Source organism: Sphaerisporangium sp. NBC_01403 (genome assembly GCF_045040145.1).
GTDB classification, from domain to species: Bacteria; Actinomycetota; Actinomycetes; order Streptosporangiales; family Streptosporangiaceae; genus Sphaerisporangium; species Sphaerisporangium viridialbum.
This window is the reverse complement of the sequence record NZ_CP109534.1, coordinates 7778984-8004093: the sequence shown is the minus strand read 5'-3', so window position 1 is coordinate 8004093 and position 225110 is coordinate 7778984. Positions and strand designations below refer to the sequence as shown.

The following is a 225110-nucleotide window of genomic DNA, read 5'->3' as shown; positions in this document are numbered from 1 at the left end:
CCTGGCGGTCAAGGCCGGCGTGCGCAGGGTCACGGTCCTCGGTGGCTGGGACGAGGGGACGCTGGAGCCGGCCGTGAAGGCGAGCAGCCTGAGCTGGACGTTCCTCCAGCCGACGGAGTTCATGGCCAACGCCCTGCAGTGGGCCGAGAGCATCCGCACGGAAGGCGTGGTGCGGGAGCCCTTCGCCGGCGCCACCACCGCCATGGTCCACGAGGCCGACATCGCGGCCGTCGCCGCCAGGGCTCTGGTGGAAGACGGCCACGCGGGCCGCGCGTACGGCCTCACCGGTCCCGAGAGGCTGAACATTCCCGACAAGGTCCGCGTCATCGGCGAGGCGATCGGCCGGCAGATCCGGTTCGTGGAGCTCACGGAGCAGGAGGCACGCGAGAAGATGGCCGCCGAGGGGCAGCCGGAGGAGCTCATCGAGTTCCTCGTCAACGTCTTCGGCAACGTGCCCGAGGAGCCCAACATCGTGAACTCCAACGTCGAGAAGGTCACCGGACGCCCGGCACGTACGTTCGCCCAGTGGGCCGCCGAACACGCCGACGCGTTCCGCGCCTGACCGGGCGTCGGACGTTCGTCCCCCGGGCTGAGCCCTGACAGATTCGTTTACTCACCGAGTAACCGCTCTCTCGGAAAAGGCCGGCCAGGAAAGAGTCTCCGGGCCGGCCTTGGCGAAACAGGGATCAGGTCACGGGTAGCCGACGACCGGGCCCGTCCCGTACGAGCCGGCGTGGCGGAACGCATTCGAGTTCTATCGAGTGGTTGACCTGGGAGAACCCGAGATTGTCGGTTCGGCCTGGGATGATGACGGTCATGTCCCTTCCGCTCGACATCCTTCCGTGCCTCGGTGGCGATGTCATTCTCATCCCGCGCGGCATTCTCTCGGCCCGCCTCAGCCCCGAGCAGCGCCGCGAGCTCGCTGCGGCGCTTCTCGCTCTCGACACCCTCGACACGCCCGAGGCGGCGTTGGCCCGCTGACCCGGTCCGTGGTGACGGGTGCCGACCGGATCAGGAAGCTTCTTGGGGGTCTCTCGAAGGCTCGGCCGGCTTGACGCTCGGGTGGACGGCGACGATGACGCGGTGGTCGCGCCCGCCTACGGCCGTCTCGTCGTGGTATTTGCCGACGAGTGCGGTCACCGCGCCGGCCAGCTCCTCGGCGAAGGCGGCGCGGTCGGCGGCGGTGGCGAACCGGATCTCGCCGTCGATCGCGAAGGTCGCCACCTTCTTGCGGGCCTTGGCCGCCCCGGTGATCAGCGTGCCGACGTCGCGTACGAGCCGGGCCGCGACCGCGAGCAGCCAGCGCGCCGACAGCTGGTCGGGCGACCGGGACGGGTCGGGCTGCACGTCGGCCAGCGCGACGGGCGAGATGACGTACGACGCGGCGGTGGCGCGCATGATCCGCTCGGTGACGTTGCCCTTGCGGCGCTCCTCTATCAGCTCGACCAGGCCGTGACGCTCCAGGGCCTTTAGGTGGTAGTTCACCTTCTGGCGCGGCAGGCCGACCTTGGCGGCCAGCGTGGTGGCCGACGCGGGCTCGGACAGGTGAGCCAGCAGCCGGGCCCGTATCGGATCCAGCGAGACCTCGGCCGCGGCCGGATCCTCGATCACCGCTACATCCAGCATGTCACCACCATCGCCACGACAGGATAATTTGTCAAGACTTCGCAATTTGTCGGGATGGCAAAGCTTGTGGGGGCATTCACGGGGGGCGGACGGTTCACCGCCGTGGCGATCTTCCCCCGTGCCGGCGTGCGGACATCCGGCCGGCGGTGGCCCGCCGGTAGGGGGTGAGCCGGCGGCCGCTGTGGGAGGCCAATCCCAGAAAGAGCACATTCACCCTCTTATGTCTAAATGTGCCACTACCGACCTGGACGTGGTCCACGCGTGTGGCCGTGCAAAGACCGGGGAATGACCCGCGCGGGCCGATGAAAAGGCCTGCCCGCGCGGCCGTACCGAAGACTCTTACAAGGCATAGTGAAGCCCTCGCGCGCCGGGCGCAAGGCCTGGATAACAGCGAGATCCGGCCGTCGCGTCGAATGGCGGGCCGTCACCTTCCCGGGGTCGTACGCACCCGAAGAATGAAATACGGGTTGCCGGGGCCCGGTTCCCCGCATGACCGTGGCCTCGGCGAGAAGGGGCGCGGTCCGCGGGGAACACGGGCACTCCAGTCGTCAGTTCTTCGGTGACATCGTTGTCTTCGGTTCCAACGTCATCGACGGCATCGACGTCGACGTCGCTGTCACCGGCGCGCCAAGCTGGTTCGGGAAGACCAGCCTGATGTTGATGGATTGGGCCTGGCGGTTGGAGCTGTGGCTTCGGCTGTGACTGCGGTTCCAGTGACGGGCAAGTTGGCGGGCCCAGCTTCGGGCCGGGTTCCGGTTCCAGTTGCGGGCCCAGCTGCGGCTGTTGTTCCGGTTCCAGCTGCGGTTACGGCGGGGGTAGTCGTATTCTCGATAGTCGCCGGTCTTCGACATGCTCAGGGTGCTCGCCGCGCTGGCGCTGGTAGTCGTAGCCGCGACGCCTAGGCCGACCACACCCCCGCTGAGCGCGGCGCCGATCGTGAGCGTGCCCACCAATTTTTTGACCTTGGGCATTGCGTATCCCCCTTGGACGACTTCGGGTTGCTAATGGGTGCTTCACCGCGATTGTCGGTGATTGCTGTAGTGACTCAGTGAGTCTGCCTGATTGTCTTTTTTCCTAGGGGGACGCCGGACAAACGAATAACTTCTACTTTTGCTATGTGCTTAATCTCTTCTTGTAGTCTTCGGTTCGATATTTCCCGACTTCGCCCGACATGCTCGTCTTGATCTTGCTATAAACGCCGCTCCAGCCGGGCGCTCCCGCAGGTCAGACGCCCCGACAACGAGTGCTTTGAAGGGAAAGGAGCAAGTCGGGACCGATTTCGCGAACCTGGGCTTTAATCCTATTAAGCCCGTTTCCAGGCCTGTGCCCCTTGCGTACGGTTGCAGGTGCTTTAAGGGGAGAAAATGAGCGGCCGGTCGTCCCGCGGCCGCGTCCGGCATCGCCGGTGTCCCCCGGACCCGGTGCTGCGCCACGCGCTCGCACCCCATATGGTCCGGTGCATGACTGCTCATTATGACGTCGTGGTGGTCGGGGCCGGCCCCGGTGGGTATGTCGCGGCCGTCCGGGCCGCCCAACTCGGGCTCACCACGGCGATCGTCGAGGAACGCTACTGGGGCGGTGTCTGCCTCAACGTGGGATGCATCCCCTCCAAGGCACTGCTGCGCAACGCCGAGCTCGCCTACCTGTTCACCCAGGAGGCCAAGACGTTCGGCATCCAGGTGGAGGGCAAGGTCACCTTCGACTACGCCGAGGCCTACAAGCGCAGCCGCAAGGTCGCCGACGGCCGGGTCAAGGGCGTCCACTACCTCATGAAGAAGAACGGCATCACCGAGTACAACGGCCGTGGCACCTTCACCGACGCGAACACCCTGCAGGTGGCCGTCGTCAACGGTGGCAGGGAGACGGTGACGTTCGACCACTGCGTCATCGCGACGGGCGCGACGACGAAGCTTCTGCCGGGCACGTCGGTGAGCGACCGCGTCGTGACGTACGAGGAGCAGATCCTCACCGACCGGCTCCCCGAGAGCATCATCATCGCCGGCGCGGGCGCCATCGGCGTCGAGTTCGCGTACGTGCTGCGCAACTACGGGGTCCAGGTGACCATCGTGGAGTTCCTCGACCGCGTCGTCCCCCTGGAGGACGAGGAGGTCTCCGCCGAGCTGGCGCGACGCTACAAGAAGCTCGGCATCGAGGTGCTGACCTCCACCAGGGTCGAGTCCATCGACGAGTCGGGCGACAAGGTGCGCGTGACGGTGTCCAAGGGCGGAGAGCAGCGGACGCTCGAAGCCGACAAGGTGCTGCAGGCCATCGGCTTCCAGCCGCGCGTCGAGGGCTACGGCCTGGGGAACACCGGCGTGCGCCTGACCGACCGGGGCGCCATCGACATCGACGGACGGTGCCGCACCAGCGTGCCGCACATCTTCGCCATCGGGGACGTCACCGCCAAGCTCATGCTCGCCCACGCGGCCGAGGCGATGGGGATCATCGCCTCGGAGACGATCGCGGACGAGGAGACGATGGAGCTCGACTACGTGATGATCCCGCGGGCGACCTACTGCCAGCCGCAGATCGCCAGCTTCGGCTACACCGAGGCCCAGGCGCGTGACCAGGGCTTCGACGTGAAGGTGGCGAAGTTCCCCTTCACCGCGAACGGCAAGGCGCACGGCCTGGGAGACACCGTCGGCTTCGTCAAGATCCTCAGCGACGCCGAGCACGGCGAACTGCTCGGTGCCCACCTCATCGGCCCGGAGGTCACCGAGCTGCTGCCCGAGCTGACCCTCGCCCAGCAGTGGGACCTGACGGTCAACGAGGTGGCCCGCAACGTGCACGCGCATCCGACGCTCGGCGAGGCGGTCAAGGAGGCGATCCACGGCCTCGCGGGTCACATGATCAACATGTGACGTCTCCGCCGCCCCCCGCCCCGCCGCGTCAGCCCGTCAGGTCGTGTAGTACATCTGACCTGGCGGTTCACCGTCGGGGCATCGGGAAGGGCACCGATATGGACCAAAGGGAGTTCGCCCGGAAGGTGGCGGAGCGTGCGGGTCTGTCGCGGGAGGAAGCCGCCGACCTCACCCGCGCGACGCTCTCGACCCTGGCCCACCGGCTCAGCAGCGGTGAAGCCCGCCACCTGGCGTTGTTCCTCCCGGAGTCCCTCAAGGAGTCGGTGCCCCGGCGGGACAAGCAGGAGCGGTTCGGGGTGAAGGACTTCGTCGACCGGGTGAGCTCGCGTACGGGCCTCAACGACCGGGAGACCACGCAGGGGATCCGTGCGGCGATGACCACCTTGCGCGAGGTGGTCGGCGACGAGGTGTTCTCCCACGTCGTCTCCCAGCTCCCAGCGGAGTTTCAGGGCCTTACCGAAGGCACGGCTTGAGCGTCTCGCCGTCGTGTCACCCTGCCTCGTCTCATGACTTCGCGTATAAGTTCAGCTACACAGAGTAGCTGGCGGTCGTGCCCTCGGGATGGGCGCGAGCGAAGGCAGGGACGAGGTGTGCATTCTCCGCCTTGATCGGTACGTTCTCCCCCGTTCTCCCTTCGCCGCCGCATGACTCGCGTACGAAACAGGAGACGCAGGCGCGATGCGACGGAACTTCAGCAGGACGGCCCAGGCGCTCACGGTCGCGGTCGGCGGCGTGGCGATCGTCGCCGGCTCCACGGGCGTGTCCGCGGCGGTCGGCGGCCCGGGCGGGCCCGGGCCGATCAAAAGCCACTCCAACTGGCGCTGCCTGGACGCCGACCTGAACACGATCCAGGGCAACGGCACCAAGGTCCAGCTGTGGAGCTGCAACGGCTGGAACAACCAGAAGTGGACGTACGACGTGAAGACGCACACGATCCACAGCCAGTACAACAACCGGTGCCTGGACGCCGACCTCAACACGATCGGTGGCAACGGCACGAAGGTGCAGCTCTGGGACTGCAACGGCTGGAGCAACCAGAAGTGGATCTACGACGCGATCAGCCACACCGTCTACAGCATGTACAACGGGCGGTGCCTGGACGCCGACCTCGGCGGCATCGGCACCAACGGCACGAAGGTGCAGCTGTGGGAGTGCAACGGCTGGGCCAACCAGAAGTGGAGCGTCTGACACGGCGTCGCCGGGCGGCCTGAGCGCCGTGGCGGCCCTCGGCGACCGGTCGGATGCCTGCGGTTCCCTCGTCGTGTCGAGCCGGGGGGCTCCGCTGCCGCACGTGTAAGTTCGACTACGCAGAGTAGTTGGCGGGCGTGCGCAGAGAGGATCAGGCACGATGCGGCGGAACTTCACCATGGCGGTCCGGGTGCTGGCGATCACGGCCGGCTGCGCGGCCACCGTCACCGGCGGGACGGGCGCGCAGGCCGCCGTCACGGGGACGGGGCCCATCCACAGCCGGGCCGACGGCCGCTGCCTGGACGCCGACCTCGGCCGCATCGGCACCAACGGCACCCGCATCCAGCTGTGGGACTGCAACGGCTGGGCCAACCAGTCGTGGACCTACGATCCGGCCACCCACACGATCCGCAGCCTGTCCAACGGCCGCTGCCTCGACGCCGACCGCGACAACCTGCACAGGAACGGCACCCGCGTCCAGTTGTGGGAGTGCGACGGACGGCCGAACCAGCAGTGGGTGTACGACAGGAAGAGCCGCACGATCTACAACCTGGCCAGCGGGCGCTGCCTGGACGCCGACCTGAAGGGCGTCGGCAGCAACGGCACCCGCGTGCACCTGTGGGACTGCAACCGCTGGAGCAACCAGCGGTGGAGGCTCTGACCGGAGGTGCGGCCACCTCGGCATGTTCGCCGGTCGCGAGGGTAGAGGGGCGCGGAACCTGAACGAGGAGGAGGCATGAAGAGAATCCTGCAACTCGTGGCGACCCGCTGGCTGGCCCGTACGCCTTTCGGGCTCGTCGTCCTCGGCATCGGATGGTTGGTGATGCGCAAGCGGCGCGGCCACCAGGCCGGCGACCGGAACGACGTGTCGCGCGAGCACGGCCGCAAGTCCGGCAATCCCTATATGTGGCAGGGGCCCTCGGCTCGCACCCGCAAGTAGGCCGCCTGTACGCCCGCGCCCCCGGATGCCCTTGAACCATCGCCGTCCGGGGGTTTCTTCGCTGTCCGGAGGGCTCTGTCATGGCCCTCCGACCGGGCTCAGATCCGTTCCTGGCGGGGGAAGACGACCTCCCTGACCAGGAGCAGGACCGCCGCCGCCAGCGGGATGCCGAGCAGGGCGCCCACGATGCCGAGCAGGGCCCCGCCGAGGAGCGCGCCGACGATCGTGGCGATGGGCGGGACGGCGACCGATGACCTGAACACCGGGGGCGAGATCACGTAGTTCTCGATCTGCTGGTACACGATGAAGAAGATCACGCAAGCGATGCCGACCTGCACCGAGGTCAGGAAGCCCACGCCGGACACCACCACGGCGCCGACCACGGCGCCGACCATGGGGATGAGGTCGGTGATGGCCACGAAGATGGCGAGCGCCAGCGCGTACGGCACCTTCATGATGACCAGGAAGACGAAGGTCACGACGCCCGCGATAAGAGAGATGATCAGGTTGCCCGCGACATAGCCGCCGATCTGCTTGATGATCTCGTCACCGAGGAGCTGGACGCGGGTGCGCCGCGAGCGCGGCACGAGCCGGTAGGCGGTGTCCATGATGGAGTTCAGCGAGCCGAGGAAGTACAGCGTCAGCACCAAGATGGTGAGGCCGCTGAACACCGCGCTGATCACAACGCTCGCCACGCCGAGCAGGCCGCCGAACATCTGGCTCGCGAGGTTGCCGCTGCTGACGTACTGCTGGAGCTTCTCCAGGACCTGGTACCGCTGGTCGACCGACTTGATGAGCGGGTGGTTCTGGAGTTGCTGCACGTACTCGGGAACGTGCTGGATGAACCCCGTGGTCTGCTCGGTGAGCGGCGGCACGATCGCCAGCCCGAATCCCACGAAGAACGCGATGACCGCCCCGAACACGATCGTGATGGCCAGGCGGCGGGAGAGGTTCCGGCGTTGCAGCGCCTCGACGGCGGGGTTGAGGCCGATCGCCAGGAACAGCGAGACCACGATCAGGACGAGCGCGGAGCCGGCGCTGGCGATCGACTGCACCAGCAGCCAGGCGGTGAGCACGCCGAGCGCGGCGGTCAGGCCGAACAGGAACGGGTTGCTCCGCAGCGGGCGTCCCGGGCGGCCGAACGGCTGCTCGTACTCCTTCTGGTCGACCTTGCGCGTCCCGGGCGGCAGTTCGTCGTCCGGTGCCGCGTCGACCTGGTCGGCGGGCGCCTCGCGCTCGGCCAGCCGGGTCCCGGCGGCGCGGTCGCCGGTGGACGGCGCTGGTCCCGCCGCCGTCGTACCGGTCTCGCGACCCGTGTCGCCGGACGGGTCGGCGGCACCGTCTTCGCCGCCTGGGAACGAGGGGAACACGCTGGAGATCTCCGCGCGTTCGGAACCGCCTGTCTCTGACACGGGTCCCCGCTGCCCACCAGGAGGCTTCCTAGTCGTAGTTACCAGTCCTGATAAGTCGTGAAAAATCCGGTGAACGACCTGTCACGCGGGGAAGGACGGATGCGGGCCGAGCGCCCAGTACTCGAACAGGCCGTACCCGACGTTGCCCTCGTACTCGAACCGGCCCACGGCGTCGACCATTCCCCACATCTTCGCCGCGTCCTGCGGGAGGGTGTAGGTGACGCCCTGCACGACCGGCTCGGGCCCCTGGTACATGCCGTGCTTCCAGCCGGGCTCCAGGCCGTACCCGGTGCCCACCATGAGGTGTACGGGCAGCAGGGGCGTGCACAGCAGGTCGAACGGCTTGCCGCCCGGGGGAGAGAAGGTGATCGTGGCCGAGGTGACCTCCCGGGTGCCGGGAACGTACACGGGACGGTAGTCGGGCCTGCCCAGATACTCCTCCTCGCCCGAGGGCCAGACGCGCACGGCCTCCTCCAGGACCCGGCGGCCTTTCTCGTCCTCCTGGACGATGCACAGGATGGCGTGGTCGTCGAACCGCATCGGCGCGTAGAGCCAGTAGAAGGTCCCTGAGTTCCGCGCCTGGATGCCGGGAGGTTCCGGCTCGCCGACGGGGCGGATGCCCCAGGATCGATCCCTGGTGCCCTGCCAGCGGTCGGGGGTCACCTCGACGCGCTCGTCCCCGACCGTGATGTGCCCGGTCCACCGGCCCGTCTGGGCCATCCGCACCGAGTCGAAGATGACGCGCTCCTGCCAGCGGATGAAGTGCCGGGGTTCGAGCGTCGCGGGGATCGTGCCCTCCCAGGCGAGGTCGAACGACAGGCCGTGCTCGTTGTCGTCGAGTACCACCCGCAGGCGTTTGAGCCCCTCGACGACCTCGACCCGGAAGGGGCCGACGCGGGTGTCCATGCGGTCGGCTCCCAGCTCACGGGACGCGCGGACGACGCGGTGGAGATCGCGGTGCCGGACGCAGGCGAACGCGTCGGTCACGCCCAGGTTCGGGTACTGGCCCAGGCCGATGATCAGCATGAGCTCGTCGGATCCGGCGTGGCAGTTGAAGTAGTACCGGTCGTAGAAGTTGCGGTCTGAGGTGGTGACGTGACGCATCACCTCGGGGGCCTGGTGGACCGGATAGTCATCGAGCGGCGACAGCGTCATCGGTGCTCCACGGTTCGGTGATGTGGAACACGTTCTAACAAGCGCTTGGGCAACCGTCAACAACGGGACGCGCCCCCCGGAAGGATCCGGGGGGCGCGTGCCGATCTTCAGATCAGTACATCCGGCGCGAGGTCTCGTCCGTTCTGCCGGCCTCGCTTGCTTCCTCCACCCTGTCGCCGGACCACCTGCTGGCGTCGGCCGCGGTGTCCTTCATCGAGTCGGCCCATTGGCGGGCGTTGTTGCGATACAGCACGATGCCCACCGCGCACGCGGCGAACCCGGCCAGCAACGCGACGGTCGACCAGCGACCGCGTCGCTTGACCGACGGTGCGGGATCGATCTTCTCCGCCGCCTGGACGAGGAACGCGCTGACCTTCGGCGCGATCTGCTCCTCGACCGAGTGAGCCGCGCGGTCGAGCTTGGGCGCGGCCCAGACGCGAGCGTCCTCGATCCGGTGTGCGGCGACCTCACGGGCGGTGCTCGCCATCGGCCGGACTTGTTCTGCCTTCCGGATGGCCTGGGTCTTCATTTGACCCATCCGCGTGCTGGGTATGACCAGCTTCACACGGCGTCTTCTCAGTGTCAGGGACACGATTACCTCCCCTGTCCTCGGGGCCCTGCACGCTCACCTTCCCGCTCGAAAGCGGCTCAATCCTGACGCGGCGTGGGAGGATGCCAGGTAGGCCAATGCGCCATAGCTATCAAAACATCACAAATCCGACCCAAAAATATCGAAGGGGGCAGTCCTCTCATGGCTGAGAATCTCATCGCGAAACTGCGGACCACTCTCGGAGACATCAAGCTCCGTCTTTTCCCCGACCACGCGCCGAAGACCGTGCGCAACTTCGTCGAGCTCGCCGAAGGCACCAGGGAATGGACCCACCCGGAGACCGGGGAGAAGACCAACGCCAAGCTGTACGACGGCACGATCTTCCACCGGGTCATCCAGGACTTCATGATCCAGGGCGGCGACCCGCTCGGCCAGGGCATCGGCGGTCCGGGGTACGACTTCGACGACGAGATCCACCCGGACCTGCAGTTCAACCGGCCCTACCTGCTCGGCATGGCCAACGCCGGCAAGCGCTTCGGCCGCGGGACGAACGGCTCGCAGTTCTTCATCACGGTCGTCCCGACGCCGCACCTCAACGGCAAGCACACCATCTTCGGTGAGGTGATCGAGGGGGCGGACGTCGTCGACGCGATCTCCAAGGCCCAGACCCGGCAGGAGCGCCCGGTCCCCGAGATCGTCCTGCAGGAGGTCACCATCGAGCGCGTGCAGTCCTGAGCCGCACGCGGGCCCGCGCGACGCCGGTCCCGCACACCAAGGCTCGCCGAAGGCGGCCCCGGTGCCCCGGGGCCGCCTGAAGCGACGATTTCCTCATGGCGCGGATGGCGCCGGGCACCCGGAGCGGTGAATAGGGTGGCAGTCTGTGGATAAGCGCACAGGCGAAGGGGCCTCGAACAGGCGATGACCACTCAGCCAGATCACCCGAACCAGTCGGACCGGCCCCAGGGGCAGGCGCAGCCTGATCCTTTCGCGGGCGCCGTTCCCACGTGCTACCGGCATCCCGGCCGCGAGACCTACGTGCGCTGCCAGCGCTGCGACCGGTCGATCTGCCCCGACTGCATGCGGGCGGCCTCGGTCGGCCACCAGTGCGTCGAGTGCGTGCGCGAGGGCAGCAGGACCATCCGCCAGGCCGAGGCGCCGTTCGGGGGCAGGCCCGTGACCACGCCCGTGGTGACGTGGACCCTCATGGCGATCAACGTGCTCGCCTACCTCGGCGAGGTGGCCAACGCGTCACTGGTCGGCCGCTACGAGATGTCGGCGTACGGGGTGGCCGCAGGCGAGTGGTGGCGCCTGCTCACCGGGGCGTTCCTGCACGCGCCGCCGCCGTCGTACTGGCACATCCTGTTCAACATGTGGGCGCTGTACGTCATCGGCCCGCAGCTCGAAAGGATGCTCGGCTCGCTGAGGTTCGGGGCCGTGTACCTTCTGGCGGCGCTCGGCGGCTCGGTGGCCGTCTATCTCACCGGCTCCGCCTCCGTGGGGGCCTCGGGCGCGATCTACGGCCTGTTCGGCGCGATGTTCGTGGTCGCCCGGCGCCTGGGTTTCGACGTGCGCGGCGTGCTCTGGCTGATCGGGATCAACGTGGTGCTGACCTTCGTGATCCCGGGGATCAGCTGGCAGGGCCACCTCGGCGGCCTGGTCACGGGCGCGCTGGTGACGGCCCTGTTCGCCTACGCGCCCGGCAAGAACCGCAAGGCCTTCCAGCTCGGTACGGCTCTCGCGGTGCTGGCCGTCTACGTGCTGATCGTGATGTTCCTTATGCCGTTGAGCGGCTAGACGGCCCTGTGGCGGAGCTGCTTCCCCAGGTTGTGGATAAAACCTGTGGAAAAATGTCCGCCACCTGCCGGGCGTGGCGTCGGGCGGGGTGTTATCGCCAGCGTGTGGACAGCACCACGCCGAAGATGATGAAGACGAAGCCGACCAGAAGGTTCCAGTTGCTCAGGGTGGCGATGCCCGGAGCGTTCGGCGCGATGTAGAAGACGGCGATCCACAGGATGCCGATGATCCACGAAGCGACCATGACCGGTGCCAGCCAGCGGGGGCTCACCTTGACCTGCTGCGACTTCTGCGGCGGGGTGTAGACCGCCTTCTTGCGAGTGTGAGACTTGGGCACGGCAGCTCTCCTGGTGGGGACCCGCGCGGTGTCGCGGGCTCTGGCAGCCAGCGTAGTCGCTGGTGTAGGAAGACCCGAGTAAGCCTAGTCGGCGCGGGCGTCGAACGGCGATTCCAGGCCGAACAAGCTCTCGTTCACGGCACGAAATCGCAGGACGCGGTGGCGCAAAGTCCGGGTCAAGGCGCGAGCGTCGTCCGGGCGGAGCAGGTCCGCCCCGAATACGCTCGCTGTCGCGAGGCGTGGATCGCGCGCCGCCGACCCTGATCCGGATATTTCATGACTATGTCGCCTGCTGTGGACGCATGTACTCGGTGAACAGGCTCGACGAGCCCAGGATGCCCGCCAGCCGCCGGGAAGGGGCCAGGGCGCGTCACGGGGTGGCTGAGCCCCCGTGAGGGCCCTGCTGCGCATCTGCGGCGAGCTGAGCATCACCGGCGGGCTCGTCATGCTGCTGTTCTGCGGCTACCTGCTGTGGGGCACCAGCTCGTACACCGAGTGGTACCAGCGCATCCTCAAGCAGCAGCTGCTGGACGGCCCGAAGCACGCGAAGCTCGCCAAGATCGACGTGGGCGATGCCGTCGCGCTCATCAGGATCCCCCGCCTCGGACGCGACTACGAGTACGCCATCCTCGAAGGCGTCACCTCCGAGGACCTGCGCAGGGGGCCGGGGCACTACCCGGGCACGGCGATGCCGGGCAAGGTGGGGAACTTCGTCCTGTCCGGGCACCGCACCACCTACGCGGCCCCCTTCAACCGCATCAACGAGCTGCGCCGCGGCGACGCCATCGTGATCGACGCCCCCGAGGCGCGCTACACCTACCGGGTGTCGAGCAAGAAGGTCGTCTACCCGGCGGACGTGGACGTCATCGCGCCCGTGCCCGACCATCCCGACAGCCGGCCGACCCAAGCCGTGATCACCCTGACGACCTGCCACCCGGAGTACTCCGCGCGGCAGCGGCTCATCGTCTTCGGCGTCCTTTCGAGCAAGCAGGATCGCCGATCGGCCTGACACACCGAAGCAGTCCGTTCACGAGCCAGGGCGGAAGAGAGGGGAGCCGATGTACGGATGGATCTGGCGGGTCATCCCCGGCGGCACCGGCGTGAAGGTCATCACCGTGCTGTTGCTGGCAGGCCTGGCCGGAGTCGTACTCTGGTACGTGGTGTTCCCCAAGCTAGAGCCGCACGTGCCCCTCGACCGGGTGACCGTAGGCCAATGACCCGCCTGCTCGTCGTGGACAACCATGACAGCTTCGTCCACACGATCGTGCAGTACCTCCGGCAGCTGGGCGCCGAGTGCGACGTCCGGCCGCGCGACCACGTGCGCGTGCGGGACGCCGAGGGGTTCGACGGGGTGGTCATCAGCCCCGGCCCCGGCACCCCTGAGGCGGCCGGGGTGAGCGTCCCCCTGGTGACCTTCTGCGCCGAGCGCGACCTTCCCCTGCTCGGCGTCTGCCTCGGCCACCAGGCCATCGCCGTGGCGTACGGAGGCGTCGTCGCCCGCGCGCCCGAGCTGATGCACGGCCGTACCAGCGAGATCGCCCACGACGGCAGGGGCGTGTTCGAGGGGCTGCCCTCGCCGGTCACCATGACGCGCTACCACTCGCTGGCCGTCGTCCCCGAGACGATGCCCGATGTGCTGGAGGTCAGCGCCGTCACCGACTCCGGGGTGATCATGGGGCTCAGGCACCGTGCCGCCCGGGTCGAGGGCGTGCAGTTCCACCCCGAGTCGGTGCTCTCGGACCACGGGCACGAGCTTCTCGCGAATTGGCTGGCGCAGATCGTGTAACACCGAGGGCTTCTGTGACGACTATCGGATGAGGGTCTCCGCCGTCGCCCCCGAGCGGCGGAGATCCTCTTCGTGTCGGCGGGTCAGTTGCCGAAGTTGTCCGGCGGCGGCTCGCTGAACGGGTCGTCGGTGGTCGGCTCGTCCGAGGGCTGGTCGGTCGGCTGGTCGGTCGGCTGGGTCGGCTGGTCCGTCGGGAAGGTCTGCTCCGGCGGTCCTGAGGACACCACCAGGGTGATCGTCATACCGGGCGTCAGCTTGGCGCCGCCTCGGGGGCTCTGGCTGATGACGCTGCCCTTGGGAACATCCTGGCTGGTCTGCTGGATGGTCTTGACCTTGAAGCCGGCCCCGGTCAGCGTGGCCTTGGCGTCGGCGACCGTCTGGCCAGTGACGTCAGCTACCTCGGTCTGCGCCTTGGGCACGTAGATCTTGACGATGCTGTTCTCGTCGACCTTCTCACCGGCGGCGGGCTTGGTCTGGAAGACCTTGTCCTGCTCCTTGCCGGAGACGACGCTGACGATCTGGGCCTTGAGCTTGTTCGACTCGAGGGTACTTGTGGCGTCGTCGATGCTGCTCCCGACCACGTCGGGCACGGCCACCTGCTTGACGCCCTTGGACACCTTGAGATCGACGTTGCTGCCCTTCGCCACCTGCTGGCCGGCCGGGGGGTCGGTCTCGATCACGGTGCCCTTGTCGACGTCGGAGTTGAACTCCTCGACGAGGTTGACCTTCAGGCCCTGGCTCTCCAGCTTGGCCTTCGCGGCCTCCGCGGTCTGGCCCTTGAAGGAGGGGATCTCGACCTGGCTGGCGACGTCCTGGCCGCCCGGCGAGCTGAGGAAGGCGTAGCCGATGCCGATGAAGGCGCCGATGACGAGCAACGGGACCAGGATCCACGCCGCCGTCTTCAGCGCGGTGTTGCCGGAGTTGGCGCGGCGGCGCTCGTAGCGGCCACCGGTCTGCGTCGGGGCGTAGTCGTACGCGGGGACCGCGTTGGCACGCTGGGTGGCGGGGCCGCCGGGCGCGTTCAGCGTGCGGGTCTGCTGGCCCGTGTAGTTGTTCTGGCTCAGGGCCATCGTCTGGGCGTCGACCGGCATGCCGGACATCGCCCGCTGGATGTCGGCCCGCATCTCGGCGGCGCTCTGGTAGCGGTGCGCGGGATCCTTGGCCATGGCCTTGAGCACGATGGCGTCGGCCCACTGCGGGATGTCGGGGTCGATCTGCGACGGCGGGATCGGGTCCTCGCGCACGTGCTGGTAGGCGATCGCCACGGGCGAGTCGCCGGTGAACGGCGGCTGCCCGGTCAGCAGCTCGTACAGCACGCAGCCCGTGGAGTAGATGTCGCTGCGGGCGTCGACGCGCTCGCCCCTCGCCTGCTCGGGCGAGAGGTACTGTGCGGTGCCGATGACCTGCGCGGTCTGGGTCATCGTGGCGGCGGAGTCCGCCATCGCCCGCGCGATGCCGAAGTCCATCACCTTGACGTCGCCGGCAAGCGTGATCATCACATTGGCGGGCTTGATGTCGCGGTGGACGATGCCGCCGCGGTGGCTGTAGTCCAGAGCCCTCAAGATGCCGTCGACCAGCTCGGTCGCCCGCTCGGGCAGCAGGCGCCGGTCGGCCCTCAGCAGGTCGCGGAGCGTGCGCCCGTCGACGAACTCCATGACGATGTACGGCACGGGGGTGCCCTCGGTCATGTCCTCGCCGGTGTCGTACACCGCCACGATCGAGGGGTGGTTCAAGGACGCCGCGGACTGGGCCTCACGGCGGAAACGGGCCTGGAAGATATGGTCTCTCGCCAGATCGGAACGCAGTGTCTTGATCGCGACAACACGGTCCAGCCGGAGGTCCCGGGCGCGATACACCTCGGCCATGCCGCCGCGCCCGACGACCCCGTCGAGCTCATAGCGACCGCCGAGTAGCCGAGGCTGAGTCATTTCCTGCACTGTCCCTTGCCGTTCATCTTGGGTACCGGCCCGCGGTGCGGCTGCCGGTGTCCATCATCGACCCCGCGCCGCATTACGTCTCCCCGTTCGGGGGGATTGTGGTGCTTGCGGATGAGCTGGGGCTTGGCGTCTCACTCGGCGTGGGGGTCGGTGTGGGCGTCGGAGTAGGGGTTGGACTAGGAGACGGAGTGGGCGTCGGCGTACGCTCCTGAGTCGGTGTAGCCGATGTGCTTACCGTAGCCGACCGTGACACCGTGGGCTTGACAGACTTCACGGGTTTCGGTCGAAGCGGTGTCGTCGCGGGCTTCGACGGGGACGACGATCGCGTGGGATCGCCGGTCGTCGGGTTGACCGGCTGCGAGGGGCCGCTGTTGAGCCCCAGCTCAGGGAGCCCGCCCGCTGCCAGGGCCCCGAATCCGACCGCGGCCGCACAGCCCGCCGCGGCGAAGAACCCGATCGCCACGCGCTTGCGCCTGCGCCTCGGCGCCGCCGCCGGACGCGTGCTCCGGGGGCCCGCGGGGGGATGCCCGATGCGCGTGGAGGTGCGCGGCGGGACGGCCGTGCCGGTGGTCTCGTACAGGCCGGCGAACGGGTCGCCCGGCTGGTCGAGCGCTCCCGACTGCTCCAGCGCTTCGCGGACGGCGAAACCAGACGGGTCGGTGAGCATGCTCAGCTGGGAGGCGCTCGGGGTGGAGAGCGAGTCGCGCAGCACCATCGCCCGGTCGGCCAGCTCGCGCGTGGTGGCGGGCCGGTGGTCGGGGCTCTTCGCGAGCATGGCCATGACCAGGTCGCGGACGGGCTTCGGCACGCTGTCGGGAAGCGGGGGCACCTGCTCGTTCATGTGGAGCAGGGCGATGGCCACCTGGTTGGGCGCCGTGAAGGGCGGCCGCCCCGCGAGGCACTCGTACGCCACGACGCCGAGGGAGTAGATGTCGGTCGACGGGGTCAGGGCGCTGCCCGAGGCCTGCTCAGGGCTGACGTACTGCGCGGTGCCGAGCACGGTGCCCGTCATGGTCATGCGGGAGCCTTCGAGGGCCCGCGCGATGCCGAAGTCGGTGACCTTGATGATCCCGGTCTCGGTGACGAGGATGTTACCCGGCTTGATGTCGCGGTGGATGATGCCCGACCGGTGTGCGGTGTGCAGCGCCCGTGCCGTCTGGCCGATCACGTCGAGGGTGACCTCGGGGCTCAGCGTGCCGTTGCGGGCCAGTATCGCCGCCAGCGGCTCGCCGGGAACCAGCTCCATCACCAGGTAGGCGATGTCGTCCTGCTCGCCGTAGTCGAAGACCTGGGCGATGCCGGAGTCGGCCAGGCCGGCGGTGATGCGCGCCTCGTTGCGGAAGCGCTCGCGGAACTCGGGGTCCGCGGCCACGTGCTGGCGCAGGAGCTTGACCGCGACCTCCCGGCCCAGAAGCCGGTCGGACGCGCGCCAGACCTCCCCCATGCCGCCGGTCGCGATGCGAGCGGTCAGCCGGTAGCGGTTGCTCAGCTCCCGGTCGGCGAAGGTCACTGCCCGAGCACCGCCTGCATGACGTCGTGCGCGATGGGCGCGGCGACCGCGCCGCCGGTCGCGTCGTTGCCGGCGCTGCCGGACTCGACGAACACCGCGACGGCGACCTTGGGGTCCTCGGCGGGCGCGAAGGCGATGAACCAGGCGTGCGACGCCTGCCCCTTGGCGGTCTCGGCGGTTCCGGTCTTGCCGGCCACGGTGATGCCGGGGAGCTGGGCGGCCTTGCCGGTGCCGTTCTGCACCACGCTGATCATCATCTTGCGGAGCTCGTCGGCGACCTGCGGAGTGACGGCCTCGTCGAGCTCCTGGGGCCGCGCGCTGTCGATCTCGTCGCCGTCGGGGCTGACGATCTTGTTCACGAGGTAGGGCTTCATGACCTTGCCCTCGTTGGCGACGCCGGCGGCCACCATGGCCATCTGCAGGGGCGTGATCTGGTTGCTGCGCTGGCCGATCGAGGTCTGCGCCAGCGCGGCCTTGCCCTCGTCGGGGCCGATGTCGCTCGCGACCACGTTCAGCGGGATCGACATGGGCTCGCCCATCCCGAACTTCGCTGCCTGCTCTTTCAGCTTGTCGTAGCCCAATTCGAGGCCCATGGTGCCGAACGCCGTGTTGCACGAGATCGTCAGGGCGTCGAGGAGCGTGGCGCGGCCGCCGCACGACTCGCCATGGTAGTTGGGCAGGCCGATGTTGGTGCCGGGCAGCGGCAGGACGTTGGGCGCGTCCACCTCGGTCTGGGCGTTGCGCGAGCTGTCCTCGCTGAGGTACGCCGCCGAGGTGACCACCTTGAACGTCGAGCCGGGGGCGTAGGTGGTCAAGATGGCGCGGTTCAGCAGCGGCTTGTTGTCGTCCTTGTTGAGCTTGTTGTAGACCCTCGCGGCCTTGGACTTGTCGGGGGCCGCCATCGTGTTCGGGTCGAAGGTCGGCAGCGAGACCATGGTGAGGATCGCCCCGGTCCTCGGGTCGAGCGCCACCACGGCGCCACGCTTGCCACTCCTCTGCATGTCCTCGTAAGCGATCTTCTGGGCCTTGGGCACCAGGGTCAGGTCGACGGCGGCGCCGCGGGTCGGCTTGCTAGTGATCAGGTCGACCGTACGGCGGACGAACAGGTCGGGGTGGGTGCCGTCGAGGTACTTGTTCTCGGCGCCCTCGATGCCCTGCGCGCTCTCAGGAGCGAAGAAGCCGATGACGGGAGCGTAGATCGGGCCGTCGGTGTACTTGCGCTGGAACCTGAACGTGCCGCCGACATCGACCGACTTGGCCAGCGTCTCGCCGCCGGCGGTGATCATGCCGCGCTCGGTCTGGTAGCGGGCGAAGAAGCTCCGCGTGTTCCGGTTGTCGGTGCGCAGCTCGTCCGCCTTGACCGCCTGCAGGTAGTTGATGTTGATCATCAGCAGGCCGAACATGAGCAGGCAGGCCACGGAGGCGCGCTTGAGCGTGCCGTTCATCGCTGAAACACCTGCGTCAGTCCCTCGTCCTGGATGGCTTGCGGCGGCGGGCGCCGTGCGGCGTCTGACATGCGTACCAGCAAGGCGATAAGGATCCAGTTAGCCAGGAGGGCGGAGCCGCCCTGAGACATGAACGGCGTGACCAGGCCAGTAAGGGGAATCAGGTTGGTCACGCCACCGACGATGATGAAGACCTGCCACGCCAGGATGAACGAGATGCCGCCCGCCAGGAGCTTGCTGAAGGGGTCGCGGGCCGCGATGGCCGTACGCAGGCCGCGCTCCACGATCAGGGCGTACACCATGAGCAGTGCCATCAGGCCGGTGAGGCCGAGCTCCTCGCCGGTGGCGGGGAAGATGAAGTCGGAGAACGACAGCGGGATCAGGTCGGGGTGGCCCTGGCCGAGGCCGGTGCCGAGGATGCCGCCCGAGCCCATGCCGAACAGGCCCTGCATGAGCTGGTAGCTGCTGCCGAAATCACGCTCATAGAGAGCCTGGCTGCTCGGGTTCAGCCAGACGTCGAACCGGGCGCCGACGTGGCTGAAGAGCTGGCCGGCGACGAAGGCGCCGCCGATGAAGAGCAGGACACCGATCAGCACCCAGGAGGTGCGCTGCGTGGCGATGTAGAGCATCGCGATGAACGCGCCGAACAGCAGGAGCGAGGTGCCGAGGTCCTTCTCCATGACCAGCACGCCGACGCTGACCACCCAGGTGATGAGCACTGGGCCGAGGTCGCGGGCGCGCGGCAGGTCGATCAGGAGCAGGCGGCGCCCGGCGAGCGCGAGCACGTCGCGCTTGGCGACGAGGTAGCCGGCGAAGAAGATGACCAGGGCCAGCTTGGCGAACTCGCCCGGCTGGATGGAGAACCCGCCGACGCCGATCCAGATGCGGGCGCCGTTGATCTCCTTGCCCAGGAGGGGCAACAGAGGGAGGATCAGCAGCCCGAGGCCCACGAAGCCCGCGGTGTAGGTCATCCGCTGGAGGGCGCGGTGGTCACGCAGCACGATGAGCGTGACGGAGAACATGACGACGCCGAGCGCGGTCCAGAAGAGCTGGTTGCTCGCGGAGGCCAGTTTCGGCGCCGACTGCTCGATGCGGTAGATCATCACCAGGCCGAGGCCGTTGACGAGCGTCACCAGCGGAAGCACCAGAGGGTCGGCCCAGGGGGCGAACTTGGCCAGCACGAAGTACGCGGCGAGCATCAGGCCGCCCAGACCGAGGCCGTAGGTCAGCATGCCCGCGGGGACCTGGCCGTTCCTGCCCAGCCCGACGCTTGCGTAGGCGACCATGACGATCGCGACGGCGAAGGCGAGCATGACAAGCTGCGCCCCTCGCCGTTTGGCGGTCATGGGGACGGCCGCGACGTCGACGGCACTCACTTAGGAGGACTCCGTGGGGCTGGGGGAAGCCGTCGGCTCGGTGGTCTTCTGGTTGCCGCCGGATTTGGCCTTCAAATCGTTGATCTTGGTCTTTCCTGCCTGGAGGTCGGCTACTGGAATGCCCCGTCGCACCTGCTCGCGCTCGGGCTCGGGGATCGAGGACACCGACAAGCCGGTGCTCTCGGCCACGGAGTTCAGTTGGATCGGTCCGATGGTGCTGTCGACCCCGCGAAACAACACTAGCTCGTCACCTTGGGCCCCGACGTAGTACTGATCTTGGGTCCACTTGTAGCCGTAGTAGCCGCCGCCCCCGAGGACCAGCACCAGCAGGACCAGCACGACCAGCGTGACCGGCCACAGGCGGCGGCGTCTGACACGCCGCGGGGCGGCCGCGGCGTTCGCCGCCGGGCCGCCCGCAGGCTGGTCGTCGAGGTCGTCGTCCACGATCACGGGCTGGGGAGCGGTGATCGTGGACGCGCGCCCCGCAGGCGTGTCAGGGGGTTGGGATCGGAGGCGGTTCGACCCCGCGGCGCCTACCACCGCGGCGTCGCCGGCCACCACCTGGCCTTCCTCGATCTCGACCACGTCGGCGACGATGCAGGTGATGTTGTCGGGGCCTCCGCCCCGGTTGGCGAGGTCGATGAGCTGGCGGACCACGGAGTCCGGCTCCTCGACCGTGGTCAGGGTGTGGTGCAGGGTCTCGGCGCTGACCACGCTGGAGAGACCGTCCGAGCAGAGAAGGTAGCGGTCGTTGATCTGGGCCTCGCGAAGCGAGAGGTCGGGATCGACCTCGCCGCTGCCGTCGAGGGCCCGGAGCAGGATCGAACGCTGTGGATGGCTGGCGGCTTCCTCCTGCGTGATCCTTCCGTCGTCCACGAGCGACTGCACCAGGGTGTGGTCATGAGTGATCTGGTACAGCTCGCCGTTGCGGAGGAGGTAGGCGCGGGAGTCGCCGACGTGGACGAGGGCGACGCGGGTGCCTGACCACAGCATCGCCGTGAGTGTGGTGCCCATGCCCTTGAGGCTGGGATCACGGCCGACCATCTCGTGCAGCTTGCGATTGGCGTCGCGCACCGCGGCCTCGATGGCGCTGAGCAGGTCACCCCCGGATGTGTCCCGGTCAAGGGACGACATGGCGGTGATGGCGACCGAACTGGCCACCTCACCGTGAGCGTGCCCGCCCATACCGTCTGCGACGGCGAGCAGGCGCGGGCTCGCGTACGCCGAGTCCTCGTTTCCTTCACGGAGGAGGCCGACGTCCGAGCGGGCGGCGTAGCGGAGTGCGATTGTCATTTGCGCAATTCGATGACGGTTTTGCCGATGCGAATCGGAACGCCGAGGTGCACCGGCATCGGACGGGTCACTTTGGAGCGGTCGAGATACGTGCCGTTGGTCGAGCCGAGGTCTTCCACGACCCACTGACCGTCCTGGGGGAACAGCCGGGCGTGCCGGCTGGAAGCGTAATCGTCGCTGAGTACCAGCGTGGCGTCATTCGCCCGACCGATAGTGATTGGCGTCTCCGTGAGGTTGATGATGGTCCCTTGTAGGGGACCACCGGTAACGACCAGTTGTCGCGGCTCCCCCTTCTTCGGCTTGGCAGGCTGACGTGCGGGTTTGGCTGGCTTGCGCACAGCTGCCGGAGCCGCCGTACGTGATCCGAACAAGTCTGTCCGGATCACACCCACCGCGGCAATCACAAAGAACCACAGCACCGCGAGGAACGCGAGCCGGATCAGCAGCAGAGTGAGCTCGGACATGGACCGTTTGTCTACCCTTAATCGCGCCGGAACACCAGGGTTGTGCGACCCAAGGTGACTCGGGTGCCGTCCTGGAGCTCGATCCGGCGAACCGGCTGGCCGTTGACGAAAGTGCCGTTGGTTGAACCGAGATCGACGAGGGCCACAAGCGGGCCCTCGACCCTGAGCTCGGCATGGTGCCTGGAGACGCCAGGGTCCACCAACCGCAGGTCGCAGTCGGTGCCCCTTCCAAGAAGCGTCACGGGGGTCGTCAGCTCATAGGACCGCTGGCCCTGCGGGTCGTCCTGAGTGGACACCAGCAGGCGTGGGCGGCCGCCGAACGCGCTCGGCTTGCTCGCCGGGAGATCGCTGGCAGGCTGCCGGATCTCGTCCTGCTCGACCGTGGCCCCCCGGATGACTCCCGAGCGGATGCGGAACAGGCCCACCGCCAGATCGTCGGCGGTCTCGAAGCGAACCCGGACGGGTCCCACGAACGAGTACCCCTGTTCCTTGGCGTACTCCCTGGCGAGGTTGGCGAGCTCATGACTGATGCTGTCGGCGTACACCTCCAGACGCTCGCTGTCGGTCGTGGACAGCTCCACCACGAAGTCGTTGGGCACAAGAGTGCGACCCTGTGCCACGATCGCGGCTCGTTCGTCCATCTCCCGCTGCACCGCGCTGGCGACCTCGACCGGCTGAAGGTCAGATTTGAACGCCCGCGCAAAGGCCCCCTCAACCAAGCCTTCGAGCCTTCGCTCGAAGCGCTGAAGGACTCCCACCGGGTACCTCCCTTCCTCCATCGTCTAGGAGGATCGTATCCGGGTTCGGTGGCATGCACGGATCCGTGCTAGCCTTTCCACGCACTCAAAGAGGGCGAGTGGCGGAACGGCAGACGCGCACGGTTCAGGTCCGTGTGTCCGAAAGGACGTGAGGGTTCAAATCCCTCCTCGCCCACAAGGCCCCCGGCTGGTCGAAGCGGAAGCTTCTTCCGCCGGGGTTTTTGTGTCTTCCCAGGGGGGCGACCCCCTGGAACCCCCGAGGGACCCCCGGCTGGTCGAAGCGGAAGCTTCTTCCGCCGGGGTTTTTGTGTCTTCCCAGGGGGGCGACCCCCTGGAACCCCCGAGGGACCCCCGGCCGGTGGAAGCGGAAGCTTCTTCCTTGCGGTTCGGTGTGCTGTCACGTTCATTCTCCTCCGGGGTGTGGTGCTTCCAAGGAGCCGGCCCATGAAACCCCGAAGGCTCGAAGTCCTGTGGCTCCCGCCGGCACCCGGCCCTTGTGGCGCACAGGACACCCCTCTGGCGAAGGGGCTCCGATCAAGGTAGTGGGTGGCACCCGGGGAGAGAAGCCCGGCCGGAGGTCTGAGTCCTTTCCTTTACTCTCTGGGTCCGGATCGCCCACGTCGGATTGTCTAACGGGCGCGGCTTTCAGATCACTTTCGGGGCACTTGCACCGAGGGCCCGTCGTCCACTCGCGTGCGGACTCCCACCTGAGAAAATGACCTCGGGTCTCGACATTCAAGACAGATTGTCTTGTGAGGCGAGATAAGTCCTATGGTGCCCGCATGAGGGCACCGAATCGCTGGGCGATGCTCAGCCTGGGCATGGCCGCGCAGGGCGCGGGCTGCGTGTTCATGTACGGCCTGCCGTTCCTCGTCCCGGTCCTGCGCGAGGAGCTGGGCCTCGGCCTGGCGCAGGCGGGCCTCGTCGTGGGGGCGCCGAGCGCGGGGATGCTGTTCACGCTCATCGCCTGGGGCTGGTTCGCCGACCGTTACGGCGAGCGCCTGGCGATGACCCTCGGCCTGGGGCTGGCGACGACGTTCCTGGCCTGCGCGGCCTTCACCACCACCGCGGGGCCTCTGGCCGTCCTGCTCGCGCTCGCCGGCGCGTCGGGGGCCTCGGCGAACGCAGCCAGTGGCCGGGTGGTGCTGGGGTGGTTCCCCGCCGAGCGGCGCGGCGTGGCGATGGGATGGCGGCAGACCGCCCAGCCCATCGGGGTGGCTGTGGCCGGCGCCGTCCTGCCGTCCATGGGGAGCCTGCGGGACGCCCTCCTCACGATGGCGGGCATCTGCCTGGTCACGGCCGTCGCGGTCGTGTCCATGGTCGTCGACCCCCCGCGCAAGCAGGCGCGGCCGGGAGAGCGGGCCGAGTCTCCGTACCGCTCTCCCCGGCTGTGGCGCGTCCACGCGGCCAGCATGCTGCTCGTCGTCCCGCAGTTCGCGACGGCGGCGTTCGCGCTCACCTATCTGGTGGCGGAGCGCCACTGGGAGCCCGCCGCCGCCGGACAGCTCGTGGCGGCCGCGCAGTTCGCGGGGGCGGGCGGGCGGCTCCTGTGCGGGCGGTGGTCCGACTGGGCGCGCAGCCGCGTACGTCCCATGCGGCAGCTCGCGCTCGTCAACGCGAGCGTGATGGTCCTGCTGGCGCTCGCGGTCCAGACGGGCTCCACGGCCGGGACCCCGCTGCTGATCGCCGCGCTGGTGATCTCGATGAGCGGCAACGGCCTGGCGTTCACCGCCGTGTCCGAGATGGCCGGATCCTCCTGGGCGGGCCGGGCGCTGGGCGGCCAGAACACGGTGCAGAACGTGGCCGCGGCGGCCACCCCGGCCGCGCTGGGCGTGCTCATCACCCAGACCGGGTTCGGCGCCGCCTTCGGCCTGGCGGGCGCCCTCGCCCTGGCCGCCGCGTTCGCGACGCCCTCAGAAGGCGCCTGAGCGGGGCTCCTGGGCAGGAGCCCCGCTCAGGCGCGGGGAAGTCACCTCGCGTGGACGGCGGGGCGCTGGCGGTCGCGGCCGGGGGCGGTGGCCGTACGGGTGTTGAAGAGCTCGCCGACGAGGTCGGTGAGGCTGACGAGGCCGGTGACGCGCCCCTCCTTGTCCGTGACGAGCCCCAGATGGGCGTGAGCGTCCTGGAGGAGCGCAACGGCCTCAGGGATCGTCGTGGACGATTCGAGGCGCGGAGCGGGGCTCATGAGCGTCTCAGGCGCGTTGCCGGGACGGATCAGCGTGTCGCGCACGTGCAGCACGCCGAGCACGTCCTCGGGAGAGCCTCCGTTGACCAGCAGGCGCAGGTGGCCGCTCAGCGCGGCCACGTCGCGGACGAGGTCGTCCGCCGCCCCCGCGGGCACGGCCGTGGCCCTCTCGATCGGCACCATCAGCCGCTCGACCGGCTGCGACTGCACCTTGAGCGCGCGGGTCAGCAGGTCGTGCTCGTCCCTGTCCAGCAGGCCCATACGGCCCGACTCGCCCACCAGCATCGCGAGCTGCGGCGGGGTGCGCGTGGTCGCCAGCTCGTCCCTCGGACGGATGCCGAAGGCGCGCAGCAGACCGTTGGACAGGCCGTTGAGGGTCGCCAGCACCGGCCGGGCGATCCACGTGAAACCACGGAAGGGCAGCGCCAGCGCCATCGCGGCCCGCTCGGGGTGGGTCAGCGCCCAGGACTTGGGCGCCATCTCCCCGACCACCATGTGCAGGAACGTGATGATCGCGAGGGCGATGACGTACGCGATGCCCACTTGCACCGACTCGGGAAGGCCGACGAGTCCGAAGACCGGTTCGAGCAGGTGCTCGATCGCCGGCTCCGTGACCATGGCGAGGCCCAGCGAGCACAGCGTGATGCCGAGCTGGGCTCCGGCCAGCATGAGAGACAGCTCGCGCCCGTTGCGGAGCGCGGCCCGTCCAGCCGTCCTGGCCAGGCGGCCGCCGCCGGCGGCCTCCTCCAGGCGGTGCCGCTTGGAGGACACCACGGCGAACTCCGCCGCGACGAACAGGCCGTTGCCGATGAGCAGGACGACGCCCAGCAACAGTGCGGTCAGGGTGTTCACCGTGCCTCACCGCCCACGATCGCCGCGTCGGCGACCCGGGGCGCGAGCCGCACCCTGCCGGGGACCCTGCGCTGGACTTCGAGCACGGTCAGCAGGACGTACTCCTCGGCGGGCTCGTCCTCGTCGAGGAGGTCCCGCTCGGTGGTCAGGGGCACGGTGACCTCGTCGCCCGGCTCGGCCAGCCGGCCGAGGCGGGCCATGATCAGGCCGGCCACGGTCTCGTAGTCCTCGCTCTCGGGAAGCGCCAGGCCCGTCGCGCGCTCGACCTCGTCCAGCCGGAGGGTGCCCGGCACGTCCCAGGTGCCGTCGTCCTGGGCCACGGCCTCGTCGGGCTCGGGGTCGTTCTCGTCCATCAGCTCGCCGACGAGCTCCTCGGCGAGGTCCTCCATCGTCACGACGCCGGCGAGCCCGCCGTACTCGTCGATGACGCACGCCAGCTCACTGCCCGCCGTGCGCATGCGCTCAAGCAGCGCGGGCAGCGGCAGCGTGGTCGGCACAAGCAGGGGAGCGCCGCTGATGCGCTCGATGGGCTCGTCGTAGGACTCGCCGCGGAGCAGCTCGGTCAGGCCGGTCACGCCGACGACGTCGTCGCCGTCCGCGCCCAGCACGGGGTACCGGGAGTGGCCCGAGGACTTCACGGCCTCCAGCAGGTCGGACGCGGGCCGTCCGGCGCGCAGGGAGACCACCCGGGGCCGGGGGACCATGACGTCCTCGGCGGTGCGGTCACCGAATTCCAGCGCGCGCTCCAGCAGGTCCGACAGGCGCTCGGGAAGCTCCCCGGCGGCCTCGGACTCGGCGATGATGCGCGACAGCTCCTCCGGTGTGGCACCGTGCTCGACCTCCTCCACCGGCTCCACGCCGAAAAGGCGGAGCAGGCGGGTGGCCGAGGCGTCGAAGAGCCGGATGATGGGGCCGGCGACGGCCATGTAGATCAGCGTCGACCTGGAGAGCCATTTGGCGACCGGCTCCGGCCGGGCGATGCCGAAGTTCTTGGGGACCAGCTCGCCCAGCACCATCTGGACGATCGTGGCGATCACCAGGCCGAGGGCCACAGCGATGCCGGGGGTCGCCGCCTCGGGGACGCCGAGGGCGGTGAGGCCCGGCGCGATCAGCGGGGTCAGGGCCGGCTCGGTGATGAAGCCCACGAGCAGCGTGGTCACGGTGATGCCGAGCTGCGCGCCCGACAGCATGAACGAGAGCCTGCCGGTGACCTTGAGGGCCCGCTCGGCGGCGGCGTCACCCGACGCGGCCTGCTCCCGCAGGGTCGAGCGGTCGGCGGCGATGAACGCGAACTCCTGCGCGACGAAGTAACCGGTCGCGAGGGTGAGAAGTAGTACGGCCGGCAGACCGAGAACCATGGTCACAGGTCTGCCATCCCCGATTGAGTTGGGCCCGTGCCGTGGCACGGGCATGTACTCCACGGGTCGGGAGCGGACACGACTGTCCTTTCGCTAGAGGTCGTCGATAACCGTAACGGTCCAGGCTCGGCCAATGTTTCCCGTGGCACGACATTGGTGACTTACTGTGACTCTGCGTACTTTTACATGAGAAAAGCTTGGTGGCGTAGCGTCCGGTGCGGACGCTACGGCAGTAGCTTCGAAGCAAAGCGGCTCTAGCCACAGGACGGGGACGACAACGTGGGCGATTGGCCTGGTGACCGGTCGGGGGGGTCCGACGAGAGTGGGTCCCGCGAGGGGCCGACCCGGGCTATACGACGTCCGGCCGGGGCCGGCGGCGAGGCGGCGGGAAGCGGCGGCGGGGATCCCTACTCCGCGGGCCAGCCCGCGCACCGCTTCCCGCAGGGCAAGGGCGGCCGAGCCGAGGACGAGGAGCGCACCCGTCAGGAGGCCTTCCCAGGGGGCGGCGAGGCGGCTGAGCCCTCCAAGGGAAGATCACGCGTGTACGGCAAGCCGAGGTCCGGCCAGGCGCCGGTCCGGCCCCTGCCGGGCGCGGAGGCCCCCGAGACGCATCCGGCGGGCGGGCCGCGGCGCAAGGACGGCGCCGACGAGCCGAAGGTCCGGGGGCCGCGGCGCACGGGCCGCCTGGTGGTCAGGATCCTCGTGATCGTGTTGGTGCTGCTGCTCGTGCTCGGCCTGGTCGGGTTCTTCTGGATCAACTCCCGCATCAACAGTGTCGAGTCGCTCACCGACTACGACGGCCGTCCAGCGGCCACGCCGGGCGAGGACTGGCTCCTGGTCGGCTCCGACAGCCGGGCCGGGCTGTCGGCCGCCCAGCGCAAGAAGCTCGCCACCGGCCGGGCGGTCGGCAAGCGCACCGACACGATGATGCTCCTGCACATCCCGAGCGGCGGCGACAAGCCGACCCTCGTCAGCCTGCCCCGCGACTCCTACGTCCCCATCGACGGGCACGGCAGCGACAAGCTGAACGCCGCGTACGCCTTCGGCGGCCCGAAGCTGCTGACCAAGACGGTGGAGAAGGTCACCGACATCCGCATCGACCACTACATGGAGATCGGCTTCGGCGGCTTCGTCGGCATCGTGGACGCGATCGGCGGCGTCAACATCTGCGTCAAGCAGAACATCAAGGACCACAAGGCCGGCATCAACCTCAAGAAGGGCTGCCAGGACATGGACGGCGGCACCGCGCTGGGCTATGTCCGCACCCGCGCGACCGGCGCGCTGCCCGACTTCGACCGCACCCAGCGCCAGCGCCAGTTCTTCGGCGCCGTGGTGAAGAAGGCCGCGAGCCCCGGCGTCCTGGCCAACCCGTTCCGGTCGATCCCACTGGCGATGAGCGCGACCGACTCGGTGGCGGTCGACCCGGGTACGGGAGCCTTCGACCTGCTGTCGCTCGGCCTCGCGATGAGCGGCGACCCGGTCGCCACCGCCGTGCCCGTGGGCTCGCTGCCCACGATCAACGGCGCCTCCGTCGTGAAGTGGGACACCCAGCGCGCTCTGCGGCTGTTCAAGGCCTTGGCCGAGGACAAGCCGGTGCCGAAGGACGTCCTCACCAAGTAGGCGCGGCGCGCGCCCCTGGCACTCCTCGGGCGCGCGTGGCGGGGGTTAGTGTGATGGCATGCCCGAGCTACCCGAGGTGGAGTCGCTCGCCGAGTTCCTGCGCGAGCGGGCCGTCGGCCGCCCGGTCGCCGCTGTCGACGTGGTGGCCTTCCAGGCGCTGAAGACGGTGGACCCGCCGGTGACCTCGCTGGCCGGGCTGACGGTGACGGGGGTCGCCCGGCACGGCAAGTTCCTCGACCTCGACTGCGACGGGCTCCACTTCGTCACCCACCTCGCCCGTGGCGGCTGGCTCCGCTGGCGGGACGACCTCTCGGGCGCGAAGCCCGTACGTCCCGGCAAGGGCCCCCTCGCGGCACGCGTGCGGTTCGCGCCCGGCGACGACGACAGGCAGCCCGGGTTCGAGCTGACCGAGGCGGGCACCCAGAAACGGCTCGCGGTCTACGTCGTCCGCGATCCCGGCGAGGTGCCGGGCATCGCGAGCCTCGGCCCCGATCCGCTCGCGCCCGAGTTCACCGTGGACGTGCTGAAGGGCATCCTGGGCGGCAGCCGCACGCGCATCAAGGGGCTCCTGCGCGACCAGAAGGTCATCGCCGGCATCGGCAACGCCTACTCCGACGAGGTGCTGCACGTCGCCAGGATGTCCCCGTTCAAGATCGCGGGGTCGCTCACCGACGACGCGGTGGCCGGCCTGCACGAGTCGATCGTCAGCACGCTGCGCGCGGCCGTCGAGCGCTCGCGCGGCATCGCCGCCAAGGACCTCAAGACCGAGAAGAAGTCGGGCCTGCGGGTGCACGGGCGTGCCGGGGAGCAGTGCGAGGTGTGCGGAGACACGATCAAGGAGGTCTCCTTCGCCGACTCCTCCCTGCAGTACTGCCCGACGTGCCAGACCGGCGGGAAGCCCCTCGCCGACCGCAGGATGTCCCGCCTGCTCAAGTAGTTCGCGCCCGCCGCTCGCCGAAAAACAACGCTCGGTCAGCGACGGCAACCGTCCGTTAGCGGGCGGAAAGCTCGCAGAGCGGGGACAATGAACGGCATGACCGTCCCTGAGATCGAGGCCAAGGCCGTACCCGACGACGTCTTCCTGCTCGATGTCCGCGAGCCCGACGAGTGGCAGGCGGGGCACGCCCCGACGGCCGTCCACATCCCGCTCGGCGCGCTGCAGCAGAGGGTCGACGAGGTCCCGGCGGGCGTTCCGGTCTATGTCGTCTGCCGGGTCGGCGGCAGGTCCGCGAGGGCCGCCGCGTGGCTCAACCACGTGGGCCGCGAGGCGATCAACGTCGAGGGCGGCATGCAGTCGTGGGCCGCCGCCGGCCGCCCGATGGTGGCGGAAAACGGGGGGCAGCCCTTCGTCGCCTAGCGGCGGGGTGTAATAATTCGGTCAAAATTGATACCGCGGGAGCTCGGGCGCAACCGGGCTGAGAGGGCGGTTCCCAGTCACGCTGGGCGCGCCGCCGACCGCATGAACCTGTCCGGATGGTGCCGTCATAGCCTGCCGTGCCGTTGCTGCGCAGGTCAAAGGCCACCTACGGGTGGCGTAGTAGGTGGCCCCTTTGGCCCCCGTACAGCTACGAAGTACAGCAGTAGCCGCGCTTAAAGCCCTCCGCAGCCTTTCCCCAAGATTGGATGTGCGAGCCGTTCATGCTCGCCCGCACCGGCCTGACCGTACGGGAGCACCAAGAGCGCACCATCGCCAACTTCCTAGAGCTGAGGCGGATCGCCCCCGGTTTGCCGTTCATCCCGGTACTTCAGGGGTGGGCGCTGGCTGTTCCCTGTCAAGTCGAGCGTGTTGAGATCTAGCGGTCATTCCGAGGGGCCTCGGTCGGTGTGACTGAGCGCTTCAGTTGGCGGATGAGCACGCTAGTTGGCGGAGCTGAGCGCGCTAGGGTCGTGAACGTGTTGAGCTCATCGGTGAGTGGGGACTTGGTCGTCGTCGGCGCCGGCATTGTCGGCGCATCGGTGGCCTATCACGCCGCCCGGGCGGGCGCCGCGGTGACGTTGGTCGACGCCGGGCGGCCAGGCGCCGGCGTGACGGCGGACTCGTTCGCCTGGGTCGGAGCGTCTGGCGTGCGTAAAGGTCCGGCCGCCGGGCTGCGGGCCACCGCAACGGCGGAGTACCACCGACTCGGGGCCGAGTTGCCGGGACTCCCGGTTACCTGGTCCGGCTCGCTGAGCTGGACCAGGGAGGGCAGTGCGCCGGACGCCGGGCCCGGGCAGACGATCGTGGACGCGGCCACCGTGGCGACGCTCGAGCCCACCCTTCGGCAGCCTCCGGAGTGGGCTGTCTGGGCGCCGGGTGACGGCGCTGTTGACTCGGTGGGCGTGACCGAGCGGCTGGTCGCGGCCGCTCGCACCCATGGAGCTCGGGTACATCTGGACACGCCGGTTACCGCGGTCCGCCGGGATACAGCGGGCCAGATTACCGGGGTTGAGACGGCAGCAGGACCCCTCTCCGGTGCGACGGTGGTGCTGGCGGCCGGAGTTGCCACGGCCGCGCTGGGCGCGCCGCTCGGCGTGCGCGTCCCGGTCGAACCGTCGCCGTCGCCGCTGTTCCGGCTCCGCGCCCCGGCCGGTCTGGTCCGCACCGTGGTCAACACTGAGGACTTCGATCTTCGGCAGGTCGCCGCGGACCAGCTGATCGCCGCCGCGGACTCGCCCGAACGGACCCTTGCCGCCGTCCGGTCCACTTTCCATGGCGCCGGGAGCGTCGAGCTGCTCAGCACCCGACTCGGAGCGCGCCCAATGCCGGCCGACGGTGAGCCGATCGTCGGCCCGGTCGCCGAGGTCCCCGGCCTCTATTTGGCAGTGATGCACTCGGCGGTCACGCTCGCCGCGGCCGTGGGCCGCCTGGTCGCGCGGGAGTTGGTCGACGGAACCGTTGAGTCGGCTCTGTCAGGTTGCCGCCCGGATCGCTTCTAATGGCACGGCCCCGTTGCAGCCTGCCCCGCTGCTGCTCTCGGAGCAGGACCGCTTGAGTGCGCTGAAACAGCCGGGAAGTACAGCTACCGCTACGCACTTAGCTGTACTTCGGCGGACGGAGCCGTGAGACGGTCGTGATCCCATGCCCCTGTGGTCAGATGCCGTCTGATGAGGCAAGATAGGGCGCTAACTGCATAAGCCGTAGCGGGAGCTCGGGAGCGCCGGGCTGAGAGGGCAACCGACCTGTTGCCGACCGCATGAACCTGTCCGGGTAATGCCGGCGTAGGGAGCGTGCGATGACGTCCGCCGTCGGCGAGGTCCCCCTGACACTCGACGAGGCCCCTCCGAAGACCTTGGGCCTGCTCGACCAGGGTGCCTTCTGGGCCAACCTCGGGGTGAGCCTCCTCGGCTTCTCCGGGGCCCTGTACCTGCTCAACCCGCTGGGCGACACCCCGCTGAGCCTCGCCGCCGCCGTCCTCGCGGCGGTGGTCGGCAGCCTGATCGGCACCGTGATGGTCGGCCTCGCGGCTGTGCCCGGCGCGCGCACCGGCGCGCCGGCGATGGTGCTGCTGCGCGGCCTGTTCGGGGCCAGGCTGTCGTACGTCCCGACGGTTCTGAACATCGTCCAGATGCTCGGCTGGGGGGCCTTCGAGCTGTGGGTGATCGCCACCGGGGCGCGTGCGATCTTCGGTGACTCGGTGCCGTACTGGGTCTGGGTGGTGGCGGCCGGGCTGCTCACCATCGCCCTGACGATCCGGCCGCTCGGCGCCATCCGCCTGCTCCGCCGCTTCGTGACGGCCGGGGTGGTCGTCGCGATGGTGTGGCTCGCGGTGGCGCTGCTGCGCGAGGCGCCCGCGCTCGGGGGCGGCGACTGGAAGGCCTTCGCCCCTGCCGTCGACTACGTGATCGCGCTCTCGGTCTCCTGGGTGCCGGTGGCGGCCGACTACGCGCGGCACTCGCGGTCGGGCCGGGAGGCCTTCGCGGGGGTGGTCGGCGGCTACACGATCGCCCAGGTCGCGTGCCTGGTCATCGGCATACTCGCGCTGGCCCTGGTCGGCAACGACCCCGACCGCGTGTGGGACGCGTTCGTCGCGGTGCCCCTCGGCGGCCTGTTCTTCGGCATCCTGGTGCTGAGGGAGGCCGACCAGTCGTTCGCCAACGTCTACTCCACGGCGATGTCCCTGCAGAACCTCCTGCCGAGGGTGGACCGGCGCGTCCTCTCGATCGGCGTCGGCGTGCTGACCACCGTCATCGCGCTCTTCGCCGACGTGAACTCCTACGGGGCGTTCCTCGGCGTCATCGGCGCGGTGTTCGTCCCGATGTTCGCCGTACTCGTGATCGACTACTTCCTGCTCGGCGGGGCGGCCAGGTGGGACACCTCGGCGAGCGCGCCCTCGCGATGGGGGATGATCGTGCCGTGGGTGCTCGGTTTCGTGGCGTACTGGCTGGTCACGGCCACGCCCACGGTGGCGTGGTGGGACTCGGTGTGGACGGTGCTCCGCGACGCGATCGGCTTCGAGCGGCAGGTCTGGATGAACGCCGCGCTGGCCGCCTTCGTCGTGTCCGCGCTGGCGACGCTGCTCGTGCGGGCGCTCAGCGGGCGGGGTCTTGGAGGCGGAGGTCCTCGAGGCTGAGGTTCTCGAGGCGGAGAAGGAACTGCTTGGCGGCGAGACCGCCGGCGTACCCTCCGGGATTCCCCTGGGACTCGATCGCCCGGTGGCAGGGGACGATGACGCAGACCGGGTTGGCGGTCAGCGCGTTGCCTATGGCGCGCAGCGCCTGGGGCCGCCCGATGCGCTCGGCGATCTCCGGAAATGTCGTGACGCTTCCGTAGGGCACGGCCATCGTCATCTGGAGCACCGTGCGGGCGAACGGCGTGGCCAGCCGCAGGTCGACGGGCAGGGTGAAGGCCCTGAGCCTGCCGGAGAAGTACGCGTCCAGCTCGCGGCGTATCGGGTCGAGGCGCCGGGGGTCGGGGCCGATGAACGAGCCGATCTCGCGGGTGATGCGCGCGAAGACCACGTGCTCGTTCTCGTAGCTGCAGGCGACCACGCCGCGCGCGGTGACGGCGAGCGCCAGCCGTCCGACAGGGGTGTCGGTCATCCCGAACGCGATGTCGGGCGGGGTCTCGCCCACATAGCCGGGAGCGGTCACCCGCACGAGGGCTTCGAGATCCCCTGTCGACATGGCCGCACCCCTCCCGGTCCCGCTACCAGGCAGCGTATCGGAGCGGAGGGTCCCACCGGTCGTGACGGCGAGCGCGCCGCGCGCCGTGGAAGGCCCCGCGAGGGTACGGTCCCGGCGAATGCGACGATTCGCACATCGAAATTGCCAAGACGCGATTGCAAAAACGGGCACGATGGGGTCCATGAGTGACGACAGGGTAGAGAACGCCGATGACGGCTTTGCCCGTGCTGTCCTCGCGAGCTCCCCGAATGCCGTCGTAGCCCTCGATCGCGACCTTTCCGTCCTGGTGTGGAATCCCGCCGCCGAGCGACTGTTCGGCTGGACCTCAGGCGACATGACCGGGCGCAGGGCGCCGCTCGTCCCCGACGAGCTCATGGCCGAGCACAACGCGGTGCTCGAACGGGTCCGCACCGGAGGTCCCGTCTCCCTGCGCACCAAGCGCCTGCGCAGCGACGGCTCGCTCGTCGACGTGGGCGTGGACATGAGCGCGCTGCGCTCGGAGGCAGGCGCGCTGCTCGGGTACGTCAGCGTCTATCACTCGCTGGAGAACGACTCGGCCGCCCGCGACCGGGGGGCCCGCAGGGCGAGGCTCGTCCGGCGGCTCACCGACGTGGTCGGCGACATCAACGCCGAGCTTGAGCTGTCACCCGTGCTCGACCGCATCGCGGGGAGCCTCACCGAGCTGACCGGGGCCGACGCGGGCGGCTTCGTGCTGATCGAGGACGACCGCCTGCGGCTGGTCAGCACGCACGGGCTGCCCGACAGGCTGCGTGGCGCCACCGCCGACCTGCATACGAGCCTCGTCGGCAAGCTGCTGCGGACCGGCAAGACCGTCCTGCTGGAGACCGGCGACCAGACCGTGCTCGACGACCTGATCTGGTCGGAGCTGCCAGGACTGCACACCATCGCGCTCGGCGTCGCGGCGGTCGGCGGGCGGCCGTACGGGGCGCTGTACGCGCTGTTCGCCGAGCGCAAGGCCGGCCACATCGAGCTTGAGCTGCTGGAACTGCTGGCCGGGCACGCGGGGATCGCGCTCGCTAACGCCATGGCGTACCAGGACGCCGTGCGGCAGCGGGCCCACGAGCGGGCGGTCGTCGACGCGAGCGCGGACGGCATAGCCGTGCTCGACGGCACGGGGCTCGTCCGCCAGTGGAACCCCGCGGCCGAGGAGCTGACCGGGGTGCGGGCGCCCGAGGTGATCGGTCACCGGCCGCCGTTCCCACTGCCCGCGCCGGGCGAGAAGCTCACCACCCAGCTCCCGTGCGGGCGCTGGCTGGACGTCGTCAGCGCGAAGATCGACGAGACCGCCGAGATCGTCGTCGACTTTCGCGACGTCACGCGGGCCAAGGAGCTGGAGGAGGCCAAGGACCTGTTCCTCGCCACCACCAGCCACGAACTGCGCACGCCCATCACGGTGGTGCAGGGGTTCGCCAGCACGCTGGACGCGCGCTGGGACAAGCTGTCGGACGTGGAGCGCCGTTCCGCCGTGCGGACCATCGCGGAGCGGGCCAGGGCGCTCGGCCAGCTCATGGACCACCTCCTGCTCGGCGCGCGGGCCGGGGCCGAGGAGCTGAAGGTCCAGGTGGAGAGCTTCGACCTGGGCGAACGGGTGCGCGCGGCCACGCTGGGAATGCCCGTCCTGTCCGACCGGCATAGCGTGGAGGTGGACATCCCGAGCGACCTGCCACTGGTCGACGGTGATGCGCTTGCCACCGACATCCTGCTCGGCCAGCTCCTGGAGAACGCCTTCAAGTACTCGCCGGACGGCGGGTTGATCCGCGTGCTCGCGTGGGCCGAGGGCGACCACGTGGTCCTCGTGGTGGACGACGAGGGGGTGGGCATCGCGCCGGACGACCGCGAGCGCGTCTTCGAGCGGTTCGTCCAGGCGGACAGTGGCGACCGCCGCAGGTTCGGCGGTGTGGGGCTCGGGCTTTACATCGCCCGCAGCCTCGCCCGGGCCCAAGGCGGCGAGGTCACCGCGCATTCCCGGCCCGGCGGAGGCACCCGAATGAGATTCATCCTGGGCACAGCACCGGCCTATATCGGATCCGACACACCGAACCGGTAACGAGCAGGTCACGGATGGACTCACCTATTGTCGAATCTGCACAAGCAATGATCGCCGCACGGTTTCCAGAACCATCGAACGGGGCATTTCGGTCGTACTGGGATGTGTTTTCCTCAGGGGGAAATGCAGGAGAACGGGGAAGTGAGGGCGTCGTGCTGTTGCCGTATGCGCCGACCAGCGTCGCCGTCGCACGCCAGCGTCTCAGCGCCGATCTCGAGGCATGGGGGGTGTTCGCCGCCGCGGTAGAGGACGCCGTCCTTGTGGTGAGCGAACTGCTGAGCAATGCGTTGCGTCACGCCCACCCGCTCCCATCAGGCCAGATCATGGCCACTTGGGACTGGGCGGACGAACATCTCGAGGTCACGGTGAGTGATGGAGGAGCGGCCACGGAGCCCCGTGCGGGACGGCCGACCCTCTCCTCGCTCGGCGGGCGGGGGCTCGGCATCGTCGAGTTCCTCGCCGTGCGCTGGGGGGTGCGCCACGACGGTGACGTGACCACGGTGTGGGCGGTTCTCCACGCCCCGGTCGCTGTCCTTAATTCACAAGTTAGAACGGCCGAAATAGGCGCCCTACGCGAGTGCGGATAGACGTTCTCTGCTGATAGGGCAGGACATACAGCGTGGGCCACCCCGGCCGCTTCCTAGTTCGCTGCCCGCAATACGGATGACCTTCACCCCTGAGGCCTCCAGGCGCGCGTTCGTCTCCACATTGCGCTCATAGGCGACCGCGACGCGCGGGGCGAGGGCGAGCGTGTTGTTCCCGTCGTCCCACTGCTCGCGTTCGGCGGTGACGGGGTCGAGCCCGGTGTCGATGACCTTGACCCGCTCGATGCCCATGGCCTGTGCCGCCGCCTCCAGGAACGGGCGGGGCTCGAAGACGCGAAGCTCGCCGTGCTCCATCGAGGTCACGGTGTAGGCCTGGAGCGAGTAGGCCACCGGGGGATACATGACCACGGTGTCCACGTCGACCATCGTGCAGATCGTGTCGAGGTGCATGGTGGCCCGCTGCTGGGCGATCGGCACCGCCAGCACGGTGTGCGCCAGCCCGGCCTCGAAGACGCGCCGGCAGAGGCGCTCCACCCCCGCCGGCGTCGTACGCTCCCCGGTGCCCACAGCGATGACGCCGGGGCCCATCAGCAGCACGTCACCGCCTTCCACATGCTCCAGCCAGGGCTCGTACAGGTGGTCCACTCCGGCGAACCTCGGGTGGTAGGTGTAGATCAGGCGGGTCAGGAGGCTCTCTCGCGTACGGGCCGGCATGGCGAGGCTGGTCACGGCCACGCGGTCGCCGATCCACACGCTGGAGTCCCTGGTGAACAGCAGGTTCGGCAGGGGGTCGATGACGAAGTCGTGCCGGTCCATCAGGCCGTACACCAGGCCCCGGCCGGTCTTCAGCTCCTCGCGGGCGAGCCCGGCGATCAGCGTCTGGGTGAGATCCTCCGGGTCGAGCTCCTCCAGGTGGTCCCGCGTCAGCTGCGCGAGCCTGTCGCCGAGCTGCCGCTCCTCCAGCACGGCGGGGATGATCTCCTGCCGCGCGGAGTCGTACTCCAGCGTGTCCTGGAGCAGCTCGGTGAGGTAGAGCACCTCGACCCCGTGGTCGCGCAGCGCCTGGGCGAAGGCGTCGTGCTCCTCCTGGGCCCTGCCGACCCACGGGATGCCGTCGAAGAGCAGCTTGTCGCTGTTACGGGGGGTCAGCCGCTTGAGCTCGGCGCCCGGGCGGTGGAGCATGACCGTCTCCAGCCGCCCGACCTCGCTGTCGGCACCGTTCATCGTTCGGCCCTCCCGATTGAAGCAGGTCTTTCCGACATTCAACGTTAGTGGTGTACAAGTCCCCCAATCGGCATGAGGGCGTCGTGTCAGGCGGGCTTCGGATACAGGATCGCCCGCTCGGCCGCCGTCCACGCCGTGCTCACCAGCAGGTAGATGCCTGCCGCGAGGGGGAGGAAGGCCGCGACCAGGATGGTCCCGAACGGCATCAGCCGCAGCGCCTTCGGCTGGACGTCGCCCATCCGCCGCCAGGTCACCCACGCCAGCACCGCGAGCAGGGCGAACAGCCCCACGAAGACCAGGGCGGGCAGGCTGAACAGGCCGCTCGCCCCGACCACGGCGGCGAAGTGCTCGCCGAGCGGGACGCCGAGGGCGCTCTGGGCCAGCAGCAGGTTGGGGTGCCCGGCGATGGTCGCCGAGACGAACACCCGGTAGGTGACCATGAGGAACGGCGCCTGGGCGAGACCGGGCATGATGCCCGCGAACATCGAGGTCCCCCCGGCGGCGTACAGCTTGGAGGTCTCCCGCATGAGGCGCTCGGGATCACGGGCGAAGCGCTTTCTCAGCGCCTCGACCTGCGGCGCGAGGCGCAGGCGGGCCTTCTGCGCGTTCGCCTGCCGGACGCTGAGCGGCGACAGGAGCAGGCGTACGGCCAGAGTGAACAGGACGATCGCGAAGGCCGGGCCCGTAAGGGCCCCGAGGCCGCTGATGAGCCGGTAGGCGGAGTCGATGACGGTGTCGAACATGGCGAGAAGAGCCCCTTCGTCTATGGATGAACATGACGAAAGCGCCCGTGAGCGGCACGATTACCGGGACGCTAGACGGGCGCGGGGCCTGCGGATGGCGCTCTGGGCCGAGGGCGGCCGGCGGCGGCCGGGTGGAGCATCCGCACGAAGACGGTGTGCGCGGCGCGCGGACGGTGACCCGAGGCCACCGCGACCGAGGGCGCCGACGCCAGCCGCCCGAGAGCCCAGGCGAGAAGCAGAAGGGTGACCCCCACCAGCCCGGCCGTCGTCAGCGTCGCCGGGCTGGTGTGCCCGGCGACGAGCTGCGCGATCAGCGCGACGGTGGTGGGGAAGCCGGTCATCCTACTTGTTCGACAGCTTTCCGACCACGGTGACGGCGGCGACGGCCACGACGGCGACGACGGCGATGACAAGCAGGATCTTGAAGATCCCCAGGACGAGGGGGAGCACGAGCCCGAACACTACGTAGAGTGCGAGCACGACGCCGAGGATTGAAAGAACGATGCGGGCCATATCCAGAAGGTACGTCGCACAGGGCCCGGCCGCGAGCGAGAGGCGATCTCTGGTCGAGATCGTGACCTCTGAGCACGGCATCCGTCTTACGAAGTTATGACGTGAGTCGTGTGAGCGGCCGGATCAGCCCTAACGTGGGGTGATGAGCGCGACCTCCCGACCTCGGATCCTCGTGGTGGACGACGACCCGACCGTGGCAGAGGTGGTCGTCAAGTACCTCGAACGCGACGGGCACCTCGTCGAGAGCGTCGGCGACGGCGCCGAGGCGCTGCGCAGGGCCCTCGCCAACCCGCCCGACCTGCTCGTCCTCGACCTGATGCTCCCCGGCATGGACGGCCTGCAGGTCTGCAAGAAGCTCAGGGAGCGCTGGCCGGTGCCGGTGATCATGCTGACCGCCCTCGGCGAGGAGATCGACCGGGTCGTGGGCCTCGAAACCGGCGCCGACGACTACGTCACCAAGCCGTTCAGCCCCCGCGAGCTGGCCCTGCGCGTGCAGTCGGTGCTGCGGCGGGCGCGCGGGGCGCTGGTGACGTCGGGCACGGGGGTGCTGCGCGACGGCGACCTGCTGGTCGACGTGGGGGCCCACGAGGTGCGGCTGGGCGAGCACGAGATCACCCTCACGGCCCGCGAGTTCGACCTGCTGGCGTACCTCATGCGCAACCCCCGCCAGGCGTTCAGCCGGGCCGCGCTGCTCAACCAGGTGTGGGGATGGTCGTTCGGCGACACCTCCACGGTGACCGTCCATGTCCGCAGGCTCCGGGAGAAGATCGAGCCCGACCCGACCGCGCCCCGGCGCATCGTCACGGTCTGGGGCGTCGGTTACCGGTACGAGCCGGTGGAGGACGACACGGGCGGCGAGCGACCGTGATCCTCCAGATCGTCGCCGTCACCGCAGGCCTGGGACTGCTGATCGGCGGGCTCGGCCTGACGGGACTGTGGCTCCTGCGCGGACGTTCGATCGCCATCACGCTCGCCGTGGTCGCGGTGGTCACCGTCGCCGCCACGCTCGCGGGGGTGGTGGCGATCACCATCGAGATGATCATCGACGGGCACCCCAAGAACGTCGTGCTCACCGTCGTCGCCGTCGCCGGGCTGGTCGGGCTCGGGGTCGCCATGGTGGTGGCCAGGCAGGTCGTCGGGGCCAGCAGGAGGCTGGTCGCCGCCGTGGAGGCCGTCTCGCCTTCCCGTGACTTCACCCCGCCGCCCGGCAGGCTCCCCGCCGAGCTGGAGACCATCTCAAGGGCCCTCGACCAGGCGTACGAGCGGCTGCGCGAGGGGCGTGAGCGTGAAAGGGCCCTGGAGGGCGCGCGGCGCGAACTGGTCGCCTGGGTCAGCCACGACCTCCGCACCCCCCTGGCGGGCATGCGCGCCATGGTGGAGGCGCTGGAGGACGGGGTCGTGGACGACACGGCGACCGTGCGGCGCTACCACAACCAGATCAGGGTGGAGGTCGACAGGCTGACCCACATGGTGGACGACCTGTTCGAGCTCTCGCGGATCCACGCGGGCGCGCTTCGGCTCTCCCCGCGGCGCATCGGGCTCGGCGACCTCGTGGCCGACGCCCTCGCAGGGGTGGAAGCCCTGGCCAAGGCCAAGGGAGTGCGCCTGACGGGCGAGGCCGAGCCCGTGCTGCCGGTCTACGCCGACGCCGCCGAGCTGGGACGCGCCCTGCGCAACCTCGTGGTCAACGCCATCCGGCACACCCCGGAGGACGGCACCGTGGTGGTGCGGGCCGTCGCGGACGAGGGCACCGTGCGCCTCTCGGTGGCGGACTGCTGTGGCGGCATCCCCGAGGACGACCTACCACGGGTCTTCGAGGTGGCCTTTCGGGGCGAGGCCGCGCGGACCCCTGGCCCCGATCGGGGCGCGGGGCTCGGCCTGGCCATCGCGCGCGGAATCGTCGAAGCGCATGAAGGCGCGATCGCCGTTGTCAACGAAGGCGCGGGCTGTCGTTTCGAGATCATGCTTCCGATCTCCGGGCCTGCGGCCTGACGTGCCGTTCTGGAGGCTCGTCAGGGGGCCCTCGGTGGTGAACCTGTAGCCGGAGATGTCGACGGACCCCTTCGCGCCGAGTGCGCCGTTCAAGCGGAACGAGGGACTCGTATCACCCGGGTTGCCCGGTGCGGTGTGATCGCCCGGCCCGTACGCGCTCGCGCCTGAATGGTCGCCGGCCTCGTGGTAGGTCTCGGAGTACTCCCCGCCCGGCGCGGGGGCGTACTCGGAGGCCAGGCTCGCGCGCTCGTACGCCGGGAGGGCGTCGAGCGCCTCCGACATCGCCCTGAACGTCGGGCAGGGCCAGCGCCACATGCAGCTCCTGCAGCGCAGGATCGGGTGGGCGGCGTCACTCGTGATGCCGCCCGCGTCGCGGGGCTGGTGCAGGTCGAGCAGGCGCAGGCCGAGCTCGGAGAAGCACAGCAACTCCGCGCGCGCACCCACGAGCATGTCCAGATCATCGACGTGAAGGCGTGTCTTGATCGGAACGTAACCATCTCTGTTGATCAGAGACTGGAATGGCAGGGCCGCGTCCCCCCAGGCGCGGGCCCTGTCGGTGCGGGCGAGGATGCCTTCAAGCCGCTCGCGCATGCATTGTCGCTGGGGATCCTCAGGTATCTCACTGTTCATTCGCGCTGTCGGGCCCGTCGCGTTCCACGCCCGCCCCTCCTTGTCGGAGTGATGACCGGACGCGGAGGTTTCGGGCCTCCCCCCCTTCCGGCGGAGCCGGTGTCGCATAGCGTTAAGCTTTGCGTACTCAGCGTTTTCGCGAGGCCGAAACGGGGAACAAAGGGCGGACGACTCTTCGGTTATCGCGGTAGAACGTGACCCGGGGGCAGTACGGCGCTAGTGTGCCCGCTGTGGAGCTCAAGGTCTCGACTCGATCACATGCCGATCACGCCATCTTGACGGTCGTCGGCGAAATCGACCTTTATACCGCGCCTCGTCTTCAGGCGGAGTTCACCCGCCTGCTGGAGACCGGGCCCGACAGGGTCGTCATAGACATGTCCGGCGTGGAGTTCTGCGACTCCACGGGCATGAACGTCCTGCTGTCCGCACTCAAGCGCATGCGAGAACGCGGCGGCAGGCTGGAGGTGGCCTCGCCACGCCCGGCCGTCCGCAAGATCCTCCAGGTGACCGGTCTCGACTCGGTGTTCACCGTGCACGACACCATTCCCGCGGAGTTGCTCACGGCGGAGCATCCGGGCTAGCGTCGGGCGGTCGCCAACGGCAGCGAACCGGACGAGGAGCGATGAGCGACCCATCCGCAAAGCCCGACACAGCGGTGATCATCTCGGCCAAGGACGAGGCCGACCGCATCGGCGCCACCGTGACCGCGGCCCTGGCCATTCCCGGGGTCGATCTGGTCGTGGTGGTCGACGACGGCTCGTTCGACGACACCGGGCGGGTGGCCAAGGCCGCGGGCGCGCGTGTCGTGCGCCACAGCCGCAACCGCGGCAAGGCCGCGGCGATGGAGAGCGGCGCGGAGGCCGTGCGCCTGTTCGACGAGGAGGAGACCCGTCATCTGCTCTTTCTCGACGCCGATCTGGGCGACACCGCGGGCGAGGCCGCGCGGCTGATCGAGCCGGTACGCGACGGTTCCGCCGACATGACCATCGCCACGTTCAGCACCCGCGTCAAGCTGGGCGGGCACGGCTTCGTCGTACGACTGGCGCGCGAGGGCATCAAGCGTGCCTCCGGCTGGGTGGCCACCCAGCCTCTCAACGGTCAGCGCTGCCTGACCAGGGCGGCGTTCGAGGCGGCTCGTCCGCTGGCGCATGGTTTCGGCGTCGAGACCGGACTGACGATCGACCTGGTCCGCAAGGGCTTCCGGGTCGTCGAGGTCGAGGTGAACATGGCGCATCGCGCCACCGGCACCGACTGGCACGCGCAACTCCACCGCGCCCGCCAGTTCCGCGACGTGGCCCTGGCCCTCGCCACCCGCGAACAAGCCCTGGCCAACCTGAAACGCCCCACCCGTCCTCCCCGCTGAACCCCACACCCCCACCCAGAGCCTCCGGAGCGGGTAGGCCGCCGCGTGCCGCTTGATCATTCTCGCGCCCCTGACCCGGTGCGGGCGCGGCCTGCACGAAGGTGCCGGGGCGGTCCTGCCTTGTTGACGTGGCGCGAGTGGGTTGCTCGATGTGCTGGAATCGTGCGGTGGATCGGGACGTGTTGCGGGGGCGCGGTGGGCCGGCGGTGGTCGCCGTCGCGGGCATCGCGCTCAGCATCGTCGTCACGATCGCGATCGGGGCGCTCGGCCCCTCGGCCGTGGTGCCCCCTCTGCCCGGGCCCGCGTGGCAGCCGCCGTACTCCCTGGACGCGCATCCCGGCGGCCACCTGGTCATTGCCCTGGAAGCGGTGGCGATCGTGCTGGGCGCCCTGGGCCTCGGTGCCGGGCTGCTCGCCGTGCGGCGCGGCTGGGCGCCCGACCCCCGCAGGCTCCTGCTCGCCGGGTGCCTCGCCGTCGTGGTGCTGGCCTTCCTGCCGCCCTCCGGTTCCGCCGACCATCTGAACTACGCCGCGTACGGCCGCATGGTGGTGCTCGGTCACGATCCCTACGCCACGGGCGCGGTCGCCCTGCACGGAGACCCGGTCGCGGATTCGGTCGAGAGGCCCTGGCAGGAGGAGCCGAGCGTGTACGGGCCGGTCGCGACGGCCGTGCAGGCTCTGGCCGGTCTGGTCGGCGGCGATTCGGTACGCCTGATCGTCTTCGTGCTCGCCCTTGTGAACGCGGCCGCCTTCGTCGCCACGGCGTTGCTGCTCCACAGGTTCACGCGGGACGACCGGGCGCGGCAGGCACGCGCGGCGCTGCTGTGGACGGTCAACCCCCTGGTGGTCTACCAGTTGGTCGCGGGGATGCATGTCGACACGCTGGCCATCGCCTTCGTGGTCGCCGCGCTGGTCACAGCGGGGGGCCGGCGTTGGTGGACCACCGGGCCGCTGCTCGGTCTCGCCATCGCGGTCAAGGTCAACGCTGGGCTGGTCGCGCTCGGCCCGGCATGGGACCTGCGGCGGCAGCCGAGGAAGCTCGCGGTGGTGGCGGGCACGGCGACGCTCACCGTGCTGGTCGTCTACCTGCTGGCGGGTCCGCATTCGCTGGACCAGGTGCTGCACGCCAGCAAGTCGATCTCCTGGGCCACCCCCTGGCACCTCGTCCAGCGCGGGCTCCAGGCCATGTTCGGCGAAGGCGCCTATCGCGTCTGGATCCAGATCGGATCACTCCTCCTCCTCGCCTTGCTCGCCACCTCCCTCCTCCGCCACCGACGGCCCCACCTCCCCCCCGCCTCCCCCTCCGGCACCGCCATGCCGTTCCGGATCGCGGGGGGGTGGGTGGCCGTGGGGATGGTCGTCGCCTGGTTGTTCGCCACGCCGTACGCCCTGCCGTGGTACGACGGGCTGGCCTTCGCGCTGCTGGCCATCGTGCCCGCGACGGCGCTCGACGGCTTCGTGGTCGCGCGCCTCGCCGTGCTGTCCCTGGCGTACCTTCCGGCGCGCCAGGACGGTCAGCCTCCCGACCTCGGATGGCTGGTCACCGTGGTGCGGGCCCAGGTGGTGCCGTGGATCCTGCTGGCGCTGACGGTCGCCCTGGTGTGGTGGGCCCTGAGCGCTGGAGCGCGCGGATCGACGCGGCGAGGGTGAGCGGCACCGCCACCGTAAGCGCCATGGCCGGGATCGCGATGCCGGAGTCGTTGATCAGGAACCCGACCAGCGCGGTGGTGAGCACGCCGAACAGCCCGGCACGCAGCGCCGGGGCGCGCGTGTAGGCGAGGCTGAGCGCCGAGGCGCCCCACTGTGACGGACGGGCGAGCACGAGGTAGAGGAACGCCAGCGCGGCCAGCGAGAGCGCGGTGAGCTGCCAGTTCCCGAGGGTGCCGAGCATCGAGCTCAGCTTGCGCCCGATGACCGGCAACGCCTCGCCCCCGATCACCTGCTGGACGAACGCGCCCAGGTGCGTGCGCTGGTCGCTCGGCCGCAGCCAGTCGGCCAGCGCGATCACGCTGATGAGCGCGGCCCCGGCGACGGCGACGATCGCGAGCCTGCCTACCGTGATCCGCCGGCCGGAGAGCATCATCACGAACACCGCGAACCCGAGTACGAACGCGGGCACCCCGCCGAAGTCCGCGCCCCAGGCGGGCCACCCGTCCGCGAAGATCGCGAGCAGCCCGTACGCGAGACAGATGGCCAGGGCGATCGCGCGCCGCCCACGCTCCATGAGCACCTGCGCCACCCCGGCGAGGGCCAGTATCGTGCCGGTCGCGTACACGGCGAAGGCGATGTTGCTGAAGCCGTAGAACCGGCCGCCGGTGACCGGCTCGTAACCGGTGACGGCGTTCACCTGGAGGCGCGACCCCGTCATCACGTCGATCAGCAACGCGAGGGACGTGACGCCCGCCACCACGCTGAGCGGGCCGAGCACGTGCGAGCGCCAGGGCCCCGCGAAGGCGAGCGCCGCCAGCAGCCCGGCGAACCCCATGATCGTGAGGATCAGGGCGGCCATCGGATGGGAGAGATTCCACCAGGGAACGAGCTGCGCCAGGAACGTCGACACCGCGACGGCCCCACTCGCCACCGCAAGCACCTGCGTGACGGCCAGGACCCGGTGACCACCCCAGCGGCGGCGGACGGCGAAGGCGGCCAGGCCGTAGAAGAGCAACTGGACGGCCACGAAGACCGCGTAGAACGGCGCGCGCACCTCGACGAGGACCCGGCTGGCCAGGTCGGCGTCGGACAGCTCCCTGACGGTGTCCGAGACGGAGGCGGGTGCCGCCCCACCGGACATCCAGGGCCGTCCGACGGCTCCCTCGGGGACGGGCGTGCCGAGCAGGTGCAGGACCGTGGTGGTCAGGTCGGTGATGGTCACCAGGGCGTCCTGGCGGGTGGAGGAGGCGGTGAGGTGGCCACGGCGGTACGGCTCCCCGGCGGGGGACGGCCCTTCGGCCATGGCCACCTGGAGGTGTGAGGTGGCTGACGCGTCGGACAGGCCGGCCACGAGGGTGGTGGCTCCCGCGGGCAGCAGCCGCAGGATCTCGCCGACCCGGCGATCGGCGGCCGCCACCGCCTGGGCACGGGCTTGCCGGGTCAGGTCGGGGGGTGTCGCGGCCGGGGTCGCCCCCGGCTGGGTGATCCAGGCGCGGGCCAGGTCGTCGACGTCGGCGACCACCAGCGCGTAACGGCTCAGGTCGCCGAGGGCTCCGGCGCTATCCGCATATTTCTGGACGTTCCCGGATTTATCGGCTGCGCCGAGTGCGGCTCCGGGGCCCACGGCCGCCACCGTGCCCCCGGCGTCGCGTACGGCCTGGCCGAGCAGGCCGATGGTGGCACGGTAGGACGTGGCGGCGTTGAAGGACGCCAGCTCGGCCCAGCCGGGGACGGTCGCCGAGCCGTCGGCGGACGCCTGTGGTGCCGGGGGGAGGGCGCACTCGCTCGCCGCGGAGCCCGCCCGCTGGCCGGCCGAAACCGTCAGCCACCCTGCGACGGGACAGGTGCTCGGGTGGTTCGGCCTGGGGTAGGCGCGGATCGACATCGACGCCGACGCGCTCTTGCCGACCAGCGCCCATAGGTTCGGCGTGCCGGTCTCGCTGAGATCGGCCCACCGCAGCCCGGGGACACCGACCAGCACAACGTGCCCCGACGGCGCCGTGTGGGCCCTCTCAGGAAGACCACCGCGCGAAGCCGCCTGAGCCGTGCCGCCGCAGAGAGCGACCACCCCCAAGACGCACGCCAGCACCACCCAGCCCCGCAGAGAAACCCCGGACCATGCCCGGAGTTGAGGGTTTTCCCGACGCTCGCCCCGTGGCTGGAAGGCCTTTTCGGGGGCTTGGGTGGGATGGTGGCCGGGAAGTGCGGTTGTGGACGTGAGGGGGTGGGGGGTGGCTTCTCGTGTGCTCAACAGGAACCTCGCTTCCACCCTTGAAGAGCCCTCTGACGACGACTTCGCCCTGGAAACCATAGCCAGAACGCCGACCCTCTTCGCACTTCAAAGATCATCTTGTGGATAACCCGGAGGGAAGGGCGGCGACTGTGGACCCGGATTCGCGAGAGTGGGTCACGGGTCGGGTTTCGCGAGGCCCGGGCGCGGGTCGGGATTGGGAGGGTGGATGGCGGACCCGGGTTGGGGAGGGTGGATCGAGGGTCGGGTTTCGGGAGGGTAGGCGGTAGCCTGCCACGTCGTGGGGACTGGTGAGAGGTCGGTGGCCGGGCGGCGGTGGTGGACATGGCCGCTCATCTTGCTGATCGTCGGCGTGGCCGCCATCCCGCTGGTGAGTTACTGGCTGACCAATCCCGCCGATCAGCGCCTCGTCGACCTGGACGTCTACCGCACCGGCGGCGAGAGCGTCCTGCGGGGGCTCCCGGTCTATGACGTGATCACTCCCGCGCCCCAGCTGCTGCCGTTCACCTACCCGCCGATCGCCGCGCTGCTGGCCACCCCGCTGGCCGCGATGTCCTGGCCCGCGGCCCAGTGGGTGTGGACTGCCGGAGTCCTGGCCTGCCTCATCGTGACGGTCTGGTACAGCTTCCGGGAGCTTCTCGCGCGCGCGGAGCATCTCGTACGTCCCGGCCTGCGGGGGTGGGCGGTCGCCGTGCCGGCCGGGGTGCTCGCGGTGGCGTGCATGTATCTCATGCCGATCAGAGACCAGGTGCGGTTCGGCCAGGTCGACATCCTGCTGGTGATGCTCTGCCTGGTCGACTGCGTCGCCCGCAGGCCCTGGTGGCCGCGCGGCATGCTGATCGGGCTCGCCACGGCGGTCAAGCTCACTCCCGGCGTCTTCCTGATATATCTGCTGATCACCGGCTTTGGAAAAGACGGCCTGCCCGAGCAGCGGAAGACCTTCTTCATGGCCGCGTTCACCACGGCGCTGCTGACGGTGCTGCCCTTTCTCGTGATCCCGCAGGACTCCACCGCCTTCTGGTTCTCCGCCCTGCTGGACTCCGATCGCGTGGGGTCCAACACCTCCACGACCAACCAGTCGATCCGTGGGATGCTGCTCCGCCTCTACCTGCCCGGATGGCTAACCTCGGTGCTCTGGCTCGCGCTGGTGGCCGTCGTTGCCTGGTACGGCTTCCGCCACGCCCGCAGGGCCATGCGCGAAGGCGACCGGATGACCGCCGTGGCGCTGACGGGCCTGATGGCCGTGCTGCTCTCACCGGTCGCCTGGATCCACCACCTCGCCTGGGTGGTCGTGGCCCTCGCCGCGCTCGCCGGATCCCGGCTCGGTGCCGCTCCACTCCCTGAAGGCGTGAAGGGCACCCCTGAAGGCGACGAGACCGTGAACCGAGAACAGGCCGTTCCGGTCGCTGGAGCCCCCCCTGCGGGCCTGTGGAAGCGTCTCGCCTGGCTCTGGGTGCCCGCCGCCGTCTGGATCTACTACGTGCTGCCGATCCCCTGGTGGGGCGTCTCACTGCGCGCCGCGGGGATCCCCGTGCTCAGCCCCGTCGCCGGGCGCATCGTCCAGGACGCCTTCGGGCTCGGGGCGATCGGCGTCGTGTGGCTCCTCGCCCGCCGTACGAGCGGGTCGCAAGCCACCGCCGCCCGTACCACCGGCGACCGAGGCACGGGCGGTGCGGACGCGACCAGCCCCCATGTCGTCCCACGTAAAATCGGGTAAAGGCGTAAATATGCCGGGTAGGGGTGGGCCGGTGGCCGGTAACCTCTCTGGTATGCCGAAACTCGCCTACCTCGGACCCGAGGGCACCTTCTGTGAAGCGGCCCTGCGGATCCTCGCACCGGATTCCGAGCGTCTGCCCTGTGCCAATGTCACGGCGGCGCTGGAAGCCGCGCGAAGTGGCGAGGCCGACGGCGCCGTCGTCCCCCTGGAGAACTCCGTCGAGGGCGCGATCACCGTCACGCTCGACGAGCTGGCCTGGGGCGAACCGCTCCTGATCACCGCCGAGCTGCTGCTGCCCGTGGAGTTCTCGCTGCTCGTGCGGCCCGGCACCGCGATGCCGCACATCAAGCGGGTCTACACCCACCCGGCCGCGATCACCCAGTGCCGCAACTTCCTGGCCCGCGAGCTGCCCGACGCCGTGGTCGTCGCCGCGCCGTCGACGGCCGCCGCCGCGCTGGAGGTCTCGATGTCCGGATCGCCGTATGACGCGGCGATCGGCCCGGCCATCGCGGGCGAGCACTACGGGCTGGTCGAGCTGGCGTCGCGCATGGGCGACCGCGACGACACCGTCACGAGGTTCGTCCGCGTCTCCCGTCCGGGGCCGCTGCCCGAGCCGACCGGAGCCGACCGCACGTCCCTGGTCGCCTTCCTCCGCGACGACCACCCGGGCGCGCTGCTGGAGATGCTGAGCGAGTTCGCGGTGCGCGGGGTCAACCTGACCCGCATCGAGTCGCGGCCGACCGGCGACGGCATCGGGCGCTATTTCTTCCACTTCGACGCCGAGGGCCACGTCGTGGAGGCCCGCGTCGGCGAGGCGCTTTCCGGCCTGCGCAGGCTGTCGGACGATGTGCGCTTCCTCGGCAGCTACCCCCGGGCCGACCGGCTCTCGCCGCAGCTCAAGAGGGGCACGACCGACCCGGACTTCGCCGAGGCGGCCGGCTGGCTCGCCGCTGTCCGCACGGGACAGGTGTAACAGATCACATCCGGCGGCAATAGGCGCGCGAGCGCCGCTCGGACATCGGTAGCCTTTGTTACGTGATTGACCTGCGTACCCTTCGTGAGGACCCGGACCGGCTACGGGCGTCGCAGCGTGCCCGCGGTGAGGACGACTCCGTCGTCGACACGCTGCTCGACCTGGATGAACGCCGCAGAAGCGCGCTGAGCGGCTATGAGTCGCTGCGCGCGGAGCAGAAGAGCGTCGGCAAGTCGGTGTCCACGTCCTCCGGCGACGAGCGGGTCGCGCTTCTCGCGCGGGCCAAGGCGCTCGCCGTCAACGTGAAGGGCGCCGAGGCCGAGGCCGAGAAGCTCGGCAAGGAGCTCGACGGGCTGCTGATGGCCGTGCCCAACATCATCGAGGAGGGCGCCCCCGCCGGCGGCGAGGACGACTACGTCGTGCTTGAGGAGGTCGGGGAGAAGCCGAGCTTCGACTTCACCCCCCGCGACCACCTGGAGCTCGGCGAGATGCTCGGTGCGATCGACACCGAGCGCGGCGCCAAGGTGTCGGGGGCCAGGTTCTTCTTCCTGACCGGCGCCGGGGCCAGGCTGCAGCTCGGCCTGCTCAACATGGCCATGCAGCAGGCGATCGAGGCGGGCTTCACGCCGATGATCACCCCTGTGCTGCTCAAGCCCGAGGCGATGGCGGGCACGGGCTTCCTCGGCTCGCACGCTTCGGAGGTCTACCGGCTGGAGGCCGACGACCTCTACCTCGTCGGCACCTCGGAGGCCCCCATGGCCGCCTACCACTCCGACGAGATCCTCGACGGGAAGTCCCTCCCGATGCGCTATGCCGGGTGGTCGTCGTGCTTCCGGCGCGAGGCGGGGTCGTACGGCAAGGACACGCGGGGCATCATCCGGGTCCATCAGTTCGACAAGGTCGAGATGTTCTCCTACTGCCGCCCTGAGGACGCGCGTGAGGAGCACGCCCGCCTTCTCGAGTGGGAGAAGGAGATGCTGGCCAAGGTCGAGCTCCCGTACCGCGTGATCGACACCGCCGCGGGCGACCTCGGTTCGAGCGCCGCCAGGAAGTTCGACTGCGAGGCGTGGCTCCCGACGCAGAACCGCTACCTGGAGCTGACCTCGACGTCCAACTGCACCGAGTTCCAGGCCAGGCGGCTCGCTGTGCGCTACCGGGACGCCGAGGAGAAGCCCAGGCACGTCGCCACCCTCAACGGCACCCTGGCGACCACACGGTGGATCGTGGCCATTCTGGAGAACCACCAGCAGGCCGACGGCTCCGTCGTGGTTCCCAAGGCGCTGCGCCCATATGTCGGACTGGATGTCCTGGAGCCGGTCAAGTAGGTCTGTTTCAGGGGGGTAAGTCGCTTATCCGACTTGCGGGTAAGCGGCTTACCCTTGCGTCGTCTGTTACGTATGTCCGCTTTGTCAGAACCGGCGGCTCGTTATACGACACGAAGGCGGGGCTCGCCTGACGCGAACCCCGCCTTCTGTGTGTCAGTGGTCAGACGGCGCGGACCTGCGACGCCTGCGGGCCCTTCTGCCCCTGCGTGACCTCGAACTCGACGCGCTGGCCGTCTTCGAGGCTGCGGTAGCCGTTGCCGACGATCTCGGAGAAGTGCACGAAGACATCCGGAGCTTCACCGTCCGGAGCGATGAATCCGTAGCCCTTCTCGGCGTTGAACCACTTGACGGTTCCCTGAGCCATTAAAGCTCTCCCTGCAATTGATCTTGGGGTTCACACCTCGCGAACCCCGGGTTGTGTCGCACAGCTTCCCGGGGCCGCTCAGACAGTCAAGCTGGTTCTGCACATCGGGTTCAGCTAATACAACGCCACCACATCTAACACCATCGGAGCGCCTTTGTTCCCCCTCCTGGCGAGATTCTTTTACTCTCTGGGCTGACGCCGGACCTGTGCCCAGCACAGGGCAAACTAGACGTTGTTATGGTCAGCCCCAGACTCGTCGCCACCGACCTGGACGGCACCGCCCTGCGGTCGGACGGCACCGTCTCACCGCGCACGGCGGCCGCGTTCGCGCTCGTCGAACAGGCGGGCGCGGTTCTCGTGTTCGTCACCGGCAGGCCGCCCCGCTGGATGGGCATCGTCGCCGGCGCCGTGCGCCACCGCGGGCTCGCCATCTGCGCCAACGGGGCGCTCGTCTACGACCTGCACACCGAACGCATCGTGGAGTCCCACCTCATCGATCCTGAAGTGCTCTCAGAGGCCGTGGGGCGCCTGCGCGGCAGGCTTCCCGAGCTCAGCTTCTCCGTCGAGTACGAAGGCGGGTTCGCCCACGAGAGAGGGTTCGGGCTCGGCGGCTGGGACAGTCGTGATTCCTTGGGGCGCCACGTGGCCGCCGCGAAGCTGATCTCGCGGCCCTGCGCCAAGCTCCTGGCCTTCCACCACGACATGGACCCCGACCTGCTCCACCTCATCGTCACGGAGGTCGTGGGCGACCTGCTTACGGCGACCCACTCCAGCGGCAGGGCGCTGATCGAGATGAGTGCCCGGGGCGTGACGAAGGCCACCGCGCTCGCCACCCTCGCCAGACGTCACCTCGTCGGCGCGGACGAGGTGGTGGCGTTCGGGGACATGCCGAACGATCTTCCGATGCTCGGCTGGGCCGGCACCTCGTACGCCGTGGCGAACGCCCACCCCGACGTGCTGGCCGCCGTCACGAACGTGACGGCGGCCAACGACGACGACGGGGTCGCCCTGGTGCTCGAAAAGCTGTACGGGTGACCTGGGGCCCCTACAGGTACGGCCCGGAGGCGCGATGGGGCGGCTGCTCCTCCTGCGACATGCCGCCGGGCAACGCGCGCCGCATCTGCTCCAGCTGGGCCCGAGCGGCCATCTGCTGGGCGAACAGCGTGGTCTGGATGCCGTGGAAGAGGCCCTCCAGCCAGCCGACGAGCTGGGCGTGGGCCACGCGGAGCTCGGCGTCGCTCGGGGGAGGACTGTCGTCGCCACCGGTGAACGGCAGGGACAGGCGCTCGAGCTCGTCGACGAGCTCGGGGGCGAGGCCGTCTTCCAGCTCCTTGATAGAGCTTTGGTGGATGTCCTTGAGGCGCTTGCGGCTCGCGTCGTCGAGAGGCGCCGCGCGGACCTCCTCAAGGAGCTGACGGATCATGCTGCCGATGCGCATGACCTTCGCGGGCTGCTCCACCAGCTCGGCGACCGAGCGCTCCGAGCGCTCCTCGTGCTCGCCGTTGTCCCCCTCGACCGTCAGGCCATCGGGGCCGACGACCACGATATGCGGGGTGCTCTCCTCAGCATTCATGCCATTCAACCTAGCTCACCTGGCCAACAGGACTTTCCCGATGTGGTCACCGGATTCGAGGATGCGGTGGGCCTCCGCGGCCTCGGCCATCGGCACCACCGCGTGGACGACCGGCCGTACCGCTCCCGCCTCCACGAGGGGCCACACGTTCTCGCCGACCCCCCGGACGATGGCGCCCTTCTCCGGCACCGGCCGGTTGCGCAGGCCGGTGGCGTGGATCGAGGCCCGCTTCGCGAGCATCGCGCCGAGGTCGAGCTCACCCTTGGCGCCGCCCTGGAGGCCGATGACCGCGAGCCGCCCGCCGGTCTTCAGCACGGAGATGTTCTTGCGCAGGTACTTCGCGCCCATGATGTCGAGGACCACGTCGGCGCGTACCTTCTCGGCGAAGTCCTCCTCGCGGTAGTTGATCGCCTCGTCCGCTCCCAGTTCGAGGCAGCGCGCGACCTTCTCGGCCGTACCGGCCGTGACGACGACGTGGGAGCCGAGCGCCTTGGCGAGCTGCACGGCGCAGGTGCCGATGCCGCTCGCGCCGCCGTGGACCAGCAGCGTCTCCCCGCGCCGCAGCCGCGCCGTCATGAAGACGTTCGACCAGACGGTGCAGGCGACCTCGGGCAGCGCGGCGGCCTCCACCAGCGTGATCCCGGAGGGGGCGGGGAGCACCTGCTCCCAGGGGACTGCCACCTTCTCGGCGTAGCCGCCGCCGGCCAGCAGCGCGCACACCTCGTCCCCCGGGGCGAACCCCTCGACGTCCTCGCCGACCTCGGCGACCACTCCTGAGCATTCGAGACCCGGGAAGTCGGGGGCGCCGGGGGGAGGCGGATAGAACCCCTGCCGCTGCATCAGGTCGGCACGGTTGACCCCGGCGGCGGCCACCTCGATCAGCACTTCTCCTCGTGCGGGACGGGGATCTGGAACCTCCCGCCACTCCAGTACCTCGGGTCCACCGGGCTGGGAAATAACGATCGCGTGCATGTGCCCAAACTATCCGGGTAGCCAAGTCGGCGGTTGACCACGTTGGTCGTGATTGCGGGCGGTAATCTTCAATCTATTTGCTGCCCCTTTAGCCCAGTCCCGAGGGGGAACACGGTGGCAAGACACGATCGTGAGGATCCTCATTCCCTTGAAGAGCAACTCGCCTGGCTCGACGCCATCAAGGAGAACGAGGAGGCGCCCGTCCCGGTGACCGTCACCGCGGACGACACCGTCGTCTCGCCATATCCCAAAGACCCCTGGGCCATGGTTCCCGCGGAGCCCCCGGCGGCCTCGTCGCCGCTGTTCCGCGCCGCAGGCGACCCGACGCACGGCACCACGCAGCCCGACGACACCGCGGCCGAGCGCGGCAAGGGGGATACGACCGAACTACGTACACCGGCGGCCGAGGGTCTCGGCGGCTGGGGCAAGAAGGACGAAGCGCCGTCCTCGCCGGGCGGCGGGCGCGACACCGGCGCCTTCTCGGCGCCCATCACCGGGCCGTCCGAGCCGCTTTCCCGCTCTGACACCTCGTCGCCTTCGGGCGGCGCCTTCGGCGAGCGGAGCCCGTCCTCAGGCGCGGCCGCGTTCGGTGAGCGTTCTCCCTCCTCCGGGAGTGGCGCGTTCGGTGAGCGTTCTCCGTCTTCCGGGAGTGGCGCTTTCGGTGAGCGTGCTCCTTCGTCGGGCGGTGGCGCTTTCGGTGCCTTCGGCGACCGGCCGGCTTCGTCAGGCGGCGGCGCGTTCGGTGAGCGCGGTGCCGGCGCGTTCGGGGAGAGGCCCGCGCAGTCCGGCGGCGGCTTCGGTGAATCCACCTCCCCGCCGCCGGCTTCGTCCGCTTCGTCTACCGCTTCGTCGGCCGCATCGCGGACCGAGGAGCAGTCCGTGAGCGACGACACCGACAGCTTCACGTTCGGCTCGCTGACCGAGGAGCCTCCGGGCGGCACCGGCTCCGGCTGGGTTCCCGTGGGGCCCCTCGCCTCCGGCAAGGGCGACACGCCCAAGCCGTACCAGCCAGAGCCCAAGCTGTACGAGCCGGAGCCCAAGCCGTACGAGCCGGAGCCCGAGGCGACCGGCGAGCAGTCCATGCGCGGCTGGCTCGAGGCCGCGCTCCCGGCGGCGGAGACCGGCGAGGCCGACCCCGAGCAGGAGCGGTTCAACGCCTTCGTATCAGCGGGCGGCGCCAACACCGATGATGTCGTCGTGCCGCGCGTGGAGCACGCGCTGTACGAGCCCGAGAAGGCCCCGCCCGCCAAGCGGCCACCGGCGCCCGCCACCGGCGGCGAGCCGAAGGCACAGGCCGCGAACGTCCCGGCGGCCGAGCCGGCGACGCAGGAGCAGCCGCCCGAGGAGCAGCGCGAGCCGTACCGGGCGCGCCGCAGGCAGTCTCCGCCGCCCGCGCACCCCCTCCAGCCCGCCTGGGGCACCTCCACGCGCCAGCAGGGGGCCGCGAAGGCGGCGAGCGGCGTCAGGCAGACCGCCGACAGCCTCGACCCTGTGTCGTTGCTCCGCGGGCGCAGGAACGCTCCTGCGGGCGGTTGGCGCAAGCTCGTCTTCAAGGCCTCCGCCGGGCTGATCAAGCCGGGTGAGTCCCCCGAGGTGCGCCGCCGCCGCGAGCTGGTCGCGCGCGCCCGTACCCCCGTCGCGACCGGGCATCACCGCGTGGCCGTCCTCAGCCTCAAGGGTGGCGTGGGCAAGACGACCACGACCGTGGGCCTCGGCGCCACGCTCGCGTCCGTACGGGGAGACCGGGTGATCGCGGTCGACGCCAACCCCGACCGGGGGACCTTGTCGGACAAGGTGGAGCTGGAGACCTCGGCGACCGTACGTGACCTGCTCAACGAGCGGCAGCAGATCAAGCGATATGTCGATATAAGAGCGTTCACCTCGCAGGCGCCCTCGCGGCTGGAGATCCTGGCCTCCGACCGCGACCCCTCGGTGTCCGAGGCGTTCAGCGCCGCCGACTACCAGTCGGTCGCCCAGGTGCTGGAGAACTTCTACTCGATCTGCCTGACCGACTGCGGCACCGGCCTGCTCCACTCGGCGATGTCGGGTGTCCTCGGCCTGGCCGACCAGCTCGTGCTGGTCAGCTCACCTTCGGTGGACGGCGCCAGGGCCGCCTCCGCGACCCTCGACTGGCTGGAGGCGCACCACTACGCCGACCTGGTCAAGGCCGCGACGGTGGTGCTGTGCAGCGTGCGGCCGCGCTCGAAGTCGACCGTGGACCTCGACCGGCTGGAGGCGCACTTCGCGGCCCGCTGCCGCGCGGTGATCCGCGTGCCCTACGACCCCCATCTGGAGGAGGGCGCCGAGATCGACCTCGACCGGCTGCAGCCGGCCACGCGGGAGGCGTACCTGCTGCTGGCGGCCTCGGTGGGCGACAACTTCGGAGGCGCCCGCGGCTGACCCCGGCGGCGATGGCGGAGGGTGTGGGATTCGAACCCACGAGGCCGTCGCCGACCTGGCCGCTTTCAAGGCGGCTGCACTCGTCCACTATGCGAACCCTCCAGTGCGACACCAACGATAGCGGTGCCGGGCGGGCGCTCGCGCGCGAGTAGCAGTCGTACAGCCCTATTCGTACGGCTCGTCCGGCTGCCTGACCTTGGCGACGGCGGTGGCCCTCATCTCGGGGGCCACCGTCCCCTTGGGCAGCCGGTCGTACGGGGTGGGCACCCACGCGCCCGTAACCTCGACCCACGTGTCGTCGCGAGGCGCGGGGACCCCGAGCACGGTCACCTTCAGGGGGAACGCGTCGGCCGCGCAGCACCTCAGCTGCATGCGAGTGAGGTACCACTGCCCCTTCTTCTTCGAGTGCGTCGCGAAGCCGGTCAGCCTGACCTGCCTGTCCACGAGCGAGCGGTTCGCGTCGCCCCAGGCCCGGCCGATGAACTCGCCAAGTGGCATGGCCGTCGGCTTGTCCCGGGCGAGGACGTCGTACGCGTCGAGCGCCGACGGGCGCGGCTGGGGCGTCTCGTCCCGCTCGGCGGCGAACGATCCGAGTGGCGGCGGGGCGATAAGGAAAATGGCGATCACCGGCAGGCAGAGCAGCCACGCCACCCGGGGCCCGTGCCGGTGCTCACCCACCGATCCTTGCTCTGTGCCGGCGTCCGCCTTGGGGGTGTACGGCTTGCGCCACTCCTGGACCAGCCCCAGCACGCCCAGCGCGAAGATGACCAGGCCCGCGGCGATGAGCAGCGGCCGGAAGCCGGGTTTGACGTAGTTCAGGTAAACCGTGGACAGCGCGGAGACGCGCAGGATCGCTCCGCCGAGCAGGGTCATCACCAGGCTCTGCGCCATACGGTTCACAGCAGCACCCATCCCACCAGGACGCTCACCAGAACGGCCAGCGTGAACGTCAGCGGGACGAAGCGGAGCGCGAAGGCCCGGCCGAACGTCCCCGCCTGCAAAGCGATCAACTTCAGGTCCACCATCGGCCCGACCACCAGGAAGGCCAGCTTGGCGGTCGGGGAGAAGGCCGTGAGCGACGCGGCCACGAAGGCGTCCGCCTCGGAACAGATCGACAGGATGACCGCCAGCACCGCGAGCACCAGCACCGACAGCCAGGGGATGTCGCCCACGGACGAGAGCCAGGACCGGGGGACCACCACGTTCAGCGTCGCCGCCGTCAGCCCGCCGACCACCAGGAACCCGCCGGCGTGCAGGAAGTCGTGCCGCATCGCCGACAGGAACGCCGCCCACCGCGACTCGCCCTCATGCGCCGTACGGGAAGGGATGCGCAGCCAGCCGGGACGGCCGAGCAACTGCCAGATCCAGCCGACCAGCACGGCGACGAGCAGGGAGGCCGCGAACCGGCCGGCGACCATGAGCGGCTGGCCAGGGAACGCCACGGCGGTCGCCACCAGCACCACAGGGTTGATCGCCGGGGACGCCAGCAGGAAGGCGAGCGCCGCCGCCGGGGTCACACCGCGCGCCATCAGCCCCGACGCGACCGGCACCGACGCGCACTCGCATCCGGGCAGCACGAGCCCTGCCACGCCCGCGACGGGCACGGCGGCGTACGGCCGGCGCGGCAGCACGCGGTTCCAGAAGGAGGGCGGCACGAACGCGGTGATCGCCGCGGACAGCGCCACGCCGAACACCAGGAAGGGGATGGCCTGCACGCAGATCGCCACGAAGATCGTGGACCACGTGCGCAGGGCCGGTGCGGTCAGATGAGGTGCGAGGAGGAGGTCGCCGAGCAACAGGAAGCCCACCAGGGCCGCGAACACCCAGGGGAGAACCTGTGCTTCAGGAGCTCGCCGTCCCCACGTCGGCGGGGGGACCGGACTGTCGGGCTCAGCGGTCCAGTCGAGTGTGGTTCGGTCGCTCATGAATGACTTAAGGGGTATTTCCGGATATTGGGGGATATGAGCATGAGGGGTATGTGTTGGACGTCGTTCGACGCCTTGACGCTACACCCGTCCCCTTGGTCGCAGTTGCCCAAGTAGCCAACCGGGACCGGTGACCTCAGCGCCCAGCTCTCGCACCCGCCGGCGGAGCTCGCGATCAGCCGTCACGACCAGCACCCGCTCCCACGGCCTGGTCTGCCGGATCTCCCGTACCGTCTCCACGATCGCGTCGTCGCCGCTGCCGGGCGCGTCGACCACGGTCACGACGCCATCGGAGCGGACCCCCTTGGCCGCCCCCTCGACGATCATGATGAGCCGGGGGAACCACTTGGCCGGCGCGGGAAACCCCTCCGGAGGGCGCAGGCCGTGCCTTGCCACATCCTCGGCGTCCTCCAGCAGGCGTCTCGTCGCACCGGCGCGGTCGCGCCACCAGCCGTGCTCGGCGCGCGCGCCCACGATGTTGGCCGCGTCCAGGACGACCACGGACGGCGGGAGGGCGGACCTGATCTCCGGCCAGGTCTCGGCGAAGCCGGGATGCAGGGTCTCGCCCACGATCTCGTCGGCGGGCAGCCACCGCATCTCGGTGCTCTCGCCGTTCGCCGGAGCGGACGGGAAGCGGGCCTCCGCTTCCGCGATCACCGTCTGGAAGGACCAGCCGCCGTGGTCGTCGGTGTAGACGCCGAGGATGCGCAGGCCGTCGCCCTTCAGGGCCGCCTCCTCCAGGGCCTCCCGCATCGCGCCGGTGACGGCGTCCTCGTGGCTGTCGAGCGCCCCGCCGGGAAGGCCCCAGGTGCCCCCGTGATGGCTCCACAATGCCCGCTTCTGCATAAGGATGTGCGGGATGCCGCCGGTATCGAAGTGGACGGCCAGCAGACCCGAGGCCCCGTGCACTCCCCAGTGCCTGTGGCCCCGCTCGCACAGCGCCCACCCGTCGCCGTCCTTCGCCACCATCCCTCTATCCTGCCCCAACCCCCTCGTCCTGGATCCGCCCAGGCGGGCTTCTCCGGCGTCCTCGGTTCAACACTTTCGTGAGATGGGCCTCGCTTCGCTCGGACTGTGCTTATTTGGAGCTCGCTCCCACGTCGGCGAACCTGCCGATCGGGATGCCTAGACCACGATCAGAGCCCACAAAGCCGTGTCCCCGGAAATGTCACGGCGTAGGAAGTGGGCCGCACAGTTCTTGGTAGGCGTCGCGTAGTTCGACTGCTTCGGGTATCCGGCGCGTTTCAACGGCGGCGATCACTTCGGCCGCGCGCCAGTAGTTCGACGGCACCAACAGGCCGCTCGTTATGGCGGTGAGCGTCGCGTGCCCGGCCTCGTCGGGTTGGTCAGATGCCAGGAGCGCCAGGGCTAGGTCGAGGCGGGCTGACACGGCTCGCCGAGGGCGTGGCGGGCCGTCCTCCGTCGACTCCAGCCGGGCGAGCACCTGGCGGGCGTACGGCTCCGCAGCGGGATCTCCGAGCCATGACAGCGTCGTCGCGGTGTATGCGTCACTCTTGGCGGGGTCGTACCGGTAATGATGTTCGGGCCGGTCAGGCGATGGCAGCGGCGCGACAAGCCGGGCGACCCGGCCCAACGCGTGTCGTGTCTCGCTACCCGCACCCAGCCGCGCCCATGCCCGGCCCTCCTGCGCGGTTGCTTGGATATATGCCGAACTACCCCTTGGCGCGACCCGCTGCGCAGCCTGTGAGAGGCTCAGCGCCCGCTGGTAAGCACCGGTTGTGAGAACCTGCCACGCTTCCGTTTCCAGGCACCATGCCGCGATCTCGCGATGCTCGGCATGCCTGGACAGTTGGGCGGCCGTCCGGAGCCGCGCGGCGCCGGCCGGGAACTGGTGGAGATCGATGTGGCAGGTCGCGGCGAGCAGGGACAACCAGCCTCCGGCTACGAGCAGGCGCCGATGCTCGGCGAGCGTCTTCTTCGCGTCGACCAGCCGGGAGACGTAAGCCAAGTGCTGACGGACCCGTCCGAGCAGCTCGGCCGGTGGTGTACCGGGGTAGGCCACCGCGAGATCGTCAACGGCCTGCTCCAGCAGCTCCAGAGTCTCCGAGCCCACGTCGCTGGCCGCCGCCCGTTGAGCCAGTTCCAGCGCGTCGGTCTCATCGTCACACCAGGCAGCGCTCCCGGACCTCTCGTTGGTCGTGAGCGCCAGTTCTGACACCCCGACGCCGAACGCTCGGGCGTACAGCGTGGCGTAAAGCTCGTTCGGACGATGTGCGCCTGCTTCCCATGAGCGGATCATCCGCCGCAGGCTGTCGGTCTGCGGGAGGCGGTCACGGGTACGGGCGTCGGCCGCATCGCGCAGCCGTATTGCCATGTCCTTCTGGCTCCACAGGCGGGTCCGCCGTTCAGTGCGTAGCCGAGCAGCCCAAGCCGGAACGTCGTTCATCGCGCGCACCTCATTCAGGGGACACGGGGTTCTCCGCCTGCTTCCTCCAGTGTCCTCTTCCCGTCGCGATCACGCAGCGTTGTGATGGAGCAACGTTCAGAGATGGCGGAACCCGCAGGCGCGTCCACGCCGTACGGGTCCCTTGATCGCATCGGAGTGCGACCCATGACCAAGGCTAGAGCCATCCGGATCCGCTGGCAGGCCGACCGCCCACCCTTGCCGCTCGGCTGCCGGTGGTGCGGGCACGCCCCATACGCCCATGACGCTTCGAGCCTGCCGCATCGCCGTGATCACCAGTGGGAGCAGCCCACGTCGGCGCAGGTTCACGCGAGGTTGGCCGCGCGGCGGCGTCTCGGATTGTGCGAAATGTTCCCCGCCGCAGCGCCTGCGCGTCCCCTGAGGGTCCATCCGCCTGCCACCGTGCCGGGTCCGGGGCGTCACGTACGGCCCGTCGCGGCGGCCCCGTCCCTCCAAGGGCGAGGACGCTCGCCGGATACGCTGCCTTTGATCGGCGGGCGGGGTCCGTACAGGAGCGGAGTGGCGGCGTGAGCCGGGAACCGGGGCGGCACCGGATCGGCGTACGGCCCGACCAGGTCCAGCCCCGACGCTGGGACCTGGCAAAGCGGGCGGCAGCCGCCCAACTCGACCAGATGGAACCCGCCTGGCACATCTCCTACGGCGTGGGAAGCCGCAAGTTCACCGCCATCGCCATCTGGCATGCCCCGCATCCGCTCAGAGTCGAAGCGCCCACCGTCGAGGAACTACGCGAACTGATACGCGAAGCCGAGCTGGATGCGATGGGCATGCTGGTCGACCTCGCGGTGAGGGCATCGTGACCGGGCATGCCGACCAGTCCGATCAATCAGATCGGGTCGAGGGCGAACGGGTCGAATACGGACATGCTGAGGGGGATCAAGTCCATCCTCTGCTCGACCTGTACGGCTTCCCGTCCACTGCAGGACGTGGCGTGGGTGGGTACATTCCCGCGCGTCGGCCGACTGAGACGCCCCCGGTTCCCAACGAGCACCACAACCGATACGCCGAGGCGTTACACAACGTCCCGAGCCGAAGGGCTCGGGACGCTCGGACGTACCCCATAGACGCGCGGCGGGCCTGAGCCAGGGGTGGCGGGGTCCGCCGCGTCGACCATTCCACTCATCTGCGAGGAGAACGCCGATGCAGCCGCAAGCCGGCTACGAGAGCGGCGATGTCGCGGCGCTGGTCATAGCCGGGCTGTTCACCGTCACCTGCTTGGGGCTGGCGTGGATGGAGCATCGCGACAGCCGGCAGGACAAGCGCAGCGAAGACCGCGACCTCCCCGAGTCGTAGTAGCGGTTCTTTCTGGGGCGGTGTACTCAGCCATTGTGCGTGAGTGAACGACTCGCCACCGCTGCCATATGCGCCTTGAAGACGTTCGCCGCGTCGGTGTTGCGGGTTCTCAGGGCGACCATGGCGGTGAGGATGACGTCGCACAGTTCACTGTCGACGTCGTCCCAGGTGTGGGTGAAGCCCTTGCGGGGGTTCTGGCCGAGGGCGCCGATGACGGCTTCGGCCACCTCGCCCGCCTCTTCCGACAGCTTCATCAACCGCAAGAGCAGCTCGACATCGGGTGCCAGCGTGCTTTCGGCGTCGAGCCAGGCTACGAGCCGGCCGACGGTGTCCCACGTCTCGGCGTCCATGGCCGCTCAGGTTACCTGCTGGTGTCCGACTCGGGGGCCTACAAGGGGTCGGTACCCCTGCCGGCCGGCACCCGCTACGTGAGCATCAAGGCAGACGGGCCGTGGTCCATCGTCCGCAAGTAGCTCGACCGCGTCGGGCCGGCTGGGAAGGCCTCGCATAGGTACCCCCCGCCCTTGGCGAAGTGTCGGCGGTTACCCTTCCACAACCTCATGACACAGATTGGGAGAGATCTATGTCCGGCACCGCGCCCGTGATCCGTCGCTACCGAGCCGGCGACGCCCAAGCCACCCTGGACGTCTTCTACCGGGCGATCCGCGTAACGGCGTCCCGCGACTACGATCCCGACCAACTCGCCGCCTGGGCATCGCCGGACATCGACTCGACCGAGTGGGCGACCTACAGGAAGGAAGCGGAAACCTGGGTGGCAGAAGTCGACGGCACGGTGGTCGGCTTCACCGACATCGACTCGACCGGGTATATCGACATGATGTTCGTCGATCCCCACGCCGGGCGAACTGGAGTCGCCACCGCACTCCTGGACCGTGTGACGGGAATCGCCCGGTCCCAGGGAATCGGCGAACTCACCGTCAACGCGAGCCTCACGGCCCGACCGTTCTTCGAACGCCGGGGCTTCACCGTCATCGCCGAGCAACGCGTAGAACGGCGCGGTAGCGTCCTGACCAACTTCCGGATGCACTCACCGCTACGGTGAACGCCGACACCCGACTGGCTCAGTGAGTGAGTGGTTTCGCAGCTGCTAACCGCCGCCCTTGGCGAAGTGCTGGTAGTCCTTGGCGCCGTTGAAGTAGCCGCCCCACTCCCAGCCGTACTTCTCGAACAGCTTGACCACGCGGTCGTCCGCGTTGATGACGCCGGGCTTGTGCAGCGGGCGCTTGGCGAACTTCCTGGCATTGTCGTGGGCGACCGAGCCGTCGGGCTCCACCCAGGGGTTCTCCCGGGGGTTGATGTCGATGGCCCTGCCGTACGAGTGCTTCGACCAGCTGCTGGCGCCCGTGGTCCTGCGGCAGTTGAACGCCGAGGTGTTGTCGGCCTCGATGGAGTCGAAGTCGCTGCCCTTGTAGGCGTCGATCGGCACCATGCGGGCGATGGGGTACCGCCACTCGTACAGCTGCTTGAACTGCGCGACCACGTCGGCGGTGACCCCCCGGTTGACGATCAGCTCGCCGGTGTGGGCCTTGTCGTCGAAGCCCCAGTACGTCAGCGTGACCTTCCGCAGGCTTTCCGGGGAGACCGGGCAGCCGGGGCGCCACGAGGACTTGAGCTGGCCGGCCGTGACCTCGGAGACCTTCGAGGTGAAGGCCGGCGGCTCCGGCGTGGAGGAGGCTTCGGGGGACGGTGTGGCGGAGACCTCGCCGGTCGGTGTGGGGGCCGCGCCGGACGGCGAGCCGGATGGTGAGGTCACCGGAGACGACGGCGCGGGCTCCGCGGTGACACCGGAGCTGGTGCCGCAGGCGGTGACGGTGGCCGACACGCAAGCCAGGGCGAGAACACCCAGGTGGCGAAGCTTTCGTATCTCGGACATACGCCAGGGTAAGGGCTTCCTGACTGCGCTCGTGACGAAATCGTGATGTCCGCCGTCCGTGGCGGCGTAACCAGACCGTTCGGGATCTGTGTCGCAGGTTTTACTCGGAAATCCTCGCGCACATGTTCGAGGGCGCGCTACAGTCTTGGCCATCGGATCGAACAGAGGTTCGGGCCGAGAGGTCCAGGTGAGGGGTGGTGTGGCCATGGCGTTGCTCTCGCCGCCCAAGCAGCAGGCGTCCGGCCGGCCGTGCGCCCCGCCCAGATCGGCGACACGCCGTAGCCCTTTCTACGGAAATCTAGGACGGCCGCTATATCCGGTCATAAAGTCCGAGAGCGTGGACCCCGTGCGCAATCCCTACGCCCCCGGTGCGGGGCAGCGCCCTCCGGAGCTTGCCGGGCGTGATCGTGAGCTGCAGCAGTTCGAGGTCGTGCTCGAGCGGGTGGCCCGTGGCCGTCCCGAGCGCAGCATGGTCCTCACCGGGCTGCGCGGCGTCGGCAAGACCGTGCTGCTCAACACCTTCAAGTCGATGGCCATGCAACGGCTGTGGGGCACCGGCAAGATCGAGGCCCGTCCCGAGCAGTCGATCCGCCGCCCGGTCGCCGCCGCGCTCCACATGGCGATCCGCGAGCTGGCCCCCCGTCACCGCGCGCCCGAGCGCATCGAGGAGTTCCTCGGCGTGCTCAAGGCCTTCGCCATGCGCGACCCGTCCGCGGCCAAGGGCACGTCCCACTGGTCGCCGGCCATCGACGTCCCCGCGGGCCGTGGCCGGGCCGACTCGGGCGACCTCGAGATCGACCTCACCGAGCTCTTCGTCGACGCGGCCTCGGTGGCCACCGACCTGGGCGTCGGCGTGGCCCTCTTCATCGACGAGATGCAAGACGTGCAGGCGCCCGACATCTCCGCCCTGTGCGCCGCCTGCCACGAGCTGTCCCAGAGCGGTGGCCCGCTGATCGTGGTGGGCGCGGGTCTGCCCCACCTCCCCGGCGTGCTGAGCGCCAGCAAGAGCTATTCCGAGCGCCTGTTCCGCTACGCGCGCATCGACCGGCTCGACCGGGAGGCCGCCGATCTCGCCCTGATCGCCCCCGCCGAGCGCGAGCAGGTCGAGTTCACCCAGGAGGCCCTCGACGCGCTGTACGAGGCGGCCGACGGCTACCCCTACTTCGTCCAGGCCTACGGCAAGGTCGCCTGGGATCTCGCGCCCGGCAGCCCCATCACGGCCGAGGACATCAGGGTCGCCTCTCCCGAAGCCGAGGAGGAGCTTGCGGTCGGGTTCTTCGGAAGCCGGTACGAGCGCGCCACCCCCGCCGAGCGCGACTACATGCACGCCATGGCCTCCGTCGGCGACGAGCCCGTGCCGACGTCCGACGTGGCCGAGTTGCTCGGGCGCAAGCCGTCCAGCCTGTCTCCGGCCCGCGACAGCCTCATCAAGAAGGGACTCATCTTCAGCGCCGAGCGTGGCCTGATCGCCTTCACCGTGCCGCACTTCGGCAAGTTCCTCCGAGCGCAGCCACTGTAGGCCGCGCCGGGTCCCCAGAAGCCGAGCGCAGGTGTTCTGCGCTCCCATTGATCTCTCTACGGCTTTCTAGAGGGGAAGCTAGAGAGCCGTAGAGAGTTGAATTCGCGGTGCCGGTGATCCAAGCCGCGAGATGTGCGGGCGCGAACGGCCAGGCTGGGGCCTTCGCGCCCGCATCGATTGCACTGTCTAGGGCTTTCTAGCGTGCGGCCGATACGCCCATAGATTTGTGCAGAGTCCCGTCATTCCCCTCGGCCCCCACCACGGCGACCCGTACGGCCGGCCGCCGCCCGCTGAGGTACACGGCGAAGACCACCTCGGCCTCGGCCCCCGTGGCGGTGCGGCCGGGGTAGACGAAGAACCGCCAGCACAGCTCCCGCCACGTGTCCTCCGGCTCCACGGAGACCAGCAGCGCCGTGTGGGACCGCCACTCGCTGCTCGACCGGAGGCGTGAGAGTGATCTGGCAGTCGGTATGGGCCGCTGCTCGCAGGGCGCGCGATACCTGACACGCGCGATCGCCTCCTCCAACTCGGGAGACAGGAGCGACAGCAGTACGACGCCGGCGGCGAGCGCGATCGCCAGGTTCCAGGAGAGCCCGGACAGCAGGTCGGCTCCCGACACGGGAACGAGCGCGACGGACACCGCCATCCCGGTCAGCACGACGGCCCTGCCGATGGAGCGCAGACCCACCGGCGAGCCGCTCGCCTCGCCGAAGCAGCCGCAACCCACATCAGGCCGGCGCCGGCGCAGCTCCCACAGCACGTAGGTGGAGACGGAGAAGAACACGATCGTTCCCCACCGGGGCAGCGGGCTGCGAGTGAAGATCAGGCCGGCGGCCAGCACGATCTCCACGGCGGCACAGAAGATCAGCACAGGCTTGCGCCAGCGTTCGGGGACGAGCACCGCGGGGCCGAGCCGGGTGAGCCCGCCGGGCTCGGCGTCGGCCCCGACGCTCGCGATCTTGGCCACGCCCCCGAGGACGAGAAGCAGTACGAGGAGTACGAGTGCGGCGGTGGCGAGTGTTGCGACCTCCACGGTCACCCCAATCCGACGCGGGCGTTGAAGCAGCCCTTGGCGAGGTCTCCACCCAGCTCGACATAGGAGACCGGCGAAAGTTCGACGATGCGCCCCCGTGGCGAGGTGCCGCACTCCACGCACCGGTCGCAGAAGCGCCCCGCGACGCACCCGCAGGCGACGATCGGCAGCACCGAGGCGCGGCTCTCGCAGACGTTGCCCACGTAGAGCATCGAGCCGAGTGCGAGATAGGGAAGGCCGGTGCACGACACCCCCGCGTCCTCGCAGCCGGAATCGGCACGTTCCAACATCGGGTACGCGGCTCCGGCCTCCCCGTCGTCGAAGGCGTCCGACCAGGCGGCGGCTCCGGAGATCCTCGACTGGACCCCGCCGTACGCGGGCGGGGGAGGCGGGACGGCCGTCGCGCGGTAGGCGGGCTGGGAGGTCGCGGGGAGCTGCGCGAAGGTCACGCCCTCCACCCGGGTTCCGATGGCGTCGAACAGGAAGCCCGGTTCGAGCTGCGGATGCCGTACGCGCAGGCGTCCGGAGGCGGCGTAGGGGATCACGACCACGCGCCTGCCCCGGTGCGGCCCGCAGTCCAGCTCGACCGTCAGGTCCTTGCGTTCCTTGCCCAGGGAGAGGATCACTCCCGTGACGCGCGTGATGTCACCCCAGAGCCGCTCGGCCACGCGGCCGGACTGCCGGGCCCGGACGATGACGCGGGCGCCGATGGGGAGCTCGGCCGGCGCGACCGGCCGGCCGTGCCAGGCCGTGGCCCACGGCGCGATGACCAGGCGTTCCTCCACGCCCTCGGAGTTCGCAAGGATGACCAGGTGCGGGCTGATGTCGAGGATCTCGCCCGTCACCCCGCTCAGCGCCGGTCGCTCTTCGGCCTCGGCCTGTGGCGGGACGCCGCTCCGGCCGAGTGCGGCGGACGCCAGCGCGTAGCGGCGCTCAACTCCCATCGGCCCCTCCCCGGTTGCCGTCGCGAGTTTCCTCGTTCGTCCGCTAGCGTCACACGGCTCGCCACCGGCACCGTGCCGGGCGGGGCGATTATTTCCCCCTGTGCCAGTGCACGTAGCAAATTACCCACTCCAGGATGAACTACTCGCCGCCCCGCGTGGTCACCCGACTGTAACGATCTTTGCCGTTGACGGGGCGAAACCTGGATTGAGGATCAGCCGCATTATGGCTTCCGGCTGCGATTCTGACCACGAGATTCGAATGAATCATGGCCCTTCGTCACGGCACCGGTGATCGCATGAGCGACAAAGACGAGGAGTTCCGCGAGTACGTGGTTGCCCGCGGTCCTGCACTGTTGCGCGCGGCCTACCAGCTGACCGGCCAGCCCGCCGACGCGGAGGACCTGCTGCAGGCCGCCCTGGCCAAGACCTACCTCGCCTGGGACCGCATCAACGACAGGGCCTCGCTCGACGGGTACGTGCGCCGGGCCATGGTCAACATCAACATCTCCTGGTGGCGGCGCAGGAAGCTGGAGGAGTACCCGTCGGAGGAACTTCCGGAGAACCCGGTCGGGGACGGGCCGAGCCCGGGGGAGATCCACGAGCTGCTGGAGGAGGCGATCGACCGGCTGCCCGCACGGCAGCGCACGGCGATCGTGCTGCGCTACTACGAGGACATGAGTGAACCGGAGATCGCCAAAGCTCTCGGCATCAGCATCGGCACTGTGAAGAGCACGGTCTCGCGGGCGATGGCGAAGCTGCGTGGCGATCTGGTCGTCGTGGACGCGAGGCAGCCCGAGGTGCAGGCCCGGATATGACCGATCAGGCATTACGGGCCCGTTCCCGGATTCGAGCGAGCGCTTGTCTCAGGACCGGCCCGGGGCCAGACTCGTAAAGCGGAGGTGGCACTGATGCGCAGCACCATGCCCGATTTCCCGCTCACCATCACCTCGATCATGCGGCACGGCACCGGTCTGTTCGGCGACCACGAGGTGGTCACGTACACCGGCGACGGGTACCACCGCCTGCCGTACCGCGAGCTGGCGCGGGAGGCCGCACGCCTGGCGGGCGCCCTGCGCGGCCTCGGTGTGGACGCCGACCAGCGGGTGGCCACCTTCAGCTGGAACAACACCGCCCACCTGACCGCCTACCTCGCCGTGCCGAGCATGGGCGCGGTGCTGCACCCGCTGAACATCCGGCTCTTCCCCGAGCAGGTCGTCTACATCGCCAACCACGCCGAGGACGACGTCGTCATCGTGGACGCCTCGCTGGTGCCGCTGCTCGCGCCGATCCTTCCCGAGATGAAGACGGTGCGACACGTGATCGTCGTCGGCGAGGCGGACACCGGGGCGCTCGTCTCGGCGGGCAAGGACCTCCACGACTACCGCACCCTCCTCGACGGGGCGTCCGACGCCTTCGACTGGCCCGAGCTGGACGAGCGCGCCGCGGCCTCCATGTGCTACACGAGCGGCACGACCGGCCACCCCAAGGGCGTCGTCTACAGCCACCGGTCGGCCTACCTCCACTCCATGAGCGTCTGCACGGCGAACGCCGTCGGCCTCTCGTCCGGCGACCGGGTGCTGCCGATCGTGCCGATGTTCCACGCCAACGCATGGGGTTTGCCGTACGCCGCGCTGATGGCCGGGGCCTCGCTGGTCATGCCCGACAGGTTCCTGCAGGCGGAGCACCTGACGAGGGTCGTCGCCGAGGAGCGGCCGACGGTCTCGGGCGCGGTTCCGACGATCTGGGGGGACGTGCTGCGCCATGCCAGGCAGCACTCTTCCGACCTGTCCTCGCTGCGGCTGGTGACGTGCGGCGGCTCCGCGGTGCCCGAGGCGCTGATGCGGGCCCTGGCGGCGGAGTTCGGCGTCCGCGTCGTGCAGGCGTGGGGGATGACCGAGACGTCCCCGCTCGCGACCGTCGCCCATGGCGACACGTGGGCCCTGCGCGTCACCCAGGGCCGGCTCCTGGCGGGCGTCGAGGGCAGGCTCGTCGGCGGGGGCGACACCGTGCTGGACGCCGACGGGGTCGCAGTGGGCGAGCTGGAGGTACGCGGGCCGTGGGTAACCGGGGCGTACCACCTGGACGAGGACACCTCGCGGTTCCACGACGGCTGGCTGCGCACGGGGGACGTGGGGAGGCTCGACGCCGGCGGCTACGTGACGCTGACCGACAGGGCCAAGGACGTCATCAAGTCCGGCGGGGAGTGGATCTCTTCGGTGGAGCTGGAGAACGCCCTGATGGGGCACCCCGCCGTGGTGGAGGCGGCGGTCATCGGGGTGCCTGACGAACGCTGGGGGGAGCGTCCGCTGGCGTGCGTGGTGCTCGACGGTACGGCCGGAGTGGCGGAGCTCAGGGAGTTCCTGTCGGCCAAGGTCGCGCGCTGGCAGCTACCCGAGCGCTGGGCGTTCGTCGAGGCAGTGCCCAAGACGAGCGTCGGCAAGTTCGCGAAACGGGCCCTGCGCGAGATGCACGCCCGGGGCGAGCTGACGGTCGTCGAGAGCTAGACCTGGCTGTCGGTCACAGTCGCGGGGAGCTGATCTGGCTGTCGGTCACAGTCTGATCTGGCTGTCGGTCACGATCGCGGGGAGCTTGACCTCGCCGGGTTCGATCGCGCCCGCGGTGGCGCAGGGCCGTACGACGTCGCGGATCACCCGCAGGGCGCCCAGGAACGTCTCCAGCTGGTCGGGGGCCAGCAGGCCGGTGAACCAGGTCTCGATGTCCTTGAGGTGCTTGGGGATGACCTCTTCCAGCCGGGTGACGCCCGCGTCGGTCAGCGTGGCGTAGGACGCCCGCCGGTCGCTGGCACAGGCGACGCGCTCGACCAGGCCCTCGCGCTCCAGCCTGTCGACCACCCTGGTGACCCCGCTGGTCGACAGCGACGTCTGCGCCGCCAGGTCGCTCATGCGCAGCTTGCGCCCAGGGGATCGCGCCAGGCGGATGAGGGTCTCGCAGTCGATCTCGGAGAGCCCGGCCTCCGCGAAGACGGGGTTCATCTTGGCCGCCAGCCCTGAGTGGACCTCGGAGAGCAGGCCCATCGCGGTGAGCCTCGGATCGTCAGATGGAATCACGTTCACAGTCTAGACGACGTTAGTTGACGAGAGGAATATTCCTCGTGTAGACATCTGTTGGAGAAGACATCCGCACGGCAACTACTCGTTCACGGAGAGATGGCACATGAGCACTCGCGCCTGGGAAGGCATCACGATCCCCGAGCCCGGCACCTTCGACCTGGATGTCGCGCACACGCGCATCGGCTTCAGCGCCAAGCACATGATGGTGAGCAAGGTCCGCGGCCGTTTCGGGGACTTCTCCGGAAGCGTCACGATCGCCGAGAACCCGCTCGAGTCGTCGGCCGAGCTGACCATCAAGGCCGCCAGCATCGACACCGGCAGCGCCGACCGCGACACCCACCTGCGCAGCGAGGACTTCCTGTCGGTGGAGAAGTTCCCCGAGCTCTCCTTCCGTAGCACCCGGGTCGTCAGCCACTCCGGCGACGAGCTCGTGGTCGCCGGTGACCTCACCATCCGTGACGTCACCAAGGAGGTCACGCTCAAGGTGGAGTACGGCGGCGCCGGCACCAACCCCTGGGGCCAGGAGCTCTTCGGCTTCGACATCGAGACCGAGATCGAGCGCGAGGAGTTCGGCCTCACCTGGAACGTCGCCCTGGAGACCGGTGGTGTCCTGGTCGGCAAGAAGATCAAGATCGAGATCGAGGGCGAGGCCACCCGCCGCGCCTGATCCCTCAGGATCAAGGAGCTCAAACTGAGGGCGCGCCTTGTCCTGTACGGGACCGTGCGGTGTAGCTGATCCCGCGGTTCCCACACTCTGTATCCACAGCCTGTGGATACAGAGTGTGGGAAACCTCTCTTCCTGTATGTGGAGACACGCCGATCCACAGTGGCACCCCTGGCTGACCTGGCGAATTGCGGGGGAATGCCCGGGGACGATCAGTGACGGACCGGGTCACGGCTGAGGCGGTGACCTACCCACGGCCAGGGACGAAGCGTCCCTTACGCGACATGTTCGACCGCCACGGCGAATCCACTTTGCCGCCCAGCATCAAGGCCGGTACTCTGTGCTGAGCCGGTCGGGCTCCAAGCGAGCCGACGGGCTATCAGGAGGCTTCGCCTAGTCAGGTCTATGGCGCCGCACTGCTAATGCGGTTTGGGTCTACAGCCCATCCGGGGTTCAAATCCCCGAGCCTCCGCACCTCAGAGGCCCTCTCCGAGTTCTCGGACGAGGGCCTCTCTGCTGCCCGAACAGGCTCAGGGTTGCAGTTTCCAAGGCGTGCACACGGCGGCCGGAGTCCCGTCGGAAACAACGGGCAGGGACGCGGGTAAAACGGAGAAAGGCCGCGGCCAGCACCGCCCTCCGGATCAGCTCTCGCAGGTGCCCACGGTCTCGCCTGAGGTGACGTCCGATCGTCACCCTTCGTGGTCACCGGAGGTGTAGTGGTCCAGGGTTGCCTCCTGCCTCTCGAGTGAGGGTGCCGTCCACGCCCATAGCTCTCGCTGGTTGGTCGGGGGCGGGCCGGGTGGGGCGCGGTTGTCGCCCTCCATGGCCGGGTCAACTTCATGACATTGGGCTAATGGGAGCACTCTCCCGGACGGAATGTGCCCCCTGCTCTTGATCCGGACAAGTGGCTAGCCTGGCCGTCATGAGAGCTATTGGCTTCATCGAGTTCGGCGGCCCGGACAAGATACAAGTCGTCGACGTCCCTGAGCCCCACGCCGGTCCAGGCGAAGTGCGCATCCGCGTCTACGCGGCGGCGGTGAACCCCAGCGACATCGCGCTGCGGGCAGGCCATTTCGGGCCCCCCAGGGATCGACCGCCCTACATGCCAGGGATGGACGCCGCCGGGGAGATCAGCGAAGTCGGCGAGGGCGCCCCCTGGCAGGTCGGGGACAAGGTGATGGCCCTCGTGCTGCCAATGGGACCGAACGGCGGCACCTACGCCGACCAGATCGTCGTACCGGCCGAGTCGGTGGTCCGGATACCGGAGGGGGCGGGCTTCTTCGCCGCCTCGACGCTGCCGATGAACGGGCTCACCGCCAAACTGACGCTCGACCATCTCGACCTCTCGCCAGGCCAGACGATCGCGGTGACCGGCGCGGCCGGCATTTACGGCGGCTACGTCGTCCAGCTCGCGAAAGCCGCCGGGCTGCGCGTCCTCGCCGACGCCTCCGCGGCCGACGAGCAACTGGTCGCGACCTGGGCGCCGACGTAGTCGTGCGCCGCGGTGACGACGTTGCCGACCGCATTCGTGAGCTGCACCCCGAAGGCGTCGACGGTGTCGCCGATGGAGCACTCCTCAACGAGCGCATTGCCCCCGCGGTCCGTGACGGGGGCGGGATGGTCGTGCTCCGAGGCTGGGACGGCGACCCCGGACGCGGCATCAAGGTGCACAAGGTGCTGGTGATCCTTTCGGCCAAGGACACCGCCGCGCTGGATTGGCTGCGGCAGCAGGCCGAGGCGAAGGCCGTGACGCCGCGGGTCGCCCGGGTGCTACCGGCTGAGCAGGCCGCCGAGGCGCACCGGCTGCTCGAAGCCGGCGGTATCCGTGGGCGCCTGGTGCTCGACTTCAGCTCCTGACCGCAGAATGCCTTCCACCCAATGATTGCTGCCCTCTCCAGTCATCAGGAGAGGGCAGCAAGGTGATTTCTCGATGGCTGTCTTTTGAGATCGTCACATTCGCAGGAAAGGGCCCGTGTAGAACGTTGTGCTAAGCGCGGCGGCGCTCGCCGCCGCACGGCCCGCCGCCCGCTCCGCCCCCGGGCGTGCGGCGTGGGCGCCGGTCCCGGCCGGTGGCGCGACTCCGAGCCGCCCGCAGAGATCAGGGCAAGGTGTCCTTGATTACGATCTGGCCATCTTCGATGACGAACTTCTGGTTGGTGTTGTTGGGGTCGCACTGCCACAGGTACACCTGGGTGCCGTTGCCGCGGCCGTTGGTGGCGTCCAGGCATAGGCGGTTGCCTGAGTTGAGGGTGGACTTGAGGATGATCTGGCCTCTCTGGATGATCCAGAGCTGGTTAGTGTTACCCACGCATTGCCACTGGTAGACCCGGGTGCCGTTGGTTCGGCCGTTGGAGGAGTCCAGACACATCACCTGGCTCTTGCCGATGGTGTCTTGCACCTTGATGAGGCCGTCCTCGATGACGAACTTCTGATTGGTGTTGTTGCTGTCGCACTGCCACTGGTACATCAGGGTGCCGTTGCCACGGTTGTTGCTGACGTCGACGCATATTGGGGGCCCGACCAAGGCGGTGCGGCTGGCGGGCTGGTGAGCAGAGGCCACCGCAGGCAGAGGGGTGACCGCGCCCATGGCGGCGGAGATGACGGCGGCGGCCAGCAGACGGCGAGCAAGCATGGATGCCTCCCAGAAGAGTTGATCAAGACTCAAGCCACCATGCCATAACGGATAGTTGTTGATCAATTACTGTGTGCATGCATCTTCGTGCGCCGCAATGTGATGCCAGCCAGAGACGAAGCTGTGGCGGTCATCGGGCGTCCGGGGTTGCAGTTTGGGTTGCAGTTCACCGCCGTACCGTGCCGTTCCAGTCGGACCGGTTGGGCACGTTGGTCCAGGTTGAACCGCATTGAACGGCCAAGATCCGAGCTGCTGATGCGGTTTGGGTCTACAGCCCATCCGGGGTTCAAATCCCGAGCCTCCGCACTCCAGAGGCCCTCACTCGATCTTCGAGTGGGGGCCTTTCTGATCCCCGTAAAGGGTTGCGGTTGCCTGCCGCGGATCACGGACGTGGGGGATCTCGCTGGAGATCTCCAGGCTGACAGCGCGGGTTGATCCGATCACGCCCCGCTCAGAAACAGGGCATGGATCCAGACGGGAGCCTCGCTGCTACGCCCGGAGCCACTGGTTGACCAAGGACACCACCGCTGTCTGCTGGGACTGGACGGCTTCCAGGTCTGGGAACGAGACCACACCCCGGTCAGGTGCGAGCCACGTCATCAGACCAGTCGGGTCCTGAAAGGCGAACTCAGCGCTGTCGGCTCGGACCTTCGCCCCACGATGGAAGATGAGTTGCAGCCGATCACCTGGCCGAAGGCGGAAGGTCACCCGGTCGTGTCCGTCATAGCGGAAGCTCGGGGCATTCCATTTCACATGCTCGGAGATATCCGCGTTCGACGCCAAAATCGCCGACCTCAGCTGTTCGACACCCGTCTTCAAGGGGTGATCGAGGGCCGTCATGAAGCGGTCGACCTCGCCAGACTTGTTTTGCACCTGCCGGCTCCTCTCATACAGCGCCAAAGAGCATGATGCCGCATGAGGTGGTCGCAAGTCTGGCCTGTGCTGTCGTGAACGGCCGTCGTACACGGGCAACGCCTCGACCATCGTCACGGCTACCTCCGGGTGTGCCGGGCCGGCACGAAGCCGGCCCGGCGGAGGCCAGGGAGTGGAAACGGAGCGGGATGAGCTACATCTCGGAGTTTTGGGCGGCTTGTTCAGCGTTCTGGCGGATTCGGTCGATCTGCGCCTGGGTGACGTTGAGGGTGCCGAATTCCCTGACCGCCTGGTAGTAGGTCCAGGCGATGCCGTTACAGGTGTTCCTGGGGATGGTGGAATATCCCGCGCAAACCTGCTTCATATCGAAGTAGAACGCGTCGTCGATGTGCGTCTTGTTCGCCGGGAACTGGTTAACCGCCTTGTAGTTGCGGTAACCGAAGTCGTGACGTCGGCATGGCATTCTGAAGTCGAAGCCGAGCGGCTGGTCGGGACTGGCCGAACAGAGGTCGGTCGACCAGTCGAAGGCATAGTCCGCCCAGCTCGCCTGGTTCTGCCAGGCAGAGCGCCAGCTGGCGGCGCTGGCCGCCGTGGGCTGGGAGAACTGGGAAAGTGCGGCGACCTTTTGCTCCAGTGTCACCGCGTAGGCGGGCAGCGTTAATCCGGCTAATGTGGCGAAGGAGAGGGCGACGGTCGCGAGGGCTCGCTTGAACATGGGGTCTGCCTTTGTTTGGGGGGTGCCTCTCAGGGCAGGTTCTACCACCGCCTACGATGAAGCGAAATGTCGTGAAACGCTGGAACGGATCTTCGTGAAGATCGGCGCGGGCATTCGTAAACAATCGCCCTTTACAAGAATTACAACATCCTGTAATGGCGTGTCTCGAAAGGTCGAGTCATGCGCGGTGGGCACCCTGCGCACGGTGACCCCAGGCAGCCGATGACCCGCGTCGCTGCCGTGCCCGTCAGGGGGTGATCAAGGGGGCCCGCAGTTCGGCTCCGGTGAGGTGACGGGCGCGCCAGGGGCACCCGTGGCCCCCTCTTGATCAGGTCTGCCACCGGCGAACGCCACGGAGCCAAGTGCGGATCGTGCCCGGTAGGACGCGGGCATCCGTTCCGCTGGTCAGGTCAGAGCGGCGGTGATTCGCCGGCGGAGGGGTGCTTCGTGGGAGGGGTCGGTGAGGAGCGTCAGGGTGAGGCCGGTTTCGGCGGCTTCGGCCAGGATCTCGAGCAGGGTGGCGAGCTGTTCGGGGGGCTCGGCACTGAGCAGGTCCTCGGCGTGCTCGACGATCACGGTGACGTTCCCTGTGCGGGTCGCGTCGCGCAGGGAGTCGGCGAGTGCGTCCCAGTTGCGGCCGAAGTACTCAGGAAAGCGCAGAGCCCGCGCCGCCTCCTCGAAGAAGGCGGCGCGGGTCTGGCATGAGCGCCCGTCGACGACCGCCGGCGCCGGGCCGGTGGACACCGTCAGCCATCGCGGCAGCGGACGTGCGGCGGATGTCATGGGAGTTCCTAGAGCTTGTAGAAGTCGGTGTAGTGGTTCGGCGAGAACCAGACCACGCCGGAGCTGCGGTTGACCACGATGCGGTACGCGTCACGCGCCGCGCCCTGCGCCCGCGAGTACACGTCGTACTCGTAGTAGGTGGCGCCGCTGGGGAGTTGGCCCTCTCGGTTCTGGAAGCGTCCGCCAGTGTAGTTGTACCTACCGTCGGGCCAGGTGTACCAGCCGGCGGTGGTGGGGTAGCCCTTGGCGGCCCAGTTCGCCTTGGCCGACCGCGCGTCGGAGCACCGGGAGATGGTGCAGGAGTTGATGACCGACGCGTCGGCGGGGGTGATGCCGACACCGCCGATCAGGGACGTGATGGCGGCCAGCATGATGATGAGCCGTGCGGGCCAGGAAGGTCGGGGGCGTTGCAGGGTGTGCACGAAGCCTCCTTGTGGGGGATGCGAGACGACCAACCCCGTAAGGATCACCGTCAAATCGGGTCAAATAAAGTCAAAGATCTCCAAAGGTATGGTGAACTCTTTGTGGCACCAGGCCGGAGCCGAGGTCGCGCTACGGGTGATGGTCTTCCTTGCCGCGCGAGTCAAGGCAGGCGAGATGATCAGCCGAGGAACTCTTGCGGGGGCGGGCGAAGGCCGAGCAGATCGCAGGTGTACCGGAAGATGGGCAGGCTCGGCTTGGCGGCTCCGGCTTCGCTGGAGGCGGTCACGTCTGGCAGATCGGTTGTCAGCCCGCCACACTCCGACAAATGGTGAAAAATCGTTCTCTTAGGCATGGGGAACATCAATCCACCGCGTGCGATTATGTCTCTGTCCCGGTCCAGGTGCCCCCCCTCCCTGGAGAACAGGCAGCAAGCCCATGGAAACGCCCCTTTCCGAATCGCCACCGCTCCCACGGCGGGACGAAGCCATACGCTGCGCCGAGGCCGAGTCCGGCAGTCGCTGCGTGCTGCCCCCCGGTCACCCGGGTGAGCACGTCTATCCTCGCCAGCCCGACACCTGACCGCCGTACCGGCGGTGATCACAGCCGGAGCGTACGCCGCGTGCTTGGATACGCGAGTGGCGACCCGTGGAGACGACCAGGCCCGCGCGAGGATGAGAGACGCGCGGGTGGCCAGGCTGGGCACGGTCGGGGAGGACGGGGCGCCGCACCTGGTGCCGGTGACGTTCGCTCTGGACGGCGATCGCCTCGTGACGGCCATTGATCACAAGCCCAAGCGGACCACCGACCTGCGGCGGCTGCGGAACATCCGGGCGAACCCGAAGGTGTGCGTACTGGTCGACCACTACGACGACGACTGGACGCGCCTGTGGTGGGTCCGCGCCGACGGCGAGGCCACCATCGTGGAGCGAGACGAGGAGCGAGACGAGGCGCGACTCCCCGCCCTCGCCTCGTTGGTCGCGAAATATCCCCAATATGCGGATCACGTGCCCCAGGGGCCGGTCATCCTGATCCAGATCACCCGGTACGCGAGCTGGTCGTACTCCGGAGCGCTCTAGCGCTGGGTGCCCGACCTCGCCGGGGTCCCGTCGGCAGAATAAGATTCCATGCATGCGGATCTTCGCGAACGTAAGCGAGCTCAAGGCGGCCACCGGCGAGCACCTGGGGTACACCGAGTGGCGTGAGGTCACCCAGGAGCAGGTCAACCTGTTCGCCGACGCCACTGACGACCACCAGTGGATTCACGTTGACATCGAGCGGGCCAAGGAAGGCCCGTTCGGCGGCCCCATCGCCCACGGCTTCCTCAGCCTCTCCCTGCTGCCCTCCTTCATGACGGAGCTGTTCAGAGTGGACGGCCTGAAGATGGGGATCAACTACGGGCTCAACAAGGTGCGTTTCCCGTCGCCGGTGCCCGTGGGAGCGAAGATCCGCGCGGGCGCCGAACTCCTGGACGTCAAGGGCACCCCCGCCGGCACGCATTCCAGCCTCCGCGTCACCATCGAGGTCCAGGGCACGACCAAGCCCGCCTGCGTGGCCGAGACCCTCTCGCTGTACGTCACCGACTAGACCGAGTACCCCGAGGATCCCGCGTACAGGATCGCCGCTTGCACCCGGCTGCGCAGGCCGAGCTTGCCCAGCATCCGGCTGACGTGGGTCTTCGCCGTGGCCTCGGTCATGGCGAGCTCGCGGGCGATCTCCGCGTTCGACAGCCCGCGCGCCACGCAGCCCAGCACCTCGCGCTCGCGCGGCGTCAGGACCTCCAGGTCGTACGGCCTGCGCTCGCTCGTCCCGGCGAACTCCGCGATCAGCCGCCGGGTCACCGAAGGCGAGATCAGTCCCTCGCCGCGCGCCACCAGCCGTACGGCCTGCACGAGGGCGTCCGCGTCGGTGTTCTTCAGCAGGAATCCGGCGGCCCCGGCGCGGAGCGCCCCGAAGACGTACTCGTCCAGGTCGAACGTCGTGAGGATGAGGACGTCGGCGATGCCGCTCAGCTCGCGGGTGGCCGAGATGCCGTCCATGCGCGGCATGCGGATGTCCATCAGGACGACGTCGGGCCTGAGCTCGCGCGCCATCCGAACGGCCTCCTCACCGTCCGCGGCCTCACCGGCCACCTCGATGTCGGACTGGCCTTCCAGGATCAGCACGACGCCGGCACGTACCGCCGCGTGATCATCGGCGACCAGGACCCTGATCATCCGCTGCCCTCCGTCGTGCGGGACGGCGTCTCACCCGCGACGGTCCCGGTCTCACGCGCCGTTCCGGCCCCGATGGTCTCGTACGGCTTCGCCTTGACGGGAAGCGCGGCGGCAACGCGCCATTCGCCGCCCATGCCCATCCTTGTCAGGGACGCTTGTCCTGCCGTGAACGAGCCCCCGACGAGCGCCGCCCGCTCCGCCATGCCGACGAGCCCCGCGCCGGAGCCCGGGATGCCGGCGGGCCTGTCGGCCGGCGGATTCTCGATGATCAGAGTCACCTCGTCCGGTCCGTAGTCGATCGTCACGCTCACCCGGCCGGTGCCGTGTTTGAGGGCGTTGGTCAGGGATTCCTGAAGGATGCGATAGCCCGCCAGCTCGATGGAGGCGGGGAGGTCACGCGGCGTTCCCGTGACGGCCAGTTCGATCGCCATGCCTGTGCGCCGGGACCGTTCGACCAGGTCGGTGGCATCCTTGAGGCGCTGCCCCGTCGGCCCCGCGTCGTCGCCCTCCGCGCGCAGCAGCCCGATCATGGTGCGCATCTCGGCCATGCCGCGCACGCTGTTCTCCCGGATGGACTCCAGCACCGTGCGGACGGCCCGGGCGTCGAGGTCCTCCCTGGCGATGACCGCGGCCGACTGGATGGCCACGGCGCTGAAGTGGTTGGCGATCATGTCGTGCAACTCGCGTGCCATGCGGGTGCGCTCGGACGTCACGGCCGCCTGGCGGTCCAGCTCGGCGAGCCGGGCAAGTTGGTCGGCTCGTGCCCGTTCGGCGATCGCCTGGTCACGATGCTGCCTGAGGGTCATGGCGGTCATGGTCGGGGTGACGAGGACCAGGCCGGCCTGGATCCCGCCGACCGCGAGCGCCGCCCAGTTCCTGGCGACGAATCCGGCTATCGCCCCGATCACGACGGCCAGCACCGAGGTCACGGCGAGGAGCCAGGTGGCGAGCCGGCGCGGGCCGTACAGGGCAGCCGCGTAGATGTTGTCCGTAAATATCAGGACAGTGCCGAGGGAGGGGCCGAGGCAGATGTCACCGGCGATCGCGATCACCCCGAGCACGAGGGCCGCCACGGGCGCGCGCCGCCGCACGAGCACGCCCAGACAGGTCACCGCCAGCGGGATCACCAGCAGCGGCGCGGGCTGGCCGCGGTGGATGTACGCTCCGCCGGCGAGCAGGACCAGACCGGCGGCGAGTGCCCCGACGGCCATCAACGCGTCCTGCCGCCCCGGATCCATGCCCTTCATACCACCATGTCCGAACGGCGTCCGGCACCATCTGCGGCACGGCCTGCGCGTACACAGAAAGATGTAGCCGGGCTCGTCCCCGCTGACGACGACGGCCGGGCGGGGCATGGCCAAGGCTTGAAGAGTGATTCTGGCTGTGATCGTCGCATGTGAGATCGGCTTCTGGGTGCTGCTCGGCCTGGGCCTGCTGGCGCGGTACCTCTTCCGCCTCCGGCGCCTGGGCGGCGTGCTTCTGCTGTGCGTGCCCCTGATCGACGTGGTCCTGCTCGTCGCCACCGTGGCCGACCTCCGCACCGGGGGCACCGCCACCTGGAGCCACGGGCTCGCGGCGGCCTACATCGCGTACTCGGTCGTGTTCGGCCACCGTACGCTGCGATGGGCGGACCAGGTGGCGGCGCACCGGCTCTCGGACGGCCCGCCGCCGTGGAAGCCTCCTGCGGGCGGCATGGCCAGGGCCAGGTACGAATGGGGCATCTGGCTGCGCATCGTCCTCGCGTACGGCATCGCGTGCGGGCTGCTGGGAGTGGCGATCTGGATGATCGGCGATCCGTCCCGCACGGCGGAACTCTCGGCGTTCATGGTCGGCCTGGCGAAGGTGCCCGCGATCGCGGTCCTGTGGCCGCTCAGCTACACCCTGTTCCCCAAGAAGGCGAAGGTCAGGTGACCTGCGAGCGGAACGGCAGCTCGGCGTGAACGCGCCATCCGCCCTGGTACGGCCCGGCCGCCACCGACCCGCCGATCTTGCTCGCGCGGCGTCGCATGGTGGCGAGCCCTTCGTGTGGACCCTTGGAGGCGGGCGTCTTGGCCTTCATGGCGTTGTCCACGGTGAGCGTGACCCGGTCGGGCTGGTAACACAGGACCACCGTGGCGTTCGGCGTACCGTGTTTCAGCGTGTTGGTCAGAGCTTCTTGGATGATCCGCATACCGGCGAGGTCCACGGGGTCGGGCAGCTCCTGGGGCGATCCGGCCAGATGGAGACGTATCGTCAGGCCGCCCTGGCGTGACGACTGCACCAGATCGGCCAGGGTCGGGCGCGGGTAGTCGTACTGCGCGCGGAGCAGCAGCCGGGTGAGGTTCGCGACGTGCTGGGAGTGCGCGTGCGCCGCCACCGCCCGGTTACGGCGCCTGAGAAGGAGCGCCGCGAGGATCACCGCGGCTCCGAGGCAGGTCAGCGCGATCGCCACGACGACCTGCGTCGAGGAGCCGACCATCGCATTCAACGCTGGCTGCTGATTCATGCCTTCAATCCGCAGGTCCGAGGGCCACGTCGCGTGACCCGAGGTGGTTCATTGCCGCCGAGCGCCGCCGCCACGCGCGGAACCGGGAAAGTTTGCAGAGCATTTGTCCGTTTACAACGGCTTTCCACCATCAATCCCATTCACGCCGCCGCTCTGGGCGCCGTGGGGCTGCCTATGCTGTGGGCGTGGACGAGAACTTCCTGGAGGACACCTTCCAGCTGCGCACTGACTACATACCGCTGTGCGACCTGCTGAAGTACTGCTCCGTCACAGAGAGCGGCGGCGAGGCCAAGCACTTCATCGCCGAGGGCAACGTCATGGTCGACGGCGACGTCGAGCTGCGCAAGACCTGCAAGATCAGAGCCGGCCAGGTCGTCAGCGGCATCGACTTCGAAATCCGCGTGATAGCCGCCCCCTGACCTGGTTGGGGCGGGGTTGTTCCTCCCGGCACCCGTGTGACCAGGGCACCCGGTTGCTTCCCACCCGACCCCCCGACTGCTTCCCACCCGACACCCCGACCCTCAGCGTCGGCACCCAGCCTTGCCTTCCCGAACGCCAGGCACTCCCGAACCAGATCGAAACGTCGGACAGTCCCGAACCGGACCGAACGGCGGGCAGGCGCGGTGATCTGGGGGCTTGCCGCAATGTGACCATCGAGCACACCCCTGTCGTGAGCACGGCTCGGCCGCGCGCGGTCCCGCTCGGCCTCGGCGATGGGAGGCTCCCACGGAGGCGCCCGCCGTGGATGGGGGCCTGACAGCGGGACGGGTCCCGACTTGGGCAACCGCGTCTGGATCTCGATCACCCACCCGCGGCCCGCCCGTCCCCTCCGGCGCCGAGCCGCTTCCATAACCGGTTCGGCACACCCGCGAAGACCCGCTATGCTTATCCAGGCAAGCAGGCGGCCGTAGCTCAATGGATAGAGCATCTGACTACGGATCAGAAGGTTACGGGTTCGACTCCTGTCGGCCGCGCCACAGGTCAAAGGCCACTTCCGATCTTCGGAAGTGGCCTTCTTGATCTCCATACAGCAGCGATGTACAGCAACGCGACCTCACACGGACGACCGTCTGCGGACATCACGTGTCGACTGCGCTTGCAGGAGCTGGGGAGGCCGCCCGCGCCAGCAGCTCGCTCAGGCGCCGTCGAGGTCATCCCGGAGGCGTTGGACCCAGTCCTCGGGGAAGACCTGCGCCAGACGCTCTTTGCTGATCTCCAACATCCCTTCCTTCGCCAGCGGAAGAAGCGCGCCGTCCTGCACCGCCGTGTGATTTTCCGGAGCCGGACAGATCAGGACGGCGAGGATCCGGCACGTCCGCTGTAACTCCTCGACCCCACTGGTGTAGATGATGCCCTTGATGGGCTCCCACGCTGTTCTTACAGCAAGAGTTACGAGGCCTCCAACAAGGGAGCTACGATGATCGGTTCTCCGAGATTTGATGATGGCGTCCGCCACATATTCAGGTACTTGGTCTAAAGCCTCAGCGAACTTTTCGATTCCCTCGGCCAGGGTGACGAGCAGGTCGCACCAAAAGTGATCGGTAAGTCTCCTTCTGCTTTCCCGTGGCTTATTGCCGCCGAACCTCTTGTCCAGTTCTCCGATGACGGTGCATGTGAGGAGGTCTCCGAGTTCCTGGATGAGGTCGATGGCGCTAGGATTTTCGGACAGCCAGTCGATAAGATCGACCGTTGCGCTATCGGTGGCCGCTTCCTGTCTGTGCCTGGAAGGTCCCCGCCGCCCCTTGGGAGGCGGGATGGTCGCCCATTTGGAGTCAGTGCGTTCTCTTGCCTTCTGGCGACTTGCGGGGGATGGGTCGCGAGCCAAGGTGATGCCGTGCGGCCAACCGTGCTGTGCTCCACCGCAGTCGGAGCATCGACACTGATGCTGCTTGGCGCGCTCGCAACTCTTAGGGTGCGTCATTCGCCCTCCATCGCATCCGGCATGAAGATGGGTTTTGCGGCTCGCCGGATCTCATTCTTTTAAATCACATATAACGGAAGGTTGAGTTATCCCGATGGCTAGTTCGGTATATCCACTTGGTTATAACTAGCCCATCTTTTGCATGAATAAGGCCCTTTGGGACGTCCCCAAAGGGCCTTTGAAGCTGAACTATCTCTAGTCTGGACCTTCGAGACTCTGATTGAGTCGGTCGAGTGCCTTACGGGTTTCTGGGGTGGGGATCTGTGTGTAGACGTCCATGGTCATCGAGATCTGCGAGTGACGAAGCACACGCATCGCGACCCGGGGATGTACATCGAGGGCCGCCAGGAACGAGGCACAGGTGTGCCGGGTGTCGTGGACCCGGATACGCGGAACGCCGGCATTCCGGCAGTGCGTATCGAAGGCCCGGTTGAAGTTGCGCGGTTCGATCGGAGTGCCGTTGCGGGTCGTGAACACGAGGTCCGAGACGTGCCACTTGTCGGCCGCCTTCTCTCGCGCGTTCTCTTGCATGTCGTCGGTGACGCAGTGCCGAGACGCAAAGTCCCAGCAGCGGCAGGGAAGCCGTCGAATCCTCAGTCTTGGTCGTGTTCCTATGGAGAAGCTGCCCACGGACCCGGGTGAGCTGGCGAGAGATCCACAGTTGCTCGCCGGCCAGGTCGACACAGTCCCAGGCCAGTCCCAGCACTTCGCCCCGTCGAAGACCAAGAACGAGGATCAGCACGTAGGCCGCATACAGGGGATCATCCTCCGCTCGAAGATGCTCAAGCAGCCGGCGAGCCTCGTCGACACTCCACACACCGTGTTGCCGCTTCTTCTTGGTCTTGCCAACGCCGGGCAGCGTGGTCAACGCGGCGACGTTCTTCGAGATCAACTCTTCGCGAATGGCGTTGCCGAGTGCAGAACGAAGGACCCGCCGAATGCTCGCGATCGTGCTGCGCGACGGATAGCCCTTGCAGCATTGGCCTTTGGAACAGCACCGCTGCTTGGGTACCGGCCGCTTGTGATCCTTTCTCTGATCGCAGCAGGTACACAGCGTGGCCAACTCGTTAAGCCAGGTCTGTACGTCGCGCACCGTGAGTTTGTCGAGCCGCTTCTTACCGAGGCCGGGCACGATGTAGAGCCGTACGAGCGGTTCGTAGGCGACGTAGGTCGTCGGCTCCCGGTTCGGCTCGATCACTTCCGACAGCCAGCGTGAGAGGTAGGCAGCCAGCGTCGGGTACTTCGTGGCCACCGGCCCCTTGGCCGCCTCCCCGTGAAGCTTGAGCCACTTCTCGTGGGTCTCCTCGCGGGTCTTGCCGTAACACCACTTGCGGGTCCTCTTGCCGTCCGGTGTGGTGACCCAGACGTAGCCCGCGTACCCGGTCTTGTAGGCGAAGATCGAGCCTTCGCTGTTCGCGCGCTTGGCCATCAGGCCGCCTCCTCACAGCATCGGGTCACGTAGGCGTCCAAGGCGGATTCCGGGATGCGGCGGCAGCGAACACCGACCACGATCGAGTCGAGTTCGCCGGCGTTCATGAGCTGGTAGAGCGTCCAACGGCTGACCTGAAGGACGGCCATGGCCTGGAGGACGGTGAGCAACCTAGGAGTCATGACCACCCCGGGAATCGACGAGACGAGTGCTGGTCAGAGCAGCGGCGAGGAGCCGTTCGCCGGCCGACAGTCCCCGCCCGGCGTAGTCCCAGTGCGAGGTGACGAACACGGTGTCCTCCTCGAACAGCGGGAGGCGTCCGGTGCTGATCTGTTCCGCGCGCATGTGGTCGGCGCGAGCGGCGCGCAGGTCGCCGAGGGTGGTGGAGTAGCGCCGTGACTTCGTGGAGAAGTGCCCGCGGAAGCCCAGCATGTGAGCCCATTGGATGAGCCTGAAATCGGCCAGCTCGTCGCGGACACCCAGGCGCAGGCATTCGGCGATCAGGCGCCGGGGATGGTCGCGGATCGGCAGGGCGGTCAGGTCATCAAGGAGGTTGACGCGCCGGTCGAGTGTGCCGACGCATTCGGCCGCCTTGGTGGCGTACTTGGCGATGTAGGCGGCAACGGCCTGTTCGGAAAGGTCACCACTCATGGTGATCTGCCGGACGTCGAGCTGAGCGCCCCACTGAAAGATTCGTATGCGTTCTCCGAAAACGTGCGGGACCGTCACGGCGACCGCGGAGGCGGCATGCCGTACGGCGTCCGTCATGAGGTCGGCCGTCGCCCAGGCCGGGGGAGCCGTGGCCGGTCCCTCCGGGCCGTCGAGCCGGATCACGGCGTGGAAGTGAACGACCCCACGTCGCTGATACTCGGCCACCTTGGCGAACGAGATGACGGCCTGTTGCTTGAGGTCTCGCTGGGTCAGGCCGGCGTTCTTGGCGATACGTCTGCGCAGGGCTTGGGTGAAGCGCCGCCACAGCTCCGGCGACATGGCGTTGAACAGCACCGCGCCCGTGTAGTCGTAGCACTCTGCGCACAGTGGTTCGCCGAGGCACGGTTCGTCGGCTCCGTGCCTTGTAGTGCAGGACATGGTCCGGCCGTGCGGGCACGTCCCGGCGTCGCGGCGAGCGTGGCAAGGCAGCGTCTTGCCGTTCTTCTCGCGCCGGACATGCACCGAGCCGAAGGACGGCGCGGTGAGGGTGACGAACAGGCACGGGTGAGCGCTCACCGAGTCCGGGACGCCCTTGCCGCCGACCAGGCCGGCGCGGACGAGTTGGTAGGTGTCGGCCCGGTAGGTCTCGGCGCAGGAAGGGCAGCGGGTCGCGCGCCTGGTCTTGCAGGCCACCCGCAGTATGCCGTCCGGCTCCAGGTGGGTGCTGTATCGGTGCAGGAGCGTGCCGGTCGCGGGGCCCCAGTGTTCGACCTTGCCGCGCAGGTGGATGGGCTGTTGGCAGCCACCGGTCCGGCGGATCTGGGCGGCCCAGCGTTCGTAGTGGGGATCGCGGAGCCGGGCGATCATCCCGGCTATCGCGTGTGGATCGGTCGGGTTGGGCAAGATGGGTTCCGTCCTGTGCAGAGTGATCTGTGAGGGATGGCCCCCGGCGTGGCGCGGAACTTGGCGGTTGTGTGGCCACGCGGGGGGCGCTTACGGCTAGGCGCCGTGGTTGTCGATTCCGAAGCCGTCGCAGTCGCGGCAGGTGTCGGCCATGCTGTCGACGCCGGTTCCGCCGCAGGTCGCGCAGCGGTAGTGGACGACCGGAAGCGGTTCGGTCATCGCTTGTTGGGGGGTCTGCTGGGCTGGCGTGTGCTGTGGGTGGTGGTCGAGGTGGGCGCCCATGGTGGTGGTCCCTTGGTCAGGTGGTGGGGACGGTCGTGTGGTCTGGGGTGACGCAGCCGTGGTAGCTGCTGAAGGCGTCGTGCCTGGCGCGGGCGTCGGCGAGGATGGCGAACGCCTCGTAGCGGACCGGGCCGAAGTGCAGGGCGGTCGAGTAGTGGTCGTGGGCCAGGGCGCCGGGGTCGATCGTCGTGCCGCACAATGCGGCGATCCGGTCGATCTCGGTGCACATCTGCGCGTCGGCGGTGCGCTCGGGGAAGTAGGCGATGGTGGTGGAGTGCCGGGGTACGGGGATGTTGGGGTTGGCCTCCAGGAAGGTGGCCAGGTGGCGTAGTCCGGTGATGAAGGCCGTGCGGTGGTCGGGGTCGAGGGACATGGGTGGTGCTCCCTTCATGAGGTTTCTGGTGCGGTGCGCAGGTGGTGGAGGAGGTCGGTGGCGAGTTGGGTGGACACGCCGAGCCGGGCGCGCAGCAGGTCGAGGGTGATGGGCTTGCCGTGTTTGGCGTTGTGCTCGTCGATCAGGCGCCGGGCGTAGTCCAGGAGCGCGGGAGAGGGTTGGGTGACGTCGCCCTGGCCGCCATCGGCGACCGGCGGGAGCACCGGTACCGCGGTGGTCTGCGCGGCGACGGTTGGAGCCGGGGAGGGTTCGGGGCGGGGGCCGGTCGCGCGTCGTTCCAGCATGGAGACGGCGACGAGGAATGCCGCTGCGGGGGTTGCGGCGGTGAGCCAGCCCCACACCGAGGGTTCGGCCTGGTGGAGGTTGGCGGCCAGGGACAGGACGATCCCGGCGACCAGGACGCAGGTGGGCCAGGACAGCGGGCCGGTCCGGTGGCGTCCGGTCTTCTTGTCGCGTTGGCGTTCGCGGGCGGCCATGACGCAGGTCAGGTCGACGCACACGGCCACCGCCCAGGCCATCGGGCCTGTCTGCCCGTGCTCTACAGCGGTCTGTCGTACGTGGGAGAAGGAGCCAGCACCGGCGATCAGCGCCAAGACGATGACGGGACCGGAGTCCAGCAGCCAGGAGGCCAGGCGTCGCATGCCGGTCAGCCCTCCAGGACGGCGGTTTCGGGATTGAGGAACTCGGCGAGGTCGGCATCGCTCAACTCGGCGCAATAGGCACCGGCCATGACTTCGGCCCAGGACGGTGAGACCGGCGTAGGTGCGGGTGGCGACTTCGGCGGCTTGCTCGGAGACGTAGAAGGAGCGCGCCCGGTACCACTGGCCGTCCTGGCCGGCCACGATCGCGACGCCGGGGGTTTCGGAGGCGATGGCCCGCGCGGAGACCAGGGCCGCGGGGTCGAGGTCGCCGAGGGTCATGGTCGCGGTCTCGGGATCGTTGACCCGGTGGCAGATCCGTCCCGAGCACTGGGCGCGTAGCGCGGTCACGCCGGGGCCGAGGTCGGAGCCGATCCTTTGGCCGCAGCAGAACAGGTAGATCCCGAACGCCCGTCCGAGCTGCGCGACCCGCAACAGCGCTGTAGAGGTCTTGGCGATCTCGTCTTTCTCGGACTTGTCGGCCATCAGGTACAGCTCTGCCAGCTCGTCGACCAGCACCACCACCGGGACCGGCCGCCGGGCGCCGGATAACTGCCAGATGTTGCGTGCTCCGGCCGCGCGGCAGGCGGCCATCCGGTCCACCATCAGCGAGACCAGGTCGTCGAGGAGGCTCACGCATTCGACGCGGGAGGTGGCCAGGGCCGACAGGCGAGGCTCGTACGGCGTGAACTCCACGCCGCCCTTGAGGTCGAAGCCGACCATTGCCACCGGTTGCGGGGACAGGCCGATGATCAGGGCATTGGCGAGGTTGGATTTCCCCGATTGGGTGGCGCCGGCGTTGAGCCAGTGCGGGACGGTACGGAAGTCGATGACCCAGGGAGAGCCGGTCTCCAGCCGGCCGACGGTGACCTTGAGCAGTTCGGTCGAGATGGGGAGTTGGTCGATTCGGATCAGCGGGTCGCGGATGGTCGCGGCCAGGGTGACACGCCCGCGTTTGGTGGAGGAGACGCGTACGGCGTGGACGCGCCAGGAGTGCGCGAGCCGTTCGGCGACCTTGGTGTAGTCCTCGGGGATCTGGCCTTCTAGGAGGCGGATGGTGACGCGCCAGCCGTGGCGGGTCGGCATGGGCAGCCACATCCACGGTTTGGTGTCGACCGCGACCCGCTGGAGACGCCGTTTGACGCGGACCAGGCCGGTTGAGGAGATCAGTCCGGGGACGGTGGTGAACCAGAAGCGTTGCCGCTTCTTGGTCAGGCCGCAGCCGAGGGCGACCTTGCGCCAGGTGAGGCGGACCGTGATGGCGGTCAGCGGGTAGCCCAGGCACAGCCAGAAGGAGCGGTAGTGCCAGCGGCGCCAGGCCCAGAGCCCGGCCGCCGAGGCGGCCAGGACTCCGAGGGTGAGCAGGAGATGGTCAGACACCGCGAGCCTCCGCGGTGACGGCGGCCAGGAGCGTGGTGGCGCGGTAGGCGATGCCCCAGCGTCCCGACAGTTCCCACACGTAGCCGACCAGGCCGACAGGCTTGACCTCGTTGCCGGGGAACACCGAGGGCTCTCCGACGACGCCGATCTTGACCAGTTCGATCTTTCCGAAGGCGTCCTCCACGGAGAACAGCACCTCGTAGACGGTCTGGCCGGTGGCCTTATCGGTCTTGAGCTCGCCGGTCTCCTTGTTCATGATGCGCGGGCACGGGGCCTTCACGCAGATGAACTGGAGCCGGGAGACGTCGACCGGGATGGGGATGTTGCGCATGCTGAATACACCTCTCGTCGGCCTGCTGAGCAGGCGTGGGGGACGAGGGAGATCACGCGCCGTCAGAATCCGGAGGCGATAGCATCGAAGCGCCAACTAGGGTGCTGACCGCATCCGGCCTGGGCGGGTCTCCCGCTCAGGCCACTTTCATGTGTGGCCCGTTCCGCTCCGGGGTGAGCGGTCTTTCTGTTTCGGCCCTGAAACGCAGAAGAGCGTTTGCGTTGGGCTGTTACCTCCTGTCCAGGAGAGCTTCAGCGACAACACAAACGCTACCTCGCACCGCGAGTATCTGCTAGTACTTTTAGTATTAGTACACGTACTTTTTCTACACTCCGATCCGGTCGGCGAGTTCCCGCAGCTCAGGGGAGGGTGGGTCTTGCATGGTCAGCAAATCGGACACCAACTGGTAGGTGATTCGGTGGTTCCGAATCTGCTCCGGAGTGATCGTCTCCGCCTCCAGCAGTGCGGACACGGCCTCTTCGACCTGACGACGCTGCGCGTGAGCGCGAGCCAGGTCGACATGAAGCCGGGCGCGTCGCTCGGGAGACAACACCGAGGTGTCCACCGCCGTCCCGACGCGAAGCGCGTGACCGGCATCGCCCAGCTCGACCCCCACGGCCACCTCATGAAGCGTGACGTTGGCCGGCCCGAACTCGGTGTTGTAGTCGTTGCGCCCTTCCCCGAGCCGCTCCGCGACCTCACGAGCCCGCGCCAGATGCTGGTAAGCGGTATCGGCCTCGTTCAACCGGGACGCGGCCACGGCCCGTTGCAGGGTAAGACCACCCCACAGCGACATGGCCTCGGGCTTCCCCTCATCGACCATGAACCACAGCGCCTCGGAAGCCGTCCGCGCCGTCTCCTCCACCTGGTCGAAGTGGCGCGCCCCTAGGAAGACGAAGCCGAGCCGGAAAGCGCCGGCCGCCATCATCAGCGGGTCGCCCGCTCGTTCCGCCGCGACGATCGCCCGGTCGGCGGCGATCCACGCGGCCTCGGGCTCACCGAGCTTGGCCAGCGCCGCCGAGCACGCTTGATAGGTCGCCGCCAGCAGTTGGAACAGCTCCGCCCGCCGCTCCTCGGGAGCCGAGCGGGCAGCGGTCTCCAGCGCGGGCACCAACCCGCGCAAAAGGTCGGCCAGCTCGACATACCGGCTCTCGTGCGTCAGCTCCCACGCCCGATCGACCCGCGGCTTGATCTCGGAGGTGTCCGGGACGGGCGCGGAGTGCAGCATGGCCCGCAGCGAATGCGCCCCCGACAGCACCAGGCGCAGACTCGCCGTTCCTGGGATCTCCTCAGCGGAGGCCGCGACCACCGGCGCCTCCGCCGCCAGCTCCGACAACGGGATGTCCAGAGCCTCGGCGACCTTCTCCAGGACCGACATCCGGTCGACCTTGCGCACACCGCGCTCTACCTGGGAGATCCACGCCACCGACCGGTCGACCAACCGCGCCAGCTCCGGTTGCGACAGTCCCCGCCGCTTACGCTCCTGGGCGATGCGCCGGCCCAGCGCTCGTTGATATTCGGTGCTCACCCGGCCGTTCCCTTACCGGTCTGGAGCGACAGCCAGTCGACCTCGACCGAGGCCAGCAGCTCATCCCGCGCTGCGAGGAACCGCCGGGTGTGCTCCTGCTCCTCGTGGGTGTCGAACGCCGCCCGGTCCCGGTACAGCTCGTAGAAGATCCTCAGGAGCGGCTGGCCCTCGACCAGGTGCGATGCGTACACCAGCGTCCCCGGCTCACCCTCGCGGATCTTCTCGATGGTCTCGCCGACCAGTTGATCGAACGCCGCGGCGCTCGCCTCGTCCTTACAGGTGAACCGGACCACCAGACCGAACATGAACTCCTCCTTCGTCGCAGCCTCTACCAGAGCAGTACTTATTGTGCGTGGCAAGTACCGCAAGTGGCTTGCACTCTAAGTACTGTACTCGTACTTTAAGTACCAGGCATAGATGCAGTGCCCTGACCTGCTAGATCGCGAGGTGAGCCCACGTGACCGCACCAATCGACAGCCATAAAGGCACCGAAGAATGGCACCAGACCTTCCTCGGAAGAGTGGAACAGGTACGCGCGGTCCGCCGCTTCGTCAAGACCCACCTCCCCGACCACCCAGACGCCGACCTCATCGCCAGCGAACTCGCCACCAACGCCGTCGAACACACCCGCACCGGACAACCCGGCGGAATCTTCACCGCCACCGTCAAGCACCACCCCGACGGCACCGCCCACATCGAGATCGCCGACCAAGGCGGCCCCATCGCCTTCGGCATCCGCACCCCCACCCGCGAAGGCGGACGAGGACTCCACCTCGTCACCGCCCTCACCACCGCATGGGGAGTCAACGGCGACGCCGCCGGCCGAATCGTCTGGGTCCGCCTACCCCCACCCACCCCATGAGCACCCCGGGACCAGCCTTACAAGGCCTCCGCCAACGCTTCCCCCGCTGGGCCATCCTCTACAACCCCTTCACCTACCGCTGGCACGCCCTCCACGGCCGCTCCACCACCCTCACCGCCGACACCCCCCAACAACTCGCCGAACGCATCGTCCGCCACCAAGTACACCAACGCCTGCGCAGACCCCAACCACGGCAATGAGCGACGCCAGCACCAACCGGCTAAGCGCCGGACCAGAGGCACCCGACGGCCCTGACATCTTCAAGATCATCAGAGCCCACGTGCTTTGTCCTACCTCGGTTGATGCTTGACGCTTCGGCCCCGCCTGATGCTTTACATAATCACGGCGATGCTGGCGACACTTCCTCTTCTGCCGAAGAGAGTATGCGGGATTGGACCGAGGATTGCAGCTAAGAGCACATGGGTGGCGGGCACGCCGGACAGAATTCGTTACTATTAGGGTTAACTACTGAGCGTTTAAATTCGGGGGTGCGCGTCGGTGCACGTCACTCGTGGATCACAATCTGATCGACGTCTTCAGCGTCTTCTTCCGCCTCGCGTACGTGAATCCTCTTGAACACCTCCTGCAGCTCCTCGACGACAACTTCTTTGTCCCCGATTCTGGCAATGTGGTAGTTGAAAAAATCTGCAGACGAGTGACAGAAAATTGGAGCGACAACCTCGCTTAGTATTGGCAGCTCCTGACGCGTGTAATACGTAGCGATATCAAGCATCATCGAAGCCCATCGAATTTTCCGGAATAGGCTCAGCACCACGCCTACTGAAGGCTCGTATGTCGGAAGCGCCAAGTCCTTCATCACCCTCTCCCCGGTCCATTCGAGCCCGCGGTCGACCAGTTCCGATCCGATTGCTTCCGCCATCGCTTTCTTGATCGAGATCAGCTCGCGCACTTCATCGGAGACCGAAGACCTCGCAGCAAGGGCGGACCACTCGTTGTAGGTGTTGACCTCTGCGTCGCCGTTCCACAGCGAGTCCAGATGCTCGTACCGCCCGGCCCCGTTGGCGAACCGCTCGACCATGTTCGTCAGATCGGGATCGAGGCCATCCAATGGTCGGACGAGGTACTTCGCCTTATGCATCGAAACACCGGGGCCTGTCGGGGTCAAATCCCCCACGGCGTCTAGCAGGTTCCCAATCTTGTGTGAGTAGCTACGAAGATTGGGGAACTTTCCGGTGGCTGCATACACATTGCAGGCGATAGCCAGCTTACACAGGCGCTCCAGGCCGGACGAATACGAATGCATCCCGACGTGAAGTGCGTAGTTCAAGTCCGTGCTGCCCCACAGGAACAGGTCGGGCTCGGTCGGGACGGAGCACAGCCGGCGAAGCCCAGTCACGGTCAGTTCAGTCGCGAACTGGGTCTCAGCAACGAGACTGTTCCAGATGGTCTGCGTCATCTAGCCCTTCAATCCGAGCTGAGCCGAGTCAAGCACGTTCCGCAGCGTGCGAGCGGCCACCTCCTATCCGAGCGTACGACGGAGCGCTCGTCGCGGGCGACCGTATTACAACTACACCGGTAGGCGTGACGACGAAGAGGTGGCTCGGCACCGTCGGCCGATGGCCACCAAACGCACTAACCTGCCGCGAGTCGCACCCGCGGCCCACTCAGGATTGATCATGTCAACCATCAACCGAGGCCGCAGTGTCAAGCACCAGCCGAGGTAGGACGAGAGCCCACGTGCTTCCGGATGAGAACTTTCTCTACGTCTTTAAAGGCGGCCCGCTGCGCGGCCCGCCGGGCGCGCCGGACGGCCGCGTGCCCGGCTGCGGCTCTCCGGCCGGTCCGGGCACGCACCGCCCCGCGCGCCCGAGAGGCCGGCAGAAGTCACCACTGAAGACCGTGACGATCGCCCACTACGGTTCTCGCCACACTGGTCGGGGCGATCGGCTGCCGCGCGGCTTCCGGTGCTCGGGCCTAGCGGCCCTGCGCTCCGGGTCCGCTTGCCATCGAAATACCGAAGTACCGTCCCGGGACACTTACTGATCTGGCAAGCTCGTCACATATACATCAGCATCGACATGACGAGAGCTTAGTCTATGAGCACAGGACGACGGCCTGAGAGCCGGGTTTTCCTAGTCATGATCGGACTAACGGCTGTCGCGGCGACGCCAACTGTCCTGACAGTCATCAAGGTTACAAACCTCTGGATTCTAGGTGGAGCGGCGACGGGAGCAGCAGTGTTACTGGTGCTCGCAAGCTTTTGGCAAGATCGCTACAAACGCATCATCTCCTCTCAGGATGAGGTGGCGAAAAAGCTTAAAGACGGCTGTCTCACTCTTGCTAGTGGCAAACTTCCCAAAGTGCGTCAGATCACAAATCCAATCACGCTGGGAGTCCACCCTTCCATCCCCCTCACCAATGCCCGTGAAAGCAAATCACGAGTCCCGCCTTACATCTCTCGTGACATAGACCGGGAATTATGCTCGAGGATACTTGAGGGTGGCTTCGTACTAATAGTGGGGGACTCTACTGCGGGGAAATCGCGAGCCGCGTTCGAAGTAATGCGCGGCGCAATACCGAATCATACGTTGATCGCACCTCACAGCATAGAAGCACTTCAGGCTGCAGTGCAACATGCATTACGATGTAGAAACGCAGTCCTTTGGCTTAATGACTTAGAGCGCTACCTGCGTCAAGGCGGTCTATCCAAAGAAAATATTGCTGCTTTGATCAGTGCGAAAAGTCTCTCGCATGTTGTTCTTGCCACCGTGCGTTCGGTTGAGCAAGCACGTCTCTTGGACGAGCACATTGATTCAGATGCACCCGGCGGGCGAGATGGGCGTGAAGTGCGAGAAGTGCTTGCGCTGGCACACCAGGTTCGGCTCTTCAAACGGTTCAGCAGCGAAGAAATCGCGCGAGCTAAAGGTCTAATAGCGGACCAGCGCATCGCCATGGCCTTAGAGTATAGGAGCGAATTCGGGATAGCAGAGTACTTAGCGGCTGCACCCGAGCTTGCACGCGCCTATGAAAACGCGTGGGATATCGGGGCTAATCCGAGAGGTGCGGCGCTTGTAAGTTCCGCTATTGACTGTCGAAGGGCGGGATTTCTTAGCCCGATACCTAGAGCTTTGTTGGAGCAACTTCACGAGGGATGTCTTTCTAAGGCAGGGGGGCAACGACTCAACCCCGAGTCTCTCGAAGAGGCCTGGCAATGGGCAACGCGACCAAGACAGGCGACGGCAGCCTTGCTGTCGATAGTATCCACCAGGCAGGACGTTGCAGTATTTGACTACTTGGTAGACATGAAGCAATCTGCACAAGAGGGTCAATGGTATGCGACGGAGACATTTATCAACACATCGTTAACATATGCATCCGCTTCCGACTCATTAGCACTTGGAGAGCATGCCTACTGGGGGGATCATCACCTCGCCAGCCAAAAGGCGTTCCGTAGAGCCCTAGCGTTGTACGAGAAGGTCGGAGACCTAAAGGGACAGGCACACGCCTTGAAAGGGCTAGGCAATATTTCTCACAGTGCCAAGAAATATGATCATGCTGTGAGAATGTTTCAACGGGCATGGCAGCTATACGAAGCCGCGGGGGATTCTAACGGTCGGGCTGAAGCGGCGCGAGGGCTGTGTGCCGTAACTGCCTGCGGCGACGAGTGGCAACGCACGACTGAAACTTATATAAATATCAAGGACTTATTGTTATCCATAGAAGACCGGTTTGGTTGCCTATACATATGGAATGGCGTCACAGATTTGCTCGCTCACGGAGACGAAGACGGTCCATATGCTGAGCTTTATGCGGTCGGCGCCATCGTGCAAGAGGAGATTCAAACATGGTTTACGAAGCAGGAGGAGGAGGTCTGCGCTAACCACCGCCGATCTGACCTCAAGGCGCGAGTGTATGCACAAGTCTACGATCTTTACGAGGTTATAGAGGATTGGACCGGGCAAGCGTATGTGAATAATGCGTTAGGCGACATAGCTTTAGAGGAGGCAGGTTGGAGCACTGCCGCACAGCACTATGAGGACTCCTGGACTTTCTATAAAAAGTCCGCCACCGAGCTATTGGCAACAGATAAAGAGATCGTTGGAAGATCCCGATTAGCTCGCTCATGCAAAGAATACAATCGGATTGCATCCGACTATCACAAGACTGAAGATCCGCTAGATATTGAAGACTGGCGTAGAACTGAAGAGCAGATCCAAGTCTTACGAAAGCTTTCCCAGGCGGCGGCGAATCTCCGGTACGCTATCGACAACGTTCGGGTAGCGTCAAAAGGCATCGAAGCAACGTTAGTAGATGAGAGTATTAGGCGCTTGGGTTCATCGATTTCAAAGATGCAAGCGCGACTTCTTGCTGAAAGCAATGGAACCGATCTATTAGAGCGCTTGAGGCGTATCGAACTGGACATAGAGGCCTCATCTCTCTCTTCCGTCTTGTCTCAGTCATTTGATGGCGAGTGCGATGGTGATGGTTTATGAAATCCAGATGTCGTCCAGGGCCAGACACACACCCTATGTACGTCTACTTTTCTACCCATAAAACCCGTAGAGCAGCGAGCATGCTGGAGGGCCCCACCGGGAAGGCGGCAGTATAGGACGGGCAGCCTCATAGGAGCAGTTCATGCAACGGCTCGCCCTCTTCGACTTGGATAACACCCTTGTAGACCTTGACGAGGCGTTCCTGGTATAGGTCGAGAGGTTCGCCGACGAGCATGCCTTAGGAGCCGACGCGGTGGACTGGTTGGTCGCTCTTGACCGAGACGGCGTTCCGCACCGTGAGGCGTTCTTCGCCAAGCTCCGCGAGCGCTTCATGCTGCCTGAACCGGTCGAGGAGCTGTGGCGCCCCTACCGGACGCGCATGCCGTACCTCGTGCGCTGTCGGCCTGAAGTCCTGGACGGCCTAGCCCGGCTACGGGCAACCGGGTGGCGCGTTGCGACCGGGTGGCGCGTTGCGATCGTGACCAATGGGACGGCAGACAACCAACTCGGGAAGATCCAGCAGACGGGGTTGGCCGAGGCGGTAGACGTCTATGCGTTGTCGGGAGTCGAAGGCATTCGGAAACCCGACGTTGCTCTGTTCGAGATTGCGGCCAAGCGGTGCGGCTTAACCCTCGCCGGGGGCGGTTGAATGATCGGAGACAATCGCATCGCCGACATCGCCGGCGGACGTGCCGCGGGTCTCCAAACAATCTTGATCGGCCGGAGTACCTGCCCCGGTGTCGACCACCAGGCCGACCACGTGGTCACCGGATGTACTGCAAGCCATTGAGATCTTGCAGTCGATGGAGGTTGACGACGGCAAGATCTGATAGCGGTGACAGGAACGTCGGCCGCCAGGGCATGCGGAGTAGTCGTAGGCGAGACGCCCAATATGCGGGCAATGATCAAGGGCCCGAACTACAGCGACAGAGGCGTTTCGGCAGGTCAAAGGCAGATGCGACAGTGAGAGACACTGCTCTCCTAAAGCGGGTGCCACAGTGAGCGCCCTAACCGACCGCTCGATTCAGGCGTGAGTCTGTTCCATGCGCCATGGTGCTTTGGGGTCAGTAAGGGTGTCCAAAAGAATCTCGCACCAGGTTGCCGCAGCGTTAACTGCGAGTCTGGCATGCCGTGGTCCCAGGCCGGAAGGTGCACTGAAGCGGCCGTGCCCGGTTCCGTAACGGTTACGCATTTCGGCGACACCAATGGCCAGTGATGAGAGGCTTCCTAGCACACGCTTAACCGACTCGGCATTATCGGGATCTCCGGACCTGTTTTGCTGTTGGCTAGGGTGCAGCAGCAGGGCTATCTGAGCCTGCTTGATTAGCTCTGGGAGATCACTTCGCTCGTTTACCGGCTGCGCCCGCTCTTGTAGCACTACCTTCGCAGTAGCCTCAATGAGTTGCTTAGCCGCTCCAATAGCATCGTCGGGATAGTCTGCGACAACGCGCCGAATGCGCTCCAACTCGGAACGGATCCCTGAGGATTCCGACAGCTCATCCAAGTGCAGCCGTAGTCCATGCGGGTGCAGGGCTAGAATCCGCAATTGTTCGTCGACCTGATAGCCGTCGCGGGCGAGACCTTCTCGTATATCGGTGAAATCGGGTTCGCTGTCACCGCTCTCACGTTTGGTCCTTCGCAGCATACTCTCAAGTACGCGTAGCGCACGTTCGACGGCAGACACGTCGGTCCAGTCGACGCCGCTCGCGTAGGAGTCGAACGTTCGGCGGCGGACGCTAGTCTCGTCTGAGGTGAAATCAGGGACCGGCGCGAAGTGCTCGTTCTCCCAGTACTCGGTGATTGCAGGCTTGAACAGGTCCGTAGCCAGCCGGCGGAAGGCGTTCCGGGTGGTCCTGCTGATCAGATCAGGTCCTCGACTCATGACTCCGACCTTACGACCGACCGGAATCGGCCACATCTATTTATTCGATGCGGCATCCGACTGCAGGCGATGCCAAGGGTAGTTGCAGCTCACAGCCTCCAGGCTAGCCATGAGATCACCGCTCTCCTACGAGATTGCGCAGCTTCGTAGGATCGCTTCGTGCAACGACTCGCGCTCTTCGACCTGGATAACACCCTTGTGAACCTTGACGAGGCGTTCGGGGTGTGGGTCGAGGAGTTCGCCGGCGAGCATGGCTTGGGGTCCGAAGCTGTTGGCTGGCTGATCGCTCTTGACCGGGAGGGCTTCCCTCACCGAGAGGTTTTCTTCGTCAAGATCCGTGAGCGCTTCACGCTGCCGGATTCGGTCGAGGAGCTGTGGAGCCGCTACCGGAGGCGTATGCCGTACCTCGTGCGCTGTCGGCCCGAAGTTATGGACGGCCTGACCCAACTACGGGGGTCCGGGTGGCACGTGGCCATCGTGACTAACGGGACGGCGGACAACCAGCTCGGGAAGATCCAGCAGGCCGGGTTGGCCGAGGCCGTAGACGCCTACGCGCTGTCGGGAGTCGAAGGTATCCGCAAGCCCGATGTCGCCCTGTTCGAGATCGCGGCCAAGCGCTGCGGGATGACTCTCGCCGGAGGCGGTTGGGCAATCGGTGACAACCTCACCACCGACATCGCCGGCGGACGCGCCGCGGGTCTCCGGACGATCTGGATCGACCAGAGCACCTGCCCCGGTGTCGACCACCAGGCCGACCACGTGGTCACGGACGTACTCCAAGCCATTGAGATCTTGCAGAAGAGGGGAGACGGCGGCTCGCCGTGACAGCAGCGGTGACAGCAACGTCGGCCACCAAGGGCATCCGGCGGCAGCCGTACACCACCCTCTGACCTGGGTCTCCGGCACGGCAGCAGGGCGGTTGTTCCGCCTGAAAAGCGGACGGTCACTGTCACTGCTGGTGAGGTCGAGCCGAGGCGCGGTATCGATCCGACCCGTTTCCTCGGCTCGCCTCCCGAACCGGACGTGCGACTTTCACCGCATCCGGCTCTCCACAGATCCCGTTGCGGGGATGGTTCGTCATGCCGTGTGTGGCCAGGGTGAGGGGATCGCGGTTCCCCGGTAGCGGTATCGGGTGGTGCTTACCGCTTGCGGGTTGAACAGTGTCGCCTCGTTGGTGCTCGGCCACCAGCCTTGTCGGCAGTACTGGCGTCGTAGCTGTCTCCAGGGGAGGCGGCGGTGTTTGCGCCGGATCCACCCGAAGACCTGCCGCCAGAGCACGTGGCTGAGATAGCCGAACGTGGCGCTGGAGACGCCAGGCCGAAAGTAGGCCGTCCAGCCCCGGAGCATCTGATTGAGCCGACGCACCAGGACCGGGAACGGCATGTTGACGTCCTTCCAGCACCAGTCTTTGACCTTCGCCGTGATGGCGTGGAGCGCCTTCTTGGACGGGTAGGTGTAGACGTACCGAACTTAAATGGGCCTTGTCGGATAGCTGACGACCGCTGATTCGTCGGTTACGACGAGTGTGTGCGATACGCGCAAGGTGGTGGGTTCACCCCCCAGGAACAGCAGCGTCGTGAGCGGGTACGGCTGGAAGCGGCCGGGATGTTCGCGCAGGGAGACAAGAACGCGGTGATCGCGCGCAAGCTGCGAGTCACCGAACGGTCGGTGGAACGGTGGCGGCGCGCCTGGCGCGAGGGTGGCGCACAGGCGTTGCACTCTCAAGGCCCGCCGTCGCTGCCCAAGATCAGCCCGTCGCAGTTCGCCCGTCTGGAGGCCGAGCTGGAGCGCGGCCCGCTGGCGCACGGCTACGCTGACCAGCGCTGGACGCTGATGCGGATCAAAACGCTGATCGGCCGGATGTTCCACATCGGCTACACCGTGCCGGGCGTGTGGCTGCTGCTGCGGCGCAACGGCTGGTCCTGCCAGCGGCCGGCACGGCGTGCGATCGAGCGAGATGAAGCAGCGATCGAGGTATGGAAGAAGGAGATCTGGCCGCAGGTGGAAGATCGGCGGCGGCCAAAGGCGCCTGGATCTGCTTCGAAGACGAAGCGGGCCAAGGCCTGAGGCCGCCTCGCGCTCGTACCTGGGGCCGACGCGGGCAGACCCCCGTGGTGCACATCCGCGCCGGCGGCACCGGATACGTCTCCATCGCCGGGATGCTCTGCTACAAGCCCGGGCAGCGGTCCCGGCTGATCTACCGGCTGCATCTCTACCGCCGCCGCAAGGGCGAATCCAAAAGCTTCGCCTGGACCGACTACCGCGACCTGCTCCTCCAGGCACACCAGCAGCTCGGCGCCCCGATCATTGTGGTCTGGGACAACCTCAACCGGCACCTGGTCCCACAGATGAGGGCGTTCATCGACGAGCACGAGCAGTGGCTGACCGTCTACCAACTGCCTTCCTACGCCCCCGATCTCAACCCCACCGAAGGCATCTGGTCACTGCTCAAACGCGGCCCCCTGGCCAACCTCGCCGTCGCCGGCCTGCCCCAACTCGTCCGGATCGTCAAACGCAGCCTGAAGAAGATCCAGTACCGACCCCACCTGATCGACGGATGCCTCATCCAGACCGGCCTGACCTTGGCGCACAACCCAGCCGAAGCGCTCGACATCCCGAATTAAAGATCAGTAGAGGGTGTCTGAAAAGTCATGATCGCGTTTCCGCGAGACGGTGCAGGAGCAGCATGCAGGTTGCGGCGTAGATGACGCTTTCTGAGGTTGCAATCAGGTATTCGTAGTCCTTGGATAATCGCCGGTAGCGGCCCAGCCAGGCGAAGGTTCTCTCCACGACCCACCGTCGCGGGACCACCGCAATGGCTGGTAGCTCGCGCGGGGGTGTGCCGGCCTTGGCCCAGGTGCGTCGGTTGCCTCCGTCGCGGCGCACCACGATCTGCACGGTCATCCCCAGGACATCGCGAGCCCAGTCGATGAAGCGGCTGCCGCGGTAGCCCTGGTCGGCCCATAGGTGCTCCAGCCGGGGGAACCGTTGGGCGGCGTGGCTCAGCAGCACCATCGCCCCATCGCGGTCGCCGGCGTTGGCCGGGCTGACACACGCAACCAGCACCAGGCCGAGGGTGTCGACCAGCAGGTGGCGCTTGACCCCCAGCACCTTCTTGCCGCCGTCGTAGCCGTGCAGGCCACCCCGCTCGGTGCCGCGTACGCTTTGGCTGTCGATCACACCTGCGCTGGGAGTGGGATCGCGGCCGTGGCGCAGGCGTTCCCGCTCCCGCAGCACCGTCAGGATCTGCTCCCAGCGGCCTTCGTCGCGCCATTGGCGCCAGTAGTGGTACACCGTCTGCCAGGGCGGGAAGTCGTGGGGCAGCAAGCGCCAGGCACAGCCGGCGCGCAGCCAATAGGCGATCGCGTTCACTATCTCCCGGCGGGCATGCAAGGCAGGGCGGCCACCGCTTTTGGGGCGGGGATCAGCGGCTCCAGCAGCGCCCATTCCTGGTCAGTGAGATCTGTGGGGTAGGGCCGTCGGTGTCGAGGCATGGGGGAACCTCCCCCACCAGCACCTCACAACGATCACCAGCTTGGCAGTCACCAAAACGCCAGCTTTTCAGACACCCTCTAGTGCTGGTCTTTGGTTCCTCGCTTGCGGTGACGTTGGATGCGCCACCCCAGGAAGTCCAGTCCCTGGGTGATGTGCACGACGTGGGTCTTGTCGGCTGCAAGCCGTAGCCCCAGCGGTGAAAGAACCTCCGCTATCTCCTCCAGCAGAGCCTCGGCGTGCTCCTTTGTTCCGGAGACCACGACCACGAAGTCGTCCGCATACCGAATGAGCCGGTAGTTGGCCAGTCCTTGGTGGCGACGCCGTCGCCTGCTGAAGTAGTCCCCGATCTGGGCGGCGAAATGGTCGTCCAGGGTCGAGAGGGCGACGTTGGCCAGCAACGGTGACAGAATCCCGCCTTGAGGGGTTCCGGTGTCGGTGTTCCTTCGCACGGTGTCCTCCCCGAGGATTCCCGCTTTTAGGAACGCCTTGATCAGCCCGAGCACCCGCTTGTCGGTGATCCGCCCGCGTATCCGGTCCATCAGGGCCGGATGGGAGATCTCGTCGAAGCAGGCCGCGATGTCCGCTTCGACCACCCACTCATAGGAGCGAGTGGTCAAATACTGCACCTCGGACACCGCGTCGTGCGCGCGCCGGTTCGGGCGAAAACCGTAGGAACACGGCTGGAAATCCGCCTCGAAAATCGGCTCCAACACCAGCTTCAAGGAAGCTTGGACCACCCGGTCGGTCACGGTCGGGATTCCTAACCGGCGGCGCTTGGCCGTTCCCGGTTTGGGGATCATCCGCTCACGCACCGGCAGCGGCCGAAACTCTCCGCCCTTCAGGTCAGTCCGAACTCTGGCCAGAAACTCCTCCACGCCGATACGGGCTTGGATGGAGACGACGGTCTTGCCGTCTACTCCGGCCGTGCGTGCCCCCTTGTTGCCCCGCACTCGATCCCAGCCCACCATGAGGAAGGCCGGGTCACACACCAGGTTGAAAAGGTCGTCGAACCGGCGACCGGGATTATCGGCCGCCCAACGGTGCAGTTTGGTCTGGATCTCCAGTACCCGGCGTTCAGCCCGAAACAGGGCTGTGTCCAGTTCATCGATGTTCACCGACGCACTCCCGGCATTCCAGCATCCTTCCTGCGGATCTGCTGGTCTCCTTCGCCATGCAGGCGGCTTTCCCGCCCTCGGACTACTACGAGACCTCCGTCCCGCCCCACGGCCGTTAGTCGGCGACGGACCTGCCCCCGGCTTCGGCCTGGCCGACCGAAGCGAGAAGCGACCGCGGGCGGTTCCCACGTTCACCACGTGACCGATCGACGAGGGAGGCGCCCAGCTCATGCCCCGGCAGCATCGCCACGCCTACGCCGCAGACCTTCAGCGTGGCCTCCCCACCGGCGCTGTCGACCGGCTTCGGAGTTGACCACCCAATGCGGTGGCCACGCGCTGCACACCGGCCCATATCCACCAGGTTGGAGCCGGCACGGGCCTTACGGAGCTTTAGCACTGGTTTCTCGCGTGCACCTTCTCGTCTTGCTAGAGGAGCCCAAGCCATCTGGTAGTTCTGGCCCGTCTCCCCGTTGTCAGGGCTGCTTTCCACCCTCCCCGGCATCCCCCGGTTCAGGCTGCCCTCAGCTTCACCCGGCTGCTGCGACAGCCAGGCGGTGGAGTCCTTCCACCTCCACTCGGTCACACAGCGCCTCGTGGCGCACTACAGCAGCCCGTACAGCAACACCGCCTCACAGGATCACACGCCATCACACGGCATCTACCGCTTGAGCAGGCGGAAAAGCGGCTGAAGAGGGGGCCGCCCTTCCCTACGGATCAGAAGGTTACGGGTTCGACTCCTGTCGGCCGCGCTCACGCTAGAAGGCCCGTCACCAGGGAAACCTGGGACGGGCCTTTGTGTTTGTCCTAACAATGTTGGGATCTTGCTAACACCTTTTCTTGGGCTTGATCTCGATCGCGTGGGCCTCGGTCCACTCGTCGAGACACACGCGGTCACGCTCCTCAAATGCGACTCGTCCGTAAGCTGAGGGTGTGTCCCCCGCACTGGTCCTGCTCGATGGCGTGCGCTGGCAGGGTGCGCGCGTGGTCGGCGATCGCGCGCAAACCCTGCTGGCCGTACTCGCCATGCACGGGCGTGCAGGGCTCAGTGACGAGCGCCTGGTCGAGGAGTTGTGGCCCGACGAGGCGCCGGCCAACCCGACGAAGGCGCTGCAGGTGGTCGTCTCGCGGACCAGGGCGGCGACCTGCGCCGACGTCGTGGTGCGGCTCCCGCGTGGTTACCGGCTCGGGCTGCCCGCCGGTCAGGTGGACGCGCTGCTGCTCGGCGCGCTGGTGGAGCAGGCACGGGCCGCACTGGGCGAAGACGACATGGCGCTCGCGCGTCGCCGCGCCGAAGAGGCCATGGGTCTCGTGGCCGGCGGCTTGGATGGCGCCACGGGCCCACTCGCTGAGCTGAGGGGCGTCGCCGCAGGGTGGGTGGCCGAGGCGCGACGGGTGGCGGCGATCGCGCGGGGCCGGAGCGGCGCTCACGAGGGCGCGCTGCCGCTGCTGGAGGAGGCCGCGGCCGATCGGCCGCACGACGAGGAGCTGCTCGCCTGCCTGCTGCGTAGTGAGGCCGCCGTACGAGGTGCCGCCGCCGCTCTGGAGCGCTACGGGCGGTATCGCGCGGGTCTGGTCGCGCGGCTCGGCACCGAACCAGGGCCTGAGCTTGCCCGCGTGTACGCCGAACTCCTCGTCGCCGATCGGCCGGTGCGTGAGGGCATCCTGTTCGACGGTTCCTCGCTGCTCGGCCGCGACGGCGACATCCGTGCGGTACACGCCCTGTTGCAGACCAACCGGGCGGTCTCCATCATCGGCCCTGGCGGGCTGGGCAAGACGCGGCTGGCTCATGTCATCGGCAGGAACGCCGCGCAGCCCGTCGCTCACTTCGTCGAACTCGTCGGCGTCTCCTCGCCGGAGGGCGTGGTGGGCGAGGTGGGCTCGACGCTCGGGGTTCGGGACTCGGTCAGCGGGCGTCGTGCCCTGACCGCCGAGCAGCGCTCCGACGTTCGCGCCCGGATCGCCCAGCATCTCGACCAGACTCCGGCGCTGCTGATCCTGGACAACTGCGAGCACGTGATCGAGGCTGTCGCCGATCTGGTGGCGTTCCTGACCGTGACGACCCGCGACCTGCGGGTGATGATCACCTCGCGCGCCCCCTTGTCGATCCCCGCCGAACGCGTCTACCTGCTCGGCGAGCTGCCCACGGGCGACGCGGTGGAGTTGTTCCGCCGGCGCGCCACGGCCGCCCGCCCAGGTGTGCGGATCGACGAGGGAGTGGTCGAGCAGGTCGTCGCCCGCCTCGACGGCCTGCCGCTCGCGATCGAGCTGGCCGCGGCCAAGGTGCGGGTGATGTCGGTGGAGGAGATCGCGCGGCGCCTGGCGGACCGGTTCGCCCTGCTGCGCGGCGGGAACCGTACGGCCCCCGACCGGCACCAGACGCTGCTAGCGGTCATCGACTGGTCGTGGAATCTGCTGGACGAGCCAGAACGGCAGGCGTTGCGGTGGTTGTCGCTGTTCGGCGACGGTTTCACGCTGGCCGCGGCCGAGCACGTACTCGGCCCGGACGCCCTGCACGTCGTGGACGTGCTGACCGAGCAGTCGATGGTGAGCGTCCGCGAGACGACTTACGGCCTCCGCTACCGGATGCTGGAGACCGTCAGGGAGTTCGGGCGGATGCGGTTGGAGGAGGCCGGCGAGGAGGCGCCCGCTCGGGCGGCACAGCGGGCCTGGGCGACGGCGTACGCTCACGAACACGCCTTCGAGCTGTTCAGCCCGGCGCAGTTCGCGGCGGTCGACGCGTTGCACGTCGAGGAGAGCAACCTCGCCGATCTGCTCCGGCAGGCTCTCGGCGAGTCCGATCCCATTACGACGGTCCAGTTGCTGGCCGGCGTCGGCGCGCTGTGGTCGATCCGTGGCGATTATTCCCGGATCCTCGTTCACTGGGACGCGATCACCCAGGTGATCACCGGCTGGGTGCCGCCGCCGTACCTCGTCGAGGTGACCAGGGCCGCCATACTGATCACGCTCATGAACACCGTGATCATCACCGATCGCCGTGGCGATCCGTTGCGCGATCTCCTCCGTACGCTGCCCACCGGTGACACGACGGATCCCCGCTTGGCGGCGATGGCCACGGTGCTGCTCGCGTGCGACGCGGCCGACGGCGCCGAGGTACGCCGCCGGCTGGCGGAGTTGTGCCGGAGCACCGACCGTGACGTCGCCTTGGCGGCGACGCAGATGAGTGTCCACGTCTTGGAGAACGCGGGTGACGTGACCGGGGCGATCGAGGCCGCCGAGCGGACGCTGACGATGCTCCGCGAGGACGAGGGGCCGTGGTTCGCCGCGATCATGCACGCCGTGCTGGCCCACCTGGTCATGCAGCTCGGCGACCGCCGGCGGGCGGTCGGACACGCGCGGACCGCCATCCCGGTGCTGAGCCGGCTCGGCGCCACCGACGACGAGACCCAGCTACGCGCGGTGCTGCTGACCTCCGCGCTCGCCGACGGCGACCTCGACACCGCGGAGACCGAGCTAGCCGAGATCACCCGGATCAACGACAACGAGGCAGTGCTCGGCGGGATGGCGATCGCCTCGTTGTGCGCGGCCGAGCTCGCCCTCGCCCGCGGCGAGACGGCCGCCGCGCTCGCGGAATACCGCCTGGCCGTCCAGCGGGCACGCGATCTGCGCCTGCCCGGAGTGCCGCGCGCGGAGTTCACGCCGTGGACGATGGTCGCGGTGTCGGTCACTCTGACGGCGTACGCGTACCACGCCCCGCCGGAAGACGTCCGGTACGGCGAGGAGTTGTTCTCCGCCGTCCGGGGCTACGACCTGCTGGGCGCGGAAAACCCCGTCCTCGACTACCCGCTGTGCGGCTCGATGCTCTTCGCGCTCGGCGCCTGGGGGTTGCTGCGGGGAGCCATGGCCCCCGGCGACTCGATCGGGTTGCTGGTGCTGGCCGAGCGGTTCGCGTACAACAGCAGCATGCCCAGCATGACCTTCGAGCGGATCGAACCGTACGCGGAGCGGGCGGCGCCCGGGATGATCGCGGCCGGGCGGGCCAAGTACGGCGATCGACGCGGCTCCGACCTGCTCGACGAGGCGCGGAGTCTCGTCGAGCAGGTTTCCGGCCGTGACGGACGGAGGTCACATGTGCCGTTTGTAGCTGCGTACCGACAGCGGCGCGAAGATCGCGATGACGATCAGGCACGCCAGGAGCGTCCAGGCCACCTCTCCGCTGACGAGGGCGTTGTTGGCGAGGTCGCGGGCGGCCGTGACCAGGTGTGAGACCGGGTTGATCCGGACGAACGCTGCCAGCCAGCCGGGCAGGGTCTCGACGGGGACGAACGCGTTCGACAGGAACGTCAAGGGGAACAAGATCATCATGGAGATGCCCTGCACGGCCTGGGCGCTCCGGGCGATCGTGCCGACCCAGGTGAAGACCCACGCCAGCGACCAGCCCGTGATGATCGCCAGCAGGATCGCGGCGAGCACGCCGCCCGCTCCGCCGCCCGGGCGGTAGCCCATCACCAGACCCATGCCGAAGGTCAAAGTGGCCGCGATCGTGTAGCGCAGCAGGTCGGCCACCATCGGGCCGGCGAGCGGCGCGATCCGGGCGATCGGCAACGACTTGAAGCGGTCGAAGACACCCTTCTCCATGTCCTCGCGGAGTTGCGTGCCCGTGGCCATGCACGTCGTCAGCACGGTCTGGGCGAGGATGCCGGGGATCATCAGGGGGAGGTAGCTCTGCACGTCGCCGGCGATGGCGCCGCCGAAGATGAAGGCGAACATCGCGGTGAACAGGATCGGCTGCAGCGCCACGTCGAAGAACTGCTCCGGGTTGCGGCGCATCTTCATGAGCGCCCGCCACGCCATCATCAGGGTCTGGCCGAGCGTCTCCCCCATGGAGACGCGCCGCCGGGCGGCGGCCACGCGGTCGGCGGCCCGGACCGCCTCGCGGGCGGGTGCGATCATAGTGCTCATCGGTTCTCCTCCACGCCGGTCTTGTCGTCCCCGTCCGTTTCATGGCCGGTGAGGGCGAGGAACACCTCGTCCAGGCTGGGCTTGGCCACGCTCACCGAGGAGATGGACACTCCGGCGGCGCGAAGCGCGATCAGCACGTCCGCGGCCAGGTCGGCCTGGTCGAGGGCGACGTTGAGGCGGCCCTGCTCCGGGCCGAGGATCGGGTCGGAGCCGAGGACGCGCCGCACGACCTCCACGGCGGCGGGCACCGCGCCCGGCTCGGCGAGCAGCAACTGGAGGGCGGAGTTGCCGACTGCGGTCTTCAACTCGTCGGGGGTGCCCTCGGCGACTTTGCGGCCGTGGTCGATAACGGCGACGCGATCGGCGAGCTGGTCGGCCTCGTCCAGATATTGCGTGGTCAGCAGCACCGTGCAGCCATCGGCGACCAGACCGCGGATGGTGTCCCACATCTGGCCGCGCGTGCGCGGATCGAGACCGGTGGTCGGCTCGTCGAGGAAGATCAGCGGTGGCCTGGTGATCAGGCTGGCCGCCAGGTCGAGGCGCCGCCGCATGCCGCCGGAGAACTGCGCGATCGGTTTGCCGGCGGCTTCCTCCAGGCCGAACTGGCTCAGCAGCTCGGTGGCGATGCGCCGGGCGCGCGGCGCGGCGATGCCCTGCAGGCGACTGAAAAGCCAGAGGTTCTCGCGGGCGGTCAGGTTCTCGTCGACCGATGCGTACTGTCCGGTGACGCCGACGAGCTGGCGGATCACGTGCGGGTTGCCGGCCACGTCGACCCCGAAGATCTCGGCGCGGCCCGCGTCGATCTTCAACAGGGTGGCCAGCATGCGTAGCGTGGTGGTCTTGCCGGCGCCGTTCGGGCCGAGGACGCCGAAGATCTCACCTGGGCGTACGTTCAGGTCGATCCCATCGACGGCACGGTGCTCGCCGAACGTCTTCACCAGCCCTTCCGCACGTACGGCCAGATCAGCGCCCCCGTCGGGGGCCGGGCCGCCCCCGGTTCGTCCGAGTTCTGTGATGCTCATGGCCTCACTCTCGGTGGCGCCGGTTTCACGGCACCCTCGACCGGGTTTCACCGGTTGCGGGGAGCTCTGCCGGATACGTTCCTCCGCCAGCCGGGCGAAGCGAGCGAAGCAAGCCAGTTCACCAGGGGCGATCGGGGCCTTAGGAGGTCGTGGGCGCATTGGCCGGGCGCCAATACGGTGACAGGCAGGCATGCCGACCTTGCCGATGGGGGATGGATGGTTCGATTCACGTCACCCGCTCCAACATAGAAAGCCAGGTCAGAGGCATGATTCCTACCTGGCTTTTGATCTGCTCAGGCTCGTTGTCGGTCTTTCGTGCAATTAGGCCGATTCTCCGCTCCGGCGAGCCAGTTGCCGCACGAGGCGTGAGACTGCCCATGACTGGAACCAACCCGTGCCCATGAGGAGCAGGACTAGCACGATCGGATTCGTCAGTTCGATCGGCACCCCGGCATCGAGGAACTGTCGGCGGCCGTACGTGACACACGTCGCCGACGTAGATGACGCGCGGATACCCGAGATCGCCGGACAGTGGGCGGAGATCGAGGAGTTCACGACCTATGGTTTCGTTGACAGGGAGTACCTGTTGACGGTCGCTAAGGAACTCGTGGGTCTTGCCCGTCGTGCGAAGGACAACGATCAGCTCCTCTACTGCTGGCCGTGTCCGTGACCCGAGATACGAGATCCGCAGAGATCAACCCATGTGTTGCGATCTCAGTTGCAGTTGTAGTTGCACGCACAGCAACGTCCTCGCCCTCGGAACCGGTGGGGCGAGGGGTGGGCGTCAACAGGTTCGCTGGGTTGGCGCCACTATCCGGTCACAAGGGGTGGGCGTATGAGCGGTGGCCATTGGCGGGAACGCCTGGTGTTGGTCGTCGCACTGGTGTTGGCCGCGTCGGCCAGATCATGGAGCCGGACCTTCTCACCGTTCAGAGGCCATGCGGCGGTTCGTCCTCGGAGTAGGGCCGTACGGCAGCCGTGCGTGACCAGAACTGCAGCTTGAACAGGGCAAAGCCAATGATTTTCGTCGTGAAGTCCTCATGGCTGAGGAGCTTGCGGTGGATTCTGAATTGCCACTCGTGATCGCGACGGCCGAGATTGAACTCCTCGTGGTCGGTGGCCTCTCCGGAATGGCAGCTGAGCGCGAAGATTTTCCCGGAGGTCAGGTGAACGCTTCCCGACCAGCTCTCATCCCAGTCCGAGGCGGCCGGCTCGCCGTCCCAGAGTTCGTATTTGATGAGAACGTGATCGGAGTAGGCGGCGTCGAGCGCGATGGCGTTGGGACCGCTGTCGGCCCAGACTTCCCCGTAGGCGTTGAGCTCGTGAACACTCCACTCCGCTTCGACATCTGCGACCCCCACCAGGTACCGCTCTATCTTGCGAGGATCGAGAAGCGTTTTGATGATCTCTGGCATGGCACTCCATGGGACGGTGTGCTAGGTGTAGGCATACTGATCATGGCGTATAGGGCCGACACATTCGGATCGGGCTCCAAGAGCAGCGTCGCAAGCTGATGCTCCCGCAGCCGTGATGACCTTGGCCGTTGGGAAGCTGGGCAGAGTCAGCCAGAAGTCGGCAGACCCGCTGACAGGGAGCGCGCCGAGATCATCGAGAGCTTTTCTGCGATCGGGGCGATCACTTGCGCCGCCAAGCGCCGTTCCACGACCGATGAACAGAGGACGTGGGCGACAGATGATCTAGGCAACATGGTCGGCCTTGCGGGGTCGGTGACCCTTGTGGTTGCTGATCGGGATGTCGGTGGTTCGGCGCACCGTGCGTGGCCCCTCGTCCAGGTCGATGGTCAAGGTGCTGTCGCTGGCGTGCACGGTGACGACCTGGCCGGCGTGCGGCGGAAGCTTCTCGCCGAGAAGTGACCTTAAGCGGATCACAAGGATGACCGGCCAGTGTGGGCAGGGTCGAACCGGTGGGTGCTGCACCTCGGATTGGGCACTCCTACCCCGCAATCCATGTGAGGTAATCCACAATGGATAACAGAAGCCAAATAGAAGTGCGATGGCTTGATTGGCGCGATGCCGGCGAAGAGATCCTCGACGTTCGGAGACGCGTGTTCACCGACGAACTGGGTTGGCAAGAGGGCAGGATACACCACGACAAAGATCCGGACGGCCTTCATCTCTGCGCCTTGTCCGGTGGAAAGATTGTGGCGGTCATCTCCGCGTACGTCTACGAATCGGGCGCACCCGAACTGGCCGCCATGGAGCTGCCGGATACGGACGGACTCACGGTTGAGATCGGCAAGCGAGTGGGACTTCCGACGCATCGGGGCAGCCTTATCAGCTCAGAGATCGCGACCTCGATGGTGCGTCAGATCTGTGAGGCGCTGCGGCCGTCCCGTTTCTTTCTCATTGTGCGCGTGAGCGAGCAACCGCATCTTATCCATCGATACGCGAGAAGAGATTTCGTCTACCATACCGAGGTCGGCTCCGGCGACGACGCGGTCGCGGTTATGAAGGTAGAGGGCGAGGAAGCCCTGGAGGAGTTCTACCTCAAGCACCGCGATCTCGCCAGGCAGCCCTCGTCCGATGGCAGCGCCGTATCCATTCCCTCGCTGGTCCGGTTTCTCGTGGAGAACGGGCGTGACGATCTCCTGGCGGTGGAGCGCCTCGCGGTGGAGAACCATTACCTCGAATTACTGTCCATCCAGACGGAGGCGCCCCGTCTGACGGCCCAGGGCCGCTTGATACTCGCCGAGCAGCGACCCCGCCTTGCCTCGACACCGTTCCTGCCCGCGCCCGCGTCGCTGCTGGACATCGGGAGCGGGCCCGGGGAGTACCTGGCGGCGATCGCGAAAGAGGAGCCGCTCGCCGGGTACCGCGTGCAGGGCGTCGAACCCGCTCCCCAACTGCTCGCCAGAGCCCGCTCGAACTTCCCGGAGTACGATTTCCGGCAAGGTACCGCTTACGCCACAGGTGAGCCTGATTCATCACACGACGTGGTCACGGCACACTTCCTGTTCGTGCATCTTCGCAGCCTGGATCTCGCCCTGCTCGAAATGCGCCGGATCTTACGACCCGGTGGGCTTCTGTACGTGGTCGATGTCAACGACGCCAGCTTCTCCGCCCCTGAGGTGATCCACCGCGTGATCAAGGCCTACGATCGCAACTATGTCGGCGATCGCTTGATCATGAACGACCTGCCGAATCGCGCCGGGGAGTTCGGCTTCCAGCTCGTCCGACATTTTGTCACAGCGCTCGGAAACACAGGGGACGCTCAGCCGGTCTCCGGTCCGGACAAGATCCGTCTCGGAGATGCGGACGCATGGAATCTACTGTCTTTCGTACGCTCACAGGCCGGCACCGAACAATTATTCAGGGAAGCGCAGGACCACTACTTCAGCACCAAATGCGAAATCAGCATCAATCTCGAAACTCAGGTCTACCAGCTCTCCCCTGCCCCGAAAGACGGAGCCAGCCGCAATCTTTCGTGATATTCACTGTCGTGACGGCCTTTGGTTGGTTCACTGGGTCTTGTGCTCACCGGGAGTCGGCACGCGGCTCGTCGGCCAGGCGGCTGTGTTGATCAGGGGGAGCCGGCGGTGAGGATCTGGGTCAGGGCGTTCGAGGCTTGGCGGATGATGCCGGGGTTGGTGTCCCAGTAGTACGGCATGGCCGCCACGGCCTGGCAGAGTGCCCAGCCTCGGCCACGCGACCATGACGCGTCGTCGACCGCGAGTTCGGCTCGGAACCGCTCGCGACTGTCCCCCGTGAAGACGTTCCACGCGGGCTGCAGATCACAGGCGGGATCGCCCACGTTGAGGCCACCGAAGTCGATGACCGCCGACAGGCGGCCGTCCACGACGAGCAGGTTGCCCGGCAGTAGATCGCCGTGCACCCAGACCTCCGGACCGTCCCAGGCCGGGGCGTCCAGGGACTCCTGCCACGAGCGGAGCGCGGCGGCGCCGTCGATGCGGTCGCCGAGTTGTGCGATCGACCGGCGAACATGCTCGTCGTTCTCCGCGAGCGGTGCGCCACGAGCGCCACGAGGCCGCGGATGCGCACCAGCCGTGTCGACCTGGCGCAGCGCGGTCACGAACGCGGCCAGATCGACGGCCGCCTGATCCAGATCGTCGATCGTGCCGTTGGCGTTCTTCCCGGGCAGCCACTCGTACACCGACCAGTCGAAGGGATAGCCCTCGGCGGGATGCCCCATCGCCAGTTGCACCGGGAGCGCGAGCGGCAGGTGCGGCGCGAGCTTCGGCAGCCACTCGGCCTCCTTCGCCGCCTGCGCCGTGGCCCATCCGATGCGCGGCAGCCGGGCGGCCAGGTGGTCACCGAGCCGATAGATGTCGTGATCGGTCCCGTACGACTCGACCGGATCGACCGGCAGATCGGCCCACTGCGGGAACTGCCCCGCGAGCAATCGACGCACCAGCCCGGCATCGGTCTCGATCTCGTCGGCATGCATCTTCGTCGCGCCCATATGCCGGAATCCTTACGAACTCGGGCAGCCGCGGCAACCGAGTTTCCGACGTCGGCGGTTCGAGTTCGGTCAGCCTGTGAGCCTGGTGGCGAAGGACTCGATCGTGGCAGCGACCTGGGCGGGTGCGGACGCGTGGGCGGTGTGCCCCTGTCCACGCAGCACCACCCGCTCGGCGCCGGGTAGCACGCGGGCCAGTGCATCGAGGCGTTCGCTCAGGTGAGCGGGGCTTCGATCGCCGCCGAGCAGCAGCACCGGGGTGTCGATCCCGGCGTAGGCGTCGAGGCGGACGCCGAGCCGGTCCAGCGCCTCGTTGTCGTCGATCTGGTGGGGGACGAGCGGGCGCAGCCGCGGGCTGAGGGCGGTGAACACGCCGGCCAGGAAGGCCATCCAGGCCGGCAGTCGCACGGTGTCCCGGATGAAGATGCGCAGTGCCCTGCCGGGCCGGCCGGCCGCGATGGCCCGCCGGGCGCGGATGTTGATCTCGCCGCCGGGGCCGCCGAGCGGGGCGCCGATCACGACGGGTGGCTCGTAGAGGACGGCGCCGGCGAACATTCCGGGCGCGGTGACCAGCGACTCCAAGGCGACGACCGCGCCGGAGGAGTGGCCGACGAGCAGGATCGGGGTGTCGATCTCCCGCGCGGCGGCGAGCACGTGCTCGACCTCCTGCTGGATCGTCGCGGGGCCGGGCAGGTCCTGCCGGTACTGCCGTCGGTGCAGGCGTACGACGCGGTGACGCGGCGCCAGCAGGGTCGCCACCTTGTCCCAGGAGCGGCCGTCGTCCAGCCCGGGATGGAGAACCAGCACCGCCGGCCCCCGGCCCTCGTCCATGGCTCGGACCTCGGTGCCGTCAGGCGCTGTGGTGATGAGCATGAGAGCCTCCTTAGCGGTGCTAAGGCTAGCTTAGCGTTGCTAAGGTGGCAATGATGAGCGACCGCGGACGGGCCGGGCTGACCCGGCAGACGATGATCGACGCCGCGCTGCGGTTGCTGGACGAGGTCGGCCTGGATGGGCTGACGGTCCGCCGGCTCGCCGCTGAGCTGGGCGTCCAGTCACCGGCGCTCTACTGGCACATCCGCACGAAACAGGAGCTGCTGGACGGCATGGCCGATGAGATCGTCCGGGCCGCCGGCATGGGGCCGCCGCGGCCGGAAGAGTCCTGGCAGGAGTGGCTGGCCAGGCGGGCCCGCGCGTACCGGGCCTCGCTGCTCGCCCACCGCGACGGCGCCCGCGTCGTGTCCGGCGCGGCGGAGCTGAGCCCAGAGACGGTGCGGATGTTCGAGGAGGAGCTGGCCGCGATGACAAGTCGCGGCTTCACTCCCGTGCTCGCGGTGCGCACGATCAGCACCCTCACGCACTACATCACCGGGTTCGTACTGCAGGAGCAGGCGACCCGTCCGAGCGGACGCCCCCGCGAGGAAGCGGTGCCGACCCTGACGGCGGCCCTGCACGCGGGCGGCGGCCCACTCGGCGAGGACGCCTTCGAACACGGCCTGCGCACGATCATCACAGGTACGGCCGACGCGTTGGGTTGAGAGGGCCGCCGCTGGTCGACGAATCGTCAACGCGCGGAGGGCTCGAGCTTCCGCGCTTTCCGGTCAACGTTGGCGTTGATGGCCATGGTAGGGATGCCGCGGGCCGCAAGGTGCGCATCCGGGGATCCGCCCGCCTTGTCCGCGTTCGTCGTCGGGTGCAGGCACGGCGGCGTTCCGAACACCACTCCGTCCAGGAAATTGCCGGCCGTCGGGGTGCCACCTGCGGCTGACACCGATTCGAAGGCGAATCGTGTGGTGGTCTGTCCCGGAGGCACGACGTACACCCCGGTGTAGTAGCCCCAGGCGGTGTTGCCGTCGGAGATGTCCGGAGAGGAGGCCCCGGCAGGGACTTGAGCCACGGTCGCGCCTGGTGCGCCGATGAGCACCCGCATCACGTCGGTCCCCAGGCGGCCTCGGTGATACAGAGCCCAGGTCATCGGTGTCCCGGGAACGGTGGGCAGGTCCTGGTAGAGAGTGGAGACCTGGTTGGCATTGAGCTCGGCGAACTGCTGGCCGTCGGCTGCCGGTACCCCGCTCGCGCCGCCCCGCCAGAACTCCAGCTTGTTGTCCGTGGCGGTGGTGTGCCAGCCGACGCCCGGGTTGGTGGAGGCGTCGGGGATGGACCAGTCGACCGTGGCCACGGGCGGCGTCTCGAAGCTGCCGTTGACCAGGTTGACCGGTTTCCAGGGACAGGTGACGGTGACCGTGACCGTGGCGGTGCTGGTGCCGCAGGCGGTGGTGATGGTGTAGCTGAAGCTGTCGGTGCCGTTGAAGCCCGGGGCGGGTGTGTAGTTCACGTTGCCGCCGGAGATCGTCGCGGTGCCGTTGCCGGGCTTGGTGACGCCGCTGATCGTCGGTGAGGTGGCGGTGTCGTTGGCCAGGACGGGCACGCTGACGGCTGCGCCCATCGGGGTGGTGGCGGTGTCGGCGACGGCGTTGGTGGGCGAGATGGACTGCCCGCTCACGATCTGGATCGGAGCGGCGGGTGTGTTGTTTCCGAGCTGGCCCGGGGCGGCGATGACGCTGCTGATCCCGGTCGGCCGGATGGTCATGCCGCGCCCGATGGTGCCTTGCCTGACCTGGAAGGTGATGACCTTCGGGGATGGGTCGGTCTTGGTACCCTGCGAGGCGATCGACAGGGTGTTGCCGCTGATGGTGCCGGTCCCCGACTGGCTGACGACATCAGCGCTGGCCAGCAGTGACGACAGGTCCCACGTGGTGGTGTAGCTCCTGACCAGCAGCGGCCATCGGGCCGTACGGTGCGCCAGCGTCAGGGTGAAGGTGCCGCCCGGTGTGATCTGCCCGCCCCACAGGGATGGGGAGGTGTCGACCGAGACCGACCCGCTGCCCAGCTGCATGCCGAGCGCGTTCTTCCAGTAGTAACTGACAGGGTAGGTCGTCTGCCCCTGCCGGACACAGGGCGTGGCGGCGGCTCGCGTGACAGCCTGCCGTGCGGTGGTGGCGGCGTGCGCACCGGTGCCGGCCGCCACCTGAGTACCCGATGTGGCCAGCAGCGCCATGAGGGTGCAGGCCAGCGCGGTGAGCGCGGATCCGGGTCGTCGTGATGTCAACACTGAACTCCCACTCTGTCGTGAGGGATGTCCTCGTAGATCAACTTCACGACGACGCTACTCTGAGTGATCGTTCCGTCGCGTCAGGTGCCGGGCTACGTGATCTCCGTGTCGCCCCCCTCGGGCGTGCCCGCGACCGCCGGAACATTGCCGGTAACCGGTAATGCTTCCGAGATTCCGGACATGGAAGCGTGACCGGATCGTGGCCCGCAGGACGCTCGCGAACCACCGGCGCGGCGAACGGCGGCATGAGCGGCGCACCGCCGCGCTACGTGAGCAGATCACCGCCTCCCCGGCGCTGACCGGGCCGTCGCCGGCCGAGTACGCGCAGCTCGGCCGGGTCTTCAGGACCCTGAACGACGATGACAGGGAGCTGCTGTCGCTGGTCGCCTGGGAGAAGCTCGACACCGAGCAGGTGGCGCGCACGCTCGGTATCACCCGCAACGCCGTACGTGTCCGGCTGCACCGCGCACGCAAGCGGTTCGCGCGTGCCCTGGCAGACGCGGGGATCGACCTTCCGCTCTTCGAGAGGACCGCACTGTGAACCTGGATGATCTCGCCAGAGTGCACGACGACGACCTGAGCGGCGAGCCTGCCGGGCAGGTGTCCGGAGCGGGGGCCCAGGCGTTGCTGGCCTCGATCATGTCCGAGCCGCCGGGGCGGGCAGAAGGGCCGCGCGCCAAGAGGCTGCGCGGGCCGGTGCCGTGGCTCGCGTCGGCGGCGAGCGTGGCCGCCACGGTTCTGGTGATCACCATGGTGACGGCGCCGGACGGGCGGGGGCCGAACCCTTCGCCGGCGACCTCGCCCGGCGTCCGGCCGTCGGCGCGCCAGGTCCTGCTGGCCGCCGCCACCGCGGTCACCGCCGTCACGAAGGCGCCCCTGTCGGGCGCGTACTGGCACACCACCACGATCTCCGGCATGGACGCGATCTCGCCTGATCGCGGCTACGTCATCAGGCGGCGATTCCTCAAGGACGAGTGGCTGGCGCGCGGGTCCGGGGCGCAGAGCTGGTGGATCACGCAGTACCTCGGCGCGAAGCCGCTCAGCCGCGAGGACCAGGCCGCCTGGCGGAAGGCGGGCTCGCCGACCCAGTGGAAGTACCCGCTGGACATGACCGGATACGTCGGAGTCAACTCCTCGGAGCTGGTGCGGGCCGGCGCGGAGGAGAAGGTGGCCGCGCGGCTGGGCGGCGGGTGGAAGGGCTCGGGTGGGTCGCTGACCAAGAAGTCCCTCACCTGGGACGAGATCCGCCACATTCCGAGCGGCGAGCGGGAACTGCGCGCCTACCTCGAACAGCGCCTCACCGCCCCGGCCAAGGGCGGCTCCGGGCAGGACCCGGGAGGGCGGGACTCGGAGGCACTGCAGGAAGCCTGCATGAACATCGTCTTCGGTCTGCCCGTCTCACCCGCTGTCCGCGCCTCCGCCTACCGCATCCTGGCCACCATGGCCGCGCTGAAGTCCTTGGGCAGGGTGAAGGATCCGCTGGGCCGCACGGGCGAGGCGTTCGGCTACCAGGTGGCCGCAGGCTCCGGGCGGGGGGAGAAGGCGTACGACGTCGTGAACGTGATCGATCCCGCGACGGGCCTGCCGCTCGCGCAGTCGACAACGACCACGGTCGAGCTCGCCGGCGGCCGTACCGCGAAGACCACCAGCTTCACTGCCTACCAGCAGATGGGCTGGACCGACGCCAGGCCGTCGCTGCCCGCCAAGCGCGATTGACTCCGCCCGTCCGGATTCACGTGCACGACGGGCGAAGGGCCCTTTCCTGGTGTGGAAAGGGCCCTGTTCGCCATCGCGGAGCCGGTAGGTGGCTCCCGGCTGGTTTTAGGAAGCGGTGCAGATGAGCGGGGAGGGGGTGGCGTTACTCGCTCCGTTGGCGAGGAATCCGAAGGTGGTGGTTCCGTTGACCGGGACGCTGCCGTTCCAGTTCAGGTTCGTGACGGTGACGCCGCTGCCGCTGGTCGAGAGGTTGCCGTTCCACAGTTGCGAGATCGACTGCCCGCTGGAGAGCGTCCACTGGACCTTCCAGGCGCCGATCGGAGCCGTGCCGGCGTTCTTCACCGTGACCTCGCTCTGGAAGCCGCCCTGCCACTGGCTGGTCACCTTGTAGGTCGCCGTGCAGCCGACATTGCCGGTGAAGGTCGGGGTGGGGGTGGGGGTGGGCGTCGGGGTCCGGGTGGGCGTGGGCGTGGGCGTCGGAGTGGGGGTCGGGGTAGGAGTGGGGGTCCGGGTGGGGGTGGGGGTCGGGTTGCCGGTGGGCGGAGGGGCGGCGACGGCCAGGTCGTAGGCCCGCTGCGGTACGAACTGCCCCGCGGGGCCGATGCAGCCGTCCGACTCACCCGGAGGCTTCACCCAGAGGAACGCGTCGATCGACGCGTCACCGGTGCTCGTCGTGCTCCAGGTGCCCGTCGCGCGGCCGGCCGGGTCGCACCACTCGCTGCCGGACGGGCCGTTGCCGTTGCGGCTGGTGTCGATCACCGCGCGCAGCCTGGAGACGCCGGTCGCGGAGATGATGCCCTTCGCGTACGACACCAGGCCGGGGGTGGCCCGGTAGTTCGAGGTGTTGAGGGCGATGCCGTCGGCGCTGTTGGCGACGTCGGCGCCGTTCAGGCGGGACGCGGCCTCCGAGGCGGAGAGCCAGGCGTCGTGGCCGATGTCGAAGTAGACCTTGACCTGGGACGACGTGCCCCTGAACTTCTTGCCGGCGTACGCCATGGACGCCTTCACGTTGGCCTGCTGCGTGGAGTCCATGCAGTTCGTCATGATCGCCAGTGCGTCCGGCTCCAGGACGATCGTCGCGGGCCGCCCGCCGAGGCCGGCCGCGATCTCGTCGATCCAGGCGCGGTACGCGGTGTGGTCGGGTGCGCCGCCCGCGCTCGCGCCTCCACAGTCGCGGTTCGGCATGTCGTACACGACCATGATCGGGATCTTGCCCGCTGCCGCCGCCGCGCCGACGTAGGTGTCGACCTGGCCGCGTACGGTCGTGGGGTTGTAGCTGGCGAACCACCGGCCCTGGGGGACCGCGGCGATCCTGTCCCTGATCACGGCGGTACGGCTGTCGCCGGGGTTGGCCGCCACCCATTTGGCCGCGTTGGTCTGCGGATCCACGTAGAAAGCGGAGTCGGCGGCCTGGGCGGCGGACGAGGTGAAGACGGCCGCCCCCGCCGCGGCCGTGGCGGCCACGGTGAGGATGGCCGTCATCAAGGGCCTTCTGCGAGCCATGAAATACTCCGTCCGGTACGGTGGGAGCGCTCCCACCAACTTCCCCGGATCGTAGGGAGCCGCCGCCGGTCCCAGAAGGGCTCGGTTACTAAGGCCAGGCTCTCAACTTAATAGCCGCAGGCTGGGCATGTCGACGCCGCCGGTGGCAGCTGAAACTTTCATCACACGACGCCTGGGCCCGTTGTGACCGCGCCGGTCGGTGCGCGGGGCGTCGACGTCGATCTCGGAGTGGGCCGGAATCGGGGCGGAGCGGTTGACTTCGGTGGGGGCGGCCATGCGTGCTCCCCTGGCGGATCAGAGGTGCCAGACCTGGTTCCCGAACCGGCGGTGAGCCGTCGGTTCACCGGCCGTGAGCCAAGAATGCCCAGCTCGGGAATGCCCTGGCGCCTGATGCTGTCAGATGAGAGGTGACCGGACCCAGGGAAGCGCCCACGCCCTTCTTCGGAAGCACCGTCTGGGCGCGGCGCGTCGAGACGCCGCTGCGGGAGTTCCTGCGCACCGAGACCGGCAGCGCCGTGATCCTCCTGGCGGCCACGCTGGCCGCGCTCGCGTGGGCCAACGTCGACCTGCCGTCGTACGAGGCCTTGTGGGGGACGCGGCTGTCGCTCGACTTCGGCGGCTCCGGCGTCTCCCAGGACCTGCGGCACTGGATCAACACCGGGCTGATGACGATCTTCTTCTTCGTCGTCGGGCTGGAGGCCAGGCGCGAGTTCGACATGGGGGAGCTGCGCGACCGGCGACGGCTCATCCTGCCGGTCGTGGCCGGCCTCGGCGGGATGATCATGCCTATCGCGATCTACCTGCTGATCAACAGGGGGCTGCCCTCCGCGCACGGCTGGGGAGCCGCGATGTCGACGGACACGGCGTTCGCGATGGGGATGCTCGCCCTGGTCGCCGCCCGCCTCCCGGCTCGCGCGCACACCTACATCCTGACCGTCACCGTCGTCGACGACCTCGTGGCCCTCTGCGTGATCGCCGTCTTCTACAGCGAGCACGTCGTGCCGTTGGCGCTGCTGGCCGCGGTGGCGATCTTCGCGGCGATGCTGGGGGTCAAGGCACGCGGCGTACGGCACGGCCTGGTCTACGCGGGCTTCGCGGCGGCGGCCTGGGTGGCGCTCTTCAAGTCCGGCGTCGAACCGGTCGTCATCGGCCTGGCCATGGGGCTGCTGACCTACGCGTCACCGGCGACGCGTGGCGACCTGGAGCACGCGAGCGACCTGTTCCGGCTCTTCCGCGAGCAGCCGACACCCGAGCTCGCCCGTTCCGCCAGCGTGGGACTCTCCAACGCCGTCTCGCCGAACCACCGCCTCCAGCAGCTCTACCATCCGTGGGCGAGCTACGTGATCGTTCCGCTGTTCGCACTGGCGAACGCGGGGATCCCGATCAGCGGTGAGTTCCTCACCCGGGCGCTCACCTCGCCGATCACGCTGGGGATCCTGTTCGCCTACGTAGCCGGCAAGCCGATCGGCATCGTCGGTTCGACCTGGCTCGTCGCGTGGCTGAGCCGCGGACGGGTGCGCCCGCCGGTCGGCTGGGCCGCGGTCGCGGGCGGCGGCACGATCGCCGGCATCGGCTTCACCGTTTCGCTGTTGATCGCCACGCTGGCCTTCAGCGGAGATGGGCTTGAGGAGGCGAAGTTCGGCATCCTCGCCGCGGCACTGTGCGCATCGCTCCTGACCTGGGGTGTCGCGCGCGTGACCGCCATGCTCCCGCCGAGGCTCCGGGCGCAGGCGCTGTTCGGCACCGCCGAGAGCATCATCGACCTCGCCGCCCCCGTCGATCCCGACCGGGACCACATACGAGGCCCGAAGGACGCGCCGGTGACCGTGGTCGAGTACGGCGACTTCGAGTGCCCCTACTGCGGCCAGGCCGAACCGGTCGTGCGGGAGCTCCTCGCCGGCTCCGGCGACGTCCGGTACGTCTGGCGCCACCTCCCGCTGCACGACGTGCATCCCTCCGCGCAGCTCGCGGCCGAGGCCACCGAGGCGGCGGCCGAGCAGGGGGCGTTCTGGGAGATGCACGACCTGCTGCTCGACCACCAGGGGAACATCCTGCTTCCCGATCTGCTCGACTGCGCCAAGCGCATCGGGCTCGACGTCGAGCGCTTCCGGCGCGATCTGGAGAGCCAAGTCGGCGTCCCGCGGATCGAGGAGGACATGGACTCCGCCGACCTGAGCGGCGTGTCCGGCACGCCGACGTTCTTCGTCAACGGACGGCGGCACCACGGCGCGTACGACATCGCGACGCTCACGGCCGCCGTCCGCGCGGCCCGAGCCCGAGCGGCCCTGACGTCATAGGCGATCAAGTCCACGATCTCGGACGGGACCGCCCGGCACTGGCTAGGATCGGGTCATCTGAGCCTGTTCTGATGGAGGATGGTGACCGAGCCCACGCATCCGGACGGCCGCCCGCGCGGTTCCTTCGCGGCGGCTGGGGCTGCGCTGTTCCGCCTCGGACGGCTGCGTGACCTCCCGGTCGTCGTCATGCTGGCGTGGGTGGGGTGGCTGGCCATCCCATGGCCGTTCAGCGGTCTCGCCCAGGCCCGCAGCGCGGCCGATCAGCCCCTGAGCGCCGGTGTCTCGACGGGGCAGGCCCTCGACCCAGACGGTTCGGCCGGCCGGATTCCCGGCAGGGCGGCTGTCTGGGCGCTGCCCGCGCCGCCTGCCCATCCGCCGCTGCTGGTGAAGCCGGCGAGTGACCGGACACCGGCGAGCCACCAGGCAACCGTCACGGAGCCCCCCGAGACGGCGCTCGCGTCGATGAGCTCGCAGGACCTCATCGCCGAGGAGCGGGCGCGCATCGCCGCGGAGGTGCACGACGCCGCCGGGCACGGCCTCGCGACCATCGCCATGCAAGCCGGGGTCGCCCTGCTCATGCTCGACGAGCGTCCCGACCAGGTCCGCGCGTCGCTGGAGGCGATCCGCTCGACCAGCAAGCACGCGCTCGACCAGCTCCGATCGGCACTCGACCTGATCGACCCCGCGACCTCCGGCCACGACCTACCTCAGCTGATCGGCGGCGTGCGCGCGACGGGGCTGCCCGTCGAGGTCGAACCGGCCGAGCCGAAGATCCCCGCGTACCTCGAAGGCACCGTCTACCGAGTGGTGCGCGAGTCGCTGACCAACGTCCTGCGTCACGCCGGTCCCACCGAAGCCCTGGTCCGCTTCACCGACGATCCCTCCGGGTTCGTCCTGGAGGTCATCGACAGGGGAAGCGGCATCTCGGGAACCGCCGAGGGCCGGGGGCTGGCCGGCATGCGGGCCCGAGTCGCCGAGGCCGGTGGCACGTTCGGCGCGGGCCCCCGCGAGGGCGGCGGCTTCCGTGTCGTGGCCCGCTTTCCTCCGGCCTCACCTGATCCGGTTCCGCCGGCTTCGCCTGATCCGGACTCCGCGTGACCCGGGGACGCCGCGGCCCCGCCATCCCGTGACGCGGGGCGCCGCATGACTCCACCACCGAGCCCGATCCGCGTGGCGCTCGCCGACGACCAGGCGGTCGTCCGCATGGGGCTCAGAGCGCTCATCGACCGCGAGCCCGACCTGGAGTTCGTCGGCGAGGCGGCCGACGGCGCCGCGGCCCTGCGGCTGCTGGCGGCCGCTCGCCCCGACGTCCTCCTGCTCGACATCCGCATGTCCGGTATGGATGGCATCGATACGCTGCGGGCCATCGCCGCCGATCCAGCGCTGAGCACCACTCGGGTGGTCGTCGTCACCACCTTCGAGGTGGATCAGTACGTCTTCGCCGCCCTCCAGGCCGGAGCCAGCGGGTTCGTCCTCAAGGACAGCGCCCCCGAGGAGCTCACCCACGCCATCAGGGTCGTCGCCTCGGGGGAGGCACTGCTCTCCCCTTCCGTCACCAGGAGGGTGATCGGCCGGTTCAGCCGCCACGACGCCGCCCCGGTCGAGGGCCTCGACACCCTCACCCCGAGAGAGCGCGAGATGGTGGGCTGGGTCGCCACCGGCCGGTCGAACGACGAGATCGCCAGCGAGCTCGTCATCAGCCCCGACACGGTGCGCACCCACGTCAGCCGCGCCATGGTCAAACTGCGTGCCCGCGACCGCGCCCAGCTGGTCGTCTTCGCCGTCAGGTCCGGGTTGACGATCCCTTGAGGAAGCCCTTGTAGGTGCGCTGTTCCAGCTGCGCCTCGATCTGCTTGACCGTGTCCATCCCGACTCCGACCATGATCAGGATGGTCGTGCCGCCGAACGGGAAGTTCTGCTGGGTGGACGGATCGTGCAGCAGCACGAACGCGATGACCGGGATGAGCGACAGTGTGCCGAGATAGATCGCTCCCGGCGCGGTCAGCCGTGAGAGCACGAATCCCAGATACTCCGCGGTGGGCCGCCCGGGCCGGAGGCCGGGCACGAACCCGCTGTGCCGCTTCATGGTGTCGGCCACCTCCACCGGGTCGAAGGTGATCGACACGTAGAAGTAGGTGAAGGCCACGATCAGCACGAGGTATGCCGTTATGTAGACCGGGTGGTCGCCCGAGACCAGGTACCGCGCTATCCACTCCGCGACCGGCCCCGTGCCGCCCATCAGCTGTGTCGCCAGTTGTGGCAGGAAGAGCAGGGACGAGGTGAAGATGACGGGGACGATCCCGGCCTGGTTGACCTTCAGCGGGATGTAGGTCGAGGTCCCGCCGTACATCCTGCGCCCCACGACCCTCTTGGCGTACTGCACCGGGATCCGCCGCTGGGCCTGCTCCATGAACACCACCGCCGCCACCAGGAAGACCCCCGCGACGAGCATCGCCGCCAGCGCGAACGGGCTGATCACGAAGATGTTCGAGACGTAGGAGGGGAACACGGCGACCACCTGGGTGAAGATCAGGATGGACATGCCGTTCCCGATGCCGTGGTCGGTGACCAGCTCGCCCAGCCACATGACCACGGATGTCCCCGCCACCATGGTGACCACGATCACGACGACCGTCATCGCGCCCTGGTCGTGCAGCAACGGCCGGTCGCAGGTGGAGAAGATCTTGCCCGCGCGGGCGAGCGAGACCACCGTGGTGGCGTTGAGCACGGCCAGCGCCACGGTCAGGTACCTCGTGTACTGGGTGATCTTGGCCTGCCCCTGCTGTCCCTCCTTCTTGAGCGTCTCCAGGCGCGGGATCATCACGGTGAGCAACTGGACGATGATGCTCGCCGTGATGTACGGCATGATCCCGAGGGCGAACACCGACAGCTTGAGCATCGCCCCGCCGCTGAACAACTGCAGCATGTCGATGAGGCCGCCGCGAGTTCCCCGGAGGCACTCCCGTACGGCGGCGACGTTCACCCCGGGAGCGGGCAGGCTCTGCCCGAACCGGAACAACGCGATCACCGCCAGCGTGAACAGCATCTTCTTCCGAAGGTCGGGCACGCGGAAAGCACGAACGAGGACGGTCAGCATGCGCCGAGTCTGGCCGCGCGACCGGAGTAGGACATCCGCTCACCTGCGGCTTCGCCATACGCAGATCCGCGTACGCCCGCGGGCCCGTCAGGCTCCACGGAGAGCTCGCCGCGAAGGCCGAGGCTCTACGGCGAACTCGGCGCGAAGTACGAGAGGGTCAGCCAGACGACGGCGGCGGCGACGCCGATCAGCACGGCGAGGTCTCTGGGACGTTCGGGGATCCTGTTCCACAGCGAGCGCACCGTCGCGGCGTGGGCGGTGGGCCTCCGGTAGCGCCAGGGGGACAGCACGATGAGGGTCCCCGCGAGGAACAGGTGCCATCTGACCAGGACAGCGGGATGCTCGTCGAAGCCGAGCCCGTAGCGGAGACGTTCCAGGAGGTCGAGGAGGGAGAGGGCGAGAAGCGTCGTCCCTGCTCCAAGGCAGGCCAGGCGCCTCAGCCGGCCGGTGGCGACGGCCCTCGCGGTCGCGGCCAGCGCGACGACGACGATCGGCAGGCCGGCCGGTCCGGCGGAATTGGCCCACGAAACAACGGCATCCCAGGGTGACTCCTGATACAAGAGGTGTGAGCCCTGGGAGACGTCAAAGACCGCGAACAGCGTACGGCAGTCCCCCGTCGCACACACGGCCGCCGCGGCGGGCGTGCGGCAGCCCACCGTCGCCCACACGGCCGCCGCGGCGGCGACCGTCCAGAGGGTGACCCCGTGCTTCACCGGGGGCACCGGTGACCGGGCCGCCAGGATCAGCCATATCGCGACGGCGTAGCAGGCGATCAGGGTCCAGGGGAGCGTGACGGGAAGCGCCCGTCCGGTGCAGGAGTCGGTGCCGGGCAGGGCGACCGCCGTGAGGAGCCCGGCCGCGAGGACGGCTCCCAGCGCCGAGACGGCGATGGGCGTGGCCCGGCGGGGCTCACGCAGCGCCAGCCCGGCCAGCAGGACCGGCAACAGGAGCCGCGACCAGTACAGCAACTGCCACGCGGCGACCTCCATGGTGGAGGGGTCCTGATAGTCCTCGTAACAGGTCCACCCGAAGGCGTCGACGCCGACCCCGAAGGTGGTCAGGATGACCGGCCCCGAGCTCGCCAGGACCGCACCGAAGCGGAGCGCCGCTCGCGTCTCCATCTCACCGCCTCCGAGGTGATCAACTCGGGTGAGAGTAGCGGATATTACGTCACGACCTCCGCAACACAGCGAAAGCGATATGTCATAACTCATACAGAAAAAGGATGATTTGCCCATGATTAGGGGGATTAGTGTCATCGTAAGTCGGAGGGGGTACGGCCCCTGGAACACGACAGTTTCCCCACCGGCGGGGACGGATCATCCGTCGGACGGCGTGCGCGCCGCAGGCAGCGGATCGGCCGCGATCACGGTGGACCGAGATCGAAAAGCACATGTGGGGTTCACATGAGCGAAGAGTATGAGCGCAAGACTGACCGTCTCGCCAGCGCACTCGGCTGGGCCAGCCTCGGCCTCGGGGCGGCGCAGCTCGCCGCGCCGGGGCCCATCACCCGCCTCGGCGGGCTGGACGACTCGGCCCTGGCTCGTGGCATGGTGCGGCTGGTCGGCGTACGCGAGCTGTTCCACGCCGCGGTCCTGCTGGGCAGCCGGCGACCCGCTCCCTGGGTGTGGACCCGGGTCGCGGGTGACGCCATGGACCTGACCGCTCTCGGCCGGGCCATCGCCAACCGCGAAGGCGACCGCCGCCGTCGCGTCACGGCCGTCACGGCGGCGGTCGCCGGCCTCACGGCCCTCGACCTGTACACCGCCATGCGGGCGAACCGGCGCAGGCCGAGCATCCAGCCCGAGGGCGCGATGGAGTTGCACGCGGCCATCACGGTCAACCGTCCCCGCCAGGAGGTGTACGAGTACTGGCACGACTTCGAGAACCTCCCGCGCTTCATGGCGCACCTGGCGTCGGTGGAGACGATAGGGGGCGGCTACTCGCACTGGAAGGCGCAGGGGCCCACGAGGAAGTGCATCGAGTGGGACGCGGAGATCATCGACGACCGTGCGGGAGAGCTGATCGCCTGGAGGTCGACGGAGGGCGCCACCGTCCGCAACAGGGGCGCCGTGAGCTTCACCGACGCCCCCGGCCGGCGCGGCACGGAGGTGCGGGTGGAGATCGAGTACGACCCGCCGGGCGGCAAGGTCGGGCTCGCCTTCGCCAGGCTGCTCGGCGAGCACCCCGAGCAGCAGGTGCGCGACGACCTGCGCCGGTTCAAGCAGGTCATGGAGACCGGCGAGGTGGTCCGTTCAGAGGGAAGCCCGGAGGGCATCCGGGCGCTGCGGCAGGCCATGCAGCGTCCCGCCCAGCCCGTGCGGTGAGACCGTCCCGCAGCCCGTGACGTGAGGAGGATCCCATGAAGGCCAACTGCTGGATGGGCCGCAACACCGTCGAGGTCCAGGAGGTCCCCGACCCCAAGATTCTGAACGCCCGCGACGCGATCATCCGCATCACCTCGTCCGCGATCTGCGGCTCCGACCTGCACCTGTACGACGGCTTCATCCCGACCATGGAGAGGGGCGACATCCTCGGCCACGAGTTCATGGGCGAGGTCGTGGAGGTGGGCCCGGACGTGTCGAACCTGCGGGTCGGCGACCGGGTGGTGGTCCCCTTCCCGATCGCCTGCGGCAACTGCTTCGCCTGCGAGCAGGGCATGTACTCGGTCTGCGAGAACAGCAATCCCAACGCGAGCCTGGCCGAGAAGCTCATGGGCCACGCTCCCGCGGGCATCTTCGGCTACTCGCACATGCTCGGCGGCTTTCCCGGAGGCCAGGCGGAGTACGCGCGCGTGCCGTTCGCCGACGTGGGACCGATCAAGATCGAGGACGACCTGCCGGACGAGCAGGTGCTGTTCCTGTCCGACATCTTCCCGACCGGCTGGATGGGCGCCGAGATGTGCGAGATCAAGCCCGGCGACGTCATCGCGGTCTGGGGAGGCGGCCCTGTCGGCCAGTTCGCCATCGCCAGCGCCTTCCTGATGGGCGCCGAGCGGGTCATCTGCATCGACCGCTTCCCCTACCGGCTCCAGATCGCCGCGCGCGCGGGTGCGGAGACGCTCGACTACGAGGAGATCGACATCCCGGACGCGCTGCGCGACATGACCGCCGGCCGGGGCCCGGACGCGTGCATCGACGCGGTGGGCATGGAGGCGCACTACCCGATCCCCGCCGTGCAGGCCTACGACCGGGCCAAGCAGGCGACCCGGATGGAGACCGACCGCCCGTACGCGCTGCGCGAGGCCATCCTGTCCTGCCGCAACGGCGGGATCGTCTCGGTGATCGGCGTCTACGCCGGCCTGGTGGACAAGTTCCCGATGGGCTCGTTCATGAACAGGTCGCTGACGATGAGGACCGGCCAGTGCCACGTCCAGCGGTACATGGAGCCCCTGCTGGGGAGGATCCGCGCCGGTGACATCGACCCCAGCTTCGTGATCACGCATCGCCTGCGGCTGGAGGACGCTCCGCGCGGCTACGAGATGTTCAAGCACAAGGAGGACGGCTGCAACAAGGTCGTACTCCAGCCGTAGGAAGCCCGCCCGGAATCTCGGGTCCGCCGCCGAGGGGATTCAGCTCGCCGATGTGCGACTTGACGTACCCCTACCCTTGTCTCCCCAGACGGAAATGGAGTGCGAGTCGTCAACCACAGGAACAGCCCGTATTTGTCCTGCAGCGCCAGAAGCTCGGGCAGGGTCGCGTATATCGCCCACGGAATAAGCGCCGTCGGCGATATACGCGACCCTCGGATACTTCCTGAGCCGTCACGGCCCGTACCGCGTCATTTTGGTGCGGAAAAACATATGCGCCTTCGCGTTTATTGCAATAGGCGTACCAGTCGCCGTCGATCGGTGTCAACGCGCGCTATTCATGCCGGGAAGTCGTCAATAGCGAAGCGTGTCGGGGTAGGGGTTGACAGGCCTCGGCCCGATTCAGGGGTTGACAATTCCTTGTGCCGATAAATCACACCCTGCCCCATCAAAGGTGAGCAACCTGGAAGAAGACACGCGTGCTGTCCGGTGGGACCTTCTTGGTGGCGAATATCTCGCCCGGGGGCGTGTCGCGGGTCGCGGGGGGCCTGGCCCGGGCTGTGCACTGATTGGGGTACTGATGCTGAACCGACGACGATTACTGGCCCTCGGTGCCACCGCGGGCGGGGCGATGCTGCTGCCGTTCACGAAGTTCACTCCGGCCGGCGCGAAGGACGGCGTGCCCCTTCGCAAGGAGTACCTCCTGGGCGACCGGGCCCCGCGTACCGGCGTGCGGCGGACCCTGGCGCCGTTCACCACCCAGATGCCCGTGCCGCAGGTGCTCCAGCCGGTGCAGTCGGGGGGCGTGGACATCTACAACATCCCCATCCAGGCCGCCACCGCCGAGATCCTCCCCGGCGTCCAGACCCCCGTGCTGACGTACGCCGGCCAGTTCGGCGGCCCGACGATCAAGGCCAAGACCGGGCGCCGGGTGAAGGTCATGTACCAGAACCGGCTGGACATGCCGGCGAACGTCCACTTGCACGGCGGCCACGTGCCGGCGGCCAGCGACGGCCACCCGATGGACGTGATCCAGCCCGGCCAGGCGCGGGTGTACGACTACCCGAACGACCAGCAGGGCGCGACGCTGTGGTACCACGACCACGCCCACCACATGGAGGCCGAGCACGTCTACCGGGGCCTGCACGGCTTCTACCTGATCGAGGACGACAGCGAGCGGGCCCTCAACCTGCCCTCCGGGGCCTACGACGTGCCGATCATGCTCCGGGACTCGGAGTTCGACGCCAACGGCGAGCTGGTCTTCTCGGACCCGGCCAACCGCACCACGATCCTCGCCAACGGCAAGGCGCAGCCGTTCTTCCCCGTCGCGGCGCGCAAGTACCGGTTCCGCCTGCTCAACGCCTCCAACGAGCACATCTTCCAGCTGAACCTCGGCGGCAAGCCGATGACGAAGATCGCCTCCGACGGCGGGCTGCTGCCCGCGCCCGTGCAGGTGACCGAGATGGTGCTCGCCTCGGCCGAGCGGGTGGAGGTCGTCATCGACTTCTCCCGCTACCCGATCGGCACCAAGCTCGTGCTCTCCAACGGCGGTGACCCGGTGCTGAGGTTCGACGTGGTGCGGCAGGCCGCGGACACCAGCCGCGTCCCCGCCCAGCTCCGCGCGCTGCCCGCCCTCCCGGCCGCGACGGTCGTGCGGGACGTGGCGATGAGCTTCGACCTCACGGGCACCGACCCCATCGGCATGATCAACGGCAAGGCGTTCGACCCGAACCGGGTGGACTTCCAGATCAAGCGGGGCAGCACCGAGATCTGGAACATCGTCAACGCCGAGACCATCCCCCTCGACCACACCTTCCACATGCACCTCGTGCAGTTCAGGGTGCTGGAGCGCGACGGCGGCGCGCCGCTGCCGCAGGACGCGGGCCTCAAGGACACCGTGCTCGTCCCGCCGGGCGGGTCGGTGAAGGTGCAGGCCACGTTCCGCGACTTCCTCGGGAAGTACATGTACCACTGCCACTTCCTGGAGCACTCATCGGTCGGGATGATGGGCCAGATGGAGATCATCCCGTAGACGCGGACGCGAGGGCCCCTGGGCGACGGATCAGGGGCCCGAGCGCGCGTCCTCGTACGCTTCCCGCGCGTCCAGGAGTTCGGGCATGTGAGACCGGGTCCACTCGCAGCAGGCGGCCATGGGAGCGAGGAGCGTGCGGCCGAGCGGCGTCAGCTCGTACTCGACGCGGGGAGGGATCTCCGGGTACGCGGTGCGCGTGACCATGCCGTCGCGTTCCATGGCGCGCAGCGACTCGGTGAGCACCTTGGGGGTCACGCCCCGCAGCGGCACCTGGAGCTCCGAGAAACGCCGGGGCCCGTCTACCAGGCACCTGATGATCTTCGCGGTCCACTTGTCGCCGATGCGGATCGGCGGAGGAGTGGGCGGGCAACTCGCGAACATGTCGGAATCCAGTGGCTGGCTCACTTTCGTGAGGGTACGCAACTACCGTTGCGGTAACCAGCGCCCCCCGGATTACCGTCTGCGGCATCGGCCGGCGACCACGCCGGGCCATGTCGGACGGAGCATCCCTCATGAGCAAGATCGTTGTATTCGGCGCGGGCGGCAGGGCAGGGCGGCGCGCCGTCGCCGAGGCCGTCGACCGAGGTCACCAGGTAAGCGCGGTGGTGCGCGACCCGGCCAAGTACGGGTACCTGGCGGATGGCGGGGTCACGGTGGTCGCGGGCGACGTCACGCGGGCCGACAGCGTGTTCGCCGCCGCCCAGGGTCACGACGTCGCCGTCAACGCCACCTACACGAGCGAGGTGTCGTCGGAGACGTTCTACGTCGGCGCGGCGCACGCCCTGCTGGACGGCCTGGCGCGGGCGGGCGTGCCCCGGCTGGTAGCGATCGGGATCGGTACCACGCTGGAGACCGCGCCCGGGGTCCGGGTCATGGACGCCCCCGGCTTCCCCGAGGACGCCCTGGTGTTCTCGCAGGGCCACGCGGCCGAGCTGGAGGTGTTCCGCGCCGCGGACACGGAGATCGACTGGCTGGTGCTCGCGCCGCCGCCGGTCTTCCTCGCCGACGACGTCGCCCGTACGGGCCATTACCGCCTGGGCGGCGTCGCGGTGCTGCCCGAGGTCGAAGGCGCGGGCCCGTTCTCCTACGCGGACCTCGCCGTCGCGCTCCTCGACGAGATCGAGACCCCGAAGCACCATCGCGCGCTGGTCGCCGTGGGCTGACCGGCCCTTCACCCCCGGCTCCGCCGCCCGGACCGCCACATCGCGAGCGCGATGAGCACGTACGGCACCGCGAGCAGCATGAAGATCGGCCCGGGACCGGTCCTGGTGGACGCCAGCCCGTACGCCGCGAAGGCCAGAACCGCCATCACCTCCGCCCCGAAGCCCGCCATCGAGGTGACCGTCGCCCGGGCACCGTCCGAGATGCGCTCCTGCAGGCGGGCCTCGGCGGCGGCCATCGCTCACTGGAAGACGCCGTAGGCGGCGGCGACCAGCACCATCCCCGCCGGACGGCCGCTCGCGGCACCGGCGGCCAGGCATCCGGCGGCGACGGCGAGGGCGGGGGCCGCCCACCGGGTGCCGGCTCCGGCGAACCACCCTCCGAGCGCGGTCCCGGCCGTGACGAGGAGGACGAGAAGGGGCACCGCGGACGCCTCGACGCCCGTCGACTCGGCCAGCAAGGGGACGTACTCGTCCAGCGAACCCGCGCCCATGAGCACCAGGACGAGCACGAGCGCGCCGCGCACGGGGGGCGCCCGCCGCACCTCCCGGACGCCCTCACGGAGCACCTTGGCGTAGCTCTCCCCGCGTTCCGACGCGGTGCGGGACTCGGGGAACGACCACCCCGCGACCGCCGTGAGCAGGGTCACCGCGACGCTCGCGACGCCCACGGCCAGGTAGCCGCCCGCCGCGAGCACCGGGGCGGCCAGGCCCGACGCCACCATGACGGCCGTTGTCCCGACGGCCTCCGAGCGGCCCGTGAGGCGGGCGTAGGAGTCCGATGCCCCGGCCCGCGCCAGCTCCTCGTACACGAGCGCCTGCAACGTCCCCGAGCGCAGGGCGGTGGCCGCGCCCCACAGCACGAAGCCGAGCGCGAAGGAGGTGTAGGAGGGGAAGAACGTCCACAGCGTGTATCCGCACCCGGCCAGGATGGGAGCGATCGCCAGCAGGCGCCTGCGGGAGAACACGTCGGCCCACAGGCCCGACGGCACCTCCAGCGCGAGCGAGGTGACCGACCAGATGACGAACAGCGAGGAGATCTCGGCGGCCGACAGCCCGTGGCCGGCGAACAGCACGGCATAGACGGGGTACAGCAGGATGAAGTCGTCGAGGAACGCGTAGGTGTAGAGCCTGCGCGCGAGCCTCCGCTCAGGTGAGCGTCAATGTCGCCAGGTCATGGGCGCACCCTACGACACGACCGTGACCCGGTGGAACCGGTTATCCACAGCCGTCGATATCGAGGTGCGTGGAGACGCCCGCGCTAGGTACCCTCCGCGAGAAGGTTGGGGAGGGATCGTCGTGGCGCATGTCGAGGTCGGCCGTCTGACGTACGTACTGCCGGATGGACGCCCGTTGCTGAACGAGGTCTCCTTCCGCATCGGCGAGGGCGTCAAGGCCGCGCTGGTCGGGCCCAACGGGGCGGGCAAGACCACGCTGATGCGCCTGATCGCGGGCGATGTGCGGCCGGTCGAGGGCAGCGTCGCCAGTTCCGGGGGGCTCGGCATCATGCGCCAGTTCATCGGCAGCATCCGCGACGGGCGCACCGTGCACGAGCTGCTGCTGTCGGTCGCCCCAGAGCGGGTGCGCGAGGCGGCGCGCAGGCTCGACGAGTGCGAGCTCGCCATGATGGAGCGCGAGGACGAGAAGACCCAGATGCGCTACGCCCAGGCGATCACCGACTACACCGACGCCGGCGGCTACGACATCGAGGTGCTGTGGGACACCTGCACGATGGCCGCCCTCGGCGCCCCGTACGACAACGTGAAGTACCGCGAGGTCAACACGCTCTCGGGCGGTGAGCAGAAGCGGCTGGTGCTGGAGGCGCTGCTCCGCGGGCCCGACCAGACCCTGCTGCTCGACGAGCCCGACAACTACCTCGACGTGCCGGGCAAGCTCTGGCTCGAACAGGCGCTCAGGGAGACCCCCAAGACGGTCCTGCTCGTCTCGCACGACCGGCAGCTTCTGGCGAACGCCGCCGGCCGCATCGTCACCGTCGAGTCCGGCAACGTCTGGGTCCACGGCGGCGGTTTCGCGACCTACGCGGCGGCGCGCAGAGAGCGCAACGAGCGGCTGGACGAGCTGCGCCGCCGCTGGGACGAGGAGTACGCCAAGATCAAGCGCCTGGTCGTCATGCTCAAGCAGAAGGCGCAGTACAACGACGGCATGGCCCCGGCCTACCACGCGGCGCAGACCCGCCTGCGGCGGTTCGAGGAGGCCGGGCCGCCCGAGGTGGCGCCGAAGGACCAGCTGATCAGCATGCGGCTGCGCGGGGGCCGCACGGGCAAGCGCGCGGTGATCTGCGAGGGCCTTGAGCTGACCGGCCTCATGCGGCCGTTCGACCTTGAGATCTGGTACGGCGAGCGCGTCGCGGTGCTCGGCTCCAACGGCTCGGGGAAGTCCCACTTCCTCCGCCTCGTCGCGGGCGAGGAGGTCCGGCACACGGGGGTGGCCCGGCTGGGGGCGCGGGTCGTTCCCGGGCACTTCGCCCAGACGCACGCCCGCCCGGAGCTCCAGGGGCGCACTCCCTGCGAGATCGTCATGACCGAGCACGCCAGGCTGAAGAACGAGGCGATGAAGGCCCTGGCCCGCTACGAGCTGGCGGGGAGCATCGCCGAGCAGCGCTTCGAGACCCTCTCCGGCGGCCAGCAGGCCAGGCTGCAGATCCTCCTGCTGGAGCTGTCGGGGGCCACGCTCCTGCTGCTGGACGAGCCGACCGACAACCTCGACCTCGCCAGCGCCGAGGCGCTGCAGGAGGGGCTCGACCAGTTCGCGGGCACCGTGATGGCGGTTACCCACGACCGGTGGTTCGCCGCCGACTTCGACCGCTATCTCGTCTTCGGCGCCGACGGCAGGGTGTACGAGTCGCCTGAGCCGGTCTGGGACGAGGCCCGGGTGGCGCGCGAGCGCTGAACGCGGACACACCGGCGGGGAGTGTGGAGGCGTTAAAGAATGAGTACGGCTTGCGCGTGTCGGAGGAGTCACGCCCGACTAACCGGGCTATGACGGCCTTGTGACCCAGCGTAGTCGAAACACGACAGCACTCGTACTCGGACTCGGGGTAGTGGCGGCAGCGACGCTCCTGGCCGGGTGCGGCGGCGACGAGGCGCAGCCAAAGCAGCGACTGAAACCGCTCGTGATCAAGGAACAGACGTCATCGGTCACACAAGGGACCGGTGGCTACGTGGTGACCTGGGCGGGCGTCATCAGCAACCCGAACCGGTGGCACTTCGGCGAGAGCGTCGCCGCCACCGTGGTCGGGCGCGACGCGGCAGGCAAGGAGGTCGTCCGCATGGAGCAGCCTCTGGACGCCGTGCCACCGGCCGGGACGCTGAAGTTCACGGGACAGGCCATGGCCTCGGCCAAGCCCGTCGACGTGAAGGTGGCCTACAAGCCGGCCCAGTGGCGGGAGGCCGCGCGGATCCCGTCCGCCTTCGTGCCGTTCCCGATCAACGCGCCCAACACCGAGAAGCTCGGCAACGGCTCCTACCTCGTGACCGGCGCGGTGGGGAACCCGTACGAGAAGGCCGCGACCAGCCTGGTGGTGACCGCGCTGCTGCGGGACAAGGACGGCAGGCTCGTCGGCGGCGCCAGCACGTACGTGGACGACGTGCACGCCGGGGCTCCGCGCCGGTTCGTGCTGACCGTGGACAGCCTCAACGGCGCGGGACCGGTGGCGCGTACGGACATCACCGCAAGGACGTGGGGGTCCAGCGGCCGGCCGTACGAGGAACTGGCCATGAGCGGCGCGGTGCCGCCCAGCACGGACAAACCCAAGACGCCGCCGTTCGCAAGGGATCGCGGGTCCCAGGCGATGCCGGTCGACCGCCGGCCGTGAGCGCGGGGCTGACCATTCCCACTTCCGGTGGCGACCGGCCCGCCCCGCTATGGATCTTGAAATCACCAGGGGGTTACGGTACTTACATGACTTCCCCCCGGATAGTCCTGTTCGGTGCCACCGGGTTCACCGGCCGGCTCACCGTCGAGGCGCTCCTGGCCCGCGGCGTCCATCCGCTGCTGGCCGGGCGCGACCAGGCGCGGCTTGAGGCGCTGGCCTCCTCGCTGCCGGTGGAGCTGCCGACCGCCGTCGCGGACGTGAACCGGCCCGCGACGCTCCGGCGGATCATCGAGCCGGGGAACGTGCTCATCTCCACCGTGGGGCCGTTCGCCCGCTGGGGGGAGCCCGCCGTGGAGGCCGCGATCGAGGCCGGCGGCGTCTACCTGGACTCGACCGGGGAGCCGACGTTCATCAGGCGCATCTTCCAGCGGTACGGCCCGGCCGCCGCCGCGTCGGGCGCCACGCTGCTCACGGCCTTCGGATACGACTACGTGCCGGGGAACCTCGCGGCCTCGCTGGCGCTGCGGAAGGCGGGGCCAGAGGCTGTTCGAGTGGATATCGGATACTTCGTCCAGGGCAACATGGCTCGCCGGACGAGTGCGGGAACCCGGGCGTCCGCCCTCGGAATGGTCCTCGAACCGATGTACGGCTTCCGTTATGGCCGCATCCTTCGCGAGCACGGGCGTACACGGGTGTTCACCGTGAACGGCCGCCGCAGGCACGGGCTGTCCGTGGGGGCCTCCGAGCACTTCGCCCTGCCGCGGACCCATTCCGGGCTGCGCGAGGTCAACGTCTACCTGGGCTGGCTCGGCGGGCTGACCAGAGTCGCCGGGGTGCTGTCCAGGGCGACGCCCTTCATCGCGGCGATCCCCGGCGCCAAGCGGGTCACCGAGGCCGTCGCCGACCGGGTGATCCAGTCGGGCGGCCGGGAGGACCCGCAGGCGCCGAGCGGGGACGGGGTCACGTCCCAGATCGTCGCCGAGGCCTACGACCGGGGCGGCAGGAAGCTGTCCACGGTGGAGCTGTGCGGCGGTGACCCGTACGACTTCACCGCGCGCGCTCTGGCGTGGGCCGCCATCACCGCCGCCACCGAGGGCGTGGCCGCCACCGGAGCCGTCGGGCCGGTGGAGGCCTTCGGGCTCGACGGCCTCACGAAGGGCTGCGCGGAGGCGGGGCTGACCGCCCTGGCGTGACCCGGAGCCGCCCGCCGCGTCCTGCCCTCGTCCCTGTCTCGCCCTGACCAGCGATGTCAGGTCAAATCCGGATATCAAGAGAAGCGCGGCCGTGCGGCAAATCGCCGGACAGTGCGGAGAAAAGTGGCGAGATCGCCACCGCTCGCGACCTGCACTTCCTTGTTAATGGTGATATGTCGAATTTGATGGCCATATCGGGGGCGGACCCCGCAAACAATCTTGCTGGCTTTCATTACGGTATTAATACAACGCCGGTCATTGTCCGGGAAACGGTGGAGCGAGGAGTTACCAAGCCTTTACTGTCGGTTACATGAATGACAGCGTCCTGGTCGAGGCACTCCGCGCCCGCGATCCTGGTGCCCTCGCTGACCTGTACGACACCTTCGCCGAGAGCATCTACAGATACGCCCTGGCCGTGCTCGAAAGCTCTGACAGCGCGCAGGTCGCGCTCCGCGACACGTTGATCGCGGCAGAGGCGCACGTCCACGCGCTGGCCGACCCCGAGCGGCTGCGTGTCTGGCTCTACGCGCTGGCCAGAGGGGAGTGCCACCGCAGGCGTTCGGTGATCCCGCCGGGCGACGGAGAGGAGACCCTGCCGGGTGCCGCCTCGCCCGAGGCTCCGGACGGCGACCTCCGGCGGGTGGCCGCGAACGCCGTGGGAGCCCTGCACGGCGACGAACGCGAGATCCTCGACCTGCTCACCCGCCACGCCATCCCCGAGCACGAGCTCGCCACCGTGCTCGGCACCACGGCCGCGCGGGCCGACCACCTCCGCCAGGCCGCCTGCGAGCGCCTGCAGGACCTCGTCACCACCGAGATCCTCGCGCGGAACTCCTCGCACGACTGCGCGGGAAGGGCGGCCATCCTCGCCGGCTTCTCCGGCCTCCTCGACGAGGACACCCGCGGCCGGCTCCTCGGGCACATCGAGGACTGCGCCGTCTGCGCCCCCCATCGCGAGCGCCAGGTGTCCGCGGCCAAGGTCTTCAACCTGCTTCCGCTGGCGGAGCTGCCCGAGACTCTGCGCGTGCGCGTGATGAGCTGCTTCATCGACCCCGAGCTGGTGCCCTATCGCCGGTTCGTCGCGCGGCGCACGGGGCTGCTCGACCCCGACGGGTTTCCCGTTCGCGAGACCAAAGGGCCTCGGCGCTGGCCTCAGGCTCTTGCGGGCGCTGTGGCGGCGGTCGCGATCGTCGCCGCCGCCGTAGTCATCGTCGGCGCGCTGCGCCAGGGCGACGACCCGCTCGCGCGCGGCGCGTACGGAGTCCTCCCCACGCGGGGCTCGCCCGCAGGCGGGGCGCCCGAGGGCTCCGGCGCCCCGAAAGCTCCCAAGACCCTGGCGCCCATCGCCGACGGCATGCCCGCCCTTCCGCGGCTCTCTCCCGGGGCGGCGGTCCCCATCGCCGTGCTGGGGCCCAAAGGCGAGGCGGCGATCCCCCCGGCGCTCCTGCCGGTGCCGCCGGCCGCCGTGCGCACCCCGGCGCCGAGACCGGCGCCCTCGTCCCCTCCGACGGCGCGACCGACCGAGGGCGTCCCGCCCGCGACCACGGCTCCCGCGCCCCCTCCCGGCCCTCCCATGACGCCCCCGCAGACCCCTCCCGCGACTCCTCCCGGGCCGCCGAGGGAGTGGCCGACCGGGGGGCCGGCTCCGACGCCCAGCCACCAGCACGGCCCCGTGCCCACTCCCTGTCCCTCCAGCACCCGGCCGGCGCCACCCGCTTCCTCGCCGCCCCCTTCCCAGCCGCCGGCGGCTGGCGGCCCCTCCGAGACTCCCGCGCCGTCCTCGGCCCACCGTCACGCCGGGCGCACGGCCGCGGAGGAGCCCCCCATCGAGGCCGCGGCGGCCGGTGTTCAGCGTCCGCGATGACGCCCACCTGGGCCGCAGGGTGTTCCCGCACCCGATCGCGCCCGAGCTGACCGGCCTCGTTCCGCGCGTCCACCGCGTCGACTGGCCGGTCTGGCTCGATCCCGGGCCGCGCATGCTGCGCGACGTGCTGGAGCTGTGCCGCCTGCAGACGGCGCGGGGCCTCGCCGTGCTGTCCTGGCTGTCCGCGGGCCGTGTTCCCGGCGACATCGCCTGGCTGTGGCCGGGGTGCCGTCTCACCGGCCCCCGGCAGCACCTCATGTACGGCGCCGCCGCCGGCGTACCCGACGTCGCGCTCGGGCTGGTGGTCGCCAACTGGACCTGGGTGCTCGACACCCGCTTCGCGGGCCAGGTCACGGCCCCCTACCTCGCCGGCACCGCCTACCCCGACGACGGGTACACCGCCGCCCAGGCGACCGTGACGCTGCTGCGCATCTGGGAGCGGCACGCCGACGCGCGGCCCGCGCTCGGCGCCGCCTGGGCGGCGAGCCGCACGGCCGCCGACTGGTGCAAGGCGGCCGAGCTGCGCGCCGCGTACGGCCGTGAGGCGCCCGTCTTCACCTACCCCCGGGGTCCCGTTCCCCCGCCGGCCGGCGTTCGCCCGTGGATCACGCGCCTGTTCCGCCTTGCCTGATTACAGAAAGTGACAAAGGGGGTGTGCGCGATGTGACCACGGGGAAGCTGTGGATTGTGTGGCGCGAGGTCACGACGCGCTTACATGAGGCTTCTCAGCTTGGCGAGTCGAGAGGGGTGCGCATGCCACAGGATGTGCGTCGCCGTACGGCCGGCGGAGGGCGGGTGGTCCACGTCCCCGGGAGCGGGGACGTGGCGCGCATCGTCTCCACCGGCCACCCACCCGAGAACCGGACCCTGACGTGAGCACGGGCGTGTGGTGCTTCGCCTGCGTCCTGTCGGCGGGCCAGGGCGGGTGGCCCCTCGCCTGGGCCGTGTACTGGGGGACGGCCGTGGGGCGCCTTCGCCGGCTACGGCCCGTACCGGCCGGCGACCGGCTCGGAAACTGCCGCGAGCGGGCGGCGGCCTCCGGGAACGGCGAGCGGGTGACGGCCTCCCAGGGGAGGCGGGGTCAGTGCCGGCCCTCGGCCTCGTCCACCTCGACGTGATCGAGATGGCGCTTGATCGAACGGTGGATCTCGATCTCGGCCTCCACCCGGCCGACCCAGTTGGCGCCCTCGACGGACTTGCCGGGCTCCAGGTCCTTGTAGACCTCGAAGAAGTGCTGGATCTCCAGCCGGTCGAACTCCGGCACGTGGTGGATGTCGCGGATGTGCTCCATGCGAGGGTCGGTGGCGGGAACGCAGAGGACCTTGTCGTCTCCGCCCTTCTCGTCGGTCATCCGGAACATGCCCACCGCGCGGCAGCTGATCAGGCAGCCGGGGAAGGTCGGTTCCTGGAGGAGCACGAGCGCGTCGAGCGGGTCGCCGTCCTCGCCGAGGGTGTCCTCGATGAAACCGTAGTCGGCGGGGTACTGCGTGGAGGTGAAAAGAAGGCGGTCCAGCCGGATCCGGCCCGTCTTGTGATCAACCTCGTACTTGTTGCGTTGTCCCTTAGGGATCTCAACGACAACGTCGAACTCCACTGCGGTTCCTCCGCTCAAGCCCCCCGGGTACTCCCGGACGGGCGTTAATGTCTCGTAGGCGTATATCCAGGATGACGCATGCGGGAAAGAGGTCGGTGAGGTGGTGCGGCGCGAGCGTTTGGTCGCTGTGGCGACCCTCGCCCTGCTTCAGGTGTTCGTCTGCGCTGTGGGCGCGTTCGTCCTCGCAGGCGACGGGCTGGGCGGTCTGACCGCCAAGCCCCCGGTCAAGGCCGCCCCGCCCCGGGCTCCCATCGCCATCGTGACAGCGGGACCTGTGCTGGCGCCGCCTCCCGGCGGAACTCCCCCAGGAAAGGGTACTTTGGCCGCGCGGCTCACCCACGCGCTCGGCGACTCCGCGCTGGGTGACAACGTCGGCGCGGTCGTCCTCGACGTCGCCGCGGGCGCCATGCTGTTCGGCAGCAAGGCCGATACCGGGGTCACGCCCGCCTCCACCACCAAGGTCGCGACGGCCGTCGCCGCGCTGACCTCCCTGGGTCCCGACACCCGGGTCGCGACGCGCGTCGTCCAGTCGAAGGCCGGTGAGATCACCCTGGTCGGCGGGGGCGATCCGCTGCTCGCTGGGCCAAAAGCCGGTAAATCTTCTGACTATCCCCGGTCCGCCTCGCTCGTGGCTCTGGCCTCCCGAACGGCCAGGGCGCTCAAGGCCGCGGGCGTCGCCTCGGTCGGCCTCACCTACGACGACTCGCTCTTCTCCGGACCGCGCACCGCTCCGGGCTGGAAGCCGGGCTACGTGCCCGAGGGCAGCGTCGCGCCGGTCACCGCTCTGATGATCGACGAGGGCCGCCAGGACCCCCGCGGCTCCGCGCGGTACCCCGACCCGCCGAGGTCGGCGGCCGAGGCATTCGGCTCCCTGCTGGCCCATTACGGCGTCAAGGTCGGCAAGTCGATCAAGCGGGCCAAGGCCGCGCCGACCGCCACCGAGATCGCCAGGGTCGAGTCGCCGCCGGTGTACGAGCTGGTCGAGCACATGCTGACCATGAGCGACAACGACGTCGCCGAGGCTCTGGCCCACCTCGTCGCGCTAAAGGAGGGCGAGCCCGGCACCTTCGCCGGCGTCTCGCAGGCCGTCCAGGGCACGCTGAAGAAGCTCGGCGTGGGCGAGGGCGTCGCGGTCTACGACGGCAGCGGGCTGTCCACCCGCAACCGCATCACCCCCACCGCGCTCGCCCGCCTGATCGCCCTGTCGGCCTCGCCCGGCAACCCGCGCCTGCGCGCCCTCATCAGCGGGCTGCCGATCGCCGGCTTCACCGGCACGCTCGGCCACCGGTACGGCAAGCAGGACACCAAGGCCGCGGCCGGAGTGGTGAGGGCCAAAACGGGCACGTTGAACGGGGTGAACACCCTGACGGGTCTCGCGAGGACGTCCGACGGCCGGCTGGTGGCCTTCGCCTTCATGGCCGACAACGTGCCCGACCCGGACGGGGCCGTGGCGGCGCTCGACCGGCTGGCCGCACTCGTCTCCGGGTGCGGTTGCTCATAAGCGCGCCGCACGACGTACGGTGGTGAACATGCAGGTGATCGACTGGGATCTGGCCGTTACTACCGGTGTCCGCCTTGTCCGACCCGGGCCGCAGGTGAGCCGGGAGGAGGCCAGGCACGCGGTCACCGAGCTCAGGCGGCTGTCGCGCGAAGCCGAGGGGCACGTGCAGGACTTCGCCCGCATCGACGGGGCGGCGTCGCCCGAGGAGGCCACCGTCGTCGACCGGCCCGGGTGGATCCGCGCCAACGTCGAGGGTTTCCGCGTCGTCCTAGAGCCGCTGACCGAGCGCATGAGCAGCGGCCGCGCGCAGATACCCGCCATCGTGGGCGCCGTCGGCTCCCGCGTGACCGGTGTCGAGGTGGGCGCGGTGCTGGCCTTCCTCGCCTCGCGCGTGCTCGGGCAGTACGAGCTGTTCCTGCCGCCCGACCCGAGCGGGCGGGCGCCCACGGGGCGGCTCACCCTGGTCGCGCCCAACATCGTGCACACCGAGCGCGAGCTCGGCGTGAACCCCCGCGACTTCCGCCTCTGGGTCTGCCTCCACGAGGAGACCCACCGGGTGCAGTTCACCGGCGTGTCCTGGCTGCGCGAGTACGTGCGCGGGCAGATGACCGAGTTCCTGCTCGCCTCCGACCTCGATCTCGGCACCATGCTCGAACGCCTGCGCGCCGCCTCCGACGCCGTCGCCGACGCGATCAAGGGCGGTGAGGGCAACCTCATCGACGCGATCCAGACGCCGGAGCAGAAGGAGATCCTCGACCGGCTCACGGCCGTGATGACACTGGTCGAGGGTCACGGCGACTACGTCATGGACGCCGTCGGGCCCTCGGTCGTGCCCTCCGTGGCCGACATCCGCTCGAAGTTCCAGCACCGCAGGGAGGGCGGCTCCCGGTTCGACAGGACTATAAGGCGCCTGCTCGGCGTCGACCTCAAGATGAAGCAGTACGCCGAGGGGTCGGCGTTCGTGCGCAAGGTCGTCGACGAGGTGGGGGTCGACGGGTTCAACCGCGTCTGGGGTTCGCCTGCGACGCTGCCGAACCACGCCGAGATCCAGAACCCCGAGCAGTGGATCTCCCGTGTCGTGCGCGCGCCCGAGCTGCCGTCCGCCAACGGGCGGGCCTAGCCGCGTTCCTCCCGCCTGTGGAGTGCCGGTAGGGAGGCGCTCTGGCGCGGCTGGCCGGTGGGGTGCCCCGGCCGCACCAGACTAGGAGCATGGGACCGCATCCCGCCGTGGCGGAGATCCGCCGTGCCGTACGGCTCTCGCTCGCCGACCTGCCGCAGGGCGCCCTCGTGCTGGTCGCGTGCAGCGGCGGGAGCGACTCGCTCGCGCTCGCGGCCTGCCTGGGGTTCACCGCGCCACGGCAGGGGCTGCGGGGCGGGCTCCTGACCGTCGACCACGGCCTGCAGGAGGGTTCGCGCGAGCGCGCCCTGGAGGTCGCGGGCCTGGCCGCCGGGTTCGGGCTTGAGCCCGCCGAGGCGCTCACGGTCACGGTGGGCCGGGCCGGCGGTCCGGAGGCCGCGGCGCGAGATGCCAGATATGAGGCGCTTTCGCTGGCCGCGAAACGCCTCGGCGCGTCGGCGGTGCTGCTGGGCCACACGCGCGACGACCAGGCCGAGACCGTGCTGCTACGGCTCTCCCGGGGCAGCGGCACCCGGTCGCTCGCCGGGATGCCCGCGACCTCGGGCGTCTACCGGCGTCCCCTGCTCGGGGTCGCCCGCCGGACGACCAGGGCCGCGTGCGAGGCGCTCGGCCTCGTGCCTTGGGACGATCCGCACAATGCCGACCCGGCGTACGCCCGGGTGCGGGTCAGGCACGACGTCCTCCCGGTGCTCGAAGAGGCGCTGGGGCCGGGCGTGACGGAGGCGCTGGCTCGTACGGCGGGCCTGTGCAGGGACGACGCCGACGCGCTCGACGAGTGGGCCGACGAGGTGTACGCCCAGCTCAGAGGCGTGGGCGTCGAGCTCACGGTCGCGGGGCTCAAGGAACTGCCCGGCGCGGTGCGGCGGCGGGTGATCCAGCGGGCGGCCCTCGCGGCGGGCGCGACGGCGTCCGCGCTGGCGGCCGTCCACATCGAGCAGGTCGACCGGCTCGTCACCGAGTGGCGCGGGCAGCGGGTGGTGGAGTTACCCGGGGGGGTCGGAGTGGTCCGGCGGTATGGCACCCTGATATTCGCCAGCACCCTCTCATGAAGGAAAACCCCAGGTGGACGCAGCCGACATGGGCATGGACCTGGAAAAGGTCCTCATCCCCGAGGAAGAGCTTCAGGCGAAGATCAAGGAGCTCGCCGGGCAGATCGACGAGGAGTACGCGGGCAAGGACCTATTGATCGTCGGAGTTCTCAAGGGCGCGGTCATGATCATGGCCGACCTGGCGCGGGCGCTGCACATCGAGGTCCAGATGGACTGGATGGCCGTCTCGTCGTACGGCGCGGGCACCAAGTCGTCCGGTGTCGTGAGGACTCTCAAGGACCTCGACACCGACATCGCCGGGCGGCACGTCCTGGTGGTCGAGGACATCATCGACTCCGGGCTGACGCTGTCGTGGCTGATCCACAACCTCCAGTCGCGCAACCCCGCGTCCGTGGAGATCTGCACCCTGCTCCGCAAGCCGGAGGCCGTCAAGGTGCCGATCGATGTGAAGTACGTCGGGTTCGACATCCCCAACGAATTCGTGATCGGTTACGGGCTCGACTATGCCGAGCGCTACCGCAATCTGCCGTTCATCGGCACTCTGGCCCGGCATGTGTACGGAGCGGAGTAAGCCCTGAGCGAAGTTCCTGATCGTCAACTGGTGCGATACAGCGTTATTCGGTCTCGTCGTGGGGAACACGGAGCCGCCTGACGTACGTTGGTAGGACAAAGCCGGTGTCGCCGGGGCAGTGACCCTGCGCGGCGGCCCGGTGTACCTTCGGATGTCTCGGAGGTGCGATCACCTCCGGGTGATCAGTAGGAGCGGTTTGGGATGCCGCTAACCCCGGGCTCGCCCGGGGCGTCAGGCCGTGTTCAGGAAGGGACGGGCCCGCAGGGGTTCCGCATCGGATGGATCTCAAGCGATTTACACGTGGGCCACTGCTGTGGATCCTGGGCATCGTCGTGCTGCTCCTCCTCGCCTCCACGTTCTGGAGCGGCAACAGCAACTATGCCCAGAAGGACACTTCGTTCGTCGTCAGCCAGATCCAAAAGGGCGCTGTCGACAACGCGGTGATCGTTGACAAGGACCAGCGGATAGAGATCAAGACCGTCGGGAAGATCGGCGGCGAGGATCGCTTCTATTCGAACTGGGTCCAGGGGCAGGGCGTCGAGCTCCAGAAGCAGCTTCAGGCCCAGGCGGACGCGGGCAAGCTGCCCGGCGGATACAAGGTCACCGTGCCGACCGAGAACTTCCTCGTCGGCCTGCTGGTGAGCTTCCTCCCGCTCGTCTTCATCGTCCTCCTCTTCTTGTTCATCATGAACCAGATGCAGGGCGGCGGCTCCCGGGTGATGAACTTCGGGAAGTCCAAGGCCAAGCTCATCACCAAGGACACCCCCAAGACCACCTTCGCCGACGTCGCGGGCGCCGACGAGGCCATCGAGGAGCTCCAGGAGATCAAGGAGTTCCTGCAGGCCCCGGCCAAGTTCCAGGCGATCGGCGCGAAGATCCCCAAGGGCGTGCTGCTGTACGGCCCGCCCGGCACCGGCAAGACCCTGCTGGCCCGCGCGGTCGCGGGTGAGGCCGGCGTGCCGTTCTACTCGATCTCCGGTTCCGACTTCGTCGAGATGTTCGTCGGTGTCGGCGCCTCCCGGGTGCGCGACCTGTTCGAGCAGGCCAAGGCCAACGCTCCGGCGATCATCTTCATCGACGAGATCGACGCCGTCGGCCGGCACCGCGGCGCGGGCCTCGGCGGCGGCCACGACGAGCGCGAGCAGACGCTGAACCAGCTTCTGGTCGAGATGGACGGCTTCGACGTCAAGGGCGGCGTGATCCTGATCGCGGCCACCAACCGGCCCGACATCCTCGACCCCGCGCTGCTGCGCCCCGGCCGCTTCGACCGTCAGGTCGTCATCGACCGGCCCGACCTGGAGGGCCGCAAGGGCATCCTCCGTGTCCACGGGCGGGGCAAGCCGTTCGCGCAGGACGTCGACCTCGACGTCATCGCGCGCCGCACGCCCGGCTTCACCGGCGCCGACCTGGCCAACGTCATCAACGAGGCTGCCCTGCTGACCGCCCGCCAGGACCAGAAGCTCATCACGATGAACACCCTCGAGGAGTCCATCGACCGCGTCATGGCGGGTCCGGAGCGCAAGAGCCGGGTCATGTCCGACCAGGAAAAGAAGATCATCGCCTACCACGAGGGTGGGCACGCCCTGGTCGCGCACGCCCTGCCCAACTCCGACCCGGTGCACAAGATCACCATCTTGTCCCGCGGCCGGGCCCTGGGCTACACCATGACGCTCCCCATGGAGGACAAGTTCCTCGCCACCCGGTCCGAGATGCTCGACCAGCTGGCGATGCTGCTCGGCGGGCGCACCGCCGAGGAGCTGGTCTTCCACGAGCCCACGACGGGCGCGGCCAACGACATCGAGAAGGCCACGAGCATCGCCCGCCGCATGGTCACCGAGTACGGCATGAGCGAGCACCTCGGCGCCCGCAAGTTCGGCACCGGCAACAGCGAGGTCTTCCTCGGCCGTGACATGGGCCACGAGCGCGACTACTCCGAGAAGATCGCCTCGACGATCGACGAGGAGGTCCGCCGCCTGATCGAGGCCGGCCACGACCAGGCCTGGGAGATCCTCGTCCAGTACCGCGACGTGCTCGACAACCTCGTGCTTGAGCTCATGGAGAAGGAGACCCTCTCCCGCCAGCAGGTCGTTGAGATCTTCGCTTCCGTGGTCGTCAGGGAGAAGCGCCCGTCGTACTCCGGCTACGGCAAACGGCTTCCCTCCGACCGGCCGCCGATCCTCACGCCCAAGGAGGTCGCGGGCAACGGCAACGGCGCCGCGCTTCCGGTCGGCAACCAGGCGGCTCCCGGGTCGCTGCTGCACAACGACCACCACCCGGCTCCTCAGGACGAGGCCTGACGGGTGAGCGTCAATCCGCTCAAGGTCGACTCGGACCGGATCGAGAAGGCCGTTCGCGAGATCCTGCTCGCGATCGGTGAAGATCCGGACCGGGACGGCCTGCTCGACACCCCCGCCCGGGTCGCCCGGGCCTACGCCGAGCAGTTCGCCGGGCTGGGGCAGTCCCCCGAGGACGTCCTGACCACCGTGTTCGACGCCGACCACGACGAGATGGTGCTCGTGAAGGACATCGAGGTGTTCTCCACCTGCGAGCACCACCTCGTGCCCTTCCACGGCGTCGCCCACGTCGGCTACGTGCCGAACGCCAAGGGGCAGATCACCGGCCTGTCCAAGCTGGCCAGGCTGGTGGACGTCTACGCCAGGCGCCCGCAGGTCCAGGAGCGCATGACGTCGCAGATCGCCGACGCGCTGATGGAGGTGCTCGCGCCTCGCGGGGTCATCGTGGTGATCGAGGCCGAGCATCTCTGCATGACCATGCGGGGCGTGCGGAAGCCCGGCGCCAAGACCATCACCTCGGCCGTCCGCGGCGACTTCCGCGACAGCGACAGGACCCGCGCCGAGGCGATGGCGCTGATCCTCGGCCGCCGCTGAGCCGGGGCACGATCTCGCGGGTGCGCCGATCCGATTCGTTATCCACAAGCCGGACCCATGGCACAGATCGTCACTGGGGAGCACCTAGGCTTGACGCCATGACCACCACGTGGAGGGTGCCGGGCGTGCCCGACAAGGGGCGCTGCCTGGTCATGGGCGTGGTCAACGTCACCCCTGACTCCTTCTCCGACGGCGGCGACTGGTTCGACCCCGAGATCGCCGTCCGCCACGGCCTCGAGCTGGTGGAGCAGGGCGCCGACATCGTCGACGTCGGCGGTGAGTCCACCCGGCCGGGCGCGGCCCGGGTCCCCTTGGCCGAGGAGCTGCGCCGGGTCTCGCCGGTCATCCGCGCCCTGTCCCAGGAGGGTGTGACGGTCAGCGTCGACACCATGCGGGCCGAGGTGGCGGAGGCCGCGTTGGGCGCCGGCGCCAGCCTGGTCAACGACGTCAGCGGCGGCCTGGCCGACCCGGCGATGCCGCGCGTGGTGGCGGCGGCGGGCGTACCGTATGTCGTGATGCACTGGCGCGGCCACAGCCACGACATGGACGGCCGCGCGATCTACTCCGACGTGGTGACAGAGGTCACCGAGGAGCTGCGCAAGCGGGTCGACACCGTGCTCGCCGAGGGCGTGGCCGAGCGGCAGATCATCATCGATCCCGGCCTCGGCTTCGCCAAGCGGGCCGAGCACAACTGGCCGCTGCTCGCGGGCATAGGCAGGCTCGGCGAGCTGGGCTACCCCATCATCATCGGCGCGTCGCGCAAGCGGTTCCTCGGCCGCCTGCTGGCCGGCCCCGATGGCACCCCGCGGCCCTTCAGCCGATCCGACGACGCCACGCTCGCTGTCACCGCACTGGCCGCCCACGCCGGCGCCTGGTGCGTGCGGGTGCACCACGTGCCTCCTAACGCCGACGCCGTCCGTGTGGCGGCGGCCTGGCGAGGGGGGGAGGGGGTTCTATGAGCACGACGGCAGCCGAGATCGAGAAGCTCAACGAGGCCTTCTACACCGCGATCGAGAGCGGCGACCTCGACCGCATGACCGACATCTGGGCCGACGACGCCGACGGCCGGGTGGCGATGTGCGTCCATCCCGGCTGGCCGATGCTGAGCGGCCGGTCCGAGGTCCTGCGCTCCTGGGCGCTGATCATGGCCAACACGCCCTACATCCAGTTCGTGCTGACCGACGTCCGCACCACGGTGATCGGCGACGTCGCGGTGCTCACCTGCGCCGAGAACATCCTCACCGCCGCCGACACCGAGGACGCCACCTTCGCGGCGGGCCGCGTGGTCGCCACCAACACCTTCGTGCGAACCCCGGCCGGCTGGCGGCTCTGGTTCCACCATGGCTCCCCCGTCCTCCAGGGCGAGGACGACGAGGACGAGGCGGACGAATGACCACCCTTCGCGAAGCGGGCCGGCGTGACAGCGTGACCCTGGTGGGGCTGCGGGCGCGAGGGCGGCACGGCTGCCTGCCCGCCGAGCGCGAGCTGGGCCAGGAGTTCGTCGTCGACGCCACGCTCTTCTTCGACACCGCCCCGGCCGCCGCGGGTGACGACCTGGCCAAGACCGTCGACTACGGCGAGCTCGCCGTCCGGCTCGCCGGCATCGTCGAGGGCGAGCCGGTCAACCTCATCGAGACCCTGGCACAGCGCCTGGCGGGCGCGTGCCTCACCAACGATCTGGTCGAGGAGGTGGAGGTGCGGGTGCACAAGCCCGCCGCGCCGATCCCCCTCCCCTTCGACGACGTGGTCGTCACAGTCAGGAGGAGGCGCGAATGAAGGTCGTTCTGGCGCTCGGCAGCAACGTCGGCCGCCGCTTCGACACGCTTCAAGGTGCCGTCGACGCGCTTTTCGACGCCCCCGGGCTCGACTTCGTGGCGGTGTCCCCGGTGTACGAGACCGATCCGGTGGGCGGGCCGCCCGATCAGCGCCCCTATTTCAACGCGGTGGTGATCGGGCAGACCATGACGCTCGGCCCCCGGGCGATCCTGGAGCGGGCGCTGAGCGTGGAGACCGCCTTCGGCCGGGTGCGCAGGGAGCCGTGGGGCCCCCGCACACTCGACGTCGATCTGATCATGGTCGGTGATCTGCTGTCCGACGATCCCGAGCTCACGCTCCCGCATCCTCTCGCCCACGAGCGGGCGTTCGTGCTGGTGCCGTGGTCGCAGGCCGATCCTGGGGCGGTGCTTCCCGGCCGGGGGTCGGTGGCCGGCCTGCTCGCCGACCTCGACCAGCGCGGCGTACGCCTGCGGGCCGATCTGGCCCTGCAGCCACCCGGCTGACGCACAGCCCCTGGCAGGCGGCCAGGCCCGGCCGGAGACCGACGTGTGCACGGCTCGGGTCAAGCCCGGTCGGAGACGATGTGCCCCCGGCCCGGGGGCCAAGCCGGTATGAGAACGATGTGCCCCGGCTCGGGTCAGGCCGGTCGGAGAGGATGTCCCTCTGGCTCACGAGTAGCCGGTCGGAGAGGACGAGTGGCCGGTCGGAGAGGATGTGCCCCCGGCTCGCGGGTAGCCGGCCGGGGAGACTGCCCGTTCGCGGGTAGCCGGTTGGGAGACAAGAGGAGGATCGCGTGAAGCCGAGCCGTCCCGGCGTGCTCGTCCTGCTGGTGGTCGCTTTCGCGGTCCTGACGTGGGCCGTGCTGCAGAGGGTCTACTCCGCCCTGCCGACCGTTCCGTGGACCGCCATACCCACCGTGCTCCTCCTGGCGGTCGGCGAGGCGTACAGCGGGTGGATGACCCGGGCCCGCATCGAGCGCAGGCCCGACACCAAGTCGGTGGAGCCGCTGGCCGTGGCCCGGCTGGCCGCCCTGGCCAAGGCGTCCGCCTACGTCGGAGCCGCCGTCGCCGGGGTCTTCGCGGGGTTCGTCTTCCACGTCCTCCCGCTGCTCGACCAGGACACTCCCCGGCGCGACTTCTTCCTGGCGGGCGGCTCGCTGATCGCCTGCGTGGTGCTCGTCTGCGCGGCCCTGTTCCTGGAGCACTGCTGCAGGGTGCCCAAGCGCCCCGACGACGACTCCGAGGCCTGAGCACACCAGCGGGGCCCGGCCCCCAGGCCGGGCCCCGCTCTGCAAGGAGCCACCCTTAATCCCTTGATCCCTGTCCCTTTACGCAATGTTGTTCCTTTACGAGATCCGCGTGGTTAAACGCGTCTCGTGAGATTCGCGGAAAAGATCACTTGTCGATGTCGCCCACCACGAAGAACATCGAGCCGAGGATCGCCACCATGTCCGAGATGAGGTGGCCGGGAAGCATTTCTCTCAGCACCTGCACGTTGTTGTAGGACGCGCTGCGCAGCTTGAGCCGCCACGGCGTCTTCTCGCCCCGCGACACCAGGTAGTAGCCGTTGAGCCCCAGCGGATTCTCGGTCCAGGCGTAGGTGTGGCCCTCGGGCACCTTGAGCACTTTCGGCAGCCGCTGGTTGATCGGACCGGGCGGCAGCGACCGCAGGCGCTCCACGCACGCGTCCGCGAGGTCGAGCGCGACCTTCACCTGGTCGAGCAGCACCTCGAAGCGGGCATGGCAGTCACCGGCAGAACGGGTGACCACCTTGACGGGAAGCTCGCCGTAGGCCAGGTACGGCTCGTCGCGGCGCAGGTCGAGGTCGACCCCCGAGGCCCGCGCGATCGGGCCGCTGACCCCGTACTGCATGATCGTCTCGCGGTCGAGCACGCCGACCCCCCGGGTGCGCGCGATGAAGATCTCGTTGCCGGAGATGAGGTTCTCGATGTCCGGCAGTCGCCTGCGCACGTCGGCCACCGCCTGGGAGGCCCGGTCGAGCCAGCCGTACGGGAGGTCCTCCTTCAGGCCGCCGACCCTGTTGAACATGTAGTGCATGCGCCCGCCGGAGATCTCCTCCATGACGGCCTGCAGGGTCTCCCGCTCGCGGAAGGCGTAGAAGACCGGCGTGATGGCGCCGAGCTCCAGGGGATACGAGCCGAGGAACATCAGGTGGTTGAGCACGCGGTTCAGCTCGGCGAGCAGCGTGCGCGCCCACACGGCCCTGACCGGCACCTCCATGCCCAGCATGCGCTCGACGGCGAGGACGACGCCGAGCTCGTTGGCGAAGGCCGACAGCCAGTCATGCCGGTTGGCCAGCACGATGATCTGCCGGTAGTCGCGCACCTCGAAGAGCTTCTCGGCGCCGCGGTGCATGTAGCCGACGATGGGCTCGGCACTGCCGATGCGCTCGCCGTCCACGGTGAGCCGGAGGCGCAGGACACCGTGGGTCGAGGGGTGCTGGGGCCCGATGTTGAGGATCATGTCCTCGGTGGCCAGCTCCTTGGCCCCAGCCCCGATCCCCACGACCCGTTCGGTGCGCGCGCCTCCGGTGCGAGCTGCGCGAGCTCCGCGAGGTTCGGTCATAAACCCCATGCTGTCACGTCAGCGGCGCGAGACAAGGTCCGAGAGGGCGGTGACCAGGCGGCGGACATGCTCTTCGGTCGTTCCGATGCCGATGGACGCCCGTACGGCCCCGGCGGTGCCATCCTCGCACGAGCCGTCGGCGGCGTGGCCGACGCCTTCGAGCAGGTGCCTGACGAAGGGATGGGCGCAGAACTTGCCGTCGCGCACCCCGATGCCGTACTCGGCGGACAGCGCCTCGGCGACCTCCCTGGCGGTCCAGCCCGTGACCACGAAGGACACGATGCCGACACGCGGGTGGTCGGGCCCCCACAGGGACAGCTCGTGGACACCCTCGATCGCGGCTAGGCCGCCGCGCAGCAGCTCGACGAGGCGCTCCTCGTCCTTGACCAGTGCCGTCCAGCCGGTGGCCGCGAGGGCGTCGCAGGCGGCGGCCAGCGCGATGGCGCCGAGGACGTTCGGCGTGCCGGCCTCGTGCCGCTGCTCGGGGTCCGCGCTCCACTCGGCGTCCAGCGGCAGCCCCTGCCGGGCGCCCCCGGTGACGGCCTTGGACGCGCCGCCTCCGCGCAGGTACGGCTCGGCCTGGGCGAGCCAGTCGGCCCGGCCGATCAGCGCGCCCGCGCCGAACGGCGCGTAGAGCTTGTGCCCGGAGAACGCCACGTAGTCCAGGTCGAGCGCGGTCAGGTTGAGCCTGCGGTGGGGGACGAGCTGCGCGGCGTCGACGAGGATCCGCGCGCCGTGCCGGTGGGCGATGTGGGCCAGGGCGGCGATCGGCCACAGCTCGCCGGTCACGTTGGAGGCCGCGGTGACCACCAGGAGCTTGGGCCCCTCGATGGCCGCCAGGGTCTCGTCCGCCGCGCGCACCGCCTCCCCGGGGAACGCGGGGGGCGCCAGCCGTACCGCGTCGGGCCAGGGGAGGAGGGAAGCGTGGTGCTCGGTCTCGAAGACCACGACGGTGGTGCCCTCGGGCAGGCAACGGGCCAGCAGGTTCGCCGCGTCGGTGGTGTTGCGGGTGAACACGACGGCGTCACCGGGACGGGCGCCGACGAAGGCCCGCACGGTGTGCCTGGCTTGCTCGTAGCGCGCCGTGGTGAGCTGGGAGGCGTACCCGGCGCCCCGGTGCACGCTGGAGTAGGCCGGGAGCGCGGCGGTGACGGCGGCGCTCACCGGCTCCAGACAGGGGGCGCTCGCGGCGTAGTCGAGGTTGGCGTACCGCACGAGCCTGCCGCCCTTGATCGGGACCTCCAGCTCGTCACCGAGGACGGCGGGGATGGCCGGAGCCGTACGGTCCGTTTCGCCGTGCGATGCCGTGCCGGGCCCGGAGTCTCCGGAGGCGTCCAGGCCGGGAACGACGGGGGAAGGGCTGTTCAGGACAGTGAGAGCAGACAACGCCGGCCTCCTTGGGTCATGGGACCCCGGCCATGGCGTTGTGACGGCGGAGCCCGCGCTTGTCCGGCACACCTCGCACCAGACCTGGTCCTCACCCGGGGCACCCCGCCGCGAGCGCGAGGGTTGCCGGCCAGCGAGCCGGGGCTTGACGCTGACACTCATGACCTACGGGCGACTATAACCCAGATTCCCCTCGGCTCCGCAACCTCATCAGGGGGGTGCCAGGGGTCGCGAACTTTGCCGGATCCTCGCGCGTTGAGAGGGGAACGGCCGCCTGCCGAGGGGTCGTGACCTGGACGAACCGCCGACCAGAGGAGATCGCGATGGACTGGGTGGTCAACCCGGAGATATGGATCGGGTTCTTCACCCTGGTCGCTCTCGAGATCGTGCTGGGCATCGACAACATCATCTTCATCTCGATCCTCGCGGGCAAGCTTCCCCCCGAGAAGCGCGACCGGGCGCGCAAGGTCGGGCTCGGGCTGGCGCTGGTGAGCCGCCTGGCGCTGCTGCTGGCCCTGTCGTGGGTCGTACGGCTGACGACACCGCTGTTCGAGCTTTTCGGCCAGGGCATATCAGGGCGAGACCTGATCCTGATCCTGGGCGGCCTGTTCCTGTTGGGCAAGAGCACCTTCGAGATCGGCGACAGCCTGGAGGGCACGCCTGGTCACTCAAGCGCCAAGGCGGGCGCCACCTTCGGCGCGGTGATCGTGCAGATCATGCTGCTCGACGTCGTCTTCTCGCTCGACTCGGTCATCACCGCCGTCGGCATGGTCGACGAGCTCGGCGTGATGATCGCCGCCGTGATCGTCGCGGTCGTCGTCATGCTCTTCGCGGCCGGTCCCATCAGCGGGTTCGTCGAGAAGTACCCGAGCATCAAGATGCTGGCCCTGGCCTTCCTCGTGCTGATCGGCGTCGTGCTCATCGCCGAGGGCTTCGAGCAGCACATCTCCAAGGGATACATCTACTTCGCCATGGCGTTCTCGCTGGGCGTGGAGCTCCTCAACATCCGGGCGCGCAGGAAGGCGGGCCGCCAGGAGCCGGTGGCGCTGCGGGAGCGCTACGAGGAGTCTCCCCAGCCCGGCGACGTGGCGAAATCCTGAGCCAGGGCTGTGCGCCGTGGCGCTAAATCCCACTTACGATGACTTCGTGCGATTTGATCCGTGGAATCCTGACTTCGTCGCTCATCCGTACGACGTCTACCGAGAGCTCCGCGACAACGAGCCGGTCAGCTTCTTCGAGCCGACCGGCCAGTGGCTCGTGGCGCGGCACCCGGATGTCAACGCGGCGTTGCGCGATCGACGGCTCGGCCGCTCCTACCTGCACATCGCCTCGCACCAGGAGTTCGGCCGCGAGCCTGAGCCGGTCCAGGAGCCGTTCTGGCGGGTGATCCGCGCGGGGATGCTCGACGTGGAGCCGCCGATCCACACCCGGCTGCGGCGGCTGGTCTCCAAGGCCTTCACCCCGCGCATGGTGGAGGAGCTCCGGCCGCGCGTGCGGCGCATCGCCGGCGAGCTGGTCGACGGCTTCGTCGAGCGTGGAGGCGGAGACCTGCTCGCCGAGGTGGCCGAGCCGCTGCCCGTGACGGTCATCGCCGAGATGCTGGGCGTGCCCGAGGCCGACCGGCACCTGCTGCGGCCCTGGTCGGCCGAAATCTGCGGCATGTACGAGCTCAGCCCGTCCGCGGAGGCGCAGCACACGGCGGTGCGCGCCGCCTCGGAGTTCGCTGCGTACCTTCGCGAGCTGGCCGCGAGGCGCCGCAGGGATCCGGGGAACGACCTGATCAGCGCGCTTGCCCAGGTGGCCGACGAGGGGGACAGGCTCACCGAGGACGAGCTGGTCGGCACGTGCGTCCTGCTGCTCAACGCCGGTCACGAGGCCACCGTGAACGTCACGGGCAACGGCTGGTGGTCGCTGTTCCGCAACCCCGGCGAGCTGGAACGGCTGCGTGGCGACCTCTCGTTGCTGCCCACGGCGGTGGAGGAGCTGATGCGCTGGGACACCCCGCTGCAGATGTTCGAGCGCTGGGTGCTGGAGGACATCACGATCGGCGGGGTGGACATCCCGAAGGGCGTCGAGGTCGCCCTGCTGTTCGGCTCGGCCAACCGCGACCCCGAGGTCTTCCAGGATCCCGACCGGCTGGACGTGGGCAGGACGGACAACCCGCACATCTCATTCGGTGCGGGCATTCACTTCTGCCTGGGCGCCCCCCTGGCCCGCGTGGAGCTCATCGAGTCGTTCGGGGCGCTGCTGAAGGCCGCCCCCAAGATGGAGCTCGCGGAAGAGCCGGTGTGGAAGCCGAACTACGTCATCCGGGGCCTGGAGTCGCTCAAGGTCAGCGTTTCCACTGGCTGAGCCAGCCGAAGCCGCCCAGCCCCGCGGGGTCGATCAGCTCGGCCTCCTGGGACGCCTGGGCGAGCGCCCGCAGATAGCCCCCGGGATCGGTGCCCGCGAGGGTCAGCGGAGGCCGGGTGCCGCTGACTCCGAGACCTTGTAGCGCATGTCGTTGCGTGGTCAACGTTGTGGATATCGCCCCGGCCCGTTCGCCCGCCGCCGCACACGCGTCCAGGGCCACGTGTGCGGTGATATCGCAGGATCCGTCGGGTATGGCCGGTACGCAGGCCCCGTCCCGGTATCCCGCCAACGTGCCGAAGGGCGGGCGGTTATCCACAGGGTGTGCATAATCCACGGCCACCGCCAGGCCCCGCGCCAGCCGTCCGATCACCGACTCCCAGGCCTCGTCGCGCGGGCGGCCGATCTCGGCCCGCAGGCCGGTGGAGCCGAGCGGCCACCAGCGCTCCAGCCACCGCAGGTCGTCCTCGCCGGGCGGGTCGCCGAGGGTCTCCTCGCCCGTCCGCGGATCGACGAGCACCAGCCGCGGGCCCTCCGGTGCGCGCTCGGCCACGTCGAGGGGAACGTTGTCGAGCCACTCGTTGGCGATCACGAGCCCGGTGATCTTCTCGGGGAGGGCGCCGGACCAGGTGATCGCCTCGTCCAGCCCGTGCGGAGGAGGCGAGAGGTCGACGGCCGTGACATGCAACCGTTCTACCAACTCGGGCTCCGCCGTGTGGAGAACCTGGGTCACCAGCAGGCCGTCGCCTGAGCCGACGTCCACAAGGTCGATCTCGCCCGGACGGCCGAGCGCGGCGTCGACCGTGCGCAGCAGGCGCAGCACCGCCTGGGCGAACACCGGCGAAGCGCCCACCGAGGTGCGGAAGTGGCCGGACGGGCGCTCCCTGATGTAGAAGCCGCCCTCGCCGTAGAGCGCTCGATGCATGGCCTCCCGCCACGTGACCCACACGGGACTGGACGTTACCAAGGATGGAAAAGCCCCATGACCGTCGTGCTGACAGGCCGCTGTCAAGCCGGACGCGGTCGCCACAATCCGGCCCCGGTTCACCGTATATAGCGGCATATATAGGTTTTTGTCCTTAACGTAGGTTCCCGGCGGGGACGCGAGCGCCAGGTGGCGGAGCCGAAAGGCGACCGGCCCGGGCGCGACCGTTACGCTGGTCAACTGGGCCTGGATCGATCGAACGTGAACAGGAACGTGATGGAGACAAGCGACCGCCCCGGGCGTCTCGCTGTCGGGGTCCTCGGAGCCGGACGAGTCGGTTCCGTCCTCGGCGCGGCCCTCGCGCAGGCGGGACACCGTGTCGTGGCCGCCGCCGGGGTCTCCGACGCCTCGCGCCGCCGGGCCGTCGAGCGGCTCGGGGTGGGCATCTCCCCGCCCGACGACGTCATCCGCAAGGCCGAGCTCATCCTGCTCACCGTGCCGGACGACGTGCTGCCCGGCCTGGTCGCGGGGCTGGCGGCGACCGGCGTGAGCCTGCGCGGCAAGATGCTCGCGCACACCAGTGGCGCGTACGGCCTCGGCGTGCTGGAGCCCGCCACCGCCGCCGGCGCCCTGCCGTTCGCCATCCACCCGGTGATGACCTTCACCGGCAGGGACGACGACCTGCGCCGCATCGGCGGCTGCTCGTTCGGCGTCACCGCCCCCGAACTGCTCAGGCCGATGGCCGAGGCACTGGTCATCGAGATGGGCGGCGAGCCGGTCTGGATCGCCGACGAGAACCGCGCGCTCTACCACGCGGCCCTGGCCGGAGCCGCCAACCACATGGTCACCCTGATCGCGGAATCCCAGGAGCTGCTCAAGAAGATCGGGGTGGAGCACCCCGGGCGCATGCTCGGCCCGCTGCTCGGCGCCGCCCTCGACAACGCCCTGCGTCTCGGCCTCGCGGGGCTGACCGGGCCGGTCGTGCGCGGCGACGCGGGCACCGTGCGCAAGCACGTTGACGCGCTCATCCTGGCCGCGCCCGAGGCCGCGGACGCCTACGTCGCCCTGGCCCGGCTCACCGCCGACCGGGCGCTGGCCGCCGGGCTGCTCAAGCCCGAGGCCGCGGAACGCCTGCTCGACGCCCTTGGAGGAAACACGTGGACGTGATCGTCGCCGGAGACCGCCCTGAGCTGCTCGCGGCGCGCGCCGCGCTCGGCATCGGCGGCGGGTACGGCGGGGCGGGCGGGGGCACGCTCGCCCTGGTGCCGACCATGGGAGCCCTGCACGAGGGGCACCGCTCGCTGATCCGCCTCGCCCGTGAGCAGGCCGACCACGTGGCGGTCAGCATCTTCGTCAATCCCCTGCAATTCGGCCCCAACGAAGATTTCTCCCGTTATCCCCGTACATTCGACGACGACCTGCGGGTGTGCGCGGCCGAGGGCGTGAGCCTGGTCTTCGCCCCCTCGGCCGACGACATGTACCTGCCCGACCGCCAGGTCGGCGTGTCCTCCGGGCAGATGGGCACGGTGGTCGAGGGCGCCTTCAGGCCGGGGCACTTCGACGGCGTGCTGACCGTCGTGCTCAAGCTCTTCAACCTCGTCCAGCCCGACACCGCCGTCTTCGGCCAGAAGGACGCCCAGCAGCTCGCGATGATCCGCCGGATGGTCACCGACCTCAACCTGCCGATCACGATCACCGGCGCTCCCACGGTCCGCGAGCCGGACGGGCTGGCGCTCTCCAGCCGCAACCGCTACCTGTCGGCGGCCGACCGGGTCACCGCCCGGGCGCTGTCGGCGGCGCTTCGCGAGGGCGCGGGCCAGACCCGGCCCAAGGACATCCTGCACGCCGCGCACGCCGTGCTCGACAAGGCCGCCGAAGCCGATCCGCCGCTGGTGCTCGACTACCTGAGCCTGGTGGACCCCTCGACGTTCACCGCGGTCGCCGAGAACCACAGGGGCGAGGCCGTGCTCGCGGTCGCCGCCAGGGTGGGCACCACCAGGCTGATCGACAACGCCGTCCTGACCCTCGCACCCTGACCCACTTGGAAGGCCCTTTACGGAGACCCTCCCACCCCTTGGTGAGCGTCGTTCGGTCATGCCCTATCGTCATAGTGACGAAATGAGGGGAGCGACCCATGACTCACCCGCCCATCCCACGGCGGCTGACCGCGCCCGAGCCCGGCTGGACCGTCGAGGCCGACGTCGTCGTGGTCGGGTCCGGCATCGCCGGGCTCACCGTGGCACTCCGGTACGCGGAGCTGGCGCCCGGCGCCCGGGTGCTCGTCGTCACCAAGGACGTGCTCTCGGCGGGCTCCACGCGATGGGCGCAGGGCGGCATCGCCGCCGTGCTCGACCCCGACGACTCCTCGGCCGACCACCTCAGCGACACGCTCATCGCCGGGGTCGGCCTCTGCGACGAGCGGGCCGTGCGCACGCTGGTGACGGAGGGACCTGCCGCGCTGCGGCGGCTCATGGACCACGGGGCCCGCTTCGACCGGGAGCCGGACGGCGAGCTGCAACTCACCCGCGAGGGCGGCCACCGTCGTGACCGCATCGTCCACGCGGGCGGGGACGCCACCGGGGCCGAGGTGCAGCGCGCACTGGTCGAGGCGGTGCGGGCGAGCGCGTCCACGGGCGGGGGCATCGAGGTCATCGAGCACGCGCTGGTGCTCGATCTGCTCAAGGACGCCTCCGGGTCCACGTGCGGGATCACGCTGCACGTCATGGGCGAGGGCGCGAGGGACGGCGTGGGCGCGGTGCGGGCGGGCGCCGTCGTGCTCGCCACCGGCGGCATGGGCCAGGTGTACGCCGCGACGACCAACCCCGTGGTGTCCACAGGCGACGGGGTGGCCCTCGCGCTGAGGGCAGGGGCGGTCGTGCGCGACCTGGAGTTCGTACAGTTCCACCCGACTGTCCTGTGGCTTGGAGAAGGGTCCACCGGCCAGCAGCCGCTCATCTCCGAGGCGGTGCGCGGGGAGGGCGCGCTCCTGGTGGACGGAGCGGGCGAGCGGTTCATGACCGGCGTTCACGAGCTCGCGGAGCTCGCCCCTCGCGACGTGGTGGCCAAGGCGATCATGCGGCGGATGCTGGAGACCGGCGCGGGTCACGTGTACCTCGACGCCCGGCACTTCGGCGAGCAGAAGTGGCGCTCGCGCTTCCCGACCATCTACGCGATCTGCCTGGAGCACGGCATCGACCCGGTGCGCGAGCCGATCCCCGTGGCGCCGGCCGCCCACTACGCCAGCGGCGGCGTCCGCACCGACCCGCGCGGCCGTACGAGCGTGGCGGGCCTGTACGCCTGTGGCGAGGTGGCCTGCACGGGCGTGCACGGGGCCAACCGGCTCGCCTCGAACTCTCTGCTCGAAGGGCTCGTCTTCGCCGAGCGCATCGCGGCCGACCTCGCCTCCTTACGGCCCGCTTCGGGCGAGTCCGCACGGCCCGCTTCGGGCGAGCCCGTACGGCCCGGGATGGCTGAGCCGGGCGGGCCGGTCGACGACGGGCGGGCCGCCGGGCTGGTCGACCCCCGGGTGCGTCCGCGCGTCCAGGGGCGGATGAGCTCGGGCGCGGGAGTGCTGCGAAGCGAGCGCAGCCTGTCGGAGGTCGCCCGCGGCCTCCTGGACGCCCGCTGGACCCCTGTGGCCGTCGAGCCGTGCACGGAGGCGTGGGAGGCCACGAACCTCCTGACCGTGGCCACCGCGCTCGTCACGGCGGCCAGGGCGCGGGAGGAGACACGGGGATCGCACTGGCGTGAGGACTTCCCCGAGCGAAATGATGCCTGGTGGCTGGGGCACCTCGACGTGACCCTGACCGAGGAGGGACTTTCCATGACGTACCGGCAGCACGACGAGGACCGCTCGACCATGCTCCCGCACCAGGTCGAGACCGAGCTCGTCGCGGCCGGCCTCTATCCCGCGGCGGTCATGGCGCTGGTCGGCACGGCGATCGCCGAGGACCTAGCGGAGGCGGGCGACGTGACCACTCTCGCCACGATCCCGGCCGACCAGGTGGCCGCCGGTGACGTCGTGGCGCGTGCCGACGGCGTGGTGTCCGGGCTCGCGGTCGCCGAGGCGGTGTTCTCCTTCTCGTCCCGAGGGCGCCTGACCGCCGAGCGCCACGTGAAGGACGGCGAGCGCGTCTCGCGCGGTGATGTGCTGATGACGGTCTCCGGACCGGCTCGCGACCTCCTCACCGCCGAGCGCACCGCGCTCAACCTGCTCACCCATCTGTCCGGCATCGCCACGCTGACCCACCGCTGGGTCCAGGCGGTGGCGGGGACGGCCGCGCGCGTCCGCGACAGCCGCAAGACCCTGCCCGGCCTGCGAGCCCTGGAGAAGTACGCCGTGCGGTGCGGTGGCGGGGTCAATCACCGGATGTCGCTTTCCGACGCGGCCTTGATCAAGGACAATCACGTGGTGGCGGCCGGTGGGGTCGCCGAGGCGTTCCGCGCGGTACGACAGGCCTATCCCGGGCTGCCGATCGAGGTGGAGGTCGACCGCGTCGACCAGCTCGAACCGGTGCTCGCTGAGGGGGCGGAGGAGATCCTGCTGGACAACTTCACCGTGGACGAGCTGGCGCGCGCCGTCCGGCTGGTGGACGGCAGGGCACGCCTTGAGTCCAGCGGAGGACTCACCCTGGAATCCGCCCGTGAAGTGGCGGAAACCGGTGTTGACTACCTTGCTGTCGGTGCGCTGACCCACTCGGCGCCCGCACTCGACATCGCTCTGGACCTTCGGGAGGCTTGATGCTGCTAACGATCGACGTCGGCAACACCCACACCGTGCTCGGCCTGTTCGAAGGCGAGGAGGTCATCGAGCACTGGCGCCTCGCCACCGACGCGCGGCGCACCGCCGACGAGATCGCGGTCGTCCTCCAGGGGCTGCTCGGCCAGAGCCCCCTGCTCAAGGGGGCCGACATCAGCGGCATAGCCATCTGCTCCACGGTCCCCTCCGTGCTCAACGAGATGCGCGAGATGTGCAGGCGCTACTACGGCGACGTCACCGCCGTCATCGTGGAGCCCGGCGTCCGCACCGGGGTGCCGGTGCGCATGGACAACCCCAAGGAGGTCGGCAGCGACCGCATCGTGAACGCGCTCGCCGCCATCACGCTGTACGGCGGGCCGTGCGTGATCGTCGACTTCGGCACGGCGACGTCGTTCGACGCGGTCTCCGCCAAGGGCGAGTACGTCGGCGCGGTGACCGCCCCGGGCATCGAGATCTCGGTGGACGCCCTGGCGGCGGCGGGCGCGCAGCTCCACAAGGTCGAGCTCGTACGGCCGCGCTCGGTGATCGCCAAGAACACCGTCGAGGCGCTCCAGGCCGGCATCATCTACGGCTTCGCCGGCCAGGTGGACGGCATCGTCGAGCGCATGGCGCCCGAGCTCGCCGCCGACCCCGACGACGTGACCGTCGTGGCCACGGGCTCCCTCGCCTCGCTGGTGGTCGACGAGGCCCGCTCCATCGACGTGCACGAGCCGTGGCTCACGCTCATCGGCCTGCGCCTCGTCTACAACCGCAACACGAGCTGAGCCGCACGCCCGTCGCACCGGGTGCCGGACGTGATTGAGATCAAGCGGCGGGCGGAGATCCGTGCGGCCCTCGCCGATTCAGGATGCCAGGGCATGATCGATAATGACAAATCGGTGCCCTGTGGCATGTCTCGTGCCCGGTGCGTCAGTCGGAAAAAGTCTGAAACGACGCATCATTTCAGAGGCTGAATTAGTCGCTGATCTTATATCCGTGCCCGGGGGGCGATCCGGGGGCCGGGGCGGGGGGAACCCGCCATCCACCAGGACCGCGCTCGCGCCTCGCCGGAGGGCTGTGGCCGGGTGCCCACGCTGATCTCGGTCGGTGTCCGGCGAACCTATAGGTTCGCGGACATGTCATGAGTAGTTCACATATGGACTGGTATGTCAATCACGAACGTAACGCGTATCGAGGCCGGCGCTTGACGACCTTTCAAGATGGCGTTTACCGTTCCTGACGGGCGGGCCGAAGCATTCAGTATGTTGCCGAGTTCGTCGTGGGGGAGGACACCCGATGGCGTATCCGGATCTGGTTTCCCGGGAGAATGACATTCCCCCGGGATCAGACGGTGTGGGATTGAGCGACGATGATCTTCTTTTGCTCGCCGAGTTGGCCAAGGGCGTGACGGTCGACAGGGTCGGTCGCCGGCTGGATGTCAGCGGCCGCACGGTGCGGCGGCGCCTCCGGGGCATCTGCGACCGCATCGGCGTCGCCACCGCGATCGAGGCGGTGGCCTGGGCGGCGCGCCGCAGGCTCATCTAGCCGAGGAGGGCACCGTGTGGGGTGGGGGGCACGGCGGGCAGGCCCGAAGCCATTGCCTGCCCGGCGTGCCGCCTCGCCGCTCTCAGGCGTAGCGGACCGGCCTGTTCCGGCGGGTCAGGCTGCTTCGGTAGGTCCGTCTGCTTCTGGGGGTCCGTCAGCTTCTGGAGGGTCTGCTTCTGGAGGTCAGTCGGCGATGCGCACGCCGCCGGCGAACGGCCGGTTGCCCAGCGGGGCCACCCGCACCACGTCACCGGTGTGAGGCGCGTGCACCATCATGCCGCCGCCGATGTAGATGCCCACGTGGTGCAGGTCGCTGTAGAAGAAGACCAGGTCGCCGGGGCGAAGGTCCTCCCGGGACACGTGGGTGCCGGCGGTCCACTGGTCGCCCGTGTAGTGGGGGAGGCTGATGCCGACCTTCTGGTAGGCCCACATGACGAGGCCGGAGCAGTCGAAGGTGGTCGGGCCCGCGGCGCCCCAGACGTACGGCCTGAGCTGCTGGGTCAGCGCCCACTTGGTGGCCTCGGCGGCCTTGCCCTGGCCGGGGATCGGAATGTCGATCTTCGTCGCCCTGCCGAACGACTGGCCCGCCTGGGACAGGGCCCGCTTGAACAGGCTGCTCTCGGTCTTGGCGACCAGGGTGCGGATCTTGTCGCGCTGGGACGCGAGGTCGGTGACGAGCTTCTTGACCTCGACCTCGCGGGCCTTGGCGCTGGCCTTGGCGCGCTCGGCCATGTCCATGGCCTTGGTGATCTGCGAGACCTCCTCGCCCTGCTGAAGCTGGAGGGCGTAGGTCGTGGCCGCGCGGTCGAGGTATCGGGCGGGGTCGCCCGACATGGCGAGCGCGAGCGAGGAGTCGATGCCGCCGGTCATGTAGGCGTCCTGCGCGTACAGCCCGGCCTTGCGGCGCTTCTCCTCCAGATCGGTCTGGCTCTTGGCCAGGGTCTTCTTGGCGAGGTCGGCCGAGCGCTGCGCCTGCTTGAGGCGCTCCTTCTGGCCGTTGTACTGCTCGGTGAGCGACTCGATCTCGTTGTAGAGGTGCTCGACCTGGGTCTTCAGCTGGTTCAGGCTGGGCTTGGGCTCTGCGGTCGCGGCTATCAGAGGCGACCCGAACGTCACGGCCGTCAGGGTGACGGTGACGAGCGCGATACGGCGCGGGAGACGCCGGGGCGCTCCCATTACCGTGCCGAGCCAGGAACGCGGGCTCCGCTCTCGGGAGCGGGCATGCCTGCCCGCGCTCTTTCCAGGCGTGCGCCTAGGCTGCACCAACGAGCTCCTCTCCTCGGCCGCCTACCGGGTTAGCTGACGGGTTCGGGCCGGAGTAGCCCTACCGAGTGCGTGACCATCGTGACCATGGAGGATCGCGATGCCTCCCTCTCGGATTCACCCCAGGGGTGGTGCGCCGGGGGTGTCGCCCCGTCTCTCACCATTGGGTCCCCGGTTCCCCGCCACTTTGGATGTGGCCGGGATTAGGCGGTTTCAGTCACCGTTGCGCGATGACCGACATTGACGCTGGACACTAGTGCAGTCGAGGTTCGTGCTCAACCAGAACTGCGAATTCTGTTGAGGTTTCACAACCAGCGCGTCACGAGAAGATCACGCCTGCTGTGATGCCGCGCCCACGTTACCCTGGCTTTAGGGGTCTTTGGGGCGTACTTGACGCAGAAAGTCGCAGGTCCGCCATCGCATCAGCCATGAAATGTCGACAAGGCCGGTGATTTCGACGCGCTGCACTCGATCGGCTACCGAGCGCGACAGCGGCGAGAGCTGAAGGGGTTTTAGGTCCGTCCGTTATGGCGCGCGACCCCTCAGGACCACGAGAGTTCCGCCGCTACGGCCGGATACGCTGGCCCGTCATGGAGCAGGTCGTGGAGCCCGGACGCGCCGGCAGCACGCTCGTCGTCAGGCGAGCCCGCACTCCGGACGTCCGCACCATCAGGCGACTGGTCGACACCTATTCCGGCGACGGCCCGCGCCTTCTGCGCAAGTCGACCGTCACCCTCTACGAGGACGTCCAGGAGTTCTGGGTCGCCGAGAGCGGCGGGGTGGTGGTGGGCTGTGGCGCGCTCCACGTGCTCTGGGAGGACCTCGCGGAGATCCGCACGGTCGCCGTCGACGTCGGCTGCCGCGGTCTCGGCATCGGCCACATGATCGTGGCCGCGCTGCTGGACACCGCGCGCGAGCTCGGGTTACAGCGGGTCTTCTGCCTGACCTTCGAGGTCGACTTCTTCGCCAAGCATGGATTCGAGGAGGTCCACGGCACTCCGGTGTCTCCGGAGGTGTACGCCGAGTTGCTCGACTCCTACGATGAGGGCGTGGCCGAGTTCCTCGATCTGGAACACGTCAAGCCGAACACTCTCGGTAACACGCGCATGCTTCTGCATTTGATCCCGCGATCTTGACCGCAGGGATGACGCGATGGAAAGGTGACTGTTGATGCCACTGTCGCTACGTTGGGCAACACCACAGCATGTGTGTCTGACATATGCCGCATGCGAAGCCGAAGTGAGGTGACACGGTGAGCACCGGACAGCCGCCGTACCCACGGGACGAACCGGAGGACGATCAGTCGTCATCCGGATCTCCGCAATATGGGCAGCAGCACAACGCCGATCGGCCCGCTCCGGGCGCCGATCCGGAGGTGACGATCGTTCACCGTCCCCAGCCGACATCAGAGAACAGCTACCCCCAGCAGTCCTACGGGCAGCAGCAGCCGTACGGCCAGCAGGGCGGGTACGGGCAGCAGAGCGGCACCGGAGCGTACGGCCAGGGCTACCCCCAGCAGCCTCAGCAGTACGGCCAGCAGGGCCAGCAGCAGGGCCAGCAGGCGTACGGCCAGCACGACTCGCAGCCGAGCTCCGGCCAGGCGTACGGGCAGCAGGGCTACGGCCAGCAGCAGTACGGCCAGCAGGGCGGGTACGGCCAGCAGCCGCAGTACGGCCAGCAGGCCCAGCAGGGCTACGGCCAGCAGCCCGGTTACGACCAGCAGCAGCAGGCGTACGGGCAGCAGCAGTACGGCCAGCAGGGCGGGTACGGTCAGCAGCCGCAGTACGGGCAGCAGGGTCAGCCGGGCTACGGCCAGCAGCCCGGCCAGGAGCAGCAGCAGGCGTACGGCCAGCAGCCCGGCCAGGACCAGCAGCAGGCGTACGGCCAGCAGGCCCAGTACGGGCAGCAGCAGTACGGCCAGCAGCAGGGCTACGGCGACCAGCAATACGGTCAGCCGCAGTACGGGCAGCAGCAGGCCGCCTACGGTCAGCAGCCGCAGTACGGCCAGCAGGGGTACGCCCCGCAGGGCTACGGCCAGCCCGGTTACGCGCAGGGCGGCTACCAGCAGCCGTACGCTCCGGCGGGCGTGCAGCCCCCGGGCGCGCCGGCTCCCCTGGCCGAGTGGTGGCAGCGCCTGGTCGCCCGCATCATCGACGCGGTGATCCTCGGCATCCCGTGGCTGATCATCAGCCTTGCGCTGACGGCGATCATCGTGACCACGCCTAGCTGGGATCCCAACACACAGGTGATCAACCCGGGAGGCGGGGTCTTCCTCGCGTCACTGCTGATCTCGCTGCTCGTCGGCGCCACCTGGATCGCCTACGAGTTCCTGATGCTCAAGCAGCGCGGCCAGACGGTCGGCAAGATCGTGATGGGCATCAAGGTCGTTCCCGTGGGGGGCACGCTCGACGCGGGCGGCCTGGGCACCGACGTGGCGATCAAGCGCGCGGCCGTGCTCTGGGGGCCGCCGCAGCTTCTCCAGTGGGTTCCTGTGGTGTACTGGCTTGGCTCGATCTTCTATCTGGTCAACGTGCTCTGGCAGTTCTGGGACAAGCCGCTCCAGCAGTGCCTGCACGACAAGGCCGCGAACACGATCGTCGTCAAGATCAAGTAAGGCCGGCGAGAGGGCCGGGGGATGTCTCCTCCGGCCCTTTTTCCTGCCCGCGTCCACCTGGAGGTGGTCTGCTCCTGCCGTCGCATTCTGTCCATGGCGCCCCTCGTGTACCGTTCGTGAGACCCTTGGCCGGATCCGTGAGACCCTCAGGCAACCCGTCCGTGAAAATCCCGGGCAAACCGCACCTGAACTCCAGAGCAGCGCTGCTGGAGGTCGTGAACGGCAGGCTCCGGGAACCCCGGTGACCACGTCGGCGATCCGGTAACGGACATACACGTACTTGCGATAGGACCTTGCACGAACCGCAGCTTCCTACGCCTGTCGCGAAAGGTGCTCAGAATGACGGCAGAACCACCCCCCGGTAATCCCTACCAGCCTCCGCCGCCTCCCGGTCAGCCCTACGGCGGTCCCCAGGACGGGGGCTACGGCAACCCCTACGGCGCTCCGCCGCCGTACGGCGCCCCGCAGGGCGCGCCGATTCCTCAGGGAGCCCCCGCCCCGCTCGCCGAGTGGTGGGAGCGCCTCGTCGCCCGGATCATCGACAATGTGATCTTCGGCGTCATCTACGCGATCCTGTCCAGCATCCTGGCGTCGATCTTCCAGCCGTCGGTGGCCGATATCCTCGCGAACCCGGCCCTTTCGACGGGGTCGTACGTGCTCCCGGGCCTCCTGGCGGGGATCATCGCGTTCGCCGCGTATGCGGCCTACGACTATGTGCTGCATTCCAAGGACGGTCAGACCCTCGGGAAGAAGGTCATGAAGATCCGTCTTGCCGCGGTCGGCGGCGGCCCCCTGGATTCGTCCGTGGTGATGAAGCGTTCGGCTATCTTCCCGGGCGTGATGGTTCTCTACGGCATTCCCTTCCTCGGGTGGCTCTCGTCCATCTTCGTCCTCGTGCTGGGCGTGCTAATCCTCGTCGACAAGCCGCTACAGCAGGGGCTGCACGACAAGCTCGCGGGCACCGTTGTCGTCAAGGCACCACGCTGAGATCAGCTTTATGGGCGGGGCGGTCGCACTGCGACCGCCCCGCCCGTGTTTTCAGGGGATCACCTTTCCTGGGGCATCCGGTAAGACGGCTGGAGAGACGGAGAATGCTCTGGAACGGTCCTTGGGCCGCTATGGACCGCCGCCCCGCAACCCGCGCTGACCTCCTGTGGGGATAGAGTCGGATCCTGACTCCTCGATCAGCCAACCGTGGTACAGACTCAGGGAGTCTCGTGTGACAATTAACGTGGGGCCCCGGTGAATGCCACCCCCCGCGTGGAGCGAGGATCAATGAACGATGTATTGTCCGCGTTGATACCACCAGCGGTAGTCGCCGCGGTGGTCATCATCGGCGTCGTGAAGCTGATGCGTTCCGAAGCGGAGGGCAGGCGGCGGGAGGCGGAAGCCTCCGGGAAGTCGTCAGAGGCTTCTTCCGACTGACCCCGGAGGTCTGGCGGCGTGTTCCCCGTGAATCCACAGGTTCCTTGAATTGTCAGCCAGGGTTACCGGGTATATGTTTAGCTGGCGAATCGAACAATGCTCTGCGAAAGGATTGCCAGATGGCCACGCAGATCCAGAAGATACTCATCGACGACCTCGATGGTGGCGAGGCCAATGAGACTGTCACCTTCGCGATTGATGGCTCCGCTTACGAGATTGACCTGAGCGGCGACAACGCCAAGAAGCTGCGCGAGGCGCTGTCCTCTTTCGTCTCCGGAGCCCGTAGGGCCGAGGGCGCCTCCACGCGCGGTCGTAAGCGCGGTGGCGGCCAGCGTCCGTCCCGGGAAAAGAGCTCGGAGATCCGCGCGTGGGCCAAGGCCCACGGGATCTCCGTGAGTGAGCGCGGTCGTATTGCCTCCTCCGTGGTGGAGCAGTACGAAGCGGCACACTGACGAGCCCTTTGTGATCACTCGGCTATGACGGCGCCGGCTCATCAATCGCCGTCATAGCCGCATGATCGTGTTATCCGAGCGTGATCGTCCGGCGTGGGGCCGAGGGGTTCACGTAAATCGGCGAAGTTAAACGTCGTTCGCTTGCGGCGTAGCGGGAACATGTGACCCCCCAACAGTAGTTGGATGGAGCGTGAACGCCCTGCTCTCGGGGAACGTCTCCTGTATTGAGCGGTCACCGGTCGGGGCTAGCATGCGGATGCGGCGGGCCCGGATATCCCGAGCTGCCTGACCGCTCTGTGAGGGAGCGACGAGATGTTCGAAAGGTTCACTGACCGCGCACGGCGGGTTGTCGTCCTGGCCCAAGAAGAGGCCCGGATGCTCAACCACAACTACATCGGCACTGAGCACATTCTTCTTGGCTTGATCCATGAGGGCGAAGGCGTGGCAGCCAAGGCACTTGAGAGCCTGGGCATCAGTCTTGAGGGTGTGCGCCAGCAGGTCGAGGAGATCATCGGCCAGGGGCAGTCGGCGCCGTCGGGGCACATTCCTTTCACCCCGCGCGCCAAGAAGGTCCTTGAGCTGTCGCTCCGCGAGGCCTTGCAGCTGGGTCACAACTACATCGGCACCGAGCACATCCTCCTCGGCCTCATCCGTGAGGGCGAGGGCGTGGCCGCTCAGGTGCTGGTGAAGCTTGGCGCCGACCTCAACCGCGTCCGGCAGCAGGTCATCCAGTTGCTCCACGGCTACCAGGGCAAGGAGCCCGCGGCGGCCGGTGGCCCGCAGGAGTCGGCTCCGTCGACCTCGCTTGTGCTGGACCAGTTTGGCCGCAACCTGACCCAGGCCGCCCGCGAGGGCAAGCTCGACCCGGTGATCGGGCGCGACAAGGAGATCGAGCGGGTCATGCAGGTCCTGTCCCGCAGGACCAAGAACAACCCCGTCCTGGTCGGCGAGCCCGGCGTCGGCAAGACCGCCGTTGTCGAGGGCCTGTCCCAGAAGATCGTCAAGGGCGAGGTGCCCGAGACCCTCAAGGACAAGCAGCTCTACACCCTCGACCTGGGCGCGCTGGTCGCCGGTTCCCGCTACCGCGGTGACTTCGAGGAGCGCCTGAAGAAGGTGCTCAAGGAGATCCGCACGCGCGGCGACATCATCCTGTTCATCGACGAGCTCCACACGCTGGTCGGTGCGGGTGCCGCCGAGGGCGCGATCGACGCCGCCAGCATCCTGAAGCCGATGCTGGCCCGGGGCGAGCTGCAGACCATCGGCGCGACCACGCTCGATGAGTACCGCAAGCACCTCGAGAAGGACGCCGCGCTGGAGCGCCGGTTCCAGCCGATCCAGGTGGCCGAGCCCTCGCTCAGCCACACGATCGAGATCCTCAAGGGTCTGCGCGACCGCTACGAGGCCCACCACCGCGTGACGATCACCGACGCGGCCCTGGTGGCGGCGGCCCAGCTGGCCGACCGCTACATCAGCGACCGCTTCCTGCCGGACAAGGCGATCGACCTCATCGACGAGGCCGGCTCGCGCATGCGCATCCGCCGCATGACCGCGCCGCCGGACCTCCGCGAGTTCGACGAGAAGATCGCCCAGGTGCGCCGCGACAAGGAGTCCGCGATCGACGCGCAGGACTTCGAGAAGGCGGCGGCCCTCCGCGACCAGGAGAAGCAGCTCCAGCTCAAGCGCGACAGGCGCGAGAAGGAGTGGAAGGCCGGCGACATGGACGTCGTCGCCGAGGTCACCGAGGAGCTCATCGCCGAGGTCCTCGCGACGGCCACCGGCATCCCGGTCTTCAAGCTGACCGAGGAGGAGTCGCAGCGCCTGCTCCGCATGGAGGACGAGCTGCACAAGCGCATCATCGGTCAGGACGACGCCATCAAGGGTCTGTCCCGGGCGATCCGCCGCACGCGCGCCGGTCTGAAGGACCCGCGCCGTCCGGGTGGTTCGTTCATCTTCGCCGGCCCGTCCGGCGTCGGTAAGACCGAGCTGTCCAAGGCGCTCGCCGAGTTCCTCTTCGGGGACGAAGACGCGCTGATCATGCTGGACATGTCCGAGTTCATGGAGAAGCACACCGTCTCCCGGCTGTTCGGCTCCCCTCCCGGCTACGTCGGGTACGAAGAGGGCGGCCAGCTGACCGAGAAGGTGCGGCGCAAGCCGTTCTCCGTGGTCCTGTTCGACGAGATCGAGAAGGCCCACCCGGACATCTTCAACTCGCTGCTGCAGATCCTGGAAGACGGTCGCCTGACCGACGCCCAGGGGCGGGTCGTCGACTTCAAGAACACCGTCATCATCATGACGACCAACCTCGGCACCCGTGACATCTCCAAGGGCATCGGGGTCGGGTTCGCGAAGTCCAACGACGTCGAGGGCAACTACGACCGGATGAAGTCCAAGGTCCAGGAGGAGCTCAAGCAGCACTTCCGGCCCGAGTTCCTCAACCGTGTCGACGACACCGTGGTCTTCCACCAGCTCACGCCGGCCGAGATCATCAAGATCGTCGATCTGATGCTCGCGCAGGTGGACGCGCGTCTGAAGGACCGCGACATGAGCATGGAGCTCACGCCGGAGGCCAAGCAGCTGCTGGCCGAGCGTGGCTACGACCCGGTCCTCGGCGCCCGTCCGCTCCGCCGCACCATCCAGCGTGAGCTGGAGGACTCGCTGTCGGAGAAGATCCTGTACGGCGACCTGCGTCCCGGTCAGGTCGTCAAGATCGCGATCGAGGGCGAGGGCGACGAGGCCAAGTTCACCTTCGTCGGTGAGCAGAAGGCGCAGCCCGAGATCCCGGACTCCGCGGCGGCCATCGTCGAGGACGCCGGCACCCGAGCCGGCGCCTCTGCCGGACCGGCGGACCGCACGCGGCCGTAAGGATCACGCGGCCGTAAGGATCGCACGCGGTCGTAGACCGCATCCGGTCGGCGGGGTCAGGCGGTCGTCATGACCGCCCCGGTCGGCCGGCAGGTCGAATGGACCCCTCGTGAGCACCTCACGAGGGGTCTTTCGTATTTCGTGAGATCACTTTGGTCCGATTCGCTATGACACCACCGAAGGTAGTACTACACTCCGTAGAGCGAATCAGGCCAAGTCTCGACCAGGTGGCTCACAAGATCCACTGAGCACGGTGAACATCGCCGAGATCCCCCCGTCGGTGTAGCGGGGGATCCGCTGCCGGGAGGACGCGGGGGTCGGTGCCCACCGGGCAGACTCGGGCGGGTCAGGCCGGATTCCCGGCAGGTAGGGACCCCTGCCTCATGTGACCAGGACAGGTCACGTGAAGTGATGAGGTCCGAAGCGCAGTACGCCTGGGAGGTACCGAATGCGCCTGAGTCATGAGGACGGCACGCTCGTTCACCTGTCCTACAACGCGGGCGTGCACCCCGCGGAGGACCTGGAGAACCTCATCGCCCACCTGACCCGCTACGCCGTACCCGTGCGCAAGCGGCTCGGCGTCGACCGGCTCGGCATCGGCCTCTGGCTTGCCCCCGGGGTCGCCGACCACCTCATCGCCGACCGCATCGAGCTCGTACGGCTGCGCCGCTCCCTGGAGGAGCGCGGCCTGGAGGTCGTCAGCCTGAACGGCGCGGGCGGCCGGGGGATGGGGCAGGAGAGTCCCGGCCCCGACTGGGCCAAGCCCGAGCGCTACCGCTACACGATGGCCCTCGCGAAGATCCTCGCCTTCCTGCTCCCCGAGGACGTGCGCTTCGGGAGCATCTCGACGATCCCGATCGGCTGGCGCCGCGACTGGCCCGCCGACCTGCACGCGATAGCGTCCCGGCGGCTCGACCGGCTCTCGCGTGAGCTCCGCGGCCTGCACAGCGTGACCGGCAAGACCATCAGGGTGGGCTTCCAGCCGTGGCCGGGCTGCGTGCTGGAGACCACCGAGCAGGCAGTGGAGCGCGTGTGCGGCATCGACTCGGAGTACCTCGGGGTCTGCCTGGACGCCTGCCACCTGACCTGCGGCGTCGAGGAGCCCGGCGCCGCCCTGCGCGGGGTGGCCGCGGCGGGGGCCTCCGTGGTCAAGCTCGGCCACGTGCACAACCACACCGGCGAGGTCCCTGGCACCGAGTCGATCCTGGAGAACACCCTGGCCGCGATCCTCTCTGGTCCCATGACCGGTGGCGCCCACATCGAGGTGGAGGCCCACGGCCTGGCGTCGCCCGCCAAGGGCAAGGGCCCGGCCGCGCTCGTGGCCACGCTCGCCGACGAGCTCGACTGGACCCGCCGCAACCTCACCGCCCTCGGCCTCAAGCTCGCCGCCTGACCGAGCGCCCGCCGCAACAGCCCGCCATAACAGCCGGACGCCGGAACAGCAGCGGATGCCGTAACAGTCCGGACGCCATAACAGCTCAGAGTCCGTAACAACTTAGGCGCCGTGACGGTTCAGGCGCCGTAATAGCTCAGACGGGCAGCCGGTAGGTGCCCTCGGCCAGCGCTTCGGCCAGACCGTCCGCGACGAGGCCGTCCAGCGCCCGCTCCCGCTGCACCGCATCGGCCCAGACGACGTCGAGCGCGGCCTTGGGCACCGCGCCGTGGGCCTCCCTGAGGACCGCCAGCAGCCGTCCCCGGCACTGCCGGTCAGTGCCGGCGTACGTCTGGCCGCGCCGCTCGGGGCCGTCGTAGGCCGGACGGCCCGCCAGGCGCCAGGCGCAGAGCCCGGCCACGGGGCAGTCGGCGCAGCGGGGCGCGCGGGCCGTGCAGACCAGTGCCCCGAGCTCCATGACGGCGACCGCCCAGCGCGGGGCGTCCAGGGCGGGCAGCAACGACTCGGCCAGCCTGCGCTCGGCCGTCGTGGTGGCCTTCGGGGGATACTCCTCGCCGCGCACGGTGCGGGCCAGCACCCGCCGGACGTTGGTGTCCAGCACGGCGTGGCTGCGGCCGAACGCGAAGCTCGCCACCGCCGCGGCCGTGTAGTCGCCGATGCCGGGCAGCCCGCGCAGCTCGTCGTAGGAGGACGGCACCTGCCCGTCGTGCTCTGTGGTGACGGCTCGGGCGCACGCGTGCAGGTTGAGGGCGCGGCGGGGGTATCCGAGGCGGCCCCAGTGGCGCACGGCCTCACCGGGGGGCTCGGCGGCCAGCGCGGCGGGGGTGGGCCAGCGCTCCATCCACTCGGACCAGATCGGCAGGACGCGGGCGACGGGCGTCTGCTGGAGCATGATCTCGCTGACGAGGATCGCCCACGGGCTCGCGCCGGGCCGTCGCCAGGGAAGGTCCCTGGCTTTCTCGGCGTACCAGTCGAGGATGGGGGCGTGCAGTCCGGTTCCCACGACGTCGAGCCTAGATCCTGCGCACCCTGGCCCACGCCCGTTCGCCTCACCCGCCCCCCGGTGCTCATAGGCAGCGAGGGGCGGTGAGCGGAGGCCGCATCGCGGTCTGGAAAGCCATGTCGGCCACCGTAGACAGGCGTCCGTGTGATGGGGGTCAAGGCCTGGTTATCGCGCTCCTTACCTTCCCGCCGTTCCAGGGAGAAGTGCCTGATCAAGGGGGTGTTAGCGGAACGCTTACCCGGCTTCTGGCACCCTGTCCGGATGAAGAGTGGTTCCGGAGGGAGCGCCACGCGGGAGCCGCACAGCACGCCGCTGCGGCGCAGGGTCCTCGTGGCGATCGTCGGCATCGCCGCGCCGGCCGTGGCGCTGTTCGCGGTACCGCTCGCGCTGTCCGTCGAGCGGCTCTACCACGACGAGACGGCGGCGGCCCTCGGGCGCGACGCCGCGTGGATCGCCGCCGCGATCCCCGACGAGGTGGTGAGGAGCGGCACGGCATCGGTCTCGCTGCCCAAGGGGCTGCCCACCGGGCTCCGCGTCGGCGTCTACACCACCGACGGCGCCCTGCTGTTCGGCGACGGGCCGAGGCGATCGGATCTCGCCCTCCACTCCCAGGACGGCCACGTGCACGAGGCCGTCGAGAACGGCTTCATGGCGGTCTCCGCCCCGATCCCCTCCGACGAGGTGCGCAAGGGCGTGGTGCGGGTGGCCACGCCGTACGACGAGGTCTCCGACCGGGTGCACGAGACGTGGCTGCTCATGGCCGGCCTCGCCGTGATCGTCATCAGCCTGGCGGTCGTGTTCGCGCTGCGCGCGTCCAGGCGGCTCGCCGCGCCCCTGGAGCACCTGACGCGGGCGGCCCAGGCCCTCGGGGCGGGTGACTTCTCCATCCGTGCCCCGCGTTCGGACGTGCGGGAGGCCGACGTCGCGGGCCTGGCCCTCGAGTCGACCGCCCAGCGGCTCGGCGAGGTGCTCGAACGCGAGCGCGCCTTCAGCGCCGACGTCTCCCACCAGCTCCGTACGCGCCTCACCGGCATGCTCCTCGGCCTGGAGTCCGCCCTGGCACGCCCGGAGGCCCAGCGCGAGGACGCGATCCGCACGGCTCTCGCCCGGGGCGAGCAGTTGCGCACCGTCGTCGAGGACCTCGTACGGCTCACGCGCGAGAACGGCGGGCAGGACCGGTGCCTGGACGTGCGGGCGCTCCTTGAGGAGGTGCGGGAGACCTGGTACGGAGGGCTGGCCGCGCAGGGGCGTTACCTGGGACTGAACCTGCCCGACGAGCTGCCCGCCGTCGCCGCGTCGCCGGCGGCGCTCCGGCAGATCCTGCAGGTGCTGCTGGACAACGCCGTCGCGCACGGGAAGGGCGAGATCACCGTCGACGTGGCCGACCTCGGTGACGGGGTCGCGATCGAGGTGGCCGACCAGGGGGCGGGGATCCCAGAGGGGGCCGACGTGTTCGCGCGCCGCTCAGGCAAGCAGGAGGGGCACGGCATCGGCCTGGCGCTGGCGCGGTCGCTCGCCGAGGCGGAGGGCGGCCGGCTGGTCCTTCGCAGGCCCTCGCCGCCGGTGTTCAGCCTGCTCCTGCCCGCCACCTGACCCGGGCGTCACGGGGCGCCCGGCGGGTCAGACGTCGATCTCGTAGCGGTAGCCGCGCCCGCGCAGGGTCGTGATGCGCTGGGGATCCTCGCCGTGCTCGGTCAGCTTGCGGCGCAGGGCGAAGACGTGCACGTCGAGGGTCTTGGTGGGCCCGAACCAGTTGGCGTCCCACACGTCGTCCATCAGCTGCTCGCGTGTCACGACCTCGCCCGCGCGCGAGGCGAGCGCCGCGAGCAGGTCGAACTCCTTGGGCCGCAGGGCCAGCGCCTCGCCGGAGACGTACGCCCTGCGGGCGGGGAGATCGAGGGTGAGGAGCCCCACGGACAGCGTGCGCTCGCCCGGCGGCGCCGTCTGGCGGCGCAGGTGCGCGCGCAGCCTGGCGAGCAGCTCGGTCAGCCTGAAGGGCTTGGTGAGGTAGTCGTCGGCGCCCGCGTCGAGCGCGACGACGACCTCGAACTCCTGGGTGCGGGCGGTCAGCACGACGATCACGGTGAACGGCAGGGCACCGCGGAGACGCCGGCAGACGGCCACGCCGTCGATGTCGGGCAGCCCGAGATCGAGCAGGACGAGGTCGGGGGCGCCGTCGCGCACCCGCTCGAGGGCCTGGCCGCCGGTGGTCGCGAGGGTCACCTGGTAGCCGTTGCTGCCGAGCGCCTCCAGCAGCTCAGAGCCGATGGCCGGATCGTCCTCCACGACCAGCACACGTGTCATACGGTCGATGGTAGGCGAGCCGGAGCACCCGCAAGGGTCGACGGCCTATTACGGGCGCTCGGGTTACGCGGCGATGTCGTCGTTTCTGCCCTGGTCTGTCGGGCCTCCCCAACCAGCACGTTCTCCGCGATGCGGCGGGTCGACACCCTTGACGAGCCACAACTCTCCATACTGTGAGTATGGATCCGGACACGTTCCGTGGCGACGTCGGCGTAGAGGGGCCGGACGTCTACTGGCGCCGCAGGGTGTCGGTGCTCACCGGTGCCCTCGTCGTGGTGGCCGTGGTGGCATGGGCCTGCACGAGCGCGTCCGGCGGCCTCGGGTCGGGCTCGCCGGCGCGGCCCGCGGTCGCCGGCTCGAAGGACCCCGGCTCGGGGGTGAGCGCGGCGGCCGTGCCCTCGCCGTCCTCCACGCCGACCTCCACCGCGACGGCCAAGGCGGTGTCCTCCGCGCGGCCCCCTGTGGTCCTGACGCCCTCGCCCGTCCCGAGCCGCACCCGCCGCCCCGGCGACCCGTGCCAGAAGCCCGATCTCGTCCTCAGCCTGCGCGGCGAGTCCGAGGTCTACTCGGGCAAGGGCACGCCGCGGTTTCTGCTGACCGTCGTCAACATCGGCCGCCTCGACTGCACGGTCGACGTCGGGCCGCGCGCGGTCGAGGTGCGCATCACCTCGGGGTCCGACCGCGTCTGGTCGACGGCCGACTGCGTGAGCGGCGACGGCAGCGACATGCGGCGCCTGCGGCGCGGGGTGCCCCACGTGAGGATGGTCGACTGGGACCGCCACCGTTCGGCGCCCGACTGCCGCTCCGCCCGTCCGAAGGCCCACGACGGCACCTATGTCGCGACGGCCCGGCTGGAGTCGCTGAAGAGCTCGAAAGTGATCTTCCACCTGCGCTGACGCCCGCGGGCGCGCTCAGACGTAGCGCTCCAGGATGGAGGCCTCGGCCAGGCGTGACAGGCCCTCGCGCACGCTGCGCGCCCGGGACTCGCCCACGCCGCCCACCGACTGGAGGTCGTCGGTGCTGGCCGCCAGGAGCTTCTGCAGGCCGCCGAAATGGTCGACGAGGCGGTCGACGACGCTGCCGGGGAGCCGTGGCACCTTGGCCAGCAGGCGGAACCCCCGGGGGCTCACCGGCCCGTCGAGGGCCTCGGAGCCCGCGTGGCCGAGCACGCGCGCGACGGCCGTGAGGTCGAGCAGGTCGCCGGGGGACAGCCGGTCGAGCTCGGCCAGCGACTCGAAGACCCTGAGCGGGCGGCGTCCGGCCCCGGCCGGGAGGTAGTCGCGCATGATCAGGTCGCGGTCCTCCTCGACGCCCGCGACCAGCTCGGCCAGCTGCAGGGAGAGCAGGCGGCCGTCGGTGCCGAGCTCCACGACGTACCCCTCGATCTCGCCGGCGATGCGGCGGACCATCTCAAGCCGCTGCACCACCGCCGCGACGTCGCGGGCGGTGACCAGGTCCTCGATCTCCAGGGCCGACAGGGTGCCGGAGACCTCGTCGAGGCGCATCTTGTAGCGCTCAAGGGTCGCGAGGGCCTGGTTGGCCTTGGACAGGATCGCGGCGGACTCCTCCATCACATAGCGGATGCCGTCGAGGTAGAGGGCGATGATGCGCATGGACTTGCTGATGGAGATCACGGGGAAGCCGGTCTGCCGCGCCACCCGTTGGGCGGTGCGGTGCCGGGTGCCGGACTCGTTGGTGGGGATGGAGGAGTCGGGGACCAGGTGGACCGCCGCCCGCACGATCTTGTTGCCGGCGCGGTTGAGCACGATGGCGCCGTCCATCTTGGCCAGCTCGCGCAGGCGGGTCGCGGAGAACTCCACGTCGAGCGTGAACCCGCCCGTGCACACGATCTCGACCGTCTCGTCATAGCCGAGCACGATGAGGGCACCGGTGTGCCCGCGCAGAATGCGCTCCAGGCCGTCACGCAGCTCGGTGCCTGGAGCGAGCGTGGCAAGGGTGGATCTTCGACGCTCGTCGATCCCCTTGTTGGTGTGTGCCACATGGCCCCCGCTGGTCGCTGACGTCGCCCAGTTTACCGGCGAAGCGGTGACCGGACCCGGACGGTGCTCAGGTGACGTGCGTGAGCGCGTCCCAGACGTTCTCTGCCTCTGTGACGTCGAAACCGTGGGAAAAGTTCGTCGTGCGGATCGGGGGACTGCTCACGGGGACCGGATGGCGGGCGTCGCGCCCGTCGGCTCCCGGGAGCGCCGAGGGCTCCTGGTCGAGCGACCCGGCGGGCACCAGGGCGTGGGTGAAGCCCAGGCGGGCGGCCTCGGCCACCCGGCGCCTGATGTCCCTGACCGGGCGCAGCTCGCCGGCCAGGCCCACCTCGCCGAGCACGATCAGGCCGGGCGGCAGGGGCCGGTCGCCCGCCGCGCTGGCCACGGCGAGCATCACCGCGAGGTCGACGGCGGGGTCGTTGAGCCGGATGCCGCCCACGGTCGCGGTGAAGACGTCGCAGCCGCTCAGCCGGGCGTTCAACCGGCGCTCCAGGACCGCGAGGATCATCGTGACGCGGAAGGGGTCGAGCCCGGAGGAGGACCGGCGCGGCTGCTGGGCCTCGGTGGGCCCCACGAGGGCCTGGACCTCCGCGGGGAGCGGGCGGGTGCCCTCGACCGTGACGGTGACGCACGTGCCGGGCACGGGCTCGGAGCGCCGCGAGACGAACAGCCCGCTCGGGTCGGGCAGCCCTTGGATGCCGCGCTCGTTGAGGTCGAAGCAGCCGACCTCCTCGGTGGGACCGAAGCGGTTCTTGATGGACCTGACCATGCGCAGCCGGGAGTGGCGGTCGCCCTCGAAGTGGAGCACCACGTCGACCAGGTGCTCAAGGACGCGCGGGCCGGCGATCGAGCCGTCCTTGGTGACGTGGCCCACCAGCACGGTGGACATGCCGCGCTCCTTGGCCAGGCGGACGAGGTTGCCCGTGACCTCGCGCACCTGCGTGACCCCGCCGGGGACCCCTGAGGCCGCGGAGGAGCCGATGGTCTGCACGGAGTCGACGATGAGGAGCCGGGGCTGGACCTTCTCGACGTGGCTGACCAGCGCGGCGAGGTCGGTCTCCGCCGCCAGGTAGAGCTGGTCCTGGATGGCGCCGATGCGGTCGGCCCGCATGCGGACCTGTGCGGCGGACTCCTCGCCCGTGACGTAGAGCACCGTGTCGTGGCGCGCGGTGCTGGCGGCGGCCTCCAGCAGGAGCGTGGACTTGCCGATGCCGGGCTCCCCGGCCAGCAGGACGACCGCGCCGGGCACGAGGCCGCCGCCGAGCACCCGGTCGAGCTCGCCGATGCCGGTGGTGCGCGCCCGGGCGAACTCGGCCTTGACCTGGCTGATCGGCAGCGCGGGGGCGGACACCGCGCCGCCCTGGACGACGTGGACCCCGGCGCGCGCGCCCTCTTCGTCGACCGTGCCCCAGGCCTGGCACTCGCCGCAGCGGCCCACCCACTTGGCGGCCCGCCACCCGCACTCGGCACAGCGATAACCGAGCTTCTGCGTCTTGGTCATGCGGGGCACGCTATCGGGCCGGGCCGACAAACTCGCTCTCACGGGCCTCCGGGCAGATCAGAAGTGGCCGTCCAGCTCGGCGAGCAGCAGGCGCTTGGGCTTGGCGCCGATGACCTGGCGGACCACCTCGCCGTCCCGGTAGAGGTTCAGCGTGGGGAAGCCCATCACGCCGTAACGGGCGGCGATCTCCGGGAAGTCGTCGGCGTTCAGCTTGGCCACGGTCAGGCGCTCGCCGTACTCGGTCGCGATCTCCTCCAGGATCGGCGCGACCATGCGGCACGGGGGGCACCATTCGGTCCAGAAGTCCACCAGGACGGGCTTGCCGCTCGCGAGGACCTGCTCGTCGAAGTTCTGGTCGGTGAGGGTGATCATGTCGTTCCTCCTGGTTTGAGCGCGCATCCGGGGCACGCCTCGGAAAGCTGTGCGGCGACCTCGGCCCTGCGGCCGAGCAGGGTGCGGATCTGCTCGTCGATCTGGGCGAGCTTGCGCCGGTAGACCTCGACGGACTCAGGGCAGGCGCTTCCCGCGTGGTTGCCCGCTCGCAGGCACTCCACGAAGGGACGGGCGTCGTCGAGGGTGAACCCCACCGTGAGCAGTGAGCGGATCTCGGTGACGAGCTTCAGGTCGGACTCGTCGTACTCCCGGTAGCCGTTGCCCGACCTCCTGGCCGGGAGCAGCCCCTGCTGCTCGTAGTAGCGCAGCGCCCGGGTGCTCACCCCCGCTCGCCTGGCCAGCTCTCCGATCCGCATCGGCCCTCCCCTGGTACGCGCTCACGCTAATCGTTGACGTCAACGTCAAGGTCAAGCCGATGCGTCCCGGAGATCCGGGAGGGTCAGAACCGGCGCCAGCGCAGCACATTGGGATAGGCGAGATCGAGGCCGGCGGTCCGCTCGATCGCCTCCTCGGCCACGGCGGGAGCGAACTCGATGCGCAGCACGGCCTCCAGGTCGGCCCTGGAGGAGAAGGCCATCCGCAGGTCGAGCTCCTGGCGCTCCCACCCCTGGCGCGACCAGAACGCCTCCACGGCCGCCGCGGAGTAGGAGGGCACCGTACGGCTGAACCAGTCGCCGAACGCGCCCCTGGTCGCGTCCAGGTCGACGACGAAGGCGGCGCCGCCCCGGCGTACGACCCTGGACAGCTCGCGAAGGCCGGGCTCGCACCCGGGGCCGAAGAAGTACGCCCACCGGGCCACCGCGACGTCTACGGAGGCGTCCGGCACCGGCAGCGCCTGGGCGGCGGCCGTGCGGACCGAGACGCCGGGAAGCCCGCGGCAGCGCTCGGCGGCCAGCGTGGCCAGGCCCGAGTGCGGCTCGACGCCGACGACCTTGCTCGCCGTGGCGGCGAAGCGGGGCAGGTGGAAGCCGGTGCCGCAGCCGATGTCGAGCACGACGCCTCCGGCCCAGGGCCGGATGGCGGACATCGCCGCGTCCACGACGCCCTCGGGGTCGACGGCACGGTTCTCCAGCTCGTACGTGCGAGGGGAGTTCCAGATGTTCGGACTGGGGATGGCCCCGTCCACGATCCGCGCCATGAGAACACGCTAGACCAGCCGGAACGCCGGCCCGTCAGTTGTGATCTTCATTGCATCCGGGTTGCGGAGCGCCACCTGGCCGTGCCCCGGCTTAGGCTGGCAGATGTGACCGACGTCATCCGAGTCCCGAACGCCAAGATCGCATTGTCCACCGCGTCGGTGTATCCGGAGCGCACTCCGGACGCCTTCGAGCTGGCCGCGCGCCTCGGCTACGACGGCGTAGAGGTCATGGTCGGCGCCGATCCGGTGAGCCAGGACATCGACGTGCTCGAGCGGCTCTCCGACCACTACCAGCTGCCGGTGCTCGCCGTGCACGCCCCCTGCCTGCTCGTCACCCAGCGGGTGTGGGGCCGCGACCCCTGGGCCAAGCTCGTCAAGGCGCAGAAGGCCGCAGAGCGGCTCGGCGCGCGCACCGTCGTGGTCCACCCGCCCTTCCGCTGGCAGCGCGACTACGCCCGTGACTTCGAGACCGGGCTCGCCCGCATGCGCGACGAGACCGACGTGACCTTCGCGGTGGAGAACATGTTCCCGCTGCGCGCCCGCGGCGCCGAGGTCGTGCCGTACGCGCCCGGATGGGACCCCGTCGACCAGGATTTCCCGCAGGTCACGCTCGACCTGTCGCACACGGCCGTCTCGGGCTCCGACGCCCTCGAAATGGCGGAGAAGCTCGGCGACCGGCTCGCGCACCTGCACCTGGCCGACGGCATCGGCACCACCAACAAGGACGAGCACCTGGTGCCGGGCAGGGGGAGCCAGCCCTGCGCGCGCATCCTCGAGCGCCTGGCCACCGCAGGGTACGGCGGGCTGATCGTGCTGGAGATCAACACGCGCAAGGCCGCCGGGCGCACCGAGCGCATCGACGATCTGGCCGAGGGCCTGGCCTTCGCCCGCCTGCACTTCGCCGCATCCTCGACGACATGAGCCACGAGGTGTTCAACCGCGTCGCCGAGGCCTATGACGCGGCCCGTCCGGGGTATCCCGGAGATCTGTACGACGCGCTCGCCGACCTCTCCTCCGTCCCGCTGGCCGGCGCGACCGTGGCCGACGTGGGCGCGGGCACGGGCATCTCGACGCGCGGCCTGCTCGACCGGGGGGCGCGGGTCGTCGCCGTCGACCCCGGCGAGCGCATGCTGGCCCGCCTGGTGGCCCGCACTCACTCGCCCCGCGCGGTCGTGGGCGACGGCAACGCGCTGCCGCTCCGCTCCGGCTCCGCCGACCTGGTCTGCTACGCGCAGGCGTGGCACTGGCTGCGTCCCGAGGAGTCGATCCAGGAGGCACTACGGGTGGTGCGCCCTGGCGGCGCGGTCGCGGCCTGGTGGAACACCCTCGACCTGGGTGCGGGCTCCGCCGGCTGGCTGGTGGCCCACGAGATGCGGCTGGCCGAGAGCTGCCCCGGCTACTGGGGCCCGGCGCTGCCCGAGTGGCACATGCCTCCGATCGCGGCGGTGATGGCCGAGGCGGGGCTGGGCGTCCGGGAGGCGTGGGTGCACTGGACCCGCGAGGTGGGCGTCGACGACTTCCTGCTCGACCTGCGGTCCCACTCCTACGTCGCCGCCATGGAGGGCGACGCCGTCGACCGGCTCGTCGCGCGCCTGCGGGCCGGGCTGGCCGAGGTCTTCCCCGGCGGCCGGCTCAGGGTGCCGATGCGGGTCTACCTCGCGGTCGCCCCCAGGGCGGACGGGTGAGCACGGCTCACGAAGCGAAGGGGGGCGCTTGAGCATGGCTCGCGAAGCGGGTGCGGCGCGGAAGGCGGGCGCGTGAGCGCGGGTGACAACGGCGTGGAAGGCGGAGAGGTGACGGCCGAGAGGCGGCGTCCGGGGCGGCGGCCCGGGTCGGCGGACACGCGTGGCGAGATCGTCACCGCGGCCCGCAAGATCTTCTCCGAGAAGGGCTTCGACAAGGCCACCATCCGGGGCATCGCCCGTGAGGCCGGGGTCGACCCCGCTCTGGTCCACCACTACTTCGACAGCAAAGAGGGCATCTTCGTCGCGGCGCTGGAACTGCCGATCAACCCCGCCGAGATGATCCCCCGCATCCTCCAGGGGCCCCGCGACGAGATCGGCGAGCGCCTGGTGCGGTTCCTGCTGACGATGACGGCCGACCCGCAGGCGCGCGAGCCGATCATCGCCCTTGTGCGCAGCGCGATGACGAACGAGCAGATCGTCGCGATGATCCGCGAGTTCCTCACCATGGCCGTGCTGAACCGCGTGGTCGAGGGGCTCGGCATCCCTGCCGTCCGCATGCAGGTAGCCTTCGCGCAGATGTTCGGCGTCGTTCTCATGCGGTACGTGCTGCGCCTGGAGCCGCTGGCGTCCGTCGAGATCGACGAGCTGGTCGAGATCCTGGCCCCCACGATCCAGCGCTATCTCGGCGACGACTGACCGGTTCCGGGGCGACCTTTTCCCAGACCATTGTTCTAGTATCGGTCCGGCCAATCATGGCCACCCGCGTCCGTCTTTAAGTTACTGGCGGGTACTATTCGGAGTGGTCCCGCCGTCCCCGTGGATGACCGGTGTATCTACGCTGGGCAGCCAACGCCATAGTTTGGAGGACCCGTGCTCCTTGTAGCGATCATCGGGCTCGTGATGACCGCAGTGGCGGTCACGCTCGCGGGTCGCCGCGTGCGCTGGCTCCACAGCCTCGCCACAAGCGGCCAGCCCGCTCCCGAACGGGTGCAATACGCCAGGGAGAACATCGGCGCCGAGGTCAAGGCGCAGCTTGTCGAGGTGTTCGCTCAGCGGAAGCTGCTGAAGTGGACCCCGTCGGGTGTCGCGCACTTCCTGGTGTTCTGGGCTTTTGTGATCCTGGCGACGGTCTACCTGGAGGCGTACGGGGCGCTGGTCCAGGGCGCGGTCACCGGCAAGCCCAACTTCCACATCCCCCTGGTCGGTACCTGGCCCGTGCTGGGGTTCCTCCAGGACTTCATCGCGGTGGCGTGCGTTGTGGGCCTGGCGGCCTTCGCGGCCATCCGCCTGGCAAACTCGCCCAAGAAGCTCGGCCGCGAGTCCAGGTTCGCGGGCTCGCACCTCGGCGGCGCGTGGCTGATCCTGTTCATGATCTTCAACGTGATCTGGTCGCTGTTCCTGTTCCGGGGCGCGGCGATCAACACGGGTAACTTCCCCTACCGCGCCGGGGCCTTCGGGTCCGAGGCCGCCGCCGCGCTGTTGCGCCCGCTTGGTCACACCGCCAACGAGGTGCTGGAGAAGGTCGGCCTGCTCCTGCACATCGGCGTGATGCTGGTGTTCCTGGTGATCGTGGTGAACTCCAAGCACCTGCACATCTTCACCGCGCCGCTGAACGTCATGTTCTCCCGTCGCCCTGATGGCCTGGGTGCGGTGCCGGAGATGCGCAGCAATGGCAAGGTGCTGGACTTCGAGGAGGCCGACCCCGACACCGACGTGTTCGGCCGGGGCAAGATCGAGGACACCACCTGGAAGGGGTTCCTGGACTTCTACACCTGCACCGAGTGCGGGCGGTGCCAGTCGCAGTGCCCGGCGTGGAACACCGACAAGCCGCTGTCGCCCAAGATGCTGATCCTGGACCAGCGTGACCACGCCTTCGCGATCGCCCCGTACCTGCTGGCCAGTGAGGAGGAGCGGGCGAACCTGCCCGAGGACGTTTTGGCGCTGGCGGGCAAGCCGCTGGTCGGCGAGGACGGTGTGATCCACCCTGATGTGCTGTGGTCCTGCACCAACTGCGGCGCGTGCGTCGAGCAGTGCCCGGTCGACATCGAGCACATCGACCACATCATCGACATGCGCCGCTACCAGGTCATGATCGAGTCGAACTTCCCCTCCGAGGCGGGCGTCATGCTCAAGAACCTCGAGAACAAGGGCAACCCGTGGGGGGTGCCGGAGACCAAGCGGGCCGAGTGGATCGAGGAGCTGGCCTCCCGCGAGGTCGACCCGATCGAGGTCCTGCTCATCGAGGAGAAGGTCCCCGACGACCTGGAATACCTGTTCTGGGTCGGTTGCGCCGGCGCTCTGGAGGACCGGGCCAAGAAGACCACCAAGGCCGTGGCCGAGCTGCTGCACATCGCCGGGGTGAAGTTCGGGGTGCTGGGCCCGATGGAGGCGTGCACCGGCGACCCGGCGCGCCGCCTGGGCATGGAGTTCCTGTTCAACATGCTCGCCCAGCAGAACATCGAGACCCTCAACGAGGCCGGGGTCAAGAAGATCGTGGCCACCTGCCCGCACTGCTTCAACACCCTGGCCAACGAGTATCCCCAGCTCGGCGGCATGTTCGAGGTGGTGCATCACACCCAGCTGCTGGCCAAGCTCGTCGAGGACGACCGCCTCACCCCGATCACCCCGATCGAGGAGAAGATCACCTACCACGACCCGTGCTTCCTGGGCCGCCACAACAAGGTGTACGCCCAGCCGCGCGACATCATGGCCAAGGTCCCCGGGGTCCAGACCCAGGAGATGCACCGCTGCAAGGACCGCGGCTTCTGCTGCGGCGCGGGCGGCGCGCGCATGTGGATGGAAGAGCGCATCGGCAAGCGCATCAACACCGAACGCGTGGACGAGGCGCTGACCACCGATCCCGACACCGTCTCCACCGCCTGCCCCTTCTGCCTGGTCATGCTCGGAGACGCGATCAACGAGAAGAAGAACAGCGGCCAGGCCAAGGAATCACTGGAGGTCGTGGACGTCGCCCAGCTCCTCATCACCTCGGTCAAGGGCCAGCCGGTGAAGGCCTGACAGTTCGGAGAGACAGGCGTGCCGGCGACCGTACGAAGATCGCCCGGCACGCCCGTCCCCTTGTCCGGCCGGGGGAACGCCTCCCCTGGGAAGGCCCCGCCTGAGGGGCGAAAGACGGGGACCGAAAACCTTTCTCCACATAACGGAGAAATCACGGTAACCTCAACGTCGCGCGGCTCAATCGACGGGGAGGGGGCGCGGTGCGCGTTGTCGTAACCGATGCCGAGGTCACGATGGCCGACGTCCTCTCGCTGCGGCTTGCGATCGAGGAGCCCCTGGCCGAGGGCACGCAGCTGATCCTGCGGCAGCGGGGCACCGGCGTCGAGACCAAGGTGGTGCTCGGCACCTCGGGGGCGGAGGTGCGCGAGGCCTCCGTCGCGGTGTCGCTGGCGCCCCTCGGGCTGAGCCCCGGCCGCTGGGACGCCTACCTGCAGCACGAGCCGCCCGCCGAGGAGCGCACCCGCACGCGCATCCAGTCCGTCGACCCGGGCTTCTCCCTCGACCGGCTGGACGCCTACGCGCTGAGCCGGCGCACCCTCGCCTACCGTGCCTACCGCACGCTCAACGGGTTCCTCGCCGTCAAGATCGCCCAGGCGGAGCCGGTGGCCGACGTTCGCGCGGTGTGGTTCCGCGAGGGACGTTTCGAGGTCACCGGGCTGCTGGCGTACACCGGGTTCGACGACGACGACGCGCACCACACCGCCCGCCTCGCCCTGCGCCGCACGGCCGGGCCGGAGACGGCGGTCACGTCCGCCGCGACGGTGAAGGGGGTGCGGTTCCACGCCGCGCTGTCCCTCTGCGACGTCATCGCGGCCACACCCGAGTACGAGGGGCTGTGGGAGCCGTCGCTGGAGGTGGACGGCATCGAGGTGCCGCTGCCTCTGGGAGGGTGCCTCGACGACGTCGACGGCAAGCGGCGCCGCGTTCACTACCCCGACACCAAGGTGGACGGCGTGCCGGTCCGCCCCTGCTACACCGTGGACGACGAGCTCCGTCTCGAGGTGGGCGGATGAAGATCTGCTTTCTGATCCCCTCCGCGTACGGCATGCGCGGCGACACCCGGGCCGTGCTCAACCTCGCCACCGAGCTGGCGTCCCGGCACGAGGTGGAGATCGTCAGCGTCAGGAGGGTCCGCGAGACCCCGTTCTTCCCTGTCGACCCGCGCATCTCGCTGCGGTGGCTCATCGACGCCCGGCCGGGGGTGCGCCACCTGCTGCCCCGGGGGCAGATGCGCACCGAGGTCGCGCTCTGGCGCACTCTGCGCGGCCTGCGCTGCGACGTGCTGGTGACCACGAGGCCGGGTCTCAGCGTGCAGGCCGCCCGGCACGTTCCACGAGAGACCGTGCGCGTCGCGCGCGAGTGGAGCCGCCCGGCCGTCCCCGGGCCGGTCCGCAGGTTCTATCCCAAGCTGGACGCGGTCGTCACCTCCACCGAGACGGCCAAGGAGGAGTTCGCCCGGATCCTCGAAGGCACGGACGGGCCGCCGCTCCACGTCATCCCCGACGCGCTTCCCCTCGGGCCCTGGCCGCGCTCGCGCATGGACAACCGCGTCGTCTCGGCGGGCGGCCGGTGGTTGCCGGGCAAGGCGTTCGACCGGCTCATCGAGGCCTTCGCGATCGTGACCGACAAGCGGCCCGACTGGCGGCTCCGCCTGTACGGCGGTGGACCCGAGGAGAAGCGGCTCCGCGCGCTGGTCGGCCGGCTCGACCTCCACAACAACGTGTACTTCATGGGCACCACCCCCGACCTGCAGGGGGAGTTCGCCAAGGCGTCGATAGTGGCCGTCACCTCGCACGCCGAGACGCCCGGCATGACCGTGATCGAGGCGCTGGGGTGCGGCGTCCCCGTGGTCGGGTTCGAGGGCGCGCGCGGGCCCGGGGAGTTCGTGACGCCCGGTCGCGACAGCGTGCTGGTGCCGCAGGGCGAGGGGGAGATCGAGGCGTACGCCTCGGCGCTGCTGGCCCTGATCGACGACGAGCGCCGCCGCATGGTGCTGGCCGCCGGGGCGCTGGAGTCCGCCGCGAGGCATGCCGCCCCTGCCGTCGCCACCCGCTGGGAGGCGCTGGTGGCGAGCCTCAGGCCCTGACGTACGGTGTCCCGAGGGGGATACCCCGAAGAGGTATTCTGGACCTCATGCATGGGTACAGCGGCGACAAGCAGGCATATCTCACCAGGCTCCGGCGGATCGAGGGTCAGATCCGCGGGCTCCAACGCATGGTCGAGGAGGATTCCTACTGCATCGACATCCTCACCCAGGTGTCGGCCGCCACGCGCGCCTTGCAGGCCGTGGCGCTGGGGCTCCTGGAGGACCATATCGGCCACTGCGTGACGGACGCCATCAACGCGGGTGGCCCCGAGGCCGAGGAGAAGGTCAAGGAGGCCTCTGCGGCCATCGCGAGGCTAGTGCGCTCGTAGCGGTTTTCGGGGGTTTCCCGGCCCGGCCGGACTAGTCCGGCAGAGTGGTCACGGATCCTTTCGCAAAACCGTCCCGAACCCTTGAGGAGTCCGGGACCAGTTCCGCGAGCATCTTCAGCGACTCACCGGAGTCCGCAATCCAAGCGCGTTGTCGAGCTCATCCAAGGTCAGCTCTCGCTCGCTGACAGCGACGGCGCTGAGCACCTCCGCGTAGAGCGCGATCTCGTCCAACGCGACACGGTCATGGACCCGTGAGTCCAGGTAGTCGTGCCCCACCGCGTCGTCCTTCCTTCCGCAGCCCACACCCACTCCGAGGTTACGACCGGGTGGCTTTCGACGACATGGCCCATCGGGACCATTCGTCAGGGCAACCCGTGTCCCCGTGGAACCATTTCCCGGTTCCGAGATCACAATTCAGCCAAATCCCCAGATGACTGGACGGGGAATGATATACGCGAAGTAAGTATGAAATAACCCGATAAAGCGTTTAGATCATGGCACCCAGGTCACGTGTGGCGAATCCATTCCGATGAGGTTCCTGGTACTCCAGGCAGCGGATCGTCGCGCTCGTGGATCAGGCAGCTCACCGTCGCCGCGGACGTGGGGAAGCCGCGCGGCGGAGGCGCCGTACCCGTCAGCCGGCACCAGGCGAGCCCCGTCGCGTATCCCGCGCCCAGCAGGGCCGCCGCCGCTCCCCTGCCGGGCGGACGGAGGGCCGCGGGAGGCTCGCCCGCCCGGGGCCAGCAGCCACGCAGAGGATGGCGGGGCTCGGAGAGCGTCACGTAGTACGTCTGGCGCAGCTCGGAGTCCAGCCACGGGTACAGCTGGGTCGCCACCTCTGGCGCCACGTGCTTGACGTCGGCGGCCAGCAGCGACGCGCCCACGGCGCGGGGATCGGCGCCGTGGGCGGTCACGAACGACAGCGCCCGCACCATGTCGTACAGCGTGTGCCGGAAATGCTCGCCCGGCGAGGTCTCGGCGAGGATCGCGCCCGCAAGGTGGGGCGGGCAGCGCGCGAGCCAGGCCTCCCGGATGGCCGTCACGTCCCAGGACGGGTGGTCCAGCCAGGGCTGGGCCCGCAGCGGCTCCACCATCGCGATCAGGGCGGCGGCGCGGGGGCCGAACCTTGGGTCGGCGAGCAGGACGCGGGCCGTGTCGGCCGCCAGCCCCGCGAGGCGCAGCGCGGCGTCCTGGGCTCCTGCGGCCAGCCGTTCGGCGTAGAGCGCCACCAGCGCGGAAAGCGGCATCGGGGGCAGCCACCGCACCCAGTCGTCCCCCGGCAGCGGTCGCGCGAGGAACTCCCCGAACATGGACAGCAGCACCTCGTTGCCGTCGAACGCCGGGGCGTAGGCGCACCACATGACGGTGCCCCACATCGTCGCCACGGTCGCGGGGACGTCCGCGTAGAACATCGCGCGGAGCGGCCCGCCGACGAACGAGGCGTCCTGCCTCATCCCCCGGTTGGCGTCGAGCAGCGCCCGCAGGCGGTGGGTGACCTCGTGGGGGACGTCGGGGCCGACGAACGCCTGGGTGGACCCCCGGTCGAAGGCCAGGTCGGCGGCCGTGGGCAGCAGGTGCTCGGGGATGAGCGGCGCCGGATGCGGGGGGCGCGCGGACGCGCGGGCGCGCGGGTCGGCCGGAGGCGCGGACAGGTGCCACTGCCCGTCGGCCGGGTCGTGGCGGTACCAGCGGGCGTGGCGGCCGAACAGCCAGCAGCCGCCGTCGGGGGTGAGCAGCAGGCGGGCCGCCATCGCCTGCGCCTGGGTGTGTGCGGGGACGTCGGCCCAGCGCGGGTCCGCGATCATGACGCGGACATCCCGCTCGATCGCGTCGAAAGGGTCCCACTGCACGGCGGCAATGCTACTGGTGGCACATCACGGACTCCGGGGTGTTCCCCCGCGCCACACCTCCGGTACTTCACGTCACAGGACCGTGGCGGCGTCACACTCCCATACCTGAGGCCCCGGGGCCACGAATCCGGTACGGCGGGTCACCCGGCCGTACCCGGGCCGGCGGGCAGCGGCCGGGCGGCGCGGTGGCGCGCGGCCTTCGCCACGTAGGTGTCCGGCGTGCGGGCGAACGTGGCACGGTCGCGGTCGGTGAGCTCGCGGACGACCGTGCCGGGAACCCCCGCCACCAGCACCCCCGCCGGGATCCTCTTGCCGGGGGTCACCACGCATCCGGCCGCGACCAGCGAGCCCGCGCCGATCCTGGCGCCGTTCAGCACGACGGCTCCGATGCCCACCAGCGCGCCGCTCTCGACGTGCGCGCCGTGGACCACGGCGCGGTGGCCGAGGCTCACCCTGCTCTCCAGCACGGCGGGCAGCCCGGGGTCGGCGTGCAGGCAGCACAGGTCCTGGATGTTGCACTCCTCGCCCACCTCGATCGCCTCGTCCTCGCCGCGCAGCACCGCGCCGTACCAGACGTTCGCGGCCCGCGCGAGCCGTACCCGGCCCACCACGACGGCGGTGGGCGCCACGTAGGCTTCGGGATGGATGGACGGCACACCGGTGTCGAGTGCCGCGATGTACGGCGAGGCGTGAGGCTCCGCGGGGCCCGGGAAGGTCGGCTCGCTCATGAGATCGATGATCTCACGGGGCCCTCAGCCGGTTTCTCGGCGTTGCGACTAGTAGGCACTCATTCGACCGGAAGAGGTCAGGCGTTCGGGTTGCGGACTTGGACAGATGGCAGGAAAGTCGTGTCCTGACGTGTCGTTACCAAAGCAGGACCCCCACTCGATTCAAGACCCCCAGGGCTCAGCCATGACGAACCAGCACGACAGCTTTCCCGACATGATGCACGAGGACCTCGGCTTCGAGGTGGTGATGCGTGGATACAGCCGCCGGCAGGTCCACGATCACATGGTCAGAACGCGCAACCAGATCCGTGATCTCGAAGAACGGCTGGCGCGGGCCATCGATCAGGCCGAGCAGGGCCGCATCGAGCTCGGAGAGGCCCGCCGCCGCCTGGCCGAGGCCCCTCAGGACTACGACGAGCTCGGCCAGCGGCTGAGCCAGATTCTGAAGCTCGCGGAGGAGGAGGCGATCTCCAAGCGCGAGGACGCCGAATCCGACGCCACCAAGATGCGTGAGGACGCCGCGGCCGAGTCCGAGCGCATTCTGACCGCCGCCCAGACCGAGGCCGAGCGCCGCGTGGACGAGGCCACGACCGCCGCCGAGCGCCTGCTGGCCCAGGCGGGTTCCGACGCCGAGGAGACGCTCGGCTCAGCGCGTGCCGAGTCCGAGGAGACCCTGCGCACCGCCCGCGCCGAGGCCGACCGTTCGCTCACCGCCGCGCGTCACGAGGCCGAGCGCCTGGTGTCCGAGGCGAACAACCAGGCGGAGGCGACGCTCGCGTCCGCCAAGGCCGACGCCGAGGCCACGCTGAAGGCCGCGCGGGCCGAGGCCGCCGACACCCTGGCCGCGGCGCGCCAGCGCGCCGACTCGCTGGACGAGCACACCGGCCGCCGGGTGACGTTCCTCACCGACACCCACACCGAGGTCATGCGCAGGCTCGGCGAGATGGGCTCCGTGCTGACCGACCTGCTGCACCGTGAGGGCACCGCGGGCGCGCTGATCGACGAGTCCGCCGTGCTGCCGCCCAGGCCCGAGGTCGGCTCCGTCGACGACCTGCGCCACGAGGACGGGCCCGCGGCCGAGGAGCTCGATTCCGTACGGGTCGTGCTCGACGACGCGGGCGAGGACGGCGACCGTCTCGGCCGCGGCGGCGCGGCGTTCGGCCCGGCCGACGTGCCGCACGTGCCCGACGCGCAGGGCGACCACGCCGTCGACGACGGTTACGCCGGCGATGTCCGCCACTCCTACGACGACGAGGACGACGCCCGCGCGGCGAACGACGTCCACTCCGCGAACGACGTGCACGCGGCGAACGACGTGCACGCGGCGAACGACGTCCACGCGGCCAACGACGTGCACAAGGCGAACGACGTCTACGCCGCCAACGACGTCCACGCGGCCAACGACGTCCACAAGGCCGACGACGAGGAGGACGACGGGCGCGTGCACGTCCTGCATGACGCCCACGACCTGCGCGATCCGCACGAGACGGTCGAGGTCGGCGGGCGGGGCATCGACGAACCGCACCACGCCAACGACCACGACGGCCCCGCCAAGGGGCGCGTCCGCGGTTTCTTCGAGGAGAACGACGTCCACATGAGCCAGGTGCACCAGTCCGGCGGTGACGGGCTTCCCGCACCCCGGCACTAGCCGGCGGCACCTCGCGCCCGGGCCACGTCAGATCTCGCGCCCGGAGCCATGACGCCAGGCGGAAACCTCCGCCCCCGATCGGGTCGGAGGTTTCCGCGCTTCCCGTCGCGGGCGTCGCCCGCGATCAGGTCTCGCGATCGATTGAGGACATGCACTCCTGCTGCTCCAGCAGCCTCTCGCGCAGGCCCTCCGGATCATCGGCGTCGATCGTCATGGCACACCCCGCGTCACGTTCCTCTTCGGTGAGCGGGTGGTGCCGGGTGGCCCACCACCGTCCGGCGTCGCTTCTCCAGATCGTCCAGTCGGGGAACTCCCGGGCGATTTCGGCGAGGTGCCGGTCAAACGACATCCCGTCCACCCTTCCCGCGGCGAGGGCCAGGTTTGTACCGTTCCCCTTCACGTTGCGGGACATCTCTAGAGAAATCAATGTTCGGGGTGGACAGGTCAACCTAACGCTTGACGCCGGGGCTTGACTCACGCGTCGAAGTCGTACTGAAGTACATAGGACGCCGCGTCCATGATCATCTTGTTGAGCTCGACCGCCATGCCGCCGGCGGCGTACGCCGACCTGCACACCTCGATCACCGGGGTCCCTGCGGGCAGGCCCAGCTTGGCGGCCTCCTCGGGCGTGGGCATCCTCGCGCGCACCTCCTCGGTGAAGTGCGCGGGCGCGTGCCCGAGGTCGCGCAGCCGGGCGTAGACGCCGCCCGGGCCGGTGTCCTGTGCGACGATCGGCGACCCCGCGACGAGTTCGGCCGGAAAGTGGGATGCCGCGAGCTGCACCGCCCGTCCGTCCACGGAGTAGCGGCGCCGCCGCACCCACACCTCGTCGCAGCCGAGCACCCGCGCCGCGTCGTCGGCCGCCGCCTCCCTGGCGATGGTGAGGTCGTCGACCGTGTACGGGCGGCCGGTCGTGTCGGAGTCCCAGATGGCCCTGCCCGCGCCCCACTGCTCGCGCGAGAGGCGCCGGGACCCGTGCCGCCTGATCGGCCGGAACTGCCGTACGTAGACCCCGGAGCCGCGCCTCGGCACGGCCACGCCTTCGTTGATGAGGACGGCGAGCGCCTGTCTCGCCGTGGCCCGGGCTATGCCGTACTCGGACATGAGGGCGTTCTCGCCCGGCAGCCGGTCCCCATCACGGAACTCGCCGGTCACGATCGCCTGGCGCAGGCGATCGGCGATCCGGCGATAGATCGGGGGTTCGTGAGGTACCGGGGATTCCATCACGCTTTATCACCCTCAGTCACCAAAGCGGTCCGCGTCTCCAGAGAACTTGCCCCGCCTTGTCCACGATCGCACAGATACGCAGGTTGGTCCCGTGCTTCTTTTGAGCGAATCGTGCCTGTGTGGTGATCTTCGGGCTTTTTAGGGGGTCGTTACTGTGGACCGGTCCCAACCGTGATCGGCTTCGCGTGCCACGGCCGCGTCACGAGGCCCGCCAGTACGGCTCCCAGCGCGTTGAGGAGGACGTCGTCCACCGACGACACGCGGCCGAGCCGCAGGCCGTACTGCAGCGCCTCCACCGTGACCGACAGAAGCCCGGCGAGGAGGGCCACGCGCCACAGGCGGGCAAAGCGTGGTGAGCGCATCGGCAGGAGCGCGCCGAGTGCGGCGAAGACCAGCAGATTGCCTCCCACCTGCGCGAACGCGGCTCCGAACGGCCCCTTCGCCAGGTCGGCGAGATCGCGCAGCGGCACGAGGCTGACCCCGGAGGCCGTGCCGGGCGTGAGGATCATCCACAGCGAGGGAAGGGTGCCGGCGACGATGAGGACGTCCGCGTAGGCCGTGCGAGCGGGGTGCGGACGGCCCCGCCGGGCGCGCCGGCGGGCCAGCAGATGTGCCGCGAGCACCGCGACAGGCAACCACAAAAGTGTGGCTAAGACGACATATCCCCAAAGGTGCCATTCAAGCCGCATGGCGGACATCTTTCCGGATGGCGGCCCCGTGCCGGGAAGAAATCCCGGCGTGCGCCGGAGGCGGATCGGGTAACAGGAAGCTGGCTCCGGAGCAAGGAGATCTCCAAGGTGCCCGCGCCTCCCGGTGTATTGACAGGCGGCTCACCTGGGACGCAATCTGTTGCGCATAGCGAGTCCCGTTCCGCAATTCACAACTGAGGGGTTATCCGCGTGATCCCAGCGTGTCCCTTGGCGGCTCTGCCGCGGGGCGAGGCCCACCGGCTCGACATCGATCCGCCCGTGGCCGTGTTCCACACCGACGACGGCGAGATCTACGCCGTCGACGACACCTGCACGCACCAGGACGCCTCGCTCTCCGACGGGTGGCTGGAAGGCTGTGAGATCGAGTGCCCGCTCCACTCCAGCCGTTTCGACCTGCGGACCGGCCAGGTGGACAGCCCGCCCGCCAAGCTCGCCGTGCGCACCCACCGGGTCGTGGTCGAGGACGGGATGATCTACGTGGTGCCGTCGGAGGCGCCCCCCAACCTCCCGCCGGGCGTGACGGCGGGGCGACAGAGGAGTGACTCGTGAGCACGTCCAGCCTGCTCGCCACCCTCGCCGGCGGCCTCTACACCGACGAGAACGTCTTCGCCCTCGAACAGCAGCACATCTTCGAGTCGATGTGGTTCTGCGTGGCCAGGTCGGACGACCTCGGCAAGCCCGGCGCGTTCCGCACCGTCCAGGTCGGCCGCGAGAACGTCATCGTCAGCCGCGCCAAGGACGGCTCGATCCGCGCGTTCCTCAACGTCTGCAGGCACCGGGGCGCCCGCATCTGCACGGAGGAGTCCGGCGAGGTCAGGCGGGCCTTCCAGTGCGCGTACCACGCGTGGACGTACGACCTCGAAGGCAAGCTCATCGCGGCGCCGAACCTCACCAAGATGCCCGACATCGACCGGGTGAAGTACGGCCTGGTCAACGTGCACGTGCGCGAGTGGATCGGGTACGTCTGGGTGTGCCTGGCCGACGACCCTCCCTCGTTCGAAGAGGACGTGCTCGGCGCGGTCGTGACCCGGCTCGGCGACCTGGCCTCGATCGAGAACTACGGCATCGAGAACCTCAAGGTCGGCCGCAGGATCGTCTACGACGTCAAGGCGAACTGGAAGCTGATCGTCGAGAACTTCATGGAGTGCTACCACTGCGCGACGATCCATCCCGAGCTGACCGAGGTGCTGCCGGAGTTCGCCGACGGGTACGCGGCGCAGTACTTCGTCGGCCACGGCGCCGCCTTCGGCTCGGGCATCGAGGGGTTCACGGTCGACGGCTCGCCGGGGGTCGACCGCATCCCGGGTGTGCGCGACGACCAGGACCGCCGCTACTACGCGATCACCATCAAGCCGCAGGTCTTCGTCAACCTCGTGCCCGACCACGCGATCGTGCACCGCATGTTCCCGCTCGCGGCCGACCGCACGATCGTGGAGTGCGACTGGCTGTTCCTCCCCGAGGTCGTGGACGGCGGGAAGGACCTCGGCCCGTCCGTCGAGCTCTTCCACAAGGTCAACGTGCAGGACTTCGACGCGTGCGAGCGCTGCCAGCCGGCGATGAGCTCCCGCGCGTACGCGAACGGCGGCGTGCTCGTGCCGAGCGAGCACCACATCGCGGGCTTCCACGAGTGGGTCGCCGACCGGCTCGGTCTCGGCCGCTGACGCCCCGGCGCTCAGCCGGAGAACCCCAGGCGGTGGCTGATGTCGGCGGCGCCCTCGATCAGGACGGGGGCCAGCTCGTGCATGCGCTTCTCGCTGAAGCGGTAGGCGGGCCCGGAGGCGCTGACGGCCGCCACCACCTCGCCGTCATAGGACCGGACGGCGGCGGCCATGGCGTTCAGCCCGATCTCGTACTCCTCGAGGGTCACGGCGTACCCCCGCGCCCTGGCCTCGTCGAGCTGCGGCCTCAGCTCGGCGGCCGAGGTGACCGTCGCGGGGGTGAAGCGCTGAAGTCCCGCGGCGGACAGGAGCTGGTCGCGGTGCCGCTCGTCCAGGTGAGCCAGCAGGACCTTGCCGCTGGAGGTGGCGTGGAGCGGGGTGAGCTGCCCGACCCAGTTGTACGCCGTGACCGCCGACGGGCCGCGCACCTGGTCGAGGTTGACGGCGTAGTGGGCGCGCACGACGGCGAGGTTGACGGTCTCGCCGATCTCCTCGGCCAGGCGCCGGCAGACCGGGCGGCCCTGCTGGGTGAGGTCGAGGCGGGAGGCCACGCCGCCGGCGAGGCGGATGACGCCGAAGCTCAGGCGGTACTTCCCGCGGTCCTCGGCCTGCTCGACCAGGCTCCTGGCCTCCAGGGCGCCGAGGAGCCGGAAGGCCGTCGACTTGTGGACGCCGATCTCCGCCGCGATCTCGCTGACACCGGCCTCGCCGCGCTGGGAGAGGATCTCCAGCACGCTGATGGCCCGGTCGACCGACTGCACGCCGGCCGAGGAATCGTTGCCCATAGCTGGGGACTGTAGGCGGGACGGCATGGTGACGTCCATTTACCCGACCGGATCTAGATGGTTGCGCAGAATGCAACGTTGTGCGTCAATCGCTACGAAAGAAGCGCAAGCTACCCGCGAGCGAGACGAGGCAGGAATGTACGACTTCGTCATCGTCGGTGGTGGATCGGCCGGAAGCGCTCTGGCGAACCGCCTGTCCGCCGATCCCTCCGTCCGGGTGCTGGTCCTGGAGGCCGGCCGCTCGGACTACCCCTGGGACGTCTTCATCCACATGCCCGCCGCGCTGATGTTCCCCATCGGCAGCCGGTTCTACGACTGGAAGTACGAGTCGGAGCCCGAGCCGCACATGAACGGCCGCCGCATCTACCACGCGCGTGGCAAGGTGCTGGGCGGGTCGAGCAGCATCAACGGCATGATCTTCCAGCGGGGCAACCCGCTCGACTACGAGCGCTGGGGCGCCGACCCGGGCATGGAGACCTGGGACTACGCGCACTGCCTGCCGTACTTCAAGCGCATGGAGAACGCCACGGCCGACCCTGGCACCGCCTTCCGCGGGCATGACGGGCCGCTCGTGCTCGAACGCGGCCCCGCGTCCGGCCCGCTGTTCGACGCCTTCTTCGAGGCCGTGCGGCAGGCGGGCTACCCCCTCACCGACGACGTCAACGGCTTCCGCCAGGAGGGCTTCGCGGCCTTCGACCGGAACATCCGCCGGGGCCGCCGCCTGTCCGCCGCCCGCGCGTACCTGCACCCGGTCAAGCGGCGCCCCAACCTGGAGATCAAGACCAGGGCCTTCGTCACGAAGATCCTCTTCGAGGGGAAGCGCGCCGTCGGCGTCGAGTACGACGGGCGCACCGTACGGGCAGGCGAGGTCATCCTGTGCGGCGGGGCGATCAACTCGCCGCAACTCCTCCAGCTCTCCGGGGTGGGCGACGCCGCCGAGCTGAAGGCCGTCGGCGTGGAGCCCGTCCACGACCTGCCGGGCGTCGGGCGCAACCTCCAGGACCACCTGGAGGTCTACGTCCAGTACGGATGCAGGCGGCCGGTGTCGATGCAGCCCGCGATGAAGTGGCGCAACCGCCCGTGGGTCGGGGCGCGGTGGCTGTTCCTGCGCAAGGGCCCCGGCGCCACCAACCACTTCGAGGCGGGCGGCTTCACCCGGAGCAACGAGGACGTCGCCTACCCGAACCTGATGTTCCACTTCCTGCCCGTCGCCGTGCGGTACGACGGCTCGGCTCCGGCGGGCGGGCACGGCTACCAGGTGCACATCGGCCCCATGTACTCCGACGCGCGGGGCTCGGTGAAGATCCGCAGCACCGACCCCAGGGTGCATCCGGCGCTGCGCTTCAACTACCTGTCGACCGACCAGGACCGGCGGGAGTGGGTGGAGGCGGTCCGCGTGGCGCGCGACATCCTCAACCAGCACGCCATGGACGACTTCAACGCGGGCGAGCTGTCGCCGGGGCCCTCGGTCCAGACCGACCAGGAGATCCTCGACTGGGTGGCGCGCGACGGCGAGACCGCCCTGCACCCCTCGTGCACGGCGCGCATGGGCGTGGGGGAGGACGCCGTGGTGGACCCGCTGAGCATGCGGGTGCACGGCCTGGAAGGGCTGCGCGTGGTCGACGCCTCGGTCATGCCGTACGTCACCAACGGCAACATCTACGCCCCCGTGATGATGGTGGCCGAGAAGTCCGCCGACCTGATCCTCGGCAACACCCCTCTGCCGCCCGAGCACGTCGAGTTCTACCGCCACCCCGGCCGGGCCGGTGCGCCTTCTGAATAGGGTTGTGCCATGGGCAACGACGCGGAACGCGACAGCGCCGGCGTGCAGTCGGTCGACCGCGCGCTGTCGGTTCTGAAACTGCTGGCCCGCCACGGCGAGCTCGGGGTCAGCGAGCTCGCCGCCGAGCTAGGCGTGCACCGCTCCACGGCCTTCCGGCTGCTCGCCACCCTGGAGAACCACGACCTGGTCCACCAGAACGACGAGCGCGGGCGCTACCGCCTCGGCGTCGGCGTCCTGCGGCTCGCGGGCGCGACCACCGCGCGGCTCGACGTCGTGCAGGAGGGACGTCCCGTCGGCACCCGGCTCGCGGCGCAGGTCGGCGAGACCGTCAACATCGCCATCCTCGACCGCGACGAGGCGCTCTACCTCGACCAGATGACCGGCACCTCGGCGCTGCAGGCGCACAACTGGACGGGCCGCCGCATCGCCCTGCACGCCACCTCCAACGGCAAGGTGCTGCTCGCCCACGCCCCCGAGGGCCGGTTCGCGGAGGTCACGGCCGTGCCGCTCGCGCGGTTCACCGAGCGCACGGTCACCGACGCCGGCCGCCTGCGCGAGGAGCTCGACACCGTGCGCGAGCGCGGCTTCGCGACGGCCGTCGACGAGCTGGAGCTGGGCCTGACCGCCGTCGCCGCCCCGGTCTTCGGCGCGGACGGCACGGTCGTCGCCTCGCTCAGCGCCTCGGGGCCCACCTTCCGGCTGCCCGCAGAGCGGCTCTCGGCGGTCGCCGCCCAGGTCGTCGCCGCCGCCACCGAGATCTCTTCACGTCTCGGGTGGTACGGCCGTGCGGGTTTCGGCCAATAAGGGAAACGCGGCAAGCCTTGACGGGGCTGACGTCAGGGTCGATTCTGTTCCTCGTTAAGCATTCTGGTGCGTGATACGCAACTAGCAAGGCAATTGAGAGGTCCGTGGCAGATCTCTGTCGCGGTGGCAACTGGAGGGCGTGACCGGCCTCCACCCCCCTCGAACCGCGAGGTGACCATGACCGCGACGTCGCCGGCCGAGCTCTCGCAGCCCTCCACGGACGAGGAGCCGGTGATCCTCGACGTGCGCGGCCTGTGGAAGGTCTTCGGGCCCCGGGCCGACCGGGTGGCGGGAACGCCGCTCGCGGAGCTCTCGCGGGCCGAGCTCAAGGAGCGCACGGGCTGCGTGACGGCGGTGCGCGACGCCTCCTTCGCCGTACGGCGCGGCGAGGTCTTCGTCGTCATGGGCCTGTCCGGGTCCGGCAAGTCCACGCTCGTCCGCTGCCTGACCCGGCTGGTCGAGCCCACCGCGGGCGAGGTGCTGCTGGACGGCACGGACATCCGCAAGGCCGGTGACAAGGAGCTCCGCGAGCTGCGCCGCCACCGGTTCGCGATGGTGTTCCAGCACTTCGGCCTGCTGCCGCACCGGCGGGTGCTGGACAACATCTCCTACGGCCTGGAGATCCAGGGCGTGAAGAAGGACTCCCGTCACCGCCGGGCGAGCGAGATGCTCGACCTCGTGGGGCTGACCGGATACGCCGAGTCCTATCCCGACCAGCTCTCGGGCGGCATGCAGCAACGGGTGGGCCTCGCCCGCGCCCTGGCGGTAGACCCCGAGGTGCTGTTCTTCGACGAGCCGTTCTCGGCGCTCGACCCGCTGATCCGCCGCGACATGCAGAACGAGGTCATCCGCCTGCACCGCGAGGTCGGCAAGACGATGATCTTCATCACGCACGACCTGAGCGAGGCGCTGAAGCTCGGCGACCGCATCCTGGTCATGCGCGACGGCCTGATCGTCCAGACCGGCACCCCCGACGAGGTGGTGGGCGCCCCCGCCGACGACTACGTACGGGACTTCGTGAGCGAGGTGTCTCGCTCGCACGTGCTGACCCTCAAGTGGATCATGAGACCACCCGGCGACGGCGACGCGCTGGACGGGCCCGAGCTGGGTCCCGACGTCGTCATCAGGGACGCCGTACACACCGTCCTGCACGCCGACCGCCCGGTGCGGGTGGTGTCGGACGGTGAGCTGCTCGGCGTCGTCGGGAGCACCGAGATCCTCGAGGTGATCGCCGAATGAGCGTGCCCGGACGTCAGGGGGTGAGCGCCAGGTGACGGCGACGGTGACGGCGCGCAGGCCGGTGTGGTCACGCCCGTACCTGCTGGCGGGGATCCTCGCCGCCTGGGTCCTGCTGTGGGCGTTCTTCCGGGGGCACGCCACACTGCCGCTCGGCGGCGCCGAGCTGACCCCCCTGCACGAGCGCATCAGCGAGGCCGCGAACGCCATCGACGACAGCAGGAACGAGAACCCCTTCTTCCTGTACTTCGTGAACTACATCAGGCTCTTCATCGATGAGTTCGTGAGGTTCATCCAGGCGCTGATCAGCCAGCCGTCCTTCGGCCGCCCTGTGCCGGTGGTCGGGTGGCTCGGCGTCGTGGGCGTCGCCACGGCCGCCGCGTGGCTGTACGGGAACCTCAGGGTCGCGCTGCTGACCCTGGCGGGCTTCGTCTCCTTCGGGCTGCTCGGCCTGTGGCAGGAGAGCATGGACACGCTGGCGCTGACGCTGGCCGCCGTCGTGCTGTCGCTCGCCGTCGGCATCCCGCTGGGCGTCTGGGCGGGGCTGAGCGACCGGTTCAACCGCTTCGTCAACCCCGTGCTCGACTTCATGCAGACGATGCCGACCTTCGTGTACCTGGCTCCGCTCACGCTGTTCTTCCTCATCGGCCCGGCAAGCGCCACCGTGGCGACGATGATCTACGCGATCCCGCCCGCGATCCGCATCACCGCGCACGCGATCAGGCAGGTGCCCGCGACCACCGTGGAGGCGGGCACGTCGCTGGGGTCGACCCCGTGGCAGCTCCTCAGCAAGGTGCGCCTGCCGCTGGCCAAGCGCACCATCGTCGTCGGGGTCAACCAGACCATCATGGCCGCGCTGTCCATGGCGACGATCGCCGCGCTCATCGACGCGCCCGGGCTCGGCAAGACCGTGCTGAAGGCGCTGGAGACGCTCGACGTAGGCACGTCCTTCAACGCCGGCCTGGCCATCGTGATCATGGCGATCGTGCTCGACCGGGTGACCTCGGCGGCCGGCCACCGTGTCGAGGCCGCCCACCGCGCGGGCCGCGCGCGGGGGCCGCTCTGGCGCCGCGTCCAGGTCGCCGCGGTGGCGGCCGTCACCGTCGTGCTGGTCTACCTGTCGTACGTCTACGTGTGGGCCGCGGAGTTCCCCGGCGAGGCGGACGTGGGCTCGTACGTGCGCAGGGCCGCCGACGCGGCGAGCCAGTGGGCGCAGGCCAACCTCTACCCCTACACCAACGGCTTCAAGAACCTCGTCACCTATGGCCTGCTCAACCCGTTCGAGGCGGTGCTGACGGGTTCGCCGTGGTGGCTCGTGCTGCTCGTGGTGACCGTGACCGCGCTGGTCCTCGCGACCGTACGGGTCGCGGTCGTCTGCGCCGCGTGCCTCGCCCTGCTGGTGGCGCTCGGGCTGTGGCAGGACAGCATGGTGACGCTGGCCGCGACGCTCGTGGCGGCCGTGCTGGTGATGGCGCTGGGCATCGTGGCCGGGGTCTGGATGGGACGCGACGACCGCGCCGACCGGGTGATACGCCCGGTGCTGGACGCCGGCCAGACCATGCCCGCCTTCGTGTACCTCGTACCGATCCTCGGCCTGTTCGGCGCCACCCGGTTCACGGCGATCATCGCGGCCGTCTTCTACGCCGCGCCCGTGGCGACCAAGCTCGTCGCCGACGGCATCAGGGGCGTCTCCGCGAGCGCGGTGGAGGCCGCGACGGCCGCCGGGTCGAGCACGTGGCAGATCATCTCCAAGGTGCAGGTGCCGATGGCGCGCAGCGCCGTCACCCTCGCCGCGAGTCAGGGGCTCTGCTACGTGCTCGCCATGGTGGTGGTCGGCGGCCTGGTGGGCGCGGGCGCGCTCGGCTACGACGTCGTGTCGGGGTTCTCCCAGCTCCAGTTGCGCGGCAAGGGCCTCGCCGCCGGCCTCGCGATCGTCGTGCTCGGCACCATGCTGGCCGCGATCACCAAGACCGCGGCCCGGCGCGCCGACGCCGCCGCCCACGGGAGGCACTAGCGGAAGTTCTGGAAGGCCCGTCACGGGTGGACATCGGCCGTCGCAGGCGGCTTTCTATACAGGAGGACCTTGGTGACATTTTCCAGGATCGCACGGCCAAGGGCGGTCGTGCTGGTGGCGGCCGCCGGCCTCCTCGTCTCCGCGTGCGGTGGCGCGAAGGTGGGAGAGACCCCGTCCGCCTCAGGGGCGGCGGCGCCCTCGGCGAAGGCGTGCGGAGCCGTCAACATCGCGATCAACCCCTGGGTCGGGTACGAGGCGAACGCGGCGGTGATCGCGTACGTCGCCGAGAAGGAGCTCGGCTGCCAGGTCACGAAGAAGGACCTCAAGGAGGAGGTGGCCTGGCAGGGCTTCGCGACCGGCGAGGTCGACGCGGTCGTGGAGAACTGGGGCCACGACGACCTGAAGAAGAAGTACATCGAGGACCAGAAGGTCGCGGTCGAGCTCGGCCCGACCGGGAACAAGGGCGTCATCGGCTGGTACGTGCCGCCGTGGCTGGCCGAGAAGTACCCCGACATCACCGACTGGAAGAACCTCGACAAGTACGCCGGCCTGTTCAAGACCTCCGAGTCCGGCGGCAAGGGCCAGCTGCTCGACGGCGACCCCTCGTTCGTCACCAACGACGCGGCCCTGGTCAAGAACCTCGACCTGAACTACAAGGTGGTCTACGCCGGCAGTGAGGCGGCGCTGATCACCGGCTTCCGGCAGGCGGAGGCCCAGAAGAAGCCGATGCTCGGATACTTCTACGAGCCGCAGTGGTTCCTGTCGGAGGTCAAGCTCGTCAAGGTCAACCTGCCCGAGTACACCGACGGGTGCGACGCCGACGCCGCTAAGGTCGCGTGCGACTACCCGCCGTACGAGCTGGACAAGATCGTGAGCAAGAAGTTCGCCGACTCGGGCGGCCCGGCGTACCAGCTGGTCAAGAACTTCACCTGGACCAACGACGACCAGAACCTCGTGGCGAAGTACATCTCCGAGGACAAGATGTCGGCCGAGGACGCCGCCAAGAAGTGGGTCACCGACAACCCCGACAAGGTCAAGGCCTGGCTCCCCACGAGCTGACCGCCCTCTCCGCGCCCTCTTCCCCGCGCCGTCTTCCTCAGGCGGTCCTCTTCGCGCCGTCTTCTTGAGGCGGTCTTCTGCGCGCCGTCTTCTGTACGCCGTCTTCTGTACGCCGTCTTCTGTACGCCGCGCCCGCACCCCCCGCAGCGGGCGCGGCGTCCGCGTGCCCGTCGTGGTCCCGGTCTTGACACCCCTTTCGCGGCGGGTCACGCTTGTTGCGGCAAGCGCACCACGGTTCATCATGCGCAACGGAGGTGGCTATGACGGGCCCCCGGGTCGTCGTCATCGGAGCGGGCGTGGTGGGCGCGGCGCTCGCCGAGGAGCTGTCGGCCAGAGGCTGGGACGACATCACCGTGGTGGACCAGGGCGAGGTCCCGACGCCCGGCGGTTCGTCCACGCACGCCCCCGGCCTGGTCTTCCAGACGAACCCGTCCAAGACCATGACCGAGATGGCGCGTTACACCGTCGAGAAGCTCACGCGGCTGGGATGCTTCCTGCAGGTCGGCGGCCTCGAGGTGGCGACCACGCCGGAGCGGTTCGCCGAGCTGCGCAGGCGGCACGGCTGGGCCACCGCCTGGGGCGTCGAGGCGCACCTGCTGACCACCGAGGAGTGCGTGGAGCGCCACTCGCTGCTCGACCCCGCCCGCGTGCTCGGCGGCCTGTACGTCCCGACCGACGGCATCGCCAAAGCCGTACGTGCCGTCGAGGCGCAGCTCGCGCTCGCCCGTGACCGGGGCGTGCGCGTCCTGGACCGGCACGAGGTGCTGGACATCCGCGTCGAGGACGACCGGGTGACCGCCGTGGTCACCGACAAGGGAGAGCTCCCCGCCGACCTCGTCGTCTGCTGCGCGGGCATCTGGGGGCCGAAGGTCGCCGGAATGGTCGGGATGGCCCTCCCGCTGACCCCGCTCGCCCACCAGCTCGCCTGGACCGGCCCGGTCCCCGCGCTGAGCGGGCAGGCCGAGGAGGCGACGCGCCCGATCCTGCGCCACCAGGACGCCGACCTGTACTACCGGGAGCGGTTCGACCGGCTGGCCGTCGGCTACTACGGCCACCGCCCGATGCCGGTGCGGCCCGAGGCGATCGCCTCGGTGCGGGACGCCGAGATGATGCCGTCGGTGACGCCGTTCACCCCCGGCGACTTCGCCGACGCGTGGACCGAGACCCGGTCCCTCCTGCCCCCTACGCGGGACGCCAAGATCGAGGAGGGCATCAACGGCCTCTTCTCCTTCACCACCGACAACATGCCGCTGCTCGGGCAGTCCGCCGAGGTCAAGGGGTTCTGGGTGGCCGAGGCCGTGTGGGTGACCCACTCGGCGGGCGTGGCAAGGGCCATGGCCGAGTGGCTGGCCGACGGGCACTGCTCGTCGTTCGACCTGCACGAGTGCGACGTGAACCGCTTCGAGCCGCACCAGCTCGCCCCCGAGTACGTCCTGACGCGCGACTGCCAGAACTTCGTCGAGGTCTACGACATCATCCATCCGCTCCAGCCGCCGGAGAACCTCCGCCCGCTGCGCGTGAGCCCCTTCCACCCGCGCCAGCGCGAGCTCGGCGCGTTCCCCCTGGAGGCCTCAGGGTGGGAGCGTCCTCAGTGGTACGAGGCCAACGCCGGGCTGGCCGAGGGCAGGGAGATCCCCGTGCCAGGCGACTGGGCGGCGCGTTACTGGTCGCCCATCGTCGGCGCGGAGGCGCAGGCGTCGCGGGAGGGCGTCGCGCTGTACGACATGACGGCGCTGAAGCGGCTGGAGGTCAGCGGGCCGGGCGCGGCGGCCTTCCTCTCCCGCGTCTCCACCGGCGATGTCGGCAAGTCCATCGGCTCCGTGACGTACTGCCTGCTGCTGGACGAGGACGGCGGCATCCGCAGCGACGTCACCATCGCCCGGCTGGGCCGCGACCTCTTCCAGGTCGGGGCGAACGGCAACCTGGACCTCGACTGGCTCTCCAGGCACCGGCCACCGGAGGTGTCCATCCGGGACATCACGCCCGGCACCTGCTGCGTCGGCGTCTGGGGCCCGCGTGCCCGTGACCTGGTGGCCCCGCTCACCGAGGACGACTTCTCGGCCGAGGGCTTCCGCTACTTCCGGGCCAAGCGGGCGTACATCGGCTCGGTGCCGGTGACGGCCCTGCGCCTGTCCTACATCGGCGAGCTGGGCTGGGAACTCTACACGACGGCCGACATGGGGCTCAAGCTGTGGGACACGCTCTGGGAGGCCGGGCAGGCGTACGGCGTCGTCGCGGGCGGGCGCGGGGCGTTCAACAGCCTGCGCCTGGAGAAGGGCTACCGCTCCTTCGGCACCGACATGACCTACGAGCACGACCCCTTCGAGGCGGGGCTGGGCTTCGCCGTGAAGATGGACAAGGGCGACTTCATCGGCAGGGCCGCGCTCACGGAGCGCCGCGCCTCGGTGAGCCGCCGCCTGACCTGCCTGACCGTCGACGACCCCGCGGGCGTGGTGATGGGCAAGGAGCCCGTGTACGACGGTGACGCCTGCGTGGGGTACGTCACCAGCGCCGCGTACGGCTACACGATAGGCAAGGGCATCGCCTACGCCTGGCTGCCCGCGGCGCTGTCGACCCCCGGGCAGGTGGTCCACATCGGCTACTTCGGGCAGCGCGTCGCCGCCGTCGTGGCGGAGGAACCGCTGTTCGACCCGGCCATGAAACGGCTGCGCGCATGACGTACGGATCGGCGGGAGAGCGATGACCGGGCAGGACCGGCTCTGGGACAGCCCCGAGCCTCGGAGCTCGTACGACGTCGTGATCGTCGGAGGCGGCGGGCACGGCATCGCCACCGCCTACTACCTGGCGAAGAACCACGGGATCACCAACGTCGCCGTGCTGGAGAAGGGCTGGCTGGCCGGCGGCAACATGGCCCGCAACACGACCATCATCAGGTCGAACTACCTGTGGGACGAGAGCGCGGGCATCTACGAGCACGCGCTGAAGCTGTGGGAAGGACTGGAGGAGGACCTCGGCTACGACGTCCTGTTCAGTCAGCGCGGCGTGCTCAACCTCGCCCACAGCCTGCAGGACGTGCGTGACGGTGTGCGCCGCGTCAACGCCAACCGGCTGAACGGCGTCGACGCCGAATGGCTCGACCCCGCGCAGGTCAAGGAGGTCTGCCCGATCGTCGACGTCAGGCAGGACGCGCGGTACCCGGTGCTCGGCGCCACCTACCAGCCACGGGCGGGCATCGCCAAGCACGACTACGTCGCCTGGGGGTACGCGAGGGCCGCCTCCGCGATGGGCGTCCACTTCATCGAGCACTGCGAGGTCACCGGCGTCGAGGTCGCGGACGGCCGGGTGCGAGCCGTGCGTACGACACGCGGACCCATCGCGGCGGGCCGGGTGGCGATGTCGGCCGCCGGTCACTCGTCGATCGTGGCCGGGATGGCCGGGCTGCGGCTGCCGGTGCAGAGCCACCCCCTCCAGGCGCTGGTCTCCGAGCTGCTCGAACCCGTCCACCCGACCGTCGTCATGTCGAACGCGGTGCACGTCTACGTCAGCCAGGCGCACAAGGGCGAGCTGGTCATGGGCGCGGGCATCGACGCCTACAACTCCTACCGCCAGCGCGGCGCCTTCCACATCATCGAGCGGCAGATGGCGGCGGCGCTGGAGCTGTTCCCGATCTTCGCCCGCGCGCACGTCCTGCGTACGTGGGGCGGGGTGGTCGACGTCACGCCGGACGCCTCGCCGATCGTCGGGCTCACCCCCGTCGGCGGCCTGTACGTCAACTGCGGCTGGGGCACGGGCGGCTTCAAGGCCACGCCCGGCGTCGGCTGGTGCTACGCGCACACGATCGCCAACGACGAGCCGCACCCGCTCAACGCGCCCTTCACCCTCGAACGATTCACCACCGGGGCGCTCGTCGACGAGCACGGCGCCGCCGCCGTGGCCCACTGAAGGAGCCCCACCGATGCTGCTGATCCCCTGTCCGTGGTGCGGGCCGCGCGACGAGGCCGAGTTCCGGTACGGCGGCCAGGCGCACGTCGCGTACCCGCCGGACCCGGCGGCGCTCACCGACGAGGAGTGGGCGCACTTCCTGTTCTTCCGCGACAACCCCAAGGGCCCGTTCGACGAACGGTGGAACCACGCGGCCGGGTGCCGCCGCTGGTTCAACCTCACCAGGGACACGGCCACCAACGAGATCGGGGGTTCGCGATGACGCGCCGCCGGGCCGGACGCGGGGGCGAGGTGCTGCGGTTCACCTTCGACGGCACGCCCTACGAGGGGTACCGGGGCGACACGCTGGCCGCCGCCCTGCTCGCCAACGGCGTGCGCAAGGTCGCGACCAGCGTCACGCTCGGCCGCCCGCGCGGGATCTTCGGCGCGTGGACCGAGGAGCCGAACGCCGTCGTCCAGATCGAACGGCCCTTCCCCGAGCCCATGGTGCAGGCCACCACGATCCCGCTGTACGAGGGGCTGGCCGCCACCGGCCTCGCCGGGCGGGGAAGGCTGTCCCCGGAGCCCGACCCGGCACGCTACGACGCCACACACGCGCACTGCGACGTCCTCGTGGTGGGAGCGGGCCCCGCGGGCCTGACGGCGGCGCTGGCCGCCGCCCGCACCGGAGCCCGGGTGATCCTCGCCGACGACCGCTTCCAGCCCGGAGGCAGCCTGCCTGACACCGCCCAGACGGTGGAGGGCCGGCCAGGCGCCGACTGGGCACGCGACGTGGCCGCCGAGCTCGCCACCCTGCCTGACGTGCGCGTTCTCTTCCGTACGAGCGTCGTCGGGTACTACGACCACAACTACCTGGTCGCCGTGGAGCGCCGGGGCGAGGACGCGGTGACGCGGGAGCGGGTCTGGCGCATCCGGGCCCGCCGGGTCGTTCTCGCGACCGGGGCGCACGAGCGGCCGATCGCCTTCGGCGGCAACGACCTGCCCGGCGTCATGCTGGCCTCCGCCGCCCGGGCGTACGTGAACCGGTACGGCGTGCTGCCGGGGCGGCGGGCGGTGGTCTTCACGACGGGCGACAGCGCGTACGACGCGGCCCGCGACCTCGCGGACGCGGGCGTGGAGATCGCGGAGATCGCCGACGCCCGCGAGGGGCGGCTCGTCACCGGCGTGGTCGGCGGCCCGGACGACGAGGGCGTGCGGGCGGTCCTTGTCGGAGGGCGTGAGGTCGAAGCCGACCTGCTCCTCGTGTCCGGCGGCTGGAACCCCGTCGTCCACCTGTTCAGCCAGTCCGGGGGAGAACCGCGCTACGACGAGGCGCTGGCGGCGTTCGTCCCGGCCGGCCGGTTCCCGCAGGCTGTCGAAGTGGTGGGCTCGGCGCGAGGGGTGTTCACCCTGGCGGGATGCCTGGCCGACGGCGAGGCGGCGGGATCCGGCTCCCCGCTGCCCGCGCGCCCGCTTCCGGACGTATCCGGCTCGCCGCCGGCCTCGCATCCGCTTCCGGACCTATCCCGCTTCCCGCTGCCCTCCCATCCGCTTCCGGACGTGTCCGCGGAGCATCTGTGGCTGGTTCCGGCCGACGACTACTCCGGCCACTTCGTCGACCTGCAACGCGACGTCACCGTGGCCGACCTCCAGCGGGCCACGGAGGCCGGGCTGCGATCGGCCGAGCACGTCAAGCGGTACACGACCGCCGGCACGGCACACGATCAGGGCAAGACCTCCGGGACGCTGACCAGCGCGGTCGTCGCCGGGATGCTCGGGGTCGGCGTCGCCGCCCTGGGGACGACCACGTTCCGCGCGCCGTACGTCCCGGTCTCCTTCGCGACGCTCGCGGGACGCGACCGGGGCGCCCTGCACGACCCTGTACGGGTCACCGCGACACACGACTGGCATGTGTCGCACGGTGCCCTCTTCGAGAACGTCGGACAGTGGAAACGGCCCTGGTACTACCCGCGTCCCGGCGAGGACATGGAGGCCGCGGTGCTGCGCGAGTGCCGCGCCGTACGGCAGGCCACGGGCGCCATGGACGCCTCCACCCTCGGCAAGATCGACGTCCAGGGCCCCGACTCCGCCGAGCTGCTCGACCGGCTCTACACGAACATGATGAGCACCCTCAAGGTCGGCGCGATCCGCTACGGCGTGATGTGCCGGCCCGACGGCATGGTGTTCGACGACGGCACCGTCATCCGCCTCGCCCCCGACCGGTTCCTGGTCACCACCACCACGGGCAACGCCGCGGCCGTACTCGACTGGATGGAGGAGTGGCTCCAGACCGAGTGGCCCGGCCTGCGGGTCCACTGCACCTCGGTCACCGAGCAGTGGGCCACCGTCGCGCTTGCCGGGCCGGGCTCACGTGACGTGCTGGCCGGGCTCGCCCCTGACCTGGCGGTGGACACCGAGAGCTTCCCGTTCATGACCTGGCGGGACACCGAGGTGGCGGGCATCGGGGCACGCGTCTGCCGGATCAGCTTCTCCGGCGAGCTGGCCTACGAGATCAACGTCAGCTGGTGGCACGGGCCGGCGCTCTGGGAGGCGATCCAGGCGACCGGCGCGGTCACGCCGTACGGCACCGAGACCATGCACGTCCTGCGGGCCGAGAAGGGGTACCCCATCGTCGGCCAGGACACCGACGGCACGGTGACGCCCGCGGACCTCGGCATGGACTGGATCGTCTCCAAGAAGAAGCCGGACTTCATCGGCAAACGGTCCTTCGCCCGACCCGACACCACCCGCCCGGACCGCCGCCACCTGGTAGGCCTACTCCCCGAAGACCCCGGCACCTTGATCCCCGAGGGCACCCAGCTCGTCGCCTTCGACCGGCTGCCGGAGCCACCTGTGCCCATGCTCGGTCACGTGACGTCCAGCTACCGAAGTGCGGCGCTCGGCCGCACCTTCGCGCTCGCCCTCGTGAGCGGCGGCAGGGACCGGATCGGCGAGCGCCTGTACGCCCCGGTCGGCGATCGCCTGATCCCGGTGACGGTCACCCACCACGTCCTCTACGACCCCGAGGGAGCCCGCCGCGATGGCGACCCAGCGACCCCCCAACGGCTCAGCGCACGTCCAGGACACCGTGACAAGGTCGAGCGGGTGAGTCCGCTGGCGGGGTTCGACGGGGTGGCGGACGGGCGGCTTCGGGTGCGGGAGGTTCCGTTCCTGCGGCAGACCAACGTGCGGGCCGACCCCGACCGGGTCCCGTCCTCCCTGGGGCTGCGGCTGCCGGTGGAGCCGGGGACATGGCTGCGCTCGGGGGAGGCCGACGTGCTGTGGCTCGGGCCCGACGAGTGGCTGGTGATCGGAGATGCCGACCTTCCCCGCTCGGAGGACATGGCCGTCACCGACGTCTCGGCACAGCGGACGACCCTTCTGGTGGCTGGGCCGGGCGCGCGAGACCTGCTGGCGCACGGATGCTCCCTCGATCTGCATCCGTCGGTGTTCGGGCCCGGCCGTTGCGCCCAGACCATGCTGGCGCGGGCGCAGGTCATACTGGTCGCCCGCGAGGACGACGAATTCCGGGTGCTGGTGCGCGCGTCCTTCGCCCGCTATCTCGCCGACTGGATCATCGACGCGGCCGTCGACTACTGAACCCCCTGGTCCACAGGTCGAGTACCTCGCGGGCGACCTCGTCCACAGGACGGCCGTCGTTGTGGACGACGGCGTTCTCCGGCGCCGCGCTCCGCACCGCCCGTTCGAAGTCCGTCACCTCGGCGAGATGGCCGTCGAGCGTGGCTCCCCGGTCGCGTGCGCGAAGGCGGTCACGCGCGGTCCGCTCGGACACGGTCAGCCGGACGACCGTGAGCGCGGCGCCGGGAACCGCCTCCCGTACGGCCGCCAGGTGTGCGGGTTCGAGCAGGGCCCGCGCCAGCACGAGCCGCCGCACGCCGGAAGCCGCGAAGTTGGCGGCCACGGCCCGCAGGTTGGCCGTGAGCATCTCGTGCACCGCCGCGCCCGTACACCAGCACAGCCAGTCGAGGTCGATGACCGCGTGGGGAGCGTCCCCGAGCAGCTCGCCCACGGCGATGGCGACCGTCGTCTTCCCGGAGCCGAGCCCTCCGGTGAGCAGCAGAGCATCGATTGCTTCGGGGTTGAATGCGCTCGTGGTGTCCATCACTTGGGCCGCGAGGTGTCGAGCTCGGCGACGAGCCGTTTGGGGGCCACGATGCGGTAGCTCTCCTCCACCCAGTCGCACGCCAGGACGGCGTCCGGCACGTCGTCGGAGAACGGGACCGTGACCCACCCGGCCCTGCCGAGGCCGTGCCCCGTCGGGGTGGCACCCGGCAGGTTGAGCGCGTGCCCGTTCGACTCGCGCAGCTTCACGGAGAACCTGGGCTCCCACTTGTCCGTCTCATCGTCCGGCCCCAGGAAGACGAAGATCTTCTTGTTGACCTTGACGACGCTCTCGCCCCACGGGAAGTCCTCGTAGGCCCCGGGGAGCCCGAGGGCGAATTCGCGTACCCGCTCACGAGTCTCCTGCCATTGGCTCATGACCCAATTGTGGTGGCTGAGGGTGCCGTCGGACCGCTCAGGTCGCCCGTTCCCGGCCCTCCGCGAAGAACGCCGGAAGGTCAGGAAGGTCGCTGAGGGGGTGCGCCGCGCCGAAGGGCGCGTTCCAGAAGTCACCGCTCCTCGGCTCCCACGGGTCGACGTAGGCATAGGGGACATCGAGGTAGCCGTCACCCGGCGAGACGCCATAGTTGACCTTGTCGAGCGTTATGCCGAGGTCGAAATGCTCGGGCCACAGCACTGGCGTGGCCTCGGGGGCGAACGCGCGCAACGCCCGGTCGCCCAGGGCCAGGCTCTTCTCCAGGTGCTCCGCTGCGGCGGCGTCCACGGTCAGGATGTCGTCCAGCGAAGCCCCCGAGCCGTCGGTGTACAGATTCTCCGGGGCGCCGGCACCCGCACCGGTCTCCCTGCCCAGATCATCGAAGGATCTCCCGTCCAGCGGCAGGCGTTCGCTTCCCACCACCAGCTCGTGCCCCTCGACGCGCAGGTCAGGATCGGTGACCGTCGCGAACCCTCCCGGCGTGACCCGGAGACGGATTGTCCCGCTCTGCCGGTACTGCGGCCCCGCCATGATCAACTCTGCGACCGCGTGGAGGGACCTCCGCGTCGCCGTCAGCTCGTTCGCGTTCATACGTACAGCGTGATCGAGCGACGACCTGCCCGCCACATCGGGGTGTGGAACACCTCGCTCGCATTGGCCATTCACGGCCGTAACTACTGGGTGTAATTGAATGATCACGTCAAGTTCCCTAACCTTGGCGTGTGGCCATCCCCCCGAGCCGATCGTCGGCTTTCGCCGCCTGGAATGGGCGACTTCCGGTGCTCCCGTCAAGTGTCCGCGTGGGTGACAGACCATGCCGGTGACGCTGGCGGAGCTGCGGGTGAAGTACGGCAGGCACTGGCTGGTCTCCGACGCGGTCGGCGGCGGGTGGTACGCCGTGCGCCGTCACGGCATCTCTCGCGAACTCCTCCAACGCGGGCTCTGCAACGTGCGGTGCGCGGCCACGCTGGACGGGCTCGCGGCCCGCATGGCGGCCGAGACGCAACTGGAGGACCGCCTCCTCCGAGGCTCCGAGGCCTCCGGCCGCCTCCCCGAATGCCCGGAGGCCTTCCCCCCGGGAACATGACGGCCCGTTCATCAGCGCTGCTGATCTCCGTTAACCACCCGGGGCCGTCTCCAGGTGACCGCCACGCCGAAGCTCATCGACGAACGGCTTCAGCGGGCCGTCTTCGAGGTCTTCGTCGTTGATGTCGATCGTTTGGTCCTTGTCGATGAGGACCTCGTTTTCCCGCAGTTCGGTCGTCGTGATGCCCCGAGGCTCCCGCGCCTCGGAATCACCCCGGTTCACCACAAAGACGGTGATCACCACCACGAGCGAGGTTCCAAGACCCAACGCCGCCCACCGACGCCACACCTGACCGGGACGCGCGTTCTTGGCCGCGGTGATATGGACGAGCCTGGTCATGGCGTCGCCTGCTTCATCGATGATGCGGCACGCCCGGTGCTCGCGAGGTGTTCCACGGTCACATCGAACGATCCGCTGCCCCGCACCTGCTCACGGTTCCCGAACGACGGATCAAAAGTCCACGTCTGACGCTGCCGCCTCATCTCCGACCTCGCTCAGTTAGGCGTGAGCAGCAGGTAGTCGATCTTCCCGTCGCCGTCCACGGAGATCTCCGTCTTGTAGCTCTGCCCCGGAATCAACGTCTGCCCGACCAGGGCCGTGGGCTTGATATCGCTCAACTCCTCCAGCTTCAGATCGGCCAGGCTCTTGGCCATCGTGTTGAACTCCTCTGGAGGCACACCCTTCATGAAGTCCTGGCTCAGGTGCTCGGCGAGCTCGCTTTCGGCAAGCGGCGCGCGATTGACCGCTTCCATATACCAGCGCAGTTGCCTGCCGACCGGACTATCAGGGATGGTGACGGCCGCGGAGCCACCGCTGCCCGTACATCCCGCCACCGCGACGGACAGGATGGCGAGAACGGCGGGCAGCAACCTGAGTCGTCCCAATGTGGCTCCTTCTGATCCGTAGCGCTTCCTCACCCGACAAGCGGCCGACCGGATACGGTATCAGCCGGTTCGCAACCCGTCATCACAATTTACGGTCGTAATGCCCCTGGTCAGCGCCCGACACAATCGGCGAGAACGCCCAGAGGTGAAATCAGGTGCAGATCAGGTTCTTACCGCAGCAACCTGGCAGACCGGGCACGCTGGTAATCCCTACGTGGAGGAGCAAATGGCCGAGATTCTGGTGCTGTTGGTGGTGTTGGTGCTGTGGGGCATTCCAGCGGTGTTGTTGTTCTTCTTCATCTACTGGGCGATCCGTCTGGCGATCCGGCATGAGAACCGGCGGGTGCCGACGCCACGAGAGATCGCGGATCAGGAGCGGCGCGAACGAGTGGCGGCGGAGCGTGCCGCTCAGCGTCGTACCAGGCACCGCTCCGAATGAGTAAGCGGGACCGGGCATTGAGCCGAAGCCGGGTGTTTGCGGTGGCGGGGCGTCGCCAGGACACCCCGGCAACGGCAGGATGCCGACGGCCCGCCACCGCTTTCGCTCGTGAGCCTGCCGCCTCAGCTCTGTGCGACCAGCCGGTAGGACTGGGCGGCCGTGCCGTTGCACGTGTACTGGACGAGTTGGACCCCATCGGCGGTCGACGCGGCGGGGACGTCGAGGCACTTGCCGCTGTTGCGGTTGACGAAGTGGTAGTAGCCACCACCCTCGGACACCGGCTGCCACTGCTGGTTGTTGCCGCCACCGTACGTCCAGGTCTGGATCGGGGCGTTGTCGGCGGTCGACACGTTGGTCACGTCGAGCGCCTGGGCGCTGTTGCCGCGGTTGTTGACGCGGACGAAACTCCCGTTCGTCGGCGCGAACTGGTACTGCTGCGCGTTGGTCACGTTGCAGGTGTACTGCTGGATCGCGGTTCCGTTGGTCGTGCCGGCCGCGCGGGCGTCGACGCACTTGCCACTGCCCTTGTTGACGACCGAGTACCACGTCGTCGGGGAGATCGGTTCTGTCGTGGGAGGCGTGGTGCCGCCCGCGCCGGCCAGCCAGAGCAGGCCGTTGATCAGCCACTGGTTCTGCTGGGCGCTCGCGAAGGTCGACGATGTACGCGTGTTCGTGGTGTAGTTCATCCCGTTGTGGCCGAAGTTGGCGTACAGCATCTTGTACTTGGTGTTCGTCCACATGACCGGGTAGAAGCCGCTGCGCCACTGCTGGTTCGGGTCGGTGCCGACCGGGAAGCTGGAGGCGTCGATCGACGCCAGGATGTCGATGTCGGGGTTCTGCCGCAGGTCGCGGCTCCACGAGTACCACTCGCTCACCGAGGACTGGATGGTCGCCGGCAGGCCCGCCGTGGACGGGTGGCCGCGATCCTCGATCTTCAGGGTCTCGGCGGTCGGTCCCCAGGTGTTCGTCTGGAACGCGCCCGAGCCCAGGAGGGTGTTGTAGTACCAGCCCCATGAGTTGGGGTCAGTGGTGAACGCGCTGACATGGAAGCCCATCCAGGCTCCGCCGTTCTGCATGTACGTCTGGAACGCGGCGCGCTGGCTCGCGGGCGGGGCGTCGTCCAGGAACATGATGACCTTGTACTGTGACAGGCCCGCGGCGCTGAGGCGGCTCCAGTCGGTCGTCGCCTCCCAGGTGAAGCCGTACTGGGCGCCGGCCGTGGGGAACCATTCCCTGGCCTCTTTGTCGAAGTCGATGTGCGCGGCGTCCCAGGTGCCGTTGTAGAAGGCGAGCACCTTGAACGGGGCGGCGGCGGCCTGCTTGGTGACGGCGCTGCTGGCAGGGCTGACGGCGAAGCCGATGGAGGCCGCGACGGTGATGCCGAAGAGTACGGCGAGGGAGCGTTTCACGAAATGTCTGGGCACAGGGATCCTTCAGTGGTGGGGGGTGACTGGTGCCGAGAGTGGTGATGGCCGCCGGTGCCGTGGCCTGCCATGCGTACGTGCCGATGGACGACCCGCCTCCGTGCCATCGGACGGGCCACCGAAAGGTCCTTTCTTTAAGAAAGTTTACTAACAGTGGGCTCGCGCTGAGGTTACGATCAGCCGGTCCCGCTGTCAATGGCGGGGTCAGAAGGGCGTGAAGGGGGCGTCAGAGACTCAGCACGGCCGCGAGGGTGAAAGGACGCTCGCGTTCACGAGGCCGGCATACGGCCGCGAGGCTGCTCCTGCTCGGCTGAGAGGGCTGAGACAACGGCGTGGGAGCGGTTTCGCGTCTCTCTTCCCCGGAGTCTGCCAACAATGTCGCTAATTTCCTTGCCTGTCATTTTCCGTCCCTGTGGCGCCGCATTGAAACCCCCGGGGAAGTGCCCTCCAAGCTGCCGTCGGCGGTAGGAATCTGCGGCTCGAAGGCCCGCAGCGGCTAGCTGGGGCACAATGCCGCATTTATCTGATAAATGAGGATGATCCCATTTATGGAGTGATGCGGCAGAAATAATGTTTTGCCGCTGGCTGGGAGATTTCGTCTGATGCCGCGATTAGTCTGAGTGATGTCAGCGATGCATCGGCGTATCCCGGGACCCGGAACCGACGCTCGTCATCCCCGTCAATCGGGGTTCGGCCTCACCTCAGGGAGTGATCTCTGATGCTCAAGCGTTTGCTCTTCGCCGTCGTGCTGGCGGCGTCCACGCTCCTCGTCACCGGAACCGTCACCGGCACCGCGCAGGCCTCCGTGCCGAACATCTGCTCCTCGGCCCAGCCCAATCCCGGCCTGTGCAAGTGGAGAGAGGATGGCTGCTACTACTGCTACAGCTACAAGACCGCAACGTGGGAACAGCAGTATTGCAACGGCGGCGGCTCCGATGAGTAGCCGCATCGGCGGCTAGCCCCGATGGACAACGGCAGCCCTGCGAAGCACTGCCTCGCGGGGCTGTGGGATGGCTGAGGCCGGCGGCTGCGACCCGGCGATGACAACTGCGACCCCCGGCAGGCTTCCCGATCATGAGATCTAGGAGTCTGCCCTGGTCATTAAGGGTGGGCCGCCAGGGACTCGAACCCTGAACCTACGGATTGAAAGTCGGCCGACGATGGTCCATGGATGTCTACGGATGTTGCGGGTGCCAGCTCAGACCCCACCTTTCCTTGATCGGCTTCCGTTGGTGTCCACCGGCGCCCAGGGACGTTGTTAGCAACGGCGTTAGCAAGATCTGTTGGATCGGGTGACCATCACGGGGTGGCACGTCGGCGTCGTCGCTCGCTGATCAGCCGGCGCGTTGAACCGCGGATACGAACCCACCCCGGGCCTTTCCGCTGCCGGCCAGGGCTGCCCAGTCGTCTACCGGGCTCTGCGAGTCCACGACCAGCACCACCGCGCCACCGGCATGGTCTACGGCGTCCAGCCATGCGGTACGTTCTTCAGCCTCATCAGGACGGATGACGCCTTCGACCAGCATTCCGGAATCACCGGGTCCGTCGACGACCGAGACGGTCAATCCGGCCAGGAGCTGCCAGCCATCGCAGGGCAACGGCCTGTCCGCATCAAGCTGGAACACGGGAAGCATCTCGATCGGATCAGTCGAGACGAGAACCAGCGCCGGCATGGCACCACCAAGGTAGCTGGCGTCCTCACGAGGGATATGGGATGGCACTCGGTGAGTATCCCACCGCCCTACCGCCCATGTGGTGGCGCTGTCCAGGTTGGCGGACTCCTGCCCAGGTCAGCCGTAGATGTGGACCAGTCGCATGTGCTCCTGTGAGCCCTTCCGGCTTCTTCGGAGGGCTCTGCGTGCTTGGTCGGATTACCAGGGTCGTCGTCGTTTCCCTCAGTACTCTACGAGATCTTGGGAAGCGAGATACGGGCGCTCCTGTTCAAGCCACTCCATGCTCAACCTGGCCCCTGTGGTCGGCTCGATCGTCGCCGGCGCCGCCGCTCGCCAGTCCTTTCCCTTCCTCCATCTGAAGTGCGGTGCCATGGTCATCAGTTCAGGCCAACGTGCCAGATTCGGCTGGTTCACCCACTCCTCCGGGTACATGGCATCGACCATCAGGAGCATCTCCCCGTCGGCGGCAAAGCCGATGCGGTTGTTGGCACGAGGGGCCTGCCTTCCCTACGGATCAGAAGGTCCGAGTCTTCGTTGGCGATTCTGGCCATGCACCCGTGGTGGCTCTGGGCTGGTCCGCGCTCGGCTCCTGATTGATGGCTCGCCGCCCTGCTCGACCGGTAGATACGGGCCCGGCGAGGTGTGATCGCGTAAGGCGGCGTTGCTGTACGCGCTGCTGTACAGCATGCCCGGGGTGGGCCGCGGTCAGGCCCAGCAGGTGCTGGTACAGCTCCGTGTCGCGCATACCCCGATCCTGCGCCCCGGCGCTTGATCACCCCCACCGGACCCACACGAAGCCCGGAAGCGCCATTCGGAGTGTGCGCTTGATCGTCGGCCAGCAGGTTGGTCCGGTCAGCCTTCCGCCTTGGTGAGCTCTTGAACAATTCACGATCGAGCTGTTACCGTCACCAACCAACTCGAAAGGCTGGATTCGGGGCGATTTCGGGCTTTCGGAATCGGGGCCAGCCAGACCGCGGCGATGAGTGCCGCGGCCTCATCGCTCAAGGAGCAACGCATGCAGCATGCCCTGCCCAAGCGACGCCTCGCGGCCACCGCCGCAGCGTTTGCCATGGTGGGTGCCGCCTTCCTTGGAGGCGCGATCGGCTCGGCCAGCGCGGCCACCACCGACGAGCCGACGTCGACACCGGTCAACGTGGACATCCCCGACGGGATGCTCATGAGCTACGTCGTCAACGCCCGGATCGCCAACCCCGGCCAAACTCGTCTCGTTGAGCGCGCGGTCGAGGCCGCCGGAGGTGTTGTCGTCCAGTCCTGGCCCGAGATCGGCGTGGTCGTCGCCCACTCCGACCGCGCGGCCTTCCGCGCGAACGTCACCGCCAAGGGCGGCAACGCGGTCGCCGCCGTCGGCGCCACCCGCACGGCCGGGGTCTCCGAGGGGACGCCGGCCGACCTGGCCCCGAAGTGGGGCCCCGGCGCCAGCGGGTACAAGAAGGGTGCCAAGAAGCCGGACAACGGCGACATCCCGTCCGACCCGCTGCCTGGCGAGAGCCTCGACCCCAACGAGGGCGTCCAGTGGGACATGCAAATGATCAAGGCCCCGCAGGCGCAGGCGATCTCCGACGGCAACCGCAACGTCCTCGTCGGGGTGCTCGACAGCGGCATCTCGCCGACACACCCGGACCTCAAGGCCAACATCGACGTCGCGAACTCGGTCAACTGCACTAACGTCGGCCGTCCGGATCAGACGCCGTTGGCTTGGCGCCCGACGACGAGCGACCACGGTACGCACGTCGCCGGCACCATCGCCGCCGCCCGCAACAAGATCGGCATCGTCGGTGTCGCGCCGAACGTGCGTATGGCGTCCGTCAAGGTCGTCAACAACGACGGCTTCATCTACCCGGAGTACGCCATCTGCGGCTTCATGTGGGCGGGCCTGAAGCACATGGACGTCACGAACAACTCCTACTACATCGACCCGTTCGAGTTCTGGTGTGACGACCAGCCCGACCAGGCCGCCAGCAAGGAGGCCGTCCGGCGCGCCGTGAAGTGGGCCACCAATCAGGGCGTCGTCAACGTCGCTGCGGCGGGCAACTCCAACTACGACATGGCCAACAAGACCGTGGACACGGGCAGCCCCAACGACGCGCCGAAGCCGACCGTGCGCACGATCAACAACCGCTGCAACGACATCCCGGCTGAGTTCGACGGTGTCGTGACGGTCGCATCCCTGCAGCGCGTGGGCACCATGCTGGACAGCGTCCGGTCGTCCTTCTCCAACTACGGCTTCGGCAAGATCGACGTCGCGGCTCCCGGCTCGTCGATCTACTCGACGACGTGGAACACCCGGACGGGGGCCGACGGCTACGGCACCAAGAGCGGTACGTCGATGGCGAGCCCGCACGTCGCCGGCGTCCTGGCGCAGATGAAGTCGGCGCACCCGTCCTGGTCGCCGGCCGAGATGATCAGTGAGCTCAAGGCGCGGGCCCAATCCAAGCCGTGCCCGCAGAACACCGCGGCCTGCACCGGCACCGCCGACGACAACAGCTTCTTCGGCGCTGGTGTCGTCGACACCCTCGCAGTCATCAAGTGAACTGACCCTGGTATCACCTAAGTGACACCACCGCGCTGGGCCTGCACCGTCATGAGGGTGCAGGCCCAGCGCCATACGGCGACCAGGAGTTGGACCGGTGTCCTCCCCACGCCCGTGGGGGTGTACAGGACTGCTGTATAGAGATCAGAAAGGCCCATCCCGGTGATCGGAATGGGCCCATGAGCTGGGCGCGGTCGAGAGGACTCGAACCCCTAACCTTCTGATCCGTAGGAAAGTGCGGGTGCCTTGTCAGGGACACGCCGCCCTGGTCAATTGGTAGATGCGGCCCGGTGGCGCCTGGCAGTGTAAGACGACGTTGCTGTACGGGCACGCGTCTTCCTTGAATGGGCGGACCTCACTCAGTTATCGGATCGAACCCAGTGCCATCGTCAAACCAAGACGGGGCAGTGACGATGCTGGCCACCTCTGCTGCCGGGATCTTGGCGACCAGGACGCCAACCCGTGTTGGATTATTGGGCACCTCCCATTCGATGACCATCTGTGACTGCTCCTCTGGGGCGGCGTCAACGAGGACGTTGAAGACCACGTGTCTATCGGCTTCGCCGTACGCGTCGGCCGCAAGCTCGATGACTGAGCCTGAGTGCAGGGTGACGAGCCAACGGCTCGGAATGCCAGCAGCAAGTTCACGCCGATAGAGGCTACAGCGACATGGGGCCGGCCCTGGTCCTTGAGTAGGCCTGTAGGCCGGATACGAATTCCGCATAATCGCTACCTGCGGCGATGGCGCGCAAGACGCCTTCGACCTGCAAAACGCTTCCGTTGGTTGCCATCGCTTGCCGCCGGTTTCCGCTGCGATGTGCCCCCAGTGCGCTCCCAAAACGAGCGCCCAACGTGTGCCGCGTCGCGATCCCACTCAAGAGGGAGGGGAGCGGAGGGGCAGGCCGAGAGGACTCACTGCATGTTCTCCAGATGCGGGTGGTCGAACGACACCGGGCAGATGTAGATCTGCATGTTGTAGCCGCGGCCGATGGAGACCATTGGAGGGTCGGAGGGCTGGCGGAGACCCACTGGTCCAGCCGGCGGTACGCGGTCTTCGAGGGGAATCCAGCTTCCGCTCCCACCGTCCCATTCACCGGAGCTGACGGTCAGCAGCGGTCGGCATTCGGTCTTGCAGGTGGCACAGAGCATGGGCCACGGGTCGCAGAAGCTCCATGGCCCCCACCCGCCGACTTTCCATCCGGGGGCAACGGACAGCTCATACTGGTAGTAAGCGTGACCTCTTCCGTGATCTTCATCCTCCGGGTGGCTCTTGGCCCATTCCGCGCGGCCCCAGGCAGTGAGACGCTCCGCGAGCTCTTCTGGCAACTCGTGCGGAGCCGGGTACTCGGTGACGGGCTCCGGGTGAAGGATGCAGGGTTCGGGGACGTAGTTGCCGTCGTGGTCGACATCGGCCGGCTGCGGCGGACTGACCAGGGGATCGACCACGCTCGCGGCGTCTCGCCACACCAGGCGGGTCGCAGGCAGTGAGTTTTCGTCGTGGTCGAGGGGGCACCACAGGACCTGGAGCAGATCCGCCCCATCGGGGCCGGTCAGCCCTGGGATGTCGCGCAGGTAGAGCTGCGCGACGGGCAGCAGGGCGTTCGGCTCGCCGTGCCAGGGGTGACCTGCTTGCAGAGTGTCCAATAGGGCCTGCTCCTCTGGGGAGAGCAGGTTCTCCTTAGGGCCACGGGGACGAAGCCATGCCGCTTCCAGCAGGGCACGACGCCTACGGACGTCGTCCAGCGACACCGGCAGCTGCCAATCATCGTGCGTTTCCGCGCAGACCGGCCACTCCTCGTTCGCGGGCCAGAGCAGCGGGCCACCGATGGAACTCTCGTAAGGAGTCGGTGTTCCGGGGCGCGGATGCAGCCGAACCGCCTGCCTGGCCAGCGGAGCCAGCTCAGGAAATATGGAAGCGATGTCAACCGGTCGCGGCGGGGTCGTCCGTACCATCAGAGCTCCTTCTACAGTCACCTGCGCGTGTCGGCGGACTCTACGTCAACGGACACGCCGCGCAATCCTCGGCGATGCCCTCGGCTGATGAAGATCTCCTCGGAACGCCTCGGACATGACGCTCCGAGGAGTTCCGATTTCATTTGATCAATCCCCGCTGACTCCCCAGAGCTCACGTCTTCACGACAGGCCTCGGGCGGCCGATCTACCCGGACACCGTCACCCAACTCATCAGGGACCTCGTGAAGGCCTACAACGCCCCCGCCAAGGGACAGGCGCCGACGGTACCGCTCCCGTTCGCTCGGCTGCACGACCTTCGCCACGTCCACGCGACCACGCTTCTCCTCGCCGGCGTGCCGGTGCACGTGGTCGCCGCTCGGCTCGGCCACGCCGACCCCGCGATCACCCTGAAGGTGTACGCCCACGTGATCCGGACGGCAGAAGCGTCGGCGGCTGACATCTTCGCCCAAGCGCTGAAGCCGGCCCCGTAGGCCGCTGTTAGCCTGCGGCTTTCGCGGCGAATTTGAGTCATCTTGATCGTTTACATGAGAAAAGTGCCTTTGAGCTGGGAGGATAGGGCTTGTCTAGGGTCCAATCCGCGCCAGTTCAGAAGGCACTTTTCACGTGAAGACTATCGTCTCTCAGCGCAAGATCGTGGTGTCCGCCGACGGTTCGGGGCTCATCTCGCAGGCCGGCGGGCTGCTGCTGTTGGAGACGTTGCGCATCACCGGTCTGCAGCGGGCGCTATCGGATCGGTTGGAGCGGTGGCGGCCGACGCGGGCGGTCCACGATCCCGGCAAGGTCATCGCTGATCTGGCTGTCACTTTGGCGCTGGGCGGGGACTGCCTGGCCGACATCGCGATGCTGCGCGCTCAGCCCGAGTTGTTCGGCCCCGTGGCCTCCGATCCCACCGTCTCGCGGCTGATCGACCGACTGGCCGCCGACCCGATGCGGGCGCTGAAGGCCATCCGCGTAGCCCGTGCCGCCGCCCGTGAGCGGGCCTGGGCCCTGGCCGGGCATGATGCGCCCGGCGCAGAGGGCGAACTGATCCCGCTGGACATCGACGCCACCATCGTCATCGCCCACTCCGACAAACAGCAGGCCACACCAACCTGGAAGAAGACCTTCGGCTTTCACCCGATGACGGCCTTCGCCGACCACGGCCCCGGCGCTGCCGGTGAACCATTGGCCATCATGCTGCGCGCGGGCAATGCCGGGTCCAACACCGCCGCCGACCACATCGACACCACCACTTTGGCCCTGGCCCAGCTTCCCAAGAACCGCCGTCGCCGTGTGCTGATCCGCACCGACTCCGGCGGCGGCACCCATGGGTTCCTCACCTGGCTGACCCGGCCCGGCCGCCGACTGCCCTACTCGATCGGGTTCACCCTCACCGACGACATCGGCGCCGCGATCCTGGCCCTGCCCGCCAGTGCCTGGACGCCGGCCTACGACGCCGACCGGCAGGTGCGGCCCGGCGCCTGGGTCGCCGAGCTCACCGGCATGCTGGATTTGTCGGCCTGGCCGAAGGGGATGCGCCTCATCGTTCGCAAGGAACGCCCGCACCCGGGGGCGCAACTGCGGTTCACCGATATCGATGGGCACCGCTTCACCTGCTTTGTCACCAACACCCCAGCCGGTCAGCTCGCCGATCTGGAGCTACGCCACCGCCGCCGCGCCCGCTGCGAGGACCGTATCCGAGCCGCCAAGGACACCGGCCTGCGCAACCTCCCGCTGCATGACTTCTCCCAGAACCAGATCTGGCTGGAGATCGTCGCGCTGGCCTGCGAACTGCTGGCCTGGATGCAGATGCTCGCCCTGGAGGGGCACGCCCGCCGGTATGAACCCAAACGCCTTCGGCTACGCCTGTTCGCCGTCGCCGCCCGCCTTGTCCGCGGCGGCCGCAGGCTACGACTGCGCCTGCCCGCGCGCTGGCCCTGGGCCGGCCAGCTCACCGCCGCCATCGCCCGGCTACAAGCACTACCCGCACCGACCTGACCACCACAAAACCGCCCCAACAAGCACGAAAGGAGCCCGTCGGGCCCGTGGAACCCCGCCCACCCGGCGCGACAGCCGGGCCACTGGGCTGACCACAACGGCGAATTCAACTCCCAGCCGAACCGCTCAGCCGACCAAACGAAGATCGCGAAAGATCGAGGTTAGCAGAAGTGTTAGCAAACACCCTCGGATGAAGGTCAATCCGAGGGTGTTTTTGCTGGTGGGCCGCCAGGGACTCGAACCCTGAACCTACGGATTAAAAGAAGACGCTTCGATCAAAGTCCGGGGCTCTGACCTGGGTGTGCAGTGTCCGGGGACGTTCGCTGGATTCCGCCGTTGTCCGCGCTCTTGGCTGTACTGGTGGCTGTACAGCCAAGTGCCTGATCCCCCATCTGCCGTCGACCACCCGAAGGGGTGGCGGGCTGGGCCAGGGGGCAAGGTCGAGCGCTACTGGAGGTACGGCTATGGACGCTTGACCATGCTGGTGCTCGCTTGCCCCGAACTAACCTGCGGCTTTCGCGGCGAATTTGAGTCATCTTGATCGTTTACATGAGAAAAGTGCCTTTGAGCTGGGAGGATAGGGCTTGTCTAGGGTCCAATCCGCGCCAGTTCAGAAGGCACTTTTCACGTGAAGACTATCGTCTCTCAGCGCAAGATCGTGGTGTCCGCCGACGGTTCGGGGCTCATCTCGCAGGCCGGCGGGCTGCTGCTGTTGGAGACGTTGCGCATCACCGGTCTGCAGCGGGCGCTATCGGATCGGTTGGAGCGGTGGCGGCCGACGCGGGCGGTCCACGATCCCGGCAAGGTCATCGCTGATCTGGCTGTCACTTTGGCGCTGGGCGGGGACTGCCTGGCCGACATCGCGATGCTGCGCGCTCAGCCCGAGTTGTTCGGCCCCGTGGCCTCCGATCCCACCGTCTCGCGGCTGATCGACCGACTGGCCGCCGACCCGATGCGGGCGCTGAAGGCCATCCGCGTAGCCCGTGCCGCCGCCCGTGAGCGGGCCTGGGCCCTGGCCGGGCATGATGCGCCCGGCGCAGAGGGCGAACTGATCCCGCTGGACATCGACGCCACCATCGTCATCGCCCACTCCGACAAACAGCAGGCCACACCAACCTGGAAGAAGACCTTCGGCTTTCACCCGATGACGGCCTTCGCCGACCACGGCCCCGGCGCTGCCGGTGAACCATTGGCCATCATGCTGCGCGCGGGCAATGCCGGGTCCAACACCGCCGCCGACCACATCGACACCACCACTTTGGCCCTGGCCCAGCTTCCCAAGAACCGCCGTCGCCGTGTGCTGATCCGCACCGACTCCGGCGGCGGCACCCATGGGTTCCTCACCTGGCTGACCCGGCCCGGCCGCCGACTGCCCTACTCGATCGGGTTCACCCTCACCGACGACATCGGCGCCGCGATCCTGGCCCTGCCCGCCAGTGCCTGGACGCCGGCCTACGACGCCGACCGGCAGGTGCGGCCCGGCGCCTGGGTCGCCGAGCTCACCGGCATGCTGGATTTGTCGGCCTGGCCGAAGGGGATGCGCCTCATCGTTCGCAAGGAACGCCCGCACCCGGGGGCGCAACTGCGGTTCACCGATATCGATGGGCACCGCTTCACCTGCTTTGTCACCAACACCCCAGCCGGTCAGCTCGCCGATCTGGAGCTACGCCACCGCCGCCGCGCCCGCTGCGAGGACCGTATCCGAGCCGCCAAGGACACCGGCCTGCGCAACCTCCCGCTGCATGACTTCTCCCAGAACCAGATCTGGCTGGAGATCGTCGCGCTGGCCTGCGAACTGCTGGCCTGGATGCAGATGCTCGCCCTGGAGGGGCACGCCCGCCGGTATGAACCCAAACGCCTTCGGCTACGCCTGTTCGCCGTCGCCGCCCGCCTTGTCCGCGGCGGCC

General features: G+C 68.9%; 220 protein-coding genes, 5 tRNA genes, 4 pseudogenes and 3 riboswitches (2 of these 232 running past the window's edge). Of the genes and pseudogenes, 126 read left to right on the top strand and 103 right to left on the bottom strand.

The window, feature by feature from the left end; all coding sequences use genetic code 11:
• Both OG589_RS36010 and OG589_RS36005 read left to right on the top strand, forming a co-directional pair.
• On the top strand, nucleotides 1-562 hold the 3' portion of the coding sequence (locus OG589_RS36010; RefSeq protein WP_405142761.1) for an NAD(P)H-binding protein. 260 nt of this gene lie to the left of the window's left edge; 562 of the gene's 822 nt are visible here — the last part of the coding sequence; its start codon lies beyond the left edge, outside the window; its stop codon occupies nucleotides 560-562.
• A 254-nt stretch (nucleotides 563-816) separates the two neighbouring features.
• Nucleotides 817-981, top strand: a complete 165-nt coding sequence (locus tag OG589_RS36005; RefSeq protein WP_405142759.1) for a hypothetical protein — start codon at nucleotides 817-819, stop codon at nucleotides 979-981.
• A 30-nt stretch (nucleotides 982-1011) separates the two neighbouring features.
• Here the strand turns inward: OG589_RS36005 and OG589_RS36000 are convergent, their stop codons facing one another.
• The gene (locus OG589_RS36000) at nucleotides 1012-1626 is read right to left on the bottom strand and encodes an ArsR/SmtB family transcription factor (RefSeq protein WP_405142757.1); all 615 of its coding nucleotides are present in this window, start codon (nucleotides 1624-1626) and stop codon (nucleotides 1012-1014) included.
• Nucleotides 1627-2174: 548 nt separating this feature from the next.
• Complete coding sequence (locus tag OG589_RS35995) at nucleotides 2175-2597, bottom strand: hypothetical protein (protein WP_405142755.1); 423 nt, start codon at nucleotides 2595-2597, stop codon at nucleotides 2175-2177.
• A 489-nt stretch (nucleotides 2598-3086) separates the two neighbouring features.
• Between OG589_RS35995 and lpdA the strand changes: the two genes are divergently transcribed.
• From lpdA to OG589_RS35970, 5 genes are all read left to right on the top strand, one after another.
• Nucleotides 3087-4487, top strand: coding sequence for a dihydrolipoyl dehydrogenase (gene lpdA / locus OG589_RS35990; protein ID WP_405142753.1), 1401 nt, complete (start codon nucleotides 3087-3089; stop codon nucleotides 4485-4487).
• A 98-nt stretch (nucleotides 4488-4585) separates the two neighbouring features.
• Nucleotides 4586-4960: a DUF2267 domain-containing protein gene (locus tag OG589_RS35985; RefSeq protein ID WP_405142751.1), complete on the top strand. Its 375-nt coding sequence runs from the start codon at nucleotides 4586-4588 to the stop codon at nucleotides 4958-4960.
• A gap of 205 nt (nucleotides 4961-5165) precedes the next feature.
• Nucleotides 5166-5675 carry an RICIN domain-containing protein gene (locus tag OG589_RS35980; protein ID WP_405142749.1) on the top strand — a complete coding sequence of 170 codons (510 nt, stop codon included), beginning with the start codon at nucleotides 5166-5168 and terminating at the stop codon, nucleotides 5673-5675.
• Nucleotides 5676-5835: 160 nt separating this feature from the next.
• Nucleotides 5836-6336, top strand: coding sequence for an RICIN domain-containing protein (locus OG589_RS35975; protein WP_405142748.1), 501 nt, complete (start codon nucleotides 5836-5838; stop codon nucleotides 6334-6336).
• 75 nt (nucleotides 6337-6411) lie between these two features.
• A complete protein-coding gene (locus OG589_RS35970) occupies nucleotides 6412-6615 on the top strand; it encodes a DUF6203 family protein (RefSeq protein WP_405142747.1) in 204 nt (67 codons plus the stop codon).
• 98 nt (nucleotides 6616-6713) lie between these two features.
• Here the strand turns inward: OG589_RS35970 and OG589_RS35965 are convergent, their stop codons facing one another.
• The 3 genes from OG589_RS35965 to OG589_RS35955 all read right to left on the bottom strand — a co-directional run bounded on the left by OG589_RS35965 (nucleotide 6714) and on the right by OG589_RS35955 (nucleotide 9711).
• Nucleotides 6714-8027, bottom strand: a complete 1314-nt coding sequence (locus tag OG589_RS35965) for an AI-2E family transporter (RefSeq protein WP_405142746.1) — start codon at nucleotides 8025-8027, stop codon at nucleotides 6714-6716.
• Between the two features lie 81 nt (nucleotides 8028-8108).
• Nucleotides 8109-9182, bottom strand: coding sequence for a hypothetical protein (locus OG589_RS35960; RefSeq protein WP_405142744.1), 1074 nt, complete (start codon nucleotides 9180-9182; stop codon nucleotides 8109-8111).
• A 112-nt stretch (nucleotides 9183-9294) separates the two neighbouring features.
• Nucleotides 9295-9711: a hypothetical protein gene (locus OG589_RS35955; protein WP_405142743.1), complete on the bottom strand. Its 417-nt coding sequence runs from the start codon at nucleotides 9709-9711 to the stop codon at nucleotides 9295-9297.
• Between the two features lie 222 nt (nucleotides 9712-9933).
• On the opposite strand from OG589_RS35955, the gene OG589_RS35950 reads away from it, so the two are divergent.
• Both OG589_RS35950 and OG589_RS35945 read left to right on the top strand, forming a co-directional pair.
• Nucleotides 9934-10467, top strand: a complete 534-nt coding sequence (locus OG589_RS35950; RefSeq protein WP_405142741.1) for a peptidylprolyl isomerase — start codon at nucleotides 9934-9936, stop codon at nucleotides 10465-10467.
• 183 nt (nucleotides 10468-10650) lie between these two features.
• On the top strand, nucleotides 10651-11526 hold the full coding sequence (locus OG589_RS35945; protein WP_405142740.1) for a rhomboid family intramembrane serine protease: 876 nt from the start codon (nucleotides 10651-10653) through the stop codon (nucleotides 11524-11526).
• 91 nt (nucleotides 11527-11617) lie between these two features.
• Here OG589_RS35945 and OG589_RS35940 read toward each other — a convergent pair whose 3' ends face one another.
• Nucleotides 11618-11863, bottom strand: a complete 246-nt coding sequence (locus tag OG589_RS35940) for a cell division protein CrgA (protein ID WP_405142739.1) — start codon at nucleotides 11861-11863, stop codon at nucleotides 11618-11620.
• Between the two features lie 391 nt (nucleotides 11864-12254).
• Here OG589_RS35940 and OG589_RS35935 point away from each other — a divergent pair, with 391 nt between their 5' ends.
• Genes OG589_RS35935 through OG589_RS35925 form a run of 3 tightly spaced genes read left to right on the top strand, consistent with a single transcriptional unit; the run spans nucleotide 12255 to nucleotide 13649 of the window.
• Nucleotides 12255-12872, top strand: a complete 618-nt coding sequence (locus OG589_RS35935) for a class E sortase (protein ID WP_405142738.1) — start codon at nucleotides 12255-12257, stop codon at nucleotides 12870-12872.
• Nucleotides 12873-12921: 49 nt separating this feature from the next.
• On the top strand, nucleotides 12922-13080 hold the full coding sequence (locus OG589_RS35930) for a hypothetical protein (RefSeq protein ID WP_405142736.1): 159 nt from the start codon (nucleotides 12922-12924) through the stop codon (nucleotides 13078-13080).
• On the top strand, nucleotides 13077-13649 hold the full coding sequence (locus OG589_RS35925) for an anthranilate synthase component II (RefSeq protein ID WP_405142735.1): 573 nt from the start codon (nucleotides 13077-13079) through the stop codon (nucleotides 13647-13649). The genes OG589_RS35930 and OG589_RS35925 overlap by 4 nt, the downstream gene beginning before the upstream one ends.
• 83 nt (nucleotides 13650-13732) lie before the next feature.
• On the opposite strand, the gene pknB is transcribed toward OG589_RS35925, so the two are convergent.
• From pknB to OG589_RS35890, 7 genes are all read right to left on the bottom strand, one after another.
• Nucleotides 13733-15577, bottom strand: coding sequence for a Stk1 family PASTA domain-containing Ser/Thr kinase (pknB, locus tag OG589_RS35920; RefSeq protein ID WP_405142734.1), 1845 nt, complete (start codon nucleotides 15575-15577; stop codon nucleotides 13733-13735).
• Nucleotides 15578-15659: 82 nt separating this feature from the next.
• Complete coding sequence (locus tag OG589_RS35915) at nucleotides 15660-17096, bottom strand: serine/threonine-protein kinase (protein ID WP_405142733.1); 1437 nt, start codon at nucleotides 17094-17096, stop codon at nucleotides 15660-15662.
• Nucleotides 17093-18541 carry a peptidoglycan D,D-transpeptidase FtsI family protein gene (locus OG589_RS35910; protein WP_405142731.1) on the bottom strand — a complete coding sequence of 483 codons (1449 nt, stop codon included), beginning with the start codon at nucleotides 18539-18541 and terminating at the stop codon, nucleotides 17093-17095. Before OG589_RS35910 ends, OG589_RS35915 begins: the two co-directional genes overlap by 4 nt.
• On the bottom strand, nucleotides 18538-19887 hold the full coding sequence (locus OG589_RS35905; protein ID WP_405152196.1) for an FtsW/RodA/SpoVE family cell cycle protein: 1350 nt from the start codon (nucleotides 19885-19887) through the stop codon (nucleotides 18538-18540). Before OG589_RS35905 ends, OG589_RS35910 begins: the two co-directional genes overlap by 4 nt.
• 30 nt (nucleotides 19888-19917) lie before the next feature.
• On the bottom strand, nucleotides 19918-21210 hold the full coding sequence (locus tag OG589_RS35900; protein WP_405142730.1) for a Stp1/IreP family PP2C-type Ser/Thr phosphatase: 1293 nt from the start codon (nucleotides 21208-21210) through the stop codon (nucleotides 19918-19920).
• Complete coding sequence (locus OG589_RS35895) at nucleotides 21207-21674, bottom strand: FHA domain-containing protein (RefSeq protein WP_405142729.1); 468 nt, start codon at nucleotides 21672-21674, stop codon at nucleotides 21207-21209. Before OG589_RS35895 ends, OG589_RS35900 begins: the two co-directional genes overlap by 4 nt.
• Nucleotides 21675-21691: 17 nt before the next feature.
• A complete protein-coding gene (locus OG589_RS35890) occupies nucleotides 21692-22432 on the bottom strand; it encodes an FhaA domain-containing protein (protein ID WP_405142728.1) in 741 nt (246 codons plus the stop codon).
• 92 nt (nucleotides 22433-22524) lie between these two features.
• On the opposite strand from OG589_RS35890, the gene OG589_RS35885 reads away from it, so the two are divergent.
• A tRNA-Leu gene (locus tag OG589_RS35885) sits at nucleotides 22525-22607 on the top strand.
• 607 nt (nucleotides 22608-23214) lie between these two features.
• The gene (locus tag OG589_RS35880) at nucleotides 23215-24360 is read left to right on the top strand and encodes an MFS transporter (RefSeq protein ID WP_405142727.1); all 1146 of its coding nucleotides are present in this window, start codon (nucleotides 23215-23217) and stop codon (nucleotides 24358-24360) included.
• Between the two features lie 41 nt (nucleotides 24361-24401).
• Here the strand turns inward: OG589_RS35880 and OG589_RS35875 are convergent, their stop codons facing one another.
• Nucleotides 24402-25469 carry a hemolysin family protein gene (locus tag OG589_RS35875; RefSeq protein WP_405142726.1) on the bottom strand — a complete coding sequence of 356 codons (1068 nt, stop codon included), beginning with the start codon at nucleotides 25467-25469 and terminating at the stop codon, nucleotides 24402-24404.
• Nucleotides 25466-26827, bottom strand: coding sequence for a hemolysin family protein (locus OG589_RS35870; RefSeq protein ID WP_405142725.1), 1362 nt, complete (start codon nucleotides 26825-26827; stop codon nucleotides 25466-25468). The genes OG589_RS35875 and OG589_RS35870 overlap by 4 nt, the downstream gene beginning before the upstream one ends.
• Before the next feature lie 279 nt (nucleotides 26828-27106).
• On the opposite strand from OG589_RS35870, the gene OG589_RS35865 reads away from it, so the two are divergent.
• From OG589_RS35865 to OG589_RS35845, 5 genes are all read left to right on the top strand, one after another.
• The gene (locus OG589_RS35865; protein ID WP_405142724.1) at nucleotides 27107-28447 is read left to right on the top strand and encodes an LCP family protein; all 1341 of its coding nucleotides are present in this window, start codon (nucleotides 27107-27109) and stop codon (nucleotides 28445-28447) included.
• A 58-nt stretch (nucleotides 28448-28505) separates the two neighbouring features.
• Nucleotides 28506-29384 carry an Fpg/Nei family DNA glycosylase gene (locus tag OG589_RS35860; RefSeq protein ID WP_405142723.1) on the top strand — a complete coding sequence of 293 codons (879 nt, stop codon included), beginning with the start codon at nucleotides 28506-28508 and terminating at the stop codon, nucleotides 29382-29384.
• Between the two features lie 87 nt (nucleotides 29385-29471).
• Nucleotides 29472-29804 carry a rhodanese-like domain-containing protein gene (locus OG589_RS35855; protein WP_405142722.1) on the top strand — a complete coding sequence of 111 codons (333 nt, stop codon included), beginning with the start codon at nucleotides 29472-29474 and terminating at the stop codon, nucleotides 29802-29804.
• 563 nt (nucleotides 29805-30367) lie between these two features.
• Nucleotides 30368-31363 carry an NAD(P)/FAD-dependent oxidoreductase gene (locus OG589_RS35850; protein WP_405142721.1) on the top strand — a complete coding sequence of 332 codons (996 nt, stop codon included), beginning with the start codon at nucleotides 30368-30370 and terminating at the stop codon, nucleotides 31361-31363.
• Nucleotides 31364-31557: 194 nt separating this feature from the next.
• Nucleotides 31558-31669, top strand: a riboswitch (TPP riboswitch).
• Nucleotides 31660-32997 carry a purine-cytosine permease family protein gene (locus tag OG589_RS35845; protein WP_405142720.1) on the top strand — a complete coding sequence of 446 codons (1338 nt, stop codon included), beginning with the start codon at nucleotides 31660-31662 and terminating at the stop codon, nucleotides 32995-32997. Its footprint overlaps the riboswitch before it by 10 nt.
• Here the strand turns inward: OG589_RS35845 and OG589_RS35840 are convergent.
• Nucleotides 32957-33550, bottom strand: coding sequence for a methylated-DNA--[protein]-cysteine S-methyltransferase (locus OG589_RS35840; protein ID WP_405142719.1), 594 nt, complete (start codon nucleotides 33548-33550; stop codon nucleotides 32957-32959). The two genes, OG589_RS35845 and OG589_RS35840, sit on opposite strands and share 41 nt — an antisense overlap.
• A gap of 181 nt (nucleotides 33551-33731) precedes the next feature.
• Here OG589_RS35840 and OG589_RS35835 point away from each other — a divergent pair, with 181 nt between their 5' ends.
• Both OG589_RS35835 and OG589_RS35830 read left to right on the top strand, forming a co-directional pair.
• Nucleotides 33732-35618 (top strand): ATP-binding protein, encoded by a 1887-nt coding sequence (locus OG589_RS35835; RefSeq protein WP_405142718.1) that lies wholly within the window; start codon nucleotides 33732-33734, stop codon nucleotides 35616-35618.
• Nucleotides 35619-35770: 152 nt separating this feature from the next.
• Nucleotides 35771-36205, top strand: coding sequence for an ATP-binding protein (locus OG589_RS35830; RefSeq protein ID WP_405142716.1), 435 nt, complete (start codon nucleotides 35771-35773; stop codon nucleotides 36203-36205).
• Here OG589_RS35830 and OG589_RS35825 read toward each other — a convergent pair.
• From OG589_RS35825 to OG589_RS35810, 4 genes are all read right to left on the bottom strand, one after another.
• Complete coding sequence (locus OG589_RS35825; protein WP_405142714.1) at nucleotides 36188-37387, bottom strand: arginine deiminase; 1200 nt, start codon at nucleotides 37385-37387, stop codon at nucleotides 36188-36190. The two genes, OG589_RS35830 and OG589_RS35825, sit on opposite strands and share 18 nt — an antisense overlap.
• Nucleotides 37388-37473: 86 nt before the next feature.
• Complete coding sequence (locus OG589_RS35820; protein WP_405142713.1) at nucleotides 37474-38130, bottom strand: YidC/Oxa1 family membrane protein insertase; 657 nt, start codon at nucleotides 38128-38130, stop codon at nucleotides 37474-37476.
• 71 nt (nucleotides 38131-38201) lie between these two features.
• The gene (locus tag OG589_RS35815) at nucleotides 38202-38471 is read right to left on the bottom strand and encodes a DUF6412 domain-containing protein (RefSeq protein WP_405142712.1); all 270 of its coding nucleotides are present in this window, start codon (nucleotides 38469-38471) and stop codon (nucleotides 38202-38204) included.
• Between the two features lies 1 nt (nucleotide 38472).
• A complete protein-coding gene (locus tag OG589_RS35810) occupies nucleotides 38473-38643 on the bottom strand; it encodes a hypothetical protein (protein ID WP_405142710.1) in 171 nt (56 codons plus the stop codon).
• 142 nt (nucleotides 38644-38785) lie between these two features.
• Here OG589_RS35810 and OG589_RS35805 point away from each other — a divergent pair, with 142 nt between their 5' ends.
• From OG589_RS35805 to mptB, 5 genes are all read left to right on the top strand, one after another.
• The gene (locus OG589_RS35805) at nucleotides 38786-39511 is read left to right on the top strand and encodes a response regulator transcription factor (protein WP_405142709.1); all 726 of its coding nucleotides are present in this window, start codon (nucleotides 38786-38788) and stop codon (nucleotides 39509-39511) included.
• Nucleotides 39508-40635: a sensor histidine kinase gene (locus OG589_RS35800; RefSeq protein ID WP_405142707.1), complete on the top strand. Its 1128-nt coding sequence runs from the start codon at nucleotides 39508-39510 to the stop codon at nucleotides 40633-40635. The genes OG589_RS35805 and OG589_RS35800 overlap by 4 nt, the downstream gene beginning before the upstream one ends.
• An 860-nt stretch (nucleotides 40636-41495) precedes the next feature.
• Nucleotides 41496-41846 carry an STAS domain-containing protein gene (locus tag OG589_RS35795; RefSeq protein ID WP_363916129.1) on the top strand — a complete coding sequence of 117 codons (351 nt, stop codon included), beginning with the start codon at nucleotides 41496-41498 and terminating at the stop codon, nucleotides 41844-41846.
• Nucleotides 41847-41887: 41 nt separating this feature from the next.
• Nucleotides 41888-42628, top strand: coding sequence for a glycosyltransferase family 2 protein (locus OG589_RS35790; protein WP_405142705.1), 741 nt, complete (start codon nucleotides 41888-41890; stop codon nucleotides 42626-42628).
• 167 nt (nucleotides 42629-42795) lie between these two features.
• Complete coding sequence (mptB, locus tag OG589_RS35785; RefSeq protein WP_405142703.1) at nucleotides 42796-44277, top strand: polyprenol phosphomannose-dependent alpha 1,6 mannosyltransferase MptB; 1482 nt, start codon at nucleotides 42796-42798, stop codon at nucleotides 44275-44277.
• Here the strand turns inward: mptB and OG589_RS35780 are convergent.
• A complete protein-coding gene (locus OG589_RS35780; protein ID WP_405142701.1) occupies nucleotides 44168-46258 on the bottom strand; it encodes a hypothetical protein in 2091 nt (696 codons plus the stop codon). The two genes, mptB and OG589_RS35780, sit on opposite strands and share 110 nt — an antisense overlap.
• A 550-nt stretch (nucleotides 46259-46808) precedes the next feature.
• On the opposite strand from OG589_RS35780, the gene OG589_RS35775 reads away from it, so the two are divergent.
• The 3 genes from OG589_RS35775 (at nucleotide 46809) to serS (ending at nucleotide 50543) form a co-directional block, all read left to right on the top strand.
• On the top strand, nucleotides 46809-48245 hold the full coding sequence (locus OG589_RS35775; protein ID WP_405142700.1) for a glycosyltransferase 87 family protein: 1437 nt from the start codon (nucleotides 46809-46811) through the stop codon (nucleotides 48243-48245).
• A gap of 52 nt (nucleotides 48246-48297) precedes the next feature.
• Nucleotides 48298-49218 (top strand): prephenate dehydratase, encoded by a 921-nt coding sequence (pheA, locus tag OG589_RS35770; protein WP_405142699.1) that lies wholly within the window; start codon nucleotides 48298-48300, stop codon nucleotides 49216-49218.
• Between the two features lie 62 nt (nucleotides 49219-49280).
• A complete protein-coding gene (gene serS, locus OG589_RS35765; protein WP_405142698.1) occupies nucleotides 49281-50543 on the top strand; it encodes a serine--tRNA ligase in 1263 nt (420 codons plus the stop codon).
• 160 nt (nucleotides 50544-50703) lie between these two features.
• Here the strand turns inward: serS and OG589_RS35760 are convergent, their stop codons facing one another.
• The gene (locus OG589_RS35760) at nucleotides 50704-50907 is read right to left on the bottom strand and encodes a cold-shock protein (RefSeq protein ID WP_262840623.1); all 204 of its coding nucleotides are present in this window, start codon (nucleotides 50905-50907) and stop codon (nucleotides 50704-50706) included.
• Between the two features lie 237 nt (nucleotides 50908-51144).
• On the opposite strand from OG589_RS35760, the gene OG589_RS35755 reads away from it, so the two are divergent.
• Nucleotides 51145-51942 carry an HAD family hydrolase gene (locus OG589_RS35755; protein ID WP_405142696.1) on the top strand — a complete coding sequence of 266 codons (798 nt, stop codon included), beginning with the start codon at nucleotides 51145-51147 and terminating at the stop codon, nucleotides 51940-51942.
• Between the two features lie 10 nt (nucleotides 51943-51952).
• Here the strand turns inward: OG589_RS35755 and OG589_RS35750 are convergent, their stop codons facing one another.
• Nucleotides 51953-52480, bottom strand: a complete 528-nt coding sequence (locus tag OG589_RS35750) for a bacterial proteasome activator family protein (protein ID WP_405142694.1) — start codon at nucleotides 52478-52480, stop codon at nucleotides 51953-51955.
• 15 nt (nucleotides 52481-52495) lie between these two features.
• Complete coding sequence (locus tag OG589_RS35745; RefSeq protein ID WP_405142693.1) at nucleotides 52496-53452, bottom strand: NAD(P)H-quinone oxidoreductase; 957 nt, start codon at nucleotides 53450-53452, stop codon at nucleotides 52496-52498.
• A 114-nt stretch (nucleotides 53453-53566) separates the two neighbouring features.
• Here OG589_RS35745 and OG589_RS35740 point away from each other — a divergent pair, with 114 nt between their 5' ends.
• Entirely contained in the window at nucleotides 53567-55852 is a 2286-nt protein-coding gene (locus OG589_RS35740) for an AAA family ATPase (protein ID WP_405142692.1), read from the top strand.
• A gap of 12 nt (nucleotides 55853-55864) precedes the next feature.
• On the opposite strand, the gene OG589_RS35735 is transcribed toward OG589_RS35740, so the two are convergent.
• The 5 genes from OG589_RS35735 to OG589_RS35715 all read right to left on the bottom strand — a co-directional run bounded on the left by OG589_RS35735 (nucleotide 55865) and on the right by OG589_RS35715 (nucleotide 60184).
• A tRNA-Ser gene (locus tag OG589_RS35735) sits at nucleotides 55865-55954 on the bottom strand.
• A gap of 63 nt (nucleotides 55955-56017) precedes the next feature.
• Nucleotides 56018-56743, bottom strand: coding sequence for a TIGR03943 family putative permease subunit (locus tag OG589_RS35730; protein WP_405152195.1), 726 nt, complete (start codon nucleotides 56741-56743; stop codon nucleotides 56018-56020).
• Nucleotides 56744-56748: 5 nt separating this feature from the next.
• Nucleotides 56749-57777, bottom strand: coding sequence for a permease (locus OG589_RS35725; RefSeq protein WP_405142690.1), 1029 nt, complete (start codon nucleotides 57775-57777; stop codon nucleotides 56749-56751).
• An 81-nt stretch (nucleotides 57778-57858) separates the two neighbouring features.
• On the bottom strand, nucleotides 57859-58746 hold the full coding sequence (locus OG589_RS35720; RefSeq protein WP_405142688.1) for an NUDIX hydrolase: 888 nt from the start codon (nucleotides 58744-58746) through the stop codon (nucleotides 57859-57861).
• A 199-nt stretch (nucleotides 58747-58945) separates the two neighbouring features.
• Nucleotides 58946-60184 carry a hypothetical protein gene (locus tag OG589_RS35715; protein WP_405142686.1) on the bottom strand — a complete coding sequence of 413 codons (1239 nt, stop codon included), beginning with the start codon at nucleotides 60182-60184 and terminating at the stop codon, nucleotides 58946-58948.
• A gap of 545 nt (nucleotides 60185-60729) precedes the next feature.
• On the opposite strand from OG589_RS35715, the gene OG589_RS35710 reads away from it, so the two are divergent.
• Nucleotides 60730-61020 (top strand): hypothetical protein, encoded by a 291-nt coding sequence (locus tag OG589_RS35710; protein ID WP_405142684.1) that lies wholly within the window; start codon nucleotides 60730-60732, stop codon nucleotides 61018-61020.
• 340 nt (nucleotides 61021-61360) lie between these two features.
• Entirely contained in the window at nucleotides 61361-61513 is a 153-nt protein-coding gene (locus OG589_RS35705) for a hypothetical protein (protein WP_405142683.1), read from the top strand.
• Nucleotides 61514-61539: 26 nt separating this feature from the next.
• Here the strand turns inward: OG589_RS35705 and OG589_RS35700 are convergent, their stop codons facing one another.
• Nucleotides 61540-61863, bottom strand: coding sequence for a MazG-like family protein (locus OG589_RS35700; RefSeq protein ID WP_405142681.1), 324 nt, complete (start codon nucleotides 61861-61863; stop codon nucleotides 61540-61542).
• Nucleotides 61864-62096: 233 nt separating this feature from the next.
• On the opposite strand from OG589_RS35700, the gene OG589_RS35695 reads away from it, so the two are divergent.
• On the top strand, nucleotides 62097-62576 hold the full coding sequence (locus OG589_RS35695; RefSeq protein WP_405142680.1) for a GNAT family N-acetyltransferase: 480 nt from the start codon (nucleotides 62097-62099) through the stop codon (nucleotides 62574-62576).
• Nucleotides 62577-62621: 45 nt separating this feature from the next.
• Here the strand turns inward: OG589_RS35695 and OG589_RS35690 are convergent, their stop codons facing one another.
• On the bottom strand, nucleotides 62622-63407 hold the full coding sequence (locus OG589_RS35690) for a M15 family metallopeptidase (protein ID WP_405142679.1): 786 nt from the start codon (nucleotides 63405-63407) through the stop codon (nucleotides 62622-62624).
• 337 nt (nucleotides 63408-63744) lie between these two features.
• Here OG589_RS35690 and OG589_RS35685 point away from each other — a divergent pair, with 337 nt between their 5' ends.
• The gene (locus OG589_RS35685) at nucleotides 63745-64926 is read left to right on the top strand and encodes an ATP-binding protein (RefSeq protein WP_358550989.1); all 1182 of its coding nucleotides are present in this window, start codon (nucleotides 63745-63747) and stop codon (nucleotides 64924-64926) included.
• Between the two features lie 196 nt (nucleotides 64927-65122).
• On the opposite strand, the gene OG589_RS35680 is transcribed toward OG589_RS35685, so the two are convergent.
• Entirely contained in the window at nucleotides 65123-65959 is an 837-nt protein-coding gene (locus OG589_RS35680; RefSeq protein WP_405142678.1) for a MauE/DoxX family redox-associated membrane protein, read from the bottom strand.
• 2 nt (nucleotides 65960-65961) lie between these two features.
• Nucleotides 65962-66903 (bottom strand): hypothetical protein, encoded by a 942-nt coding sequence (locus OG589_RS35675; RefSeq protein WP_405142677.1) that lies wholly within the window; start codon nucleotides 66901-66903, stop codon nucleotides 65962-65964.
• 296 nt (nucleotides 66904-67199) lie between these two features.
• Here OG589_RS35675 and OG589_RS35670 point away from each other — a divergent pair, with 296 nt between their 5' ends.
• Nucleotides 67200-67718: a SigE family RNA polymerase sigma factor gene (locus OG589_RS35670; RefSeq protein WP_405142676.1), complete on the top strand. Its 519-nt coding sequence runs from the start codon at nucleotides 67200-67202 to the stop codon at nucleotides 67716-67718.
• A gap of 93 nt (nucleotides 67719-67811) precedes the next feature.
• The gene (locus OG589_RS35665) at nucleotides 67812-69407 is read left to right on the top strand and encodes a fatty acid--CoA ligase (protein WP_405142675.1); all 1596 of its coding nucleotides are present in this window, start codon (nucleotides 67812-67814) and stop codon (nucleotides 69405-69407) included.
• A gap of 45 nt (nucleotides 69408-69452) precedes the next feature.
• Here OG589_RS35665 and OG589_RS35660 read toward each other — a convergent pair whose 3' ends face one another.
• The gene (locus OG589_RS35660; RefSeq protein ID WP_405142674.1) at nucleotides 69453-69971 is read right to left on the bottom strand and encodes a MarR family winged helix-turn-helix transcriptional regulator; all 519 of its coding nucleotides are present in this window, start codon (nucleotides 69969-69971) and stop codon (nucleotides 69453-69455) included.
• Between the two features lie 106 nt (nucleotides 69972-70077).
• Here OG589_RS35660 and OG589_RS35655 point away from each other — a divergent pair, with 106 nt between their 5' ends.
• The 4 genes from OG589_RS35655 (at nucleotide 70078) to OG589_RS35640 (ending at nucleotide 72495) form a co-directional block, all read left to right on the top strand.
• Entirely contained in the window at nucleotides 70078-70641 is a 564-nt protein-coding gene (locus OG589_RS35655) for a YceI family protein (protein ID WP_405142673.1), read from the top strand.
• A 379-nt stretch (nucleotides 70642-71020) separates the two neighbouring features.
• Nucleotides 71021-71110, top strand: a tRNA-Ser gene (locus OG589_RS35650).
• Nucleotides 71111-71560: 450 nt separating this feature from the next.
• Nucleotides 71561-72130: a zinc-binding alcohol dehydrogenase family protein gene (locus tag OG589_RS35645; protein ID WP_405142672.1), complete on the top strand. Its 570-nt coding sequence runs from the start codon at nucleotides 71561-71563 to the stop codon at nucleotides 72128-72130.
• A 2-nt stretch (nucleotides 72131-72132) separates the two neighbouring features.
• The gene (locus OG589_RS35640; RefSeq protein ID WP_405142671.1) at nucleotides 72133-72495 is read left to right on the top strand and encodes a zinc-binding dehydrogenase; all 363 of its coding nucleotides are present in this window, start codon (nucleotides 72133-72135) and stop codon (nucleotides 72493-72495) included.
• Between the two features lie 241 nt (nucleotides 72496-72736).
• Here the strand turns inward: OG589_RS35640 and OG589_RS35635 are convergent, their stop codons facing one another.
• The 5 genes from OG589_RS35635 to OG589_RS35615 form a co-directional block, all read right to left on the bottom strand.
• Nucleotides 72737-73336 carry an RICIN domain-containing protein gene (locus OG589_RS35635; RefSeq protein ID WP_405142670.1) on the bottom strand — a complete coding sequence of 200 codons (600 nt, stop codon included), beginning with the start codon at nucleotides 73334-73336 and terminating at the stop codon, nucleotides 72737-72739.
• A 423-nt stretch (nucleotides 73337-73759) separates the two neighbouring features.
• The gene (locus tag OG589_RS35630) at nucleotides 73760-74143 is read right to left on the bottom strand and encodes a DUF1801 domain-containing protein (protein WP_405142669.1); all 384 of its coding nucleotides are present in this window, start codon (nucleotides 74141-74143) and stop codon (nucleotides 73760-73762) included.
• Nucleotides 74144-74336: 193 nt separating this feature from the next.
• Nucleotides 74337-74858: a phospholipase gene (locus OG589_RS35625; RefSeq protein ID WP_405142668.1), complete on the bottom strand. Its 522-nt coding sequence runs from the start codon at nucleotides 74856-74858 to the stop codon at nucleotides 74337-74339.
• 405 nt (nucleotides 74859-75263) lie between these two features.
• Nucleotides 75264-75641, bottom strand: a complete 378-nt coding sequence (locus OG589_RS35620; RefSeq protein WP_405142666.1) for a barstar family protein — start codon at nucleotides 75639-75641, stop codon at nucleotides 75264-75266.
• Between the two features lie 8 nt (nucleotides 75642-75649).
• On the bottom strand, nucleotides 75650-76063 hold the full coding sequence (locus tag OG589_RS35615; RefSeq protein ID WP_405142665.1) for a ribonuclease domain-containing protein: 414 nt from the start codon (nucleotides 76061-76063) through the stop codon (nucleotides 75650-75652).
• A gap of 636 nt (nucleotides 76064-76699) precedes the next feature.
• Between OG589_RS35615 and OG589_RS35610 the strand changes: the two genes are divergently transcribed.
• Entirely contained in the window at nucleotides 76700-77140 is a 441-nt protein-coding gene (locus OG589_RS35610; protein ID WP_405142663.1) for a TIGR03668 family PPOX class F420-dependent oxidoreductase, read from the top strand.
• 52 nt (nucleotides 77141-77192) lie between these two features.
• On the top strand, nucleotides 77193-77648 hold the full coding sequence (locus tag OG589_RS35605; protein ID WP_405142661.1) for a MaoC family dehydratase: 456 nt from the start codon (nucleotides 77193-77195) through the stop codon (nucleotides 77646-77648).
• Here OG589_RS35605 and OG589_RS35600 read toward each other — a convergent pair.
• Nucleotides 77645-78277: a response regulator gene (locus tag OG589_RS35600; protein ID WP_405142659.1), complete on the bottom strand. Its 633-nt coding sequence runs from the start codon at nucleotides 78275-78277 to the stop codon at nucleotides 77645-77647. The two genes, OG589_RS35605 and OG589_RS35600, sit on opposite strands and share 4 nt — an antisense overlap.
• Nucleotides 78274-79524: a sensor histidine kinase gene (locus OG589_RS35595; protein WP_405142657.1), complete on the bottom strand. Its 1251-nt coding sequence runs from the start codon at nucleotides 79522-79524 to the stop codon at nucleotides 78274-78276. Before OG589_RS35595 ends, OG589_RS35600 begins: the two co-directional genes overlap by 4 nt.
• Before the next feature lie 136 nt (nucleotides 79525-79660).
• Here OG589_RS35595 and OG589_RS35590 point away from each other — a divergent pair, with 136 nt between their 5' ends.
• Nucleotides 79661-80188, top strand: coding sequence for a hypothetical protein (locus OG589_RS35590; protein WP_405142655.1), 528 nt, complete (start codon nucleotides 79661-79663; stop codon nucleotides 80186-80188).
• Here the strand turns inward: OG589_RS35590 and OG589_RS35585 are convergent.
• The gene (locus OG589_RS35585) at nucleotides 80181-80762 is read right to left on the bottom strand and encodes a sensor histidine kinase (RefSeq protein ID WP_405142653.1); all 582 of its coding nucleotides are present in this window, start codon (nucleotides 80760-80762) and stop codon (nucleotides 80181-80183) included. The genes OG589_RS35590 and OG589_RS35585 overlap by 8 nt on opposite strands.
• 185 nt (nucleotides 80763-80947) lie before the next feature.
• Between OG589_RS35585 and OG589_RS35580 the strand changes: the two genes are divergently transcribed.
• Both OG589_RS35580 and OG589_RS35575 read left to right on the top strand, forming a co-directional pair.
• Nucleotides 80948-81181, top strand: a complete 234-nt coding sequence (locus tag OG589_RS35580) for an RNA-binding S4 domain-containing protein (RefSeq protein WP_405142651.1) — start codon at nucleotides 80948-80950, stop codon at nucleotides 81179-81181.
• A gap of 482 nt (nucleotides 81182-81663) precedes the next feature.
• Nucleotides 81664-81739 (top strand) — tRNA-Arg (locus OG589_RS35575).
• A 158-nt stretch (nucleotides 81740-81897) separates the two neighbouring features.
• Here the strand turns inward: OG589_RS35575 and OG589_RS35570 are convergent.
• The 12 genes and pseudogenes from OG589_RS35570 to OG589_RS35515 form a co-directional block, all read right to left on the bottom strand.
• The gene (locus tag OG589_RS35570; protein ID WP_405142649.1) at nucleotides 81898-82587 is read right to left on the bottom strand and encodes a hypothetical protein; all 690 of its coding nucleotides are present in this window, start codon (nucleotides 82585-82587) and stop codon (nucleotides 81898-81900) included.
• Nucleotides 82588-82878: 291 nt separating this feature from the next.
• Nucleotides 82879-83214 (bottom strand): tyrosine-type recombinase/integrase, encoded by a 336-nt coding sequence (locus OG589_RS35565; RefSeq protein ID WP_405152194.1) that lies wholly within the window; start codon nucleotides 83212-83214, stop codon nucleotides 82879-82881.
• Nucleotides 83215-83755: 541 nt separating this feature from the next.
• Nucleotides 83756-84112: pseudogene (locus OG589_RS35560) on the bottom strand (N-terminal phage integrase SAM-like domain-containing protein); the annotation flags it as partial.
• Nucleotides 84112-84294 (bottom strand): helix-turn-helix transcriptional regulator, encoded by a 183-nt coding sequence (locus tag OG589_RS35555; RefSeq protein ID WP_405142647.1) that lies wholly within the window; start codon nucleotides 84292-84294, stop codon nucleotides 84112-84114. The gene OG589_RS35555 and the pseudogene OG589_RS35560, both read right to left, overlap by 1 nt.
• A complete protein-coding gene (locus OG589_RS35550) occupies nucleotides 84284-85630 on the bottom strand; it encodes a replication initiator (RefSeq protein ID WP_405152193.1) in 1347 nt (448 codons plus the stop codon). The genes OG589_RS35555 and OG589_RS35550 overlap by 11 nt, the downstream gene beginning before the upstream one ends.
• Nucleotides 85631-85762: 132 nt before the next feature.
• Nucleotides 85763-85885 (bottom strand): hypothetical protein, encoded by a 123-nt coding sequence (locus OG589_RS35545; protein WP_262845884.1) that lies wholly within the window; start codon nucleotides 85883-85885, stop codon nucleotides 85763-85765.
• Between the two features lie 79 nt (nucleotides 85886-85964).
• Nucleotides 85965-86321 carry a hypothetical protein gene (locus OG589_RS35540; protein WP_405142646.1) on the bottom strand — a complete coding sequence of 119 codons (357 nt, stop codon included), beginning with the start codon at nucleotides 86319-86321 and terminating at the stop codon, nucleotides 85965-85967.
• A 14-nt stretch (nucleotides 86322-86335) separates the two neighbouring features.
• Entirely contained in the window at nucleotides 86336-86983 is a 648-nt protein-coding gene (locus tag OG589_RS35535; RefSeq protein ID WP_405152192.1) for a DUF2637 domain-containing protein, read from the bottom strand.
• 426 nt (nucleotides 86984-87409) lie between these two features.
• Nucleotides 87410-88066, bottom strand: a pseudogene (locus OG589_RS35530) (FtsK/SpoIIIE domain-containing protein); the annotation flags it as partial.
• A 286-nt stretch (nucleotides 88067-88352) separates the two neighbouring features.
• Entirely contained in the window at nucleotides 88353-88691 is a 339-nt protein-coding gene (locus OG589_RS35525; protein WP_405142644.1) for a hypothetical protein, read from the bottom strand.
• 325 nt (nucleotides 88692-89016) lie between these two features.
• Nucleotides 89017-90219 (bottom strand): helix-turn-helix domain-containing protein, encoded by a 1203-nt coding sequence (locus OG589_RS35520; RefSeq protein ID WP_405142642.1) that lies wholly within the window; start codon nucleotides 90217-90219, stop codon nucleotides 89017-89019.
• Complete coding sequence (locus OG589_RS35515; RefSeq protein ID WP_405142641.1) at nucleotides 90216-90524, bottom strand: putative quinol monooxygenase; 309 nt, start codon at nucleotides 90522-90524, stop codon at nucleotides 90216-90218. Before OG589_RS35515 ends, OG589_RS35520 begins: the two co-directional genes overlap by 4 nt.
• Nucleotides 90525-90676: 152 nt before the next feature.
• Here OG589_RS35515 and OG589_RS35510 point away from each other — a divergent pair, with 152 nt between their 5' ends.
• A complete protein-coding gene (locus OG589_RS35510; protein WP_405142639.1) occupies nucleotides 90677-91081 on the top strand; it encodes an ATP-binding protein in 405 nt (134 codons plus the stop codon).
• A gap of 505 nt (nucleotides 91082-91586) precedes the next feature.
• On the opposite strand, the gene OG589_RS35505 is transcribed toward OG589_RS35510, so the two are convergent.
• Nucleotides 91587-92498 carry a hypothetical protein gene (locus OG589_RS35505; protein WP_405142637.1) on the bottom strand — a complete coding sequence of 304 codons (912 nt, stop codon included), beginning with the start codon at nucleotides 92496-92498 and terminating at the stop codon, nucleotides 91587-91589.
• A gap of 682 nt (nucleotides 92499-93180) precedes the next feature.
• Here OG589_RS35505 and OG589_RS35500 point away from each other — a divergent pair.
• The 3 genes from OG589_RS35500 (at nucleotide 93181) to OG589_RS35490 (ending at nucleotide 96325) form a co-directional block, all read left to right on the top strand.
• Entirely contained in the window at nucleotides 93181-95535 is a 2355-nt protein-coding gene (locus OG589_RS35500) for a tetratricopeptide repeat protein (protein ID WP_405142636.1), read from the top strand.
• 253 nt (nucleotides 95536-95788) lie between these two features.
• Complete coding sequence (locus OG589_RS35495) at nucleotides 95789-96184, top strand: HAD family hydrolase (protein WP_405142634.1); 396 nt, start codon at nucleotides 95789-95791, stop codon at nucleotides 96182-96184.
• Nucleotides 96185-96325 carry an HAD hydrolase-like protein gene (locus tag OG589_RS35490; RefSeq protein ID WP_405142633.1) on the top strand — a complete coding sequence of 47 codons (141 nt, stop codon included), beginning with the start codon at nucleotides 96185-96187 and terminating at the stop codon, nucleotides 96323-96325. It abuts the gene before it with no gap.
• 234 nt (nucleotides 96326-96559) lie between these two features.
• Here OG589_RS35490 and OG589_RS35485 read toward each other — a convergent pair whose 3' ends face one another.
• Nucleotides 96560-97417, bottom strand: coding sequence for an abortive infection family protein (locus OG589_RS35485; protein ID WP_405142631.1), 858 nt, complete (start codon nucleotides 97415-97417; stop codon nucleotides 96560-96562).
• 159 nt (nucleotides 97418-97576) lie between these two features.
• On the opposite strand from OG589_RS35485, the gene OG589_RS35480 reads away from it, so the two are divergent.
• On the top strand, nucleotides 97577-98242 hold the full coding sequence (locus tag OG589_RS35480) for an HAD family hydrolase (protein WP_405142630.1): 666 nt from the start codon (nucleotides 97577-97579) through the stop codon (nucleotides 98240-98242).
• Between the two features lie 252 nt (nucleotides 98243-98494).
• On the opposite strand, the gene OG589_RS35475 is transcribed toward OG589_RS35480, so the two are convergent.
• The gene (locus tag OG589_RS35475) at nucleotides 98495-98842 is read right to left on the bottom strand and encodes a group II intron maturase-specific domain-containing protein (protein WP_405152191.1); all 348 of its coding nucleotides are present in this window, start codon (nucleotides 98840-98842) and stop codon (nucleotides 98495-98497) included.
• A 102-nt stretch (nucleotides 98843-98944) separates the two neighbouring features.
• Between OG589_RS35475 and OG589_RS35470 the strand changes: the two genes are divergently transcribed.
• Together OG589_RS35470 and OG589_RS35465 are read left to right on the top strand one after the other, a co-directional pair.
• Entirely contained in the window at nucleotides 98945-99484 is a 540-nt protein-coding gene (locus OG589_RS35470) for a winged helix-turn-helix domain-containing protein (protein WP_405142629.1), read from the top strand.
• Nucleotides 99394-100041 carry a transposase gene (locus OG589_RS35465; protein ID WP_405142628.1) on the top strand — a complete coding sequence of 216 codons (648 nt, stop codon included), beginning with the start codon at nucleotides 99394-99396 and terminating at the stop codon, nucleotides 100039-100041. The genes OG589_RS35470 and OG589_RS35465 overlap by 91 nt, the downstream gene beginning before the upstream one ends.
• Nucleotides 100042-100066: 25 nt before the next feature.
• Here OG589_RS35465 and OG589_RS35460 read toward each other — a convergent pair.
• Both OG589_RS35460 and ltrA read right to left on the bottom strand, forming a co-directional pair.
• A protein-coding gene (locus tag OG589_RS35460; protein ID WP_405142627.1) for an IS5 family transposase occupies nucleotides 100067-100911 on the bottom strand; the annotation gives its coding sequence in 2 pieces (ribosomal slippage) (nucleotides 100067-100836 and nucleotides 100836-100911; 846 coding nt in all).
• A 78-nt stretch (nucleotides 100912-100989) separates the two neighbouring features.
• Nucleotides 100990-102027: a group II intron reverse transcriptase/maturase gene (gene ltrA, locus OG589_RS35455; RefSeq protein WP_405142626.1), complete on the bottom strand. Its 1038-nt coding sequence runs from the start codon at nucleotides 102025-102027 to the stop codon at nucleotides 100990-100992.
• Between the two features lie 1023 nt (nucleotides 102028-103050).
• Between ltrA and OG589_RS35450 the strand changes: the two are divergent.
• A pseudogene (locus OG589_RS35450) lies at nucleotides 103051-104421 on the top strand (ATP-binding protein); the annotation flags it as partial.
• Nucleotides 104422-106110: 1689 nt separating this feature from the next.
• Here OG589_RS35450 and OG589_RS35445 read toward each other — a convergent pair.
• Together OG589_RS35445 and OG589_RS35440 are read right to left on the bottom strand one after the other, a co-directional pair.
• Nucleotides 106111-106947, bottom strand: a complete 837-nt coding sequence (locus tag OG589_RS35445; RefSeq protein ID WP_405142625.1) for an ABC transporter permease — start codon at nucleotides 106945-106947, stop codon at nucleotides 106111-106113.
• The gene (locus OG589_RS35440) at nucleotides 106944-107969 is read right to left on the bottom strand and encodes an ATP-binding cassette domain-containing protein (RefSeq protein WP_405142624.1); all 1026 of its coding nucleotides are present in this window, start codon (nucleotides 107967-107969) and stop codon (nucleotides 106944-106946) included. The genes OG589_RS35445 and OG589_RS35440 overlap by 4 nt, the downstream gene beginning before the upstream one ends.
• Before the next feature lie 400 nt (nucleotides 107970-108369).
• Here OG589_RS35440 and OG589_RS35435 point away from each other — a divergent pair, with 400 nt between their 5' ends.
• On the top strand, nucleotides 108370-108639 hold the full coding sequence (locus OG589_RS35435) for a hypothetical protein (RefSeq protein ID WP_405142623.1): 270 nt from the start codon (nucleotides 108370-108372) through the stop codon (nucleotides 108637-108639).
• A gap of 259 nt (nucleotides 108640-108898) precedes the next feature.
• Here OG589_RS35435 and OG589_RS35430 read toward each other — a convergent pair whose 3' ends face one another.
• Entirely contained in the window at nucleotides 108899-109384 is a 486-nt protein-coding gene (locus tag OG589_RS35430; protein ID WP_405142622.1) for a hypothetical protein, read from the bottom strand.
• A 282-nt stretch (nucleotides 109385-109666) separates the two neighbouring features.
• Nucleotides 109667-109858 (bottom strand): hypothetical protein, encoded by a 192-nt coding sequence (locus tag OG589_RS35425; RefSeq protein WP_405142621.1) that lies wholly within the window; start codon nucleotides 109856-109858, stop codon nucleotides 109667-109669.
• 95 nt (nucleotides 109859-109953) lie between these two features.
• Here OG589_RS35425 and OG589_RS35420 point away from each other — a divergent pair, with 95 nt between their 5' ends.
• On the top strand, nucleotides 109954-111417 hold the full coding sequence (locus OG589_RS35420) for a methyltransferase domain-containing protein (protein ID WP_405142620.1): 1464 nt from the start codon (nucleotides 109954-109956) through the stop codon (nucleotides 111415-111417).
• A gap of 92 nt (nucleotides 111418-111509) precedes the next feature.
• Here the strand turns inward: OG589_RS35420 and OG589_RS35415 are convergent, their stop codons facing one another.
• Together OG589_RS35415 and OG589_RS35410 are read right to left on the bottom strand one after the other, a co-directional pair.
• A complete protein-coding gene (locus tag OG589_RS35415; RefSeq protein WP_405142619.1) occupies nucleotides 111510-112409 on the bottom strand; it encodes an aminoglycoside phosphotransferase family protein in 900 nt (299 codons plus the stop codon).
• A 69-nt stretch (nucleotides 112410-112478) separates the two neighbouring features.
• Nucleotides 112479-113279, bottom strand: a complete 801-nt coding sequence (locus OG589_RS35410; protein WP_405142618.1) for an alpha/beta fold hydrolase — start codon at nucleotides 113277-113279, stop codon at nucleotides 112479-112481.
• Between the two features lie 53 nt (nucleotides 113280-113332).
• Between OG589_RS35410 and OG589_RS35405 the strand changes: the two genes are divergently transcribed.
• On the top strand, nucleotides 113333-113941 hold the full coding sequence (locus OG589_RS35405; protein WP_405142617.1) for a TetR/AcrR family transcriptional regulator C-terminal domain-containing protein: 609 nt from the start codon (nucleotides 113333-113335) through the stop codon (nucleotides 113939-113941).
• Nucleotides 113942-113967: 26 nt separating this feature from the next.
• Here OG589_RS35405 and OG589_RS35400 read toward each other — a convergent pair whose 3' ends face one another.
• Nucleotides 113968-115512, bottom strand: coding sequence for an Ig-like domain-containing protein (locus tag OG589_RS35400; protein WP_405142615.1), 1545 nt, complete (start codon nucleotides 115510-115512; stop codon nucleotides 113968-113970).
• A 202-nt stretch (nucleotides 115513-115714) separates the two neighbouring features.
• On the opposite strand from OG589_RS35400, the gene OG589_RS35395 reads away from it, so the two are divergent.
• Nucleotides 115715-116056 (top strand): RNA polymerase sigma factor, encoded by a 342-nt coding sequence (locus tag OG589_RS35395; protein ID WP_405142614.1) that lies wholly within the window; start codon nucleotides 115715-115717, stop codon nucleotides 116054-116056.
• Nucleotides 116053-117231, top strand: a complete 1179-nt coding sequence (locus OG589_RS35390) for a CU044_5270 family protein (protein ID WP_405142612.1) — start codon at nucleotides 116053-116055, stop codon at nucleotides 117229-117231. Before OG589_RS35395 ends, OG589_RS35390 begins: the two co-directional genes overlap by 4 nt.
• A gap of 105 nt (nucleotides 117232-117336) precedes the next feature.
• Here OG589_RS35390 and OG589_RS35385 read toward each other — a convergent pair whose 3' ends face one another.
• Together OG589_RS35385 and OG589_RS35380 are read right to left on the bottom strand one after the other, a co-directional pair.
• Entirely contained in the window at nucleotides 117337-118734 is a 1398-nt protein-coding gene (locus tag OG589_RS35385) for a glycoside hydrolase family 6 protein (RefSeq protein ID WP_405142610.1), read from the bottom strand.
• A gap of 102 nt (nucleotides 118735-118836) precedes the next feature.
• Nucleotides 118837-119010 (bottom strand): hypothetical protein, encoded by a 174-nt coding sequence (locus tag OG589_RS35380; protein WP_405142609.1) that lies wholly within the window; start codon nucleotides 119008-119010, stop codon nucleotides 118837-118839.
• Nucleotides 119011-119141: 131 nt separating this feature from the next.
• Between OG589_RS35380 and OG589_RS35375 the strand changes: the two genes are divergently transcribed.
• The 3 genes from OG589_RS35375 (at nucleotide 119142) to OG589_RS35365 (ending at nucleotide 122840) form a co-directional block, all read left to right on the top strand.
• Complete coding sequence (locus tag OG589_RS35375) at nucleotides 119142-121031, top strand: Na+/H+ antiporter NhaA (RefSeq protein WP_405142608.1); 1890 nt, start codon at nucleotides 119142-119144, stop codon at nucleotides 121029-121031.
• Between the two features lie 81 nt (nucleotides 121032-121112).
• Complete coding sequence (locus OG589_RS35370; protein ID WP_405142606.1) at nucleotides 121113-122129, top strand: sensor histidine kinase; 1017 nt, start codon at nucleotides 121113-121115, stop codon at nucleotides 122127-122129.
• 45 nt (nucleotides 122130-122174) lie between these two features.
• Nucleotides 122175-122840, top strand: a complete 666-nt coding sequence (locus OG589_RS35365; protein WP_405142604.1) for a response regulator — start codon at nucleotides 122175-122177, stop codon at nucleotides 122838-122840.
• Here OG589_RS35365 and secY read toward each other — a convergent pair.
• Together secY and OG589_RS35355 are read right to left on the bottom strand one after the other, a co-directional pair.
• Entirely contained in the window at nucleotides 122815-124128 is a 1314-nt protein-coding gene (secY, locus tag OG589_RS35360; RefSeq protein ID WP_405142603.1) for a preprotein translocase subunit SecY, read from the bottom strand. The genes OG589_RS35365 and secY overlap by 26 nt on opposite strands.
• Nucleotides 124129-124253: 125 nt before the next feature.
• Nucleotides 124254-125249 (bottom strand): hypothetical protein, encoded by a 996-nt coding sequence (locus OG589_RS35355; protein ID WP_405142602.1) that lies wholly within the window; start codon nucleotides 125247-125249, stop codon nucleotides 124254-124256.
• Nucleotides 125250-125534: 285 nt separating this feature from the next.
• Between OG589_RS35355 and OG589_RS35350 the strand changes: the two genes are divergently transcribed.
• From OG589_RS35350 to OG589_RS35340, 3 genes are all read left to right on the top strand, one after another.
• Nucleotides 125535-126455 (top strand): SRPBCC family protein, encoded by a 921-nt coding sequence (locus OG589_RS35350; protein ID WP_405142600.1) that lies wholly within the window; start codon nucleotides 125535-125537, stop codon nucleotides 126453-126455.
• A gap of 35 nt (nucleotides 126456-126490) precedes the next feature.
• A complete protein-coding gene (locus OG589_RS35345) occupies nucleotides 126491-127660 on the top strand; it encodes a zinc-dependent alcohol dehydrogenase (RefSeq protein WP_405142598.1) in 1170 nt (389 codons plus the stop codon).
• Nucleotides 127661-128237: 577 nt separating this feature from the next.
• Nucleotides 128238-129689 carry a multicopper oxidase family protein gene (locus OG589_RS35340; RefSeq protein WP_405142596.1) on the top strand — a complete coding sequence of 484 codons (1452 nt, stop codon included), beginning with the start codon at nucleotides 128238-128240 and terminating at the stop codon, nucleotides 129687-129689.
• A 30-nt stretch (nucleotides 129690-129719) separates the two neighbouring features.
• On the opposite strand, the gene OG589_RS35335 is transcribed toward OG589_RS35340, so the two are convergent.
• Nucleotides 129720-130094: a winged helix-turn-helix transcriptional regulator gene (locus OG589_RS35335; protein ID WP_405142594.1), complete on the bottom strand. Its 375-nt coding sequence runs from the start codon at nucleotides 130092-130094 to the stop codon at nucleotides 129720-129722.
• A 107-nt stretch (nucleotides 130095-130201) separates the two neighbouring features.
• Between OG589_RS35335 and OG589_RS35330 the strand changes: the two genes are divergently transcribed.
• Nucleotides 130202-130852: an NAD(P)-dependent oxidoreductase gene (locus OG589_RS35330; protein ID WP_405142592.1), complete on the top strand. Its 651-nt coding sequence runs from the start codon at nucleotides 130202-130204 to the stop codon at nucleotides 130850-130852.
• Between the two features lie 8 nt (nucleotides 130853-130860).
• On the opposite strand, the gene OG589_RS35325 is transcribed toward OG589_RS35330, so the two are convergent.
• Together OG589_RS35325 and OG589_RS35320 are read right to left on the bottom strand one after the other, a co-directional pair.
• Nucleotides 130861-131088, bottom strand: coding sequence for a hypothetical protein (locus OG589_RS35325; RefSeq protein WP_405142591.1), 228 nt, complete (start codon nucleotides 131086-131088; stop codon nucleotides 130861-130863).
• A 3-nt stretch (nucleotides 131089-131091) separates the two neighbouring features.
• On the bottom strand, nucleotides 131092-131946 hold the full coding sequence (locus OG589_RS35320; protein ID WP_405152190.1) for an MFS transporter: 855 nt from the start codon (nucleotides 131944-131946) through the stop codon (nucleotides 131092-131094).
• 202 nt (nucleotides 131947-132148) lie between these two features.
• On the opposite strand from OG589_RS35320, the gene OG589_RS35315 reads away from it, so the two are divergent.
• The 7 genes from OG589_RS35315 to OG589_RS35285 all read left to right on the top strand — a co-directional run bounded on the left by OG589_RS35315 (nucleotide 132149) and on the right by OG589_RS35285 (nucleotide 138859).
• Nucleotides 132149-133759 (top strand): ABC-F family ATP-binding cassette domain-containing protein, encoded by a 1611-nt coding sequence (locus OG589_RS35315; protein WP_405142589.1) that lies wholly within the window; start codon nucleotides 132149-132151, stop codon nucleotides 133757-133759.
• A gap of 151 nt (nucleotides 133760-133910) precedes the next feature.
• Nucleotides 133911-134684, top strand: a complete 774-nt coding sequence (locus tag OG589_RS35310; protein ID WP_405142588.1) for an FxLYD domain-containing protein — start codon at nucleotides 133911-133913, stop codon at nucleotides 134682-134684.
• A gap of 86 nt (nucleotides 134685-134770) precedes the next feature.
• Nucleotides 134771-135877 (top strand): saccharopine dehydrogenase family protein, encoded by a 1107-nt coding sequence (locus tag OG589_RS35305; RefSeq protein ID WP_405142586.1) that lies wholly within the window; start codon nucleotides 134771-134773, stop codon nucleotides 135875-135877.
• Between the two features lie 310 nt (nucleotides 135878-136187).
• Nucleotides 136188-137741 (top strand): RNA polymerase sigma factor, encoded by a 1554-nt coding sequence (locus OG589_RS35300; RefSeq protein ID WP_405142584.1) that lies wholly within the window; start codon nucleotides 136188-136190, stop codon nucleotides 137739-137741.
• Nucleotides 137722-138372 carry a hypothetical protein gene (locus tag OG589_RS35295; protein WP_405142583.1) on the top strand — a complete coding sequence of 217 codons (651 nt, stop codon included), beginning with the start codon at nucleotides 137722-137724 and terminating at the stop codon, nucleotides 138370-138372. The genes OG589_RS35300 and OG589_RS35295 overlap by 20 nt, the downstream gene beginning before the upstream one ends.
• Nucleotides 138373-138494: 122 nt before the next feature.
• On the top strand, nucleotides 138495-138617 hold the full coding sequence (locus tag OG589_RS35290; protein ID WP_405142582.1) for a hypothetical protein: 123 nt from the start codon (nucleotides 138495-138497) through the stop codon (nucleotides 138615-138617).
• Nucleotides 138614-138859 carry a hypothetical protein gene (locus OG589_RS35285; RefSeq protein ID WP_405142580.1) on the top strand — a complete coding sequence of 82 codons (246 nt, stop codon included), beginning with the start codon at nucleotides 138614-138616 and terminating at the stop codon, nucleotides 138857-138859. Before OG589_RS35290 ends, OG589_RS35285 begins: the two co-directional genes overlap by 4 nt.
• Here the strand turns inward: OG589_RS35285 and OG589_RS35280 are convergent.
• Nucleotides 138823-139335: an inorganic diphosphatase gene (locus OG589_RS35280; RefSeq protein WP_405142579.1), complete on the bottom strand. Its 513-nt coding sequence runs from the start codon at nucleotides 139333-139335 to the stop codon at nucleotides 138823-138825. The genes OG589_RS35285 and OG589_RS35280 overlap by 37 nt on opposite strands.
• A 103-nt stretch (nucleotides 139336-139438) precedes the next feature.
• Here OG589_RS35280 and dacB point away from each other — a divergent pair, with 103 nt between their 5' ends.
• The 11 genes from dacB (at nucleotide 139439) to OG589_RS35225 (ending at nucleotide 149507) form a co-directional block, all read left to right on the top strand.
• Nucleotides 139439-140836: a D-alanyl-D-alanine carboxypeptidase/D-alanyl-D-alanine-endopeptidase gene (gene dacB, locus OG589_RS35275; protein ID WP_405142578.1), complete on the top strand. Its 1398-nt coding sequence runs from the start codon at nucleotides 139439-139441 to the stop codon at nucleotides 140834-140836.
• 28 nt (nucleotides 140837-140864) lie between these two features.
• Nucleotides 140865-141956 (top strand): zinc-dependent metalloprotease, encoded by a 1092-nt coding sequence (locus OG589_RS35270; protein ID WP_405142577.1) that lies wholly within the window; start codon nucleotides 140865-140867, stop codon nucleotides 141954-141956.
• An 89-nt stretch (nucleotides 141957-142045) separates the two neighbouring features.
• Entirely contained in the window at nucleotides 142046-143023 is a 978-nt protein-coding gene (gene tilS, locus OG589_RS35265) for a tRNA lysidine(34) synthetase TilS (RefSeq protein WP_405142576.1), read from the top strand.
• Nucleotides 143024-143036: 13 nt separating this feature from the next.
• Nucleotides 143037-143594 carry a hypoxanthine phosphoribosyltransferase gene (gene hpt / locus OG589_RS35260; RefSeq protein WP_405142575.1) on the top strand — a complete coding sequence of 186 codons (558 nt, stop codon included), beginning with the start codon at nucleotides 143037-143039 and terminating at the stop codon, nucleotides 143592-143594.
• Between the two features lie 278 nt (nucleotides 143595-143872).
• Nucleotides 143873-145891: an ATP-dependent zinc metalloprotease FtsH gene (gene ftsH / locus OG589_RS35255; RefSeq protein WP_405142574.1), complete on the top strand. Its 2019-nt coding sequence runs from the start codon at nucleotides 143873-143875 to the stop codon at nucleotides 145889-145891.
• A gap of 3 nt (nucleotides 145892-145894) precedes the next feature.
• Entirely contained in the window at nucleotides 145895-146482 is a 588-nt protein-coding gene (gene folE / locus OG589_RS35250) for a GTP cyclohydrolase I FolE (RefSeq protein WP_405142573.1), read from the top strand.
• Between the two features lie 98 nt (nucleotides 146483-146580).
• Nucleotides 146581-147441 (top strand): dihydropteroate synthase, encoded by an 861-nt coding sequence (gene folP, locus OG589_RS35245; protein WP_405142572.1) that lies wholly within the window; start codon nucleotides 146581-146583, stop codon nucleotides 147439-147441.
• A complete protein-coding gene (locus OG589_RS35240; protein WP_405142571.1) occupies nucleotides 147438-147875 on the top strand; it encodes a nuclear transport factor 2 family protein in 438 nt (145 codons plus the stop codon). The genes folP and OG589_RS35240 overlap by 4 nt, the downstream gene beginning before the upstream one ends.
• On the top strand, nucleotides 147872-148258 hold the full coding sequence (gene folB / locus OG589_RS35235; RefSeq protein WP_405142570.1) for a dihydroneopterin aldolase: 387 nt from the start codon (nucleotides 147872-147874) through the stop codon (nucleotides 148256-148258). The genes OG589_RS35240 and folB overlap by 4 nt, the downstream gene beginning before the upstream one ends.
• Nucleotides 148255-148761, top strand: coding sequence for a 2-amino-4-hydroxy-6-hydroxymethyldihydropteridine diphosphokinase (folK, locus tag OG589_RS35230; protein WP_405142569.1), 507 nt, complete (start codon nucleotides 148255-148257; stop codon nucleotides 148759-148761). Before folB ends, folK begins: the two co-directional genes overlap by 4 nt.
• A gap of 290 nt (nucleotides 148762-149051) precedes the next feature.
• Nucleotides 149052-149507 (top strand): DUF3180 domain-containing protein, encoded by a 456-nt coding sequence (locus tag OG589_RS35225; protein ID WP_405142567.1) that lies wholly within the window; start codon nucleotides 149052-149054, stop codon nucleotides 149505-149507.
• A gap of 145 nt (nucleotides 149508-149652) precedes the next feature.
• Here the strand turns inward: OG589_RS35225 and OG589_RS35220 are convergent, their stop codons facing one another.
• A complete protein-coding gene (locus OG589_RS35220; protein ID WP_405142566.1) occupies nucleotides 149653-150843 on the bottom strand; it encodes an NADH-quinone oxidoreductase subunit D in 1191 nt (396 codons plus the stop codon).
• A gap of 18 nt (nucleotides 150844-150861) precedes the next feature.
• A complete protein-coding gene (locus tag OG589_RS35215; RefSeq protein ID WP_405152189.1) occupies nucleotides 150862-152112 on the bottom strand; it encodes an aminotransferase class V-fold PLP-dependent enzyme in 1251 nt (416 codons plus the stop codon).
• Between the two features lie 167 nt (nucleotides 152113-152279).
• Nucleotides 152280-152395: riboswitch (SAM riboswitch) on the bottom strand.
• A 157-nt stretch (nucleotides 152396-152552) separates the two neighbouring features.
• On the opposite strand from OG589_RS35215, the gene OG589_RS35210 reads away from it, so the two are divergent.
• Together OG589_RS35210 and OG589_RS35205 are read left to right on the top strand one after the other, a co-directional pair.
• Nucleotides 152553-153329 (top strand): TerC family protein, encoded by a 777-nt coding sequence (locus OG589_RS35210; protein ID WP_405142565.1) that lies wholly within the window; start codon nucleotides 152553-152555, stop codon nucleotides 153327-153329.
• 46 nt (nucleotides 153330-153375) lie between these two features.
• Complete coding sequence (locus tag OG589_RS35205) at nucleotides 153376-154581, top strand: cytochrome P450 (protein WP_405142564.1); 1206 nt, start codon at nucleotides 153376-153378, stop codon at nucleotides 154579-154581.
• Here the strand turns inward: OG589_RS35205 and OG589_RS35200 are convergent.
• Nucleotides 154562-155503, bottom strand: coding sequence for an SAM-dependent methyltransferase (locus OG589_RS35200; RefSeq protein WP_405142563.1), 942 nt, complete (start codon nucleotides 155501-155503; stop codon nucleotides 154562-154564). The two genes, OG589_RS35205 and OG589_RS35200, sit on opposite strands and share 20 nt — an antisense overlap.
• Before the next feature lie 276 nt (nucleotides 155504-155779).
• On the opposite strand from OG589_RS35200, the gene OG589_RS35195 reads away from it, so the two are divergent.
• The 5 genes from OG589_RS35195 to OG589_RS35175 all read left to right on the top strand — a co-directional run bounded on the left by OG589_RS35195 (nucleotide 155780) and on the right by OG589_RS35175 (nucleotide 161786).
• Nucleotides 155780-156670, top strand: a complete 891-nt coding sequence (locus OG589_RS35195) for a Rossmann-like and DUF2520 domain-containing protein (protein WP_405142562.1) — start codon at nucleotides 155780-155782, stop codon at nucleotides 156668-156670.
• 23 nt (nucleotides 156671-156693) lie between these two features.
• Entirely contained in the window at nucleotides 156694-157539 is an 846-nt protein-coding gene (gene panC, locus OG589_RS35190; RefSeq protein ID WP_405152188.1) for a pantoate--beta-alanine ligase, read from the top strand.
• A gap of 98 nt (nucleotides 157540-157637) precedes the next feature.
• Nucleotides 157638-160244 carry an L-aspartate oxidase gene (locus tag OG589_RS35185; protein WP_405142561.1) on the top strand — a complete coding sequence of 869 codons (2607 nt, stop codon included), beginning with the start codon at nucleotides 157638-157640 and terminating at the stop codon, nucleotides 160242-160244.
• Nucleotides 160244-161026, top strand: a complete 783-nt coding sequence (locus OG589_RS35180) for a type III pantothenate kinase (protein ID WP_405142559.1) — start codon at nucleotides 160244-160246, stop codon at nucleotides 161024-161026. Before OG589_RS35185 ends, OG589_RS35180 begins: the two co-directional genes overlap by 1 nt.
• A 511-nt stretch (nucleotides 161027-161537) precedes the next feature.
• Entirely contained in the window at nucleotides 161538-161786 is a 249-nt protein-coding gene (locus OG589_RS35175; RefSeq protein ID WP_363915354.1) for a LuxR C-terminal-related transcriptional regulator, read from the top strand.
• A 183-nt stretch (nucleotides 161787-161969) separates the two neighbouring features.
• Here OG589_RS35175 and OG589_RS35170 read toward each other — a convergent pair whose 3' ends face one another.
• Nucleotides 161970-162902 carry an NlpC/P60 family protein gene (locus tag OG589_RS35170; RefSeq protein WP_405142557.1) on the bottom strand — a complete coding sequence of 311 codons (933 nt, stop codon included), beginning with the start codon at nucleotides 162900-162902 and terminating at the stop codon, nucleotides 161970-161972.
• 152 nt (nucleotides 162903-163054) lie between these two features.
• A riboswitch (cyclic di-AMP (ydaO/yuaA leader) is annotated at nucleotides 163055-163269 on the bottom strand.
• Between the two features lie 370 nt (nucleotides 163270-163639).
• Between OG589_RS35170 and OG589_RS35165 the strand changes: the two genes are divergently transcribed.
• The 7 genes from OG589_RS35165 (at nucleotide 163640) to OG589_RS35135 (ending at nucleotide 171795) form a co-directional block, all read left to right on the top strand.
• Complete coding sequence (locus OG589_RS35165; RefSeq protein ID WP_405142556.1) at nucleotides 163640-164185, top strand: amino-acid N-acetyltransferase; 546 nt, start codon at nucleotides 163640-163642, stop codon at nucleotides 164183-164185.
• A gap of 239 nt (nucleotides 164186-164424) precedes the next feature.
• Complete coding sequence (locus OG589_RS35160) at nucleotides 164425-165663, top strand: RDD family protein (protein WP_405142555.1); 1239 nt, start codon at nucleotides 164425-164427, stop codon at nucleotides 165661-165663.
• 339 nt (nucleotides 165664-166002) lie between these two features.
• Complete coding sequence (locus OG589_RS35155) at nucleotides 166003-166650, top strand: RDD family protein (protein ID WP_405142554.1); 648 nt, start codon at nucleotides 166003-166005, stop codon at nucleotides 166648-166650.
• 288 nt (nucleotides 166651-166938) lie between these two features.
• The gene (locus OG589_RS35150) at nucleotides 166939-167088 is read left to right on the top strand and encodes a hypothetical protein (RefSeq protein ID WP_405142553.1); all 150 of its coding nucleotides are present in this window, start codon (nucleotides 166939-166941) and stop codon (nucleotides 167086-167088) included.
• 119 nt (nucleotides 167089-167207) lie between these two features.
• Nucleotides 167208-167540 carry an Lsr2 family protein gene (locus tag OG589_RS35145; protein ID WP_405142552.1) on the top strand — a complete coding sequence of 111 codons (333 nt, stop codon included), beginning with the start codon at nucleotides 167208-167210 and terminating at the stop codon, nucleotides 167538-167540.
• A gap of 312 nt (nucleotides 167541-167852) precedes the next feature.
• Nucleotides 167853-170402 carry an ATP-dependent Clp protease ATP-binding subunit gene (locus tag OG589_RS35140; protein WP_405142551.1) on the top strand — a complete coding sequence of 850 codons (2550 nt, stop codon included), beginning with the start codon at nucleotides 167853-167855 and terminating at the stop codon, nucleotides 170400-170402.
• A 448-nt stretch (nucleotides 170403-170850) separates the two neighbouring features.
• Nucleotides 170851-171795, top strand: coding sequence for a sugar phosphate isomerase/epimerase family protein (locus OG589_RS35135; RefSeq protein ID WP_405142550.1), 945 nt, complete (start codon nucleotides 170851-170853; stop codon nucleotides 171793-171795).
• Between the two features lie 136 nt (nucleotides 171796-171931).
• Here the strand turns inward: OG589_RS35135 and OG589_RS35130 are convergent, their stop codons facing one another.
• A complete protein-coding gene (locus tag OG589_RS35130; protein ID WP_405142548.1) occupies nucleotides 171932-172798 on the bottom strand; it encodes an A/G-specific adenine glycosylase in 867 nt (288 codons plus the stop codon).
• Between the two features lie 261 nt (nucleotides 172799-173059).
• Between OG589_RS35130 and OG589_RS35125 the strand changes: the two genes are divergently transcribed.
• A complete protein-coding gene (locus OG589_RS35125; protein WP_405142547.1) occupies nucleotides 173060-174391 on the top strand; it encodes an ATP-binding protein in 1332 nt (443 codons plus the stop codon).
• 27 nt (nucleotides 174392-174418) lie between these two features.
• Here the strand turns inward: OG589_RS35125 and OG589_RS35120 are convergent, their stop codons facing one another.
• Nucleotides 174419-175102 (bottom strand): response regulator transcription factor, encoded by a 684-nt coding sequence (locus OG589_RS35120; RefSeq protein WP_405142546.1) that lies wholly within the window; start codon nucleotides 175100-175102, stop codon nucleotides 174419-174421.
• Nucleotides 175103-175281: 179 nt separating this feature from the next.
• Here OG589_RS35120 and OG589_RS35115 point away from each other — a divergent pair, with 179 nt between their 5' ends.
• Entirely contained in the window at nucleotides 175282-175998 is a 717-nt protein-coding gene (locus OG589_RS35115; protein ID WP_405142544.1) for a hypothetical protein, read from the top strand.
• 15 nt (nucleotides 175999-176013) lie between these two features.
• Here OG589_RS35115 and disA read toward each other — a convergent pair whose 3' ends face one another.
• The 5 genes from disA to OG589_RS35090 all read right to left on the bottom strand — a co-directional run bounded on the left by disA (nucleotide 176014) and on the right by OG589_RS35090 (nucleotide 180134).
• A complete protein-coding gene (gene disA / locus OG589_RS35110) occupies nucleotides 176014-177102 on the bottom strand; it encodes a DNA integrity scanning diadenylate cyclase DisA (protein ID WP_405142542.1) in 1089 nt (362 codons plus the stop codon).
• A gap of 67 nt (nucleotides 177103-177169) precedes the next feature.
• Entirely contained in the window at nucleotides 177170-178603 is a 1434-nt protein-coding gene (gene radA / locus OG589_RS35105; RefSeq protein ID WP_405142541.1) for a DNA repair protein RadA, read from the bottom strand.
• A gap of 57 nt (nucleotides 178604-178660) precedes the next feature.
• Nucleotides 178661-178975, bottom strand: a complete 315-nt coding sequence (trxA, locus tag OG589_RS35100; RefSeq protein WP_405142539.1) for a thioredoxin — start codon at nucleotides 178973-178975, stop codon at nucleotides 178661-178663.
• A complete protein-coding gene (locus OG589_RS35095) occupies nucleotides 178972-179352 on the bottom strand; it encodes a MerR family transcriptional regulator (protein WP_405142537.1) in 381 nt (126 codons plus the stop codon). Before OG589_RS35095 ends, trxA begins: the two co-directional genes overlap by 4 nt.
• An 83-nt stretch (nucleotides 179353-179435) precedes the next feature.
• Complete coding sequence (locus OG589_RS35090; RefSeq protein ID WP_405142535.1) at nucleotides 179436-180134, bottom strand: class I SAM-dependent methyltransferase; 699 nt, start codon at nucleotides 180132-180134, stop codon at nucleotides 179436-179438.
• Between the two features lie 105 nt (nucleotides 180135-180239).
• Here OG589_RS35090 and OG589_RS35085 point away from each other — a divergent pair, with 105 nt between their 5' ends.
• From OG589_RS35085 to OG589_RS35055, 7 genes are all read left to right on the top strand, one after another.
• On the top strand, nucleotides 180240-181055 hold the full coding sequence (locus OG589_RS35085; RefSeq protein WP_405142534.1) for a sugar phosphate isomerase/epimerase family protein: 816 nt from the start codon (nucleotides 180240-180242) through the stop codon (nucleotides 181053-181055).
• Nucleotides 181052-181819: a class I SAM-dependent methyltransferase gene (locus OG589_RS35080; protein WP_405142533.1), complete on the top strand. Its 768-nt coding sequence runs from the start codon at nucleotides 181052-181054 to the stop codon at nucleotides 181817-181819. Before OG589_RS35085 ends, OG589_RS35080 begins: the two co-directional genes overlap by 4 nt.
• Nucleotides 181820-181891: 72 nt before the next feature.
• Nucleotides 181892-182515, top strand: a complete 624-nt coding sequence (locus OG589_RS35075) for a TetR family transcriptional regulator (RefSeq protein WP_405142531.1) — start codon at nucleotides 181892-181894, stop codon at nucleotides 182513-182515.
• Between the two features lie 174 nt (nucleotides 182516-182689).
• Nucleotides 182690-184837 (top strand): (Fe-S)-binding protein, encoded by a 2148-nt coding sequence (locus tag OG589_RS35070; protein ID WP_405142530.1) that lies wholly within the window; start codon nucleotides 182690-182692, stop codon nucleotides 184835-184837.
• Nucleotides 184838-185037: 200 nt separating this feature from the next.
• Entirely contained in the window at nucleotides 185038-185850 is an 813-nt protein-coding gene (locus tag OG589_RS35065) for a hypothetical protein (RefSeq protein ID WP_405142529.1), read from the top strand.
• On the top strand, nucleotides 185847-186923 hold the full coding sequence (locus OG589_RS35060) for a glycosyltransferase (protein WP_405142528.1): 1077 nt from the start codon (nucleotides 185847-185849) through the stop codon (nucleotides 186921-186923). Before OG589_RS35065 ends, OG589_RS35060 begins: the two co-directional genes overlap by 4 nt.
• Nucleotides 186924-186970: 47 nt before the next feature.
• Nucleotides 186971-187252 (top strand): metal-sensitive transcriptional regulator, encoded by a 282-nt coding sequence (locus tag OG589_RS35055; RefSeq protein ID WP_262844753.1) that lies wholly within the window; start codon nucleotides 186971-186973, stop codon nucleotides 187250-187252.
• Between the two features lie 114 nt (nucleotides 187253-187366).
• On the opposite strand, the gene OG589_RS35050 is transcribed toward OG589_RS35055, so the two are convergent.
• From OG589_RS35050 to OG589_RS35040, 3 genes are all read right to left on the bottom strand, one after another.
• Nucleotides 187367-187555, bottom strand: a complete 189-nt coding sequence (locus tag OG589_RS35050) for a hypothetical protein (RefSeq protein ID WP_358552896.1) — start codon at nucleotides 187553-187555, stop codon at nucleotides 187367-187369.
• 203 nt (nucleotides 187556-187758) lie between these two features.
• Entirely contained in the window at nucleotides 187759-189102 is a 1344-nt protein-coding gene (locus OG589_RS35045) for a hypothetical protein (protein WP_405142527.1), read from the bottom strand.
• 140 nt (nucleotides 189103-189242) lie between these two features.
• The gene (locus OG589_RS35040) at nucleotides 189243-189830 is read right to left on the bottom strand and encodes a gamma carbonic anhydrase family protein (protein WP_405142526.1); all 588 of its coding nucleotides are present in this window, start codon (nucleotides 189828-189830) and stop codon (nucleotides 189243-189245) included.
• Between the two features lie 184 nt (nucleotides 189831-190014).
• On the opposite strand from OG589_RS35040, the gene OG589_RS35035 reads away from it, so the two are divergent.
• Complete coding sequence (locus tag OG589_RS35035; RefSeq protein ID WP_405142525.1) at nucleotides 190015-191478, top strand: hypothetical protein; 1464 nt, start codon at nucleotides 190015-190017, stop codon at nucleotides 191476-191478.
• A 124-nt stretch (nucleotides 191479-191602) separates the two neighbouring features.
• Here OG589_RS35035 and OG589_RS35030 read toward each other — a convergent pair whose 3' ends face one another.
• From OG589_RS35030 to OG589_RS35020, 3 genes are all read right to left on the bottom strand, one after another.
• Complete coding sequence (locus tag OG589_RS35030; RefSeq protein ID WP_405142524.1) at nucleotides 191603-191827, bottom strand: hypothetical protein; 225 nt, start codon at nucleotides 191825-191827, stop codon at nucleotides 191603-191605.
• A 125-nt stretch (nucleotides 191828-191952) separates the two neighbouring features.
• Nucleotides 191953-192702 carry a GntR family transcriptional regulator gene (locus OG589_RS35025; RefSeq protein ID WP_405142523.1) on the bottom strand — a complete coding sequence of 250 codons (750 nt, stop codon included), beginning with the start codon at nucleotides 192700-192702 and terminating at the stop codon, nucleotides 191953-191955.
• 152 nt (nucleotides 192703-192854) lie between these two features.
• A complete protein-coding gene (locus OG589_RS35020; protein ID WP_405142522.1) occupies nucleotides 192855-193340 on the bottom strand; it encodes a VanZ family protein in 486 nt (161 codons plus the stop codon).
• Nucleotides 193341-193604: 264 nt separating this feature from the next.
• On the opposite strand from OG589_RS35020, the gene OG589_RS35015 reads away from it, so the two are divergent.
• Together OG589_RS35015 and OG589_RS35010 are read left to right on the top strand one after the other, a co-directional pair.
• Nucleotides 193605-193964: a bifunctional 3-phenylpropionate/cinnamic acid dioxygenase ferredoxin subunit gene (locus tag OG589_RS35015; RefSeq protein ID WP_405142520.1), complete on the top strand. Its 360-nt coding sequence runs from the start codon at nucleotides 193605-193607 to the stop codon at nucleotides 193962-193964.
• A complete protein-coding gene (locus tag OG589_RS35010) occupies nucleotides 193961-195076 on the top strand; it encodes an aromatic ring-hydroxylating dioxygenase subunit alpha (protein WP_405142519.1) in 1116 nt (371 codons plus the stop codon). Before OG589_RS35015 ends, OG589_RS35010 begins: the two co-directional genes overlap by 4 nt.
• Nucleotides 195077-195087: 11 nt before the next feature.
• Here the strand turns inward: OG589_RS35010 and OG589_RS35005 are convergent, their stop codons facing one another.
• Entirely contained in the window at nucleotides 195088-195858 is a 771-nt protein-coding gene (locus OG589_RS35005) for an IclR family transcriptional regulator (protein ID WP_405142517.1), read from the bottom strand.
• A gap of 136 nt (nucleotides 195859-195994) precedes the next feature.
• Here OG589_RS35005 and betA point away from each other — a divergent pair, with 136 nt between their 5' ends.
• From betA to OG589_RS34960, 9 genes are all read left to right on the top strand, one after another.
• The gene (betA, locus tag OG589_RS35000; protein WP_405142515.1) at nucleotides 195995-197641 is read left to right on the top strand and encodes a choline dehydrogenase; all 1647 of its coding nucleotides are present in this window, start codon (nucleotides 195995-195997) and stop codon (nucleotides 197639-197641) included.
• Between the two features lie 9 nt (nucleotides 197642-197650).
• The gene (locus OG589_RS34995) at nucleotides 197651-198445 is read left to right on the top strand and encodes an IclR family transcriptional regulator (protein WP_405142514.1); all 795 of its coding nucleotides are present in this window, start codon (nucleotides 197651-197653) and stop codon (nucleotides 198443-198445) included.
• A gap of 177 nt (nucleotides 198446-198622) precedes the next feature.
• Entirely contained in the window at nucleotides 198623-199684 is a 1062-nt protein-coding gene (locus tag OG589_RS34990; RefSeq protein WP_405142512.1) for a glycine betaine/L-proline ABC transporter ATP-binding protein, read from the top strand.
• A 31-nt stretch (nucleotides 199685-199715) separates the two neighbouring features.
• Nucleotides 199716-201695 (top strand): ABC transporter permease, encoded by a 1980-nt coding sequence (locus OG589_RS34985; protein WP_405142510.1) that lies wholly within the window; start codon nucleotides 199716-199718, stop codon nucleotides 201693-201695.
• 72 nt (nucleotides 201696-201767) lie between these two features.
• A complete protein-coding gene (locus OG589_RS34980) occupies nucleotides 201768-202754 on the top strand; it encodes an ABC transporter substrate-binding protein (RefSeq protein ID WP_405142509.1) in 987 nt (328 codons plus the stop codon).
• A gap of 260 nt (nucleotides 202755-203014) precedes the next feature.
• On the top strand, nucleotides 203015-205432 hold the full coding sequence (locus tag OG589_RS34975; RefSeq protein WP_405142507.1) for an FAD-dependent oxidoreductase: 2418 nt from the start codon (nucleotides 203015-203017) through the stop codon (nucleotides 205430-205432).
• A gap of 22 nt (nucleotides 205433-205454) precedes the next feature.
• Nucleotides 205455-206657: a sarcosine oxidase subunit beta family protein gene (locus tag OG589_RS34970; protein ID WP_405142505.1), complete on the top strand. Its 1203-nt coding sequence runs from the start codon at nucleotides 205455-205457 to the stop codon at nucleotides 206655-206657.
• A 13-nt stretch (nucleotides 206658-206670) separates the two neighbouring features.
• Entirely contained in the window at nucleotides 206671-206919 is a 249-nt protein-coding gene (locus OG589_RS34965; RefSeq protein ID WP_405142503.1) for a sarcosine oxidase subunit delta, read from the top strand.
• Complete coding sequence (locus OG589_RS34960; protein WP_405142501.1) at nucleotides 206916-210236, top strand: 2Fe-2S iron-sulfur cluster-binding protein; 3321 nt, start codon at nucleotides 206916-206918, stop codon at nucleotides 210234-210236. Before OG589_RS34965 ends, OG589_RS34960 begins: the two co-directional genes overlap by 4 nt.
• On the opposite strand, the gene OG589_RS34955 is transcribed toward OG589_RS34960, so the two are convergent.
• Genes OG589_RS34955 through OG589_RS34945 form a run of 3 tightly spaced genes read right to left on the bottom strand, consistent with a single transcriptional unit; the run spans nucleotide 210211 to nucleotide 211785 of the window.
• Nucleotides 210211-210759 (bottom strand): hypothetical protein, encoded by a 549-nt coding sequence (locus OG589_RS34955; protein ID WP_405142499.1) that lies wholly within the window; start codon nucleotides 210757-210759, stop codon nucleotides 210211-210213. The genes OG589_RS34960 and OG589_RS34955 overlap by 26 nt on opposite strands.
• Nucleotides 210759-211136 carry an MmcQ/YjbR family DNA-binding protein gene (locus OG589_RS34950; RefSeq protein ID WP_405142497.1) on the bottom strand — a complete coding sequence of 126 codons (378 nt, stop codon included), beginning with the start codon at nucleotides 211134-211136 and terminating at the stop codon, nucleotides 210759-210761. Before OG589_RS34950 ends, OG589_RS34955 begins: the two co-directional genes overlap by 1 nt.
• A 37-nt stretch (nucleotides 211137-211173) precedes the next feature.
• Nucleotides 211174-211785 (bottom strand): hypothetical protein, encoded by a 612-nt coding sequence (locus tag OG589_RS34945; protein WP_405142495.1) that lies wholly within the window; start codon nucleotides 211783-211785, stop codon nucleotides 211174-211176.
• A gap of 223 nt (nucleotides 211786-212008) precedes the next feature.
• Here OG589_RS34945 and OG589_RS34940 point away from each other — a divergent pair, with 223 nt between their 5' ends.
• Nucleotides 212009-212281, top strand: a complete 273-nt coding sequence (locus OG589_RS34940) for a hypothetical protein (protein WP_405142493.1) — start codon at nucleotides 212009-212011, stop codon at nucleotides 212279-212281.
• A gap of 30 nt (nucleotides 212282-212311) precedes the next feature.
• On the opposite strand, the gene OG589_RS34935 is transcribed toward OG589_RS34940, so the two are convergent.
• Nucleotides 212312-212620: a hypothetical protein gene (locus tag OG589_RS34935; RefSeq protein ID WP_405142491.1), complete on the bottom strand. Its 309-nt coding sequence runs from the start codon at nucleotides 212618-212620 to the stop codon at nucleotides 212312-212314.
• A 155-nt stretch (nucleotides 212621-212775) separates the two neighbouring features.
• The gene (locus OG589_RS34930) at nucleotides 212776-213165 is read right to left on the bottom strand and encodes a Cpe/LpqF family protein (RefSeq protein ID WP_405142489.1); all 390 of its coding nucleotides are present in this window, start codon (nucleotides 213163-213165) and stop codon (nucleotides 212776-212778) included.
• Between the two features lie 226 nt (nucleotides 213166-213391).
• Between OG589_RS34930 and OG589_RS34925 the strand changes: the two genes are divergently transcribed.
• The gene (locus OG589_RS34925; protein ID WP_405142487.1) at nucleotides 213392-213604 is read left to right on the top strand and encodes a hypothetical protein; all 213 of its coding nucleotides are present in this window, start codon (nucleotides 213392-213394) and stop codon (nucleotides 213602-213604) included.
• A 122-nt stretch (nucleotides 213605-213726) separates the two neighbouring features.
• Here the strand turns inward: OG589_RS34925 and OG589_RS34920 are convergent, their stop codons facing one another.
• Complete coding sequence (locus OG589_RS34920; RefSeq protein ID WP_405142486.1) at nucleotides 213727-215028, bottom strand: ThuA domain-containing protein; 1302 nt, start codon at nucleotides 215026-215028, stop codon at nucleotides 213727-213729.
• Nucleotides 215029-215746: 718 nt separating this feature from the next.
• Here OG589_RS34920 and OG589_RS34915 point away from each other — a divergent pair.
• Nucleotides 215747-215971 carry a hypothetical protein gene (locus tag OG589_RS34915; RefSeq protein ID WP_405142484.1) on the top strand — a complete coding sequence of 75 codons (225 nt, stop codon included), beginning with the start codon at nucleotides 215747-215749 and terminating at the stop codon, nucleotides 215969-215971.
• A gap of 165 nt (nucleotides 215972-216136) precedes the next feature.
• Here the strand turns inward: OG589_RS34915 and OG589_RS34910 are convergent.
• From OG589_RS34910 to OG589_RS34900, 3 genes are all read right to left on the bottom strand, one after another.
• Nucleotides 216137-216234, bottom strand: a tRNA-Ser gene (locus tag OG589_RS34910).
• Between the two features lie 128 nt (nucleotides 216235-216362).
• Nucleotides 216363-216701 (bottom strand): hypothetical protein, encoded by a 339-nt coding sequence (locus OG589_RS34905; RefSeq protein ID WP_405142483.1) that lies wholly within the window; start codon nucleotides 216699-216701, stop codon nucleotides 216363-216365.
• A gap of 222 nt (nucleotides 216702-216923) precedes the next feature.
• Nucleotides 216924-217154, bottom strand: a complete 231-nt coding sequence (locus OG589_RS34900; protein WP_405142482.1) for a hypothetical protein — start codon at nucleotides 217152-217154, stop codon at nucleotides 216924-216926.
• Nucleotides 217155-217716: 562 nt separating this feature from the next.
• Between OG589_RS34900 and OG589_RS34895 the strand changes: the two genes are divergently transcribed.
• The gene (locus tag OG589_RS34895; RefSeq protein WP_405142481.1) at nucleotides 217717-219252 is read left to right on the top strand and encodes a S8 family peptidase; all 1536 of its coding nucleotides are present in this window, start codon (nucleotides 217717-217719) and stop codon (nucleotides 219250-219252) included.
• A gap of 355 nt (nucleotides 219253-219607) precedes the next feature.
• Here OG589_RS34895 and OG589_RS34890 read toward each other — a convergent pair whose 3' ends face one another.
• A complete protein-coding gene (locus OG589_RS34890; protein WP_405142480.1) occupies nucleotides 219608-219751 on the bottom strand; it encodes a hypothetical protein in 144 nt (47 codons plus the stop codon).
• Between the two features lie 413 nt (nucleotides 219752-220164).
• Nucleotides 220165-221205, bottom strand: a complete 1041-nt coding sequence (locus OG589_RS34885; protein WP_405142478.1) for a hypothetical protein — start codon at nucleotides 221203-221205, stop codon at nucleotides 220165-220167.
• A 188-nt stretch (nucleotides 221206-221393) separates the two neighbouring features.
• Here OG589_RS34885 and OG589_RS34880 point away from each other — a divergent pair.
• From OG589_RS34880 to OG589_RS34870, 3 genes and pseudogenes are all read left to right on the top strand, one after another.
• Nucleotides 221394-221696: pseudogene (locus OG589_RS34880) on the top strand (tyrosine-type recombinase/integrase); the annotation flags it as partial.
• Nucleotides 221697-221829: 133 nt separating this feature from the next.
• Nucleotides 221830-223203 (top strand): IS1380 family transposase, encoded by a 1374-nt coding sequence (locus OG589_RS34875; RefSeq protein WP_405142476.1) that lies wholly within the window; start codon nucleotides 221830-221832, stop codon nucleotides 223201-223203.
• A gap of 628 nt (nucleotides 223204-223831) precedes the next feature.
• Nucleotides 223832-225110, top strand: partial view of an IS1380 family transposase gene (locus OG589_RS34870; RefSeq protein ID WP_405142476.1) — the 5' portion only. Its footprint extends 95 nt past the window's final position; only the first 1279 of its 1374 coding nucleotides appear in the window; it begins with the start codon at nucleotides 223832-223834; the stop codon falls past the right edge of the window.

What these genes read in the sequence shown, in the direction of transcription:
- OG589_RS35905 (WP_405152196.1), bottom strand. Translation starts at nt 19,887, where the DNA reads ATGACCGCCAAACGGCGAGGGGCGCAGCTTGTCATGCTCGCCTTCGCC.
- OG589_RS35210 (WP_405142565.1), top strand. Translation starts at nt 152,553, where the DNA reads ATGGACTGGGTGGTCAACCCGGAGATATGGATCGGGTTCTTCACCCTG.
- OG589_RS35525 (WP_405142644.1), bottom strand. Translation starts at nt 88,691, where the DNA reads ATGCGCAACATCCCCATCCCGGTCGACGTCTCCCGGCTCCAGTTCATC.
- OG589_RS35705 (WP_405142683.1), top strand. Translation starts at nt 61,361, where the DNA reads ATGCAGCCGCAAGCCGGCTACGAGAGCGGCGATGTCGCGGCGCTGGTC.
- OG589_RS35125 (WP_405142547.1), top strand. Translation starts at nt 173,060, where the DNA reads ATGAAGAGTGGTTCCGGAGGGAGCGCCACGCGGGAGCCGCACAGCACG.
- OG589_RS35140 (WP_405142551.1), top strand. Translation starts at nt 167,853, where the DNA reads ATGTTCGAAAGGTTCACTGACCGCGCACGGCGGGTTGTCGTCCTGGCC.
- OG589_RS35515 (WP_405142641.1), bottom strand. Translation starts at nt 90,524, where the DNA reads ATGTTCGGTCTGGTGGTCCGGTTCACCTGTAAGGACGAGGCGAGCGCC.
- OG589_RS35790 (WP_405142705.1), top strand. Translation starts at nt 41,888, where the DNA reads ATGAGCGACCCATCCGCAAAGCCCGACACAGCGGTGATCATCTCGGCC.
- OG589_RS35670 (WP_405142676.1), top strand. Translation starts at nt 67,200, where the DNA reads ATGAGCGACAAAGACGAGGAGTTCCGCGAGTACGTGGTTGCCCGCGGT.
- OG589_RS35840 (WP_405142719.1), bottom strand. Translation starts at nt 33,550, where the DNA reads ATGTCGACAGGGGATCTCGAAGCCCTCGTGCGGGTGACCGCTCCCGGC.
- OG589_RS35975 (WP_405142748.1), top strand. Translation starts at nt 5,836, where the DNA reads ATGCGGCGGAACTTCACCATGGCGGTCCGGGTGCTGGCGATCACGGCC.
- OG589_RS35970 (WP_405142747.1), top strand. Translation starts at nt 6,412, where the DNA reads ATGAAGAGAATCCTGCAACTCGTGGCGACCCGCTGGCTGGCCCGTACG.
- OG589_RS35900 (WP_405142730.1), bottom strand. Translation starts at nt 21,210, where the DNA reads ATGACAATCGCACTCCGCTACGCCGCCCGCTCGGACGTCGGCCTCCTC.
- OG589_RS35430 (WP_405142622.1), bottom strand. Translation starts at nt 109,384, where the DNA reads ATGCCAGAGATCATCAAAACGCTTCTCGATCCTCGCAAGATAGAGCGG.
- OG589_RS35440 (WP_405142624.1), bottom strand. Translation starts at nt 107,969, where the DNA reads ATGAGCATCACAGAACTCGGACGAACCGGGGGCGGCCCGGCCCCCGAC.
- OG589_RS35305 (WP_405142586.1), top strand. Translation starts at nt 134,771, where the DNA reads ATGACTTCCCCCCGGATAGTCCTGTTCGGTGCCACCGGGTTCACCGGC.
- OG589_RS35465 (WP_405142628.1), top strand. Translation starts at nt 99,394, where the DNA reads ATGGAAGAAGGAGATCTGGCCGCAGGTGGAAGATCGGCGGCGGCCAAA.
- OG589_RS36000 (WP_405142757.1), bottom strand. Translation starts at nt 1,626, where the DNA reads ATGCTGGATGTAGCGGTGATCGAGGATCCGGCCGCGGCCGAGGTCTCG.
- OG589_RS35620 (WP_405142666.1), bottom strand. Translation starts at nt 75,641, where the DNA reads ATGACATCCGCCGCACGTCCGCTGCCGCGATGGCTGACGGTGTCCACC.
- OG589_RS35730 (WP_405152195.1), bottom strand. Translation starts at nt 56,743, where the DNA reads ATGGCGCAGAGCCTGGTGATGACCCTGCTCGGCGGAGCGATCCTGCGC.
- OG589_RS35675 (WP_405142677.1), bottom strand. Translation starts at nt 66,903, where the DNA reads ATGGGAGTTGAGCGCCGCTACGCGCTGGCGTCCGCCGCACTCGGCCGG.
- OG589_RS35665 (WP_405142675.1), top strand. Translation starts at nt 67,812, where the DNA reads ATGCGCAGCACCATGCCCGATTTCCCGCTCACCATCACCTCGATCATG.
- OG589_RS35030 (WP_405142524.1), bottom strand. Translation starts at nt 191,827, where the DNA reads ATGTCGTTTGACCGGCACCTCGCCGAAATCGCCCGGGAGTTCCCCGAC.
- OG589_RS35825 (WP_405142714.1), bottom strand. Translation starts at nt 37,387, where the DNA reads ATGAACGGTGCCGACAGCGAGGTCGGGCGGCTGGAGACGGTCATGCTC.
- OG589_RS35745 (WP_405142693.1), bottom strand. Translation starts at nt 53,452, where the DNA reads ATGCACGCGATCGTTATTTCCCAGCCCGGTGGACCCGAGGTACTGGAG.
- OG589_RS34955 (WP_405142499.1), bottom strand. Translation starts at nt 210,759, where the DNA reads ATGGACACCACGAGCGCATTCAACCCCGAAGCAATCGATGCTCTGCTG.
- OG589_RS35820 (WP_405142713.1), bottom strand. Translation starts at nt 38,130, where the DNA reads ATGTTCGACACCGTCATCGACTCCGCCTACCGGCTCATCAGCGGCCTC.
- OG589_RS35155 (WP_405142554.1), top strand. Translation starts at nt 166,003, where the DNA reads ATGACGGCAGAACCACCCCCCGGTAATCCCTACCAGCCTCCGCCGCCT.
- OG589_RS35055 (WP_262844753.1), top strand. Translation starts at nt 186,971, where the DNA reads ATGCATGGGTACAGCGGCGACAAGCAGGCATATCTCACCAGGCTCCGG.
- OG589_RS34950 (WP_405142497.1), bottom strand. Translation starts at nt 211,136, where the DNA reads ATGAGCCAATGGCAGGAGACTCGTGAGCGGGTACGCGAATTCGCCCTC.
- OG589_RS35490 (WP_405142633.1), top strand. Translation starts at nt 96,185, where the DNA reads ATGATCGGAGACAATCGCATCGCCGACATCGCCGGCGGACGTGCCGCG.
- OG589_RS35080 (WP_405142533.1), top strand. Translation starts at nt 181,052, where the DNA reads ATGAGCCACGAGGTGTTCAACCGCGTCGCCGAGGCCTATGACGCGGCC.
- OG589_RS35365 (WP_405142604.1), top strand. Translation starts at nt 122,175, where the DNA reads ATGACTCCACCACCGAGCCCGATCCGCGTGGCGCTCGCCGACGACCAG.
- OG589_RS35945 (WP_405142740.1), top strand. Translation starts at nt 10,651, where the DNA reads ATGACCACTCAGCCAGATCACCCGAACCAGTCGGACCGGCCCCAGGGG.
- OG589_RS35410 (WP_405142618.1), bottom strand. Translation starts at nt 113,279, where the DNA reads ATGCTCATCACCACAGCGCCTGACGGCACCGAGGTCCGAGCCATGGAC.
- OG589_RS35720 (WP_405142688.1), bottom strand. Translation starts at nt 58,746, where the DNA reads ATGGTGGCGAAGGACGGCGACGGGTGGGCGCTGTGCGAGCGGGGCCAC.
- OG589_RS35750 (WP_405142694.1), bottom strand. Translation starts at nt 52,480, where the DNA reads ATGAATGCTGAGGAGAGCACCCCGCATATCGTGGTCGTCGGCCCCGAT.
- OG589_RS35420 (WP_405142620.1), top strand. Translation starts at nt 109,954, where the DNA reads ATGGATAACAGAAGCCAAATAGAAGTGCGATGGCTTGATTGGCGCGAT.
- OG589_RS35855 (WP_405142722.1), top strand. Translation starts at nt 29,472, where the DNA reads ATGAACGGCATGACCGTCCCTGAGATCGAGGCCAAGGCCGTACCCGAC.
- OG589_RS35930 (WP_405142736.1), top strand. Translation starts at nt 12,922, where the DNA reads ATGTACGGATGGATCTGGCGGGTCATCCCCGGCGGCACCGGCGTGAAG.
- OG589_RS35385 (WP_405142610.1), bottom strand. Translation starts at nt 118,734, where the DNA reads ATGGCTCGCAGAAGGCCCTTGATGACGGCCATCCTCACCGTGGCCGCC.
- OG589_RS35625 (WP_405142668.1), bottom strand. Translation starts at nt 74,858, where the DNA reads ATGTTCAAGCGAGCCCTCGCGACCGTCGCCCTCTCCTTCGCCACATTA.
- OG589_RS35180 (WP_405142559.1), top strand. Translation starts at nt 160,244, where the DNA reads ATGCTGCTAACGATCGACGTCGGCAACACCCACACCGTGCTCGGCCTG.
- pheA (WP_405142699.1), top strand. Translation starts at nt 48,298, where the DNA reads ATGCCGAAACTCGCCTACCTCGGACCCGAGGGCACCTTCTGTGAAGCG.
- OG589_RS35700 (WP_405142681.1), bottom strand. Translation starts at nt 61,863, where the DNA reads ATGGACGCCGAGACGTGGGACACCGTCGGCCGGCTCGTAGCCTGGCTC.
- OG589_RS35880 (WP_405142727.1), top strand. Translation starts at nt 23,215, where the DNA reads ATGAGGGCACCGAATCGCTGGGCGATGCTCAGCCTGGGCATGGCCGCG.
- OG589_RS35115 (WP_405142544.1), top strand. Translation starts at nt 175,282, where the DNA reads ATGGATCCGGACACGTTCCGTGGCGACGTCGGCGTAGAGGGGCCGGAC.
- OG589_RS34915 (WP_405142484.1), top strand. Translation starts at nt 215,747, where the DNA reads ATGCTCAAGCGTTTGCTCTTCGCCGTCGTGCTGGCGGCGTCCACGCTC.
- OG589_RS35555 (WP_405142647.1), bottom strand. Translation starts at nt 84,294, where the DNA reads ATGACTCCTAGGTTGCTCACCGTCCTCCAGGCCATGGCCGTCCTTCAG.
- OG589_RS35025 (WP_405142523.1), bottom strand. Translation starts at nt 192,702, where the DNA reads ATGGAATCCCCGGTACCTCACGAACCCCCGATCTATCGCCGGATCGCC.
- OG589_RS35300 (WP_405142584.1), top strand. Translation starts at nt 136,188, where the DNA reads ATGAATGACAGCGTCCTGGTCGAGGCACTCCGCGCCCGCGATCCTGGT.
- OG589_RS35355 (WP_405142602.1), bottom strand. Translation starts at nt 125,249, where the DNA reads ATGGAGACGCGAGCGGCGCTCCGCTTCGGTGCGGTCCTGGCGAGCTCG.
- radA (WP_405142541.1), bottom strand. Translation starts at nt 178,603, where the DNA reads ATGACCAAGACGCAGAAGCTCGGTTATCGCTGTGCCGAGTGCGGGTGG.
- OG589_RS35955 (WP_405142743.1), bottom strand. Translation starts at nt 9,711, where the DNA reads ATGAAGACCCAGGCCATCCGGAAGGCAGAACAAGTCCGGCCGATGGCG.
- OG589_RS35550 (WP_405152193.1), bottom strand. Translation starts at nt 85,630, where the DNA reads ATGATCGCCCGGCTCCGCGATCCCCACTACGAACGCTGGGCCGCCCAG.
- OG589_RS35585 (WP_405142653.1), bottom strand. Translation starts at nt 80,762, where the DNA reads ATGAATCAGCAGCCAGCGTTGAATGCGATGGTCGGCTCCTCGACGCAG.
- OG589_RS35565 (WP_405152194.1), bottom strand. Translation starts at nt 83,214, where the DNA reads ATGCAAGAGAACGCGCGAGAGAAGGCGGCCGACAAGTGGCACGTCTCG.
- OG589_RS35950 (WP_405142741.1), top strand. Translation starts at nt 9,934, where the DNA reads ATGGCTGAGAATCTCATCGCGAAACTGCGGACCACTCTCGGAGACATC.
- OG589_RS35725 (WP_405142690.1), bottom strand. Translation starts at nt 57,777, where the DNA reads ATGAGCGACCGAACCACACTCGACTGGACCGCTGAGCCCGACAGTCCG.
- betA (WP_405142515.1), top strand. Translation starts at nt 195,995, where the DNA reads ATGTACGACTTCGTCATCGTCGGTGGTGGATCGGCCGGAAGCGCTCTG.
- OG589_RS35325 (WP_405142591.1), bottom strand. Translation starts at nt 131,088, where the DNA reads ATGGCCGCCGCCGAGGCCCGCCTGCAGGAGCGCATCTCGGACGGTGCC.
- OG589_RS35350 (WP_405142600.1), top strand. Translation starts at nt 125,535, where the DNA reads ATGAGCGAAGAGTATGAGCGCAAGACTGACCGTCTCGCCAGCGCACTC.
- OG589_RS34970 (WP_405142505.1), top strand. Translation starts at nt 205,455, where the DNA reads ATGACCGGGCAGGACCGGCTCTGGGACAGCCCCGAGCCTCGGAGCTCG.
- OG589_RS35995 (WP_405142755.1), bottom strand. Translation starts at nt 2,597, where the DNA reads ATGCCCAAGGTCAAAAAATTGGTGGGCACGCTCACGATCGGCGCCGCG.
- folP (WP_405142572.1), top strand. Translation starts at nt 146,581, where the DNA reads ATGACCACCACGTGGAGGGTGCCGGGCGTGCCCGACAAGGGGCGCTGC.
- OG589_RS35220 (WP_405142566.1), bottom strand. Translation starts at nt 150,843, where the DNA reads ATGACCGAACCTCGCGGAGCTCGCGCAGCTCGCACCGGAGGCGCGCGC.
- OG589_RS35200 (WP_405142563.1), bottom strand. Translation starts at nt 155,503, where the DNA reads ATGCATCGAGCGCTCTACGGCGAGGGCGGCTTCTACATCAGGGAGCGC.
- OG589_RS35150 (WP_405142553.1), top strand. Translation starts at nt 166,939, where the DNA reads ATGAACGATGTATTGTCCGCGTTGATACCACCAGCGGTAGTCGCCGCG.
- OG589_RS35835 (WP_405142718.1), top strand. Translation starts at nt 33,732, where the DNA reads ATGAGTGACGACAGGGTAGAGAACGCCGATGACGGCTTTGCCCGTGCT.
- OG589_RS35545 (WP_262845884.1), bottom strand. Translation starts at nt 85,885, where the DNA reads ATGACCGAACCGCTTCCGGTCGTCCACTACCGCTGCGCGACCTGCGGC.
- OG589_RS35340 (WP_405142596.1), top strand. Translation starts at nt 128,238, where the DNA reads ATGCTGAACCGACGACGATTACTGGCCCTCGGTGCCACCGCGGGCGGG.
- OG589_RS35695 (WP_405142680.1), top strand. Translation starts at nt 62,097, where the DNA reads ATGTCCGGCACCGCGCCCGTGATCCGTCGCTACCGAGCCGGCGACGCC.
- OG589_RS35090 (WP_405142535.1), bottom strand. Translation starts at nt 180,134, where the DNA reads ATGGCGCGGATCGTGGACGGGGCCATCCCCAGTCCGAACATCTGGAAC.
- OG589_RS35500 (WP_405142636.1), top strand. Translation starts at nt 93,181, where the DNA reads ATGATCGGACTAACGGCTGTCGCGGCGACGCCAACTGTCCTGACAGTC.
- OG589_RS35860 (WP_405142723.1), top strand. Translation starts at nt 28,506, where the DNA reads ATGCCCGAGCTACCCGAGGTGGAGTCGCTCGCCGAGTTCCTGCGCGAG.
- OG589_RS35165 (WP_405142556.1), top strand. Translation starts at nt 163,640, where the DNA reads ATGGAGCAGGTCGTGGAGCCCGGACGCGCCGGCAGCACGCTCGTCGTC.
- OG589_RS35505 (WP_405142637.1), bottom strand. Translation starts at nt 92,498, where the DNA reads ATGACGCAGACCATCTGGAACAGTCTCGTTGCTGAGACCCAGTTCGCG.
- OG589_RS35595 (WP_405142657.1), bottom strand. Translation starts at nt 79,524, where the DNA reads ATGAAGGGCATGGATCCGGGGCGGCAGGACGCGTTGATGGCCGTCGGG.
- OG589_RS35435 (WP_405142623.1), top strand. Translation starts at nt 108,370, where the DNA reads ATGAGGAGCAGGACTAGCACGATCGGATTCGTCAGTTCGATCGGCACC.
- pknB (WP_405142734.1), bottom strand. Translation starts at nt 15,577, where the DNA reads ATGACTCAGCCTCGGCTACTCGGCGGTCGCTATGAGCTCGACGGGGTC.
- OG589_RS35175 (WP_363915354.1), top strand. Translation starts at nt 161,538, where the DNA reads ATGGCGTATCCGGATCTGGTTTCCCGGGAGAATGACATTCCCCCGGGA.
- OG589_RS34965 (WP_405142503.1), top strand. Translation starts at nt 206,671, where the DNA reads ATGCTGCTGATCCCCTGTCCGTGGTGCGGGCCGCGCGACGAGGCCGAG.
- OG589_RS34885 (WP_405142478.1), bottom strand. Translation starts at nt 221,205, where the DNA reads ATGGTACGGACGACCCCGCCGCGACCGGTTGACATCGCTTCCATATTT.
- OG589_RS35645 (WP_405142672.1), top strand. Translation starts at nt 71,561, where the DNA reads ATGAGAGCTATTGGCTTCATCGAGTTCGGCGGCCCGGACAAGATACAA.
- OG589_RS34890 (WP_405142480.1), bottom strand. Translation starts at nt 219,751, where the DNA reads ATGGTCATCGAATGGGAGGTGCCCAATAATCCAACACGGGTTGGCGTC.
- OG589_RS35755 (WP_405142696.1), top strand. Translation starts at nt 51,145, where the DNA reads ATGGTCAGCCCCAGACTCGTCGCCACCGACCTGGACGGCACCGCCCTG.
- OG589_RS34940 (WP_405142493.1), top strand. Translation starts at nt 212,009, where the DNA reads ATGCCGGTGACGCTGGCGGAGCTGCGGGTGAAGTACGGCAGGCACTGG.
- OG589_RS35895 (WP_405142729.1), bottom strand. Translation starts at nt 21,674, where the DNA reads ATGTCCGAGCTCACTCTGCTGCTGATCCGGCTCGCGTTCCTCGCGGTG.
- OG589_RS35270 (WP_405142577.1), top strand. Translation starts at nt 140,865, where the DNA reads ATGCAGGTGATCGACTGGGATCTGGCCGTTACTACCGGTGTCCGCCTT.
- OG589_RS34990 (WP_405142512.1), top strand. Translation starts at nt 198,623, where the DNA reads ATGACCGCGACGTCGCCGGCCGAGCTCTCGCAGCCCTCCACGGACGAG.
- OG589_RS35040 (WP_405142526.1), bottom strand. Translation starts at nt 189,830, where the DNA reads ATGAGCGAGCCGACCTTCCCGGGCCCCGCGGAGCCTCACGCCTCGCCG.
- OG589_RS35805 (WP_405142709.1), top strand. Translation starts at nt 38,786, where the DNA reads ATGAGCGCGACCTCCCGACCTCGGATCCTCGTGGTGGACGACGACCCG.
- OG589_RS35195 (WP_405142562.1), top strand. Translation starts at nt 155,780, where the DNA reads ATGGAGACAAGCGACCGCCCCGGGCGTCTCGCTGTCGGGGTCCTCGGA.
- OG589_RS34900 (WP_405142482.1), bottom strand. Translation starts at nt 217,154, where the DNA reads ATGCTCCTGATGGTCGATGCCATGTACCCGGAGGAGTGGGTGAACCAG.
- OG589_RS35600 (WP_405142659.1), bottom strand. Translation starts at nt 78,277, where the DNA reads ATGATCAGGGTCCTGGTCGCCGATGATCACGCGGCGGTACGTGCCGGC.
- OG589_RS35135 (WP_405142550.1), top strand. Translation starts at nt 170,851, where the DNA reads ATGCGCCTGAGTCATGAGGACGGCACGCTCGTTCACCTGTCCTACAAC.
- OG589_RS34995 (WP_405142514.1), top strand. Translation starts at nt 197,651, where the DNA reads ATGGGCAACGACGCGGAACGCGACAGCGCCGGCGTGCAGTCGGTCGAC.
- OG589_RS35535 (WP_405152192.1), bottom strand. Translation starts at nt 86,983, where the DNA reads ATGCGACGCCTGGCCTCCTGGCTGCTGGACTCCGGTCCCGTCATCGTC.
- OG589_RS35145 (WP_405142552.1), top strand. Translation starts at nt 167,208, where the DNA reads ATGGCCACGCAGATCCAGAAGATACTCATCGACGACCTCGATGGTGGC.
- OG589_RS34935 (WP_405142491.1), bottom strand. Translation starts at nt 212,620, where the DNA reads ATGACCAGGCTCGTCCATATCACCGCGGCCAAGAACGCGCGTCCCGGT.
- OG589_RS34945 (WP_405142495.1), bottom strand. Translation starts at nt 211,785, where the DNA reads ATGAACGCGAACGAGCTGACGGCGACGCGGAGGTCCCTCCACGCGGTC.
- OG589_RS35290 (WP_405142582.1), top strand. Translation starts at nt 138,495, where the DNA reads ATGCCACAGGATGTGCGTCGCCGTACGGCCGGCGGAGGGCGGGTGGTC.
- OG589_RS36005 (WP_405142759.1), top strand. Translation starts at nt 817, where the DNA reads ATGTCCCTTCCGCTCGACATCCTTCCGTGCCTCGGTGGCGATGTCATT.
- folK (WP_405142569.1), top strand. Translation starts at nt 148,255, where the DNA reads ATGAAGGTCGTTCTGGCGCTCGGCAGCAACGTCGGCCGCCGCTTCGAC.
- trxA (WP_405142539.1), bottom strand. Translation starts at nt 178,975, where the DNA reads ATGATCACCCTCACCGACCAGAACTTCGACGAGCAGGTCCTCGCGAGC.
- OG589_RS35485 (WP_405142631.1), bottom strand. Translation starts at nt 97,417, where the DNA reads ATGAGTCGAGGACCTGATCTGATCAGCAGGACCACCCGGAACGCCTTC.
- lpdA (WP_405142753.1), top strand. Translation starts at nt 3,087, where the DNA reads ATGACTGCTCATTATGACGTCGTGGTGGTCGGGGCCGGCCCCGGTGGG.
- OG589_RS35815 (WP_405142712.1), bottom strand. Translation starts at nt 38,471, where the DNA reads ATGACCGGCTTCCCCACCACCGTCGCGCTGATCGCGCAGCTCGTCGCC.
- secY (WP_405142603.1), bottom strand. Translation starts at nt 124,128, where the DNA reads ATGCTGACCGTCCTCGTTCGTGCTTTCCGCGTGCCCGACCTTCGGAAG.
- OG589_RS34925 (WP_405142487.1), top strand. Translation starts at nt 213,392, where the DNA reads ATGGCCGAGATTCTGGTGCTGTTGGTGGTGTTGGTGCTGTGGGGCATT.
- OG589_RS35345 (WP_405142598.1), top strand. Translation starts at nt 126,491, where the DNA reads ATGAAGGCCAACTGCTGGATGGGCCGCAACACCGTCGAGGTCCAGGAG.
- OG589_RS35330 (WP_405142592.1), top strand. Translation starts at nt 130,202, where the DNA reads ATGAGCAAGATCGTTGTATTCGGCGCGGGCGGCAGGGCAGGGCGGCGC.
- OG589_RS34960 (WP_405142501.1), top strand. Translation starts at nt 206,916, where the DNA reads ATGACGCGCCGCCGGGCCGGACGCGGGGGCGAGGTGCTGCGGTTCACC.
- OG589_RS35870 (WP_405142725.1), bottom strand. Translation starts at nt 26,827, where the DNA reads ATGGTTCTCGGTCTGCCGGCCGTACTACTTCTCACCCTCGCGACCGGT.
- OG589_RS35605 (WP_405142661.1), top strand. Translation starts at nt 77,193, where the DNA reads ATGCGGATCTTCGCGAACGTAAGCGAGCTCAAGGCGGCCACCGGCGAG.
- OG589_RS35060 (WP_405142528.1), top strand. Translation starts at nt 185,847, where the DNA reads ATGAAGATCTGCTTTCTGATCCCCTCCGCGTACGGCATGCGCGGCGAC.
- OG589_RS35185 (WP_405142561.1), top strand. Translation starts at nt 157,638, where the DNA reads ATGACTCACCCGCCCATCCCACGGCGGCTGACCGCGCCCGAGCCCGGC.
- OG589_RS35845 (WP_405142720.1), top strand. Translation starts at nt 31,660, where the DNA reads ATGACGTCCGCCGTCGGCGAGGTCCCCCTGACACTCGACGAGGCCCCT.
- tilS (WP_405142576.1), top strand. Translation starts at nt 142,046, where the DNA reads ATGGGACCGCATCCCGCCGTGGCGGAGATCCGCCGTGCCGTACGGCTC.
- OG589_RS35715 (WP_405142686.1), bottom strand. Translation starts at nt 60,184, where the DNA reads ATGAACGACGTTCCGGCTTGGGCTGCTCGGCTACGCACTGAACGGCGG.
- OG589_RS35925 (WP_405142735.1), top strand. Translation starts at nt 13,077, where the DNA reads ATGACCCGCCTGCTCGTCGTGGACAACCATGACAGCTTCGTCCACACG.
- OG589_RS35810 (WP_405142710.1), bottom strand. Translation starts at nt 38,643, where the DNA reads ATGGCCCGCATCGTTCTTTCAATCCTCGGCGTCGTGCTCGCACTCTAC.
- OG589_RS35120 (WP_405142546.1), bottom strand. Translation starts at nt 175,102, where the DNA reads ATGACACGTGTGCTGGTCGTGGAGGACGATCCGGCCATCGGCTCTGAG.
- OG589_RS35405 (WP_405142617.1), top strand. Translation starts at nt 113,333, where the DNA reads ATGAGCGACCGCGGACGGGCCGGGCTGACCCGGCAGACGATGATCGAC.
- OG589_RS35035 (WP_405142525.1), top strand. Translation starts at nt 190,015, where the DNA reads ATGACGAACCAGCACGACAGCTTTCCCGACATGATGCACGAGGACCTC.
- OG589_RS35910 (WP_405142731.1), bottom strand. Translation starts at nt 18,541, where the DNA reads ATGAACGGCACGCTCAAGCGCGCCTCCGTGGCCTGCCTGCTCATGTTC.
- OG589_RS35980 (WP_405142749.1), top strand. Translation starts at nt 5,166, where the DNA reads ATGCGACGGAACTTCAGCAGGACGGCCCAGGCGCTCACGGTCGCGGTC.
- OG589_RS35960 (WP_405142744.1), bottom strand. Translation starts at nt 9,182, where the DNA reads ATGACGCTGTCGCCGCTCGATGACTATCCGGTCCACCAGGCCCCCGAG.
- OG589_RS34895 (WP_405142481.1), top strand. Translation starts at nt 217,717, where the DNA reads ATGCAGCATGCCCTGCCCAAGCGACGCCTCGCGGCCACCGCCGCAGCG.
- folB (WP_405142570.1), top strand. Translation starts at nt 147,872, where the DNA reads ATGACCACCCTTCGCGAAGCGGGCCGGCGTGACAGCGTGACCCTGGTG.
- OG589_RS35095 (WP_405142537.1), bottom strand. Translation starts at nt 179,352, where the DNA reads ATGCGGATCGGAGAGCTGGCCAGGCGAGCGGGGGTGAGCACCCGGGCG.
- ftsH (WP_405142574.1), top strand. Translation starts at nt 143,873, where the DNA reads ATGGATCTCAAGCGATTTACACGTGGGCCACTGCTGTGGATCCTGGGC.
- OG589_RS35985 (WP_405142751.1), top strand. Translation starts at nt 4,586, where the DNA reads ATGGACCAAAGGGAGTTCGCCCGGAAGGTGGCGGAGCGTGCGGGTCTG.
- OG589_RS34905 (WP_405142483.1), bottom strand. Translation starts at nt 216,701, where the DNA reads ATGCCGGCGCTGGTTCTCGTCTCGACTGATCCGATCGAGATGCTTCCC.
- OG589_RS35380 (WP_405142609.1), bottom strand. Translation starts at nt 119,010, where the DNA reads ATGGCCGCCCCCACCGAAGTCAACCGCTCCGCCCCGATTCCGGCCCAC.
- OG589_RS35240 (WP_405142571.1), top strand. Translation starts at nt 147,438, where the DNA reads ATGAGCACGACGGCAGCCGAGATCGAGAAGCTCAACGAGGCCTTCTAC.
- OG589_RS35445 (WP_405142625.1), bottom strand. Translation starts at nt 106,947, where the DNA reads ATGAGCACTATGATCGCACCCGCCCGCGAGGCGGTCCGGGCCGCCGAC.
- OG589_RS35540 (WP_405142646.1), bottom strand. Translation starts at nt 86,321, where the DNA reads ATGTCCCTCGACCCCGACCACCGCACGGCCTTCATCACCGGACTACGC.
- OG589_RS35760 (WP_262840623.1), bottom strand. Translation starts at nt 50,907, where the DNA reads ATGGCTCAGGGAACCGTCAAGTGGTTCAACGCCGAGAAGGGCTACGGA.
- OG589_RS35005 (WP_405142517.1), bottom strand. Translation starts at nt 195,858, where the DNA reads ATGGGCAACGATTCCTCGGCCGGCGTGCAGTCGGTCGACCGGGCCATC.
- OG589_RS35690 (WP_405142679.1), bottom strand. Translation starts at nt 63,407, where the DNA reads ATGTCCGAGATACGAAAGCTTCGCCACCTGGGTGTTCTCGCCCTGGCT.
- OG589_RS35415 (WP_405142619.1), bottom strand. Translation starts at nt 112,409, where the DNA reads ATGGGCGCGACGAAGATGCATGCCGACGAGATCGAGACCGATGCCGGG.
- OG589_RS34975 (WP_405142507.1), top strand. Translation starts at nt 203,015, where the DNA reads ATGACGGGCCCCCGGGTCGTCGTCATCGGAGCGGGCGTGGTGGGCGCG.
- OG589_RS35655 (WP_405142673.1), top strand. Translation starts at nt 70,078, where the DNA reads ATGAGCACTCGCGCCTGGGAAGGCATCACGATCCCCGAGCCCGGCACC.